At 65.4% G+C, this 230,686-nt stretch carries 188 protein-coding genes, 1 other RNA gene, 6 pseudogenes and 1 riboswitch (2 of these 196 cut by a window edge); of the genes and pseudogenes, 85 read left to right on the forward strand and 110 right to left on the reverse strand.

Annotation, left to right across the window (positions count from 1 at the left end):
- The 3 genes in view from ACCQ13_RS15340 to ACCQ13_RS15350 are tightly spaced (at most 41 nt apart) and all read right to left on the reverse strand, a layout consistent with a single transcriptional unit that may run on beyond the window.
- Window positions 1-517 carry the 5' portion of a flavin reductase family protein gene (locus tag ACCQ13_RS15340; RefSeq protein ID WP_159407502.1) on the reverse strand. It extends 401 nt beyond the left edge of the window, so 517 of the gene's 918 nt are visible here — the first part of the coding sequence; its start codon is at window positions 515-517; its stop codon lies beyond the left edge, outside the window.
- A 41-nt stretch (window positions 518-558) separates the two neighbouring features.
- Window positions 559-1,353 carry an alpha/beta fold hydrolase gene (locus ACCQ13_RS15345; protein WP_104603372.1) on the reverse strand — a complete coding sequence of 265 codons (795 nt, stop codon included), beginning with the start codon at window positions 1,351-1,353 and terminating at the stop codon, window positions 559-561.
- A complete protein-coding gene (locus tag ACCQ13_RS15350) occupies window positions 1,325-1,924 on the reverse strand; it encodes an amino acid synthesis family protein (RefSeq protein ID WP_104603371.1) in 600 nt (199 codons plus the stop codon). The genes ACCQ13_RS15345 and ACCQ13_RS15350 overlap by 29 nt, the downstream gene beginning before the upstream one ends.
- Window positions 1,925-2,183: 259 nt before the next feature.
- On the opposite strand from ACCQ13_RS15350, the gene ACCQ13_RS15355 reads away from it, so the two are divergent.
- Complete coding sequence (locus ACCQ13_RS15355) at window positions 2,184-2,855, forward strand: GntR family transcriptional regulator (protein WP_104603370.1); 672 nt, start codon at window positions 2,184-2,186, stop codon at window positions 2,853-2,855.
- Window positions 2,855-3,169: a DUF1330 domain-containing protein gene (locus tag ACCQ13_RS15360; protein WP_104603369.1), complete on the forward strand. Its 315-nt coding sequence runs from the start codon at window positions 2,855-2,857 to the stop codon at window positions 3,167-3,169. The genes ACCQ13_RS15355 and ACCQ13_RS15360 overlap by 1 nt, the downstream gene beginning before the upstream one ends.
- 101 nt (window positions 3,170-3,270) lie before the next feature.
- Here the strand turns inward: ACCQ13_RS15360 and ACCQ13_RS15365 are convergent, their stop codons facing one another.
- The 11 genes from ACCQ13_RS15365 to ACCQ13_RS15415 form a co-directional block, all read right to left on the reverse strand.
- Window positions 3,271-5,004, reverse strand: a complete 1,734-nt coding sequence (locus tag ACCQ13_RS15365) for a BatD family protein (protein WP_104603368.1) — start codon at window positions 5,002-5,004, stop codon at window positions 3,271-3,273.
- Window positions 5,001-6,821, reverse strand: coding sequence for a VWA domain-containing protein (locus ACCQ13_RS15370; RefSeq protein ID WP_104603367.1), 1,821 nt, complete (start codon window positions 6,819-6,821; stop codon window positions 5,001-5,003). Before ACCQ13_RS15370 ends, ACCQ13_RS15365 begins: the two co-directional genes overlap by 4 nt.
- A complete protein-coding gene (locus tag ACCQ13_RS15375) occupies window positions 6,812-7,819 on the reverse strand; it encodes a vWA domain-containing protein (RefSeq protein WP_104603366.1) in 1,008 nt (335 codons plus the stop codon). The genes ACCQ13_RS15370 and ACCQ13_RS15375 overlap by 10 nt, the downstream gene beginning before the upstream one ends.
- The gene (locus ACCQ13_RS15380; RefSeq protein WP_104603434.1) at window positions 7,816-8,277 is read right to left on the reverse strand and encodes a DUF4381 domain-containing protein; all 462 of its coding nucleotides are present in this window, start codon (window positions 8,275-8,277) and stop codon (window positions 7,816-7,818) included. The genes ACCQ13_RS15375 and ACCQ13_RS15380 overlap by 4 nt, the downstream gene beginning before the upstream one ends.
- Before the next feature lie 2 nt (window positions 8,278-8,279).
- Window positions 8,280-9,242 (reverse strand): DUF58 domain-containing protein, encoded by a 963-nt coding sequence (locus ACCQ13_RS15385; protein ID WP_104603365.1) that lies wholly within the window; start codon window positions 9,240-9,242, stop codon window positions 8,280-8,282.
- Window positions 9,243-9,264: 22 nt separating this feature from the next.
- Window positions 9,265-10,284 (reverse strand): AAA family ATPase, encoded by a 1,020-nt coding sequence (locus ACCQ13_RS15390; protein ID WP_104603364.1) that lies wholly within the window; start codon window positions 10,282-10,284, stop codon window positions 9,265-9,267.
- 279 nt (window positions 10,285-10,563) lie between these two features.
- The gene (locus ACCQ13_RS15395) at window positions 10,564-12,528 is read right to left on the reverse strand and encodes a type IV pilus secretin PilQ (protein WP_159407503.1); all 1,965 of its coding nucleotides are present in this window, start codon (window positions 12,526-12,528) and stop codon (window positions 10,564-10,566) included.
- A 19-nt stretch (window positions 12,529-12,547) separates the two neighbouring features.
- Window positions 12,548-13,081, reverse strand: coding sequence for a pilus assembly protein PilP (locus tag ACCQ13_RS15400; protein WP_159407504.1), 534 nt, complete (start codon window positions 13,079-13,081; stop codon window positions 12,548-12,550).
- Window positions 13,078-13,743 carry a type IV pilus inner membrane component PilO gene (locus tag ACCQ13_RS15405; RefSeq protein WP_104602513.1) on the reverse strand — a complete coding sequence of 222 codons (666 nt, stop codon included), beginning with the start codon at window positions 13,741-13,743 and terminating at the stop codon, window positions 13,078-13,080. Before ACCQ13_RS15405 ends, ACCQ13_RS15400 begins: the two co-directional genes overlap by 4 nt.
- Complete coding sequence (locus ACCQ13_RS15410) at window positions 13,740-14,477, reverse strand: PilN domain-containing protein (RefSeq protein ID WP_104602514.1); 738 nt, start codon at window positions 14,475-14,477, stop codon at window positions 13,740-13,742. Before ACCQ13_RS15410 ends, ACCQ13_RS15405 begins: the two co-directional genes overlap by 4 nt.
- Window positions 14,477-15,535, reverse strand: a complete 1,059-nt coding sequence (locus ACCQ13_RS15415; protein WP_104602515.1) for a pilus assembly protein PilM — start codon at window positions 15,533-15,535, stop codon at window positions 14,477-14,479. Before ACCQ13_RS15415 ends, ACCQ13_RS15410 begins: the two co-directional genes overlap by 1 nt.
- A gap of 214 nt (window positions 15,536-15,749) precedes the next feature.
- Here ACCQ13_RS15415 and ACCQ13_RS15420 point away from each other — a divergent pair, with 214 nt between their 5' ends.
- Both ACCQ13_RS15420 and ACCQ13_RS15425 read left to right on the forward strand, forming a co-directional pair.
- Window positions 15,750-18,176 (forward strand): penicillin-binding protein 1A, encoded by a 2,427-nt coding sequence (locus ACCQ13_RS15420; RefSeq protein WP_167526933.1) that lies wholly within the window; start codon window positions 15,750-15,752, stop codon window positions 18,174-18,176.
- 244 nt (window positions 18,177-18,420) lie between these two features.
- Window positions 18,421-19,067, forward strand: a pseudogene (locus tag ACCQ13_RS15425) (hypothetical protein).
- Window positions 19,068-19,240: 173 nt separating this feature from the next.
- Here ACCQ13_RS15425 and ACCQ13_RS15430 read toward each other — a convergent pair.
- The 11 genes from ACCQ13_RS15430 to kdgD all read right to left on the reverse strand — a co-directional run bounded on the left by ACCQ13_RS15430 (window position 19,241) and on the right by kdgD (window position 33,410).
- Entirely contained in the window at window positions 19,241-20,530 is a 1,290-nt protein-coding gene (locus ACCQ13_RS15430) for a citrate synthase (protein ID WP_104539991.1), read from the reverse strand.
- Between the two features lie 230 nt (window positions 20,531-20,760).
- Window positions 20,761-21,003 carry a type B 50S ribosomal protein L31 gene (locus tag ACCQ13_RS15435; protein WP_104602518.1) on the reverse strand — a complete coding sequence of 81 codons (243 nt, stop codon included), beginning with the start codon at window positions 21,001-21,003 and terminating at the stop codon, window positions 20,761-20,763.
- 72 nt (window positions 21,004-21,075) lie between these two features.
- The gene (locus ACCQ13_RS15440) at window positions 21,076-22,014 is read right to left on the reverse strand and encodes a nucleoside hydrolase (RefSeq protein WP_159407506.1); all 939 of its coding nucleotides are present in this window, start codon (window positions 22,012-22,014) and stop codon (window positions 21,076-21,078) included.
- A 140-nt stretch (window positions 22,015-22,154) separates the two neighbouring features.
- Entirely contained in the window at window positions 22,155-24,296 is a 2,142-nt protein-coding gene (recG, locus tag ACCQ13_RS15445; RefSeq protein WP_104602520.1) for an ATP-dependent DNA helicase RecG, read from the reverse strand.
- A 30-nt stretch (window positions 24,297-24,326) separates the two neighbouring features.
- Window positions 24,327-24,707, reverse strand: coding sequence for a RidA family protein (locus ACCQ13_RS15450; RefSeq protein WP_159407507.1), 381 nt, complete (start codon window positions 24,705-24,707; stop codon window positions 24,327-24,329).
- A gap of 394 nt (window positions 24,708-25,101) precedes the next feature.
- The gene (gene garD, locus ACCQ13_RS15455; protein WP_159407508.1) at window positions 25,102-26,643 is read right to left on the reverse strand and encodes a galactarate dehydratase; all 1,542 of its coding nucleotides are present in this window, start codon (window positions 26,641-26,643) and stop codon (window positions 25,102-25,104) included.
- A 36-nt stretch (window positions 26,644-26,679) separates the two neighbouring features.
- Entirely contained in the window at window positions 26,680-27,951 is a 1,272-nt protein-coding gene (locus tag ACCQ13_RS15460) for an OprD family porin (RefSeq protein ID WP_104602523.1), read from the reverse strand.
- Between the two features lie 76 nt (window positions 27,952-28,027).
- Window positions 28,028-29,383, reverse strand: coding sequence for a glucarate dehydratase (gene gudD, locus ACCQ13_RS15465; RefSeq protein ID WP_159407509.1), 1,356 nt, complete (start codon window positions 29,381-29,383; stop codon window positions 28,028-28,030).
- A gap of 19 nt (window positions 29,384-29,402) precedes the next feature.
- Complete coding sequence (locus ACCQ13_RS15470; protein WP_337999765.1) at window positions 29,403-30,797, reverse strand: MFS transporter; 1,395 nt, start codon at window positions 30,795-30,797, stop codon at window positions 29,403-29,405.
- A gap of 115 nt (window positions 30,798-30,912) precedes the next feature.
- Window positions 30,913-32,493, reverse strand: a complete 1,581-nt coding sequence (locus ACCQ13_RS15475; protein ID WP_159407511.1) for an aldehyde dehydrogenase (NADP(+)) — start codon at window positions 32,491-32,493, stop codon at window positions 30,913-30,915.
- On the reverse strand, window positions 32,493-33,410 hold the full coding sequence (kdgD, locus tag ACCQ13_RS15480; protein WP_104602526.1) for a 5-dehydro-4-deoxyglucarate dehydratase: 918 nt from the start codon (window positions 33,408-33,410) through the stop codon (window positions 32,493-32,495). The genes ACCQ13_RS15475 and kdgD overlap by 1 nt, the downstream gene beginning before the upstream one ends.
- A gap of 295 nt (window positions 33,411-33,705) precedes the next feature.
- On the opposite strand from kdgD, the gene ACCQ13_RS15485 reads away from it, so the two are divergent.
- Window positions 33,706-34,575: a LysR family transcriptional regulator gene (locus ACCQ13_RS15485; protein ID WP_104602527.1), complete on the forward strand. Its 870-nt coding sequence runs from the start codon at window positions 33,706-33,708 to the stop codon at window positions 34,573-34,575.
- A gap of 68 nt (window positions 34,576-34,643) precedes the next feature.
- Here ACCQ13_RS15485 and ACCQ13_RS15490 read toward each other — a convergent pair whose 3' ends face one another.
- On the reverse strand, window positions 34,644-36,815 hold the full coding sequence (locus ACCQ13_RS15490) for a RelA/SpoT family protein (RefSeq protein WP_159407512.1): 2,172 nt from the start codon (window positions 36,813-36,815) through the stop codon (window positions 34,644-34,646).
- Window positions 36,816-37,007: 192 nt separating this feature from the next.
- Here ACCQ13_RS15490 and ACCQ13_RS15495 point away from each other — a divergent pair, with 192 nt between their 5' ends.
- The 3 genes from ACCQ13_RS15495 (at window position 37,008) to ACCQ13_RS15505 (ending at window position 39,485) form a co-directional block, all read left to right on the forward strand.
- The gene (locus ACCQ13_RS15495; protein ID WP_159407513.1) at window positions 37,008-37,706 is read left to right on the forward strand and encodes an HAD family hydrolase; all 699 of its coding nucleotides are present in this window, start codon (window positions 37,008-37,010) and stop codon (window positions 37,704-37,706) included.
- A 26-nt stretch (window positions 37,707-37,732) separates the two neighbouring features.
- Window positions 37,733-38,686, forward strand: a complete 954-nt coding sequence (locus ACCQ13_RS15500; protein ID WP_159407514.1) for a sugar-binding transcriptional regulator — start codon at window positions 37,733-37,735, stop codon at window positions 38,684-38,686.
- 184 nt (window positions 38,687-38,870) lie between these two features.
- Window positions 38,871-39,485: an ABC transporter substrate-binding protein gene (locus tag ACCQ13_RS15505; RefSeq protein WP_223214352.1), complete on the forward strand. Its 615-nt coding sequence runs from the start codon at window positions 38,871-38,873 to the stop codon at window positions 39,483-39,485.
- Window positions 39,486-39,588: 103 nt separating this feature from the next.
- On the opposite strand, the gene ACCQ13_RS15510 is transcribed toward ACCQ13_RS15505, so the two are convergent.
- Complete coding sequence (locus ACCQ13_RS15510) at window positions 39,589-40,572, reverse strand: IS5 family transposase (RefSeq protein ID WP_159406463.1); 984 nt, start codon at window positions 40,570-40,572, stop codon at window positions 39,589-39,591.
- Window positions 40,573-40,621: 49 nt separating this feature from the next.
- Here ACCQ13_RS15510 and ACCQ13_RS15515 point away from each other — a divergent pair, with 49 nt between their 5' ends.
- The 7 genes from ACCQ13_RS15515 (at window position 40,622) to ACCQ13_RS15545 (ending at window position 48,129) form a co-directional block, all read left to right on the forward strand.
- Window positions 40,622-41,383 (forward strand): extracellular solute-binding protein, encoded by a 762-nt coding sequence (locus ACCQ13_RS15515; RefSeq protein ID WP_338000514.1) that lies wholly within the window; start codon window positions 40,622-40,624, stop codon window positions 41,381-41,383.
- Between the two features lie 91 nt (window positions 41,384-41,474).
- The gene (locus ACCQ13_RS15520) at window positions 41,475-42,773 is read left to right on the forward strand and encodes a carbohydrate porin (protein WP_159407515.1); all 1,299 of its coding nucleotides are present in this window, start codon (window positions 41,475-41,477) and stop codon (window positions 42,771-42,773) included.
- A 109-nt stretch (window positions 42,774-42,882) separates the two neighbouring features.
- On the forward strand, window positions 42,883-43,752 hold the full coding sequence (locus ACCQ13_RS15525; protein ID WP_159407516.1) for a carbohydrate ABC transporter permease: 870 nt from the start codon (window positions 42,883-42,885) through the stop codon (window positions 43,750-43,752).
- A 1-nt stretch (window position 43,753) separates the two neighbouring features.
- Entirely contained in the window at window positions 43,754-44,584 is an 831-nt protein-coding gene (locus ACCQ13_RS15530; protein WP_159407517.1) for a carbohydrate ABC transporter permease, read from the forward strand.
- 25 nt (window positions 44,585-44,609) lie between these two features.
- Entirely contained in the window at window positions 44,610-45,632 is a 1,023-nt protein-coding gene (locus tag ACCQ13_RS15535) for an ABC transporter ATP-binding protein (RefSeq protein WP_159407518.1), read from the forward strand.
- Window positions 45,633-45,690: 58 nt separating this feature from the next.
- Complete coding sequence (locus ACCQ13_RS15540; protein WP_064510494.1) at window positions 45,691-46,464, forward strand: SDR family NAD(P)-dependent oxidoreductase; 774 nt, start codon at window positions 45,691-45,693, stop codon at window positions 46,462-46,464.
- A gap of 3 nt (window positions 46,465-46,467) precedes the next feature.
- Window positions 46,468-48,129, forward strand: a complete 1,662-nt coding sequence (locus ACCQ13_RS15545) for an FGGY-family carbohydrate kinase (RefSeq protein ID WP_159407519.1) — start codon at window positions 46,468-46,470, stop codon at window positions 48,127-48,129.
- Between the two features lie 182 nt (window positions 48,130-48,311).
- Here the strand turns inward: ACCQ13_RS15545 and rpoZ are convergent, their stop codons facing one another.
- The 3 genes from rpoZ to ACCQ13_RS15560 form a co-directional block, all read right to left on the reverse strand.
- A complete protein-coding gene (rpoZ, locus tag ACCQ13_RS15550) occupies window positions 48,312-48,611 on the reverse strand; it encodes a DNA-directed RNA polymerase subunit omega (protein ID WP_002812428.1) in 300 nt (99 codons plus the stop codon).
- A gap of 288 nt (window positions 48,612-48,899) precedes the next feature.
- Complete coding sequence (gene gmk / locus ACCQ13_RS15555; protein ID WP_104602529.1) at window positions 48,900-49,511, reverse strand: guanylate kinase; 612 nt, start codon at window positions 49,509-49,511, stop codon at window positions 48,900-48,902.
- A gap of 119 nt (window positions 49,512-49,630) precedes the next feature.
- A complete protein-coding gene (locus ACCQ13_RS15560; RefSeq protein WP_159407520.1) occupies window positions 49,631-50,491 on the reverse strand; it encodes a YicC/YloC family endoribonuclease in 861 nt (286 codons plus the stop codon).
- A gap of 109 nt (window positions 50,492-50,600) precedes the next feature.
- Here ACCQ13_RS15560 and rph point away from each other — a divergent pair, with 109 nt between their 5' ends.
- The 7 genes from rph to ACCQ13_RS15595 all read left to right on the forward strand — a co-directional run bounded on the left by rph (window position 50,601) and on the right by ACCQ13_RS15595 (window position 57,931).
- On the forward strand, window positions 50,601-51,326 hold the full coding sequence (gene rph / locus ACCQ13_RS15565; RefSeq protein ID WP_104602531.1) for a ribonuclease PH: 726 nt from the start codon (window positions 50,601-50,603) through the stop codon (window positions 51,324-51,326).
- 61 nt (window positions 51,327-51,387) lie between these two features.
- Window positions 51,388-51,987, forward strand: coding sequence for an RdgB/HAM1 family non-canonical purine NTP pyrophosphatase (rdgB, locus tag ACCQ13_RS15570; protein ID WP_167526934.1), 600 nt, complete (start codon window positions 51,388-51,390; stop codon window positions 51,985-51,987).
- A gap of 15 nt (window positions 51,988-52,002) precedes the next feature.
- Window positions 52,003-53,160, forward strand: a complete 1,158-nt coding sequence (hemW, locus tag ACCQ13_RS15575) for a radical SAM family heme chaperone HemW (protein ID WP_104602533.1) — start codon at window positions 52,003-52,005, stop codon at window positions 53,158-53,160.
- A gap of 195 nt (window positions 53,161-53,355) precedes the next feature.
- Window positions 53,356-55,773, forward strand: coding sequence for a DUF1631 domain-containing protein (locus ACCQ13_RS15580; protein ID WP_104602534.1), 2,418 nt, complete (start codon window positions 53,356-53,358; stop codon window positions 55,771-55,773).
- A complete protein-coding gene (locus ACCQ13_RS15585; protein WP_104602535.1) occupies window positions 55,770-56,117 on the forward strand; it encodes a PilZ domain-containing protein in 348 nt (115 codons plus the stop codon). The genes ACCQ13_RS15580 and ACCQ13_RS15585 overlap by 4 nt, the downstream gene beginning before the upstream one ends.
- Before the next feature lie 61 nt (window positions 56,118-56,178).
- Window positions 56,179-57,504, forward strand: a complete 1,326-nt coding sequence (gene pepQ, locus ACCQ13_RS15590; RefSeq protein ID WP_104602536.1) for a Xaa-Pro dipeptidase — start codon at window positions 56,179-56,181, stop codon at window positions 57,502-57,504.
- A 28-nt stretch (window positions 57,505-57,532) separates the two neighbouring features.
- Entirely contained in the window at window positions 57,533-57,931 is a 399-nt protein-coding gene (locus ACCQ13_RS15595) for an XVIPCD domain-containing protein (protein WP_159407521.1), read from the forward strand.
- A 185-nt stretch (window positions 57,932-58,116) separates the two neighbouring features.
- Here ACCQ13_RS15595 and ACCQ13_RS15600 read toward each other — a convergent pair whose 3' ends face one another.
- Together ACCQ13_RS15600 and ACCQ13_RS15605 are read right to left on the reverse strand one after the other, a co-directional pair.
- Window positions 58,117-59,448 (reverse strand): aminopeptidase P N-terminal domain-containing protein, encoded by a 1,332-nt coding sequence (locus tag ACCQ13_RS15600; protein ID WP_104602538.1) that lies wholly within the window; start codon window positions 59,446-59,448, stop codon window positions 58,117-58,119.
- A 13-nt stretch (window positions 59,449-59,461) separates the two neighbouring features.
- The gene (locus ACCQ13_RS15605) at window positions 59,462-60,004 is read right to left on the reverse strand and encodes a YecA/YgfB family protein (RefSeq protein WP_104602539.1); all 543 of its coding nucleotides are present in this window, start codon (window positions 60,002-60,004) and stop codon (window positions 59,462-59,464) included.
- Window positions 60,005-60,241: 237 nt separating this feature from the next.
- On the opposite strand from ACCQ13_RS15605, the gene ACCQ13_RS15610 reads away from it, so the two are divergent.
- From ACCQ13_RS15610 to ACCQ13_RS15645, 8 genes are all read left to right on the forward strand, one after another.
- The gene (locus ACCQ13_RS15610; protein WP_104602606.1) at window positions 60,242-60,463 is read left to right on the forward strand and encodes a TIGR02449 family protein; all 222 of its coding nucleotides are present in this window, start codon (window positions 60,242-60,244) and stop codon (window positions 60,461-60,463) included.
- Window positions 60,460-60,759, forward strand: a complete 300-nt coding sequence (locus ACCQ13_RS15615; RefSeq protein WP_104602540.1) for a cell division protein ZapA — start codon at window positions 60,460-60,462, stop codon at window positions 60,757-60,759. The genes ACCQ13_RS15610 and ACCQ13_RS15615 overlap by 4 nt, the downstream gene beginning before the upstream one ends.
- A gap of 96 nt (window positions 60,760-60,855) precedes the next feature.
- Window positions 60,856-61,039, forward strand: a non-coding RNA gene (ssrS, locus tag ACCQ13_RS15620) — 6S RNA.
- A gap of 128 nt (window positions 61,040-61,167) precedes the next feature.
- Window positions 61,168-61,758: a 5-formyltetrahydrofolate cyclo-ligase gene (locus ACCQ13_RS15625; RefSeq protein WP_372372302.1), complete on the forward strand. Its 591-nt coding sequence runs from the start codon at window positions 61,168-61,170 to the stop codon at window positions 61,756-61,758.
- Window positions 61,755-62,225: an EVE domain-containing protein gene (locus tag ACCQ13_RS15630; protein ID WP_104602541.1), complete on the forward strand. Its 471-nt coding sequence runs from the start codon at window positions 61,755-61,757 to the stop codon at window positions 62,223-62,225. Before ACCQ13_RS15625 ends, ACCQ13_RS15630 begins: the two co-directional genes overlap by 4 nt.
- A gap of 53 nt (window positions 62,226-62,278) precedes the next feature.
- Window positions 62,279-62,926: a ribose-5-phosphate isomerase RpiA gene (gene rpiA, locus ACCQ13_RS15635; RefSeq protein WP_104602542.1), complete on the forward strand. Its 648-nt coding sequence runs from the start codon at window positions 62,279-62,281 to the stop codon at window positions 62,924-62,926.
- Between the two features lie 156 nt (window positions 62,927-63,082).
- Window positions 63,083-63,529, forward strand: coding sequence for a DUF192 domain-containing protein (locus ACCQ13_RS15640; protein ID WP_104602543.1), 447 nt, complete (start codon window positions 63,083-63,085; stop codon window positions 63,527-63,529).
- A gap of 40 nt (window positions 63,530-63,569) precedes the next feature.
- Window positions 63,570-64,451, forward strand: a complete 882-nt coding sequence (locus tag ACCQ13_RS15645; protein ID WP_104602544.1) for a SirB1 family protein — start codon at window positions 63,570-63,572, stop codon at window positions 64,449-64,451.
- Between the two features lie 88 nt (window positions 64,452-64,539).
- Here the strand turns inward: ACCQ13_RS15645 and ACCQ13_RS15650 are convergent, their stop codons facing one another.
- The gene (locus tag ACCQ13_RS15650) at window positions 64,540-64,779 is read right to left on the reverse strand and encodes a rubredoxin (protein WP_104602545.1); all 240 of its coding nucleotides are present in this window, start codon (window positions 64,777-64,779) and stop codon (window positions 64,540-64,542) included.
- Between the two features lie 23 nt (window positions 64,780-64,802).
- Here ACCQ13_RS15650 and thiE point away from each other — a divergent pair, with 23 nt between their 5' ends.
- Window positions 64,803-65,441, forward strand: a complete 639-nt coding sequence (gene thiE / locus ACCQ13_RS15655) for a thiamine phosphate synthase (protein ID WP_104602546.1) — start codon at window positions 64,803-64,805, stop codon at window positions 65,439-65,441.
- A 440-nt stretch (window positions 65,442-65,881) separates the two neighbouring features.
- Here the strand turns inward: thiE and ACCQ13_RS15660 are convergent, their stop codons facing one another.
- A complete protein-coding gene (locus ACCQ13_RS15660; protein WP_167526935.1) occupies window positions 65,882-69,049 on the reverse strand; it encodes an outer membrane beta-barrel protein in 3,168 nt (1,055 codons plus the stop codon).
- A 294-nt stretch (window positions 69,050-69,343) separates the two neighbouring features.
- Here ACCQ13_RS15660 and hemL point away from each other — a divergent pair, with 294 nt between their 5' ends.
- Both hemL and ACCQ13_RS15670 read left to right on the forward strand, forming a co-directional pair.
- On the forward strand, window positions 69,344-70,633 hold the full coding sequence (hemL, locus tag ACCQ13_RS15665; RefSeq protein WP_159407522.1) for a glutamate-1-semialdehyde 2,1-aminomutase: 1,290 nt from the start codon (window positions 69,344-69,346) through the stop codon (window positions 70,631-70,633).
- Window positions 70,634-70,655: 22 nt separating this feature from the next.
- Complete coding sequence (locus ACCQ13_RS15670; RefSeq protein WP_159407523.1) at window positions 70,656-71,258, forward strand: HAD-IA family hydrolase; 603 nt, start codon at window positions 70,656-70,658, stop codon at window positions 71,256-71,258.
- Window positions 71,259-71,378: 120 nt separating this feature from the next.
- Here ACCQ13_RS15670 and ACCQ13_RS15675 read toward each other — a convergent pair whose 3' ends face one another.
- The 7 genes from ACCQ13_RS15675 to ACCQ13_RS15705 all read right to left on the reverse strand — a co-directional run bounded on the left by ACCQ13_RS15675 (window position 71,379) and on the right by ACCQ13_RS15705 (window position 81,706).
- Complete coding sequence (locus tag ACCQ13_RS15675; protein WP_159407524.1) at window positions 71,379-72,605, reverse strand: acetylornithine transaminase; 1,227 nt, start codon at window positions 72,603-72,605, stop codon at window positions 71,379-71,381.
- Between the two features lie 258 nt (window positions 72,606-72,863).
- A complete protein-coding gene (locus ACCQ13_RS15680; RefSeq protein WP_159407525.1) occupies window positions 72,864-73,670 on the reverse strand; it encodes an SDR family oxidoreductase in 807 nt (268 codons plus the stop codon).
- Between the two features lie 251 nt (window positions 73,671-73,921).
- Window positions 73,922-75,661, reverse strand: coding sequence for a type IV secretory system conjugative DNA transfer family protein (locus ACCQ13_RS15685; RefSeq protein WP_159407526.1), 1,740 nt, complete (start codon window positions 75,659-75,661; stop codon window positions 73,922-73,924).
- A 72-nt stretch (window positions 75,662-75,733) separates the two neighbouring features.
- Window positions 75,734-79,510, reverse strand: a complete 3,777-nt coding sequence (locus tag ACCQ13_RS15690) for a phospholipase effector Tle1 domain-containing protein (protein ID WP_159407527.1) — start codon at window positions 79,508-79,510, stop codon at window positions 75,734-75,736.
- Between the two features lie 13 nt (window positions 79,511-79,523).
- Window positions 79,524-80,285 (reverse strand): hypothetical protein, encoded by a 762-nt coding sequence (locus ACCQ13_RS15695; RefSeq protein ID WP_223214355.1) that lies wholly within the window; start codon window positions 80,283-80,285, stop codon window positions 79,524-79,526.
- Between the two features lie 24 nt (window positions 80,286-80,309).
- Window positions 80,310-81,326 carry an IS30 family transposase gene (locus ACCQ13_RS15700; RefSeq protein WP_159406982.1) on the reverse strand — a complete coding sequence of 339 codons (1,017 nt, stop codon included), beginning with the start codon at window positions 81,324-81,326 and terminating at the stop codon, window positions 80,310-80,312.
- Between the two features lie 128 nt (window positions 81,327-81,454).
- Complete coding sequence (locus ACCQ13_RS15705; protein WP_146090299.1) at window positions 81,455-81,706, reverse strand: hypothetical protein; 252 nt, start codon at window positions 81,704-81,706, stop codon at window positions 81,455-81,457.
- Window positions 81,707-81,827: 121 nt separating this feature from the next.
- Here ACCQ13_RS15705 and ACCQ13_RS15710 point away from each other — a divergent pair.
- Window positions 81,828-82,052 (forward strand): annotated as a pseudogene (locus ACCQ13_RS15710) (hypothetical protein); the annotation flags it as partial.
- Window positions 82,053-82,148: 96 nt separating this feature from the next.
- Here ACCQ13_RS15710 and ACCQ13_RS15715 read toward each other — a convergent pair.
- Window positions 82,149-82,808 (reverse strand): serine/threonine-protein kinase, encoded by a 660-nt coding sequence (locus ACCQ13_RS15715; protein WP_104602553.1) that lies wholly within the window; start codon window positions 82,806-82,808, stop codon window positions 82,149-82,151.
- A gap of 162 nt (window positions 82,809-82,970) precedes the next feature.
- Between ACCQ13_RS15715 and ACCQ13_RS15720 the strand changes: the two genes are divergently transcribed.
- Window positions 82,971-85,043, forward strand: a complete 2,073-nt coding sequence (locus ACCQ13_RS15720) for a bifunctional DedA family/phosphatase PAP2 family protein (protein ID WP_223214356.1) — start codon at window positions 82,971-82,973, stop codon at window positions 85,041-85,043.
- 47 nt (window positions 85,044-85,090) lie between these two features.
- Here ACCQ13_RS15720 and ACCQ13_RS15725 read toward each other — a convergent pair whose 3' ends face one another.
- The 4 genes from ACCQ13_RS15725 to ACCQ13_RS15740 form a co-directional block, all read right to left on the reverse strand.
- Window positions 85,091-85,975, reverse strand: coding sequence for a bestrophin family protein (locus ACCQ13_RS15725; RefSeq protein WP_159407529.1), 885 nt, complete (start codon window positions 85,973-85,975; stop codon window positions 85,091-85,093).
- Window positions 85,976-86,123: 148 nt separating this feature from the next.
- The gene (locus tag ACCQ13_RS15730) at window positions 86,124-86,720 is read right to left on the reverse strand and encodes an LON peptidase substrate-binding domain-containing protein (RefSeq protein WP_104602555.1); all 597 of its coding nucleotides are present in this window, start codon (window positions 86,718-86,720) and stop codon (window positions 86,124-86,126) included.
- Window positions 86,720-88,078 (reverse strand): UDP-N-acetylmuramate:L-alanyl-gamma-D-glutamyl-meso-diaminopimelate ligase, encoded by a 1,359-nt coding sequence (gene mpl, locus ACCQ13_RS15735; protein WP_104602556.1) that lies wholly within the window; start codon window positions 88,076-88,078, stop codon window positions 86,720-86,722. The genes ACCQ13_RS15730 and mpl overlap by 1 nt, the downstream gene beginning before the upstream one ends.
- Window positions 88,079-88,418: 340 nt before the next feature.
- The gene (locus ACCQ13_RS15740; protein WP_104602557.1) at window positions 88,419-88,982 is read right to left on the reverse strand and encodes an adenylate kinase; all 564 of its coding nucleotides are present in this window, start codon (window positions 88,980-88,982) and stop codon (window positions 88,419-88,421) included.
- 157 nt (window positions 88,983-89,139) lie between these two features.
- Between ACCQ13_RS15740 and ACCQ13_RS15745 the strand changes: the two genes are divergently transcribed.
- Window positions 89,140-90,396, forward strand: a complete 1,257-nt coding sequence (locus ACCQ13_RS15745) for a 6-phosphofructokinase (protein WP_104602558.1) — start codon at window positions 89,140-89,142, stop codon at window positions 90,394-90,396.
- 442 nt (window positions 90,397-90,838) lie between these two features.
- Window positions 90,839-91,876, forward strand: a complete 1,038-nt coding sequence (locus ACCQ13_RS15750) for a hypothetical protein (RefSeq protein ID WP_274391969.1) — start codon at window positions 90,839-90,841, stop codon at window positions 91,874-91,876.
- Between the two features lie 136 nt (window positions 91,877-92,012).
- On the opposite strand, the gene ACCQ13_RS15755 is transcribed toward ACCQ13_RS15750, so the two are convergent.
- Complete coding sequence (locus tag ACCQ13_RS15755; protein WP_159408016.1) at window positions 92,013-92,492, reverse strand: hypothetical protein; 480 nt, start codon at window positions 92,490-92,492, stop codon at window positions 92,013-92,015.
- A 290-nt stretch (window positions 92,493-92,782) separates the two neighbouring features.
- Here ACCQ13_RS15755 and ACCQ13_RS15760 point away from each other — a divergent pair, with 290 nt between their 5' ends.
- Window positions 92,783-94,810 (forward strand): sodium-translocating pyrophosphatase, encoded by a 2,028-nt coding sequence (locus ACCQ13_RS15760; RefSeq protein WP_104602560.1) that lies wholly within the window; start codon window positions 92,783-92,785, stop codon window positions 94,808-94,810.
- On the opposite strand, the gene ACCQ13_RS15765 is transcribed toward ACCQ13_RS15760, so the two are convergent.
- A complete protein-coding gene (locus ACCQ13_RS15765) occupies window positions 94,807-94,935 on the reverse strand; it encodes a hypothetical protein (protein ID WP_267313091.1) in 129 nt (42 codons plus the stop codon). The two genes, ACCQ13_RS15760 and ACCQ13_RS15765, sit on opposite strands and share 4 nt — an antisense overlap.
- A gap of 76 nt (window positions 94,936-95,011) precedes the next feature.
- Between ACCQ13_RS15765 and ppa the strand changes: the two genes are divergently transcribed.
- Both ppa and ACCQ13_RS15775 read left to right on the forward strand, forming a co-directional pair.
- Window positions 95,012-95,548 carry an inorganic diphosphatase gene (gene ppa / locus ACCQ13_RS15770; RefSeq protein WP_104602561.1) on the forward strand — a complete coding sequence of 179 codons (537 nt, stop codon included), beginning with the start codon at window positions 95,012-95,014 and terminating at the stop codon, window positions 95,546-95,548.
- Window positions 95,549-95,662: 114 nt separating this feature from the next.
- Complete coding sequence (locus ACCQ13_RS15775; RefSeq protein ID WP_167526936.1) at window positions 95,663-96,811, forward strand: HDOD domain-containing protein; 1,149 nt, start codon at window positions 95,663-95,665, stop codon at window positions 96,809-96,811.
- 113 nt (window positions 96,812-96,924) lie between these two features.
- Here the strand turns inward: ACCQ13_RS15775 and ACCQ13_RS15780 are convergent, their stop codons facing one another.
- The 8 genes and pseudogenes from ACCQ13_RS15780 to ggt form a co-directional block, all read right to left on the reverse strand.
- Window positions 96,925-97,413: a DUF2442 domain-containing protein gene (locus ACCQ13_RS15780; RefSeq protein WP_104602562.1), complete on the reverse strand. Its 489-nt coding sequence runs from the start codon at window positions 97,411-97,413 to the stop codon at window positions 96,925-96,927.
- Window positions 97,410-97,601 carry a DUF4160 domain-containing protein gene (locus tag ACCQ13_RS15785; RefSeq protein WP_104602611.1) on the reverse strand — a complete coding sequence of 64 codons (192 nt, stop codon included), beginning with the start codon at window positions 97,599-97,601 and terminating at the stop codon, window positions 97,410-97,412. Before ACCQ13_RS15785 ends, ACCQ13_RS15780 begins: the two co-directional genes overlap by 4 nt.
- Window positions 97,602-97,856: 255 nt before the next feature.
- Window positions 97,857-100,742 (reverse strand): TonB-dependent receptor plug domain-containing protein, encoded by a 2,886-nt coding sequence (locus ACCQ13_RS15790; RefSeq protein WP_274391970.1) that lies wholly within the window; start codon window positions 100,740-100,742, stop codon window positions 97,857-97,859.
- A gap of 48 nt (window positions 100,743-100,790) precedes the next feature.
- Window positions 100,791-101,684 (reverse strand): helix-turn-helix transcriptional regulator, encoded by an 894-nt coding sequence (locus ACCQ13_RS15795; protein ID WP_104602564.1) that lies wholly within the window; start codon window positions 101,682-101,684, stop codon window positions 100,791-100,793.
- 110 nt (window positions 101,685-101,794) lie between these two features.
- Window positions 101,795-104,200 (reverse strand): annotated as a pseudogene (locus tag ACCQ13_RS15800) (winged helix-turn-helix transcriptional regulator); the annotation flags it as partial.
- A 404-nt stretch (window positions 104,201-104,604) separates the two neighbouring features.
- Window positions 104,605-106,482: a phosphomethylpyrimidine synthase ThiC gene (gene thiC / locus ACCQ13_RS15805; protein WP_274391971.1), complete on the reverse strand. Its 1,878-nt coding sequence runs from the start codon at window positions 106,480-106,482 to the stop codon at window positions 104,605-104,607.
- Window positions 106,483-106,595: 113 nt separating this feature from the next.
- Window positions 106,596-106,693: riboswitch (TPP riboswitch) on the reverse strand.
- A 54-nt stretch (window positions 106,694-106,747) separates the two neighbouring features.
- The gene (locus tag ACCQ13_RS15810) at window positions 106,748-108,586 is read right to left on the reverse strand and encodes a methyl-accepting chemotaxis protein (RefSeq protein ID WP_274391972.1); all 1,839 of its coding nucleotides are present in this window, start codon (window positions 108,584-108,586) and stop codon (window positions 106,748-106,750) included.
- Between the two features lie 76 nt (window positions 108,587-108,662).
- Window positions 108,663-110,372, reverse strand: coding sequence for a gamma-glutamyltransferase (gene ggt / locus ACCQ13_RS15815; RefSeq protein ID WP_274391973.1), 1,710 nt, complete (start codon window positions 110,370-110,372; stop codon window positions 108,663-108,665).
- Between the two features lie 641 nt (window positions 110,373-111,013).
- Between ggt and ilvC the strand changes: the two genes are divergently transcribed.
- The 5 genes from ilvC to ACCQ13_RS15840 all read left to right on the forward strand — a co-directional run bounded on the left by ilvC (window position 111,014) and on the right by ACCQ13_RS15840 (window position 116,776).
- Window positions 111,014-112,015, forward strand: coding sequence for a ketol-acid reductoisomerase (gene ilvC / locus ACCQ13_RS15820; RefSeq protein ID WP_104602568.1), 1,002 nt, complete (start codon window positions 111,014-111,016; stop codon window positions 112,013-112,015).
- Between the two features lie 45 nt (window positions 112,016-112,060).
- Complete coding sequence (gene ilvG, locus ACCQ13_RS15825) at window positions 112,061-113,782, forward strand: acetolactate synthase 2 catalytic subunit (protein WP_104602569.1); 1,722 nt, start codon at window positions 112,061-112,063, stop codon at window positions 113,780-113,782.
- Window positions 113,766-114,023: an ACT domain-containing protein gene (locus ACCQ13_RS15830; RefSeq protein ID WP_104602570.1), complete on the forward strand. Its 258-nt coding sequence runs from the start codon at window positions 113,766-113,768 to the stop codon at window positions 114,021-114,023. The genes ilvG and ACCQ13_RS15830 overlap by 17 nt, the downstream gene beginning before the upstream one ends.
- 123 nt (window positions 114,024-114,146) lie before the next feature.
- Window positions 114,147-115,217: a threonine dehydratase gene (locus ACCQ13_RS15835; protein WP_274392110.1), complete on the forward strand. Its 1,071-nt coding sequence runs from the start codon at window positions 114,147-114,149 to the stop codon at window positions 115,215-115,217.
- Window positions 115,214-116,776 (forward strand): 2-isopropylmalate synthase, encoded by a 1,563-nt coding sequence (locus tag ACCQ13_RS15840; RefSeq protein WP_159407532.1) that lies wholly within the window; start codon window positions 115,214-115,216, stop codon window positions 116,774-116,776. The genes ACCQ13_RS15835 and ACCQ13_RS15840 overlap by 4 nt, the downstream gene beginning before the upstream one ends.
- 543 nt (window positions 116,777-117,319) lie before the next feature.
- Here ACCQ13_RS15840 and leuB read toward each other — a convergent pair.
- The 3 genes from leuB to leuC all read right to left on the reverse strand — a co-directional run bounded on the left by leuB (window position 117,320) and on the right by leuC (window position 120,602).
- Entirely contained in the window at window positions 117,320-118,393 is a 1,074-nt protein-coding gene (gene leuB / locus ACCQ13_RS15845) for a 3-isopropylmalate dehydrogenase (protein ID WP_104602574.1), read from the reverse strand.
- Window positions 118,394-118,446: 53 nt separating this feature from the next.
- On the reverse strand, window positions 118,447-119,094 hold the full coding sequence (gene leuD / locus ACCQ13_RS15850; RefSeq protein WP_104602575.1) for a 3-isopropylmalate dehydratase small subunit: 648 nt from the start codon (window positions 119,092-119,094) through the stop codon (window positions 118,447-118,449).
- A 68-nt stretch (window positions 119,095-119,162) separates the two neighbouring features.
- On the reverse strand, window positions 119,163-120,602 hold the full coding sequence (gene leuC, locus ACCQ13_RS15855; protein WP_104602576.1) for a 3-isopropylmalate dehydratase large subunit: 1,440 nt from the start codon (window positions 120,600-120,602) through the stop codon (window positions 119,163-119,165).
- Between the two features lie 117 nt (window positions 120,603-120,719).
- Between leuC and ACCQ13_RS15860 the strand changes: the two genes are divergently transcribed.
- Complete coding sequence (locus ACCQ13_RS15860) at window positions 120,720-121,598, forward strand: LysR family transcriptional regulator (RefSeq protein ID WP_104602577.1); 879 nt, start codon at window positions 120,720-120,722, stop codon at window positions 121,596-121,598.
- 10 nt (window positions 121,599-121,608) lie between these two features.
- Here the strand turns inward: ACCQ13_RS15860 and ACCQ13_RS15865 are convergent, their stop codons facing one another.
- The gene (locus ACCQ13_RS15865; RefSeq protein WP_104602578.1) at window positions 121,609-124,554 is read right to left on the reverse strand and encodes a ligand-binding sensor domain-containing diguanylate cyclase; all 2,946 of its coding nucleotides are present in this window, start codon (window positions 124,552-124,554) and stop codon (window positions 121,609-121,611) included.
- Window positions 124,555-124,924: 370 nt separating this feature from the next.
- Between ACCQ13_RS15865 and ACCQ13_RS15870 the strand changes: the two genes are divergently transcribed.
- The 3 genes from ACCQ13_RS15870 (at window position 124,925) to ACCQ13_RS15880 (ending at window position 127,756) form a co-directional block, all read left to right on the forward strand.
- Window positions 124,925-125,578, forward strand: coding sequence for a TetR/AcrR family transcriptional regulator (locus tag ACCQ13_RS15870; protein WP_159407533.1), 654 nt, complete (start codon window positions 124,925-124,927; stop codon window positions 125,576-125,578).
- A gap of 128 nt (window positions 125,579-125,706) precedes the next feature.
- On the forward strand, window positions 125,707-126,363 hold the full coding sequence (locus ACCQ13_RS15875; RefSeq protein ID WP_104602613.1) for a protein-L-isoaspartate O-methyltransferase family protein: 657 nt from the start codon (window positions 125,707-125,709) through the stop codon (window positions 126,361-126,363).
- A gap of 19 nt (window positions 126,364-126,382) precedes the next feature.
- Entirely contained in the window at window positions 126,383-127,756 is a 1,374-nt protein-coding gene (locus ACCQ13_RS15880) for a TolC family outer membrane protein (protein ID WP_104602580.1), read from the forward strand.
- Between the two features lie 205 nt (window positions 127,757-127,961).
- Here ACCQ13_RS15880 and waaA read toward each other — a convergent pair whose 3' ends face one another.
- Window positions 127,962-129,275 (reverse strand): lipid IV(A) 3-deoxy-D-manno-octulosonic acid transferase, encoded by a 1,314-nt coding sequence (waaA, locus tag ACCQ13_RS15885; RefSeq protein WP_104602581.1) that lies wholly within the window; start codon window positions 129,273-129,275, stop codon window positions 127,962-127,964.
- 86 nt (window positions 129,276-129,361) lie between these two features.
- Here waaA and ACCQ13_RS15890 point away from each other — a divergent pair, with 86 nt between their 5' ends.
- A complete protein-coding gene (locus ACCQ13_RS15890; protein ID WP_104602582.1) occupies window positions 129,362-130,282 on the forward strand; it encodes an LpxL/LpxP family Kdo(2)-lipid IV(A) lauroyl/palmitoleoyl acyltransferase in 921 nt (306 codons plus the stop codon).
- Between the two features lie 36 nt (window positions 130,283-130,318).
- Here the strand turns inward: ACCQ13_RS15890 and ACCQ13_RS15895 are convergent, their stop codons facing one another.
- From ACCQ13_RS15895 to ACCQ13_RS15910, 4 genes are all read right to left on the reverse strand, one after another.
- Window positions 130,319-131,650 carry an O-antigen ligase family protein gene (locus ACCQ13_RS15895; protein ID WP_159407534.1) on the reverse strand — a complete coding sequence of 444 codons (1,332 nt, stop codon included), beginning with the start codon at window positions 131,648-131,650 and terminating at the stop codon, window positions 130,319-130,321.
- Window positions 131,631-132,743 (reverse strand): glycosyltransferase, encoded by a 1,113-nt coding sequence (locus ACCQ13_RS15900; protein ID WP_159407535.1) that lies wholly within the window; start codon window positions 132,741-132,743, stop codon window positions 131,631-131,633. The genes ACCQ13_RS15895 and ACCQ13_RS15900 overlap by 20 nt, the downstream gene beginning before the upstream one ends.
- A 10-nt stretch (window positions 132,744-132,753) precedes the next feature.
- Window positions 132,754-132,951 carry a zinc-finger domain-containing protein gene (locus ACCQ13_RS15905; RefSeq protein WP_104602585.1) on the reverse strand — a complete coding sequence of 66 codons (198 nt, stop codon included), beginning with the start codon at window positions 132,949-132,951 and terminating at the stop codon, window positions 132,754-132,756.
- A gap of 270 nt (window positions 132,952-133,221) precedes the next feature.
- Complete coding sequence (locus ACCQ13_RS15910) at window positions 133,222-133,797, reverse strand: nucleotidyl transferase AbiEii/AbiGii toxin family protein (RefSeq protein ID WP_159407536.1); 576 nt, start codon at window positions 133,795-133,797, stop codon at window positions 133,222-133,224.
- A gap of 269 nt (window positions 133,798-134,066) precedes the next feature.
- Between ACCQ13_RS15910 and ACCQ13_RS15915 the strand changes: the two genes are divergently transcribed.
- Window positions 134,067-135,185 carry an ISL3 family transposase gene (locus tag ACCQ13_RS15915; RefSeq protein WP_159406496.1) on the forward strand — a complete coding sequence of 373 codons (1,119 nt, stop codon included), beginning with the start codon at window positions 134,067-134,069 and terminating at the stop codon, window positions 135,183-135,185.
- Here the strand turns inward: ACCQ13_RS15915 and ACCQ13_RS15920 are convergent.
- The 4 genes from ACCQ13_RS15920 to ACCQ13_RS15935 form a co-directional block, all read right to left on the reverse strand.
- A complete protein-coding gene (locus tag ACCQ13_RS15920) occupies window positions 135,153-135,467 on the reverse strand; it encodes a nucleotidyl transferase AbiEii/AbiGii toxin family protein (RefSeq protein WP_159407538.1) in 315 nt (104 codons plus the stop codon). The two genes, ACCQ13_RS15915 and ACCQ13_RS15920, sit on opposite strands and share 33 nt — an antisense overlap.
- Window positions 135,464-136,390 carry a type IV toxin-antitoxin system AbiEi family antitoxin domain-containing protein gene (locus ACCQ13_RS15925; protein ID WP_104602587.1) on the reverse strand — a complete coding sequence of 309 codons (927 nt, stop codon included), beginning with the start codon at window positions 136,388-136,390 and terminating at the stop codon, window positions 135,464-135,466. Before ACCQ13_RS15925 ends, ACCQ13_RS15920 begins: the two co-directional genes overlap by 4 nt.
- A gap of 450 nt (window positions 136,391-136,840) precedes the next feature.
- The gene (locus ACCQ13_RS15930) at window positions 136,841-139,150 is read right to left on the reverse strand and encodes an NADP-dependent malic enzyme (protein WP_104602588.1); all 2,310 of its coding nucleotides are present in this window, start codon (window positions 139,148-139,150) and stop codon (window positions 136,841-136,843) included.
- Window positions 139,151-139,348: 198 nt separating this feature from the next.
- On the reverse strand, window positions 139,349-140,695 hold the full coding sequence (locus tag ACCQ13_RS15935; protein WP_104602589.1) for a dicarboxylate/amino acid:cation symporter: 1,347 nt from the start codon (window positions 140,693-140,695) through the stop codon (window positions 139,349-139,351).
- Between the two features lie 280 nt (window positions 140,696-140,975).
- On the opposite strand from ACCQ13_RS15935, the gene ACCQ13_RS15940 reads away from it, so the two are divergent.
- Both ACCQ13_RS15940 and ACCQ13_RS15945 read left to right on the forward strand, forming a co-directional pair.
- Window positions 140,976-142,148, forward strand: a complete 1,173-nt coding sequence (locus tag ACCQ13_RS15940) for an OprO/OprP family phosphate-selective porin (protein ID WP_104602590.1) — start codon at window positions 140,976-140,978, stop codon at window positions 142,146-142,148.
- Between the two features lie 157 nt (window positions 142,149-142,305).
- Window positions 142,306-144,951: a hybrid sensor histidine kinase/response regulator gene (locus ACCQ13_RS15945; protein ID WP_159407539.1), complete on the forward strand. Its 2,646-nt coding sequence runs from the start codon at window positions 142,306-142,308 to the stop codon at window positions 144,949-144,951.
- 111 nt (window positions 144,952-145,062) lie between these two features.
- Here ACCQ13_RS15945 and ACCQ13_RS15950 read toward each other — a convergent pair whose 3' ends face one another.
- The 4 genes from ACCQ13_RS15950 to ACCQ13_RS15965 all read right to left on the reverse strand — a co-directional run bounded on the left by ACCQ13_RS15950 (window position 145,063) and on the right by ACCQ13_RS15965 (window position 149,014).
- Window positions 145,063-145,701, reverse strand: coding sequence for a response regulator (locus ACCQ13_RS15950; RefSeq protein ID WP_104602614.1), 639 nt, complete (start codon window positions 145,699-145,701; stop codon window positions 145,063-145,065).
- A gap of 184 nt (window positions 145,702-145,885) precedes the next feature.
- A complete protein-coding gene (locus ACCQ13_RS15955; RefSeq protein WP_104602615.1) occupies window positions 145,886-146,935 on the reverse strand; it encodes an ABC transporter substrate-binding protein in 1,050 nt (349 codons plus the stop codon).
- On the reverse strand, window positions 146,935-148,320 hold the full coding sequence (locus ACCQ13_RS15960) for a sensor histidine kinase (RefSeq protein ID WP_104602592.1): 1,386 nt from the start codon (window positions 148,318-148,320) through the stop codon (window positions 146,935-146,937). Before ACCQ13_RS15960 ends, ACCQ13_RS15955 begins: the two co-directional genes overlap by 1 nt.
- Window positions 148,313-149,014, reverse strand: a complete 702-nt coding sequence (locus ACCQ13_RS15965) for a response regulator transcription factor (RefSeq protein ID WP_104602593.1) — start codon at window positions 149,012-149,014, stop codon at window positions 148,313-148,315. The genes ACCQ13_RS15960 and ACCQ13_RS15965 overlap by 8 nt, the downstream gene beginning before the upstream one ends.
- Before the next feature lie 258 nt (window positions 149,015-149,272).
- Here ACCQ13_RS15965 and ACCQ13_RS15970 point away from each other — a divergent pair, with 258 nt between their 5' ends.
- The 4 genes from ACCQ13_RS15970 to ACCQ13_RS15985 all read left to right on the forward strand — a co-directional run bounded on the left by ACCQ13_RS15970 (window position 149,273) and on the right by ACCQ13_RS15985 (window position 154,168).
- Window positions 149,273-150,466, forward strand: a complete 1,194-nt coding sequence (locus ACCQ13_RS15970; RefSeq protein ID WP_104602594.1) for an OprO/OprP family phosphate-selective porin — start codon at window positions 149,273-149,275, stop codon at window positions 150,464-150,466.
- Between the two features lie 216 nt (window positions 150,467-150,682).
- Window positions 150,683-152,011: a CitMHS family transporter gene (locus tag ACCQ13_RS15975; RefSeq protein WP_159407540.1), complete on the forward strand. Its 1,329-nt coding sequence runs from the start codon at window positions 150,683-150,685 to the stop codon at window positions 152,009-152,011.
- A gap of 170 nt (window positions 152,012-152,181) precedes the next feature.
- Window positions 152,182-152,922 (forward strand): acetoacetyl-CoA reductase, encoded by a 741-nt coding sequence (phbB, locus tag ACCQ13_RS15980; RefSeq protein WP_064510408.1) that lies wholly within the window; start codon window positions 152,182-152,184, stop codon window positions 152,920-152,922.
- Between the two features lie 214 nt (window positions 152,923-153,136).
- Complete coding sequence (locus tag ACCQ13_RS15985) at window positions 153,137-154,168, forward strand: LacI family DNA-binding transcriptional regulator (protein WP_104602596.1); 1,032 nt, start codon at window positions 153,137-153,139, stop codon at window positions 154,166-154,168.
- Window positions 154,169-154,487: 319 nt separating this feature from the next.
- On the opposite strand, the gene ACCQ13_RS15990 is transcribed toward ACCQ13_RS15985, so the two are convergent.
- Window positions 154,488-155,813 carry an MFS transporter gene (locus ACCQ13_RS15990; protein WP_104602597.1) on the reverse strand — a complete coding sequence of 442 codons (1,326 nt, stop codon included), beginning with the start codon at window positions 155,811-155,813 and terminating at the stop codon, window positions 154,488-154,490.
- Between the two features lie 265 nt (window positions 155,814-156,078).
- Between ACCQ13_RS15990 and ACCQ13_RS15995 the strand changes: the two genes are divergently transcribed.
- Entirely contained in the window at window positions 156,079-158,535 is a 2,457-nt protein-coding gene (locus ACCQ13_RS15995) for a TonB-dependent receptor (RefSeq protein WP_167526940.1), read from the forward strand.
- 34 nt (window positions 158,536-158,569) lie between these two features.
- Window positions 158,570-160,489 (forward strand): alpha-amylase family protein, encoded by a 1,920-nt coding sequence (locus ACCQ13_RS16000; protein ID WP_159407542.1) that lies wholly within the window; start codon window positions 158,570-158,572, stop codon window positions 160,487-160,489.
- A 220-nt stretch (window positions 160,490-160,709) separates the two neighbouring features.
- Here the strand turns inward: ACCQ13_RS16000 and ACCQ13_RS16005 are convergent, their stop codons facing one another.
- The 11 genes from ACCQ13_RS16005 to ACCQ13_RS16055 form a co-directional block, all read right to left on the reverse strand.
- On the reverse strand, window positions 160,710-161,390 hold the full coding sequence (locus tag ACCQ13_RS16005) for a type 1 glutamine amidotransferase domain-containing protein (protein ID WP_104602600.1): 681 nt from the start codon (window positions 161,388-161,390) through the stop codon (window positions 160,710-160,712).
- A 151-nt stretch (window positions 161,391-161,541) separates the two neighbouring features.
- Complete coding sequence (locus ACCQ13_RS16010; protein ID WP_159407543.1) at window positions 161,542-162,804, reverse strand: flavohemoglobin expression-modulating QEGLA motif protein; 1,263 nt, start codon at window positions 162,802-162,804, stop codon at window positions 161,542-161,544.
- A gap of 2 nt (window positions 162,805-162,806) precedes the next feature.
- Window positions 162,807-163,898: a ribosome small subunit-dependent GTPase A gene (gene rsgA, locus ACCQ13_RS16015; protein ID WP_274391974.1), complete on the reverse strand. Its 1,092-nt coding sequence runs from the start codon at window positions 163,896-163,898 to the stop codon at window positions 162,807-162,809.
- A 279-nt stretch (window positions 163,899-164,177) separates the two neighbouring features.
- On the reverse strand, window positions 164,178-169,310 hold the full coding sequence (locus ACCQ13_RS16020) for a calcium-binding protein (protein WP_274391975.1): 5,133 nt from the start codon (window positions 169,308-169,310) through the stop codon (window positions 164,178-164,180).
- A 30-nt stretch (window positions 169,311-169,340) separates the two neighbouring features.
- Entirely contained in the window at window positions 169,341-170,465 is a 1,125-nt protein-coding gene (locus ACCQ13_RS16025; protein ID WP_223214357.1) for a hypothetical protein, read from the reverse strand.
- A 54-nt stretch (window positions 170,466-170,519) separates the two neighbouring features.
- Window positions 170,520-170,951 (reverse strand): Tle-like phospholipase domain-containing protein, encoded by a 432-nt coding sequence (locus ACCQ13_RS16030; protein ID WP_159407545.1) that lies wholly within the window; start codon window positions 170,949-170,951, stop codon window positions 170,520-170,522.
- Between the two features lie 30 nt (window positions 170,952-170,981).
- Window positions 170,982-171,620, reverse strand: a complete 639-nt coding sequence (locus ACCQ13_RS16035) for a hypothetical protein (RefSeq protein WP_223214358.1) — start codon at window positions 171,618-171,620, stop codon at window positions 170,982-170,984.
- A 96-nt stretch (window positions 171,621-171,716) separates the two neighbouring features.
- The gene (locus tag ACCQ13_RS16040) at window positions 171,717-172,145 is read right to left on the reverse strand and encodes a Tle-like phospholipase domain-containing protein (RefSeq protein WP_274391976.1); all 429 of its coding nucleotides are present in this window, start codon (window positions 172,143-172,145) and stop codon (window positions 171,717-171,719) included.
- An 18-nt stretch (window positions 172,146-172,163) separates the two neighbouring features.
- A complete protein-coding gene (locus ACCQ13_RS16045) occupies window positions 172,164-172,739 on the reverse strand; it encodes a hypothetical protein (protein ID WP_223214359.1) in 576 nt (191 codons plus the stop codon).
- Between the two features lie 4 nt (window positions 172,740-172,743).
- A complete protein-coding gene (locus ACCQ13_RS16050; protein WP_159407547.1) occupies window positions 172,744-174,165 on the reverse strand; it encodes an HlyD family type I secretion periplasmic adaptor subunit in 1,422 nt (473 codons plus the stop codon).
- Window positions 174,162-176,327, reverse strand: coding sequence for a type I secretion system permease/ATPase (locus tag ACCQ13_RS16055; protein ID WP_159407548.1), 2,166 nt, complete (start codon window positions 176,325-176,327; stop codon window positions 174,162-174,164). Before ACCQ13_RS16055 ends, ACCQ13_RS16050 begins: the two co-directional genes overlap by 4 nt.
- A 289-nt stretch (window positions 176,328-176,616) precedes the next feature.
- Between ACCQ13_RS16055 and ACCQ13_RS16060 the strand changes: the two genes are divergently transcribed.
- From ACCQ13_RS16060 to ACCQ13_RS16075, 4 genes are all read left to right on the forward strand, one after another.
- Window positions 176,617-177,888: a pyridoxal phosphate-dependent aminotransferase gene (locus ACCQ13_RS16060; RefSeq protein ID WP_159407549.1), complete on the forward strand. Its 1,272-nt coding sequence runs from the start codon at window positions 176,617-176,619 to the stop codon at window positions 177,886-177,888.
- Complete coding sequence (locus tag ACCQ13_RS16065) at window positions 177,888-178,538, forward strand: SGNH/GDSL hydrolase family protein (protein ID WP_159407550.1); 651 nt, start codon at window positions 177,888-177,890, stop codon at window positions 178,536-178,538. The genes ACCQ13_RS16060 and ACCQ13_RS16065 overlap by 1 nt, the downstream gene beginning before the upstream one ends.
- Window positions 178,539-178,544: 6 nt before the next feature.
- Window positions 178,545-178,946, forward strand: coding sequence for a hypothetical protein (locus ACCQ13_RS16070; RefSeq protein WP_159407551.1), 402 nt, complete (start codon window positions 178,545-178,547; stop codon window positions 178,944-178,946).
- Window positions 178,947-179,086: 140 nt separating this feature from the next.
- On the forward strand, window positions 179,087-179,758 hold the full coding sequence (locus ACCQ13_RS16075; RefSeq protein WP_104602386.1) for a methyltransferase: 672 nt from the start codon (window positions 179,087-179,089) through the stop codon (window positions 179,756-179,758).
- A gap of 199 nt (window positions 179,759-179,957) precedes the next feature.
- Here the strand turns inward: ACCQ13_RS16075 and ACCQ13_RS16080 are convergent, their stop codons facing one another.
- A complete protein-coding gene (locus tag ACCQ13_RS16080) occupies window positions 179,958-180,749 on the reverse strand; it encodes a polysaccharide deacetylase family protein (protein ID WP_208800396.1) in 792 nt (263 codons plus the stop codon).
- A gap of 45 nt (window positions 180,750-180,794) precedes the next feature.
- Here ACCQ13_RS16080 and grxD point away from each other — a divergent pair, with 45 nt between their 5' ends.
- From grxD to darG, 3 genes are all read left to right on the forward strand, one after another.
- Window positions 180,795-181,721, forward strand: coding sequence for a Grx4 family monothiol glutaredoxin (gene grxD / locus ACCQ13_RS16085; RefSeq protein WP_104602388.1), 927 nt, complete (start codon window positions 180,795-180,797; stop codon window positions 181,719-181,721).
- A 249-nt stretch (window positions 181,722-181,970) separates the two neighbouring features.
- Window positions 181,971-182,621, forward strand: a complete 651-nt coding sequence (darT, locus tag ACCQ13_RS16090) for a type II toxin-antitoxin system toxin DNA ADP-ribosyl transferase DarT (protein ID WP_104602389.1) — start codon at window positions 181,971-181,973, stop codon at window positions 182,619-182,621.
- Window positions 182,621-183,691, forward strand: a complete 1,071-nt coding sequence (gene darG, locus ACCQ13_RS16095; RefSeq protein ID WP_159407552.1) for a type II toxin-antitoxin system antitoxin DNA ADP-ribosyl glycohydrolase DarG — start codon at window positions 182,621-182,623, stop codon at window positions 183,689-183,691. Before darT ends, darG begins: the two co-directional genes overlap by 1 nt.
- 101 nt (window positions 183,692-183,792) lie before the next feature.
- Here the strand turns inward: darG and ACCQ13_RS16100 are convergent, their stop codons facing one another.
- A complete protein-coding gene (locus ACCQ13_RS16100; RefSeq protein ID WP_104602391.1) occupies window positions 183,793-184,353 on the reverse strand; it encodes a DUF924 family protein in 561 nt (186 codons plus the stop codon).
- Window positions 184,354-184,492: 139 nt separating this feature from the next.
- On the opposite strand from ACCQ13_RS16100, the gene ACCQ13_RS16105 reads away from it, so the two are divergent.
- Entirely contained in the window at window positions 184,493-185,893 is a 1,401-nt protein-coding gene (locus ACCQ13_RS16105; RefSeq protein WP_159407553.1) for an amidohydrolase, read from the forward strand.
- On the forward strand, window positions 185,890-187,170 hold the full coding sequence (locus ACCQ13_RS16110) for an amidohydrolase family protein (RefSeq protein WP_159407554.1): 1,281 nt from the start codon (window positions 185,890-185,892) through the stop codon (window positions 187,168-187,170). The genes ACCQ13_RS16105 and ACCQ13_RS16110 overlap by 4 nt, the downstream gene beginning before the upstream one ends.
- Window positions 187,171-187,316: 146 nt before the next feature.
- On the opposite strand, the pseudogene ACCQ13_RS16115 reads toward ACCQ13_RS16110, so the two are convergent.
- Window positions 187,317-188,132 (reverse strand): annotated as a pseudogene (locus ACCQ13_RS16115) (GH12 family glycosyl hydrolase domain-containing protein).
- A gap of 273 nt (window positions 188,133-188,405) precedes the next feature.
- On the opposite strand from ACCQ13_RS16115, the pseudogene ACCQ13_RS16120 reads away from it, so the two are divergent.
- Together ACCQ13_RS16120 and ACCQ13_RS16125 are read left to right on the forward strand one after the other, a co-directional pair.
- Window positions 188,406-188,741 (forward strand): annotated as a pseudogene (locus ACCQ13_RS16120) (DegV family protein); the annotation flags it as partial.
- An 85-nt stretch (window positions 188,742-188,826) separates the two neighbouring features.
- Window positions 188,827-189,165 carry a hypothetical protein gene (locus tag ACCQ13_RS16125; RefSeq protein ID WP_167526941.1) on the forward strand — a complete coding sequence of 113 codons (339 nt, stop codon included), beginning with the start codon at window positions 188,827-188,829 and terminating at the stop codon, window positions 189,163-189,165.
- 50 nt (window positions 189,166-189,215) lie between these two features.
- Here the strand turns inward: ACCQ13_RS16125 and fghA are convergent, their stop codons facing one another.
- The 4 genes from fghA to ACCQ13_RS16145 all read right to left on the reverse strand — a co-directional run bounded on the left by fghA (window position 189,216) and on the right by ACCQ13_RS16145 (window position 192,774).
- On the reverse strand, window positions 189,216-190,046 hold the full coding sequence (fghA, locus tag ACCQ13_RS16130; protein WP_159407555.1) for an S-formylglutathione hydrolase: 831 nt from the start codon (window positions 190,044-190,046) through the stop codon (window positions 189,216-189,218).
- A 101-nt stretch (window positions 190,047-190,147) separates the two neighbouring features.
- A complete protein-coding gene (locus tag ACCQ13_RS16135) occupies window positions 190,148-191,257 on the reverse strand; it encodes an S-(hydroxymethyl)glutathione dehydrogenase/class III alcohol dehydrogenase (protein WP_159407556.1) in 1,110 nt (369 codons plus the stop codon).
- A gap of 62 nt (window positions 191,258-191,319) precedes the next feature.
- Window positions 191,320-191,595: a metal/formaldehyde-sensitive transcriptional repressor gene (locus tag ACCQ13_RS16140; protein WP_104602397.1), complete on the reverse strand. Its 276-nt coding sequence runs from the start codon at window positions 191,593-191,595 to the stop codon at window positions 191,320-191,322.
- An 87-nt stretch (window positions 191,596-191,682) separates the two neighbouring features.
- Window positions 191,683-192,774 (reverse strand): glycosyltransferase, encoded by a 1,092-nt coding sequence (locus tag ACCQ13_RS16145; protein ID WP_159407557.1) that lies wholly within the window; start codon window positions 192,772-192,774, stop codon window positions 191,683-191,685.
- Between the two features lie 137 nt (window positions 192,775-192,911).
- Between ACCQ13_RS16145 and ACCQ13_RS16150 the strand changes: the two genes are divergently transcribed.
- Both ACCQ13_RS16150 and ACCQ13_RS16155 read left to right on the forward strand, forming a co-directional pair.
- Window positions 192,912-193,625: a response regulator gene (locus tag ACCQ13_RS16150; protein ID WP_104602398.1), complete on the forward strand. Its 714-nt coding sequence runs from the start codon at window positions 192,912-192,914 to the stop codon at window positions 193,623-193,625.
- On the forward strand, window positions 193,622-195,013 hold the full coding sequence (locus tag ACCQ13_RS16155) for an ATP-binding protein (RefSeq protein WP_104602399.1): 1,392 nt from the start codon (window positions 193,622-193,624) through the stop codon (window positions 195,011-195,013). Before ACCQ13_RS16150 ends, ACCQ13_RS16155 begins: the two co-directional genes overlap by 4 nt.
- Window positions 195,014-195,058: 45 nt before the next feature.
- Here ACCQ13_RS16155 and ACCQ13_RS16160 read toward each other — a convergent pair whose 3' ends face one another.
- Window positions 195,059-196,423 (reverse strand): glutamate--cysteine ligase, encoded by a 1,365-nt coding sequence (locus ACCQ13_RS16160; protein ID WP_104602400.1) that lies wholly within the window; start codon window positions 196,421-196,423, stop codon window positions 195,059-195,061.
- Window positions 196,424-196,618: 195 nt separating this feature from the next.
- The gene (yihA, locus tag ACCQ13_RS16165; RefSeq protein WP_159407558.1) at window positions 196,619-197,242 is read right to left on the reverse strand and encodes a ribosome biogenesis GTP-binding protein YihA/YsxC; all 624 of its coding nucleotides are present in this window, start codon (window positions 197,240-197,242) and stop codon (window positions 196,619-196,621) included.
- Between the two features lie 143 nt (window positions 197,243-197,385).
- Between yihA and ACCQ13_RS16170 the strand changes: the two genes are divergently transcribed.
- The 11 genes and pseudogenes from ACCQ13_RS16170 to ACCQ13_RS16220 form a co-directional block, all read left to right on the forward strand.
- Window positions 197,386-198,183 (forward strand): c-type cytochrome, encoded by a 798-nt coding sequence (locus ACCQ13_RS16170; protein ID WP_167526942.1) that lies wholly within the window; start codon window positions 197,386-197,388, stop codon window positions 198,181-198,183.
- Window positions 198,184-198,286: 103 nt separating this feature from the next.
- On the forward strand, window positions 198,287-198,937 hold the full coding sequence (locus ACCQ13_RS16175) for a thiol:disulfide interchange protein DsbA/DsbL (RefSeq protein ID WP_104602402.1): 651 nt from the start codon (window positions 198,287-198,289) through the stop codon (window positions 198,935-198,937).
- Between the two features lie 91 nt (window positions 198,938-199,028).
- A complete protein-coding gene (locus ACCQ13_RS16180) occupies window positions 199,029-199,838 on the forward strand; it encodes a thiol:disulfide interchange protein DsbA/DsbL (RefSeq protein ID WP_104602403.1) in 810 nt (269 codons plus the stop codon).
- 49 nt (window positions 199,839-199,887) lie between these two features.
- Window positions 199,888-200,625, forward strand: coding sequence for an endonuclease/exonuclease/phosphatase family protein (locus tag ACCQ13_RS16185; RefSeq protein ID WP_104602493.1), 738 nt, complete (start codon window positions 199,888-199,890; stop codon window positions 200,623-200,625).
- A 134-nt stretch (window positions 200,626-200,759) separates the two neighbouring features.
- Complete coding sequence (gene betT, locus ACCQ13_RS16190; protein WP_104602404.1) at window positions 200,760-202,739, forward strand: choline BCCT transporter BetT; 1,980 nt, start codon at window positions 200,760-200,762, stop codon at window positions 202,737-202,739.
- A 40-nt stretch (window positions 202,740-202,779) separates the two neighbouring features.
- Window positions 202,780-204,252, forward strand: a complete 1,473-nt coding sequence (gene betB, locus ACCQ13_RS16195) for a betaine-aldehyde dehydrogenase (RefSeq protein ID WP_159407559.1) — start codon at window positions 202,780-202,782, stop codon at window positions 204,250-204,252.
- Between the two features lie 143 nt (window positions 204,253-204,395).
- Window positions 204,396-206,066, forward strand: coding sequence for a choline dehydrogenase (gene betA, locus ACCQ13_RS16200; protein ID WP_159408020.1), 1,671 nt, complete (start codon window positions 204,396-204,398; stop codon window positions 206,064-206,066).
- Window positions 206,067-206,258: 192 nt separating this feature from the next.
- The gene (locus ACCQ13_RS16205; protein ID WP_159408021.1) at window positions 206,259-206,711 is read left to right on the forward strand and encodes a MarR family winged helix-turn-helix transcriptional regulator; all 453 of its coding nucleotides are present in this window, start codon (window positions 206,259-206,261) and stop codon (window positions 206,709-206,711) included.
- 58 nt (window positions 206,712-206,769) lie between these two features.
- The gene (locus tag ACCQ13_RS16210) at window positions 206,770-207,624 is read left to right on the forward strand and encodes an FAD-dependent monooxygenase (protein WP_223214360.1); all 855 of its coding nucleotides are present in this window, start codon (window positions 206,770-206,772) and stop codon (window positions 207,622-207,624) included.
- 203 nt (window positions 207,625-207,827) lie between these two features.
- Window positions 207,828-208,946: an ISL3 family transposase gene (locus ACCQ13_RS16215; RefSeq protein WP_159406496.1), complete on the forward strand. Its 1,119-nt coding sequence runs from the start codon at window positions 207,828-207,830 to the stop codon at window positions 208,944-208,946.
- A 15-nt stretch (window positions 208,947-208,961) separates the two neighbouring features.
- Window positions 208,962-209,366, forward strand: a pseudogene (locus tag ACCQ13_RS16220) (FAD-dependent monooxygenase); the annotation flags it as partial.
- 177 nt (window positions 209,367-209,543) lie between these two features.
- Here ACCQ13_RS16220 and ACCQ13_RS16225 read toward each other — a convergent pair.
- A complete protein-coding gene (locus tag ACCQ13_RS16225) occupies window positions 209,544-212,423 on the reverse strand; it encodes a TonB-dependent receptor (RefSeq protein WP_159407560.1) in 2,880 nt (959 codons plus the stop codon).
- Window positions 212,424-212,696: 273 nt separating this feature from the next.
- Here ACCQ13_RS16225 and ACCQ13_RS16230 point away from each other — a divergent pair, with 273 nt between their 5' ends.
- Both ACCQ13_RS16230 and ACCQ13_RS16235 read left to right on the forward strand, forming a co-directional pair.
- The gene (locus tag ACCQ13_RS16230) at window positions 212,697-214,670 is read left to right on the forward strand and encodes a transglycosylase SLT domain-containing protein (protein ID WP_104602407.1); all 1,974 of its coding nucleotides are present in this window, start codon (window positions 212,697-212,699) and stop codon (window positions 214,668-214,670) included.
- Window positions 214,671-215,084: 414 nt separating this feature from the next.
- A complete protein-coding gene (locus tag ACCQ13_RS16235; RefSeq protein WP_159407561.1) occupies window positions 215,085-216,350 on the forward strand; it encodes a multifunctional CCA addition/repair protein in 1,266 nt (421 codons plus the stop codon).
- A gap of 44 nt (window positions 216,351-216,394) precedes the next feature.
- On the opposite strand, the gene ACCQ13_RS16240 is transcribed toward ACCQ13_RS16235, so the two are convergent.
- The 15 genes from ACCQ13_RS16240 to gspF form a co-directional block, all read right to left on the reverse strand.
- The gene (locus ACCQ13_RS16240; RefSeq protein WP_208800706.1) at window positions 216,395-219,076 is read right to left on the reverse strand and encodes a TonB-dependent receptor; all 2,682 of its coding nucleotides are present in this window, start codon (window positions 219,074-219,076) and stop codon (window positions 216,395-216,397) included.
- Window positions 219,077-219,669: 593 nt separating this feature from the next.
- Window positions 219,670-220,824, reverse strand: a complete 1,155-nt coding sequence (gene nagA, locus ACCQ13_RS16245; protein WP_104602409.1) for an N-acetylglucosamine-6-phosphate deacetylase — start codon at window positions 220,822-220,824, stop codon at window positions 219,670-219,672.
- 2 nt (window positions 220,825-220,826) lie between these two features.
- The gene (locus ACCQ13_RS16250) at window positions 220,827-221,855 is read right to left on the reverse strand and encodes an SIS domain-containing protein (RefSeq protein WP_104602410.1); all 1,029 of its coding nucleotides are present in this window, start codon (window positions 221,853-221,855) and stop codon (window positions 220,827-220,829) included.
- A gap of 6 nt (window positions 221,856-221,861) precedes the next feature.
- Window positions 221,862-222,929, reverse strand: a complete 1,068-nt coding sequence (locus ACCQ13_RS16255) for a LacI family DNA-binding transcriptional regulator (RefSeq protein ID WP_104602498.1) — start codon at window positions 222,927-222,929, stop codon at window positions 221,862-221,864.
- Window positions 222,930-222,969: 40 nt separating this feature from the next.
- On the reverse strand, window positions 222,970-224,247 hold the full coding sequence (locus ACCQ13_RS16260; RefSeq protein ID WP_104602411.1) for a sugar MFS transporter: 1,278 nt from the start codon (window positions 224,245-224,247) through the stop codon (window positions 222,970-222,972).
- Between the two features lie 44 nt (window positions 224,248-224,291).
- On the reverse strand, window positions 224,292-225,014 hold the full coding sequence (locus ACCQ13_RS16265) for a GntR family transcriptional regulator (RefSeq protein WP_208800708.1): 723 nt from the start codon (window positions 225,012-225,014) through the stop codon (window positions 224,292-224,294).
- A gap of 333 nt (window positions 225,015-225,347) precedes the next feature.
- Window positions 225,348-226,064, reverse strand: a complete 717-nt coding sequence (gene gspN / locus ACCQ13_RS16270) for a type II secretion system protein N (RefSeq protein ID WP_104602413.1) — start codon at window positions 226,062-226,064, stop codon at window positions 225,348-225,350.
- On the reverse strand, window positions 226,061-226,513 hold the full coding sequence (gene gspM / locus ACCQ13_RS16275; RefSeq protein WP_104602414.1) for a type II secretion system protein GspM: 453 nt from the start codon (window positions 226,511-226,513) through the stop codon (window positions 226,061-226,063). Before gspM ends, gspN begins: the two co-directional genes overlap by 4 nt.
- Window positions 226,510-227,604 (reverse strand): type II secretion system protein GspL, encoded by a 1,095-nt coding sequence (gene gspL / locus ACCQ13_RS16280; protein WP_104602415.1) that lies wholly within the window; start codon window positions 227,602-227,604, stop codon window positions 226,510-226,512. Before gspL ends, gspM begins: the two co-directional genes overlap by 4 nt.
- Window positions 227,601-228,593, reverse strand: coding sequence for a type II secretion system minor pseudopilin GspK (gene gspK / locus ACCQ13_RS16285; protein WP_104602416.1), 993 nt, complete (start codon window positions 228,591-228,593; stop codon window positions 227,601-227,603). Before gspK ends, gspL begins: the two co-directional genes overlap by 4 nt.
- Window positions 228,590-229,192, reverse strand: coding sequence for a type II secretion system minor pseudopilin GspJ (gene gspJ / locus ACCQ13_RS16290; protein ID WP_159407562.1), 603 nt, complete (start codon window positions 229,190-229,192; stop codon window positions 228,590-228,592). The genes gspK and gspJ overlap by 4 nt, the downstream gene beginning before the upstream one ends.
- On the reverse strand, window positions 229,189-229,566 hold the full coding sequence (gene gspI, locus ACCQ13_RS16295; protein ID WP_104602418.1) for a type II secretion system minor pseudopilin GspI: 378 nt from the start codon (window positions 229,564-229,566) through the stop codon (window positions 229,189-229,191). The genes gspJ and gspI overlap by 4 nt, the downstream gene beginning before the upstream one ends.
- The gene (locus ACCQ13_RS16300; protein WP_159407563.1) at window positions 229,550-229,993 is read right to left on the reverse strand and encodes a GspH/FimT family pseudopilin; all 444 of its coding nucleotides are present in this window, start codon (window positions 229,991-229,993) and stop codon (window positions 229,550-229,552) included. The genes gspI and ACCQ13_RS16300 overlap by 17 nt, the downstream gene beginning before the upstream one ends.
- Window positions 229,994-230,058: 65 nt before the next feature.
- Complete coding sequence (gene gspG, locus ACCQ13_RS16305; RefSeq protein WP_104602420.1) at window positions 230,059-230,523, reverse strand: type II secretion system major pseudopilin GspG; 465 nt, start codon at window positions 230,521-230,523, stop codon at window positions 230,059-230,061.
- A gap of 26 nt (window positions 230,524-230,549) precedes the next feature.
- Window positions 230,550-230,686, reverse strand: the 3' portion of a protein-coding gene (gene gspF / locus ACCQ13_RS16310) for a type II secretion system inner membrane protein GspF (protein WP_104602499.1). It continues 1,063 nt past the right edge of the window; the window shows 137 of its 1,200 coding nt (coding positions 1,064-1,200); the start codon falls outside the window, past its right edge; it ends in the stop codon at window positions 230,550-230,552.

Genomic DNA, 230,686 nt, shown 5'->3' on the forward strand with positions numbered 1-230,686 from the left:
CGCTGATGAGCATCTTGGCGTCGGCGATGACTTCGCTGGCGATCTTGGCCGGGGTGAAATAGCCGCCGCGGTAGTAACCTAGCCCTGGCCGGCCAGCGGCATGGAAATCTTCCACCAGTCCAATCAGGATGGCGTGGTCGCCAGCCTCCACCACCTTGTGCATGGTGCAATCGAACCAGGCGCTGACATCCTCGAGTACCGGGTTGCCGCGAGCGCTGCTGGACCAGGTAACCGAAGCGAAGCGGTCCGGGTGACGGCGCGCAAACGTGTTTGACGCCTCCGTCTGCGCCTCGGCCAGGATGTTCACCGCAAAGCGCTCCGCGCCGGTGAAGTTCTCGAAGTTGCCTGACGTGCAGGCGATGCTGACCAGCAACAGTGGCGGATCCAGCGAGACCGAACTGAACGAATTGGCGGTAAAGCCGATCGGCTCACCGTCGGCGGTCACTGTCGTCACGATGGTGACGACAGTCATGAACGAACCGAAGGCATCCCTCAGTTCTTTTGGATTGATGGCCATATGTTCCCTCCAACCGATGGCTCAAGTGGTGTATCCGGTGGTCAGCGCGTCGTGGTCTCCAGCCATTCGGCCATTGCCGCGTTGACTTTGGCCGGTGCGGTCAGATTGACCATGTGGCGTTCGTCGGGAATGACCACGGCCTTGGCATTGCGCGCCAGCCGGGCCATCGTTTCGGCCATGGCCGGTGTGGAATTGCCATCGTCGGCGCCGGTCAGCGCCAAGGCAGGGCAGGTCACTTCGTTCCAGCGACTTGCGTAGCTGGCATCGCCGCGCGCGAATGCCCGGTAAGCGGCGGCATACCCTTGCATGTCGACATTCTCCAGCCAGCTGCGAACATCCTCGACCAGCGAAGCGTCGGTAGATTCTTCGCAGAACCAGCGTTGCAACGGGGTGTCGACATCCAGGCGGCCACTGACAAGCTCGTTGGAGCGGGCGATCACCGCCGCACGGGCCGCCTCGGTCCGCAGATGGACACCGTTGATGACTGCCAGACGCTTGACCAGATCTGGTCGCTCGATCGCCACGCCTGCGGCGATCAACGCACCCATCGAATGTCCGGCCAGATTCACCGGGCCCAGATTCAGTGCGCTGATGAACGCCGACATCCAGGACACGTAATCGGTCAGCGCCGGTTCGCCCGGCAACAGGCTGCTTTGGCCGTGGCCGGGCATGTCCACCGCCACGACCCGGAACGTGCCGGCAAAGCGGTCGATCTGCGGCCCCCATGCGGCGGCCTGCATGCCCACGCCGTGGACCAGGACCAGGGGTTCCCCCCTTCCCTGCTCCAGATAGTGGACCTGACGGCCGTCAGACAGCGGCAGGATTCGAGACGTCATGGCCAAGCTCTTTGAGATCCTGATAACGGTCGCCGATGCGATGGTGCGGACGACCGGTGGTTGCTGCACCCAGCACGATCACCAGTTCGTCGGCAGCCGGTGCATCGGAAATCGCAAACTGCACCGTGAGGTAGTGCGAACGGCGACCTTCATCGTTCTTGTCCATCATCGGCAACACGATCGGGCTGTTGGCCGGGCCGCGCGTGTTGGTGAAGGCCAAGTAGGACTTTGCCTTGACCGCGTTGCGATAGATGTTGCCGAAATGCAGCGTGTGGATGAGCGCCGAGGCATGTTCCAGTTCGCCGCTCAAGCCGACCAACGCGCTCTTGCCGAAGGCCTCCACCGCATCGCCGGAGCCGAGCTCGCCCAGGATCAGGTTCGTGAGGTGCTGGCTCAGCTGCGGCCCCAGCGCCCTGATCTCCGGCGAGAGATCCTCCACATAGCCGCGACCGGCCCACGGATTCTGGATCACCGCTGCGGCGGCAATCAGCTTGAGCGGCTTGGCCGCCACGCGACCACCGTCGACATGGACGGTTTCAATATGGAGAACGGTTTTTCGTATCAGGCTCATAGAGAACTTCCTGGTGTGCGGAGCGGCGACATCTTTTGGAGTACCGTATGTTGGTATACTAGTGAAACGGACGGTAGCATGCCTAGAAAACGGCTTGCAAAACACCTATCCGTATTCATTTTCGATCTTCGGCGGACAGCATCGACGGAGTCTTCCGAGCCTGCTATTCATCATTCGTGTTTGAATAGCAAAGACGCTGGAACGCGACGAGATCGGCCCGACATGCGCGACGGCCAGCTGAGAGGAAGCACCAACCATCATGAATCTGAGAATCGACCACACCCCGGTGACACTTCGGGAGAAATGCCAGGAGAAATTGCGCAACGCGATCATCACAGGCTATTTCCCGTCGGGGGCACGGCTGGTGGAACGCACCTTGTGCGAACAGCTGGGTGTAAGCCGTTCGGTGGTGCGTGAGGTCATCCGCTACCTGCAGGCCGAAGGGCTGGTTGAGATACTTCCTCAAAAAGGCCCGATCGTTGCCGTGCTCAACTGGAATGTGGCCAACCAGGTCTACCGGATCCGCATGGTGATGGAGCAGGCGGCCGTCGCCGACTGCGTGCGAAACCTCACCGATGAATCGGCCAGTGACATCATGCAGGCGCTTGAACGGCTCCGGCTGTCGTACGATTCACCCGAAATCGCAAACGTACTTGAAGCATTGTCTGCCTTGTACGAGACCATCTTTCGAGTAGGCAACAACCCTATCGCGTGGGAAATTGTCCAGCGCCTCAATGGCCGTATCAGTCGCCTGCGTGCGATGACGATGACCCACACGGCACGAGAGAAAACCGGATTCGAACGAATTCGTGCGATCTGCGAGGCAATTTGTGTACAGCGCGATGACGCCGCTGCGCGCGATCGGGTGGCCGAACACATCAGGGAAGCCCAAGCCATCGCATACACCCTTCTTGAAGGAGAACCCCGCTGATGGCGGCTTACTGGATTGCCCACGTCACCGTTCTGGATCCGCACAACTACCAGAACTACATGAGTTTGGCACCGGCGGCCTTTGCCCAGTACGGAGCCAGATTCCTGGCGCGCGGCGGACCATCGGTCACGCTGGAGGGCCAGGAGTTACAGCGGCACGTCGTCATCGAATTCGAGGATTTCGCCACGGCGCAAGCGTGTTACCACTCCGAGGCGTATCAACAGGCAAAAGCGCAACGAGACGGATGTTGTAGTGCACACATCGTCATCGTCGACGGCATCGCGTCACTCGAAGCGCCTGTTCCCCGGCAATAACTGCCAGGATCGGCAACCCGTGATTGCGCGCGTCCCTCAAGACTTCGTGCCTGCGCAAGATCCAGAGAGCCGCGCGGCGATGGCAGTCGTCTAGCCGCCGATCAGGGCGCTGGCGGATACAACGGCGCCAACACGTCCGGCTCTGCCGCGCTGGCATTGCGCCAACGCGGCCCCTTGGCAAACGCCTCACGCAAGGCGGCGCGGGCAGCGGTCACATCACCATCGCCACCCCAACGGGCCCGCTGCATGCGGACCACGGCGGCACGCTGGGTGGGATCGTCCAACGCAGCCAGCACGCCATCCATCTCGGCAACACCGGCCATGCTACACAGTACAGTCGCGATATCGTCCATGCCGCCGGTATCCAGGGCGCGATGCAATTCAGCCACGCCACGCGCAGCGCGTCGACCCGAGGCCTGCGCTACTCCCCCTGCCGGGCGCGATGCCGTCCCTACACCGGATCGCCGCCGCAGCGCCCAGAGCAGGGTTGCGATCCAGAGCGCTGCAAACCCGGCGGCCAGACCGATCCAGCCCCAAGGTGGCGGCGCCGACTGCCATCGTTGCAGCGTCGCGTTGTCGGCGAGGGGGGCGGTGACGTTGGTCGGCTGGCTGGGTGCTGGCGCACTGGCGGGGACTGCAAAAGCGCCGCTACCGGGTGCCACCTTCAATATGATGTCCGGCAACGTCGTGGTGCGCGCTTCGGCGACGGTGACGTCCCACCACGCTAACTGCAGCCCCGGGATGACCAGTTGCCCGGCGCGATTGGGGACCACCGAATAACGACGCGTCACCCGCAACTGCGGCGAACCGTCCACAAACCGTTCGTCGTACTGCGGCGGTTCGGCAAACACCTGTGCATCCGGCACGCTCGGCGTGGGCAGGTCCGGGAACTGTGCCTGCGTGGCGCCACGTGCACTGGCCTCCACCACGAACTGCGCGGCCTCGCCGGCAGTGGCGCGCTGCGGGGTGGCTGTGTAGCGCAACTGCAGGCTGCGCAGCGGCAACCACGGTTGCGGCGCGTTGGCCGGCTGCGCCCGCACCTGCAGCGCAATGCTGGCACTGCGCGCGCTCAGCTCGCCGTTGCCACGGCCGAAGTAATCGTCGAAGAAACCGCCCACGGCACGGCCAGTGAAGCGCGCCGAGGGCAGCAGCAGACGCCCGCTGCGCTCGGGCACCAGCAGGTAGCGCCGCTCCACCACGTTGTATTGACGCCCGTTGACCAGCTTGACCGAACTGACGTCATCGCCAATGCGTTGCAGCGATGCGCCATCGGGCGCTTCCAGATCCAGCTCGCCGGAGGCCAGCTGGTTGGCGTAATACAGGCGCACCACCACGCCTACGCTTTGCTGCACGAAGGGCTGCGGGTCGTCCACCTGGGTCTGGACGAAGGCCTCTTCGTTGCCCTGCGCCGCACTTGGCCCGCTTGCGGCGCCAGCGCCACTGTCTGCGGCATCGCTCGCCGAGCCCACCACCTGCAACCGCAGCGGCTCGGTGCGCTCGCCGCCGACGCGAATCGCCGGCACGATCAACGCACCGCTCTTGCGCGGCGTCAGCACCACGCCAAACAACGCGCGGACCGTCACCCCACCGTTGGCCACCTGCATCTGCTGGTTGGCGCTCTTGGCGCCCAGTGCGAAGTCATTGCGCAATGGCGCGTAGTCCGGATCGACACCGCGCTGATCGGTTTCGATGTTCAACGTCACCGCATCACCGGCATTGACGCTGTCGCGGTCCAGCCAGGCGCGCGTCACCGCGCCCAGCGGTGCGCAGAACACCAGCGCGGCGCTGCTCAGCATGCCGATCGCCACACGGCGCAAATGGTATGTGCCGATCATCGTCCGTCCCGTTGCCTGCGTTCGTATTCCAGCCTGAATTTGGTCCGCAGCAGGCTGCCCGGATCGTCCGGTACCCGCCGCAACCATGCCTCCACCGCCTGGCGCTGTTCGCGTTGTTCCGGCGTTTCGTCCGCCACTGCCGCTTCCGCCCTGCCCTTGGCATCGGCGCCCTTGTCGCCGGCCTGCGCCATGGCCTGCTGCATCTTGCGGCGCTGCGCTTGGTCGGCCTGTTGTTGCGCCTTGGCGTCGGCCGACTGCGGTGCTGCGTCCTGCGTGTTCGGCTCGCCCTTGCCATCGCTGGACTGCGGGGCCTGCGTCTTTCCATCCTGCGACCCAGACGGGGCAGACGATGGATCCTTGCCCTCCTGATTGCCTTGCGCGTCCTGCGGCTGCTGTCCATTCTGGCCCGCGCCCCGAGTGTTCTGCGGGTTCTGGCCGGCCTTGTCCTGCCCCGATGGATTCTGATCCTTGGACTTGCCCTGCCCGTCCTTGTTGCCCTGCTGCTGCCGCTTGCGCGCTGCATCGACCGCAGCGCGATTGGCGATGGCATCGGCCTGGTTCGGATGGTGCTCGAGCGCGCGATCGTAGGCCGCAATCGCCTCGTCGTAGCGGCCTTGCCGTGCCAGTGCATTACCGAGGTTGTAGAGACCTTCGTCGGTCGGCACGCGTTCGAAGGCTTTTTGCGCGGCGGCGAAATCACCGCGCCGGTAGGCTTGCACGCCAACATCCAGGCGTTGCTGCTGTACCTGGTCGGCGCGTTGCCACAGCGTGCCATCGGCTGCCCGTGCAGGCTGGGCCAGCGGCAGGACACACACCAGCGCCAGCAGTGCCACCACCGCACGCCGACGGAATGCAAGCAATGCCAGCGCCATCACCGGCAGCACCAGCCAATAGCCTTCGTCCAGCCAGGTCTTGCCGCCGTTGGCGTCGGCGGTCTCTTCGGCCAACGACTGTTGCGCGGGATCGAGCACGCCCAGCGCCTGCAGATCCGCATCATCGGGCGTGATTCGCGCATAGCGCCCGCCGCCCTGACTGGCCAAATCGCGCAGAGCGGATTCGTCCAGGCGTGCCTGCGCGATCTCGCCACCTGCGGTGCGATAGGCAGCGCCGCGCGCACCGCCCACGCCCAGGGCCGACACGCGGAAGCCTCGCGCACGCGCAGTGCGCGCCGCACTTTCTGCCGAACCGTCCGCGCCATCGCTCAGCAGCAGGATCTCGCCCTGCTTGAAGCCGGCCTGTTGCAGCAGGCGAGTCGCCGCATCGATGGCGCGGTCGGCGCGTTTGCCATCCACCGGCATCACCGATGGCGAGAGCGCGTCCAGAAACAGGGCCACATTGCTGGCGTCTTCGGTCAACGGGGCGACGGTAAAGCTTTCGCCGGCATACACCAGCAGCGCGACATCGCCGCCGGCGCGCTTGCGCAGCAGCGTGGCCAGCTTCGCGCGCGCCTGCAGCAGCCGCGATGGCGGCAGATCGGTTGCATTGCTGCTGGAGGACAGATCCAGCACCATCACCAGGGGCATGCTCGAATGAAACACCGGGCGCTCGGTCTGCCGCCAGCTGGGCCCGCTCATCGCCACCACCGCAAGCGCGTAGGTCAAGGCGGCCAGCACGAAGCCCAGCCACCCGCGTCGGCCACCGGCGACCAGCAAGCCAGGCAATAGATGCGCATCCACGCTCTGCCGCCATGCGTTTGCGCTGCGGCGACGCAATTGCCACAGCACCGCCGCCGGCACGATCGCCATCAGCGCCCACAGCCAGTCCGGACGCAGGAGATGCAATGCGGCGAGTGGGCTGGTCAGCACCGTCATTGCCATCTCCGTGGCAACACGAACGCCAGCAACGCCACCATCAGGGCCGCACCCAGCGGCCAGTAGTAGCGCTCCACGCGTGGCTGCACCGACGGGCCCAGCGCCTTCACCGGCTCCAGGCGATCGAGCTCGGTGTAGATTCCGGCCAGCTCGGCGGTATCGCGGGCGCGGAAGAAGCGCCCGCCCGTCTGCTCGGCGATCTTGCGCAGCCCCTGCTCATCGATATCGTCATTGCCGCCGGCCGGAATCGGTACGCCGAACAAGGAATAGCCGCCACTGCCACCGAAGGCAATCGTGTGCACGCGCACCCCTTCGGCCTTGGCCAGTTCGGCCGCCTTCAAGGGATTCAAGACGCCGGCGGTGTTGACGCCGTCGGTAAGCAGCACCACCACGCGCTGGCCCTGTGGCTGCTCGCGCAGCCGCTTGACCGACAGCGCAATGGCATCGCCGATGGCGGTCTCGCGCCCGGCCAGCCCAACCACGCTGTCGGCCAGTTGGTCGCGCACGGACGTCAGGTCCGTGGTCAGCGGAGTCAGCGCATAGGCGCGCTGTCCGAACACCAACAGGCCGACGCGGTCGCCATCGCGCCGATCAAGAAAATCCGACAGCACCGCCTTGGCCGCAGTCAGGCGGTCCACCACGTTGCCGCCCAGCACCATGTCCGGCTCGCTCATGCTGCCGGACAGGTCCACCGCCAGCATCATCTGCCGCGCCTCACGCGGCGGCTGGATGACCTCTCCCAATTGCTGCGGGCGCGCCAACGCGGCGCACAGCAGGAACCAGCCCAGCCAGGCCAACCAGCGCGGCATGCGAAGCGCGGGCACACGCTGCGCCTGCGCGACCGCGCGTAGTTGATCGGCATACGGCACGCGCAATGCCGCCGCATCGGCGGCGCGGCGCGGCCAGAACCGCATCAGCAGCGGCAGCGGCATCAGCCACCACGCCCACGGCCAGGCGCACTGCGCCAGCGCGTCCTGCCATTGCGACCACTGCAGCCAGTTCATCGCCGCCCCCGCATCAGCGACAGGAAGCGTTGCCGCACCAGCGCCTGGACGGCCTCGATGTCGGCCACCGCCGGCGTGCGCTGGAAACCACCTTCCAGCAGCGCGCGGCCCGGCCCCTGCGAAAACGCCTGCGCCTTGCGCTTGCGGCCGTCCAGGAACTGCAGCCATGCCTCGCCCTGCAGGCGGTCGGCGTTTGCATCCACCGTGCGCGCGGCACGTCGCAGCAACGCCGACAGCGTTGCCAGGCGCTGCGCCGGCGTCGCCGCGCGGCGCAGCTCGGTATCGAACGCCGCCAACCAGCGGCGTTGCTGGCGGCGACGGCGCCACCACCAGAACCAAGCACCGGCCACCACCAGCGCGACAACCGCGATGACCAGCCACCAGCCCGGCGCCAGCGGCCACCAGCCCGGCGACGGCGGCAGGTGCACATCACGCAGTGGCAGCGATTGCGGTGCCATCGTCATGCGCCCCGCACGGGTGGGCCGCCACCCAGCCAGGCATCGCTGGCATCCTCGGTGGACAGGCGATGCAGGCGCACGCCGCGTGCTCGCAGCAGTGCGGCCAGATGTTCCACGGGCGCGACGAACTCGGCCTGCCAGCGCGCGCGCGCGGACTGGCTGGCCAGGTCCAGCGCAATGCGTTCGCCGCGCACATCGAAACTCAGCGCGCGCGCCGGTGGCGACAGCTCCAGCGGATCGACCAGCACGATCACCACCACCTCGTAATGCAGCGCCAGGCCGGACCACCGGGTCACGGAAATCGCGCTAGCACTGCGCGCATCGGCCAGTACGGTCAGCCGCGCACCGGGACGCAGCAGGCGCGCGGCATGGTCCAGCGCGACCTCCAGCCCGGCATCGCCGGACGGTGGCTGGGCGTACCAGCGCGCCAGGGCGTCCAGCACCGGCAACACGCCACGCTGCCCCGACCGCGGCGCAATCGGCGCTTCGCTGGAGGTACCGCGCAAGGCGGCGATGCGGTCGCCCTGTCGCTGTGCCAGCCACGCCGCCACTGCCCCGGCGCGCGCCGCCTGTACCGACTTGTAGCGCACCCGCGTACCGAAGAAGAGCGCCGGCGAGGTGTCGGCCACGATCAGGCTCAAGCGCTCGCGCTCGGCCTGGAACAACTTGGTATGCGCGCGCCCGGTACGCGCAGTGACGCGCCAGTCGATATGACGTGCATCATCGCCCGCCACGTACTCGCGCGACTCGGCGTATTCCATCCCGCGCCCACGCGTGGTCGCCGGCACCGGACCCACCAGGCCATGCCGGCCGCGTCCGGGTTGCCCGCGATGCAGCGCGGTGCCACGCAATGCGATCAGCTCCGCAAGACTCGGGCGCAGGCCGTCGCCGGCAACGGACGAGGCGGGATGTGCGGGGGGCGGAGACGGCATCGAAGACATCGGAGTGGGGCGGGAGGACGGCATACCTGGGCAACGCGCTACCCGATCAGGGCAGAGGGATCTTTTCCAGCAAGGCGGATACCAGACGCTCGCCATCCCAGCCTTCGGCAGTCGCCTCGTAGCTGGGCAACACGCGATGGCGTAGCACATCCGGAGCGATGGCGCGGATATCGTCCGGCGTCACGTAGTCGCGCCCGGCCAGCCATGCACGCGCACGCGCGCAGCGCTCCAGCGCGATCGAGCCACGCGGGCTGGCGCCCCAGGCGATGCGCCGCCCCAATGCAGGGTCGTAGCGCTGTGCATCGCGCGAGGCGAGCACGATCTCGATCAGATACCGTTCCAGTTGCGGCGCCAGGTGCACATCCAGCACCACTCGCCGGGCCGCGAACACATCTTCCAGCGGAATCTTGTCGGAGACGGTCTCGTGTTTTTCCAGCGTATCGCGCGCCGCCTCACGGGCCAGGCGCAGGATCTCCGCCTCGGCGTCGGCCTGCGGGTATCCGATGCGCACATGCATCAGGAAGCGGTCCAGTTGCGCTTCGGGTAGCGGAAAGGTGCCTTCCTGCTCGATCGGGTTCTGCGTTGCCATCACCAGGAATAGCTGCGGCAGCGCATAGGTGTGCCGGCCCACGGTCACCTGCCGTTCGCCCATCGCCTCGAGCAGGGCCGACTGCACCTTGGCCGGCGCGCGGTTGATCTCGTCGGCCAACAGGATGGGATGGAAGATCGGCCCCGGCATGAATTCGAACCGGCTGTCCTGCGGGCGCCAGATCTCGGTGCCGGTCAGATCGGCCGGCAGCAGATCCGGGGTGAACTGCACCCGCGCAAAATCCGCTTCCAGCCGCGAGGCCAGCGCACGGATCGCCGTGGTCTTGGCCAGCCCGGGCGCGCCCTCGACCAGCAGGTGGCCATCGGCCAGCAAGGCAATCAGCAGTCGCTCGACCAACGCCGACTGGCCGACGATACGCTGCGCCAGCGACTCGCGCAGGGAGGTGAATTGACGATGCAGCCGGTCCTCGGCGGGCGCGGCAGCGGCTTCTGGGGGGAGGAGCGGCGGTGCGTTCATAGGTCCAGTGTGACCGATCCGGGCGCGATTGGTTCACTTCCGACCTGGAAGATGTTCAGTGAGTGATCGGGGTCATGCTCGCTAAAACTGCGACCATTGGTATTGGCTGCTTCGCTGCATTTTCTGATCGCGCGCCGTGCTGGCGATTCAGTCGCAACGTAGAAACGGACGACGACCTGAAAAGGATGGGCGACGTTCACCGCCCAGTTCCGGCGTACAAAACCGCCGCCGCAAATGGAAAAGGCCGCTGACGCGGCCTTTTCCTCTCAACCGATACCCTCAGCGCGTAGCGCTTGCAACCCGCAGGACCTTGGGCGTCACGAACACCAGCAGCTCGGCTTTCTCCTTGCTGCGACCACGCTTCTTGAACAGATTCCCCAGAAAGGGAATGTCGCCCAGGAACGGCACCTTGGAAACGCTTTCGCGGTCGGTGAACTCGTAGACACCACCGATCACCACGGTCTCGCCATCACCGACCAGGACTGCCGTATTGACCTCACGGCGATTGATTTCCGGCACGGTGCCGTATTGCGGCAGATTGATGAAACGTGCCACCTCGTCCTTCTTGACGTTCATATTCAAGAAAACGCGATTATCGTTGGTGATCGTCGGAGTGACCTTCAGCTCGAGCAGGACTTCCTTGAACTGCACGTTGGCCTGCGATCCACCGCCCGCCACGCCCGCTCCACTGATGGTGACGTAACCGATCTCGCGGCCTTGCTTGATGACGCCCTCGCGTTGGTTGGCGGTCACGATGCGCGGGTTGGACACCACTTCGCCCCGGCCTTCTTCCTGCATCGCAGACAACTCGATATCCAGGTTGAAATTGGAGCCTAGCAGCGTGTACGCCAAACCAGCGGCCCGGTTATTGGTAAATCCGCTGGCTCCCAGATCGATGTTCAATCCCGAAGGGAACAGGAATGCAGGAATCGTGTTGCTGGTTCCCGGCGTCGTCGGGGTCGCCGTGTTGGCAAGCTCATTGGCACGCTGCGCCGAGGTGTTCTTGTAGTTCACCACGCTTTCAAGCGAGCCGCTCAAAATGCCGCGACCGGTGGCACCGGAAATGCCGAACCGCGCACCCAGGTCACGCGCGAACGTATCGGTCGCGATCACGATCCGGCTTTCGATCAACACCTGATCCACCGGACGGTCGATATGCGAGATCAGCTCGCGCATCTGCGCGACCTTCTTCGGGATATCGCTGATCATCAGGGTATTGGTGCGCTCGTCGGCCACCAGACGGCCACGCGGCGACAGGAAACCATTGTCCTGCTGGCCTGCCCCGCCCTGCCCACCTTGACCACCGCCACCACCGCCGCCGCCGATTCCCTTGGCCTCGGTCAGCGCTTTGAAGATCACCGCCGCGTTGTGGTAGTTGATCTGCACATAATCGGTAATCAGGTCCTCGCGATTCTCGATCGCGATGCGGGCGTCCTCCTTGTCCTGCTCGAACTTGGCCAGCTCCGGCTGCGGAGCGACCCACACCACGCCGCCGTCGCGACGCTTGTCCAGGCCCTTGGCACGCAGCACGATGTCCAGCGCCTGGTCCCACGGCACGTTCATCAGGCGCAGGGTCACGTTGCCCTGCACGGTGTCGGAGGCGACGATGTTGAGGTTGGATTCTTCGGCGATGAGCTGCAGCACGGTGCGCACCGGCACGTCCTGGAAGTTGAACGTCACCGGGCGGCCGCTGTAGCCGCGCGCCGCGATCTGCGCGGCCGCCTGGGTCACCGCCGCCGGGCTGACGCCGCCCATGGCCGGCTGGCCCTTGCGCGGGCTGATCTCGACCACGTATTCGTTACCGGTCTGGTAGGCCAGCGAATCGAATGCACCCTTGGTGGACAGCACCAGTTGCGAGCCGGAGCCGGACGGCTTGACCTCAACGCGCTGCACCGGAGTGGCGAAATCGGTGACATTGAGCGGCCGCTGCAGTTCGGCGGGCAGCTTGGCGTTGCTGATGTCCACCAGCACGGTGTCGCCCTGGGTCCGCAGGTCGGGGCTGGCGCCCTGGCCGTCGAACTGCAGGATCAGGCGGCCAGCACCGTCGTCACCGCGTTTGAAGTCGATTTTGGAGACGGCCAGGCTTGCCGGAGCGGTCCTGGCCGGTTCCTGTGCAGGCGAAGCCAGCGCGGTGGCCGCGAATGCGCTGCCACTGGCCAGCGCCAGCGCGAACCCCAGCGCGCAGGCCCGGAGCGTGGCGTGGCGCCGAACCGGACGCAGCCGCTGGGCATTGGAAAACGTCATCGTGCTATCCCCTATCACTTTATTGATCCTCCAGTGCGAGTGCGGCCGGCCGTTCAAGCCATCCACCCGCACCGTCCGGCACCAGTTCAATCAGCTCGATGCGGTCTTCGTAGACCCCGGTCACCCGGCCATCGCTCTGTCCCAGATACACACCCGGCCGCACCCGGTAGGTCACCTTGTCCGGCGCCATGACCAGCGCGATCAGACCCGACCCACCCCCGATGGTCCCCACCATGTCAAGGGCGTCGAGCGGAAAGGCTTCCAACGGCTCCTTGCGCCGGTTCGGGTCCGGTCGCGTCCCGTTGCCGCCTTCCGCACTGACCCAGGCATCGCTGAACGGGTCACGCATCGACTGCGCTGCGTATTCGAACGTCTCGAACTGCTGCATCACCGGCAGCGGCTCCAGCGGCGGCGCAGGACGCGCGCGCACCTCGGCCACCCAGGCTTCCAGATTGGGCGCATCACCGGGCGTGCTGGTGATGCTCCGGCTGCACGCCGGCAATACTGCAATTAGCGCCACGCAGGACAGGATCTTGAGCAATTTCATGTTCATTGGCCGCCCTTCTTCGCCGCGTCGGCCGTCGCCTTCTCCTGCTCGGCCATTTCCTCATCGTCCAGATAACGATAGGTCTTGACCGTGCCGGACAATTCCAGCGCGCCGCGCGCAGTGATGCCGGCCTTGGCATCCCTGGGCTTGAGGTTGATGTCGTGCATGGTCAGGATCACCACGCGCGGCAGCGAGGCCACACCGCTGACGAAGGCGCCGAACTGGTGATAGCTGCCCACCATGCGCAGGGCGATCGGCTTCTCGGCGTAGAACTCCTTCGGCGATTCCGGACCCGGCTGGAACAGCTCGTTGGACAGGCCGCTGGACAGCGCGGTCTGCGAGATGTCGATGATGAGGTCCGGCATTTCGGTCTTGCTGGGCAGCTGGCGCAGCATCTGCTGCAGCACCTGCTCCATCTGCGCGAGCTGCTGCTTGAGCGGCTCCAGGTTGACCGCACGGCCCTGCTGGGTCTCGAACTCGGTGCGCAGCTGGGATTCGGTGCCTTCCAGGCCTTCCAGCTCATCGCGCTTGCTGCTGATGAGCAGGAACCAGGCCAGCACCATGATGAACAGGCCCACGACCACGCAGAACACGATGCGCGCCTGCTGCGGCCAGCCGCCGATGTTGTTGAAATCCAGATCGCTGAGCTTGAATGATTTCTTACTCATGACGCCGCCCCCTCCTGCGGCCGGGTGGCTTGCGCCGGTGCAGGCGCTGCGGGTGTCGGCGCCGGTGTGGCGGCAGGTGCCGGTGCAGCGCCCGCTGGCGTTGCACCGGGTGCCTGCCCGTCGACCGGCGCCGTCCCGTTCTTGTCGGCCTCGTTCGGATTGGCCAGCTTGACCTTCAGCGTGAACACATACGGCAGCGCCTTGGTCTCCACCGACGCGGCGGCGGGCTGGCCGGCGGCCTTGTCCTGGCTCTTGGCCTCGATGATCGACAGGTCCGGGCTGGTCATCCAGCCCGAGCCCTCCAGGTTGCGCATGTAGGTACTGACGCGCGCATTGGATTGCGAGCGGCCTTCCAGGGTCAGGATGTCGCCATCCTGCTTGACGTTGGTGAGCGCCACGCCATCGGGAATGGTGCGCACCAGCGAATCGAACAGGTGCACCATCTGCGAGCGGTTGGCCTGCAGCTCCTCGATGACCTTCTTGCGGGCCAGCAGGCGGTCTTTCTTCTTGTCGAGTTCCTTGATCTCTTCGTTCTGCGCCTTGACCTTCTCGATCTCGGCGGTCAGGAACGCATTGCGCTCGGTCTGGCCGCTGATCTGCGCGTCGTAGTAGAACCAGATCAACGCCGACAACAGCACCCCGCCCAGCGCGGCGAAGCCCAGCATCGAATAGAACTCGCGCTCGCGCGCCTTCCTGCGCTCAGCGCGCCAGGGCAACAGGTTGATTCTTGCCATCAGTCGAAGCTCCTCAGGGCCAGGCCGGTGGCGATCATCAGGGCGGGCGCATCCAGCGCCAGCGCATGGGCCTGAACCTTGGGACCCAGCGTCATCTGTGCGAGCGGGTTGGCCACCACGGTGGTCACCCCCAGCTGTTCTTCGACCATCTCCGGCAGGCGCGACAGCGCAGCGCAGCCGCCGGCCAGCACGATGCAGTCCACGCGATTGAATTCGCTGCCGGCGTAGAAGAACTGCAGCAGGCGGCTGATCTGCTGCACAGTCGCCTCCTTGAACGGCTCAAGCACCTCGACCTCGTAGCTTTCCGGCAAGCCACCCTGGCGCTTGGCCAGGCCGGCCTCTTCGTAGGTCAGGCCATAGCGGCGCATCACTTCGTCGGTCAGCTGCTTGCCGCCGAACACCTGCTCGCGGCTGTACAGGCTACGGCCGGAGCGCAGCACGCTCAGCGTGGTCATGGTGGCGCCGATATCCACCAGCGCCACCACCGCATCGGCGGCCACCGGCAGTTCGCTGGAAACCAGGGCGAAGGCGTTTTCGACCGCGAAGGCCTCCACGTCCATCACCTTGGCGACCAGGCCGCCCAGTTCCAGCGCCGACTGGCGCAGCTCCACGTTCTCCGAGCGCGAAGCGGCCAGCAGCACCTGGACCATGTCCGGGCTGTTGGGCATCGGGCCGAGCACCTCGAAATCGAGATTCACTTCCTCGATCGGGTACGGGATGTAGTTGGTGGCCTCCAGCTCGACCTGCGCTTCCAGATCGCTGTCGTCCAGGTCGGCGGGCATCGGGATCAGCTTGGTGATGACCGCCGAGCCGGCCACGGCCGCCGCCGCGTTCCTGGCCTTGCTGCCGGAACGGTTGATGGCGCGGCGAATGGCTTCGCCCACCGCTTCCACTTCGACGATGTTCTTTTCTACCACCGCATTCGGCGGCAATGGTTCCACCGCGTAGTGTTCCACGCGGAAACGGTTCCCGCTGCGCGACAGCTGCAACAGCTTGACCGCAGTGGAACTGATATCGACACCGATCAGTGGCGACTGACTCTTGGGTAGAAGCCCCACGGTAACTCCCCTGCCGATGGGCACTTGGACGCACGCTGCGTCCTCGCATTAATAATCAAATTTTAACAGTTGACAAGCCCCTCACGCGCAAGGCAATGACCCCGCGAGCGTGACCCCAGTGCCGTCTTCTGCGATCCCCAGAGTTCGGCCCCAGCCAAACTCGGCGTCATCTATACTCTGTGGCCAAGAAATCTGCAATCGGAATCTCTCGTACATGCCCCGTATTCGCCGTTGGCTGGGCTGGATCCTGGCCGCGCTCGTCGTGCTCGCCCTGCTTGGCGCCATTGCCGCTGGCGGCCTGTACTACGCCATTTCATCGAAGTTGCCCGACGTACAGTCCCTCAAGCAGGTTGAACTGCAGGAGCCGATGTACGTCTACGCCAGCGACGGCCGCCTGATGGCCGTCTATGGCGAAACCCGGCGCTACCCGGTCCAGATCAAGGAGGTTCCGCTGCGCCTGAAGCAGGCCTTCCTGGCAACCGAGGACGCGCGCTTCTACGAGCATGGGGGCGTGGACTACAAGGGCATTGGCCGCGCGATCTGGCTGCTGGCCACCACCGACGCCAAGCGCGTACCCGGCGGCTCGACCATCACCCAGCAGGTGGCGCGGCAGTTCTTCCTCAACTCCGAATACAGCTATACCCGCAAGCTGGCCGAGATCCTGCTGGCGCGCAAGATCGAAAGCGAGCTGAGCAAGGACGAGATCTTCGAGCTGTACCTCAACAAGAGCTTCTTCGGCAATCGCGCCTACGGCGTGGGAGCTGCGGCCGAGTATTACTACGGCAAGAAGATGGACGCGTTGAGCCTGGACGAGATGGCCTCGCTGGCCGGCATCCCCAAGTTCCCCTCCAGCGGCAATCCGATCAGCAACCCGGAGCGCGCGCGAGAACGGCGCGACTATTACGTGCTGCAGCGCATGGCCGAGCTGGGCTTCGTCAGCCAGGCCGAAGCCGACGCCGCCAAGGCCGTGCCGATGCACGCCAAGCCGCACGAGCCGCCGGTGCAGGTGTACGCACCCTACGTGACCGAACTGGTGCGCCAGGAGATGATCGCCAAGTACGGTGGCGACGTGCTCAACAAGGGCTACCACGTCACCACCACCATCGATGCCACCCTGCAGACCGGTGCCGACGCGGCGATCAGCGAAGGTCTGCGCCTGTACGACCACCGGCATGGCTGGCACGGGGTGGAGCAGCACTTCGAGGTGGCCGCCGATGCCGATGCCGCCGCGTTGGCCAAGCATCTGTCCGGCGTCTTCATCCAGGGCGGGCTGCGCCCGGTGATCGTGGCGCGCACCAACCCCGATGGCGGCGTCACCGTCGTGCAGCACGACAAGACCGAACTCACCCTGCCTGCCTCGGCCAGCCGCTGGACCAGCAAGACCCCGGCCAAGCTGCTGACCCGCGGCGACCTGACCCGCATCCGCGCCGACGAAAAAGACGGCGAGTGGATCATCGACCAGCTACCGCGCGGCCAGGCGGCCCTGGTGTCGCTGGACGCCAACAGCGGCGCACTGCGCGCGTTGGTCGGCGGTTTCAGCTTCGCCGGCAACAAGTTCAACCGCGCCACCCAGGCGCGCCGCCAGCCGGGCTCCAGCTTTAAGCCGTTCGTGTACGCGGCCGCCTTCGAGAAGGGCTTCAACCCAGCCTCGATCGTACTGGATGCGCCGGTGGTGTTCCGCGACCGCCGCGGCAAGACCTGGTCGCCGCAGAACGACGGCGGCGGCTTCCGTGGCCCGATGCGCCTGCGCGAAGCGCTGGTGCAGTCGCGCAATCTGGTCTCGGTGCGCCTGCTGGACGCCATCGGTGTCGATTTCGCCCGCAAGTACATCAGCCAGTTCGGCTTCCAGGAGGCCGAGCTGCCGCCCAACCTGTCGATGTCGCTGGGCACCGCGTCGCTGACGCCGCTGTCGGTGGCGCGTGGCTACGCGGCGTTCGCCAATGGCGGCTCGCGCGTGGACACCTGGATCGTGGATGAGGTCAGGGACCGCGACGGCAACCTCATCTTCAAGGAAGTGCCGGCGGTGGCATGCCGCACCTGCGCTCTGCAAGGCGGCAACGTCGCACCGGTGAGCCAGGTGGTGGACGGCTTCAACTTCGGCGCGCAGGCAGCGGCTACGCCGCCCGCCCCGGCCGCCAATGCCGCACCGGCACCGGCGCAGGCCACCCCCGCGGCGACGGCGGAGACCAAGATTGCCCCCCGCGCCATCGACGAGCGCACCGCCTACCAATTGGTGTCGATGATGCGCGACGTGGTCCAGCGCGGCACCGGCACCGCCGCCAAGGTGTTGGGCCGTGAGGACGTGGGCGGCAAGACCGGCTCGACCAATGACCACCGCGACGCCTGGTTCTCCGGCTTCGGCGGTCCGTATGCCACCACCGTGTGGGTCGGCCGCGACGACTTCCGCTCGCTGGGCTACCGCGAGTACGGCGGCAAGGCGGCCTTGCCGATCTGGATCGACTACATGCGCGTGGCGTTGAAGGACAAGCCGATCGCCGCCAACGATCCGCCCGATGGCATGACCCAGGCCACCATCAACGGCGCAGTCGAGTGGGTGAAGAACGAGGACCTGGATCGCCTGCAGGATTACGACTACGGCTTGCAGGAACAGCAGGACGAGAAGGCGTTCGATATTTTTTAAGGGCTGGGATTCGGGATTCGGGAATGGGGAATCGGAACAGCGTGGCTGCTCCGGCTCCCCTTTTTCTTGGGCGGGTGAGGCAGGTGCAATGACGCGAACAGGCAGCTGCCGTTTGTGGCTGATTGCCTGATGGAGCGAGATCGGCAGTACGACGCGGTTCGTGCTCAACATGGCGCAACGCATTCGCCATGTCTTCATGTGGCTGTTGTAGAGTCGAGCCCAGGTTCATCAGGGGAGCCGGGTCATGCATCACGCACGCCAGCACGCCGATACGCGCACCCGGGAACGCCGCCATCGGCTCGCCCATGAGGCCGCCAGATTGATGGCCGAAGGCGGCATCCGCGATTTCCACCAGGCCAAGCTCAAGGCCGCCAGCCGGCTCGGCATCCATGACGACGCTTCGCTGCCGCGCAATCGCGAGATCGAAGATGCCTTGCGCGAGTACCAGCGCCTGTTCGCCGGCCCAGACCACACCTGCGGCTACGCCAGCGCCGCGAGGCGGCGTTGCGGGCGCTGGATTTCCTCAGCCGGTTCCAGCCGCGGCTGACCGGCCCGGTGCTAGAGGGCACTGCCGATGCGAATGCGCCCGTGCAGTTGCAGCTGCACAGCGACGATGCCGACGCAGTGCAACGCTTTCTGGAAGAACACCGCATTCCTGCCGAAGCGCGTACCCGCCGCCTGCGGCTGGACCGCGAGCGCAACGGCGAGTTTCCGGTGTGGCTGTTCAGTGCCGAAGACCTGAGCTTCGACCTGACTGTGCTGCCCTACGACGCCCTGCGCCAGGCACCGCTCTCGCAACTGGACGAAAAGCCGATGCCGCGCGCCTCGGCGGCGCAACTGCGGCAGCTGCTCGCCGAACAGGAGAGCGCCGCGTACCAGCAACGGGATTGAGCCCGCGCAAGCGCTCCCATTGCTGGGCGGGCCGTCGGCATTTATCCGGCGACTGCTCGCCAGGCTTTGCCAGCCGCGCTTGGCAAGCGCCCCGGTTTCAGTGACGGCAGCAGCCAAAAACGAAAACGCCCCGCAGTGCGGGGCGCTGGTTTACGCAGCGAAACGTGAGTCGATCAGCGCTTGGCGCTGTCGGTGTAGTCGCGCTTGTCGTAGCCGGTGTAGATCTGGCGGGGACGGCCGATCTTCATTTCCGGGTCCACCTGCTGTTCCAGCCAATGCGACACCCAGCCGGCGGTGCGGGCGATGGCGAACATCACAGTGAACATTTCCACCGGGATATTGAGCGCCTTGTAGATGATGCCCGAGTAGAAGTCGACGTTCGGGTACAGCTTGCGCTGCACGAAGTAGTCGTCCTTCAGCGCGGCCTCTTCCAGCTTCAGCGCCACTTCCAGCAGCGGGTCGTTGACACCCAGCTCGCCCAGCACCTTGTGGGTCATCTCGCGGATGATCTTGGCGCGCGGATCGAAGTTCTTGTAGACGCGGTGACCGAATCCCATCAGGCGGAACGAGGAGTTCTTGTCCTTGGCCTTGGCCACGGCCGACTCGACGTTATCGGCGGTGCCGATTTCTTCGAGCATCTTCAGCACCGCTTCGTTGGCGCCGCCGTGCGCCGGGCCCCACAGCGCGGTGATGCCCGCTGCGACCGATGCGTACGGGTTGGCGCCAGTCGAACCGACCAGACGCACGGTCGAGGTCGAGGCGTTCTGCTCGTGATCGGCGTGCAGGATGAACAGCAGATCCAGCGCCTTGGCCACGACCGGGTTGATCTCCAGCGGCTCGCTCGGCACTTCGAACATCATGTGCAGGAAGCGGTCGACGTAGTTCAGGTTGTTGCGCGGGTAGCGGATCGGCCAGCCGATCGAATAGCGGTACGCAGCAGCAGCCAGGGTCGGCACCTTGGCGATCAGACGGATGGCGGCCTGGCGGCGCTGTTCCGGATCGTTGAGGTCCAGGGTGTCGTGGTAGAACGCCGACAGCGAGGCGACCGAGCCGGCCAGCATGGCCATCGGGTGGGCGTCGTGGCGGAAACCGCCGAGGAAGTTCTTCAGCGACTCGTGCATCATCGTGTGATGCGTCACTTCGTGGTCGAACTTCTTGAATTCGTCCGCCGTCGGCAGTTCGCCGTTCATCAGCAGGTACGACACTTCCAGGAAGCTGGACTTCTCGGCCAGCTGCTCGATCGGGTAGCCGCGGTACAACAACACGCCATTGTCGCCATCGATGTAGGTGATGGCCGACTTGCAGCTGGCGGTGGCGGTGAAGCCCGAGTCGTAGGTGAACAGACCGGTTTCTTTGGTCAGCTTGGAAATATCGACGCAGTCATTGCCCAGCGTGGGCTTGAGAACCGGCAGAACGACCGACGTGTCGCCGGCGTTGAGCGTGACCTGATCAAGATCGGACACTGTGTACGCTCCTTCAGTGGAAGGCGCCTGATCCCACATGGGCAGGCACGTGATGGAAGTCCAAGGCATCGCCTCGGATCACGTCATTATCGCACAGCAGCATTTTGGTCGTCGCTTGGACTGAAGTCGTAGACGCGCGTCGCAGGGGCGACGCAAACGAAGCGGCGGCAGGCCCAAAACAAACGGCCGCGCAGTGCGCGGCCGTTGCTGGTACAGCCCGTCTTGCAGGCTTAGCGCCCGTAGCGCCTCTGGAACTTGTCGATCCGGCCGCCGGTGTCGATCACATTGTGCTTGCCGGTGTAGAACGGGTGCGACGCGGAGGAGATTTCCACCTTGATGAGCGGATATTCCTCGCCGTCCTCCCACATCACGGTATCCTTGGAGCTCATGGTGGATCGGGTCAGGATCTTGAAATCAGAGGTCACGTCGTGAAAGACGACCTCTTCGTAGTCGGGATGCACGTTATTTTTCATGGGCTTGGCGCTCGGGCTGCCTGGATAAGCCGAGCATTATAGCGACCTGCAGGCACCCTGCGCAAGGTGCCCCTAGCTCGCCGCCAGTGCCGCGCCGACCAGCCCGTGGAACCGTTGGCGGTCGTATTGCAGCAACAGGTTGGCATTGTCGGGCGCGCGGCCCTGCCGGTTCCAGTCCACCAGGGTCATCCCGCGGGTGTGGGTGCCGGACAGTTCGATCTGCACCGGGCGCCGCTCCAGGCGCTGGGCGCCGTCCGGGTGCAGCGCAAACGCCATCGCCAGCGCATCGGCCGCATACCAGTACTCGCCGCGGCTGTCTTCGGACCACAGGCGGGTCTTGCGCGAGATCTCCTCGTAGAAGCGGGCGCGGGCCGAATCGGCGGCCAGCCACTGCTCCACGTCCCGGTGCAGCAGGCCGTGCGCGATGGTGGCCTCCCAGTCGGCCACGTCGAAGTGCGGGAAACCGCGGAACACGATGTGCGCCGCCTCCGGGTCGAAACCGATGTTGAATTCAGCTGCCGGGGTGATGTTGCCGTGCCCGGTCAGCGCCCCGCCCATCACCACCAGCCGCGCCACGCGCTGCGGCAGGGTCGGGTCCAGGGTCAACGCCAGGGCAAGATTGGTCAGCGGGCCCAGTGCCACCAGCAACAGCTCGCCGGCGTATGCATGCGACAAGCGCAGGATCGCGAGCGCGGCATGTTCCGCTTCGACGCAACGCTTGGCCGCCGGCAGACCAACGTCGCCAAAGCCATCGATGCCATGCACATGTGCCGCATCCACGGAGGAATGCAGCAGCGGCTGCGGGCAGCCGGCATATACCGGCACATCGTCGCGACCGGCGATCTCGCACACCTTCAAGGCGTTGCGCACGGTGTGCTCCAGGCCCACGTTGCCGGCGGCGATGGTCAGCCCGACCACCGCATGGCGGCTGTCGTTGAAGGCCATCAGCAACGCCAGCGCATCATCCACGCCCGGGTCGGTATCGATCAGCAGCGGTATCTTTTTTGTCATGGGATTCGGGAGTGGGCATTCGGGATTCGTTGCCCCATCTTCGCAAGGATCAGCCGATCAAGCGAACGCCTTCGGATGAAAAGGAAGCAGCAGCCTTTGCTTTTACGATTCCCGAATCCCGATTCCCGATTCCCAGCCGCTCAAGCGGCCGCATACCGCACCGCGCTCCCGATCCAGCGCGCCACCACCCGATCAGCGATCTCCGGCGCCTCGGCCAGCAGGCGGTCGGCCAGCACCTGCACGCGCGGCAGCAGGCCGGCGTCGCGGGCCAGGTCGGCGATGCGGAAACTGGCCAGGCCGGTCTGGCGCGTACCCAGCAGTTCGCCAGGACCGCGCAGCTCCAGGTCCCTTTCGGCGATCACGAAGCCATCGTTGGTCTGGCGCATGGTTTCCAGGCGCTGACGGGCCATCAGCGACAATGGCGCCTGATAAAGCAGCACACAGCTGGAGGCGGCCGCGCCGCGCCCGACTCGCCCGCGCAACTGGTGCAACTGGGCCAGGCCCAGACGCTCGGCGTTTTCGATAATCATCAACGACGCATTGGGCACGTCTACGCCGACTTCGATCACGGTGGTGGCCACCAGCAGATCGCTGCGGCCCTGCTTGAAATCGAGCATGGCCCGCTGTTTCTCGGCCGGTTTCATGCGCCCGTGCACCAGCGCCACGCGCACGCCGGGCAGTTGCGCCGACAACGCCTCGTAGGTGACCTGCGCGGCCTGCGCTTCGATGCGCGGCGGCCCGCCCGGCGCGCCCTTCTCCGGCTCTTCGCTTTCTTCGATCAGGGTGCACACCCAGTACGCCTGGCGGCCTTCGGCACAGGCGGCGCGGATGCGCTCGACCAGCTCCGGACGCCGCTCGGCACTCAGGACAATCGTCTGCACCGGGGTGCGTCCGGGCGGTAGTTCGTCGATGGCCGAGACGTCCAGATCCGCATACGCGGACATCGCCAGCGTGCGCGGGATCGGGGTGGCGGTCATCACCAACTGGTGCGGCACGCTGCCGGCGGCCGCACCCTTGTCGCGCAGCGCCAGGCGTTGGTGCACGCCGAAACGGTGCTGCTCGTCGATGATGACCAGGGCCAGGTCATGGAAGACCACCGCCTCCTGCATCAGGGCATGCGTGCCCACCACCAGCTGCGCCTGGCCGGAGGCCACCTCGGCCATGGCCGCAGCGCGCGCCTTGCCGGTGACCTTGCCGGCCAGCCAGACGATGCGCACGCCCAACGGCTCCAGCCAGCCGCGCAGGTTGGTGAGGTGCTGCTCGGCCAGCAGTTCGGTGGGCGCGGCCAGGGCCGCCTGCTTGCCCTGCTCCACCGCCAGCATCGCCGCCAGCGCCGCGACCACGGTCTTGCCGCTGCCGACATCGCCCTGCACCAGCCGCAGCATCGGCGAGGGCTGCGCAAGGTCGTGCGCAATCTGTTCGAACACCCGCTGCTGCGCGCCGGTGAGCTGGAACGGCAGGGCATTGCGCAGTTGCTGCACCAGCCGGCCGCCGCGCAACTGCGGGGCACGCAAGCGCTGCAGCGCGATGCGCTGACGGCGCAGGCTGAGTTGATGGGCCAGCAGTTCTTCCAGCGCCAGGCGCCGCTGGGCCGGATGCCCGCCAGCGAGCAGCTGCTGCGGATCGGTGCCGACCGGCGGGCGATGCATGGTCAGCAAGGCCGTGCGCAGCGAGGGCAGCTGGTCGTCCTGCAGCCACTGCGATGGCAGCAATTCCAGCGCGGCCTCCGGCGGCAGCCGCTCCAACGCCTGGCCGATGAGCTTGCGCAGCGTGGCCGGGCCGACCCCTTCGAGCACCGGGTAGACCGGGTCCAGGCTGTCGCCCAAGCCGGCATCCTCGCCCGGCGCAAGCACCCGATAGCTGGGATGGACGATCTCCCAGCCGTGCTGGCCGGGCTTGGGCGTGCCGAACACCCGCACGCGCGTCCCCACGGCAAACTGCGCCACCTGGGCAGCGCGGAAATGGAAGAAGCGCAGCACCACGCTGCCGTGCGAGTCATCGGAGACCGCCACGCGCAACACCGGGCGGAAGCGAAAGCCGCGTTCCACCGCCTCCACCCGCCCTTCGATCTGCGCGGGCACGCCGCTTTGCAGCTGCGCGATGGTGGTCAGGCGGGTGCGGTCTTCGTAACGCAGCGGCAGGTGCAGCCACAGGTCCTGCAGGCTCACGATGCCGCGCGCGGCAAATTTCTCGGCCACCCTCGGGCCGACACCAGGCAGGCTGGACAACGCAGCCTGGCCGGCGACGGCCAGGCTTGGCGCTGCGGTGGGTGCGCGCGGCACGACGGATCGGCGCCGATCAGCCGGACGGAATCAGTCGAGCACCATCACCGCATCGACTTCGAAGCCGGCGCCCTTGGGCAGGCCGGAGACCTCGATGGTGGAGCGGGCCGGGAACGGGGCCTGGAAATAGTCCTGCATCACCGCGTTGACGGCGGCGAACTGGCCCAGGTCGGTCAGGTACAGGCCCAGCCGCACGATCTTGTCGAGCGAGCCGCCGGCTGCTTCGGCCACCGCCTTGAGGTTGTCGAAGGCGCGGCGTGCCTGCGCGCCGATATCGCCGGGCACGATCTCGCCGGTGGCCGGGTCCAGCGGAATCTGGCCGGAGAAATACACGGTGTTGCCGGCGCGCACGGCCTGGGAATACGGACCGATGGCGGCAGGCGCCTGATCGGTATGGATGATCTGGGACATGGGAACTCCGTCAACACTGAAAACGAGCGCGCATTGTATCGGCGCATGCCGTTGACGGGCGAATGGGTGAGCAATAGGCGCTGACGGCGCGCGGGCGTTGGCCGGTGGTGTGGCGGCGCGTTGATCGGTGGGGTGGGTGTCTTACGAGGGTGTTGATGGCGGCTTGATTTCGCCTGCACGCACGATGGTTTTCATGAGACTGCGCGGGTGTGCTATCGGGCGCTGTGCGACATAGCGCATGAGGCTGCGCACCTGCCCTCATCCGCCCCTTCGGGGCACCTTCTCCCATCGGGAGAAGGGAACGGCAAGCCCCGCTCCCTGCGGAAGAGAGATGGGGGTGAGTGCCCCGGCGTCGCCACGCCAGGCGACCTGCGCCATCGTGCAGCAAGCGTTGCTAAGTAATCGGCGCCGGGTTGAACAAGGCCAGATCGTTGTGCAGGCGATGCCGCTCGGTCCAGGTGCGTTGGCCGCTGGCCACGTCCAGATAGCGCTGGAACAACTCCCAGCCCAATTGCTCCAGCGTCTTGGCGCCGGTCGCCACGCCGCCGGCATCGATGTCCATCAGGTCGGACCAGCGCTGTGCCAGCTCGCTGCGGGTGGCCACCTTGATGACCGGCACCATGCCCAGGCCGTAGGGGGTGCCGCGGCCGGTGGTGAACACATGCAGGTTCATGCCGGCGGCGACCTGCAGCGTGCCGCAGACGAAGTCGCTGGCCGGGGTAGCGCAGTACTGCAATCCGCGCCCCTTGACCCGCTCGCCGGGTGGCACCACGCCATTGATCGCCGAAGAGCCGGATTTGGCGATCGAGCCCATCGCCTTTTCCACGATGTTGGCCAGCCCGCCCTTCTTGTTGCCGGGGGTGGTGTTGGCACTGCGATCGGCCTGCCCACGCGCCAGATAGGCGTCGTACCAGGCCATCTCGCGTACCAGCGCCTTCGCCACGTCTGCATTGGCGGCGCGTGGCACCAGCAGATGGATGCCGTCGCGCACTTCGGTGTTTTCCGAGAACATCACCGTGGCGCCGGCACGCACCAGCAGGTCGGCGGCCACGCCCAGGCCCGGGTTGGCGGTGACGCCGGAAAACGCGTCGCTACCGCCGCATTGCATGCCTACCACCAATTCGCTGGCCGGCACGGTTTCGCGGCGGCGCCGATCCAGATGGCGCAGGCGTTCTTCGGCCATGGCCATGATCGCGCCCACCATGTCGGCAAAACCCAGGCTGGCTTCCTGCAGGCGATACACGCCGCTGTCGTCGTCGCTGGCGTCGTCGGGCAACAGACGCTCCGGCGCGAGCTTTTCGCAACCCAGTCCCACGATCAGCGCCTGCCCGCCGAAGTTGGGGCTGCGCGCGATGTTGCGCAGCGTGCGGATGGGAATGATGGCCTCCGGCGCAGTGATCGCCACGCCGCAGCCGTAGACGTGATTGACCGCCACCACATCGTCGACATGCGGATACCTGGGCAGCAACTCGGCGCGGATGCGGTCCACCGCGTGCCCGAGCACGCCGACCACGCACTGCACGCTGGTCATGATGCCCAGGATATTGCGTGTCCCCACGCTGCCATCGCGATTGCGGTAGCCCTGGAAGGTGTAACCCTCCAGCGGCTCGGGCGCTGGCGCCGGATGCAGCCCCAGATCCAGCGTGGCCAGTTCGGGGGCCTCGGGCATCGCCAGCAGCTGCTCGCTGACCCAGGCGCCGCGTGCAATCGCGGCATTGGCGGTGCCGATCACCGCGCCCAGGCGGATCACCGGCGCGCCCGCCGGCAGGTCCACCAGCGCCATCTTGTGGCCCTGCGGAATGTGTTCGATGGCGCTCACCCCATCCGGAAAACCGGCGCCGGCGGGCGCACCGCCATCGTTGACGACAATGGCGACGTTGTCGCGCGCATGGGCGCGGATGCTGAGCCAGGGCATGGCGTGCTGGGTTGCGGACATCAGGGGCTACCTTGCAGAACATGGGGGTGGAATGCGTTAACGATCGGGGCTGTCGAACTGGCGCCGATACTGCAGGATCAACCGGTTTTCATCGACGTTGCGCTGGTAGTTGGAGCGAAAGGTGCCGTTGAACCAGATCAGGCTCAGATGCTTGAAGCGCTCGCTCTGGAACTGATAGGTAGTGAGCACATCGCGCGCCCATTCGCGGCCTTCGCCGGCATAGGTGGCCGGGCGTGCATTGTCGCCGCTGATGTAGCGCACCATGACGCTGAGGCCGGGAATGCCGATGCTGTCGCCATCGATGCTGTAACGCAGTTGCCAGCTGCGCTCGCCGCGCTCGAGGAAGTCGTTGATGAAGGTCCAGTTGAAGACATTGCCATCGGTGCCGCCCGGCCAGGGCATGGCGCTGGGGCCGGACAGCTTCTGATAGCCGACACCGAATTCATGGCCGCCGGTGCGCCAGGACACCATGCTGCTGACCATGCGGTTGTCGATCAAGCCGGCGCGCGACTGACCAGTATCGTCGGTGCGGAAGTAGCGCAGATCCACGCGCAGGCGGTCCTTGCCGAACATCTGGGTCTGGATCAGGTTGTAGAGCTGCTGGCGGTAGATGTCTTCCATCACCGCGCCCTGATAACGCAGCTGGGTGCCCGGGGCCAGCGTATAAGTCGCCGACACCAGATCGAGCGCGTCCGAATCAGGGGTCCCGAGAAAGCGACGGTTCTTGTTGGCCAGGGTGATCGGCACGCGCGAATCGCCGTCGCGATACCAGGCGCTGGTGAAACGCGCCAGCAGCAGATCGAGCTTGGGCACATCCTTGGACTCCAGGGTCACGCCCTGAAAGGTCTCCGGCATGATGCGGGTGATGCTGGCGCGCACCAGCGGCTCGTTGGGAATGAAACTGCCCCATTTCAATTCGGTCTGCGAGGCGCGTAGCTTGAGCGTGGGCGCCACGCGCACCAGCGCGTGCTGCGCAGTGCCATCGTCGTTGCTGGGCAGCAGGCCGGTGCCGCCTTCGGCACGCACGCCATCGAGCTTGAAGTCGCCGATGCCCAGCAGGTCCAACCCTGCGCCGACCGGGCCGCGGGTGTAGCCGCTCCTGGCATCGACCACGAAGCCTTGCGCCCATTCGGCCCGCTTGCCCTGCCCGTCGCCACTGCGGAAGTCGCGGTTGTAATAGAAATTGAGCGCGGTGACCTCGGCCGTGGCGCCATTCCAGAATCCCTCATCGGGCTGTTGCGCACGCGCACGCCCGGCCGCGCCGACCGCCAGCAGCGCAGCGCCGCTGATTGCCATCATGCTTTTCATTGCTCGATTCTCCAGCTGCGGTGAACGCGCGGTCAGGTGCTGCGGCCGGTGCTCCGGCCGCAAGCATCTAGACGCCTCAGCGCACCAGGCAGGGACGCTTGTTGTCGAAAGTCCAGTTGGGGATCAGCGCCTGCATGGCGACGGCATCGTCGCGCGCGCCCAGGCTCAACCCCTGGTAGGTGCGATGCGCCGCTTCCAGCGCGTCCATGTCCAGCTCCACGCCCAGGCCGGGCTTGGCCGGCACCTGGATCTGGCCACCTTCGATCTGTAGCGGATCACGGGTCAGGCGTTGGCCGTCCTGCCAGATCCAGTGCGTGTCGATGGCGGTGACACGCCCCGGCGCGGCGGCGGCCACATGGGTGAACATCGCCAGCGAAATATCGAAGTGGTTGTTGGAATGCGAGCCCCAGGTCAGGCCCCAGTCGCGGCACAGTTGCGCCACACGCACCGAGCCTTGCAGCGTCCAGAAATGCGGGTCGGCCAGCGGAATATCCACCGACTGCAGCTGGATGGCGTGACCCATCTGGCGCCAGTCGGTGGCGATCATGTTGGTGGCCGTCGGCAGGCCGGTGGCGCGACGGAATTCAGCCATGACCTCGCGACCGGAATAGCCCTGCTCGGCTCCGCACGGGTCCTCGGCATAGGCCATCACGCCATGCATGTCGCGACACAGCGCGATGGCCTGTGCCAACGACCACGCCCCGTTGGGGTCCAGGGTGATGCGCGCCTGCGGAAAGCGCGTATGCAGCGCATGGATCGCCTCGATCTCCTCCTCGCCACGCAACACGCCGCCCTTGAGCTTGAAATCGCGGAAGCCGTATTTGGCGTAGGCCGCTTCGGCCAGCCGCACCACCGCGGACGGCGTCAGTGCCTCCTGGTCGCGCACGGCCTCCCAGGCATCGGTGGCAGCGCTACCGTCGCGGTATTCCAGGCCGGTCTTGCGACGATCGCCGATAAAGAACAGGTAGCCCAACACGTCGACCGCATCGCGCTGCTGGCCTTCGCCGAGCAGCGCGGCCACCGGTTGATCCAGAAACTGCCCGAGCAAGTCCAGCAATGCCGCTTCGATGGCGGTCACCGCATGGATGGTAATGCGCAGATCGAAGGTCTGCAGGCCGCGTCCGGCGCTGTCGCGGTCGGCGAAGGCGGTGCGCACCTGATTGAGGATGCGCTGGTAGTCGGCGATGGAACGGTCGCGAATCAGCGCGGCCGCCTCGTTCAACAGGCCGGCGATGGCATCACCACCCGGCACCTCGCCCACGCCGGTGCGCCCGGACGAATCGCGCAGCACCAACACATTGCGAGTGAAGTACGGCGCATGCGCGCCACTGAGGTTGAGCAGCATGCTGTCCTGGCCGGCCACCGGCACCACGCGGATGTCGGTAATGCGCGGCGTGGCGCCGATGCCTGCAGCAGAAGTATGGATGTTCATCAGGACTCTCCGAAGACGGTCAACGCGATACAGGCATGGGCGCGGCCGGGCCACCCGGAGGGGCCTTCAGTTCCACGCGCTTGATTTGCCCGACCACGAACAGATAGGACACCACCGCCAGCAGCGCATTGAGCCCGACAAAGACCAGCGCCCACTCGAAGCTGCCGGTGGTGGAGACGATGTAGCCAATGACAATTGGCGTGGTGATGCCGGCGATGTTGCCGAAGGTGTTGAACAGGCCACCGGACAGGCCGGCGATTTCCTTGGGCGAGGTATCGGCCACCACCGCCCAGCCGAGCGCACCGATGCCCTTGCCGAAGAAGGCCAGCGCCATCAGCCCCACCACCATCCATTCGGCCTGCACGTAGTTGCAGCCAATCATCGTCACCGACATCAGCATGCCCACCACGATCGGCGTCTTGCGCGAGACGGTGAGCGAGTACCCGCGCCGCACCATGCGGTCGGACACATAGCCGCCCAACACACCGCCGACAAAGCCGCACACCGCCGGCAACGAGGCCACAAAGCCCGCCTCCAGGATCGACATGCCGCGCTCCTTGACCAGGTACACCGGGAACCAGGTCAGGAAGAAATAGGTCAGCGTGGTGATGCAGTACTGGCCGATATACACGCCCAACAGCATGCGGTTGCACAGCAACTGCTTGGCGTAATGCCACTGCGTCCCCTTGGGCTGACTACCGGGCTTGCTGCCCTGTTCCATGTCCACCAGTGCGCCATTGCGCTGGATGTAGTCCAGCTCCTGCGCAGACAGACGCGGATGCTCGCGCGGCGCATAGATCGTCTTGCGCCACAGCAGCGCCAGCAGCACGCCCACGCCGCCCATCACCAGGAACACATGCTCCCAGCCCCAGGCATGCACCAACCAGCCCATCAGCGGCGCAAACGCCACCGTGGCGAAGTACTGCGCGGAATTGAAGATGGAGGCGGCCAGGCCGCGCTCGGCGGTGGGAAACCAGGCTGCCACGATGCGGCTATTGCCGGGGAACGACGGCGCTTCGGCAATGCCCACCAGAAAGCGCAACACAAACAGGGTGGTCACCGCCCAGGCCACCGGCACCCAGCCGATGAAGCCCTGCAAGGCGGTGAACAACGACCAGATCAGCAGCGACAGCCCATACACACGGCGCGAGCCGAAGCGGTCGAGCAACCATCCACCGGGAATCTGCCCGGCCACATAGGCCCAACCGAACGCGGAAAAGATGAAGCCCATCTGCAGCGCGTCGATGCCCAGCGCATCCTGGACCGCGGAACCGGCGATGGACAAGGTGGCGCGATCGGCATAGTTGATCGTGGTCACCACGAACAACATCAACAGAATCAGATAGCGCCTGCGCGGAACCGTCGGTGCGCCGACTGTCGTTGAACCGACCGTTTTTGAATCGATAGCCATCATCGTTCCTCACCTATGACGATGGAAGCGCACTGCGCTTCGGGATTCCAAGTGGGCCTGCGGTTGGCATGCCGGACCCTCCTCCGGCACGCCTCAGGCAACGTTGCGAACGGGTCGGTCAGTCGTGGCCCAACGCGCCATCCACGCGACGCCACACGCCCATCGGGTTGCCGTGCGCCACAGCCGCCGGCAGCAGCGCCGCCGGCAGGTCCTGGTAGCAGACCGGGCGCAGGAAGCGATCGATCGCCAGCGTGCCCACCGAGGTGCTGCGGCTGTCGGAGGTGGCCGGGAACGGACCGCCATGCACCATGGCGTGGCAGACCTCCACACCGGTGGGCCAATCGTTGACCAGGATGCGGCCGGCCTTGCGCTCGAGCACCGGCAGCAATGCCCCCGCCAATTCGGTATCGCCGTCGTCCATGTGCAAGGTGGCGGTGAGCTGGCCTTCCAGCTGTTCGCTCAATGCACGCAACTGGGCGATGTCCTTGCAACGCACCAGCAGCGAGGAGGCGCCGAATACCTCGGCCTGCAGCGCTTCATCAGCCAGGAAGGCATCGGCATCGGTGCCGAACAACGCCGCCGGGCAACGCCCCGTGTCTACAGCCGCGCCACGTGCCAGGGTGACGACCTGCGGATGCGCATCCAGGCGCTGCACGCCTTGCGCATACGCATGGCCGATGCCGGTTGTAAGCATCGCCGCCGGCGATACCTCCTGCAGCGCTTGCGTTGCCAAGACAATGAAGCCATCCAGTGCCGGCGAATCGATCGCCAGCAGCAGGCCGGGGTTGGTGCAGAACTGCCCCGCGCCCAGGGTGAGCGAGCCGACGAACGCCTTGCCCAGTGCCGACGCGCGCGCTTCAAGCGCATGCGGCAACAGATAGACCGGGTTGATGGCGCTCATTTCCGCATACACCGGAATCGGCTCGCGGCGTGCGGAAGCAATCTTGACCAACGCCATGCCGCCGCCACGCGAGCCGGTGAAGCCCACGGCCTTGATGCGTGCATCGGCCACCAGCTGCGCGCCGATCTCGATGCCGGCATCGAACAGCAGCGAGAACACGCCTTCGGGTAGACCGCACTGCGCCACTGCGGCCTGGATCGCGCGGCCCACCAGTTCGGACGTGCCCGGATGGGCGCCATGCGCTTTCACCACGACCGGGCAGCCGGCCGCCAGGGCGGAGGCGGTGTCGCCGCCGGCCACCGAAAACGCCAGCGGGAAGTTGCTGGCACCAAACACCGCCACCGGCCCCAATGCGATATGCCGCTGGCGCAGATCCGCACGCGGCAGTGGCGTGCGCTGCGGCATGGCGGGGTCGATGCGCGCCTGCAGCCAGCTGCCTTCGCGCACCACGTTGGCGAACAGCCGCAGCTGGCCCACGGTGCGTCCGCGCTCGCCTTCCAGCCGTGCACGCGGCAGCGCGCTTTCGCGCATGGCGCGTTCGATCAGCGCATCGCCCAGTGCCAGGATCTGCTCGGCGATGGTCTCCAGAAAGCCGGCGCGCACTTCCAGCGAGGTGTCGCGATAGGCATCGAACGCCGCGTGCGCCAGCGCGCAGGCCTGTTCCAGATCCTGTGCGCTGGCCGAGGCGAACACCGGCTGCAGCGCTTCGCCGCTGGCCGCATCCAGCCCCTGAAACACCGCGCCGGCGCCGGGCACGCTGCGTTGGCCGATCAACGATTCACCCTGGATGGCATGCATCAGCGGCGTCCTCCGATCAATTGCTTGAGCTGGGCGAATTCGTCCTCGTTGAGGTCGGCCAACGGCGTGCGCACCGGACCGGCCGGGCGGCCCACCGCGCGCATGCCGGCCTTGACGATGGACACCGCATAGCCGGCGCGGCGATTGCGCAGCACCGTATACGGCAGCACGAAATCGTTGAGCTCGCGGTAGATGGTGGCGTGGTCGCGCGCGCGCACCGCCGCATAGAACGCCAGCGCCCACTCGGGCAGGAAATTGAAGATGGCCGACGAATAGGTGGTAACGCCCATTTCCAGATACGGCAGCGCGAAGGTTTCGGCCGTAGGCAGCCCGCCCACGTACAGCAGCCGGTCGCCCAGCCGCGCATAGATGCGGGTCATGCGATCCACGTCGCCGATGCCGTCCTTGTAGCCCACCAGGTTGGGGCAGCGTTCGGCCACGCGCGCCAGGGTCACATCGTCGAGCTTGGCATTGGCGCGGCCGTAGACGATCACGCCGAGCTTGGTTGCCTTGCAGACGCGTTCGACATGGTCTGCCACGCCCTCGGCATCGCACTCGGTCAGGTACGGCGGAAACAGCAGGAGGCCGTCGGCGTCGTTGCGTTCGGCGGCCTGTGCCATCTCGATGGCGATCGCGGTGCCGTAGCCGGCCGGCGCAATTACCGGCATGCGCCCGGCGGTCTGGGTCACCGCGGCACGTACGGCGCGGTTGACCTCGTCCAGGCTCAGCGAAAACAGCTCGCCGGTGCCGCCGGCGGCAAACAGCCCGGCTGCCGGATGCGAGGACAGCCAGTCCAGGTTGGTGCGATAGGCCGGTTCGTCGAACGCCCGCTCGGCATCGAAATGGGTCACCGGAAACGACAGCAACCCGGCGCCAAGCGCCTGGGCCATTTCGGACGGGGTGTATCTGCTGCTCATCGGACAAACGCTCCTAGGCGGGGGTGGGCTGATCCTAGGAACGCAGATCGTTGCTGGTCCAAACCAAATTACGTATTGTTTGATACATGATTCGAATCAATCGCGTCATGGATGACGCGAAACCGGTGCAAATGGCTGCTTTGCAACGGTTTTCTGCGGCCTACGTAATTATGGATGCTCGTGCTCGTTGTCGGTGCCGTGCCGGCGTGCCGCGTATTCATCCGCGCACCGTGCGCAAAGATGTTGCACGTGCAGCATCGAATTCATCCAAATCGCCCAGCGAGGGGCTGCTTTCATGTTCGATCTGCCCCAGCTGCGCTGCTTCGTCGCGGTTGCCGACGAGCTGCACTTTCGTCGCGCAGCCGAGCGGCTGAACATGACCCAGCCACCGCTGAGCCGGCAGATTCAGCTGCTGGAGCACAGCGTCGGCACCGCGTTGCTGGAGCGCAACAGCCGGCATGTGCGGCTGACCCAGGCCGGGCGCAGCCTGCTGGCCGAAGCGCGCGCGATCCTGCGCATGGCCGAGAACGCCGGCCTGCGTGCGCGCCGGATCGGCACCGGCGATGCGGGCAGCGTGTCGGTGGGCTTCACTGCCGGGGCCAGCTATCGCTTCCTGCCCGAGGCCATCGCGCGCTGGCGCAGGCAGGCGCCGGATGTGGACCTGCAACTCAAGGAAATGGTCAGCCTGGCGCAGCTGGATGCGCTGGACGCGGGGCGGCTGGATATCGGCCTGCTGCGCCCGCCGATCCAGCGTCCCAGCCTGCACAGCCGGTGCGTGGCGCGTGAGCCACTGATCGCCGCGCTTCCCGAAGACGCGCCGCTGGCACGCCGCGACAGCCTGCGCCTGCAGGATTTCGACGACCAGCCGCTGGTCAACTACGCACCCGATGAGGCGCGCTACTTCTACGATCTGCTAGCGCAGCTGTTCGGCAGCCGCGGCATCGCGCCGCGCTCGGTGCAATACGTCAGCCAGATCCACTCGGTGCTGGCACTGGTGCGCGGCGGCATGGGCATGGCACTGGTGCCCGAAGGCGCGAGCGGCCTGCGCTATGCCGGCATCGTGTACCTGCCGCTGCGCGATGAGGCGCCGGCCACGCCGGTGGAATTGCATCTGGTGTGGAAGCAGGACAACGACAATCCGGCGCTGCGCCGATTGATTGCCTGAGCCCCCCCCCCGCTGCAGGCGCCACCAGCCCCATCCTGCGCGGCGACTGCCCGACCCGGCGATGCGGGTTACTGCCGCCCTACGCTTTGCACCACATGCAGGCGACGCAGCCGGCGCATCACTTCGGCCAGATGGCGGCGGTCGCGCACCTGGATATTGAAGCGCAGCACCGCGGCATTGAAATCGCGGTCCAGATAATCCACGCGTTCGATATTGGACTGGCTCTGCGCAATGGCCGCGGCCAGCTGCGCGAGCACGCCGGTGCGGTTTTCCACCTCGACGATCAGCGCGGTGTCGTAATCGCCACTGACGCTGGAATCCCAATCGATCGGCACCCAGCGCTCGGGCGACTTGCGCAGCTCCGCCAGGTTCGGGCAATCCAGCCGGTGCACCACGATGCCCTTGCCGGCGGTGTGGTAGCCCATGATTTCGTCGCCGGGAATCGGTTGGCAGCAATTGGCGAAGCTGATGACGCCGCGCTCGCTGCCATCGATGAGGATCTTTTCGTGCGAGTGCCTGGAATGCCCGCCACCGCGCAGTTCGGCATAGGCCATCAGCGCCTGCGCGGCCTGGGTGGGCATCCAGTTGCCCAGCGCCACATCGGCCAGCAGCGCTTCCAGGCGCGGGTAACGGTGTTCGTTGAGAAACGCATCCAGCCGGCCCTTGGGCAGGCGCTCCAGCGAGGAGTCCATCGCTTCCAGCGCGCGGTCGAGCATGCGGTGGCCCAGCTGTACCGCATCTTCGTGTTCGAGCTGCTTGAGCTGGTGGCGGATCGCGGTGCGCGCCTTGCTGCTGACCACAAATTCCAGCCACTGCGGCTTGGGCGTGGCCGAGCGCGCGGTGATGATCTCCACCGCCTGCCCGCTGACCAGCTTGGTCCGCAGCGGCACCAGCTTCTTGTCCACGCGCGAGGCCACCGCGCGGTTGCCCACGTCGGTATGCACCGCATAGGCAAAATCCAGCGCGGTGGAATTGCGCGGTAGCGCCAGGATCTTGCCCTTGGGCGTGAACAGGTAGACCTCGTCCGGGAACAGATCCACCTTGACGTTGTCCAGGAACTCAAGCGACGAACCGGCCGCGCGTTGCGAGTCGATCAGCTCCACGATCCAGTCGTGCGCACGGCTCTGCGCGCTGTTGGGCGCGGCCGAACCCACCTTGTAGGTCCAGTGCGCGGCCACGCCGCGCTCGGCGATCAGGTCCATCTCTTCGGTACGGATCTGCACCTCGATCGGCGAGCCGTACGGCCCGAACAACACCGTGTGCAGCGACTGGTAGCCATTGGCCTTGGGGATCGCGATGAAATCGCGGAAGCGCCCGTCCAGCGGCTTGAAACTGGCATGCACCGCGCCCAGTGCGTGGTAGCAATCGGCCACCGTACGCACCACCAGGCGGAAGCCGAACACGTCCATCACCTGGTCGAAGGACTTGTTCTCCTCGTGCATCTTCGAATAGATGCTCCACGGCGTCTTGATACGGCTGACCAGGCGGTGTTCCAGCCCTTCCCTGGCCAGCCGCTGCGACAGCTGCACTTCCACCTGTGCCATCGATTCGCGCCGCACCACCGGCTGGCTGCGGATGTGTTTTTCGATGATGGCGTGGCGCCACGGATACAGCGCGCGGAAGCCCAGGTTCTGCAGCTCGGACTTGATGAGGCTCATGCCCAGGCGCTGGGCGATGGGCGCGTAGATCTCCAGCGTTTCGCGTGCGATGCGCCCGCGTGCCTCGGTGCTTTGCGCGCCCAGCGTGCGCATGTTGTGCAGGCGGTCGGCCAGCTTGATCATGATGACGCGCAAATCGCGCGACATCGCCAGCAGCATCTTGCGGAAGCTTTCGGCCGCCGCTTCCTGGCGGTCGCGGAACTTGAGCTTGTCCAGCTTGGTGACGCCATCCACCAGCTCGGCCACCGCTTCGCCGAATTCGGAGGCCAGCTCTTCGCGCGTCAGCGGGGTGTCTTCAATGGTGTCGTGCAGGATCGCGGCGATCAGCGATTCCATGTCCAGGCCCAGCTCGGCCAGCACCCTGGCCACGGCCACCGGGTGGGTGATATAGGGCTCGCCGGACTTGCGGGTCTGGCCGGCATGCGCGGTGGCGCCCACTTCCCAGGCACGGCGCAGGATCGGCAGCTGCTCCTTGGGCAGGTAGCTGGCAGCGCGCTCGAAGTGCAGAACGTAATCTGGAATCGCCGGGTCGGAGGGCGGGGATTTCGCCATGCTCGCCTGGGCAGTGGGGCCTGGGTTCATGGCGGAAGACTATGCCAGTGGCCGGTTTGCGGCAATGCGGCAGGTGAACGCGCAAGCACGCCATGGGCAGCGGCACAGGCGGCCCATGCCCGGCACAGCGGCGCAACGCCGCCCTGCGCCATTGCCCGCTTCAAGCCACATTTGCCCGGGCGCTATACTCCAGGCCCATTGACCGTTGCGAGACGCTGATCTATGCATGCTCCACCGGGCCTTGTCATCTTCGACTGCGACGGCGTGCTGGTCGACAGCGAGCCACTCGCCTGCGCCGTGCTGTCGCAGACCCTGCAACGGCACGGCGTGGACATGGACGCTGCGGCAGTCAAGCAGCGCTTTCTCGGGCGCAGCCTGGCCAGTGTGCGTGCGCATGCCCAGACGCTGGCAATCGCCTTGCCCGACACCTTCGAGCCCGATCTCAATACCGAACTGCTGGCGCGCCTGCGCAGCGAACTGCAGCCGGTGCCCGGCGTGGCCGCGCTGCTGGAAGCGCTGGACCGGCCGCTGTGCGTGGCCTCGTCCAGTCATCTGGAACGGGTCCGGCTGTGCCTGCAGGTCACCGGCCTTGCGCGCTACTTCGGCCCGCATCTGTACACCGCCGAGCGCGTGGCGCACGGCAAGCCGGCGCCGGACCTGTTCCTGTTCGCCGCCGACGGCATGCAGGTTGCACCCCGCAGTTGCCTGGTGATCGAAGACAGCTCCAGCGGTCTGCAGGCGGCCCGCGCGGCCGGCATGCAAGGCTGGGGATTCACCGGTGGCAGCCATCACGGCGCCACGGCCGACGCCGCAGCATCGCTGGCCATGGCCGGTGCGGTGCGCGTGTTCGACAGCATGGCGGCCGTGTCCGCTGCGTTGGATGCCGCCGGCTGCGTACGCCCGGGCACTGCGTTAGGCTGAGACGTCCACGCGTCCACATGTGAAAGATGGCCAACTCCGACAGCGACACCACGCGACTCGACGCCGCTGCCCGTGCCGGCTGGCTGTACTACATCGCAGGCAACACCCAGGACGAAATCGCCCGCAAGCTCAAGGTCTCGCGTGCCACTGCGCAACGGCTGGTGTCGTTGTGCCTGAGCCAGCGCCTGATTACCTTTCGCCTGGAACACCCGATCGCCGCCTGCATGGATCTGGCCGCGCAGTTGCAGGATCGCTTCGGCATCGACTATTGCGAAGTGGCGCCTACCGATCCGGCCGACCCGGGCCTGGTCACCGGCGTGGCCGAACGTGCCGCAGCGCTGCTGGAATCCACACTGCGCAGCGACACCCCGAGCATCATCGGCATCGGCACCGGCCGTTCGATGCGTGCGGCGGTGGAGCGGATTCCGGCGATGCAGACGCGCAATCATCAGCTGGTGTCGCTGGTCGGCAATATCTCCCCGGACGGCTCGGCGAGCCCGTTCGATGCGGTGGCGCGGCTGGCCGACCTGACCGGCGCCCAGCACTATCCGATGCCGCTGCCGGTGTTCCTGTCCTCGCAGACCGAGCGCAAGAGCCTGCTGGGTATCGAGGTGGTGCGCAGGGTGCGTGCCATCGCCGACAAGGCCGATCTGCGCCTGGTCGGTGTCGGGCAACTGGACCAGACCGCCCCGCTGCATGTGGACGGCTTCATCAGCCGGACCGAGCTGCTGGAACTGATCCGCCTGGGCGCCGTGGGCGAGATCATCGGCTGGGCCATCAATGCCGACGGCGAGATCATCGACGGCGGCAGCAACCTGCGCCTGACCAGCATGCCGCACAGCGTGCCGTCGCGCAGCCTGACCATCGGCGTGGCCGCAGGCACGGTCAAGGTAGGGCCGATCAAGGCCGCCTTGAAGGGCCGCATCCTCAATGGCCTGATCACCGACGAGCACACCGCCAAGGCCTTGCTCGCGGGCTGAGTCACGCCCGCGCGCAGCAACGCAAGACGGTTCATTCGTGGGGTTTTCATCCAGCTGCGGGCGCCCCCGGCGTGCGCGGCGATGCTGCGTTGCACGATCGAAAGTGCTTTACAGCGCGCTGGCAGCGTGGGCATATGCACATCACACGGGCATTTGCTCAACCAACCTCGACCGAGGCATCGGTATGAACACTTCGATCAATCTGCTGATCTGCGTGGGACTGGGCGCCGCACTTGCCGGCTGCGGCGGTGGCGGACAGCCGGACGGCACTGCGGCGGCCAGGCAGGACACGCTGGTGATCGCCACCGTCAACAACGGCGACATGATCCGCATGCAGAAGCTCACCGCCGACTTCACCGCCAAGCATCCGGACATCAAGCTGGAGTGGGTGACGCTGGAGGAAAACGTGCTGCGCCAGCGCGTGACCACCGACATCGCCACCAAGGGCGGGCAATTCGATGTCCTGACCATCGGCACCTACGAGGTGCCGATCTGGGCCGAGCGCGGTTGGCTCAAGCCACTGACCTTCGACGCCGGCTACGACGTGGACGACCTGATGCCGCAGATCCGCGATGCGGTCAGCGACAAGGGCAAGCTGTACGCAGCGCCGTTCTACGCCGAAGGCTCGATGCTGATGTATCGCACCGACCTGCTGCAGAAGGCCGGCCTGCAGATGCCGGCGCAGCCGTCATGGAGTTTCGTGGCCGATGCCGCGCGCAAGCTCACTGACAAGCAGAACGGCGTATACGGCATCTGCCTGCGCGGCAAGGCCGGCTGGGGCGAGAACAGGATTGTCTGATCAACGCAGCCAGGAGACGGAAAAAGCCGTCCTGGGTCGCGTAAAACTCGTTCAAACCTTCGATTTTCGCCGTTTTCAGCGCATTTCCGAGGGTTTCCCCGGATTACAGACGCAACTCGGCCATCGCAGGCAATAAGTGCTTTCGCTTCTGCCACAGGTTCGACAGCGCAAACAGCGTCAACACCTGCGCGGTGTTCTTCGCCAAACCGCGATAGCGCACCTTGACGTAGCCGAACTGGCGTTTTATCACGCGGAACGGATGCTCCACCTTCGCCCGCAAGCTGGCCTTGGTGTGCTCCCAACGCTTTGCCCGCTTCAACGCGCGTTTGTTCTTGATCTGCTTCAACTTCGAGCGCTTTTCTGCGATCAGGTAGCGCAGCTTGCCCTTGCCTGCCATTTCCTCGCGCTTGTCCAGTCCGGTGTAGCCGCTGTCCCCGCTCACCGTGTCTTCCTTGCCGTGCAGCAGTTTGTGCGCCTGCGTGACGTCCGCCGCGTTGGCCGCCGTGCATTCCACGTGGTGCACCAACCCGGACTCATCATCCACGCCAATGTGCGCTTTCATCCCGAAGTAGTACTGGTTGCCCTTCTTGGTCTGGTGCATTTCCGGATCGCGTTCGCCCTGCTTGTTCTTGGTCGAACTGGGCGCAGCAATGATCGTGGCATCCACGATCGTGCCACCACGCAAGCTCTGGCCCTTGCGTGACAGATGCGCGTTCACTCGATCAAACAGCTTGCGTGCCAAGTCGTGCTGTTCCAGCAGATGCCGAAAGTTGAGAATCGTGGTCTCATCGGGCACCCCATCCAGGCCGCCGATCTTCGCAAAACGCCGCATCGACAACGTGTCGTACAACGCCTCTTCTGCCCCAGGGTCGCTCAGCGCATACCACTGCTGCAGAAAGTGAATCCGCAGCATCGTTTCCAGTCGATACGGCTGTCGACCAGGCTGGCCCGACTTGGGATAGTGCGGTTCGATCAGCGCCAGCAAGGCCTTCCAAGGCACCACCTGATCCATCTCGGCCAGGAACACCTCCCGCCGTGTTCGCTTGCGCTTGCCGTTGTACTCCGCGTCGCCAAAGCTCAGTTGCATCGAAATCGTCCGCTTGGGTCGTCGGTTAATTGTCGCAGATCAGGCTGCTTTGTTCAGAGCGTCCAACATGGCCTTGATCAGCGCAATGGGCAACGCCTTCGGTGCGCGCTGGTTCGATGAGCAGTGGAAGCCGCAGTTCGACCAGCCGGAATGGAAAGCCGCACTTCAGACCTACGTGGATGTCATGAAGCAGGCCGGCCCGCCCGGCGCGGCCTCCAACGGCTTCAACGAGAATCTGGCGCTGTTCAACGCCGGCAAGTGCGCCATGTGGGTGGATGCCACGGTGGCGGCATCGTTCATCAGCAACCCGAGCGAATCCAAGGTGGCCGACAAGGTCGGCTTCGCGCCTGCGCCGGATGCCGGCAAGGGCAAGACCACCGGTTGGCTATGGGCCTGGAATCTGGCGATCCCGGCCAGTTCCAAGAAGACGGACAAGGCGCAGACCTTCATCGCCTGGGCCACCGGCAAGCACTACATCGACCTGGTCGCCGACAAGGACGGTTGGGTCAATGTACCGCCGGGCACGCGTCAATCGCTGTATGCCAACCCCGAGTATCTGAAGGCCGCGCCGTTCGCCAAGCCGACCCTGGCCGCCATCCAGGGCGCCGATACCCATCACCCCGCCGTCAAGCCGGTGCCCTATGTCGGTGTGCAGTACGTGGCCATCCCGGAATTCCAGTCGATCGGCACCACGGTCGGCCAGCAGTTCTCTGCGGCGCTCACCGGCTCGGTCAGCGTGGACGACGCGCTGAAAAACGCCCAGGCCAGCACCGAGCGCGAAATGCTGCGCGCCGGCTACCCGAAGAAGTAACGCCTACCTTTCCGTGCGGCACCGCCGCACGGCCTGGAGACCGCTGCACGCTCGGCGCAGGCGCGCCGGGCCTCATCACGCGAGGCAATCGATGAAGATCAGGCACACCCTTGCTGCGCTGCCGACCCTGGCCGCCAGCCTGCTCTGCGCCCCCGCGCAGGCCGCCGATGCATTCGACCCGGGCAAGCATATCGGCGGCGACTGGGGCGGGGCGCGCAGCGCACTCGCCGAACAGGGCGTGGAATTCAAGCTGGCCCATTTCAGCCAGACCGCGCATAACCTCTCCGGCGGGGAACGCGAGACCACCGCCTACGCCGATCAGTTCTTTCTTGGCGGCTACTTCGACCTGGACAGGCTCTGGGGCTGGACCGGCGCCGACTTCAAGCTGGAGATCACCAACCGCAACGGCGACCTGATCAACACCAAGGCCGGCATTCCCACCCTGTTGCAGGCACAGCAGATCTTCGGCCGCGGCCCGGTCACGCGCCTGACCCAGTTCTCGCTGACCCAGCGCCTGCTCGACGACCGCCTGTCGCTGAAGGCCGGCCGCATCTACCCCAGCGCGGACTTCTTTGCGTTGAACTGCAACTTCCAGCACCTGAGTTTCTGCAGCGGCGGCTCGTCCAACACCATCAGCAACAACTGGTATGGCGATCCGCTCAGTGCCTGGGGCGGCGTGGTCACCTTCAGCCCGGACAAGCGCTGGTTCTTCCGCGTCGGCGGCTACGATGCCAACCCGCAGAACCGCTCCACCGACCAGGGCCTGAAACTGCGCACCTCCGGCGACGACCACGGCACGCTGATGGTGGCCGAAGTGGAATTCAAACCCGACTACGGCAATGGCCTGGATGGCGACTACCGCATCGGTGCAGTGCGCAACAGCAACGATCAACCGCGGGTCTACAACCAGATCGGCCTACCCACCAGCCTGAGCGCGAGCCCGGCCACGTTGCAGGACACCGATCGCGCGTTCTACGCCAACGTCGAGCAGCAACTCACCAGCAATGGGGAAGGCGGCGGCCTGCGCATGTTCGCCAGCATCATCGATGCCGACGACGAGGTCAGCACGGTGGGCCAGGTCGTTGCACTCGGCGCGTTCTGGAAGGGCGTGTTTCCCGCGCGGCCGAACGACCGCATCGGCCTGGCATTCGGCCGCAATGCACTCAGCGACCGGTTGCGCAGCGCCCAGCGTGCCTACAACCAGCGCCTGCCGAGCGGCGCGGGCGCGATCGACGTGCAGCGTTACGAATACCCGATCGAGCTCAATTACAACATTCCGCTCAGCCGCGGCATCGAGATCATGCCCAGCGTCCAATACATCCGGCATCCGGGCGGGCGCGATGTCGATCACGCCACCCTGCTCGGCCTGCAGGTCAGCCTGAACTTCTAGTCGCGCAGCGCCTGGCCGCCGCCTGCATACGCGCGGCGGGCCAGATCGCTCCAACGTCGGTCGCGCACCGTCATGCGCGAGCCTCGCCGCCCCTGCAATGGACCTTCCGATGGCCACGCAGCAAACCCAACGCCTCGCCCGCTTCCTGATCGCGCCGTCGATCCTGCTCTTGCTGGCGTGGATGATCGTGCCGCTGGCGATGACAGTATGGTTCTCCACACTGCATTACGACCTGCTCAACCCGGACAAGACCTTCGTCGGGCTGGGCAACTTCCGCTACTTCCTGAGCAACCCTGCCTTCCTATCCTCGCTCGGCAACACCTTGCTGCTGGTCGGCTCGGTGCTGGCGATCACTGCCGGATGCGGCGTGCCGATCGCCTTGCTGCTCGACCAGGCGTTCGTGGGCCGGCGCGTCGTGCGCCTGTTGCTGATCGCCCCGTTCTTCGTGATGCCCACGGTCAGCGCGCTGATCTGGAAGAACCTGCTGATGCACCCGGTTTCCGGCTTGCTGGCCTGGCTCTGGCAGTCGCTGGGGCTGACGCCGATCGACTGGTTCACCCAATACCCGATGCTGTCGATCATCCTGATCGTGGCCTGGCAGTGGCTGCCGTTCTCGGTGCTGATCCTGTTGACCGCGCTGCAATCGCTGGACGAAGAACAGCAGGAAGCGGCATTGATGGATGGTGCCGGTGTGTTCGACCGCTTCTTTCATCTCACGTTGCCGCATCTTGCGCGCCCGCTGACCATCGTGGTGCTGATCGAAACGATCTTCCTGCTGACGGTATTCGTGGAGATCTACGTCACCACCGGCGGTGGCCCGGGCATGCAGACCACCAACCTGGCCTACCTGATCTATTCGCAGGCGCTACTGCAGTACGACGTCGGCGCTGCATCCGCTGGCGGCCTGATCGCGGTGGTGCTGGCCAACCTGGCGGCGATCTTCCTGGTCCGCATCGTCGGCAAGAACCTGGAGACCTGAGATGGCCCGTCGCGCGCCCGCCATGCAAGTGCTTGCCACCACCATCACCGCCTGGGTGGTGGGTGGGGTGATGTTCTTCCCGATCCTGTGGATGTTGCTGACCAGCTTCAAGAGCGAGATCGATGCATTTTCCACTCCGCCCAGTTTCCTGTTCTTCCACTGGACGCTGGAAAACTACGCCGCCGTACAGGCCCGCAGCGATTACCTCGGGCATGCGTGGAATTCGGTGGTGGTGGCGCTAGGCTCCACGTTGATCGCGCTGGCGATTGCCATCCCCGCGGCCTGGTCGATGGCATTCGCACCGACCCGGCACACCCGCAGCATCCTGCTGTGGATGCTGTCGACCAAGATGCTGCCGCCGGTGGGCGTGCTGGTACCGATCTACCTGCTGTACCGCGACTGGGGCCTGCTGGACACCCAGCTCGGCCTGGTGATCGTGCTGTGCTTGGGCAACCTGCCGATCATGGTGTGGATGCTGTTCAACTACTTCAAGGACATCCCCAAGGACATCCTGGAAGCGGCGCGCATGGACGGCGCCACCATCGGCAAGGAGATCCTCTACATCCTGGCACCGATGGCGGTACCCGGCATCGCCTCCTCGCTGCTGCTCAACGTGATCCTGGCCTGGAACGAGGCGTTCTGGTCGCTGAATCTGTCCTCGTCCAAGGCCGCGCCGTTGACCGCCTTCATCGCGTCCTATTCGAGCCCGGAAGGCCTGTTCTGGGCCAAGTTGTCGGCTGCCTCGACCATGGCGATCGCACCGATCCTGGTGCTGGGCTGGTTCTGCCAGAAGCAACTGGTGCGCGGGCTGACCTTCGGCGCCGTGAAATAACTCACTACAACGCAACAGGTAGTTCATGGGACGCATCACGCTGCAAGCTGTCAGCAAATCCTTCGGCGACACGCAGGTCATCCACGGTGCCGACCTGGAGATCGACGACGGCAAGTTCGTGGTCTTCGTCGGCCCGTCCGGCTGCGGCAAGACCACCTTGTTGCGGCTGATCGCCGGGCTGGAAGACGTCAGCAGCGGGCGCATCCTGATCGATGGCGAAGATGTCACCAGGCTGCCGCCGGCCCGGCGCGGGCTGTCGATGGTGTTCCAGTCGTATGCGCTGTATCCGCATATGAGCGTGCGCAAGAACATCGCCTTCGGGCTGAAGATGGCGCGCGTACCCAAGGCCGAGATCGAGCGGCGAGTGGCGCAGGCCGCCACCGTGCTCAACCTCACCGACTATCTGGACCGCAGGCCAGGCCAGTTGTCTGGCGGCCAGCGCCAGCGCGTGGCGATCGGCCGCGCCATCGTGCGCGAACCCAAGGGCTTCCTGTTCGACGAGCCGCTGTCCAACCTGGATGCCGCCTTGCGCGTGCAGATGCGCCTGGAAGTCACCCGCCTGCAGAAACAACTCAGGACCACCGCGGTCTACGTCACCCACGATCAGGTCGAGGCGATGACCATGGCCGACGAGATCGTGGTGCTGCAGGCCGGGCGCATCGAGCAGATCGGCACGCCGCTGGAACTCTACGAGCGCCCGGCCAATGTGTTCGTGGCCGGCTTCATCGGCTCCCCGCGCATGAACCTGCTGCAGGGCGAGGTGGCCGCGCGCCATGGCGCGGTCACGCTCGGCGTGCGTCCGGAACATATCGCCGTGCATCGCGGCAGTGCCCCGGCCACTGCCGGCGGCGAAGCCTGGCAGGGCAGCGTACTCCAGGCCGAACACCTGGGCAGCGACACCTTCGTCTACGTGGAGATCCCCGGCGTGGGCACCGTGGATGCGCGCTGCACCGGCGACCTGCGCGTTGCCGTGGGCGACACCGTCACCTTGCTACCCGACCCGCAGCACCTGCATCGCTTCGACGCCGGCCAGCAGGCCATGCGCTGAGCGCTGCAGCGTTCACCCCTTCCCTCCCCCACATTCAAGACCCAGCAGGAGACAGGCGATGTATCTGGACAAGTTCAAACTCGATGGCCGCGTGGCGGTCGTCACCGGCGGCGGCCGCGCGATCGGCCTGGCCATCTGCGATGCACTGGCCGAAGCAGGCGCCAAGGTGGTGATTGCCGACCACGACATCGCCGTGGCCGAGCAAGGTCTGGCCACCCTGCGCAGCAAGGGCCTGGATGCGGAGATCGTGCAGATGGACGTCACCGATTCGGCGCGCGTGACCCAGGTGGCCGACGAGCTGCACGCCAGGTTCGGCAAGGTCGACATCCTGGTCAACAACGCCGGCATCGCGCGCAGCCAGACCCCGGCCGAAACCGTCACCGACGAGCACTGGCTCAATGTCATCGACGTCAACCTCAACGGCACCTTCTGGTGCTGCCGCGCCTTCGGCAAGCACATGCTGGACGGCGGCGATGGCGCCATCGTCAATGTCGGTTCGATGTCCGGCTTCATCGTCAACAAGCCGCAGGCGCAGGCGTACTACAACGCCTCCAAGGCGGCGGTGCACCACCTGACCAAATCGCTGGCCGCCGAATGGGGCAGCCGCGGCGTGCGCGTCAACGCGGTGGCGCCGACCTATATCGCCACGCCCTTGAACGCCTTCGTCAAGGAAGACCCGGCGATGTACGCCGCCTGGATCGGCGGTACGCCGATGGGGCGACTGGGCGAAGTGGAAGAAATTGCCTCGGTCGCACTGTTCCTGGCGTCCCCCGCCGCCAGCCTGATGACCGGCAGTATCGTGCTGGCCGACGGCGGCTATACCTGCTGGTAGGCCATGTCTTCGACCAACAATGCCGTGTTCATCGCCGTGGACGTGGGCACCGGCAGCGCGCGCGCCGGGCTGTTCGACGCGCGCGGCGATCTGCTCGGCAGCGCGCGCCATCCCATCCAGACCTGGTATTTGCCCGGGGATATGGTCGAGCAATCGTCCACGGATATCTGGCAGGCCTGCGTGCAGGCGATCCGCGCGGCGGTGGCGCACGCCGGCGTGGAGGCCGCGCAGGTGGCCGGGATTGGCTTCGACGCCACCTGTTCGTTGGTGGCGGTGGCTGCCGACGGCGGGCCGGTGTGCATCAGCCCCGACGGCCAGGCCGATCGCGACGTGATCGTGTGGATGGACCACCGCGCCGTCACCCAGGCCGACCACATCAACGCCACCGGCGACCCGGTACTGCGTTATGTCGGCGGGCAGATCTCGCCGGAAATGCAGATCCCCAAGCTGCTCTGGCTCAAGCAGCATCTGCCCGACAGCTATGCGCGCGCCGCGCATCTGTTCGACCTGGCCGACTGGCTGAGCTGGCGTGCCACCGGCAGCACCGAACGCTCGCTGTGCACGGTCACCTGCAAATGGACCTATGTGCAGCATGCCGGCGGCTGGAGCCCGGCCTTCTTCGAACGCATCGGCATGGCCGAGTTGCTCGACCAGGACGCCGCGCGGATCGGCAGCCGGATCGTCGCGCCGGGCACCGCGCTGGGCCAGGGGCTGACACGCACGGCGGCCGACGAACTGGGTCTGCAGGCCGGGATCGCGGTGGGCGCGGCCTTGATCGATGCGCATGCCGGCGCCGTCGGCACCCTCGCCAGCCCCGCCGCGGACGGCCAGCCGGTGCCACTCACCGCGCGCGCAGCCTACATCCTGGGCACCTCGGCCTGCGTGCTGGTGAGCACGCAGGCCGCGTGCTTCACGCCCGGCGTCTGGGGGCCATATGACGCGGCCCTGGTACCGGGGCTGTGGCTCAACGAAGGCGGGCAGTCTGCGGCCGGCGTGGCGATCAACACGCTGGTGCGCTCGCATCCGGGCTATGCCGACGCCAGCGCGCAGGCCACGGCGGCCGGGCTGGATGTCCTGCAGTGGCTGGAGCAACGCATCCTGGCGCAGGCGCGAACGCCCTCGCACGCCGCCTTGCGCGCGCACGGGCTGCACGTGCTGCCGGACTACCTGGGCAACCGCTCGCCCGCCGCCGACCCCACTGCCCGGGCAGTGATCGTCGGGCTCGGCATCGACCACGATCTCGATGGCCTGGAGGCGCTGTATATCGCGGGCATCTGCGGACTGGGCTACGGGCTGGCCGACATCCTCGACGCACTGCGCGCGCAAGGCGTGTGCATCGACAGCGTCATCATGAGCGGTGGGGCAAGCCATAGCCGGCTGGTACGCCAACTTATGGCCGACGCCTGCGGCATCCGGATGGAAGTGGCCGCCACGGCCGAGCCGGTGCTGCTGGGCAGCGCGATGCTGGCAGCGGTGGCCAGCGGTGCGTATACCGACCTGCCAGCGGCAATGGCGGCAATGAGCGCACTGGGCGCCGGCACCACACCAACGCCGGCAGGCATCGCACGTTTCCACGCGGCAAAACGCCGCGGCTACAGCGCCATGCAGGCGCTGGAACGCGCGCTACGCAGCGAGATGGCGCAGCTGCCGACGACCGCTGCCTGAGAACAGGCCTCCGCTCGTCCAACCGCGCCGGGCTGCGGCGGGGTCCGCGTAGCGAGCACCAGGCGTACGCAACAACATCCGGCACGCACGCCGCCGCCCCGATACGCAACCGGCCCGCACAGGGCGGGCCGGTTGCAGATCGCTTGCCAACCACGCGCTGCGCGGCGGCCATGCAGCGACGATCAGTCGTCGTTCTTGGACATGTCTTCGTCGGCGACCACTTCGGCGGCGGCCCATTCCAGCGCTTCGCGCTCGGCACGCTCGCGTTCGGCCTTCTCGACTTCATCGATCAGCGCATTGTCGATCCGGCGCGCGGCGATTTCGCGCAGTGCCATCACGGTGGGCTTGTCGCTGGCGTCGGCGTTCTCGATCAGCGGCTGCACGCCGTTGGCGAGCTGACGGGCGCGCTTGGAGGCCATCATGACCAGCTCGAAACGGTTGTTCACGACTTCCAGGCAATCTTCTACGGTAATGCGGGCCATGCGGGCTCCCGGCGACCAGCACTGGCCGCGCATCGAATGAGGGAAAGGGGGCGGAGTGTACGCCTGCGCCGCAGCCCGGGCAACCGGCCGCCGCTCGGTTACCTTTGAAATCAGCAACTTGGGCCAGCGCCACCGCCCCATTTCAGCGCCTTGATGCGCAGAACGACACCCCGGCTCCAGCGCGTGCGCCGCTTGGATGCCGCCGCGTGCCGATCGCCACCCTGCCCACTGCGGCCCGGCACGCCGGCCACGCGACGACCCGATCACCGCGCCACGTGCCCTTGGTCGTTACTCCAGCAGCGCCTGGATCAGCCCCGCATGCCGCTGCTGCTGCGCCTGCCGACGCAAGCGGCTGGCGGTGAAGATGGCGCACATCTCCGCCACGGCGGTATCGAAGGTTTCGTTGATGATGACGTAGTCGAATTCTTCGAAATGCAGCATCTCTTCGCGCGCGGCCGCCAGGCGCTGCGCCATCACGTCCTCGCTGTCCTGGCCGCGCTTGCGCATGCGCTCGTCCAGCGCCTGCCGCGACGGCGGCAGGATGAACACGCTCACCGCATCGGGCACCTTCTGCCGCACCTGGCGCGCGCCCTGCCAGTCGATCTCCAGCAGCACGTCATGGCCGGCGGCCAGCTGCGGCTCCACCGACTGCCGTGCGGTGCCCTTCCAGTCGCCGTGCACCAGCGCGTACTCGAAAAAATCACCCGCTTCGATCATGCCCTGGAACTCGTCGGCGGACACGAAATGGTAGTGCTCGGCATGCCGTTCGCCCGGCCGCGGCGCGCGCGAGGTGAACGAGATCGACAAGGCGATCTTCGGGTCGCGTGCCAGGGTGGCGTTGACGATGCTGCTCTTGCCGGCGCCCGAGGGGGCCGCAACGATATAGAGAGTGCCGCGCATTTTAGGGAATAGGGAGTCGAGAATAGGGAATGGGGCACCGCGCCAAGCAAGCAGGCCAGGGGTGAATCGTACCTGCTTTGACGATTCCCCATTCCCCATTCCCGATTGCCTATTCCCGGCTATTCGATGTTCTGCACCTGCTCGCGGATCTGGTCGATCAACACCTTCAGCTCCACTGCGGCGTTGGAGGTGCGGCTGTCCACCGACTTGGAGCCGAGCGTATTGGCCTCGCGGTTGAACTCCTGCAGCAGGAAATCCAGGCGGCGGCCGACCGGTTCGCGTTGCGTGAGCACGCGGCGGATCTCTCCGATGTGGCTGGACAGCCGGTCCAGCTCCTCGTCCACATCGAGTTTCTGCAGCCACAGCACCAGTTCCTGCTCGGCACGGCCCGGGTCTACCGGATGCGGCAGGTCGGCCAGGCGTGCGGCCAGCTTGGCGCGCTGGCCTTCGCGGATCACCGGGATCAGGCTGCGCACCTCGGCGGCGATGCGCTCGATCGCATCCACCCGCTCACTGATCGCCTCGGCCAGCTTGGCGCCCTCACGCTCGCGTGCACTGACGAAGCCGTCCACCACCTCGTCCAGCAGCGCCAGCGCCTGCGCCTGCAGGGCCGGCGCATCGACATCCTGCACCTGCAGCACGCCGGGCAGCTGCAGCAGCTCGGTGAAGCCCACCTGCAGCCTTGGGAAGCTCGCGTCCAGGCGCGTGGCCAGCGCCCCCAGTTCCTGCAGCAGCGCCTCGTTCACCGCCAGGGTCTGCGCGTTGTCCGGCGCGCGCAGGCGCAGCGTCAGGTCCAGCTTGCCGCGGCTGTTCCTGGCCGCCACGCGCTCGCGCAGCAACGGCTCCAGCGCACGCAATTCCTCCGGCAGGCGCGTGCCCACTTCCAGAAAGCGGTGGTTGACCGAGCGCAGCTCGCAGCCGAGCGTGCCCCAGGGCGTGATGCGTTCGCCGCCGGCAAACGCGGTCATGCTTCGGATCATCGTCAATCCCGTTCCATCAAAGCGCGAATGGTACCCTAGCCGCCCTTGCCAGCTGCCTGCACGCTGCGCAGTGGCGACCTGACAACCTCCCGACTTCCGGACTCATCGCATGACCTTTTCCCGTCCCAGCGGCCGCACGGCCGATCAGCTGCGCCCGGTGCGCATCGAACGCTCCTTCACCCGCCACGCCGAAGGCTCGGTGCTGGTGAGCTTCGGCGACACCCGCGTGCTGTGCACCGCCAGCGTGGAAAACCGCGTGCCGGGGTTCCTGCGCGGCAAGGGCGAAGGCTGGGTCACCGCCGAATACGGCATGCTGCCGCGCTCCACCCACACCCGTTCCGACCGCGAAGCCGCACGCGGCAAGCAAGGCGGCCGCACGCTGGAAATCCAACGCCTGATCGGCCGCGCATTGCGCGCCTGCGTGGAACGCAATGCGCTGGGCGAGCGCACCATCACCCTGGACTGCGACGTGTTGCAGGCCGATGGCGGCACCCGCACCGCAGCCATCACCGGTGCCTATGTGGCACTAGCCGATGCGGTGAACCTGCTGCTCAAGCGTGGCGACATCAAGAAGCACCCGCTGATCGGCGCGGTGGCGGCAGTGTCGGTGGGCATCTACCGCGGCGAGCCGGTGCTGGACCTGGATTACCCGGAAGACAGCGACTGCGACACCGACATGAACGTGGTGATGAACGACGGCGGTGGATTCATCGAGCTGCAGGGCACCGCCGAAGGCCACGCCTTCCGTCGCGAAGAACTCGATGCGCTGCTGTCGCTGGCCGAAAAAGGCATGGGCGAGCTGTTTGCGCTGCAACGCGCCGCGCTGGCCGGATGAAGTGGCGTATCGCCCTGACCACGCTGTACGACACGGCGTGGGATCTGCTGGAGGCCAGGCAATGAAACAACTGGTATTGGCCAGCGGCAACGCCGGCAAGCTGGAAGAACTGCGCGCCATGCTGGCCGGCCTGCCGCTGCAGATCGTGGCGCAGGGCGCGCTGGGCGTGGAGGATGTGCCGGAAACCGGCCTGACCTTCGTCGAGAACGCCTTGATCAAGGCGCGCCACGCCAGTGCGGTGACCGGCCTGCCGGCACTGGCCGACGACTCGGGCCTGATCGTGGATGCATTGGGCGGCGCGCCCGGCCTCTACAGCGCGCGCTATGCCGGCAGCCCCACCAACGCACACGCCAACAACGCCAAGTTGCTCGAGGCGATGCGCGAGCTGCCGGCCGAGCGCCGCAGCGCGCGTTTCTATGCGGTGATCGTGCTGCTGCGCCACCCGGAAGATCCGCAACCGCTGATCGCCGAAGGCAGCTGGGAAGGCGTCATCACCACCGCGCCGCGCGGCGATGGTGGCTTTGGCTACAACCCGGTGTTCCTGGACCCGGTGCATGGCCTGACCGCCGCAGAAATGGACAGCGACCTGAAGAACCGCCTGAGCCATCGCGCAGTGGCGCTGGCCACGCTGCAGCACAAGCTGCATGCACTGGCGCTGTGACCGACACATGGTGTCATGCCTGACCTGATCCCGCCCCCGCTCTCGCTCTATGTGCACCTGCCCTGGTGCGTGCGCAAATGTCCGTATTGCGATTTCAATTCGCATGCGGCCAAGGGCGCGTTGCCGTTCGACGATTATGTCGATGCACTGATCCGCGATCTGGATGCGGATCTGCCGCTGGTCTGGGGCCGGGTGGTACATTCGGTGTTCTTCGGCGGCGGCACGCCCAGCCTGTTTCCACCCGCAGCGATCGACCGTTTCCTGCAGGCGGCCGCGGCGCGGCTGCGGTTTGCGCCGCGTCTGGAAATCACCCTGGAAACCAACCCGGGCACCGCCGAACATGGCCGTTTCGAGCACTACCGCGCAGCGGGCGTGAACCGGCTGAGCTTCGGCGTGCAGAGCTTCGACGATGTGGCGCTGCAACGGCTGGGGCGCATCCACGACAGCGGCGAGGCCGAGCGTGCGATCAAGCTGGCGCAGGATGCCGGCTACGACAATGTCAACATCGACCTGATGTACGCCCTGCCAGAGCAGACGCTGGCCCAGGCCGAGCACGATCTGGAGCGCGCCTTCGCGCTGCAGCCCACGCATCTGTCGCATTACCAGCTCACGCTGGAACCGAACACGGTGTTCTTCGCGCGGCCGCCCAAGGGTATTCCCGACGACGATGCGGCCTGGGATATCCAGGAACATTGCCAACGCCTGCTGGCCGACGCCGGCTATGCGCAGTACGAAGTCAGCGCGTATGCCAAGCCTGGGCGGCAGTGCGCGCACAACCTCAACTACTGGCGCTTTGGCGACTACCTGGGCATCGGCGCCGGTGCGCACGGCAAGATCAGCTCGGGCGCGCAGCAGCAGGTGTTGCGCCGCTGGAAACACAAGCATCCGCAAAGCTATCTGGCCAGCGCCGGCACTGAGGCGTCGATCGGCGGCGACGACAGCGTGCCACGCGAACGATTGCCGTTCGAGTACATGCTCAACCTGCTGCGGCTGCATGAAGGCTTCCGGCTGGGCGACTTCGAAGCCTGTACCGGGCTGCCGGCAGCGGCCATCGCCGCACCACTGGCGCAGGCGGTGGCACAAGGTTGGCTGGTCGAGCACGACGGGCGCGTGCTGCCTACCGAACTGGGCCGCCGTTTCACCAACGACGTGGTGGAGCTGTTCCTGGACTGAGCGCGGCCTACCGATACCTACCACCGACCGCACCTGTCCGGCAAACGGCCAGCCGCCGCTGCACGCGGGCACCGGTTCGCGCTCTGCAATCGCCACTGTCTTCGCTCCCGCATGCAGCCAAGGCACAGCTGTTCGCTGAGCAAGCGGAAAACATGCTACATAGCTCACGCTTCGAACCGCGCCTGCCTCCCCCGAATGCCCATGCCCGCCTTTTCCCAGCCACCCACGCTCCTTGGCCCGATTGCCGATGCGCCCGTCTCCGCGCGCGGCCGACGTCTGCTCGGCATGCTGCAGGCGCACTGCGTGCAGGCGCTGGGCGGGCCGCTGCGGCTGACCATCGTCGAGCTGGAACGCGAGCTGCTGCACCAGGCCGAGCATGCGCGCAGCAGTCAGCTGCAGGCCGATGCCTATGCGCAGACGCGTGGGTTGCGCGAGCATCTGGACCAGTTCCCGCAGCGCTTCCTGCACGCATTGGCGCAGGATCTGGCCAACTTGCAGGAGCGTCCGGCACTGTTGCCGCCACCGGACGCAGCGGCGTTCCCACCCATGCTCAGCCTGGTGGAAGAGAGCGACATCGACCGCGACATCGTGCTCGGCGAGATCGCCCGGCGCGAAACCTCGCGACGCGCCGACGCGCTGCAATTGCTGTCGCAGCGGCTGGCCGTGATCGGCGCGGTGCCGGAGTTCGAACTGGAAGCCGTGCCGCTGGGTCCATATGCGCTATGCCGGATCGTGCGCGACTGTGGCCTGGCCCTGGGGCTTAACCAGGATGGGCAGATCACCCTGTACAAGGTCTTCGTGCGCCAACTGATGGAGCGGCTGGGCGATCTGCTCGAACGCGCCAATGCCACGCTCGAACACGAGGGCATTCTGCCGGGGCTGATCTACCATCCCTACCTGGTCAAACCGACCCAGGTCCGGACCCGGCGCACAGCGCCGTCGGCTACAGATGCTCCCGCGCACAGCGGCGTGGGCAGCGCCGCACGTACAGCGCATCCGGCCACGGCCCGGAATGCAGCGTCCACCCCGCCGACCGCCTGGCAAAGCGCACTGCTCGACCCGCCTGACGGCACGGCCCTCGCGCCTGCCACGGCCGGGGCTGCTGTCGCTGCTGCCGACGTGCAGCCCGGCGCGCCCGTGCTCAGCGGTGCCGTGCATGCACTCGGCGGCCTGCTGTCGTCGGCTCGCCACGCGCAGGCATCGCGCCACGCGGCCCACGCCGGCGCGCCGGGCAGCCTGGTGCAGGCCGCCGCTGCGCACCCGGTCGCATCGGCCACCGAGGCCGAAGCGCTCGCCGTGCCCGCCGCCGCGCTTGGCGAAGCACTGGCCAGCCTGCAACAGGCGCTGCACGCTCCTGCGGCGGCGGCTGTGCCGGCAACCGGCATCGACACGCTGCAGCGCCAGGTCATCGACCTGTTGCGCGCCCAGCATGGCCCGGATGCGGCGCTCTCTTCGCAAGACAACGACACCTTCGATCTGCTGGGCTTGCTCTATGCGCAGATGCAGCGCGAAGTGCACGAGCGCGCGCCGGCGCGGGCCCTGCTAGCCAAATTGCAGGTGCCCGCGCTGCGCGCTGCGCTGGCCGACGCGCATTTCTTCGTCCGCGACCAGCACCCGATGCGCGAGTTGCTCAACAGCGTTGCCGAGTCCGGCGCCGCGTGGCTGAGCGAAGACGAGACCGACCCGCAGTTGCTGCACAAGCTGGGCAGCGTGGTCGACAGCGTGGTCGTCAATTACCAGGGCGACGAGGCGGTGTTTGCCGCGGCCAACGACGACATCCAGGCGCATCTACGCGCACACGGCCGCAAGGCCGAGGTCGCCGAGCGCCGGCATGTGGATGCCGCACGCGGCAAGGAACGCCTGGAATTGGCCAAGCAACAGGCCCAGGCACGCATCGAGGAACTGTGCGAACGCAGCGCACCGCCGCGCTTCGTGCAGTCGTTGCTGCGCCAGGCATGGTCCGACGTGCTCACGCTCACCCTGCTGCGCCAGGGCGGGCCGTCGCCCGAATGGGACGAACGCCAGGCCTTGACCGCGCGCATTGCCGAGGTCACCTGCCGCAGCAAGGGTGAGCCCATCGACACCGCGCTCGCCACTGATGTGGAAACCGCGCTGCTGCAGGTCGGCTATCACCACGATGAAGCGGCCGCGATCGCGCGGCGCCTGGCCACGCCCGGTGGCGAAGACGACCTCACCTCGCGCACCGAACTGGCCGCCAGACTCAAGGCGCGTGCGCGGCTGGGCGACCAGGGCGACGATGCGCAACGCAAACCGGCAGCCGCCCCGCGCACGGCGGCCGAAGAGGACTGCTACGCCCGGCTGCGCAGCCTGCCGTTCGGCACCTGGTTCGAATTCACCCTCAATCAGCAAGGCGACCTGCGACGGCAGCGCTTGTCCTGGTACAGCCCGATGACCGACCACGCGCTGTTCGTCAATCAACGCGGACAGAAACTGGGCGACTACTCGCTCGACGCCCTGGCACGGCTGATGGCCAGCGGCCAGGCACGGCTGCTGGTGGAAGACAAATCGCGGCTGATCGACCGCGCCTGGCATGCCACCGTGCGCACCCTGCGCAGCCTGGCCGGCCACTCCTCCGCAGAGGCGTCCCCATGATGCAGGACACCCGCCGCGCCCCCCGTCGCCAGCCCAGCGACCTGGTGCCGGTCATCGACATGCTCAGCGAGGCGCAGATCGGCCGCGTCGGCAACGTCTCCGAAACCGGCATGCTGCTGTTGGCCTCGGCTCCGCTGCGCGACGATGCGCTGTACCAGCTGCGTTTCAGCCTGCCCGAGCGCAGTGGCCGCAGCACCGAGATCGATGTCGGCGTGCATCTGCTGTGGACCGACGCGGCGCACGCGCCGGGGCAGGCCTGGGCCGGCTTCCGCTTCCTGAGCCTGTCCGAACCGCACCGCCTGCGCCTGCGCGCCTGGATTGCCGAAGAACACCTGGTCGGCTGACCCCTTCACCGGGTTTGCGGCAAAATCGCGCCCTGCCTTTGCATTGCCGATCGAGTCCCGCATGCCCCAGCCTTCCCTCAGCCACCTGTATTCCGACCACCTGCGCACGCTCAGCACGCGCGCCGACCAGGCGCTGCAGCGCGGCGGCTTCGATCACCTGGTGGTGCCCAGCGGCAACCTGCACTACCAGGTGTTCGACGACCGCGACTACCCGTACGCGGTGAACCCGCAATTCAAGGCCTGGGTGCCGCTGACGCGGGTGCCCAACAGCTGGCTGGTCTATACCCCGGGCCAGCGCCCGACGGTAATCTTCCATCAACCCTTCGACTACTGGCACGTGGTGCCCGATGCGCCGAACGGTTGGTGGGTGGAGTACTGCGACATCCACATCATCCGCACGCCCGAGGAGGCCCTGAAACTGCTGCCCGCGCGCAGCGAACGCTGCGCCATCCTGGGCGAGGCAAACAGCGCGCTCGGTGCCTACGTGCCGAACAACCCGCCGCCGGTGCTGGATGACCTGGAGTACCAGCGCGCCTTCAAGACGCCCTACGAACTGGCGCTGATGCGTATCGCCCAGCAACTGGCGGTGCGCGGCCATCGCGCCGCCGAAGCGGCGTTCCGCGCCGGCCAGAGCGAATTCGGCATCCATATGGCGTACTGCGCCGCAGTAGGCCAGGACGCCAACGAGCTGCCGTACGGCAACATCATCGCGCTCAACGAACATGCCGCGGTGCTGCACTACACCGAGCTGGGCCAGCAGCCGCCGCAACCGCTGCGCAGCTTCCTGATCGATGCCGGCGCCTCGGCCTACGGCTATGCCAGCGACATCACCCGCACCTACGCCGCCGACACCGGCAGCGAGTTCCAGGCGCTGATCGAGGCGGTGGACGCCGCGCAGGTGCGCATGGGCCAGAGCGTGCGTGCCGGCGTGGACTACAAACAGCTGCATGTGGACGCGCACCTGGCGCTGATGGGCATCCTCAAGGAGTTCGGCATCCTCACCGTCTCGCCCGAGGCGGCACTGGCCACCGGCGTCAGCGCCGCGTTCTTCCCGCATGGCCTGGGCCACCTGATCGGCCTGCAGGTGCACGATGTGGCCGGCTTTGCCGCCAGCGACCGCGGCGGCCGCATCGAGAGGCCGGCAGGGCATCCGTATCTGCGCCTGACCCGCGTGCTGGAACCGGGCATGGTGGTGACCATCGAGCCGGGCGTGTACTTCATCGACATGCTGCTGGAGGAGGTCAAGCGCAACGGCCACGCCGCCAGCATCGACTGGCAGCGCGTGGAGCACTTCAAGCCCTATGGCGGCATCCGCATCGAAGACGAAGTCGTCTGCACCGACGAGGCGCCGGAAAACCTGACGCGCCCGGTATTCGACGTACCATGACCCGTCCTGTCCCGCACGGAGCATTCCCATGAACGACCCCCGTCAGGCCTCGCATCCCGACCACGCGATGTACCAGCAGATCGAACGCGGCGTGCATGCCATCGACTCCGCGCACGGCCGCACACCCGACCAGGCCAGCGCGCGGCTCACTGCCGCGCTGTTGCCGCTGGCCAAGGAAAACGGCCTGTCGCGCGTGGACCACGTCCTGATGAGCCAGGCCTATGGCAACGGCGTGCACAACGGCGAGAACGTGTTCGTGGTGGAGGGCGACCCCACCCATCACGCCCACCTGCGCGCGCGCATGAACACCGAGCAGGCACTGAACACACCGGAAGAGCAGTCGTTCGAACGTGCGCGCCAGCTCGCCGGCCCCGCCGAGCAGGTGCCGCAGCCCGAGCGCACGCAGACGCCCCAGCTCGATCAGTAGATCGCGTCGGCGGCACTGGCTGGTGACGCAGGCTGGCGCACGCTGTGGCCTTGCCGATAACGCTTCATCGTGCGCCAGCGCGCTCCTACGCGTGAATGTGGTGCGCGGCGCGGGCATGGCAGGCGTGGGCACGCACGGTACGATCACCCGCTGGTCGGTGCCCGTACAGCGCGTAGGCGGCGGCCTCAGGCCTGCGCGCCTGCCATGTCTGCCTCGATCTCCTCGGCGCTGCGTGCCAGTGCATCGGTCAACACGCGATGCCCATCGGCAGTCACCAGCACATTGTCTTCGGTGCGGATGCCGATCCCGCGCCACTTGGCCTCCACCGAGGTGTCGTCAGCGGACACATAGAGCCCCGGCTCGATGGTGAATACCATGCCGGGCTCGAGCAGGCGCGACTCGCCGGCCAGCTTGTAGTCGCCAACATCGTGCACGTCCAGGCCCAGCCAGTGACCGGTCTTATGCCGATAAAAACGCTTGTAATGGCCTTCGGCGATGTTGCGCTCCAGCTTGCCCTTGAGCAGGCCCAGGCGCAGCAGGCCTTCGGTCAGGGTCTCCACTGCCGTCAGATGCCCGGCTTCGTAGGCCACACCGGGGCGCGCCTGGGCCAGCGCAGCGGCCTGCGCGGCACCGACCAGATCGTGCAGTGCACGCTGGGCCGGGGTGAAGCGGCCATTGATCGGAAAGGTGCGGGTGATGTCGGCGGCGTAGCCGCGGTACTCGGCGCCGGCGTCGATCAGCACCAGCTCGCCGGCGCGGCAGCGCGCCGCATTGGCGCGGTAATGCAGCACGCAGGCATTGCTGCCGGTGCCGACGATGCTGCCGTACGCCGGCCACGCATCGGCGGCGCGGAATTCGCGCTCCACCTCGGCCTGCAACGCGTATTCGTGCACGCCCGGGCGTGCCAGCCGCATCGCCGCACGATGCGCACGCACGCTGATGTCGGCCGCCTGCTGCATCAACGCAATCTCGTCGCGCGACTTGAACAGGCGCTGCTCGTGCAGCAGATGGCCCAGCTCCAGGAACTCGTGCGGCGGCTGCGCGCCGTGGCGTACCTGCTCGCGCACGCGCTTGAGCCAGCCGATCAGCTTGAGGTCGAAATCGACGTCGCGCCCGAAGTGGTAGTACACCCGGCTGCGGCCTTCCAGCAGGCCCGGCAGGATCTCGTCCACATCGTCGATGGGATAGGCATCGTCCATGCCATAGTGCTCCACCGCGCCTTCCTGGCCTTCGCGCGGGCCGTCCCAGGCTTCGCGCTCGGCATCGCGCTCGCGGCAGAACAGGATCGCCTCGCCATGTTTGCGGCCAGGCACCAGCACCAACACTGCTTCGGGTTCGGGAAACCCGCTCAGATACCAGAAGTCCGAATCCTGCCGGTACGGGTAATGCGTGTCATGGCTGCGCACACGCTCGGGCGCGGCCGGCAGGATCAGGATGGCGTGCTCGCCGGCCATCTGCATCAGTTGCTTGCGCCGGCGCGCGTATTCGGCCGCGCCGATCCCGGTGAGCTTTTTCATGTCGGTGCGACGATCAGTTCAGACGTTGGCGGAAACGCGGCCCCATCACGCAGTCGCCATGCAGCAACAGCACCGCCACGCGCACGAATTCCTCGATCTCGGCCAGCGCGGCATCGTCTTCCTCGCCGGCATCGAAATCCTCGCTGGAGGCCTGCGCCAACCGCGCCAGATCCTGCAACGCTTCCTCGCCTTCCTCGGTCAGCGCCGGGTGCTGCTGCGCGGCCAGCCCGAACCCACCCAGAAATGCACGGCACCAGTCGAACAAGGCATCCGTGCGCGCCGACAGCGGGGCGCCGTCCTCCACCAGCAGCAGCTCGAACGCAAAGTCGCGGTCTTCCAGCTGCATGACCGTGGCCTGGCGCAGCTGATCCAGCGCGCCGCCCTGTTTGGGCGCCATCTGGGAGGGTTCGGCCAGGATGCGCGCCAGCCAGTCGGCGCCATCGGCGCCGCCACCGGACAGCCACCCGCACAGCCCGCCATGCAATTCCGCCGCAGACGACGCCAGCGCAAGCTGGCGGCTTTCGGTTTGCACAGCGGTCACGTCAGGCAGATCCATCGAGTCATCCAGGCTAAGAGCAGAAAGGTGCCCGCACGCTGGCGGGCAAGCTGACGTTCCAGTGTACCAAGGCGGCCTCCGCTCGACCTCTTGCTTGAGGTTCCATGCAGCGTTCCACGCATGTCGTGCGTGTCGCTGCCGCTGGCTGCAGGCCTTGGCAGGCTTGACCTTGCGCGGCGCAACCGCCCGTCCAGCGAGCGCTTGACCGCTGCGCGCACGCCCCCCTATCGTGGGCACATGGACAATGCCGCTGCCCTCGCCCAGATCCGCGCACTTGCCGCCCGCGTGGAGGCGCTGGTCGAGCGTGCTCAACGGCTGAGCGACGAAAACCGCAGCCTGCGCCACCAGCAGGAACAACTGATCGGCGAACGCGCGCAATTGCTGACCAAGAACGAGCAGGCACGCTCGCGCGTGGAAGCGATGATCGCGCGCCTGAAGTCACTGGAGCAGCACACGTGAGCAACAACGAACCGGTCAGCGTGCGTATTCTGGATCGTGAATACACGGTGGGCGTGACGGCGGAAGAGCGCGAGAGCCTCACCGCAGCGGCACGCCTGCTGGATCTGCGCATGCGTGAGATCCGCGGCAGCAATCGCATGGCTGCCGTCGATCGCGTCGCCGTGCTGGCTGCACTGAATCTGGCGCACGAATTGCAACAGGTGCGAGAGCAGCAGACACGCTACGAGCGTGAACTGGCCACCACGCTGGACACCTTGAATCGCCGGTTGGACAGCGTCGCCGACACGCCGCGTTGAGGCGTACGTCGCACTGCCGTCGCAAAGATGAACTTTTGAACGCGCGCGCCGACGAATGGGCTAGCCATCGCGCCGCAGAGGTCTATACTTCACCTGCGTTCTCTGCTGTAAACGACAGCGTGCAAAACATTCGCCTTGTCCCTTAATGACGACCATGGGGGCGCGACGAAGCCGGGTGTGCAAGTCCGCCTTGTAGCGGGAAGCCCGATGGCCTCACAACGTTCCCACTTGAACCCCGGGTTCAAGGTCGTTTCGCCCGCATCGTCACGGCGGAGAATGCAAATCTGAAACGACGCCTCCGGGCGTCGTTTCTTTTTGCGTCTCTGTCGCCAAACCCACGACAATCGCCCCGTGTCGCTGCAACCGCGCAGCAACCACATTGCTCCCTCCCTTCGTCACGAGCGTCCGATGACCGACGACAGAAACGCATTGCGTCAACGGCTGCGCGCCCAGCGCCGTGCGCTGCCGGCAGCGCAGCGGCTGGCGGCGGCCGATACCTTGTGCGAACGTCTGCTGGCGCTGCCATTCGCACCGCAGACCGGTGCGGTGGCCGGGTACTGGGCAATGGATGGCGAAATCGCGCTGCACCGCTGGCAACTCGGTTTGCCGGCCGGCGTGCGCTACTGCCTGCCCTTGCTGGACGGGCGGGTGCTGCGCTTTGCGCCGTGGCGCCCCGGCCAGGGGCTGACCAGTAATCGCTACGGCATTCCGGAACCGGACGTAGACCGCGCCGACACCCTGGCACCGGAGGACATGGCCCTGGTGATCGCCCCGCTGACCGGCTTCGATGCGGCGTGCCGGCGGCTGGGCATGGGAGGCGGCTGGTATGATCGCAGCTTCGCGTTCCGGCATCGCCAGGCGCCGCCGCCGTGGCTGGTCGGTGTCGGCTTCGCCGCACAACAGGTGCCTGCCCTGCCGACCGAACCCTGGGACGTGGCGGTGGACGCCATCTGCACCGAACACGCCACCTTCCTGAAAGACGACGCCGTTTCCGTATGACTGCCCGCACGCGCTACTGGTTGATGAAGTCCGAGCCGGACACCTTTTCCATCGATGATCTGGAGCGCGTCGGCACCGAGCCGTGGAACGGCGTGCGCAATTACCAGGCGCGCAATTTCATGCGCGACGGCATGCGGGCGGGCGATGGCGTGCTGTTCTACCACTCCAACTGCAAGGTGCCTGGCATCGTCGGCATCGCCAAGGTGGCCAGCGCGGCGTACCCGGACGACACCCAATTCGACCCGAAATCCGACTACCACGACCCCAAGTCCAGCCGCGAAGATCCGCGCTGGATGCTGGTGGACGTGGCATTCGAGCGCAAACTCCAGCGCACCATCGCGCTGGACGAGATCAAGCAGCACGCCGACGCGCTGGGCGAAGGCTTTGCGTTGATTGCGCGCGGCAACCGCCTGTCGATCCTGCCGGTGACTGCCGCGCAATGGAAGCTGTTGCTGGCGATGGAATAGCCGCGACCAGCCGCCTTTGCGATTCCCGATTCCCCAATCCCGAGCTCTTACCCATGTCCGAAGCAAAACGCCTGGCCGCCGAGAAAGCGATCGATTACGTGGAAGACGGCATGATCGTCGGTGTGGGTACCGGCTCGACGGTGGCCTATTTCATCGATGCACTGGGCCGCATCGGCCAGCGCATCAAGGGCGCGGTGTCCAGCTCCGAACAAAGCACCGCACGGCTGCGCCAGCATGGCATCGAGTTGCTGGACCTCAACCACACCGGCAACCTGTCGCTGTATGTGGATGGCGCCGATGAGTGCGATCCGAACCGTTGCCTCATCAAGGGCGGCGGCGCCGCGTTGACGCGCGAGAAGATCATTGCCGAGGCCAGCGAGCGCTTCATCTGCATCATCGATCCGAGCAAGCAGGTGCCGGTGCTGGGCCGCTTCCCGCTGCCGGTGGAGGTGATCCCGATGGCGCGCAGCCTGGTGGCCCGCCAGATCCTGGCGTTGACCGGCGGCCAGCCGGTGTGGCGCGACGGCGTGGTCACCGACAACGGCAACGTGGTGCTGGACGTGCACAACCTGCAGATCACCGATCCGGTGGCACTGGAGCGCAGCTTGAACCAGATCCCCGGCGTGGTCTGCGTCGGCCTGTTTGCGCGCCGCCCGGCCGATGTGGTGATCGTCGGAGGCGAACCGCCGCGCGTGCTCTGACGCACGACGACTGCAACGCGCGTTCTCAAGCTCCCCGCAAGCGCGCCGACTCCCCCCCGTCACCGAGCCTGCCTTGTGCCGGATGCGCGCCAGCGGCTTGACGCGCATCGACGCATGGCAGATGGTGCGCCATTGCTCGCCTCGTCGGTCTGCCCCATGCACCTTGTCCGCTTCCTCGCCCTTGCCTGCCTGATCCTGCTCGGTGGCTGCGCCAGCCGCGGCCCATGGGTGGAGCTGGCCGGCACGCGCTACCGGGTGGAAGTGGCGCAGAACGACGCCGACCGCACCCAGGGCCTGATGTTCCGCGATGCCATGGACGAGGACCGCGGCATGCTGTTCATCCACGACCGCCAGGAACCGCTGGCGTACTGGATGAAGAACACCAAGATCGCGCTGGACATCCTGTATTTCGACAACCAGCGCCGCCTGGTGTCGCAGCAGCGCGACGTGCCGCCCTGCTCTGGCGGCGATGCCTGCCCGCCCTACCCCAGCAAGGGGCCGGCGCGCTACGTGCTGGAACTCAATGCCGGCCAGGCCGCCCGGCTCAACCTCCAGGACGGCAGCGAGCTTGTTTTCAGCCCGGACATTCCCAAGCTGAAGTGATTCACAGCGATGCGGTGTCGCCTGTCAGGAAGTACCGGACTTGAACCCCATGCCGCTTGCCGACACTCTTGGCAGCATGGTCGACATGCTCCCACTTCCCCACTGGACCGCGCTCGCCAGCCTGGATGACGAGGCGGTGCCGCTGATGTCCACCGCGCTGCTGATCGCGCGCGACGAGTATCCGCAGCTGGACGCCGGGTTGTACGACACGCTGGTGCAGAGCCATGTCGAACACCTACGCCGCGAAGTGGACGCGATCGACCTGTGGCCATTGAAGATGGCGGCGATCAACCGCTACCTGTTCGATGAATTGGGGTATTCGGGCAATCACGACGAGTACTACGACCCGCGCAACAGCTATCTCAACCAGGTGTTCGAGCGCCGCCTGGGCAACCCCATCTCGCTGGCGATGGTGCAGATCGAAGTGGCGCGGCGCCTGGGGATCCCGCTGGCAGGTGTGTCGTTTCCCGGACATTTCCTGGTGCGCCTGCCGGTGGACGACGGCGTGCTGGTCATGGACCCGTTCAACGGCGGTCGCCCGCTGGGCGTGGACGAGCTACGCGAGCGCGCCCGCCCGCACCTGGGCGGCGAGATCCCCGACGACCGTGCGCTGGCGCAGATCCTCGACCCGGCACCGCACCGCACGATCCTGATCCGCATCCTGCGCAACCTGCACGGCGTCTACGCCGACGCCGAGCACTGGGACCGGGCCGCGCGCAGCGCCGACCGCATCCTGAAGCTGGTTCCGGACCAACCCGAGGCACTACGTGACCGCGGCATGGCCTACCTGCACCTGGGCCATCGCTCCGGTGCACGCCACGATCTGTCCCGTTACGTGCTGCTCAATCCGAGCGCACAGGATGCAGGCAATCTGCACGAGCACCTGGTCGAGTTGAACAGCCAGCGCACGCACGCGCACTGACCCCCTGTACGCGTCACGCGATCCGCTTGGCCACCGCAGTATGGCCCTGCTACCCGTGATCGATACCCCATCCGGGCAGACAAGCGCTTTAATCGATCTCCACCATCTCGAAATCGTCCTTGGTGACGCCGCAGTCCGGGCAGGTCCAGGTGTCGGGCACGTCCTGCCAGCGGGTGCCTGGCGCGATGCCTTCTTCGGGAATGCCGTCGGCCTCGTGGTAGAGAAATCCGCAGACGACGCACATCCAGGTGCGGTAGATGGTGGTGGATGCGTCACTCATTGGATAATCGCGGTCACGTAACGGTGGGGCTGCATTGTCCCACTCCACTCACCGCTTTCGGAAGCGCTGCCATGCCCAACCGCCTTGACGCCCGCGGCGTGTACCTGATTACCCCCGATGAGCCCAACACCCACCGTTTGCTCCTGCGCACCGCACCTTTGTTGTCATCCATCACCTGGCTGCAATACCGCAACAAGCAGGCTGATGCGGCCTTGCGGCTGCGCCAGGCCGGCGCCCTGCGCGAGGCCTGCGCGGCACATGGCGTGCCCTTGATCGTCAACGACGATGCACAGCTGGCTGCGCAGATCGGCGCGCAAGGCGTGCACCTGGGCGAGGACGATGGCGACGTGGCGGCCGCGCGCGCCTTGTTGGGCGAGCAGGCGATCATCGGGGTGTCGTGCTACGACGAGATCGCGCGCGCGCGCGCCGCCGCAACTGCCGGCGCCAGCTACGTGGCGTTCGGCGCGTTCTTCCCCACCCCCACCAAGCAGACCACGCGGCGCGCCACGCCTGCGCTGTTGCAGCAGGCGGCCGAGCTAGGGCTGCCGCGGGTGGCGATCGGCGGTATCGCCGCTACACAGGTGCCCGAACTCGTCACCGCAGGCGCCGATCTGGTGGCCGTGGTCAGTGGCGTGTACGCGGCGCCGGATCCGGTCGCTGCAGTGCAGGCGTATCGGGCAGGGTTTGCGGGGGCGCGCGACAAACCCTGAAGCGCTGCAGGTTATTTATTCCAGCTCGACGCTCTGCTTCACGACAGCAAGATTTCACTCGCGGCATCGCTTGATTTCAAAAGCTGGTTGGTCGGGTGCGCGGTGCCCTCGCCGCACCAGACAGTAGGCCGGCGGTCTATTGAAGAGCGAGGCACTGTTTCGCCAGCTTGCTGATTGCTTGTTGAAAGCCTTGCACACCGACCATCTCGACTGGTCCTTGCCCGCCTACCGTCGCGGGACCTTACGCGGCATGGATGCCGCGTAAGAGCCTACAGGGACGTACTTGCGGCGTGTCCTGCGATGGTGGGCGGGCAAGGGCCCTGCAACCAAGTGGCAGACCTGCAGCGTTGCAGCGCCGATGTAACCATCACCTCCCAGAAAAAAAGCAGCGCCGCGCGCCACCACGCGTCGCTGCCGGGACCGACTTATCGGCTACGCGGTCAGAAGTCGTAGCTCAACGTCACCCGGCCAGAGCGCGGCGCCTGATAGGCCACGACCTGGTTCCACAACGGATTGGTGGTGTTGTCGGGCAGCTGCGAGAACGGGTAGATATTGGTCGCGGTCTGCTCGTTGGTGATGTTGAACACGTCCAGGCGCAGCGCCAGCTTGCCGTCGGCGAAGGCTGGCTTGTAGGTCACGCCCAGGTCGAGCTGGGCGATCCAGCCCAGCCGCCCCTGCGAGCCCGGAGGCGATGTCACGCCGGTGCCGGTTTCCGGGTTGTAGCAGTAGTGATACGGGCCACCGGTGATCGCACTGCCACCATAGCCGGCCGGATCGCGGCCGCTGTACTCGGTGCCGTAGTAATTGCCCAGGCAGTTACGCGGCGCACCGGAGATCAGGCTGTAGTTGGCCGACGCACCCCATTGCGGGTTGAACTGGTAGAAGCCGAACAACTTGAGCTGATGACGGTGATCGTTGGATTGATCGCCGTTGAAATGTTCCATCAACGCCGGGTGGTCCCAGCTCTGCGTGGTCGACACCGAGGCCTGGCCCTGGTAGCTGCCCAGCGCGCCGCCGGTGCGCCACAGGTCCGAACGCACCTGGCCTTCGGTCGTACCGTAGCTGTGCGACCACACGTAGTTGACCTTGGCATACCACTGGCCGTCAAACGGGCGCTCCAGATTGAATTCCACGGCCGAGTAATTGCGCTTGAGCTTCGGAAAGCCCGACGCCTCGCGGGTCACCGATACCTCGTGGAACTGGCCATCGGTGCCAATCACGCCCCAGGTGTTGGTCTGGCCGGGATTGATCAACGCAGCGCCCGCCACCTTCGAGAAATCGATGGTCACGCCTTGCGCCGCCGCCGCGTCGATCAACGCGGTATTGGAGACATCGTAGTTCTGGTCGTCGATGCCGGCATTGAGACGACGGTGCGTGCCACGCACGCCCAGCACCCAGCCGCTGTCGAGTTGCTTGGTAACGCCGAGGATGAGTTCGTCCTGGTTCTCGCCTTCGATGTCCTTGGCCACTGCCGTGCGCACGTCGGCAATGCGGCCGAAGCGCGAATTGGCAGAGACCGCCGAGCCCAGTTGCTGCGCCAGGATCGGCGTGCCGTCGGCATTGATGCCGCTATAGGTGGAGTAGGTGTCGGTGGTGGTGGCCGGGGTGAACAGGCTCACCGCCGACAGCGGCAGGCCGAGGTAGTAACGGCCGAGGTTACCGAATACCTTCAGGCTGGAATCGCCGTTGACGTCCCAACTGAAGCCCAGCCGCGGTGCCCAGGCGTTGTCCACCTCGATGTAGGGGTCGCCTAATGGGGTGTAGTTGGTGAATTCGTCCTTGCGCAGGCCCAGGCTGAGTAGCAGGTTGTCGGTGACCTGCCACTTGTCTTCGATGTAATAGGCGCGCTGTTTTGCCTCGTACGAATACAGGCTGGTGTTGATGTTGCGCACCACGTAGTAGCCGCTGGAGCCGTTGACCGGATCCACCAACCCCGGGCTGGGCGCGCCGATGCCGCCGGCCTCGTTGGCCGACTGGCTGACCAGCCCGCCGGTGGCCAGGCCGTTGGGGTCGTTGGTCTGTCCATAGGTCCATGCAAAGCCGGGGCCAGACAGCACCGAGCCCACGTCGATGCCTTCGGACTTCTGGTTGTCGATACCAAAGTTGAGCGTGTGATGGCCGAGGCGCCATTCCAGATTCAGGCGCTGATTGTCTTTCTTGTATTCGCGGTCGGGCGAACTGACCGAGGTCACCAGCTGGTTGCCGATGCGCGGCGTGCCGCCGGTGTAGGCCGGATTCTGCAACGCGGCGCTATTGATGACGGGCCCGCCAGCCGCATTGTAGTTGACGTCGGGCGTGGTCATCTTGCCGTACAGCGCAGTCACGGTGAGGGTGTCGCCGATGTAGCCGGTGTACTTGCCGGTGAACAGGGTCGGGCCGGTTTTCCAGCTGGATTCGTCGGTGAAATAACTGCCACGCTGGCGGTTGACATAGTCGTAGCGGTAGATCGATCCGTTGGTCTCGGCCTCGTCGCTGGCACCAGTCACCTCGATCAGGTGATTGTCGGTGATGTTCCAGTCCACCTTGGCGTACCAGCGCTTCTGGGTGTAGTCGTAGTCGGTGAGGCCGCCGGTGCGGCCGTTGTCGGTGTCGCGATTGGTGCCCACGCGCACGCCATCCGAATCCACCTGCTCGGCGGCCAGGAAGAAGAACAGCTTGTCCTGGATGATCGGCCCGCCGACATAGGCGCTATAGGTGGTCTGGTTGGCTTCGGCTTCGCTGGCCGGCTGGTACAGGCCGCCTGCCGCACGCGCGTAGCGGTAGGCGGCATTGTTGACAGTGCTGGCCTGGCTATCCGGGCGCCAATAGAGATCGCGCTGGTTGGCACGCAGGCCATTGGGTTCCCAGATGACGGCGGCGCCGAACTTCCATGCGTTGGTGCCGCGCTTGCCGATCTGGTTGATGACGCCGCCATTGGAACGGCCGAACTGCGCGCCGTAGCCGCCCGTGAAGATTTCCTGCTGGTCGATGGCGCCGTACGGCAGGGTCAGGCCGCCCAGATTATTGCTGATGGTGGTGGTGTTGAAGCCGTTGAGGTAGTACGCGTTTTCGCTGGCGGCCGAGCCACCGAAGCTGGGCAGCGAGCCGCCGAGCGGTCCGTTGTCGAAGCCGCCGCTGTTGACCACCACGCCCGGCGCCAACAGTGCGATCGCTTCGGCGGTGCGGCCCAAGGGCAGCTGCGCCAGCTGCTCGGCGGTGACCACGGTGCGGGTATCCACGCTGCTGACGTCGATGGTGGCCAGGCTGGCGGCATTGACGGTGACGCTGTCCAGGGTCTGCACGCCGCTCCCCGCGGCACTGGCGGCGAACGAGACGTCGGTATTGGCGCCAACGGTAATGGCGACGTTTTCGCGGGTTTCCACCACTGCGCCGTCGCGCTTGACCGTCACCTTGTACGTACCCAGCGGCAGGTTGCCGGCGGTGTAGCGGCCGCGCGTATCCACCGGCACTTCGCGACTGAGGCCACTGTTGTTTTCCACCACCACGCTGATGCCGCTGCCCTGCCCCACGCTGCCGACGATGCTGCCGGTGGTCGACTGCGCGTGTGCACTGCCGATCGCTACCACCAGGGCCAACGCCAGGGCACGCTTCTGGATCCTACGATTCATGCTTTTTCCTCAAGTCTGGAACTGTCGCAAGGCGACCACTGAACGGGGCCAACGGCCACCGGAATCACACTTTCTGAACATCTGCAGCGGGGCGCCAATGACCGCAGGCCATCAGCTCATGCTCAATCGTCGTGTTCGATCGCAGGCCGCCGGGGTGTGCTGCCCGCCGGCTCCGACAGGCAGACGGGCTTCTGCCGGGTAGGCGTGCGAGGCTGCAGGCCTGACAATGGCGCACGCGATGCCCACGACCGGGCATCGCTGCCCCCCATCGGTCTTCCTCAAGGATCTGCGCGCATGAACCACACCCGCTCCCACGCCCTGTTCGCCCAGGCGCAGACCCTGCTGCCCGGTGGCGTCAATTCCCCGGTGCGGGCGTTCAAGTCGGTGGGCGGCGAGCCGTTCTTCGTGGCGCGTGCCGACGGCGCGTATCTGTACGACGTGGACGACAACCGCTATATCGACTACGTGGGTTCGTGGGGCCCGATGATCGCCGGCCACAATCACCCGGCGGTACGCGAGGCGGTGGAACGCGCCATCCGCGATGGGCTGTCGTTCGGCGCGCCGTGCGCGGCCGAGGTGACCATGGCCGACACCATCACCCGGCTGGTGCCTTCCTGCGAAATGGTGCGCATGGTCAACTCCGGCACCGAGGCCACGCTGTCGGCAGTGCGCCTGGCGCGCGGCGCCACCGGGCGTAACCGCATCATCAAGTTCGAAGGCTGCTATCACGGCCACGGCGACTCGTTCCTGGTCAAGGCCGGCAGCGGCATGCTGACCCTGGGCGTGCCCACCTCGCCGGGCGTGCCGGCCGGCCTGAGCGAGCTGACCGCCACGCTCAGCTTCAACGACTTCGAAGGCGCTACCGCGTTGTTCGACGAGATCGGCGCCGAGGTGGCTGCGGTCATCATCGAACCGGTGGTGGGCAACGCCAACTGCATCCCGCCGCTGGCCGGCTACCTGCAGCATCTGCGCACGCTGTGCACGCGCCACGGTGCGCTGTTGATCTTCGACGAGGTGATGACCGGTTTCCGCGTCGCATTGGGTGGGGCGCAGGCGCTGTACGGGGTGACGCCGGACCTGACCACCTTTGGCAAGATCATCGGCGGCGGCATGCCGGTGGGCGCCTACGGCGGCCGTCGCGAGCTGATGGAACAGATCGCCCCGGCCGGGCCGATCTACCAGGCAGGCACCTTGTCAGGCAATCCGGTGGCCATGGCCGCAGGCCTGGCGATGCTGGAACTGGTGCAGGCACCGGGCTTCCACGACCGCTTGAGCGAGGCCACCCGTGCGCTGTGCGAAGGCCTGGAAGATGCCGCACATGCGGCCGGCATTGCCGTCACCACCAACCAGGTGGGTGGCATGTTCGGGCTGTTCTTCACCGACGAGATCGTGGAAAGCTATGCCCAGGCCACAGCCTGCGACAGCACCCGCTTCAACCGCTTTTTCCACGCAATGCTGCAGCGGGGCGTGTACCTGGCGCCGTCGGCGTACGAAGCCGGCTTCATGTCCAGCGCACACGACCAGGCAGTGATCGAGGCCACGCTTGCCGCCGCACGCGAGGCCTTTGCGGAGGTGGCGCGCTGAGAGCGGCCAAGAGGACGTGGCGATGTCCTTGCTCCTGCTCGATTTCGATGGCGTGCTGGCCAGCTATTCGCGCCCACGCCGTGTGGCAGCACTCGCCAGTGCAGCCGGCTGTGCCCAGCAACGCGTGCAGCAGGTGCTGTTCGAACAGGGGCTGGAGCGCGCCTACGATGCTGGCACGCTCGACACGCCGACCTACCTGAGCCAACTCGGCGACGGCCTGGGGCATCGGATCGATCGGGCCACCTGGATCGATGCGCGCGTGGCCGCCTGCCGCGTAGACGCCGCAGTCGTGGCGCAGGTACTGTCGGTCTCGGCGACAACGCCCGTGGCAGTGCTGACCAACAACGGCCCGTTGATGGCTGACGCGATCGCGAAGATCGTGCCATCGCTGTTTCCGCTGCTGCAGGGACGCGTGCTGTGCAGCGGCGCACTGGGCGGGCGCAAACCGGATGTCCAGGTGTACCACCGCGCGCTTGCCGCCCTCGATGCGACCGCAGCAGACACCTTGTTTCTCGACGATCTGTTCGTCAACGTGCGCGGCGCGCGCGCCGCCGGCCTACATGCCGACACGGTGCGCGATGCGCGGGCAGTGCGGCGGGTATTGAAGCGCTATGGGTTGGGATGAGGCAGTGGTGCATCAGACGTGCTGGCCCCGCTGCCATCGGGAGAGGGGTTGCGGGTGAGGGTACGCGGTTGCAACGCAAGCAACCGCAACCACGGCAATCCTCCCCGCCATGGCAACCGCTCACCGCTGCGCGGCGTACTCGGCAATGGCCAGGCGCAGGCGCTGCAGCCCATCGGCCAGCTCGGCGTCGGTGAGGTTGAGCGCCGGCACGAAACGCAGCACATCCGGCCCGGCCTGCAGCAGCAATAATCCATGCCCGGCGGCCAGGTCCAGGATCGCACCGGCCTGGCCGGCATGCGCCGCCGCCAGCACCGCGCCCAGCATCAGGCCGCGCCCGCGGATCTGCGCGAACACACCGAACTCGGCATTCAAGGCCTCCAACCCCGCGCGCAACGCGGCCGATTGACGCTCCACATTGGCCGCGATTTCCGGCGAGGCCAGCTTGCGCAAGGCCACCCGCGCCACCGCAGCGGCCAGCGGATTGCCGCCGAAGGTGGTGCCGTGCGCACCGAACTGCATGGTCTGCGCCACCTTCGGGCCAGCCAGCATCGCACCGATCGGGAAACCGCCGCCCAGCGCCTTGGCCAGGGTCACGATGTCCGGCGTTACCGGCTCCTGCCAATGCGCGAACAGACTGCCGGTGCGGCCCATGCCGCACTGGATCTCGTCCAGTACCAGCAAGGCATCATGCTGGTCGCACAGCGCGCGTGCGCGGGCCAGGAAGCCTGGCGCTGCCGGCATCACCCCGCCCTCGCCCTGGATCGGCTCCACCATCACTGCCGCCACATCGCCTGCCGCCATTGCCGCTTCCAGCGCCGGCACATCGTTGAAATCCACATAGCGAAATCCGCCCGGCAGCGGCTCGTAGCCTTCCTGGTACTTCGGCTGCGCGGTGGCGGTGACCGAGGCCAGCGTGCGGCCGTGGAAACTGCCGCGAAAGGTCACGATCACGCGCCGCTCCGGCGGGCGACCCTGGTCGCTGGCCCACTTGCGCACCAGCTTGATCGCCGCCTCGTTGGCCTCGGTACCCGAGTTGCACAGGAACACCTTGTCGGCAAAGCGCGAGGCCTGGACCAGTTCTTCGGCCAGCCGCAGCGGTGGCGCGCTGTAGAAGATATTGCTGGTGTGCCACAGCTTGCCGGCTTGTTCGGTGAGCGCGGCTACCAGGTCCGGATCGTTGTGGCCCAGCCCGCTGACCGCGATACCCGAGGACAGATCCAGATACTCGCGCCCGGCCTCGTCCCACACCCGGCTGCCCTGGCCGCGCTCCAGCACCACCTGGCGCGGGCGATACACCGGCAGGTAGTAGTGCGCCAGTGACAGGGGCGAATCGGCAGCGGTGTGCATGGGGATCGGTCGCGGAAGCGGAAGGGGAACCTGCATTCTCGCGCATTCGCACGCCTGCGGCACACTGCGCACATGCGCCCTCTTTCCGATCCCCAGCTCACGCCCGCTGGCGGCGCTCGACAGCGGCTGAGGCAAACCCACGCAGGTCGCACGCAGCCGGCAGCTCCAACTGCGGCGATACCCATCACACACGCCACCAGCGGTGCGCTCTACCGCGCCACGGCGATCGAGCCGCACATTCACAAGCAGGCGCCGCACTCAGTCCAGAAACAGATCCGGCAGCAGATCATGCGCCGGATCCACCGCATACCCGCGCAGATCGGTGATGCCGGCCTGCGCCAGCACCTGTTCGTCGATCAGGAACTGCCCGTGGAAGCCGGCCGCCTCGCGCGTGAGCGCCGCATCGGCCACGATCTCCGGCCGGCGGCAGGCAGCCGCCTCCACGCCGGGCAGCATGTTGATCGCATCGGTGGCGATCACCGTGCGCGGCCATAGCGCATTGACCGCCACGCCTTGCGGGCCGAATTCGGCGGCCAGCCCCAGCGTCACCAGGCTCATGCCCATCTTGGCCAGCGTGTAGCCGGTATGCGCGCCCCACCACGCCGGATTCAACGAGGGCGGCGGGGCCAGGCTGAGGATGTGCGGATTGGGCGCCTGCAACAGGTGTGGCAGGCACGCTTGCGCGCACACAAAACTGCCGCGCGCATTGACCTGCTGCATCAGGTCGAAGCGCTTCATCGGCGTGTCCAGCGTGCCGCGTAGCCAGATCGCGCTGGCGTTGTTGACCAGGATATCGATCCCGCCAAACGCTCCCACGGTGGCGGCCACAGCGGCATGTACCTGCGCTTCGTCGCGGATGTCGCATTTGAGCGCCAGCGCCTGCCCACCCGCCGCACGCACCGCATCGGCGGCGCTATGGATGGTACCAGGCAGTTTTGGATTGGCCACCGCCGACTTGGCCGCGATCGCCACATTGGCCCCATCGCGCGCCGCCCGCAGCGCGATTGCCAATCCGATCCCGCGCGAGGCACCGGTGATGAAGAGGGTTTTGCCATTTAGCGTCATGGGATTGGGGAGTCGGGATTGGGGAGTCGGGATTGGGGATTGGGGATTGGGGATTGGGGAGTCGGGATTGGGGATTGGGGATTGGGGATTGGGGATTCGTAAGAGCTTATTCCTTCGTTCCTTACACCGACCAGCCCACCGCTCAAGCCATCTACTGTGACCAATCCCTAATCCCGAATGACCAATCCCGGTCATTCATCGCCAACCCCATCCCGCGCGAGGCTCCGGTGATGAAGAACGGGTGGATTCACTCACGACGTGCAGGGTACCTGCTCCGGCCCAGGCGCAGGCACTGCCACCGGGTCCATGATGCGACTTTTCAATACGCTGTCCTTGAAGAACCAGTTCTTTTCGCAGCGGATCGGCTTGCTGCCTTCAAAGAACAGCAACTCATCATCACCAGGCAGCTCCTTGATTTCCTGCGGCAGCATCAGTGCACGGCGTTCTTCGGTATAGCTGTAGGACACGTTGCTTGCGCCACCGCCGCTGCTGGTCGAGCGGTGCTGCCTGCGGATGGTTGCATAGCCCAGCATGTCGCTGTAGGCATTGGCATCTTCCTGCTCGCGCGGGGTGAAGACGATGCTGGCGGCATGGTTGGTGATGAAGTTTTGTGCGTCGTCGGCGCCATAGGTGGCACGCAACTGCGATTGACTCTGGATGATGCACAAATCGCGCACGCCGTAGCTAGCCGAGATCGAGATGCGCTTGGCCCAGACATCGACCCGACCCATGGCGGTGAATTCATCCATGAGCATCAGCATCTGATACTTGAGGGCAGGATCTTCGTTGAGCTGCTTATCGAGATTATTTCCGATGACGGAGCTGAAGAAGATATTCAACAGCTTGCTGCTTTCATCCAGTTTCTGGGTGGGGATGATGACGTAGACGGTGGTGAGCCGTTTGCGGATCGCAGTGACGTCGATGTCGGTGGCATTGGTGGCGGCCGCCAGGATCGGGCTCAAGAACTGCTGCAACGGGGCCTGCATGGTGGCCATGACCGAGAAGAAGGTCTGTTCGGCCAACCCTGCGAGCGCGCTGAAGGTGGAGCGGGTCTGCGGGCTGAGGTAACTCACCTGCGTATCTGCAAGCAGGCCTTTCAACAGGTCTGCGGTGCTCTGGCCAGCGTCGCCGCCTGCAGACAAGCGCAGCAACCGCTCCAGGCTAGGAGACAGCAGGCTTTGATTGCGATCGTCCACGCCCGCAAAGCCCTGGCTGCGCAAGTGATCGCGTTTTTCGAACATGAAACAGGCGAACGCCACAAACGCGGCGCGCGACTGCGTGATCCAGAAGCTGTCCTTGCCAGGTTCATCCGGATACAGAATTGCCGCCATGGTCTGTATGGACGCGATGCGCTCACGCGGATCGTCCGGCACCAAGGTGAGTGGATTGAAGCGATGGGTCTTTCCATCGATTGCATACGGCGCCCAGACATAGATCTGTTGACCTTGCGATGCCCTGTATCCACTGGTGGCCTTGAATAATTCGCCCTTCAAATCGAGGACCACCATCGACTGTTGGTAGGTCAGCAGGACAGGGATCGCAATCGAGGTGGTCTTGCCCGAACGTGTGGGCGCCACCACGATGACATGCAGTGCGCCGTTGATGTAGATGTAGCGACCGTTGAGCTTGCCCACCAGGATGCTTTCCGGCTTGTTCTCGAGCATGCCAGCTTTCTTCAAGTCGGCGACACTGGCAAAACTCGCCTCTCCGTGCAGGGATTGTTTCCTGGTCCTGAGCATCGGGATCAGCAGCAGCCCCCAGCCCAACAGCGGCAACCCGAAGCCAAGAGCGCCGCTTGCCTTGACGCGCAGAACGTAGGGCTTGACTTGCGGTAGATCGAGCGCTTTCCAGTACTCCAGGTAGGTGGTCGCCTTCAATGGCACCTGCACGTTCAACAGCAGCAGGGTGATGAAACCCGACAGGTATACCCCGGCGACCAGTGCAAGGATCAACACGACCACGACTACGGCTACCTTCGCCTTGCTACTCATGCATCCATCTCCGGGGTTCATTGCATTCAGCAAGTACACAGCGCCATGCAGGGCGGGCGTCGCCTGATCGCCTTACATGCCCATGCCCATGCCGGGCTGCGACTGCGCTTGCGCCTGCATGCGGCTCTGGGCGATGTACTCGCTGATCTGCGCGTGTTTCAGATCGCCGGCCTGTGCCACTTCCATCGAAGCCTGGATCGACGGTGCCGCCTCATGCATCTGCACGCGCGCGATGCCAAGCGGGTGATCGTAATTGAGCGCAAACACGGTGTCGCGCGCTACATAGAACTGCCCCTTCCAACCTGGCTTGAAGTAGGACTCGTTCAGCGCTGCGGTGATCTGGGTCAGGCGTTCCTCCGAAAACTGATGGCCTTGCGCCTGCATCCGCTCTTGCACGTCCGCATACAGGGCATGCTTGGGATGCGCGGGATTGCTGTAGGGGCGTAGACCTGGCGGCGGTGTGTGCGCGTCGTCTTGGACGGCGGTGGCCGACAGCTCCTTGTCGCGCTGTGCCTTGCGGCTGTTCTCGTCTTCGTCGCGCTGTGCCTGGTCTTGCTGATGCTGCCGGGCCTGCAACTGTAGCTGTTGATCCTGCTGCAGTTGCAGCTGGCGTTGCTGCTCCAGCGCTTGTTGCTGCTGTTGCGCATGCAGATCGGGTTGGCTGCGTTCGGGCGCGACGGCCGGCGATGGTGTGGAGGGCATGACCATCGCGCGATGGGGCGCATCCTGCAGCGCGACGCCGGGCTGTTGCGGCACCATATCGCGCTGGGCAATGGCAATGCCGGCCTGTTGTTGCAACGCGGCCAATGTGCTGCGGTCGGCAATGCCGCTGACCTCCTCCATGCCGTGCATCAGCTGGAAGGCCTGCACGCCACGTTCGGTAGGTTGATCGTAGACGCCATTGATTTCCACCGGGATCTTGATCCGTTCGTTGATGCCCAGCTGGATCAAACTGGCCTGCAGCGCCTGCACTTCGGCGCCACGGTCGCCGGGTTGCAGGTGTCCCTGATCGCTGGGCGCCAAACTGGCAGCTACTCCTGCGGTGATGGGCAAACCGTTGTCAGTGCCTAGCGCTGGCGGTGCAACCGAAGGTCCGACAGCCGGGATGGCTGGCACAGGCACGTTGTCGATTTCGGGTGCACGCACGTTGACGGTGGCGAGCGTGGCGATCTCGGGCGCTGCGTGCGGCGCTACCTGCTGGGCGTTAGGCTGCAAGGGCTGCGCGGCCACCTGCGGCAGCGCGCGTTCAGCGTCAGTCGCCAGGCCCTGCCCGCGCATTTGTACCTCGCGCAACGCCTGGCGAATGTCCTCACTGCTGGTCACTGCGGCAACACGCTCCACCCCATCGGTATCGCGTTGCAGATGCGCAATCGGACTATCGGCGCCAAACGTGCCGGCCGGGCCACGTTGGAGTTTCATGGCGCCATCGCCGGTGAGGCCATGCGCTGCGCGCGTGCGCTGGGTCGCCAATTCGATGGCTTGCCGCCAATCCGGTTTGAGCTCGGTGCCCGTGATGCGATAGCGGTACAGCGTTTCCTCGCGCTGTTGATCCTGCGGCGAGGGCGGCGACTGCGCGATGGCCGCAACGACCTGTGCATGCTCGGCCAGGGCCGGCTGTAGCAGGCGGCGCGTGGTCTCCAGTTCCAGCGCCACATTGCCGGCGGCAATGCCGCCCTCACCAGACCAGTGGCCCTGCGCATCGCGGCGATAGGCGTGGCCATCCGACGCGGTCAACGCATCTGGATTCGGCAGGGCCTGGCGGAGTGTGTCCGACAATGGCAAACCGGCGGGGGCCCAGCCGCTGCGCTGATAAGCCAGTTCATAACGCGCCGCAATCGCACCGGGGCTGTTGGCGATGTTGCCGGCGATCACCTGCTGCGCTTGTGCGTCCAGTTCCGCTGCACGCGCTGGCGCGGCGATATCGGTACGGTACACGGCGCTATCGGCGTCTGCGACCACACCGCTTTGCAGCGTGCGCCGCCATTGTCCGTCGGTGGGATCGCGCGCCCAGTCGGCCGTGCTCAGGCTGGGCGGATCGGTGGCGTTGGCCGGCAACCGGTACGGATCCTGCGGTGCTGGCGCATCTTTCAGCGCCAGCACCGCAGCGGCGTTGGTGGCCTGATAATTGAGTTCGCGGGCTTTGGCGTAACTGGCCACGATCTGCGTGGACGTGGGATTGTCCACGCCATCATCGGTGGTATCGGCCTTGCCCTCGCGCGCCCACGCGGTGCCATTGAACGACCACTGCGTCCCCTGGCGATCGGTCTGGGTGTAGATGGCGCGGTTGTCGAGCAAATCAGCGACCTTCTCCCCCGCCTTGCTCATGAAATACGCATCGGCGGCGATCAAGGCCATCGGCCCGGCGCCGGATGCGCCCAGCGCGTAGGCTGCCGCAGCGCCACCGGCCCAGCCACCGACGTTGCGGCCGGTGAAATGCGCCAACTCCGACTGCGCAGCCAGCGGGTTGCTTTGCGACAGCAGCGCGGCGATCTTCTCGCCGGATTGTTGCGCCTCGTAGAGCGTGGCGGCAACACCCAGCGCGCCAGCAGCCCGCACGCCAGGATGGTCGAACATGGCCGGCGAGTAGGATCGGGTTTCCAGCGTTGCGGCATCCACAGACTGCGATAGCCGAGCGATAAAGGTATCGCCCTCGGTAGAGATCGCCGTGTTGATTAGCGTGGTCCGCTGAAACGGCCCTGCGCTCTGGAGCATGTGCGCCAACTCGCCACGTAGCGCTTCTGGCGCTTGCACGGGGATGTTGGCCAGCTCGCCTGGCGGCACGTAATACCCGTAATCGGCGGTAAGCTGGCGCAGCTGGCCATCGGGCGTGGCGCGGTCCGCCTTCGGGGCAAGACGAAACAGGGCGTTGCCCTCTTCGGAGCGGTGAAGCACATTCAGTCGCGGATCGGTCGGCTCCGGCAGGCGATAAAACAGCGGCTCGCTGACCAAGCCATTGTGATAGTCGGTCATCAGGTTGAGCGTACGGATACTCAGCCCATCGCGCAGGTAGCTGCCGCCGATATCGGAATGCGCGGCGGCAAACACGACATGCCCGAAACGGCCATCGGCCGAGACGCCAAGCGGGATGCTGTGGTCGGCCTTGAACAAGCCACGCCGCTCTTCGCTGGCACTGAACTGCACACCGCCCACCACCGAGGGCGGCAAGCGCCGGTCGAACAACTCCATGTAGCCAGTGGCGACCGGGTCGTACAGGCCCACCGTCATCGGCGTCAGACCGGGGGGCTGGTGGTAGCGGCTGTAGGTCTCCACCAGATTGCCGCTGGCATCTGGAGCCAGAGTCAAACTCTTCTCGTCGGGAATACCGCCTGCATCAACCATTCGGGCAAGTAGTGGCACTTGACTGGCTCCACGACTGAAACCCTCAAGATGAAAAGCGATTTTTGCTTCGGGATCCGCCTGGAAAATTTTCTGTGATTGTGTCTTCAACCGCTCATACATTTCCTCTGCACGGAACAGGCTGGTGCGCCCAGTAGCGCCATCGAGCGCTTTCGCGAGCGGATTCTCCTGGGTGCCGGCGCCTTCGATGTATTCGACGTATAGTCGTTTCTCACCCGCCTTTTCCATATCCTCAAGCTGTTGACGGAACTTAGCAACATTGGTGGCATGCAGCGGGTCCTTGTAGACATCATTGCCGGTGCCATCCATCAGGCCAACGATCAGATACGAATGCGGGTCGGCGCGATCCAATAGCTTCGGCACCTTGAGCCGAGAGAGGTCTTCAGCTGCTTGTTCGTAGGTACGCAGCTGTTCCGGCGTTGCTGCGTAGTGCGACACGTCATCGAGCGGTAGGCCATCTTCGCCCAGCTGCAGAACGATCTTTTTGTTCATGGCGAGCGCTCCCTCAGTAGGTCTTGGTCCAGGCCAGGATCAGGTCATCTCGGCTCACTTTTATATTTGGGTCATCTGGCGATTCCAGACAGTTGGTGAGCACCCACGACTTCATATACACATTGATCGTGCGATCATTCACCTCTAAAAGAATTACTGCAATCTTCCTTTTGTGTGCCGCCCAATACTCAAAGATATCTTCTTTCGGAACGTTGTGCAGGATCAGATGCCCGGGGAAAATCTTTTCGAAATCGACTTCGACATAGCGCTCTACGCCATCCATCGCCGTCCAGCGGATATCCACAGTCGAAGGAAACCCGCGTGTCTCGAACTCTTCGGTACTGCCGAATCCACCTGTCCAGTGATCTTTCCAATCGGGGGCGTATGGCTCACCTGAAGGCTTATTCAAGTCGCTGACCGAATGCTGCTGTCGAGCAAAGGTAATGCTGCAGCGCAACGTGTGATAACAGCGCGCCCCGAACGAATAGCTATCAAACCGTAGCGGCCACGGTTCGCGCTGTTTTTTCTTGAACGGATTACGGAACTTGAACATATCGGAATCGCCAGGATCGGGGAGAGAAGCATGCGGGGCCACTGACACACCCTCATCCAGTGCTGACGCCTGTTGCACCGGCTGCGCCCACGGCGCTGGCTTGGGCTTGCGCTTGACCTGCACCGGCAGTCCGCCACGCGGCAATGGACCAAGCTCACGCAGCGTGCGTTCGTTGATGCGTTGCACATCGTGCAGCAGTTGCGCTGCATGCGCCTCCACCACACGGCGCGCCAGGGCGGGGCGGTCTCAAGATTCAAGTGCAACACGTGATTTGAAGATTGCCAGTTCTTCTTCCATGGCCTCGCTGGGCGTTTTCCAGCCAAGCGTTTTTCGTGGGCGGGTGTTCATCAGCAAGGCGATGTGATTGAGATACTCCTGACTGACGCTGGACAAATCCACACCCTTGGGTAGGAACTGGCGTAGTAGACCGTTGGTGTTTTCGTTGCTTCCGCGCTGCCATGGCGCATGCGGGTCTGCAAACCATACGTCCATGTTCAGCCCCTCCATCAGTTCGGCATAACACGTCATCTCGGTGCCGCGATCGTAGGTCAAGCTCGTCCGCATCGCGGCGGGAAGCTTCTTCAGCTGGCGGGTAAATCCTGCCAGGGCATCTGCGGCCGTGCAGCCGTCCATGCGGCACAGCACGACAAAGCGTGTCTTGCGCTCCACCAGGGTGCCCACGCAGGAACGGTTGAACGCACCCTTGATCAAATCACCTTCCCAATGGCCTGGAACCAGGCGCTGTTGCACTTCTTCGGGTCGGTGCACGATCCGCAGTTCCTCCGGCACCCAGGTGCGTTTGGCGGCACTCGTCCGTCGCAATCCACGAGAAGGCTTGTGCTGGCGCAGCGCCTCGACCAGCTCTTTCTTCAGGCCCCCGCGCGGATGCGCGTAGATCGTTGCGTAGATGGTCTCGTGGCTGACGCGCTGAGCAGGATCGTGTGGATGCATGGCCAGCAGCTTGGCAGCAATTTGCTGGGGCGACCACCGCCATAGCACCAGATGATCGCGCACGAGCTGGAACAGCTCCGTTCCAGGGATCAGTCGATGTTGCCGAACGCTAAGCCGGCGACGCGCTGTGTAACGCCTGCCTGCATCTGATGCACAGTAGAGCGCGCTGTCTTGCCTGGATAGCTCCCGGCTCAACGTCGACGGGCTTCTGCCTAGCAGCCTGGAGATCGAGCGTAAGCTTTGGCCGCGTCGGGTTTCGATTTGCAGCATCGCGCGCTCTTCTGAACTCAGGTGAAAATAACGTTTTGACATGTGCATACCCTACTTGCTATTGGGGTGTTGCACTTGGAAGTTGAGTCTAAGCGGCGTAACGGGATTCTTTGGCATCGCTCATATGCGTTTCCTTGCAGATGTTGCGTTGGTCGCGGCTAACGGGGATGTTATCGCATTGATGCACCGGCGCGCTGCGTCGATTTTGTCGGTAAATGCCGCTGCTTTCTATCAGATCGCCAGCGTTTCTCGGCAGGTATGCATCGGCGCTGATTCACGGCCCAGCCGCTGCGCTGATAAGCCAGTTCATAACGCGCCGCAATCGCGCCGGGGCTGTTGGCGATGTTGCCGGCGATCACTTGCTGCGCTTGTGCATCCAGCTCCGCTGCGCGCGCTGGCGCGGCGATATCGGTGCGATACACAGCGCTATCGGCGTCTGCGACCACACCGCTTTGCAGCGTGCGCCGCCATTGCCCATCGGTGGGATAGCGCGCCCAGTCGGCCGTGCTCAGGCTGGGCGGATCGGTGGTGTTGGGTGCGGTGATGGCCCATCTAGCGCTGGATCAAGCCTTGCCGGCCAGTTGGATGGACGAGGTGTTCCAGGCGCATCGGCAACGGCAATATCCACGCGAGCGGCTGTTTTCCAGTGTGGTGAAGCTGATGCTGTTGGTCACGCTGGGACTGCGTCCCTCGCTGCATGCGGCAGCACGCAAGCTGTCCCAGCGTCTACCGGTGTCGCTGGCAGCACTGTATGCGAAGGTGCGGCGCCAAGCGCTTATTCCTACATTGCTCTGACCGACCAACCCACCGCTCAAGCCATCCGCTTTAACGAATCCCCAATCCCGAACAACCAATCCCAGCCACTCAGGGCTTCGGCCCCTGCCCCTCGTTGTCTTCCCAGTGCAGCACGCGGCGGGTCACGAAACGGTAGACCGGCTTGCCGGTGGCGAACCACAGCTCGCGCACCCAGGAGCGGCGCTTGAGCACGCGGCGTTCCACCGGGGTGATGGCGGCCGGGCAATACATGCGCTTGTGCTTGAGCAGGTGGCGCAGGTCCTCACGTGCAAGCAGACGCATCCAGCGCGCGCGTGGGTGGCCACGCACCGCCAGCTGGAAATCGATCACCGCCGGGCTGCCATCGTCCTGCACCAGCCAATTGGCTTCCTTGGCCAGATCGTTGTGCGCCACGCCACGCCGATGCAGCTGCTGCAGCAGCCTGCGCGCACTCCGAAAGTAGACCAAATCGCCGCGCGGCGGGCGCTGGTACATCGCCTCGCCGGCCAGGTAGCTGCGGTCCAGATGACGCCCGTTCCACTGCAGCAGGCGCGGCGTGTGCGGCAGGCCATCGAGCTGGCGCAGCGCCAGCGCTTCGCGCCGCGCCAGCCACCACGCCACCCCGCGCAGCAGCCACGGCGCCACGCTCAGGTCGCGCCGCACGAACACGCGGCCGGCATCGCGGACCAGCAGGATGCGTCCGAAGGTGTCGGACTTCAGCGGCAGGTTGCCGGCGGGATCGTCGCTCATCGCCCATTGTAGACGGGCGGTGCGCATCGCCACATCGTCAATGCGGGCGCCGCTGTGCCAAAGGCATGCAACGCCGGGGCGGTTGCAACCTGAGGTGAAGCAAACCGCCAGATGTGAGCAGGGCGCAAGTCAGTCGTCGCCATGCCCACCTATAATTCGGGAATGAACTCATGGATCGACGCCACGCTGGAGTGGATCGGACACCACCCCACCTTGGCTGGCGTGGTGATCTTTGCCATCGCATTCTGTGATGCGGTGATCGTGCTGGGGGCCATCGTGCCCGCGCTGCCGCTGCTGTTCGCCATCGGCGTGCTGATCGGGCTCGGCCAGATCAACGGGCCATACGCGGTGGCCTGCGCCACGCTGGGCGCCTTCGTCGGCGATGCACTGAGCTTCTGGGTGGGCCACCGCTGGGGCCACCAGCTGCACACCTATTGGCCGTTCCGGCGTTATCCGCAATTGCTGGAACGCGGCGAGCTGCTGTTCCGGCGCAATGCCTTCAAGAGCATCCTGATCGCCCGCTATGTGGGTGCGGTGCGGCCGTTCGTACCGGCCATCGCCGGCATGTCGCACATGCCGTTCAAGCGCTACCTGATCGCCAGCGGGCTGGCCTGCATTTCCTGGGCACTGCTGTTCCTGGTGCCGGGCTGGGTGCTGGGCACCGCCTACGACGCGGTGGCCGCCGTGGCCGGGCGCCTGTTCGTGGTGGTGGCCTTGTTGGCGGCGGTGATCGGGCTGGCCTGGGCAATGGTGCTGTACTCGTATCGCTGGTCCGCCGGGCACCTGGATGCGCTGCTGGCGCGGTTGCTGGAGTGGTCGCATCGGCATCCGGTGCTGGGCAACTGGTCGGTCAGCGTGTTCGACCCGCGCCGCCGTGAATCGGTGCCGCTGGCGATGATGGCCTTGATGCTGTTGCTGCTCGGCTGGGGCTGGTTCGTGCTGCTGATGGTGGTGCTGGCGCACGGCGAGCCGCTGCGCGTGGACTTGGCCGTGCACGACCTGATGCTGGCGCTGCGCAACCCGCTGGCCGATTACCCGATGGTGGCGCTGGCCTCGCTGGGCGACTGGCAGGTGCTGCTGCCAGCGATTGCCGCGGCGATGGGCTACCTGGCATGGCGCCGGCGCTGGATGGCGGTCACGCACTGGGTGATCGCGCTGGCGTTCGGCCTAGCCCTGACCCAGTTGCTGGGGGCCACCGTGCAGGTGGTGCGCCCGCCTGCGGCCAGTAGCGGTTTCGGGTTTCCGTCGGTGGCGGTCACCATGGCAACGATTGGCTTCGGCTTCTTTGCGCTGTTGATCGCGCGCGAACTGCCGGGCCGCCGCCGGGTGTGGCCGTACTTGGTCAGCGGTGCGCTGGTGTCGTTGATCGGTTTTGCACGGCTGTATCTGGGTGCGCACTGGCTCAGCGACGTGGTCGGCGGGATGCTGTTCGGCGTGTTCTGGCTGCTGGTGCTGGGCATTGCCTATCGCCGTCGCGCCACGCGCGCGTTCTGGGTCAAGCCGGTGGCGTGGATCTTCTACGGCGCCTTCCTGAGCTGCGCGATCTTCTTCGCCCCGCGCAACCTGGAGGCCAAGCTGGCCAAGTTCGAACCGCCACCGCCGCTGCTGATGGACCTGCCCGCCAGCGACTGGTGGGACAGCCAGTGGCGGTTGCTGCCGGCGCGCCGCAACGAATTCGACGATAACCAGCGATGGCCGCTGGATGTGCAGCTGGCCGGCCCGCTGGCGCCGTTGCAGCGGCAACTTGAATTGCGCGGCTGGCGGGCGCAACCGCAGGCCGGCTGGGAACAGGCGCTGCATCTGCTCGATGTCGGCGGCCGCCCGGACGAGGTGCCGATCCTGCCCGCCACCCTGGACACGCGGGTCGAGGCGCTGCTGATGGTGCGTCATGCGGCACCCGGGCATGTGCATGTGCTGCGGCTGTGGCCGGCGGCAGCGCGCCTGCAGCCCGGCGCCGAACCCTTATGGGTAGGCAGTACGCAGACCCTGCGTTACAGCCGCCACTTCAGCCTGATCGGATTGTGGTATCCGCTGCGCGGCGTGGACCCGGCGCTGAACGCGCTGCGCGATGCGCTCGGCGCGCTGCCGCATCGGGTGGCGCAACGTGGACGCTCGCAGGTGCCGGTGATCCTGATCGACAGTACCCCCGGTGCCGTGATGCATGGCGATGCGGCAGCGCCGATCCAGCCGCAGCGCGATGCCGCAGGTTCGGCGTCGCTACCGACGCGCCGATGACCTGAGCGCGTGTCGCCACCGTGGGCGGCCGCCAGGCGCGGTGCATCTCACCACAGCACGCCGTCCACCGGCTGGACCGGCCCGGGCGTGGTTTCACCAATGGCCTGCAGGGCATCGATCTCCACCGTGCGGCACATGCTGTCCAACGGCAGGTCATGGATGGTATTGGCGAACGGGTCAACCAATTCGTCGCCGATCTTGAGAACCGCCAGGAACATCAACCCGGCCAACGTCGATCCCACCGGCGTGGCGTATTGCAGGGTTTCCACCAACCCGATCGGTAACGCCGCGCAGAACAGCCGGGTGAACAGCGTGGGATAGAAGCGGTACTGGTACGGCAGCGGTGTGTTCTTCAGCCGCTCCATGCCGCCTTGCGCATTGGCGATGTCCACCAGGATGCGTTCGACGCTGGCTTGCTGGATGCTGTCGATCCAGCCGGCGCGCCGTGCCTGTTCCACGTCGCGGCCGGTGCTGTCGAGCAGCCCGTTGGCCACGTTGGTGCGCGTCATCGCTGCCGCCGCTTCGTCGGCCTCCAGGTGCGATTCCAGCGCCATCGCCACCGGCAGCCGACGCAACTGGCAGCGCAAGGCATTGACGTAGGCCACCTGCCGCCGCGCGATCGTGCGGCCCAGCGCGGCGGCCTCCGGTGCCGACAGGATGCTCACGCTCAGGCGCACCAGATTGCGCGAGGCATTAATCATCTGGCCCCACAACACCCTCCCCTCCCACCAGCGCTGATAGGTGGAATTGGCGCGAAATCCGAGAAACAACGCCAACGCCGAACCGAAAATGGTCAGTGGCAATGCCGGCGCGCGGAATGGCAGCACGTAGTAGATGATGGTGATCAACACATCCCAGACGAACAACACCGCCAGGGTCTGCCAGACCTGGCTGATGACATCGGCCACGCGCGGCTTGACGTCGATAATCAAAAGCACACTCCATCGGGAAGGATTCGGTGTCGCCGTGACGCGCATCCCCTGCACGGATGCCGTTGCGCAGCGCACTCATGCGCGCGCAGTCTGCCGCTGTCATGGTGCAAGCGTGGTGATGGTGCACCCGCAAGGCGGGATTGCCGGGTCAGGTCATCCATTCCAGCACATTGTCCAGCCGTTGGTGCGGATCGCCCACCTGCAACAGCGACAGGCGCTGTTGTTCGGTCAGCGGCAGCAGTTCGGCCAGCCGCCATCCCACCCATGCCGCCTGATCCAGCAGCCCCGGACCGACCGATGCGAACTCGCCGCCGGCCTGTTCCAGCATGCGCTCCAACACCGTGGACAGCAGCGCGTGTTCGGGCCGCAACTCGTCGTCCGGATCGGGATCGCACCAGGCGACGTCACCCACCACAAGGCCGTTGTCGCGAATACGCGAGCGCTGCACATGGAAGCGGCGCATGCCGCGCAGGCGCAACACCAGCACCCCGTCGGCGCCCACATCGAAATCCTCGATGCGCACTTCGGTACCGAACGCGGCCGGCGTGGCCGGGACGCCGACTTCGTTGCCCTCCAGGATCAGGCACACGCCGAAACGGGTGCCGTTGCGGCCGCAGTCGCGCACCAGATCCAGATAGCGGCGTTCGAACACGCGCAAGCCCATCGCCGCACCCGGCAACAGCACGCTGTGCAAGGGGAACAGCGGCAGTGCGCTGGTGTCGGCAGTGGAGGGAAGCGGCGCCATCAGGACAGCTGCGCCAGGAAGCGACGCGGCGCGCCGTCGAAGCCGCCGTTGGACATGAACACCACATGGTCGCCCGGCTGCGCCAGCTCGCCCAAGGTGTGCAGCAATGCATCGACATCATGTGCCACGCGCGCATCGCCACGTATCTGCGCGATGATCGGCGCCGCATCCCAGGGCAGTTCCGGCCGATGCAGGAACACCACCGCATCGGCATCGTGCAGCGACGGCGCCAGCGCCTGCGCATGCGCGCCCAGGCGCATCGAGTTGCTACGCGGCTCCATCGCCACCACCACGCGCGCCGCCCCCACCTTGGCGCGCAGCCCCTGCAGCGTGGTTGCAATGGCGGTGGGGTGATGCGCGAAGTCGTCGTAGACGGTGATGGCGCGCGCCTGGCCCAGCACTTCCAGCCGCCGTTTGACGCTTTGGAAGCGTGCCAGCGCCGGCATCACCGTCGCCGGCTCCACGCCCACCGCATGCACTGCGGCCAATGCCGCCAGCCCGTTGAGCACGTTGTGCCGGCCCACCAGCGGCCACTGCACCTGGCCGATCTCCACACCGCGATGGGCCACGGCAAATACGCTGCCGTCGGCGGCGATCAGGCGCGCGCTCCATTCCAGCCGCGCATCGAAGCCGAACCGCTCCACCGGTGTCCAGCAGCCCATCGCCAGCACCTCGGCCAGCCGCGCGTCTTCGCCATTGACGATCAATCGCCCACGCGCCGGCACCGTGCGCACCAGATGATGGAACTGGCGCTGGATGGCGGCCACGTCGGGAAAGATATCGGCGTGGTCGTATTCGAGATTGTTGAGGATCGCCACCAGCGGCCGGTAGTGCACGAACTTGCTGCGCTTGTCGAAGAACGCGGTGTCGTACTCGTCGGCCTCCACCACGAATTCGCGGCCCTGGCCCAGCCGTGCGGAAACGCCGAAGTCCTCGGCCACCCCGCCGATCAAAAAGCCGGGCGCCCGGCCAGCCGCCTCGAGCAGATAGCTCAGGATGGTGGTGGTGGTGGTCTTGCCGTGCGTGCCGGCCACCGCCAGCGTGTCGCGGCCCGGCAACACCTGCTCGGCCAGCCACTGGGCGCCGGAGGTGTAGCGTCGGCCGGCATCGAGCACCGCTTCCACGGCCGGATTGCCACGCGACAAGGCGTTGCCGATGACCACGTCACTGGCGTCAGGCGAAATGTTGGACGGCACGTAGCCTTGCGCCAGCGCGATGCCGAGCGTTTCCAGCTGGGTGGACATCGGTGGGTAGATGGCCTGGTCGCTGCCTTCCACCTGCCAGCCCAGTTCACGCGCCAGGGCGGCCACACCGCCCATGAAAGTCCCGGCAATGCCGAGGATGTGGAGTTTGCTCATGCGGCACATTGTCGCCGATCACCGCAGCGGCGTGACCTTCCGGTCATTCGCCGGGGCCACTGTCAGAAAAACCCTACCGTACTGTCAGGAATTTCCCGATATGCGAACTGCGTCACATCCATCACTCTGCTGAACGCCAGTCGCAGCACCCTTTGGTCCACTCCCCAAGCGGCCAAATCCCCAGGGAGCTCATGCTGTCGAGGCTCTGAGCAAGCCTATTACTGGCGTTATTTAGACCCCGGTCGTCTTGTACGACCGGGGTTTTTCTTTGCCGCTGCGCCGCCACGCCCGTACACCGCAGCGGGCGTCCGGGCCGGCGCTCGATCCGGCCCGGATGGGATCAACGCTTGAGTGCGGTGCCGATCCGCTCCAGCACCTCGTCCAGCGCCCCCACTCCGTCCACGCGCGCCAGCTTGCCGCGCTGCGCGTAGAAGCCGATCACCGGTGCGGTGGAATCGGTGTAGACCTGCAGACGCTTGCGGACCGAATCCGGATTGTCGTCCTCGCGGCCTTCGGCCTTGGCGCGCCCGGCGATGCGTTCGACCAGCAGTTCGCTGGCCACGTCCAGCTGCACCACCGCATCCAGCGGCTGACCGATCTTGCCCAGCAACTCCTCCAACGCGTCGGCCTGCGCCACGTTGCGCGGGTAGCCGTCCAGGATGAAGCCCTTGGCGACATCGGCCTGGCCAAGGCGGGCTTCCAGCATACCCAACAGGATGTCGTCGGACACCAGGTCGCCGCGTGCCATGACTTCCTTGGCCTTCAGACCCAGCGGCGAGCCGGCGGCCACTTCGGCGCGCAACAGGTCGCCGGTGGAAATGTGCGGGATCTCAAAGCTGTCTTTGAGCCGTGCAGCCTGGGTGCCCTTGCCCGAACCGGGCGGTCCCAACAGAACCAATCGCATCAGTGGACTCCACTTTCGAAGAAAAACGCGTTGCGGTTGGCGGCGTTAGACTCAGGTCTTCGCCAGCGCTGACCGTATGGTCGTGCAGCTTACCGCATCCCGGGAATGTCCCGGCACTGTCCCTTGCGCCATCGCCCCTGTGAGGAGCCTGTCCCCTATGACCACCGGCAATCTGTTGTATGCCCAGTCCGGCGGCGTCACCGCCGTCATCAATGCCACTGCCGCCGGCGTGATCGGCGAAGCGCGCGCGCGCAAGATCAAGGTGCTGGCCGCGCGCAATGGCATCCTGGGTGCATTACGCGAGGAGTTGATCGACACCTCCAAAGAATCAGCTGCCGCGATCGCCGCACTGGCGCAGACGCCCGGCGGTGCATTCGGCTCGTGCCGCTACAAGCTCAAGTCGCTGGAAGACGACCGCGCCAAGTACGACCGCCTGCTGGAGGTGCTGCGCGCGCACGACGTGCGCTGGTTCCTCTACAACGGCGGCAACGATTCGGCCGATACCGCCTGGAAGGTCTCGCAGCTGGCCAAAGCCTATGGCTACCCGCTGCAGTGCATCGGCGTGCCCAAGACCATCGACAACGACCTGGCAGTGACCGATACCTGCCCCGGCTTCGGTTCGGCCGCCAAGTACACCGCCGTGTCGGTGCGTGAGGCCGCGCTGGACGTCGCCGCCATGGCCGACACCTCCACCAAGGTCTTCATCTACGAGGCGATGGGCCGCCACGCCGGCTGGCTGGCCGCCGCCGCGGGCCTGGCCGGCCAGGGACCGGACGACGCACCGCAGATCATCCTGCTGCCCGAGCGCGCCTTTGACCAGGCAGTGTTCCTGGCCAAGGTGAAACAAATTGTGGAGAAGGTCGGCTGGTGCGTGGTGGTGGCCAGCGAAGGCATCCAGGACGCACACGGCCGCTTCGTCGCCGATGCCGGCGGCGCGGCCGATTCGTTCGGTCATGCGCAACTCGGCGGCGTCGCCGCGCTCCTCGCCGCACAGGTCAAACAGGAGCTGGGCTACAAGGTCCACTGGACGCTGCCCGATTACCTGCAGCGCTCCGCGCGTCACCTGGCGTCCAAGACCGACTGGGAACAGGCCCAGGCCGTGGGCAAGGCGGCCGTGCAGTACGCCCTCAAGGGCATGAACGCGGTGATCCCGGTGATCGAACGCGTCAGCGATACGCCATATCGCTGGAAGATCGTACCGGCTCCGCTGCACAAGGTGGCCAACCACGAAAAGAAGATGCCGCCCAGCTTCCTGCGCAAGGACGGCTTCGGCATCACCGAGCGCGCCCGTCGTTACTTCGCACCGCTGATCAAGGGCGAAGCACCGCTGGCTTACGGCAGCGATGGCCTACCGAAATACGTCAGCCTGAAGAACGTGGCGGTGGCGAAGAAACTGCCGGCCTGGGAAGGCTGAGCCCAGCCAGGCCGCCGCGCTCCAGGTGTTGACGCATCCGCACCTGGACAGGCAGACGATGGCGTGCCGCCGCATCGAAGCAGCAGCTTGATGCCAACGCGGCATCGCCGTGAATGTGGCGACAGATGGCTGCCAGATCGATGCGCCACGGGAGTGGCAGCCGGTTCAATTGGGCTACCTGCAACTTGGCGCTACGGCTCGCGCCAGGATGAAACGCACGAAAATGGCAGACGATATGCATCAAATGCCGAAACCCTGGCGGCACAGCTCACTCCTTGAGTTCCCACCATCTTGGTGGCGAGCTTAGTGACGGCACTCACCGTATGCGATCAGCATGAAGTTATTACTTCGCTACCGAAGCTGCGCCTTCTGCTCCTAGCCCTGTGACTTTTGACGCTCCAAGGATGCTCGTTAACTCGATCTTCATGGGGAATAAAACGTTATGAAATCCAAATCGAAGCATGTGTTTAGGGCATGCATCATTGGGAGCATTACCAGCGTAGGGGTTGTGGATGCTGTCTCCGCAATGAGTGAGGCGGGCCGTGTTGAAGCCATGTCGGGGTGGGAGTCAACGCTTAGGCAGGAGGCACCCAACATGGAGGGCTGCTTCCGCTCTACGTTCCCGGACAAAGGTTGGCAGGCGGTGCGTTGCGGTCCACCGCCGAAGGCGATCGTAGGACGAAAGCGCACTGCAAATGGCAGCGGTCGAACCACTGCCACCGCCGATCAGGCGCTCGTCGTCGGTAACGGGAACGATTATGCCGCGCTCTCAAGCAGGCCGACCCGCTCGGTGGTCGGTTCGTTTCCAAGCGTCAGTGGCGTCACAACCGGCGTTGTCCAGTACTCGCTGCAGATCAACACCGACAACGACAGTAATCCAGCCGCTTGCGCGCAATTCGGCTTTTCCTCGTGCAAGACCTGGCAGCAGTACGTGTACTCCAGCGATTTTGATGGGGACTCCAGCAATGGCTTCCAGCCGGTCGTCTTCATCGAAAGCTGGGTCTATGCAACGAGTTCTGCGGAGTATAAGGCCGTCGGTTGCCCATCTGGCTGGGATGCCTACGATGGCAACGCATGCGTCCATAACAGCGATTCGGTGAGCGCACCGCTGGTGCCGGTGTCGGGCATCGGCAGTGTCAAACTCACCGGATCAGCGACCTCAGGAGGTGTTGACACCGCAACGTTCTCGATCAACGGGCGTGCCTACAGCGTGAGCCAGGCCGCTTCCACGGTGCATATCAACAAGATCTGGCGCAAGTCCGAATTCAATGTGTTCGGAAATGGCGCACGCACGCAGACTGTATCTTTCAACCGGGGCTCACGCGTGACGGTGAATGTTGCCGTAAACGACGGCACGGCAAATGCGCCGGCCTGCATAGGCGATTCCGGCGAGACGTTTGAGCAGAACAACCTGACACTCGGTAGCTGCACTTCCTTCGGTGGCGCATCGCCCGGGATTAGCTTTCCTCAAAGCAACTGACCTTTGCGCGTCCGGGAGGATCGCGTTCCTCCCGGCGCTCTTCGCATGATGCCGACGGTCATCTATCCAGCAGGACTGGTGGCCTAGCCTTGCGCGCGCAGGCGTCGCTCCACCACGCCTGCGGTCTTCACACTCCTCACTGGCAGGCCTTGCCTTCCATGACCTGCTGCGCAGCGAACATCGGCACCTGCGGGATTCTTCCCGCAGCCGCCTGCTGCTTGGCGTCTTCCAGATAGATGCGCGACTGGCCTTGCCCATCCAGCTGCGGCTTGGCGTCCACCGGTTTGCGCCAGATGCGCACCACTGCCTGCTGGCTGGGGCAGGCCGCGCTGGGGACGCGGATCACGTCGTTGAAGATCCAGCCCGACGCAACGCTGGGAGCGGCCTTGGCGTAGTCAACCAGGCGTGCGCGCGGCTGGCAGGTGGGGCTGCTGCGCACCACCGAGAACGTATACGGCTGCGCGGCATTTCCGGTGAACACTCCTTCGAGCCGTGCACAGGCCTCCGGGATCTGTCGCAAGGTGTGAACGGCGCCGATCGCCTGCGCGGTACCGGGCGCACGCGGCTTCAGTTCCGGGGTGGGGTCTGCAGCCAATGCGCTGCCAGCGAAAAGCATGGCGAGCAGCACAGTGGCGGAACTGGACGCGGTGTAGTTGGACATGGTCACTTCCTAGGATCGGCTGGATCGTGGTGGCCGCAGGCTGTCACGCAGCAACTGAACGACACGCCAAAGCCGTTGTGGTGGCACCCCTGCAAACAGCGGCGCATACTCGGCCGCGATCCGGCCATTGAACATCGCGACGCGCATTGTGGCCCTTGCGGCCGTCGAGTCCGTAATCGCCTCCACTCGTCGTGCATCGCCCTTGGTTCGTCCGACCGGATGACATCCATTCTTTGGGAGGGGTCATGCTGGAACATTACGGGTTGGTACTTGCGCTGGGTTGTGCGGTGGTGGCAATCGTCTACGGGATGATCCTGGCGCGCTGGGTGGTCGCGCAGCCGAGCGGCAATGCCCGCATGCAGGAAATTGCCGCCGCGATCCAGGAGGGCGCGCGCGCCTATCTCAACCGGCAATACCTCTCCATTGCGATCGTTGGCGGCGTGCTGTTCGTGCTGGTCGGGCTGTTCCTCAGCTGGTACACCGCGATTGGTTTTGCGCTCGGCGCCGTGCTGTCCGGGCTGGCCGGGTATATCGGCATGAACGTGTCGGTGCGGGCCAACGTGCGGACCGCCGAAGCCGCGCGCCAGGGCATCGGCAAGGCGATGGACGTGGCGTTCCGCGGTGGCGCGATCACCGGCATGCTGGTGGTGGGCCTGGGGCTGCTCGGCGTGGCCGGATACTACGCCGTGCTGCAGGCCATGGGGCTGGCGCTGGAGCAGAACCTGCATGCCCTGGTGGGGCTGGCGTTCGGGTCGTCGCTGATCTCGATCTTCGCGCGCCTGGGCGGCGGCATCTTCACCAAGGGCGCGGATGTGGGCGCGGACCTGGTGGGCAAGGTGGAAGCGGGCATTCCCGAAGACGACCCTCGCAATCCGGCGGTGATTGCCGACAACGTGGGCGACAACGTGGGCGATTGCGCCGGCATGGCGGCCGACCTGTTCGAAACCTACGCGGTGACCGTGATCGCCACGATGCTGCTCGGCAGCCTGACCCTGGCCGAGACGGGGCCGCATGCGGTGCTGTATCCGCTGGTGCTGGGCGGGGTTTCGATCATCGCCTCGATCGTGGGCGCGGTCTTCGTCAAGGTCAAGACCGGCGGCTCGATCATGGGCGCCCTCTACAAGGGGGTGATCGTCTCGGGCATCCTGGCGGCGCTGGCGTACTGGCCGATTACCCAGGTGTTGATGCGCGACAACAGCCATGGCGCCACCGCGCTGTATCTGTGCGCAGTGATCGGCCTGGTGCTGACCGGCCTGATCGTCTGGATCACCGAGTACTACACCGGCACCCAATACGCGCCGGTGCAACAGGTTGCCTCTGCCAGTACCACCGGCCATGGCACCAACATCATCGCCGGGCTGGGAATTTCGATGAAATCCACCGCGCTGCCGGTGATTGCGGTGTGTGCCGCGATCTGGAGCGCGTTCCACTTCGGTGGCCTGTACGGCATCGCCATTGCCGCCACCGCCATGTTGTCCATGGCCGGCATGATCGTGGCGCTGGACGCCTACGGCCCCATCACCGACAACGCCGGCGGCATCGCCGAGATGGCCGAGCTGCCACCGGAAGTGCGCAGCATCACCGACCCGCTGGATGCGGTGGGCAACACCACCAAGGCGGTGACCAAGGGCTATGCGATCGGATCGGCGGCGCTGGCCGCGCTGGTGCTGTTCGCCGACTACACCCACAACCTGCAGGCCGCCCATCCCGGCCAGGTGTTTGCCTTCGACCTGTCCGACCACACGGTCATCATCGGCCTGTTGATCGGCGGCCTGATTCCGTATCTGTTCGGGGCGATGGCGATGGAAGCGGTGGGCCGTGCGGCAGGCGCGGTGGTGGAAGAAGTGCGCCGCCAGTTCCGCGAGATCCCCGGCATCATGGCCGGCACCGCCAAGCCGCAGTACGACCGGGCGGTGGACATGCTGACCCGCTCGGCGATCCGCGAAATGATCGTGCCCTCGCTGCTGCCGGTGGTGGTCCCGATCGTGGTGGGCGTGTTGCTGGGGCCGCGCGCACTGGGCGGCCTGCTGATCGGCACCATCGTCACCGGGCTGTTCCTGGCCATTTCCATGACCACCGGCGGTGGTGCCTGGGACAACGCCAAGAAATACATCGAAGACGGCCACTTCGGCGGCAAGGGCAGCGAGGCGCACAAGGCGGCGATCACCGGCGATACCGTCGGCGACCCGTACAAGGACACCGCAGGCCCGGCGATCAACCCGCTAATCAAGATCATCAACATCGTGGCGCTGTTGCTGGTGCCCTTGCTCTAGCGCGGCTGACCGGCCAGCCGCGCCTGCGGCGCTTCCGGGTTGGCGCGGCGGCGCGGGCGGCGCAATCGGGCGGGTCCGGCCAGCCGCACCGTCAGGCCGTGGCCGGCCATCGGATCTGCGCCCATTCAGGGTCGCTGCAGCGCAACAGCCGAACGCGTAGAATCGCGCTCCACACACTGCTGACGCCTCGGAGCTACGCGCATGGGTCTTGAACTGGTCACCTCTGGCAAGAATCTGCCGGAAGAAATCAACGTCGTCATCGAAATCCCCAAGGATTCCGAGCCAGTCAAGTACGAAGTGGACAAGGCCAGCGGGGCGATCTTCGTCGATCGCATCCTGTCCACCCCGATGCGCTACCCCTGCAACTACGGCTATGTGCCCAACACCTTGTGCGGCGACGGCGATCCGGCCGACGTGCTGGTGGTGCTGCCGCTGCCGCTGGTGCCGGGCTCGGTGGTGCGTTGCCGCCCGGTGGGCGTGCTGCGCATGAGCGACGAAGCCGGCAGCGATGAAAAGATCCTGGCGGTGCCGATCGAGAAGATCTTCTCCGGCTACGCGCACATCGAGGACATCAACCAGGTGTCCAGCCACTGGATGGAGCGTATCGGCCACTTCTTCGAACATTACAAGGATCTGGAGAAGGGCAAGTGGGTCAAGCTAGACGGCTGGGGCGGTGCAGCCGAGGCCAAGCGCATCCTGGTCGAATCGGTGGAACGCTTCAATTCCGACGTGGCCTGAGCGGTTCGGCATGCAATGGCCCCGCGCAGTGCGGGGCGCTCGGGATCACGCTTCCGGCGTGATCCCGATGACCGCCGGCGGCAGATTAGGTACATTGCCAATTGCGTATGACCGGTGTCCGTCACCGGTGACATCTGGGGAAATGTCTTGCGTATTCTGTTTGTGGGGGACGAAGCCAGCCTTCCGTCCGACCTGATCGACTATGTTGCCGAGCTCGGCGAGCAGTGGCAGGCGCAGCGGGTCGCCGATGGAAATTCGGCGATCGCCGCGGCCGCGCTGTCGCCCTTCGATGCGGTGATCGTGGCGCCGGTGCTGCCGGACCTGACGGCCGCCACCTTGCTGGGGCAGATCCGCACCCTGCGGCCGGACACGATCCGGATCGCGCTGATCGATGCCCAGGACGGCCAGCGGACGCCGCCCGCCCGCATCATCGGCGTGGCACACCGCTTCCTGCCGATGCCGCTGGCACCGGAGGTGCTGCTCGAAGCGGTCACCAGCCTGGAAGAATTGCGCGATCTGCTAGGCAACCCACGCCTGCGCGCGGCCATTGGCCGGATCGAGAAACTGCCTTCGCCACCGCATCTATACCTGAGCCTGATGCATGCGCTGGAAGAACAGGATGGCGCCGATGCGGCCGATATCGCCAAGCTGATCGCGGGCGACCCGGCCATCGCCGCCAAGGTGTTGCAGCTGTGCAACTCGGCGTTCTTCTCCGGCGGGCGCAGCATCACCGACCTGCGCACGGCGGTCACCCGCCTGGGCGTGGCGACGCTGCGCGACCTAGTGCTGGTCAGCGAGGTCTTCTCGATACAGACGCTGACACCGGCCGAGCGCAGCGTGATGCAGCGCCGCTCCCTGCTCTCCTCGCGGCTGGCAGCCAAGGTGTTGCCGCCAACCAGCGCGGAACTGGGTTCCACCGCTGCACTGCTGGCCGATATCGGCCTGCTGCTGCCGGGTGTGCGCGACGAGCGCGAGCCACTGCCGGAAGGCGGCGACGAGCGCCTGGGTCATACCGAAGCCGGCGCCTACCTGCTTGGCCTGTGGGGCCTGCCGATGCCGATCATCGAAGCGGTCGCCTTCCATCGCCACCCGCAGCGCTCCAGCGTGCGCAGCTTCTGGGTCACCGGCGCGGTGCATGTGGCCACGGCACTGGCCAGCGGCGAGATGGTGGACGAAGAGTATCTGTCAAAGGTTGGCGTGATCGCCCGCCTGCCCACCTGGCGCGAACAGGCCGATACCCTGCTGGGTCTTACCGAAGCGTGATCGGCTGACCGCGTTCTGCCACTGAAACGACACAAGGCGCGAGAAGCCGTTGCGATCTACAAGAACGTCTTTGCACGGATTCGCAACAGCGCAGGAACGTCTGGGCTGGTCTGCTAGGCAACCTGAGCGTAAGCCAGCGCCTCGTTGGCCCTGCCAGAGCCGGTCCTGTCGATCAGCTCCCACCCGATCATGGCAAGGCCGACCGTCTTGGGGATCAGCTTCTCGCCGCTCCTGTAGTAAGCCAGCATCCGCCGACTGAGACCCAGCGCATCGGCGGCCTGGTCCAGTGTCAGGTGGTGGGATTCCATCCAGGCGATGACCTGCGAGTGGGAAAAATGGCCGGCTTGCTCGATCGCCATTGCGCGCAGGTTGTCGCTCGCCAGGGTCAAGGCATCGTTACCGGCGAAGGTGACGCCCCGGCTCCATTCGTCCAGGCCGACCTGTGCGAAAACGTCAGGATCGGCCAGAAGGGCAAGGGTGGGGTGAGCGTCGATCACATTGGAGAGATCCACCTCGGCGGCGAACCCATCCGCAAAAGAAAGGGCGAGGCGGGCACGACCCGCCAGCGTGGCACGGGTCATAAAAAACTGCGGCTGGTTCACGGATTCAACTCCTGCCAGTTGGCATTGAGGAGAGGGACGTTGCCGGCAGCCCATTCCAGGGCCTCGGCCAGTTCACGCGCCTTGAGGCTGCTGGTCAGGGTCTTGAGGGTGGCGATCATGACAAGCGCCTCGCGGCCATCACGCATGCGCACATGGAAATGTGGCGGCTGGTGGTCAGCGGCGTACATGGTGATGGTGCAGTTCTGTAGGCGGATGATCGTCGGGACGATCGTACTTTAGTGCAACCATTGCACTATTGCAATCGTTGCATTCCCTCGTGTTCAAGTCGTCTTGCGTTGTTGCGTTGTTGCGCTGCAGCCACGTCGTGCCCGACGCAGCGTGTTCGAGAACCACGTTGGTGAATACACAAAAAAAATGCCAGTCAGCGTTAACTGACTGGCATCAGGCATTCAGCCCGCGTCTGTGTCACGACGCTTCGATCATCAGAAGCGCTGGTTGTACTGCACGAACAGGAAGCGGTCGTAGTCCAGCATCGGATCGATCGCCGCAGTGCTGCTGTTGGTGATCGAGTAGGTCACCGGCGGCTGCTTGTTCCAGATGTTGCGGGCGCCGACGGTCACGCTGCCGTCCCACGGAGCCTGCCAGGTAACCGACACGTCCTGGTAGGAGATCGAGCCCTTCTTGTTGGCGCCGGTACCGCCGCCCCAGCCCGGATTGGCGGTCTGGTAGGTCGGATCGTTGCACTCGATGCCAGCCGCTGCATCCCAGCAGTAGTCACGGAAGCCGCCGTAGTAGCGCAGGTTCCAGTTGGCCGACAGCGAACCCAGCGACCAGTCCACACCCAGGGTGGCGCGCACACGCGGGAAGTTCCAGTAACCGGCCGAATTGGCCCAGTCTGCACCAGACTCGGCCTGCGACTTGTAGGTCGCCAGGTAGTTGGTGTCCAGGTTGAAGGCGAACTTGCCGTAGGCGGTTTCCGGCATGCGGTAGCGCACGCCGAAGTTGTAGCCTTCGGTTTCCAGGCGACCCAGGTTGACGTTGCCGCGGCTCAGCGTGGTGACCTGGCCGGTGACCGCATCGCGCGCAAAGTCGGCGCAATAGTTTTCCAGATTATTGAGGTAACAATTGTTCAACACATCATTGGCGGTCAGCGCGGTGATGATGTTGGAGATCGAAATGCGGTACCAGTCCAGCGACAGGTCCAGGCCCTGCAGCCACTGCGGGCTGTACACCATGCCCACGGTACGGGTGATGCTGTTTTCCGGCTGCAACTCCGCATTGCCCACGCCGGAATTGAACGGCGCGTTGCCCTGCACGTCGCGACGCGTCACCGGGTTACCGGCCGTGTCGGTCTGGCGGAAGCCAGCCGGCACTTGACCCGCGCAACGTGCTGCCACGCCCGCATTGCCCAGCGAACCGAAGGTGGCATCGCACGGGTCGGTGAAGGTGTCGAAGGTCTGCGAGCCGCCGCCGAAGGTGTCCGACAGCGTCGGCGCACGGAAGCCGGTGCCGTAGGTACCGCGCACCAGCAGGTCGTCGATCGGCTTCCAGGTGAAGCTGAACTTGCTGTTGGTGGTGTCGCCGAAGCGGCTGTAGTTGCTGTAGCGCGCGGCCACGTCGAACGACAGTTCCTTGGCGCCCGGCAGATCCTTCAGCACCGGGATCAGCAGTTCCAGATAGGCTTCGTTGGTCTGGTAACGACCTTCGGTGGCCTGCGCAGCGAGGTCGGTGGTGTAACCGGCGCTGGACAGCTGGTCCGGGAAGTCATAGCCGCTGATCTGGCGGTGTTCGAAGCCTGCGGCGACGCCCAGCTCGCCGGCCGGCAGATCCACCAGGCCGCCGGTGATGTTGGCGGTCCACTGCTTGCTCAGGCTTTGCTGCGTGGACTGGCCCAGCGCATTGATGTACTGCAGCGCGTTCGGCGTGGAGGCCGACGGGCCACCCAGGATGTTGAACGGGGTGCACTGGCCCAGCGCATTGCTGGTGCCCAGCGCGATCGGAGCCGCTGCGGTACCGCACTGCACCTGACCCTGTGCATTGAGGAACGACGGGCCCAGCGCCTTCTGCAACGCCAGCAGGTTGATGTTGCCGCGCGACACCTGCGTTACATCGTACTTGTTGTAGTTGAAGCCCACGTCCCAGTTCCAGCCATGGCTGCCAACGTCGAACACGCCTTCCAGCGCTGCATCGAAGTGCAGGCTCTTGACGTTGCTTTCGGTGGTGCGCGGCAGTTCGGTCGTACGACGGAACCAGCTGGTGATGTCCTGGCCAATCGGGTTGTAGTAGCTGGCGCCACTGATCGCCACCGGGAACTGCGGCTGCGAAGCGGCCTGCAGCGGGTAACCGGCAATCTGGCGGTTCGAGTCGCGCTCGGAGTACATCGCCGTCGACTTGAAGGTGAGGCTGTCGGTGAGGTTGTAGCTGCCGGTGGTGAAGATCGACTTGTTGCGGCTGGACTGCTGCAACATCATCTGGTCGACGGAGTTGAAGTAATCGTCGGTGGTGATGTCGTTGTGGTAGTTGGCGATATTGCGCGAATCGGCACCCACGCCACGGCCGTCGAACGAACCGGTGTGGTTGAGGATGAAGGTTTCGCCGCCGGAGGTGAAACGACCCCACGGGCCAGTCGCGCTCAGGCCGTCTTCGATATGGTTCGGGCCGGCCGAATAGCGGGTCAGCGCGCGATCCTTGGCCCACACCGGGTCTTCGTTGGTGTAGTTGGCGCCGAACACCAGCGAGGAACGATCGGTGGTGGTGCCGGCGGTGAAGGAGTACTGCTCCTTGGAACCGTCGCCACGGCCGTTCTGGCCGAAGTACGCCGAGGCTTCGGCACCGTCGTAGTTCTGGCGCAGGATGATGTTGACCACACCGGCCACGGCATCGGAGCCATAGATCGCCGAGGCGCCGTCCTTCAGGACTTCGATGCGCTCGATCAGCGAGCTGGGGATGGTGGACATGTCGGTCAGGCCGTTCAGGCTACTGGTCCAACGCTTGCCATTCACCAGCACCAGGGTGCGGTTTTCACTCAGGTTGTACAGGTTGACGTACTGGCCGCCCTGCTCCGCGTTGGAGGTCAGCACCGCCGCCTTGCTGTAGGTCTGCGTGCCGGCGATCGACAGGTTCTGGAGGATGTCGCCAACGCTCACCAGACCGGACTTCTGGATGTCCTGCTGGGACACGGTGAACACCGGCTGGGCGGTTTCCACGTCGACCGAGCGGATGCGCGAGCCGGTGATCTCGATGCGGTCCAGCGTCGTGGTCGACGGGGCGGACTGCTCTTGTGCATTGGCGGCAAACGCCGGCGTCAACGCGATCGCAATACCGGCGGGCAACAGGCCCAGCCGCACTGCGGAAGTGCGAAGGTTCATCAATCTCTCCAGGGTTCGTTAGTGGCGCGTTAAGCGCCCCTGTGCAAATTACGGTTGCGTGAACGCCGTCGCTTTGCGGGTCACGTTCCGTGGCTTTGCCGACTCTGGCGGAATGCTTGCCTGGTCGCGGTAATGGGAGGCAGAGACGCCGAAGCGTGCGCGGAACGCGCGGGCGAAACTGCAACAGTTATCGAAGCCGCTGGCGGCCGCGACCTCGCCGATCATCATCGAGGTGTCACGCAGCAAATCCGAGGCGCGCTCCAGGCGCAAGCGGGCCGACAAGGCCTGCGGGCTTTCCTCGTACAGGCTCTGGAAGGTCTTGGAGACGTACCAACTGGAGAAGTTGGTCAGTTGCGCCAGTTCACTGATGCGGACCACCCGATCGCTGTTGCCCTCCAGGTACAGCCGGGCGCGCTGCATGCGGCCGAAGACCTGGCGACGGCGGCTGCGCGAACGCCCCGGGCAGCGCTGTTCCTGTGCAATGAAACCGCGCTGCATGGCGGCCAGATGCAACAGCAGCGGCCGTGCCGAGGCAGTGTCGCTACGCGTGGCCGCGTTGCGCCACAGCCGCAGTGCAATGCGCAGATCGCTGCGCGTCAACTGGCTGCGTCCGGGATAAAGGGTGGCATCGGTCAGTTCGGCCAGCGCTTGCAGGCTATCGCTATCCAGGCCGACACCAACGCATAGCGCACCACGATCGGCCTGCACGGTGGGTTGGGAGTCCTTGTCGAAGGCGATCCAGTCGCCAGCACGCAGCCGGAAGCGTCCCTCCCTGGACTCCACCCAGGCGCGTCCACGCAGCTGCACCCACAAGGTGAAGGTGGCCGAGACGGTGCGGATGCTGCCCAGCCGCGACACCGCCAGACACGTCGTCGGGGTCGCGTCGCTGGCAGCGTCCAGCAGCACGGCCAGACCGCGGTCGGCGAGGATGACTTGTTGCATGTTGGCGGCCCCCTGTACAAAAGAGCGCCCAGTGTTTTGCCGAATCCGGCGCCAGTCAGGACGTTCCGACGAAGCTGTGCCGAAATCGCCACGAAGCCTTTCCGAAGAACTTACGAGGCCATTTTCCTGAGCATCATCAAGAGGTTGGAAATGAAGCCCAGCGTGGCACCAGGGCGCTCCGGCAGCGGCATGTGGGCGATCGCACTGCCGTCTTCCTCGGCCAGGGCCACATACAACGCACCACTGCGCTGGTCCACGCTGAAGCCATTGATGGTGGCGAACTTGGTCGCGTCCAGGCACCGGCCATGGCCCACGCGCAGCGCCGCGTCGTAGGTGGCGCAGGTGTCGGTGGACAACAAGTAATGCACCTGCCCGGCAACGCCCGGCGCCCAGGCCCGGTAACGCCAGCGCGAGGGTTGCTGCGGGTCGACGGCCTGCAAGGTGTCGGCCGCCAACGAGGGTGCGATCTGCCACAGACCGCCGCCGCTCAGCCGCGTCAACAGCAGTTGTCCGCTGACGCGGTCCAGACGCACTTGTGACACATCCGGCAGCGACGCCAGGGCGCGCCACGGCTGGCTACGCCTGTCGTACACGGTGGCGAAGGTGTGCCCATCCTCGCCCGCCGCAACCACCAGCAAACGGTCGGGATCGGGCAGATGGATCGCCTGCAGCAGCCGTGCCTGCGGCACCGGCAGGCGCACCACCTTGCCTGTTCCCGGCGTCACCTCGAACAAGGCCGCGTGCCCTTGCGTATCGCTGCCGCTGACCAGCACCTTGCGCGCATCGGCCGACCAGTCGGCGGCCTGGCGCGCATCCGGCCGCACGCCTTCGATCAGGCGCACCGAGCCGGGCCGCGTGACATCGCCCCACCACAGCCCATAGGCGCCGGAGCGATTGGACGCAAACACCAGCTGGCGGCCATCGGGCGCGATCACCGGGTGGTCATCGCGCCCGCTGGAGGCAAATAACCGACGTCGGATGTAGCCCCCGTTCATGGGGTCGTGGATGACCTGGTAGAGGCGGAACTGCGGCCTGCGTTGCACGAACACCAGATGGCCGCCCGCCACGTCAGGCGCCTGCGCATCGTCCACACCCAGGTCGTGCAGGCGGTGATCGTGCAGATCCAGCCGATACAACCGCGCCTCGCTGTCCACGCGGCGCCCGAAGACCACTGCACTGCCGTCCGGCACCCAGCTCCAGCCGCGGATATCCGCATTGTCGTGGGTCAAGCGTTCGGCGGTGCCACCTTGCGCGGGAATCCGCCACAGGTCGCCCAGCTGCGGATTGCGCAGGAACACGATCCAGCGCCCGTCGGGCGAGTAGCGCGGCGCGTAGTCGAAATCGCTCGCGCTGGAACTGTAGTTCAAGGGCTGCCACTGACCACCATCCAGGTCCAGGCGGCGGATACGCGGCCAACCCCGTGCCCCGGTCATGCTGCCGAACAGCAGCGCGCGCCCATCCGGCGACCAGGTGAAACTGAGCATGTCCGCACCGTCGCAGCGCGCCACTTCGCGCGCCGCTGCGGTACCGGCCGCGGCAGCGATCATGATCCGGCAGGTGCCGTCGGGCGACTGCCGCGAGAAGGCGATGTCCCGCCCGTCCGGCGACCACGCCGGCAGCCGATCGGAAACACCCGCCGCAGGTGTTTGCAGCACGCGCGGGTAGGCGCTATCGGTGCGCTTAATCAGGATCGAGGTGCTCAGGCGGCCTTCGGTCAACGAGGCATAGGCCACCATCGAGCCATCCGGCGACAAGCTGGGGGTGAGGTCAAAACCGCCACCGGCGGTAATGACCTGGTAGGGCCGCTTGGGACTGCCCGGCACGGTGGCCGATGCGGGGCCGGTCTCGGCCAACGGCGCACGCGGCCACAGCGTCTGCACCGCCAGACCCAGCACCAGCAGCAGCGCCAGGCTCGCCACCCCCAGGGCCATCCAGCGCCGCCGCACGACGACCGATGCATCCGGAGCAGGCGCGCTCGGTAACGGCACGGAACCGTCATGTGCCGAGGCGGCAGTGCCTGTCGTCGTCGGCGCCTCAGCAGGCGAGGTGTGCACGAGAAGCGGCGCGGGCTGTGGTCCAGCCGCCGGCGGCGATGGCAGCGCCGGCGTGTGCGTCTCCCACGCCACTGCTGCGATCAGGCGGTAGCCGGTCTTGGCGATGGTCTCGATATGCTGCGAACGCTCGCTGCCCTGGCTGGCAAACGCCTTGCGCAGCTGCGTCACCGCCTGGGTCACCACGTCGTTGGTGGGCAAGGTGTCCGGCCACCCCTAGGGAGGCACCATGATTAATCAGACGGACATTCACCACGTCGTTGGTGGGCAAGGTGTCCGGCCACCCTTCGGCCAACAGCTGTTCGCGGCTGACCACCTGCCCCGGCTGACGCGCCAGCGTCAGCAGCACCGCCAGCGACTTCGGTGCCAGGCGTAGTGCGCGCCGGGCGCCGGGCACATGCACTTCGCGCGAGGCGACGTCGACCACGCACTGGCCGACACGCAACCGGCCAGCGGGCATTGCATTAGCGGGAGGGACACTCATCGGCAAAGAAACGCATCGCACGCAAAAGACGGCAAAGAACGCACCGCGCCGGGACGCGAAACGCCAAATTCAGCAAAGGACCACGACCGACTGCGTCATGCATCCATTTGTTGCAAATTTTACCCTATGCCTCGTTGCCAGCCATGACCGGCGGCGACGTCAGGCTCTCTCTCTCTCGCCGACGCATTCAAATAACCATGCTGTTCTCTTCGCGCCTTCTGGCGCGATTTTTTTATCTGCGATTCAGCTCTGCAGCCCGAGAGCCTTATCGGCCGTAGCTGCCTGCCGGCGGATTGCCGCGCGGCAGGTGCGCAGCACCCGGCGACTTGCGCCGGAGCTAACTGAACTCTTCCTGTCAGGCTACCCGCTCCGTGGTCTTGGCAGCCTACGAGGCGCGGTAGACCTGCGCCCCCTGCTCCAGGAACTGCACCGCCTTTTCTTCCATGCCGGCCACCAGTGCCCGCTCCTCACCCATCCCATGCTCGGCCGCGTAATCGCGCACGTCCTGGGTGATCTTCATCGAACAGAAATGCGGGCCGCACATCGAACAGAAATGCGCGAGCTTGTGTGCGTCCTTCGGCAAGGTTTCGTCATGGAACTCCTTGGCCTTTTCCGGATCCAGGCCGAGATGGAACTGGTCTTCCCAGCGGAACTCGAAGCGCGCCTTGCTCAGTGCGTTGTCGCGCACCTGCGCACCTGGATGGCCCTTGGCAAGATCGGCGGCATGCGCGGCGATCTTGTAGGCCATGATGCCGTCGCGCACATCCTGCCGGTTGGGCAGGCCCAGGTGCTCCTTGGGCGTGACGTAGCACAGCATCGCGGTGCCGTACCAGCCGATCATGGCCGCGCCGATCGCGCTGGTGATGTGGTCGTAGCCGGGCGCGATATCGGTGGTCAGCGGCCCCAGCGTATAGAACGGTGCCTCCCCGCATTCGCGCAGCTGCTTGTCCATGTTTTCCTTGATGAGCTGCATCGGCACATGCCCCGGACCCTCGATCATGGTTTGCACATCGTGCTTCCAGGCAAGCCGGGTCAGCTCGCCCAGCGTCTCCAGTTCGCCGAACTGCGCCGCATCGTTGGCATCGGCGATGCAGCCAGGACGCAAGCCATCGCCGAGCGAGAACGCCACGTCATAGGCCTTCATGATCTCGCAGATGTCTTCGAAGTGGGTGTAGAGGAAATTTTCCTTGTGATGGGCCAGGCACCATTTGGCCAGGATGGAACCGCCGCGCGACACGATACCGGTGAGACGCTTGGCGGTCAGCGGCACATAGCGCAGCAACACGCCGGCATGGATGGTGAAATAGTCCACGCCTTGTTCGGCCTGTTCGATCAAGGTGTCGCGGAAGATCTCCCAGGTGAGTTCTTCGGCGCGTCCGTCGACCTTTTCCAATGCCTGGTAGATCGGTACCGTGCCGATCGGCACCGGCGAATTGCGGATGATCCATTCGCGGGTCTCGTGGATATGCTTGCCGGTGGACAGATCCATCACCGTGTCGCCGCCCCAGCGGATCGCCCACACCAGTTTTTCCACCTCTTCGGCAATGCCGGAAGACACCGCGCTGCTGCCGATGTTGGCGTTGATCTTGGTCAGGAAATTGCGGCCGATAATCATCGGCTCGCTCTCGGGGTGGTTGATGTTGTTGGGCAGGATCGCGCGACCGCGGGCGATCTCCTCGCGCACGAAATCCGGCGTGATGCGCTGCTGGATCGCGGCGCCGAACTGCTCGCCTGGATGCTGCTGACGCAGCACCGCATCGGCGACCGCCTCCAACCGCTGGTTTTCGCGGATGGCCACGAACTCCATCTCCGGGGTGACGATGCCGCGGCGCGCGTAATGCATCTGGGTGACGTTGGCCCCAGCGCGCGCAACCTGCGGCAGGCGCCGCGCGGCAAAGCGCACTGCGTCCAGCCGCGCGTCCTGCTCGCGACCGCGTCCGAAGCTGGAACTGAGCTGCTCCAGTGCAACGGTATCGCCGCGTTCGGCGATCCAGTCCGCGCGCAACGGCGCCAGGCCGGCGGCCAGATCGATCGTCGCCTGCGGGTCGGTATAGGGGCCGGAAGTGTCGTAGACGCTGAGCGGCGGGTTGTCTTCGCCACCGAACAGGGTCGGAGTGCGGGTCAATGCGATCTCGCGCATCGGCACCCGCAGGTCCGGGCGCGAGCCCTGCACGAAGCTCTTGCGGGAGCCGGGAATCGGCTGGGTCACGGCCTCGGACAGGGATTGGGCGTGCTGCTGCAAAACGGTGGGCGCGGCGTTCATGACATCGTCCTGTGTGCTGGAAGACCAGCACCGGTAGCGCTGGCCCTGCGACGGAGTCGCAGTGCGGACGAAGCGGCGGCGCTCAATGCGCAAGACCCATGCAGGCACGGACCATCGCATCTCACGAAGCTTCCCTACGCCGGTATGAGCCGGATCAGGTTCGAAGGGACTATCTCAACCGCGCAATGACGCGGTACCCCCACTTCGACGCGGATTAGAACACGAAACGCGCCGCCTCCCAATGCCGGCCCGCCCGCATGCGAGGTCATTCCAGCGTATACCCCACCCGCAGACCGCCCCAGTGCTTGCGCGCCACGAAGATCGGCGCGGACAGGTCGAACATGATCTGCCCGGTGTCGCGGCGATAGACCTGCAGGCGGTACGGGTCGGTGTGTGCGCCGACGCTGCGGCCAACACGGTCGGTGAACTTGCGCTTGGTGCGGTTGCCCACCAGATCGCGCTTGGGGTCGCCGGTCAGCGGCTGGGTGAAGCGCAGGTTATGGGTGGGCACATAGCCGTCGGGATTGGCGCTGATCGCGAAGACGATCCATGGGTGTGCCTCCAGCAAGGGTTCCTGCAGAGCCGGCAGCAGTTGGTCGCACAACGCGTCGAAGTCGGTACTGAACTTGGGCGGCTCCACTCCGGGAATCGGCAGGTAGGTGCGCGCAAACAGCGCGGCCTCGTCGATCTGCCCGCGCGCGATGGCCTGCGCCAACGCCGTACCGATCTTGCCTGCGGCGGCAACCGCCAGCTCCTTGACGCGGGCATGCCGCGGCACCTGCAGCGGGTCGGCCGGCAACCGGAACAGGCCCACGCAATCGCGCAGGGTTTCCGTGCCGCGCTCCAGCGCTTCGCTGCGTTCGGCCACATGCGCGGCGTGCTGCAGATTGCTGCGGCCCAGCGCGACCACGCCATCCACCGCCTGCTCGATACCGCGAATTTCGCCATCCTGCGCCTGGATGCGCCCGGCCACCGTGGTCATCGCGGTACTGGCCTGGCCAAGCACGCGGGTGATGCCATCGAGCACCGCTTCGGTGCCGCGTGCGGAAGCCGCGCCCTCGCCTACTGCAGCGCTGGTTTCGGCCAGGATCGCGCGCACATCGCGTGCCGCCGCACCGGCACGTTCGGCCAAGCGGCGGATCTCGGTGGCAACCACGGCAAAACCGCGCCCGGCTTCGCCGGCATGCGCCGCCTCGATGCTGGCGTTGATCGAGAGAATATTGGTCTGGAACGCCACCGAGTCGATCACCTCGATGACCTCGCCGGCGCGTGCCGCCCGGCGCTCCACCTCGTGCATGGCCTGCCCCAGCGCGTGCGCGGCGGCCACACCCTGGCGCGCGCTGTCGTCGGCGCTGGCGGCCAGCGCAATCACCTGCGCCAGTTCCGCATTGATGTCCTGCAGGCTGGCCGACAGCCGCCCCACCGCGTCCCGCGCCCCATCCAGTGCGTCGGTCTGCGCCTGCGACTGGCGCACCATCTCATCGTTCTCGGCCACCAGCGGCGGCACTTCGGCGGCAATCTGCACCGACAGCGCCACTGCCTGGCGAATCGCTTCGGCCAGATTGCCGAAGCCGGCCTGCAGCCGGCGGCCCATCTCGGTCTCTCCCAGGCCGGAGGGCAGCAGTAGTTCCAGTTCGCAGCCAGCCAATGCCTGCGCAGTGCGCTCCAGCACCGTGCGGTCTTCGTGCTCGGCCTGCAGGCGCGCCACCAGCGGCTGCAACAGCGGCGAAATCGGCACCGGCCGGCTGTCTTCGGCCAGGCGGGTGGCCTCGCGCAGCAGCACGGCGGTTTCCACATGCGGCAGCGACAGCATCCAGCCGCCATGCGCGTGGTCGCGCAGATAGCGCACGCGCCGGGCCGGGTCGTCGCCCGCAGCGGCCCACACGCCTTCGTCGCCAACCAGGTTGGCGGCATCCAGTCCCCACAGCACGCTGGCCGGCGCACCGATCAGATCCCCGGCGGTCTGGCCCAGCACATCCAGGCCGGCGCGATTGCAGGCCACCACGCAGGCATCGGCCGACAGGCGCAGCAAGGCCACCGGGGCATCGGGCAGCAGGGCTGCGTGCATTTGCGAGGGCAAATCGGGCTGTTGCATCGAACTCATGGCAATGTCCTGTCCATCACTGTCGTTGGCCGCGCGCCGTGATTGCGGTCAAACGGCGCACCCATCTGCGGCCCGCTCAGTAGCCGGCCGCCTGGCCATCCTTGCGGCTTTCCGAAGCACCGTAATACACCCCGCTGGCCGCATCACGCGCAATCGCCTGATAGCCGCCGTAGGGGCCATCGGCGAAGATCACTCGGTGACCCTTGCGCATCAGCGCACGAATGGTGTCGTAGGAGTAGCCGGTTTCCAGATTGACCTCGCCACCATCGCGCATCGCAGTGGCCTGGCCGGTCGGTTCAGTGGACCCCTCGTGCTGGATGCGGGGCGCATCGCCCGCTTCCTGCAGGTTCATGTGGAAGTCCACTAGGTTCATCACGATCTGCACATGGCCCTGCGGCTGCATCGCCCCGCCCATCACGCCGAAGCTCAGCCACGGTTTGCCGTCCTTGGTGACGAAGGCCGGGATGATGGTCTGGAACGGCCGCTTGCCCGGCGCATAGCCGTTGGGATGGTCCTTATTCAGCACGAACATCTCGCCACGGTCCTGCAGGATGAAGCCCAACCCCGGCGGGGCCATGCCGCTGCCCATGCCGCGGTAGTTGGACTGGATCAACGACACCATCATGCCGTCGGCATCGGCCACCGTCATGTAGATGGTGTCGCCCTCCTCCAATTGCTTGGGCGTGCCAGGCTGCACTTCCTTCAGCGCGGTCTCCATCGAGATCAGCGCGCGCCGCTGGGCGGCATAGTCCTTGGAAAGCAAGCGGGTCAACGGCGCCGGCTGGAACGCCGGGTCGGCATAGAAACGCGCGCGATCGGCGAAGGCCAGCTTCTTGGCTTCGGTGAACAGGTGCACATGTTCGGCCGAACCGAACGGAATCTTGGAGAAATCATAGCCCTCCAGGATGTTGAGCATCTGCAGCGCGGCGATGCCCTGGCTGTTGGGCGGCAATTCCCACACGTCATAGCCGCGATAGTTGGTGCTGACCGGCTCCACCCATTCGCCCTGGTGGCTGGCCATGTCCTCGTAGCTCAGATACCCGCCGTTGGCCTTGAAGTAGGCGCCGATGGTGCGCGCGATCGCGCCCTTGTAGAACGCATCGCGGCCGCCGTCGGCGATCTGCTGCAGCGTATTGGCCAGGTTCGGGTTCTTCCACAGCTCGCCCTTGCGCGGGGCGCGCCCGTCGATGGTGAACTGCTCCTTGAACCCGGGATATTGCAGCAACCGCGGCACCGAGCGGTCCCAGTAATAGGCAATGGTTTCGGCCACCGGATGCCCTTCGCGGGCATAACGGATCGCCGGTGCCAGGTTCTGCGCCATGGGCTTGCGGCCGAAGCGCTCGTGCAGCGCGAACCAGCCATCCACCGCGCCCGGCACCGACACCGGCAACGGGCCGGTCGGCGGAATGTCCTTCAGCCCACGGCGCTGCAGCTCGGCCAGGGTCAGCGACTTGGGCGAACGGCCCGAGCCGTTGTAGCCGTAGAGCTTGCTGGTCTTGGGGTCCCACACGATCGCGAACAGATCCCCGCCCACCCCGTTGCCGATGGGCTCCATCAGGCCCAGCGCCGCATTGGCGGCGATCGCCGCATCCACCGCCGAGCCGCCGTTCTTCATCACCTCCAGCGCGACCTGGGTGGCCAACGGCTGCGAGGTGGCCGCCATGGCATGCGGCGCGATGACTTCCGAACGGGTGGCGAAGGGCTGCCCGGTGATCCGGTCAGCGGCGCCAAGCGGCAGCGCCACCAGCGCCAGGGCAGACAGCAACAGAACAGGTACCCGACGCATGACAGCACTTCCCCATGGCATGACAGATGAGGTGCCAACCATACCAGCGGCCTGCGCCGTCGCGGTCGCTCGACCTCGTGTGCCGGCAGCCGCCCGCGCAACAGCGGGCCCGGGCCGGGACCCCGCCGCCTGGGTTGCGCCAGTTTCAGGGGAAACCATGCTGCTGCCACGCGGGTTTGCGCGCGCCATGCACGGCCTTCGCCCCAGTTTCAATCGCAAGGGTTGACACCTCGCTACCGGCAATGGTTATCTCAGGGCCATGTCGCACCGCCACGCCAGCTCCAACGCTTTGATGTCCGCGCCCTTCGGCGCGTCGGCAGCCGCGCTCCTCGTGCTCGTACTTATTACCTCGCCAACCGGTGCGGGACGGGGCTTCGTGTAGGCAGCAGACACACAAGGCTTCGATCAGACCCCGCACCGGCAACGGCGCGGGGTTTCGCGTTTCAGGGACCGCCAAAAGTTTCGAATGACATGAACGATTTCGCTGCAATCACGACAACAGGTCATACCGGCGCATCCGGGCGTACCGGTGCCGATGGCTGTCCGCGCAATCCCGGCGCGCCTTCCCCCGTTGCTCAGCCGTCCAGTGCACGCACTGCCGGCTGATACGTTTTTCCACTGCCAACCCCCAAGGATTTTTCATGAGCAAGCACACCCAACCGAAAATCGCGATCATCGGCTACGGCAGCCAGGGCCGCGCACATGCGCTGAACCTGCGCGATTCCGGCTTCGAGGTCACCGTTGGCCTGCGTCCGGGCGGCCCCACCGAGGCCAAGGCCCAGGCCGATGGCTTCACCGTGGTGGCACCGGCCGACGCGGTCAAAACCGCCGACCTGGTCGCGGTGCTGACCCCGGACATGGTGCAGAAGAAGCTCTATGAAGAGGTCATCGCGCCGAACATGCAGCAGGGCGCCTGCCTGCTGTTCGCGCATGGCCTGAACGTGCACTTCGACATGATTACCCCACGCGCCGATCTGGACGTGGTGCTGGTGGCGCCCAAGGGTCCGGGCGCACTGGTGCGTCGCGAGTACGAAATCGGCCGCGGCGTGCCGTGCATCTACGCCGTGTACCAGGACACCAGCGGCAAGGCCGAGCAGTTCGCGCTGACCTATGCCGGCGGCCTGGGCGGCGCGCGTGCCAACATCATCAAGACCACCTTCAAGGAAGAAACCGAGACCGATCTGTTCGGCGAGCAGGCGGTGCTGTGCGGCGGTGCGTCCTCGCTGGTGCAGGCCGGCTTTGAAGTACTGGTGGAAGCCGGTTACCAGCCGGAAATCGCGTACTACGAAGTCCTTCACGAATTGAAGTTGATCGTGGACCTGTTCTACGAAGGCGGCATCACCCGCATGCTGGAATTCGTCTCCGAAACTGCACAATACGGCGACTATGTCAGCGGCCCGCGCGTGATCGACGCCAGCACCAAGGCACGCATGAAGGATGTGCTGACCGACATCCAGAACGGCACCTTCACCAAGAACTGGGTGGCCGAATACGAAGCCGGGTTGCCGAACTACAGCAAGTTCAAACAAGCCGATCTGGAACATCCGATCGAAGAAGTGGGCAAGAAGCTGCGCGCCAAGATGGTATGGCTCAACGGTGAGCAGCAGGCCGCTGCCGCACCAGCGAACCAACAAGCGGCGTAACTGCCGCCGCATCCCCCACCGCTTAACACCGAAGGTCCGCAACGCATGAACACCTCCGCACACAGCACGCCCCGCAATGGCGCGCGCTGGCTGACGCAGGCCCTGGAAGCCGAGGGCGTGGAAACGCTGTTCGGCTATCCGGGCGGCACCATCATGCCGTTCTACGACGCCCTGGTGGATTCCAGGCTCAAGCACATCCTGGTGCGCCACGAACAGGGCGCTGCCCTGGCCGCCAACGGCTACGCCCGTGCCAGCGGCCGGGTCGGCGTGTGCGTGGCCACCTCCGGCCCGGGCGCCTCCAACCTGGTCACCGGTATCGCCGATGCGATGCTCGACTCGGTGCCGATGATCTGCCTGACCGGCCAGGTATCGACGCCGCTGCTGGGCACCGACGCGTTCCAGGAACTGGACGTGTTCGGCATGACCATGCCGATCGTCAAGCACAGCTTCCTGGTACGCAGCGTGGACCAGTTGCCGGAGATGGTGCGCGAGGCGTTCCGGATTGCACGCGAAGGACGTCCCGGGCCGGTGTTGATCGACCTGCCCAAGGACGTGCAGCTCGCCGATGCGGCGCATCTGCCAGAGCATGTGCCAGCGGCGGTGCTGCCGCCACCGGCACCGGCGGACGCGAATTTGGCCGAGGCACTGGCAGCCATTGCCAGCGCCGAACGCCCGGTGGTGTACGGCGGTGGCGGGATCGCGCTGGCCGGTGCAGTGGAAGCGTTCCGGCGCTTCGTCGAGGTCACCGGCATCCCGACCGCGCTGACCTTGCGCGGGCTGGGTGCGCTGCCGCACGGGCATGCCGATTACCTGGGTATGCTGGGCATGCACGGCACGCGCGCAGCCAATATGGCCATCCAGGAGTGCGACCTGCTGGTGGTGGTGGGTGCACGCTTCGACGACCGTGCCACCGGCAAGCTGAGCGAGTTTGCCCCGTTCGCGCGCGTCATCCATCTGGATGCCGACGCCTACGAAATTTCCAAGTTGCGCACCGCCGATGTTGCGGTGCCCGGCGATGTTGGCGTCAGCCTGAAGGCGCTGAGCGCCGCGCGGGCCAACTGCCAGGCATGGCGGACGCGCTGTTTTGCCAACCGCGAAAAATTCGGTACGCGCTACGATGCGCCCGGGACCGATATCTACGCGCCAGCCTTGTTGAAGCGGCTGAGCGAAGTGGCCCCGGCCGACACCATCATCGCCTGCGATGTGGGCCAGCATCAGATGTGGGTGGCCCAGCACTGCCGCTTCAACGATCCACGTAACCACCTCACCAGCGGCGCACTCGGCACCATGGGCTTCGGCCTGCCGGCGGCGATGGGCGCGCAGTTCGCCTGCCCTGATCGCACCGTGGTACTGGTCTCCGGCGACGGCAGTTTCATGATGAACGTGCAGGAGCTGGTCACCATCGCGCGCTGCAAGCTGCCGGTGAAGATCGTGCTGCTGGACAACAGCTCGCTGGGCATGGTGCGGCAGTGGCAGGAGCTGTTCTTTGCCGAGCGCTACAGCGAGATCGACCTGTCCGACAACCCGGATTTTGCGGCGCTGGCGCAGGTGTTCGGCATCCCGGCCAGGCGCATCATCGCGCGTGGCGAGGTGGACGCCGCACTGGCCGACCTACTGGCCCAGCCTGGTCCCGGGCTGCTGCATGTCGCCATCGATGCACGCGCCAACGTTTGGCCGCTGGTGCCGCCCAACAACGCCAACAGCACCATGCTGGACAGCAATCCCGCACATGCGGCTAAGGAGACGACACATGCGTTACCGGCTTGATCTGGTGCTGAAGCCGGCCGAGGGCGCCTTGGTGCGCGTGATCGGCATGACCGAGCGACGCGGCTTCCGTCTCTGTGCCATCCAGGGCGCCGCACAACCGGATGGGTCCGGCCGCTGGCACCTGCAACTGGATGTGGACAGCAGCCGTCCGCCGGAAACGCTGCGCCTGCAGTTGCAGAAGGTGTACGACTGCGAATCCGTTGCGATTACCGCGCTGGAATCGGTGGAGGCCGCCGCATGAACGCACACACCTCGCGCGATCACCATCACGCCGTCCGGAGGTCGCTTCTTCCGGATCGCTCAGGCGTGTGCCGCAATGCCTGATTCGGGCCGCCCCTCGCTGCAGGAGCCGGACGTTACCGACGTGGCGGTCAGCGTGGCCGACGTGCTGGCCGCGCAGGCACGCCTGCGCAAATATCTGTCGCCCACGCCGCTGCATTACGCCGAGCGCTTCGGTGTGTGGTTGAAACTGGAAAACCTGCAACGCACCGGTTCCTACAAGGTGCGTGGTGCGTTGAACGCACTGCTGGCCGGCCTGGAACGCGGCGACGAACGCCCGGTGATCTGCGCCTCGGCCGGCAATCATGCGCAAGGCGTGGCGTGGTCGGCGTACCGGCTCGGCGTGCAGGCCATCACGGTAATGCCGCACGGCGCACCGCAGACCAAGATCGCCGGCGTGGCGCACTGGGGCGCCACCGTGCGCCAGCATGGCAACAGCTACGACGAAGCGTTCGCCTTCGCTCGCGAGCTCGCCGACCAGAACGGCTACCGCTTCCTGTCCGCCTTCGACGACCCGGATGTGATTGCAGGGCAAGGCACCGTGGGCATCGAGTTGGCGGCGCATGCACCGGACGTGGTGATCGTGCCGATCGGTGGCGGTGGCCTGGCCTCCGGCGTGGCGCTGGCATTGAAGTCGCAGGGCGTGCGCGTGGTCGGTGCGCAGGTGGAAGGTGTGGACTCCATGGCCCGCGCTGTACGCGGCGATGTGCGCGAGATCGCTCCGGTGGCTACGCTGGCCGATGGCGTCAAGGTCAAGATTCCCGGTTTTCTCACCCGCCGCCTGTGCGCAAGCCTGCTCGACGATGTGGTCATCGTGCGCGAGGCCGAATTGCGCGAAACCCTGGTGCGCCTGGCACTGGAAGAGCACGTCATCGCCGAGGGCGCCGGCGCCCTCGCCCTGGCCGCTGGTCGCCGCGTTGCGGGCAAACGCAAATGTGCGGTGGTCTCTGGCGGTAATATCGACGCCACCGTTCTGGCCACGCTGTTGTCCGAAGTGCGGCCGCGTCCGCCACGCAAACCGCGCCGTCGCAATACCGAGCGGCTGCGCAACGAACGCAGCGTCAAACCACCACCCCACGCCGCCGCTGTTTCCCATCCATCCGCAGTCGCTACAACGCCTGTCACCGCCATCGCCGTAGAGGAGTCTTCCTGGTGAACACGACCGTATCCAACCAGACCCCGCGTATCCGAATTTTCGACACCACCCTGCGCGACGGCGAGCAATCCCCCGGCTGCAGCATGACGCCCCAGCAAAAGCTGGTGCTGGCGCGCGCGCTGGATGAGCTCGGCGTGGACATCATCGAGACCGGCTTCCCGGCAAGCTCGCACTCCGACCGCGAGGCGATGGCGATGATGGGACGCGAGCTGCGCCGCCCCACGCTGGCAGTGCTGTCGCGCTGCCTGCAGGCAGATATCGAAACCTCGGCCAAGGCGCTGGAATCAGCGGCCAATCCGCGCCTGCACGTGTTCCTGTCCACCAGCCCGCTGCATCGCGAGCACAAGCTGCGCATGAGCCGCGAGCAGGTGCTGGAGTCGGTGCACACGCATGTAAGCCTGGCACGCGGCTATATCGACGACATCGAATTCTCCGCCGAAGATGCGACCCGCACCGAGGAAGATTTTCTGGCCGAGGTCACGCGCGTGGCAATCGCCGCCGGTGCCACCACGATCAATCTGCCCGACACGGTAGGCTTCACCACGCCGGAAGAAATCCGCGGCATGTTCTCGCGCTTGATCGCCAGCGTGGAAGGCGCCGACAAGGTGATCTTCAGCGCGCATTGCCACAACGATCTGGGCCTGGCGGTCGCCAATTCGCTGGCCGCCATCGAAGGCGGTGCGCGCCAGGTGGAATGCACCATCAACGGCATCGGCGAGCGCGCTGGCAATTGCGCGCTGGAAGAAATCACCATGGCACTCAAGGTGCGCGGTGCGTTCTACAACCTCGATTCGGCGATCAACACGCCCCGCATCGTCTCCACCTCGCAGTTGTTGCAGCGCCTGGTCGGCATGCCGGTGCAGCGCAACAAGGCCGTGGTGGGCGGCAATGCATTCGCGCACGAATCGGGCATCCATCAGCACGGCATGCTGCGCCATCGCGGCACCTACGAAATCATGCGCCCGGAAGACGTGGGCTGGGAATCCTCGCAGATGGTGCTGGGCCGCCACAGCGGCCGCGCCGCGGTCGAGCAGCGCCTGCGCGCACTGGGGTATCTGCTGGAAGAAGAAGAGGTCAAGCTGGTCTTCGAACAATTCAAGGCCCTGTGCGAAAAGCAACGCGTGGTCACCGATGCCGACCTGCAGACCCTGATGCAGGATGCCACCGTGCAGGAAGGCTACCGCCTGGCGTCGATGACCATCAGCGACGTCGGCAGCCGTGCCAATGCGCTGGTGGAGCTGTCCGATCCGGAAGGAAACCGCGTGGCCGAAACCGCGCAGGGCAACGGTCCGGTGGATGCCTTGTTTGGCGCGCTGGCCTCAGCCACCGGCGTGCGGCTGGAACTGGACAGCTACCAGGTGCACAGCGTGGGCATCGGTGCGGACGCGCGCGGCGAAGCCAGCCTGAGCGTGCGCCATGACGGCGTGGAATACGAAGGCACCGGCACCAGCAAGGACATCATCGAAGCCAGCGCGTTGGCGTGGCTGGACGTGGCCAATCGTCTGTTGCGTCAGCGCGAGCGTGGCGTGGTCGCCGGCAAGACAGCGGCAGTGGCGTAACGCGGCGCGAGGCGCGCGGCGTGAACGTTGCAACTTGGACGGCCAATGGAGCGATCCGCTGGCCGTTCTGGTTTCCGGGTCCCGAGGGCGCTTGCGCGCGTGCCGGCGCGGGACACGCCGCAAGTACGTCCATGTAGGCTCTTATGCGGCATCCATGCCGCATAAGGTCCCGCGCCGGCACGCACGCAAGCACCTCCGACTGCACCGATGCGCGGAGAGAAGAGCAACACCTGGATGCTGCGCGCCACGCAGAACGGACAGTACCGCTGGTCGATACGTGGATAGAGCATCGGAAGCAGCAATCGTCGTCATTCAGCAACGTAACGCTTTTCGATCGGCAGCGGCACAAGCGGGGAGCGCGCTGTCGTGCCCGGCGGCGGGACCGTGTGGCGGCATGGATGCCGCCACCGAGCCTCCATAGATGGGATTTACGGCGTGTCCCGCCGTCGGGCGCGACAGCGCGCATCGATAGCAACGCAGACGCGAAAGCGGCCATCGCCCGGGGAACGATGGCGGCCGCCAACTCGACAAAACGATAAATCCTTACAGCGCAGCCACCACCGCATCGCCCATCGCCACCGTACCCACCTGATTGGTGCCTTCCGACCAGATATCGGCCGTGCGCAGGCCCTGGTCGAGCACCTTGCCGACTGCGTGCTCGATCGCATCGGCGGCGGCGGCCTGGGCGAAGGTGTAGCGCAGCATCATTGCCACCGACAGGATGGTGGCCAGCGGATTGGCGATGCCCTTGCCGGCGATATCCGGCGCCGAGCCATGGCACGGCTCGTACATGCCCTTGCTATTGGCATCCAGCGAGGCCGAAGGCAGCATGCCGATGGAGCCGGTGAGCATCGAGGCCTGGTCGGACAGGATGTCGCCGAACATGTTGTCGGTCACGATCACGTCGAACTGCTTGGGCGCGCGCACCAGCTGCATCGCGGCGTTGTCGACGTACATGTGCGATAGCGCGATGTCCGGATAGTCGCGGGCCACCTCTTCCACCACCGCGCGCCACAGCTGGCTCGACGCCAGCACGTTGGCCTTGTCGACCGAGCACAGCTTCTTGCCGCGCAGGCGCGCCATCTCGAAACCGGCCTTGACGATACGGCGAATCTCGCTTTCGCTGTATGGCAAGGTGTCGTAGGCCTGGCGCTCGCCGTTGTCCAGGGTGCGATTGCCGCGCGGCTGGCCGAAGTAGATGCCGCCGGTCAGCTCGCGCAGGATCAGCAGATCCAGACCCGAAACCACCTCCGGCTTGAGCGTGGATGCCTCGGCCAGTTGCGGATACAGCAAGGCCGGGCGCAGGTTGGCGAACAGGCCCAGCTGCGAGCGAATCTTGAGCAGGCCACGCTCCGGGCGCAGTGCCGGGTCGATGGTGTCCCACTGCGGGCCACCTACCGCGCCCAGCAGCACTGCATCGGCGGCGCGCGCGCGCTCCAGCGTTTCATCGGCCAACGGGCTGCCATATTTGTCGTAGGCGGCGCCGCCGAGTTCGTCGTACACCAGGCTGTAGCCAAGACCGTGCTGGGCGTCGATCCGCGTCAGCACCTTGACTGCTTCGGCCATGATTTCCGGGCCGATGCCATCACCGGGAAGAATCAGAATCTGCTTGCTCATGCAATCCTCGGGGGGCGGCGCCGCAGCGCCAGGGTGTCGATGGGCTGTGCTGGTCAGCGTAGCGCGGTGAACAGCCAGGGCTGCCGCACGCGATGGGCCTGCTCGAACCGGCCGATCGCGTCGGCGTCCTGCAAGGTCAGGCCGATGTCGTCCAGGCCGTTGAGCAGGCAGTGCTTGCGGAATGCATCGACCTCGAAGGCATACTCCACACCATCGGGCCGGCGCACGCGCTGCGCATCCAGGTCCACGGTGAGTTGGTAGCCTTCGGTGGCCAGGCACTGCTCGAACAGGGCATTCACCTCCGCCTCGGCCAGCACAATTGGCAGCAACCCGTTCTTGAAGCTGTTGTTGTAGAAGATGTCGGCAAAACTGGGCGCGATCACCGCGCGAAAGCCGTATTCGTCCAGTGCCCAAGGCGCATGTTCGCGCGAGGAACCGCAGCCGAAATTCTCGCGTGCCAGCAGCACGCTGGCGCCCTGGTAACGCGGGAAATTGAGTACGAACTCAGGATTGAGCGGACGCGTGCTGTTGTCGCGCCCCGGCTCGCCGATATCCAGGTAGCGCCATTCGTCGAACAGGTTCGGCCCGAAGCCGGTGCGCTTGATCGACTTCAGAAACTGCTTGGGAATGATCTGGTCGGTGTCGACGTTGGCGCGATCCAGCGGCGCCACCAGTCCGGTGTGTTGAGTGAAAGGAGTCATTGAGAGGCCGGGAATAGGGAATAGGGAATAGGGAATGGGCAGAGCGGGAAGCGGGACGTGGCGATTCCCTATTCCCGATTCTCGATTCCCTGCAGTTCACGCACATCGACAAAATGCCCGCTGACCGCTGCTGCTGCCGCCATCGCCGGGCTGACCAGGTGGGTGCGGCCACCGGCGCCCTGACGGCCTTCGAAATTGCGGTTGGAGGTGGACGCGCAATGTTCGCCGCTGCCCAGCTTGTCCGGGTTCATGGCCAGGCACATCGAGCAGCCCGGCTCGCGCCATTCGAAGCCGGCGTCCAGAAACACCTTGTCCAGGCCTTCGGCTTCGGCCTGCGCCTTGACCAGTCCCGAGCCGGGGACGACCAGAGCCTGCTTGATGGTGGCCGCCACCTTGCGACCCTTGGCCACCGCGGCGGCCGCGCGCAGGTCTTCGATGCGCGAGTTGGTGCACGAGCCGATGAACACGCGATCCAGGCGGATCTCGGTGATCGGCTGGTTGGCCCGCAAGCCCATGTACTTGAGCGCGCGTTCAATTGAATCGCGCTTGGTCGGGTCCTGCTCGGCCGCCGGGTCCGGCACGCGCTGGTCCACCGCCAGCACCATCTCCGGCGACGTCCCCCAGCTGACCTGCGGCTTGATGTCTTCTGCACGCAGTTCCACCACCGTATCGAAGCGTGCGTCGGGATCGGAGACCAGGGTGCGCCACAAGGCCACCGCCGCCTCCCAGTCGGCGCCCTTGGGCGCGAACGGGCGCCCCTTGACGTAGGCAATGGTCTTTTCGTCCACCGCCACCATGCCCACGCGCGCGCCGGCCTCGATGGACATGTTGCAGATGGTCATGCGGCCTTCCATCGACAGGTCGGCGATGGCGCTGCCGGCAAATTCCAGCGCGTGGCCATTGCCGCCGGCGGTGCCGATCCTGCCGATCACCGCCAGCACGATGTCCTTGGCAGTCACGCCCAACGGCAACGTGCCTTCGACACGCACCTGCAGGTTCTTCATCTTCTTGGCGATCAGGCACTGCGTGGCCAGCACATGCTCCACTTCGGAGGTACCGATGCCGTGCGCCAACGCGCCGAATGCGCCATGCGTGGAGGTGTGCGAATCACCACAGACCACCGTCATGCCCGGCAGCGTGGCGCCCTGCTCGGGGCCCACCACATGCACGATGCCCTGGCGGGTGTCGTTCATCTTGAACTCAAGGATGCCGAAATCGTCGCAGTTCTCATCCAGTGTCTGCACCTGCAGCCGCGAGACTTCGTCGGAGATCGACTCCAGCCCGCCCTGGCGCTCGGCACGGGTGGTGGGCACGTTGTGGTCGGGGGTCGCGATGTTGGCGTCGATGCGCCACGGCTTGCGTCCGGCCAGCCGCAAGCCCTCGAAGGCCTGCGGCGAGGTCACTTCATGCAGGATGTGGCGGTCGATGTAGATCAGCGACGAGCCGTCGTCGCGGCGGGCGACCTCGTGCATGTCCCACAACTTGTCATACAGCGTCTTGGCGGTCATCGCGGGGTTCCGGTTGGCGGGGGCGGCGGCCCATCTGGCTGGTTTCGATGCTAGGAGCTTGCCTTGGATAACGCAAATTCATATTGTTTATTCAAGGAATGAATTTTAGGAATGCCAATGGATCTTGCCAGCCTCGCTGCCTTCGTGGCGATCGCCGACAGCGGCAGCTTTTCGGCCGCCGCCGAGTCGCTGCACCTGACCCAACCGGCGGTCAGCAAGCGCATCGCACTGCTGGAAGCGCAGTTGTCGGCACGGCTGTTCGATCGCCTGGGCCGCCAGGTGGTACTGACCGAAGCCGGACAGGCGCTATTGCCGCGCGCCCAGCGCGTCCTTGCCGAACTGGAAGACGCCCGCCGCGTGCTGGAACACCTGGGCGCGGCAGTTGGTGGACGGCTCAGCCTAGCCACCAGCCACCACGTCGGCCTGCATCGGCTTCCTGCAGTGCTACGCAACTTCGCCGCACAGCAGCCGCAGGCGGCGCTGGACATCCGCTTCCTGGATTCGGAGTTGGCTTACGCAGCGGTGCTGCGCGGGGAAGTGGAACTGGCAGTGACCACCCTGGCGCCGGACACCCGCGCCCCGCTGCGTGCGCAGCGGATCTGGCACGACCGCCTGCAGGTGGTGGTGGCCCCCGACCACCCGCTGGCCGCGATGCGCGCGGTGGCGCTGGAGGACGTGGTGGCGCATCCGGCGGTACTGCCGGATGCGGGCACCTTCACCCATCGCATCGTTGCCGACTTGCTCGCCGCACACGGGCTTGCGCCGCGCCTGCGCATGACCACCAACTATCTGGAAACGATCAAGATGCTGGTGTCGGTGGGGCTGGCCTGGAGCGTGCTGCCCGAGCGCATGATCGACCATCAGGTCGTGGCCTTGCCGGTGGCCGATGTGGTGCTGTCGCGCGAACTGGGCTGCGTGACCCATGGTGGGCGCACCTTGTCGCGTGCCGCGCAGGCCTTCGTTGCCCTGCTGAGCGCGCAGGCCGAGCGTCCATGAGCTGGCCTTACTATCCCACCAACCGGTCGCGCCCCAACCGTTTGGCCTGATACAGACGGCGATCGGCCAGGGCGAGCAGTTCGCGCCGGGTCGGCGCCTCCTCACTCATCGCCATGCCAATGCTGGCCGTGCAGTGCACGCTGCCGCCGTCCACATCGATCGCGATTGTCGCCAAGCGTTGCCGCATGCCTTCGAACAGCGTGTGCGCCTGTGCCGCATCGCGCCCGGTCGCCGCCAGCAGGAACTCCTCGCCGCCATGGCGCGCGGCAAAGCAACGTCCCTGCGCATGTTCACTCAGGACCTCGGCTACCGCGCACAACACTGCATCACCCACCTCATGACCATACGTGTCGTTGATGCGCTTGAAGTGATCGATATCCATCAACGCCAGCGCCAATGGCGCACCACCGGCGCGTGCCTCGTCGAACCATTGCTGCACTACGCGCTCGGCTTCGCGACGGTTCGGCAATGCGGTCAACACATCGTGGCTGGCGCGGTATTCCAGTTGACGCACCAGCGTTTCGCGCTCCTGGCTGGCTTGTTGCAAGGCCAGGTTCTTGTCGCGCAACTCGCGCGTGCGCCGGTCGATGACGGTATTGAGCTGGCGTTGGCGACGGCGGTAACTGGCCGTGCGCCATAAATAGAATGCGTAGACCAGGCCAGCCAGCAGCAACAGGCCCAGCGCGATCACTTCGCCACGGCGCCACCATGGCGGGGCCAGTGCCAGCGCCAGGCTGGATTCACCAAGCAAGGCGGTCTGCCGCCAATCCACCGGCAACGACATCGCCTGCACGCGGAAACGGAACCGCCCCGGCGGCAGGTTGGTGTACACCGCCTCGGTGGCGCCATCGGCATCCACCCACTCCGGATCGAATCCCTCCAACCGGTAGCGGTAGCGCACCTTGTCCGGCCTACGGAAATTCAACCCGGCATAGCCGATCGCGATGCGCCGGGTGTCCGCGCCGAACCGGTGCGGCCCGCTCAGCGGCTGCACCATGCCGTCGACCAGCAGGCGCTCGAACACGATCGGCACGCGATGGCCTTGCAAGGTGCCGACCCGCGCCGGATCGATCACCCCCAGGCCGGCAGCGGTGGGGAACAACAGCTGCCCGGCGTGCGTCAACCAGCCGGCCGGCGCACTGCTGCCGTTGCCCTGGTTGCCGGGCATGCCATCGCTGCGATCCACCACTTCCACGCTCAGTTGGTCGCGGGTGCCGGCATCGATCTGGTCGAAGTCGCTGCGTGCAATGCGGAACACACCATGATTGCTGGACAGCCATAGATAGCCACGGCCATCGTCGATCACCCGGAACACCTTGTCGCGAGGCAGTCCGACGCGATGGTCGTACACGCGGAAGCGCCCAGCGCGCAGACGCAGCAGGCCGCGGTCGCTGGCGATCCACAGGTCGCCGTTGGCATCGCGCAGGAAATCGAAGGCGTTCTGTCCCGGGAAATCCTGCTCGCCCAGCCACGCACGGGTGCTGCCATCGGGCGACAGGGCGGTCATGCCGCGATCGGTACCGCTCCACACCACCCCTTGCGCATCGCGGTACAGCGCCTGCACCGAGCCGTCGGGCACGCCGTCGGCGGCGGTGTACCGGCGCAGCGTGCCCTGCCGCCAGCGCAACAGGCCGCCGGTGGTGCCGATCCACAGATCCTCGCCATCGGGCAGCACCACGCGCACCGACGACGACGGCAGGCCGTCGGCCATGCCGATGCGCAACCGCACCAGGCCTTGCGCATCCAGGCGTACCACGCCCTGGCTGTAGGTGCCGGCCCAGACGCCGCCATCGCCCGCATCGGCCAGCGACAGCACCGACTGCTCCGGCACGCGCCCATCGACACCGGGCTGCAGCGCGACCCGGCTGATGCGGCCGTCGCGCCAGCGATCCAGTCCCACTGCGCTGCCCACCCACACGGTGCCGTCCGCCGTCTGCAGGACCGAGCGCACATAGTCCGACGCCAGCCCATCGGCCTGGGTGACGCCATACGCGGCACCCTCGGCAATCCGGAACAGCCCATGGGTGCTGCCAACCCAGATCAGGCCTTCGGCATCTTCCAGCAACGCCGGGCTGGCCACACCGGAGACGGCGATCTGTTCATCGCGCGCATCCGCTGGGTTGTGCACCACCAGCGTGCCGGTCGGCATGCTCATCCACAGCTGTCCGCGCCGGTCCAGCAACAGGGCGTCCACACGCTGCCCCTGGCGGAAGCGCTGCAGGCCACCGCCACGCCCCCACCACCACACGCCGTCGTCGCCGGCAACCAGCAAGCCGCCGTCGCGGTCGCTGGCCAGACGTCGTACCGACGCCGCCTGCATGCCGTGCGCCCTGCCCCAGGCAGCCGCTGCCCCGCCTGCTGCCGGCAGGCGGTACAACCCCACATCGGTGCCGATCCATAGATCGCCCCCAGCGTCGGCCTGCAAGGCGGTGATCCGCGCGCGTGGCAGGCCCGCCTGACGGCCAATGTCCAGCAGCCGCCCGTCCGGCTCGATGCGGTACAGCGTCTGCGGCGTGCCAACCCACAACGCGCCGTCGGCGCCGCGCAACAACGCACTGACGGCCAGGTGGCGGGCCGGGGCACCGCCCAGCTGTTGCCAGTTGCCGTCCTGATAGCGGTACACCCCATCGAAAGCCGTGCCGAACAGCATGGCGGCGCCGTCGCGCACCACCACGAACACGCCACCCAACTCCACCCCCGGCGTGTTCTGGCGATCGTAGACGGTGAAGTCGCGGCCGTTGAAGCGCGCCACGCCTTCCCAGGTGCCGACCCAGATCAGCCCGTCCGCGCCCTGGGCCACAGCATGCACCAGGTTGTGCGGCAACCCATCCTCCATGGTCCAGCGCGTGACGGTGTGGTAGGGGGTGTGCCGGGGTGGCTGCGCGATGGCCGGCAGCCACCCGGGCAGCAGGCAGCACAACAAGGCCCAGACCCACGCACGCGCCGCACGCGGCATGCCTCTGCCGCGAACGTAAGCTGCCTGCGTATACGCCCGGTCCCTGTCCACCTGTCCCCTCTTCCGTCCATGCCCGATGGCGTTGCTCTCCAGCGAGCGCCAGCAGGCGGTCTGCCACGCTAGCACCGGGACCTTTGCACCGCCCTAGGTAAATTCCCCACAGCTGCCAGGCGAACCATGACACCGGGAGCATTCGAATGAAACCATGATAGGTCATCACGATCTCGGCATTGGCGGCAGCGATCGACACCCCGATTCCCGCAGCCCGGGTCAACGCACGTTCCAGCCGCACGACACCGCCCGCATGCGGCACTGATGCGTTCAGCCGGCCGAGTATAAATATAGAACCCGATGGTCTAGTATTGAGCGCATGCCCAGCCCGCCCCCCCTCAAGCCAAAGGCCCGCAACACCGGCCCGGGGCGTCCCAAAGATCTTGGCAAGCGCGCTGCCATTCTCGCTGCCGCCCGTGCGCTGTTCATGGACCAAGGCTACGCCGGCGTCAGCATGGATGGGATCGCCGCCCTGGCGGGGGTCTCCAAACTGACCGTCTACAGCCACTTCGGCGACAAGGAAAGCCTGTTCTCCGAGGCGATCCGCGCGCAGTGCCAGCAGATGATGCCTGACGACCTGTTCAATCAGGCGCCAACGGGTGCGTTGCGCGATCAGCTGGTTGAGATCGCACATGCGTTCTTTGCCATGGTCAGCACCGAGTCGGCCATTTCCACCCACCGCATGATGATGGCGCCGGGCACCGGCGATGCGCATGTGCGCGAGATGTTCTGGAATGCCGGCCCCAAGCGAACCCAACAGGCGCTGGCCGAGTTCCTGGCCGCGCGGGTGGCCGACGGGCAATTGGAGATTCCCGATCTGCCGCGCGCGGCCTCGCAGTTCTTCAGCCTGCTCAAGGGCGAGCTGTACGCCTTGATGATGTGCGGCCTGCATGGCCAGCCCAGCCGTGCACAGGTGGATGAGCACATCGCCTCCAGCGTGGATTTCTTCCTGAAGGCCTATGCGCCGCGTTGATCGACGATGCCCTTTGGTCGCGATGACTTCCGGCACTGCGCCGGCCTTCGATGCGCGGCGATGCTAGATGCGCCAGCTGCCCCGTGCACCGGTAAAATGTCTGCCCCGCCGCGTTGGATAACCGCACCATGACGATCGATTTCACCCAGGCCCGCGAAAAGATGGTCGAACAGCAGATCCGGCCGTGGGACGTGCTGGATCTGCGCGTGCTCGACGTGCTGGCGCGCCTGCCGCGCGAAGCCTTCGTACCGGAGGCCTACAAGACCCTGGCTTATGTCGATGTGGAAATTCCGCTGTCGGCCGGCCACAAGATGATGAAGCCGGTGGTCGAAGGCCGCATGCTGCAAGCCTTGGACCTGCAGCCGGGCGAAGACCTGCTGGAAATCGGCACCGGCAGCGGCTTTTCAACCGCCTGCCTGGCCGCGTTGACCCGCGAAGTGCTCAGCCTGGAGATCGATCCGGCGCTGGCCATGGCGGCACGCGCCAATCTCGATCACGCCGGCCTCGGCAGCAATGTGCGCATCGAGACCGCTGACGTGTTCGGCTGGCAGAGCGAGCGCCGCTTCGATGCCATCTGCGTCACCGGCGCGGTCGATACGCTGCCCGTCCAGTGGCTGCAATGGCTGCGCCCGAATGGCCGGCTGTTCGTGGTGCGCGGTCACGCTCCGGTGATGGAAGCGGTCCTGGTCCGTGGCGAGGTCAACGCCCCGCGTATCGAATCGTTGTTCGAAACCGACCTCGCCTATCTCCAGGGCGCCGCACCGACGCCCCGATTCCACTTCTGATTCCCAAGGACGCTTCCCGATGATCCGCCGATCCCTCGCCCTGGCCCTGGCCGCCGCCCTGTCACCGATGGCTGCACACGCCACCGATCTGCTGCAGGTCTACGAAATGGCCCGCAACGGCGACCCGCAACTGGCTGCGGCCGAGTCGACCCGGCTGATCAATCGGGAGGGGCAGGTGCAGGCGCGCGCGGCGTTGTTGCCGCAGCTCAACGGGCAGGCCGATTACAACAAGGCGCATCGCGAGATCGAGCGCGTGGATGGCCGCATCACCACCTCTTCGCGCTCGCAGCAGATCCAGGCCAGCCAGACCATCTTCAACTGGTCGCAGTTCGCCACCTTGCGTGCGCAGCGCGAGATTGCCAAGGCAGCGGATTTCACCCTGGCATCGGCCAACAACGACCTGATTACCCGCACGTCGGCAGCGTATTTCCAGGTCCTGGTGGGCATCGAATCGCTGGCCGCCGCAGAGACCAACGAAGCGGCTGCCAAGAAGCAGTTCGACTTTGCCGACAAGCGCCTGGAGGTTGGCCTGGCGCCGATCACCGACGTGCATGAAGCCCGTGCCCAGTACGATCAGGCGCGCGCGGACACCATCAACGCGCGCAACCTGTTGAAGGACTACTACCAGGCACTGACCGAACTCACCGGCCAGCCGGTGCAGGCCTTGCGTGCGCTGCCGGAAGACTTCCGGCCCGAAGTGCCGGCCGCCTACGGCAATGTCGATCAACTGGTCTCCGCCGCCGTCGCCGACAACCCGGAGCTGAAGGCACAGCAGCTGCAGGTGAGCGCCGCCGAGGCGCAGGTCAACGCCGCGCGGGCGGGCCACCTGCCGACCATCAGCCTGAACGGTAACGTGGGGCGTAGCAACAGCTGGGGCACTGGCGCCGCCGAAAGCGGCGTATTCACCACGCAGGGCCGCGACATCGACACCGATTCCATCGGTTTCACTGTCTCCGTCCCGATTTTCGCCGGCGGCGCCACGCAATCGGCCGTACGTCAGGCGCTGGCGCGCCGCGATGTGCAACAGGACACCTACGAGCAGCAGAAGCGCGCGCTGGACCGCAACACCCGCAATGCCTACCAGAACGTGGTCGCCGGCATCAGCGAGGTGGAAGCACGCCGCCTGGCCGTGGTCTCGGCGCAGGCCGCCTACGACGCGTCGCAAGTCGGCCTGGAAGTGGGCACCCGCACCGTGCTGGATCTGGTGCAGAACCAGCGCACGCTGTTCCAGGCGCAGGTGAACTACGCACAGGCACGCTACAACTTCCTGCAGAGCCGCCTGCTGCTGGGCCAGGCCATCGGCAAGCTGGACATCTCCGACCTGCAGGACGTCAATCGTCTGCTGTCGAAGGATGCCGAAGCCGGGCTGCGCAGTAGCGGTTCGCTGCAGTAAGGCCGCACGCAGGAGATTGTATAGGCGGGCGCAAGCCCGCCTTTTTCGTGCGTGGGCACCACAGCGCGAAGCACAGGCAGCGTGCCATGGCCCGGCACGCCGACGCGCGGAGCGGCCTGCCTTCAGCCCTGCCTCCCTGGTGACGGGCGGTGCATCCCATGGCAGGCGCGTGGACGCGAACGACCGCTCCAGGCCGCGCTACTCATCAGAGCGCGACGTTGCCGGCGACCGGCGGCAGATCCGGCGCAATCTGCACCAGCGTTCGCGCCACCGCCCCCTTGCCGTTGGCGACCAGTGCCAACCCCGCCGCCGCCATCGCTGCGCGTTGCGCAGGGTCGCCAAGCAACCGCGCCAGATCGCGATACACGCCATCGGCATCCTCGCAGATGGCCACCGCGTCGGCCTCGCGCATGCGGCGCGAGATTTCCGAGAAGTTATGCAGATGCGGGCCGGTCACCGCCGGCGTGCCCACCGCTGCAGGTTCCAGCAGATTGTGCCCGCCGACCGGCTGCAGGCTGCCGCCGACGAAGGCCACCTGCGCGCAGGCATAGAAACTCATCAACTCACCCAGAGTATCGATGACGAACACCGCATCGCGCGCCTGTGGCCATTGCTGCGCCTTGCGCGTACTCACGCGCCAGCCGCGTTCGCGCGCCAGCGCCTCCACCTTGGCAAAGCGCTCCGGATGACGCGGCGCCCACAACAGCAACAGATCGGGAAACTGGGCCAGCAACCGCGCATGGATATCCAGCACCGCCGCTTCCTCGCCTTCGTGCGTGCTGGCAGCGATCCACACCGGGCGCGTGGCTGGCACCTGCGCGCGGAACTGCGCCACCAGCGCCTGCAACTGGGATGGCGCGGCGATATCGAACTTCAGGTTACCCAGCGCCACCACCTGCTCCGGCCGCGCGCCCAGGGTGAGGAAACGTTCCGCATCGTCCTGCGATTGCGCCGCCACGCAGGTCACCGTGCGCAACGCGCGGGCGATCAACGGGGCCAGCACGCGGTAACCACGCAGCGAGCGCGCCGACAGCCGCGCATTGAGGATGTACAACGGGATCGCGCGATCGCGGCAACCGAACAACATGTTCGGCCACAACTCGGTTTCCAGGATCAGCGCAAGGCGCGGACGGAAATGCTCCAGGAACCGGCCCACGCTGCCGGGCACGTCGTACGGCAGATACACATGATCCACCGCATCGCCCCACACCGCGCGCACGCGCTCGGAGCCAGTGGGCGTGATGGTGGTGATGACCCAGCGGATATCCGGCCGCTGCGCACGCAAGGCATTGACCAATGGCGCGGCCGCATTGACCTCCCCCACCGACACCGCATGCAGCCACACGCGCGGGCGACCACGCGCGTGCGTGTAGGACGCGTAGCGCTCGTTCCAGCGATTGAAGTATTCGCGCACGCGGAACCCGCGCCACACCAGGTGGTACACCGTGATCGGCAGCAACAGGTACAACAGCGCCGAGTACAGCCCACGCAACAGCCATTCGATCGGGTCTTTCCGCATGCATGCAGGATACGGGAGCGCTGCAGCCTGCGCATGTGCGCGCAACCGCGCGCGATCGGCCGGGCACGATCCCTTAGAATCGACGCATGTCCGAATCCACCCATCTCGCCGCCCGCCCCTCCCTGCGCAATCCCAGGCACTGGCCCATGTACCTCGGCCTGACGGTGATGGTGCTGGCCGGGCGGCTGCCCTGGACGCTGCAGCGTCCGCTGGGCCGCGGCGTGGGCTGGATCGCGATGCGCCTGGCCGGCACGCGCCGGCGTGCGGCCGAGGTCAACCTCAAGCTGTGCTTTCCCGAGCAGGACGATGCCTGGCGGGCACGACTGTTGCGCGACAGCTTCGATGCGCTGGGCGTGGGCCTGTTCGAATTTGCGCGCGCCTGGTGGGGCAGCATCGACGCCATTCGCCCGGGTGTGCAGATCGAAGGCCTGGAGCATCTGCAGCGGCTACAGGAACAAAAGCGCGGCGTGCTGCTGGTATCCGGCCACTTCATGACGCTGGAGATTTGCGGGCGCCTGTTGTGCGACCATGTCCCGCTGGCCGGCATGTACCGCAAGCACCGCAACCCGGTGTTCGAATGGGCGGTCAAGCGTGGCCGCCTGCGCTATGCCACGCACATGTTTGCCAACGAAGACCTGCGCGCCACCATCAAGCATCTCAAGCGCGGCGGTTTGCTGTGGTACGCACCGGACCAGGACATGCGCGGCAAGGACACCGTGTTCGTGCCGTTCTTCGGCCATCCGGCGTCCACCATCACCGCCACCCATCAGCTGGCGCGGCTGACCGGCTGCGCGGTGGTGCCGTACTTCCATCGCCGCGAAGGCGGCCGCTACATCCTCAAGATCGCGCCGCCGCTGGTGGGCATTCCCTCGGAGGATGTCATCGCCGACACCACCGAGGTCAACGCCGCGATCGAGGACATGGTGCGCGAAGCACCGGATCAATACCTGTGGATCCATCGCCGCTTCAAGCGCCAACCGGGCGGGCGTAGCGCGTTCTATCAATGACGCCGCTGCACGGGCCGGCGCTGATAGCGCCGTTACTCAGCGCGGCGACGGTTCGCCATCGTCATTGAGCAACGCGCCGGCATACAACCCGGCCAGCATCAGGAACAGCCCGCCCCAGAAGCTGGAATAGAACGCCAGGTGCGTGTTGAACGGGAACACCGTGGCCACCAGCGCGATCATCGCCGGGCGCGCCTGCTCGCGCGCAGCAGCGTTCGAATAACGCCACGCGCGCCACGCCTGCGCGGCACCGGCCAGCCACAGCAGCAGCCCGATCAGCCCGGTTTCGGCCAGGATTTCCAGCACGATCTGATGCGCATGCAGGGCCGGCCCCTCGCCCCATGCCGGCGCTTGGGCAGGGGCCGGGTTGCAGGCCGGATAGGCCTGGCGGAAACCGCGCGCGCCGACGCCGTTGACTGGATGTTCGAGAATCATGCACAGCGCCGCGCCCCAGATCTGGCCGCGCCCGGACAAGGCCTGATCCACACCCTGACCGCCATTGCCAAACGCCAGGGCGGTGCGCTGGATGCGCTCGCGCGCCTGCGGCGCCACCACCACCACTGCGCCGGCCAACAGCACGCCCGCCACGGCCACCGCCAACAACCGGCGGCAGCCCAGCAATTGCCAGCCGGACAGCAGCACGATCACCCCGTAGGTGATCCACGAGGCACGCGAACCGGCCAGCACCAGCACCACGCCCACCGCGGCTGCCGCACCCGCCCAGGCCCAGACGTGGCGTCGTCCCAGCGCCAGCAGCAAGAACGGCGACAGGCTGGCCAGGGTCTGCCCGAACTTGAGGTTGCACGGCCCCAGCACGCCACTGAGACGGTCCACCAACGCCAGCTCCCGCGCCGTGCACAGCTCGTGGCCGCTGATGAGCTGCTTGAGCTGGTCCAACCCGAAGAACAGCGGGCTGCTGCCGGACACCGCCTGTAATAAGCCATCGAATGTCCACACCGCACCGATCACCGCCAGGCCGGTAAAGGTGCGGCGGCGGCGCTGTGGATTGGCCACCGCGATCGCGCACAACCACATGAAAGGCAGATAACGCAGATCGGTGGCCGACTTGCGCAGCGCACGGCCGGCATCCAGCGCATCGAAGGCCGACACCAGCTGCGGTAGCCAATAGGCGAAGAACAGGACGCTGGTCAGCGCCCAGGCCGCGCCACTGAGCAATCCGGTGCCACCCCGAAAGCGCGCGTGCAACAAGCGATAGGCCGCCAACAGTGCGCCCAGCGACAGCACGGTTTCGGCCAGACCCGGCGTAGGCCACAGCGCAACGAACAGGATCACCCACACGGGTGCCCAGCGGCCGGCATCGGGAGTCAGGCTGGGCGGGGGCGCCAGGGCGTCAGCGGCGGAGTTCGTCATAGACCTTCAAGGTGGCCGATTGCATGGCCTGCAACGTATAGGGGATCACCGCCGGTGGTACGGGCGCGCATTGCAACAAGACCAGCGCCTGTGCCCGCAGCGCCTGCCTATCGAAGGGCGTGACCGCGCCGCCGGGCTGCAGCTCGGCCAGCAGTTCACCCACCCCGCCATGAGACCAGCCCAGCACCGGCCGCCCCACCGACAGCGCTTCGACCACGGTGCGACCGAAGGCTTCCGGCTTGCGCGAGAGCTGCAGCACCAGATCGCTGGCGGCGTAGGCGTCGGCGATGCGCGCCGTCGGCTCGGTGAACGCGACCGCCTCGGCCACCCCCAACCGGGCCGCCTCGGCCTCCAGTTCGCGCAGATACGCCTCGCGTCCGGGCTCGCGCGCCCCGGGCAGCCATAGCCAGGCCGGCACGCCGGCAGCGCGGACATCGGCCAGCAGCTGCAGGCCGTCGGCATGCCCTTTCAGGCGGGTACCGCGGCCAGGCAGCAACAGCAGGGGCGCCTCGGCCGGCAGGCCGGGCAGGAATGTCTGCACCCAGGCGCGCGCATCCCGGTCCGGGCGCGAACGGAGCGGGAACTGCGCCACATCCACGCCGCGCGCAATCGTGCGCAGACGGCCAGGGTCGGTCTGCGGATAATGCGTGCATACGTAATCGCGCACCGTGCGCGACACGCAGATGACCCGCTCGCCATAGGTCATCACCGCGCTGTAGCGGCTGGGCGAATTGAGCCCGTGCACGGTGGTGACCAGGCGCGGACGCGTCGCCGCAGGCATCCCACGCAGCGCGTACCAGCCCAGCCAGGCCGGCAGCCGCGAGCGTGCGTGCACGATATCGGCACCCAATTCGGCAAACAGCCGGCGCAGGCCAACCACATGCCGCAGCGTCAGCAACGACTTGCGGCCGATCTCCAGGGTGAGGTGCTCGCCACCGGCGTCCAGCAACGGCTGCACCAGCCGGCCGCCGGCCGACACCACCACGGCGCGATGGCCGGCACGCACCAGTGCCGCGGCGACTTCCAGCGTGGAGCGCTCCACGCCACCGGATTGCAGCGCCGGCAGCAATTGCACCACGGTCAGGCGGTGCATCCGGCCAGGATCAGTCGGCCAGCACGAACAGCGAACCGCAGTACGGGCACTTGGCTTCGCCGTTGGGCGCATCCTCGATCGGCAGGTACACCCGCGGATGCGAGTTCCACAGCGCCATCTGCGGCGTCGGGCAGCACAGCGGCAGATCGCTGCGGTGCACGGTGTAACGCTTCTCGGCATTGGCGGGCGCGGTGGCGGTCTGGCTCATGGCGGTGCGGGTCGGAAAAAAACGGATGCCCGTATTCTAGCAGCGGCCATCGCTTGGCTGCTGCCCGCGCCGCTGACCCCCTCGTCTCCATGCGCTGACATGTGCCAAGACGCCCGCCTTGTCAGCCTGCGCGTCGCACAGCGGCACTGCGACTGCCGACAGCAACTGCCAACGAACTGTCGTGCCCGGCGGCACCCGCACCCCAGTGCGCCGGCCTTTTGCCAGTCACGCAATCCCCGCGTGCACATTCTTCCTTTCGTTCATCCCGGCTCACCACGGCAAGCTGCGATACAGCGTCACCACCCGACCCATCGCATCGTCGAATGGTGGAAGGTCACCTGTAACGTCGGAGGCCAGGTCCCGGTAGCCGATGCGGGCCATGGAGACCACCGCATCAGCTTGCATGGAGTCGATACTCGGGACGATATCTTTCGAGCGACACGATGCCATCAGGATTTCATGAATCCTGGCACGCGCTTCAGCGACGAGCACAGGACCCGACTCCAGCAACAACCAGATGTCGTAGACATCCTGTCGACGGTTTCGTTTTCGAAGGGGTTGCTGAAGCAGAGCGCGCAACTTCTCGGCCAGCACATTGTTCAGCGTATAGGAATGAATGGTCGCTCCCCCATCCAGTTCCAGCACTTCCACATCGAAGACCGCCTCATTGAAGCTGTAGTCGATTTCCACCACCTGTGGCGATGCCCCCGCCTTCAAGCGGGCCATGGCCGCCGCATTGCCTCGATCGGCAAAACCGATTTTCAGGGCCAGATTCTGATGCGACTTGCATTCGCCCTTTGGCTGAATCTTGTGGGACTGAAGACGACATGCCGTTGCATACGGCAAACGGTCTTCTGCGGAGGCTCATCGCGGATTCGTGTGGGTGCCTTGAGGCCCCTGAATCTGCGTTGAGCCTTGGAAACAGGCCCTTTCCACCGTCCCAGAAGGTGGTACATCCTGTGCTGACTTCTTGACGCGGTGTTCTGCATGAAAACGGGCCGTCGGCTGAGTGAGTTGTTTTCCTTCCCTGGCTTCGCGGCGGAGTCCACGCTCAAGGGCGTGTTCGGCGCCCCGAAGGCGCGGATCGTGACCTTGCGGCGCCGAAAAAAACGGCCGTGTGTTCCAACTGTGGCCATCGGTGTCGCAGCCGCTACGACAAGCGCCTGTGCCGCGCCCGCGACTTGCGGGCGGCCGGCTGGATGCTGTTCGTGGAGTTTGAGCGCTGGCGGGTCGATTGCCCGGGGTGCGGCGGCGTGCACGTAGAGCGGCTGGACTGGCTGGCCAAGAATCCGCGCTACACCGAGCGATTCGCCCTGCATGTGGGCAATCTGTGCCGGAGCATGACGCACAAGGCCGTGGCTGAGCTGGAGCGCCTGCACGACAGCACGGTCAAGGAGCTGTCCAAGCTGTACATGGCCGAGCAGGTGCGCCGGGCGGGGACGCCGGCGCCGCGCGCCATCGGCATCGACGAGATCGCGATCCACAAGGGCCATGACTACCGCGTTGTGGTCAGCGATCTGGAGCGCGGCCGACCGATCTGGTTCGGCGGCAGTGGGCGCACCGAGGCGGACATCGACCAGTTCTTCGCCGAATTGGGCCCAAAACGTAGCGCCGGCATCGACGTGGCGGTGATGGACATGTGGCGGCCGTTTCGCAACTCGGTGGGCAAGAACGCGCCCAACGCCAGCATCGTGTTCGACAAATTCCACATCATGCGCCACCTGTCCGACGCGCTCGATCAGGTGCGGCGCGACGAGTACAAGCGCCTTCAAGGCCAGGATCGCAGTTACATCAAGGGCCAGCGTTACACCCTGCTGAGCAATCGCGAAAACCTTACCCTGGACGGTCGAAAGGCGCTCGCCAAGTTGCTGGCGGCCAACAAACGTCTGAACACGGCGTACCTGCTGAAAGAGTCCTTCGGGCAGCTGTGGAGCTACCGCACCGAGCGAGGTGCACGGGAGTTCTTCGAGCGCTGGAAGCAGAGTCTGCGCTGGCAGCGGCTTGTGCCCTACCAGACGTTCGTGGGGATGATCGAGCGGCACTGGGACGGCATCGCGGCGTACTGCAGGCCGGAGAACAAGGTCAGCCTCGGCCTGGTGGAAGGGCTCAACAACAAGATCCGGGTCATCCAGCGCAGCGCCTACGGCTATCGCGACGAGGAGTTCCTGAGGCTCAAGATCATCGCCAGCTTCCTGCCCGCGCTACCCGAAAATGCTCGATTGCACCCACAGTGATCCGCGAAGACCCTCTGCGGAAACCAGGCACTCCGCCAACTCTTCCAGAATCGCGTGAGCGCTTTCCGCCGTGTAGCTGTCCCTGGTGGAAAAGTCCAGGTCGCGGGTATAGCGGGAGCTGTCGTACCGGATGGCCAGCAGCAACCCTCCCTTCATCACCATCCTGGCACTCAAATTCTGGGAATGACCGATGCTGTCCAGAACCGTGTGCACTGCCTCCCTGAAGCCTTGCTGCCCCTGCGGCGCCTGCGCAACCCACGCATCGATTTCCACTTCATTCATAGCGTATCCGATCCCAGCGACGCCGCTTCCAGCGCAGGAACATTGACTGACAGCGCCCAACGCTCCGAAAAGAAAGGGGCGTATTCTGCTTGTGGGTCCAGCTTCCGGGAGCCACCCCGCTGAACCCGGGAAGCCCAGGCATCAATCACGGGGTCGGACCTATGGCATAGCGTTTCCAGCAAGTAGCCGGCCCGCGCTTTCTCAATCAGTGTTCCGTGCTTGCTCACTTCATCAAGAATGAGCCTGAAATACCTGCCAGCGTACTCACGATAGGTATCAACGACATGCAACATGCCTCCGCACGAATCCGGCTCGCGCAGCATGTCCAAGAACGTTCGCCCTATCATTGCCACGCGGATGGACGGAGACTTGATGGTCTTGAAGGCTCCGCGATGCGAGCGCCGCATCAACTCAACCCGTACTCCATCGATACGCTCGAATTTCTGAAATCTCAATGCGGGCAGCCTGGAAGCAAGGTAGCCATCCTTGAGTTGTTTCAGGCCTTTCTCCATGCGCACGTCCGCTTGCTCTTTCCATTCCTGGGCAGGGGGTGTGGACAGGTATAGCACCTTGGCAAACCGGTCTGTGATGCCGTGATACTCCATGGCACTGAGATGACTCACGTACGCAAACGGGTCCACCGAGCAAGCGACCTCCATGGGCGCCGGCTTGTTTCGACCAAAAAGATGAAAAACCGTACCCGACTTGAACCCCTTCGCCGGTGCAATCAACCCGAAGGACGTCAGCAAATGAACCAATTCCATGTACAAAGACAACGGAATGGGATGGGTTGCAGCATGAGTCGCGGCCAAAACACCCAGTTCGTATCCTGTCACGACAGGCCGCTCCCAAGTCGCCAGCCGTTGCTGGATCGCCCTGGCGAGGGAACTCAGGGCTTCGCGAGATGTTGAGCTTTGTTTCACGGAGTACCATCCACGTCCTAAGGACGTGGATGGTACTCCGTGATTGCAGTTTCGTAAATGGCCACCGTTGACACCTTCCAGCAGTCTCCATTAGAATCCGTCCTGAGGACGGATTCTAATGGAGACTACATAGTCCTGAGGACCGTCACCAACGCGCCTCATCCAAAACCGGGGCTGACCGTAGCATTCGATGCACAAGCCAGCCCCACCACGGCAGCCACCGAGCTGACCGCCATGATTGGGCGGCAATCGAGCACTTTTGCCGAGTCCACCATTGCGGCGACCTTGGCAGGGAAACTTCGCCCCTGCCAAGGCCATCGCCAAAATCACACACTGCGCCGTCGGCTTCACGACATCCGCCGGCTGCACTCCGCGATCAGCAGCCGATCATGAGAAAGCCATCTGCAAAAAACTTATGGCGTGCCCGCGAAAATTTGACCGAGACCTGGCTCAGGCGCCACTCCTGTCGGCAGCCGCTTTTTCCGCGTCGCGCTGCCTGCGGATCTGCGCATCCACCGCGGCGATCGCGGTCATGTTCATCACCCGGCGCGAGGTGGCGCTGGTGGTGAGGATGTGCACCGGCTTGGAGATCCCCATCAGGATCGGGCCGATCGCCACGCCGTCGGTGAACACGCGCACCAGGTTGTAGGCGATGTTGGCCGCTTCCAGGTTCGGCAACACGAACAGGTTCGCGCGCCCTTTGAGTGTGCTGTTGGGCATGATCTGCTTGCGCAACGCCTCGTCCCAGGCGGTGTCGCCCTGCATCTCGCCGTCGATGTTGAGCTCAGGCTTGCGCTTGAGCAGCGCTTCGCGCACCTGGCGCATCTTCAGCGCGTCACGCGAGTCGTGGCTGCCGAAGTTGGAGTGCGACAGCAACGCGATGTTGGGTTCGATGCCGAACAGCTTGAGACGGTACGCCGCCTGCAACGTGGCCTCCACCACCTGCTCCACGGTGGGGTCTTCCTGGACATGCGTGTCCAGGAAGAAGAACACGCCCAGTTGATTGATGACGCCGGTCATCGCCGAGGTGGAGCTGACGCGCGGCTCCAGCGGGATCACGCTGCGCGCGTAACCCAGCTTCTTGTGGAAGCGGCCGACCACGCCCGACAGCATCGCATCGGCTTCGCCACGCGCCACCATCACGGCGGCGATCAGGGTCGGACGCGAGCGCATCAGCTCCTTGGCCGCGGTGACGGTCACGCCACGGCGCTCGGTGAGCGCGTGGTAGTACTGCCAGTAATCGTTGAAGCGGGGGTCGTCGAGGATGTTGGTGATCTCGAAGTCCACGCCAGCGGTCAGGCGCAGGCCCATCCGTTCGATACGTGCCTCGATGACGTCCGGGCGGCCGATCAGGATCGGGAAGGCCAGGCCTTCATCGACCACGTTCTGCACCGCGCGCAGCACCACTTCTTCCTCGCCCTCGGCATACACCACGCGCTGCTTGTCGGCACGCGCACGGTCGTACACCGGCTTCATCATCAGGCTGGTGCGGTAGACGAACTGGCTCAACTGGTCGCGGTAGGCCTCCATGTCGGTGATCGGGCGGGTGGCCACGCCCGAATCCATTGCTGCCTGCGCCACCGCCGAGGACAGCTCGACCAGCAGGCGCGGATCCAGTGGACGCGGAATCAGGTACTCCGGGCCGAAGCTCGGGGTCTCGCCACCGTAGGCGGCGCCCAGGTCGGAGGCTTCGCGTCGCGCCATCGCGGCGATCGCCTTGACGCAGGCGATCTTCATCTCCTCGTTGATGCCAGTGGCACCGGCGTCCAGCGCGCCACGGAACAGGTACGGGAAGCACAGCACGTTGTTGATCTGGTTCGGGTAGTCCGACCGGCCGGTGCCGATGATGCAATCCGGGCGTACCGCCTTGGCCGCTTCCGGGGTGATTTCCGGGTTGGGATTGGCCAACGCGAAGATCACCGGCTGGCGCGCCATGCTGGCGACCATTTCCGGCTTGAGGATGCCCGCAGCCGACAGGCCCAGGAAGATGTCGGCGCCTTCGACGATCTCGTCCAGGGTGCGCTTGTCGGTATCGCGCGCGTAACGCTGCTTGTCCGGGTCCAGATCGGTGCGGCCGGTGTGGATCACCCCGTCGCGGTCCAGCGCCAGGATGTTCTCCGGCTTCAGGCCCAGCGAGACCAGCATGTTGACGCAGGAGATGCCCGCCGCGCCCATGCCGGTGGTGGCCAGCTTGACCTCTTCGATCTTCTTGCCGGTGACCACCAGCGCATTGAGCACGGCGGCACCGACGATGATCGCGGTGCCGTGCTGGTCGTCATGGAACACCGGGATGTTCATGCGCTCGCGCAGCTTGCGCTCGACGATGAAGCATTCCGGCGCCTTGATGTCTTCCAGGTTGATGCCGCCAAAGGTCGGCTCCAGGCTGGCGATGATGTCCACCAGCTTGTCCGGGTCGCTTTCGTTGATTTCGATATCGAACACGTCGATGCCGGCGAACTTTTGGAACAGCACGCCCTTGCCTTCCATCACCGGCTTGGAGGCCAGCGGGCCGATGTTGCCCAGGCCCAGCACGGCGGTGCCGTTGGTGATGACCGCCACCAGGTTGCCGCGGGCGGTGAGCTCGCTGGCCTGGGTGGCGTCCTCGACGATGGCCTCGCAGGCAAACGCCACGCCGGGCGAATACGCCAGCGACAGGTCGCGCTGGGTCAGCATCGGCTTGGTCGCGGTGACTTTGATCTTGCCGGCCGGCTGCTGGCGGTGATAGTCGAGGGCGGCCTGTTTGAAGTCGTCGGTGGACATCGGCTGTGTGGGTCTCGAGGGCGCAGGAGGACTGGATTCTACCCTCCTGCCTGAACAAGGGCCTGTCGCGCAGCTGTCAGCACGGCAGGGAGATCGAATGCTGCAACGCAGCGCACGGGGCGATCCGCTAGCGGGTCAACGCGAAACGGCCCTGCACCCCGCCGGCAACGCCGACGGAGAACAGGGCCGTAGGAAACCTCAGCGTGCGCTGGCCGGGGCGACCACGTCGGTCGCCGCTGGTGGTGCCTGCAGCGGCGGCGAGCCGCCATCCAGCACCTGCTTGAGCTGGTCGCGGTCCAGCGCATTTTCCCAGCGCGACACCACCACCGTGGCCACCGCGTTGCCGATGAAGTTGGTCAGCGAGCGGCATTCGCTCATGAAACGGTCCACGCCCAGGATCAGCGCCATGCCCGCCACCGGTACGTCCGGCACCACCGACAGCGTGGCGGCCAGGGTGATGAAACCGGCACCGGTCACGCCGGCGGCACCTTTGGAGCTGAGCATCGCCACCGCCAGCAGGGTGATCTGCTGGCCCAGGGTCAGGTCCACGTTGGTGGCCTGGGCGATGAATAGCGCCGCCAGGGTCATGTAGATGTTGGTGCCATCCAGGTTGAACGAGTAGCCGGTCGGCACCACCAGGCCCACCACCGACTTTTCGCAGCCGGCCTTTTCCATCTTTTCCATCAGCGAGGGCAGTGCCGATTCCGACGACGAAGTGCCCAGTACCAGCAACAGTTCGGCCTTGAGGTAACGAATCAACTTGAGCACCGAAAACCCGCAAAACCGGCACACCAGACCCAGGATCACCAGCACGAAGAACAGCGAGGTCAGGTAAAACGAACCCACCAGCCAGGCCAGGTTGACCAGCGATTCCACCCCATACTTGCCGATTGTGAAGGCAATCGCACCGAACGCACCGATCGGCGCGGCCTTCATCAGGATGTGCACCAGGCGGAACACCGGCGCGGTCAGCGCCTCCAGGAAGCTCAGCACCGGGCGGCCCCGCTCGCCCACCAGGGCCAGCGCAATGCCGAACAACACCGCCACGAACAGCACCTGCAGGATGTTGCCATCGACGAACGCGCTGATCAGCGTGGCCGGAATGATGTCCATCAGGAAGCCGACCAGGCTCAACTCGTGCGACTTCTGCACGTAGGTGTTGACCGCGCTTTGATCCAGCTCGGCCGGATTGATGTTCATGCCGGCGCCCGGCTGCACCACATGCGCCACCACCATGCCCACCACCAGTGCCAGCGTGGAAAAGAACAGGAAATAGATCATCGCCTTGGCGAAGACCCGGCCGACCGTCTTGAGATGGGTCATACCGGCGATGCCGGTGACGATGGTCAGGAAGATTACCGGGGCGATAATCATCTTCACCAGCTTGATGAAGGCATCGCCCAATGGCTTGAGGCTTTCGGCGAAGGCCGGTTCGAAATGCCCCAACAAGGCGCCAAGGACGATCGCCACCACCACCTGGAAGTACAGCTGGCGGTAGAACGGCACGGACGCCGGCAACGGGCCGGCAGGCTTGCTGATGTGCATGACACCACTCCGGGAGAACGGGAAGGTGCCTGGCAGGCACCCGATGCGGGCATTCTGGCCGCACGCTGTGGGCGTAACCGATAACCCATTGGTACTACGCAGCGCCCGCCCGCCGACTGCTACGGCACTTCAGCCTGGCGGCAGTAGGCCGTTAATTGCATTTAACGCAGACACCGATTCCGCGTGGTTACCCATCGGCCCTGCGCGTTTGCTGAAATCATTCACCGCGCCGGCCATGGCAGGACGCCCCGGCCCCATTCCATTGCCGAAGATCATTCCTATGCGCCTCAATCCGCTCGTTCTGGCCGTGGCGTTCGCCATCGCCCCTGCCGCTGCCAATGCGGCCACTTCCATCGACAACTGGCCGACCCAGTACGCCTTCGGTGATGGCACCGAACTCTCAGTGTCCGGCAACTACCAGTATGACGACAACAACTTCTCCGGCGACGACCGCCTGGAAGACCGCACCGATTTCCGCCGCAAGGAATTCGGTGCCAGCGTGAGGAAGAAGGGCATCTACGATGCCTCGGTGAATTTCGATTTCGAAGCCAAGTTATGGCTGGACGTGTTCTTCCGCTTCGAGACCAAGGCGCTGCTGGGCCAGGATTATGGCCGCGTGCGTCTGGGCTACATGAAGGTACCGGTGGGCCTGGAAGCGGTGCAGAGTTCGCGGGCGGGCAGCTTCATGGAACTGGGCCTGCCGGTGCAGGCCGTGTTCCAGGGCCGCCGGACCGGCGTGGAATGGACGCTGGAACGCCCGCAGTACCTGTTGCAGGCCGGCGCCTACGGCGGCCAGGACCTGCAAGGCGATAACCCTGGCACCACCCAGGCCGTGCATGCGGTCTGGACCCCGCGCAAGGCCGATGGTGACGTGCTGCACCTGGGCATCGCCGGTTCGACGGAGAACCCGCGCGGCTTCACCGATGGCCGTGGTGTCGCATTCGGCCCCAGCGTGCGCTTGCGTGCCCGCCCGGAAGCCGGCCTGACCGACGTCCGGCTGATCGACACCGGCACCATCCTGGACGTGGACCATGTGATCCGCACCGGCCTGGAAGCGGTCTGGATCCATGGCCCGTTCTCGCTGCAGAGCGAGGCCTTGCGTGCCGAAGTGGCGCGTAATCGGGGCCTGCCGCATTTCATCGCGCAGGGCCAGTACGTCTACGGCACCTGGTCGCTCACCGGCGAATCGCGCAGCTATGCCGGCGGCGTGCCGGGCAACCTCAAGCCGACGCATCGCTATGGTGCGGTGGAACTCACCGCCCGTTACAGCCGCCTGAACCTGGAAGACAACAACGTCCATGGCGGGCGTCAGCACGACACCACCATCGGCGCCAACTGGTACCTCACCAGCCATTTCAAGTTCCAGGCCAACTACAGCTGGGTGGATGCCTCGCGCAACGGCGTGCATGTGACTCCGAAGGTGATGGAGCTGCGGGCACAGGTGAATTTCTAGCAAGCACCGAGGCGTCCGCCGCAGACCGCCTGGTTGCTGGTGGCGCCTATCCGATCGCCGGCGCGGTCTCGCCGCGCTGAAGATGTTTCCGACACGGCCGCCCCTGCCCAGGTGCGGCCGTCGTCGTTTGCAGCCTGCCTCGGCCATACTTGCCGCCATGTACGCCTCGCAACGCCGCCGTCTGCTGCTCACACTGGTCATCGTGCTGGGGGGCATGGTCGTGGCCATGCTCGCGGCCGGGCACTTCGTGCAGCAGAGCGCGCTGCGCGAGGAAAGCACTGCGGTGCGCCGCCAGCTGGGCCTGTATGCGCAGGCACTGCAGCAACGGGTGGATCGCTACCGCACCCTGCCGCAGATCCTGGCGCTGGATGCACAGCTGCGCGCGGCGGTGTCGGGACCGTTATCGCCCGCGCAGGTGGAGCAGCTCAATCGCAAGCTCGAACGCGCCAACAATGTCACCCAGTCGTCCACGCTGACCTTGATCGACCGCAACGGCATCGCGCTGGCGGCAAGCAACTGGCGCGCGGCGCGCAGCAACGTGGGGGTGGACTACGCATTCCGGCCTTATTACCAGCAGGCGCTGGCCAATGGCAGCGGCAACTTCTACGGCATCGGCATGACCACCAGCGAGCCGGGCTATTTCCTGTCGCAGGCCATCGTCGACAACGCCGGCCAGGTGCAGGGCGTGGTGGTCATCAAGATTGCGCTGGCCGCGCTGGAGCGCGAGTGGCTGCAGACGCCGGACATCGTGCTGGCCTCCGATACGCATGACGTGGTGTTCCTGGCCAGTCGCCCCCACTGGCGCTACCGCATGCTGGCACCACTGAGCCCGCGTGACCGCAGCGAACTGCGCAGCACGCGCCAGTACGCCAACCAGGGCCTGCTGCCGCTGCGCAGGCGCTTGATCGAGCAGACCGGCGATGGCGGCATGCTGGTGGATGTGCGCGACCCGCTGCTGGAAGCACCCGTGCTGTGGCAGACCCTGGAAGTGCCGGAGAGCGGCTGGAACCTGCATCTGCTGCATGACACCCGCACCAGCGGTGCGGCCGGTCGCGCTGCCGCGATCGCCGCCGCCGGGGCCTGGCTGGCGTTGGCGTTGCTGTGGCTGTTCGTGCAACAGCGGCGGCGGCTCTCGGCGCTGCGCCAGCGCAGCCGGCATGAGCTGGAAGCGATTCTGCAACAGCATGCCGAAGAATTGCGCACCGCCCAGGACGGCGTGGTCACTGCCGCGCAGCAGGCCAATGCCGGCCTGAGCCGCAGCCTGGAACACCTGCCGCAGGGCGTGGTGGTGATCGACGCTGCGCTCACCCTGGTCGCCTGGAATTCGCGCTATGTGGAACTGTTCCGTTTCCCGTCGGAACTGCTCCAGATCGGCCGCCCGATCGAGGACCTGTTCCGCTACAACGCCCGCCGTGGACTGCTCGGACCGGGGCCGATCGAAGCGGCCATCGAGCGACGCCTCAATCACCTGCGCAGCGGCAGGCCGCATATGCGCGAGAGCGAGAAAGAAGACGGCACGGTGCTGGAAATCCGCGGCAATCCGCTGCCCGACGGCGGGTTTGTCACCAGCTACGCCGACATCACCAGCTACAAGAACGCCGCACGCGAACTGCGCTCGCTGGCCGATGCGCTGGAGCACCGCGTGGCCGAGCGCACCCGTGACCTGGCTGCGGCCAAGCGCGAAGCCGAAAGCGCCAATCGCTACAAGACGCGCTTCGTTGCCTCGGCGGTGCACGATCTGCTGCAACCGCTCAACGCCGCGCGCATGTTCGTCTCGGTGCTGCGTGGGCAGCTGCGCGAGGCCGGCAGCGTGCGCGTGGTCGACAACATCGATGGCGCGCTGGCCGCACAGGATGCCATCCTCAACAGCCTGCTCGACATCTCGCGCCTGGAAGCCGGCAGCCTGAAGACGCAGGTGCACCACTTCGCACTCGCCCCGCTGCTGGAAACCCTGGCGCGCGAATTCGGCATTCTGGCCGGAGACCGCGGCCTGACCCTGGAATGGGTAGCGACCTCGGCAGTGGTGTTGAGCGATGAAACCCTGTTGCGCCGCATCCTGCAGAATTTCCTGTCCAACGCGATCCGCTACACCCCGCGCGGACGTGTGCTGATCGGATGCCGCAGGCACGGCAACGGCGTGCGTATCGAAGTCCACGACCAGGGGCCAGGCATCCCGGAGGCCTTGCAGCACGAAATTTTCGAGGAGTTCCGCCGCCTGGACGATGGCGTGGCCAACGATCGCGGCGCCGGCCTGGGCCTGGCGATCGTCGAACGCATCGGCCGGCTGCTGGGGCACCGCATCGGCCTGCGCTCCACGCTCGGTCGCGGCAGCGTGTTTTCGGTCACCCTGCCGTTGGGCGAACGCGCCGCCATCGCCCAGCAGCTGCCGCCAGCCAGCGTGCTTGCCGAGCCCGGCAACGACCCCATCCTGCACGGCTGCCGGGTGTGGTGCGTAGATGACGACCCGCGCGTGTGCGAGGCCACGCGCGCGTTGCTGGAGCGCTGGGAATGCCGGGTGGATTTCGTGGGCGGCCCGGACGATGCGCTGGCCACCGCCACCGCCGGCGAGGCCCCTGAACTGCTGCTACTGGACGTGCGCATGGGCGCCCACTACGGCCCGATGCTGCTGCCCCAACTGGTCGGGCACTGGCAACGCGAGCCGCGCGTGATCCTGGTCACCGCCGAACCCAGCTCCGCATTGCGCGACCATGCGCGCGAAGCCGGCTGGGGCTTTTTGTCCAAGCCGGTGCGACCGCCGGCGCTGCGCGCACTGGTCACTCAGATGCTGTTGCGGCGGGGCTGACCGCAGCTCCCACGGGGCAGTGGTGGTGGCATTGCGCCAGCCTGCGTGTGTGCCAGGTGCGGCCAAACAGCGTACCGGAGGCACCCGGCGCCGGCCGCCCGGCAAGCTGCCTCAGCCCTCGCCTTCCGGCTCCAAGGCCTTGACCAGCACGGCAGCCTGGGTGCGGCTGTAGCAGTCGAGCTTCTTCAAGATGGCGGTCACGTGCACCTTCACGGTGTTTTCGGCCAGCCCCAGCTCGTGCGCGATCTGCTTGTTGAGCAAGCCGTCGGCCAGGCTCAGCAGCACGCGGAACTGTTGCGGAGTCAATTGCGCCAGCTTGGAGGCCAGTTGCGCATCGGCCTCCGAGCGTTCGGCGGTCATCGGTGGAAACCAGGTGCATCCGTCGAGCACGCTGGCGACCGCCGTGCCGATGGTTTCGGCCGGAGTGGATTTGGGAATGAAGCCGGCCGCGCCGAATTGCTGCGCCCGCCGGATCACCCGCGGGTGATCGTTGGAGGAGATCACCACCACCGGAATGTCCGGGTGTTCGCCGCGCACGTGCAGCAGCGCCGAAAACCCGCGCGCACCCGGCATGGCCAAGTCCAGCAGCACCAGCTCGGCGTGCGGATGCGCACACAGCATCGCACTCAGCGTGGCGGCACTGGAGGCCTCCACCACCTCGGCCTGCGGGAGGGTCTGCCGCAGCACATGGATCACGGCGGCACGAAACAACGGGTGGTCGTCGGCGACGAGAATGGTGGGATCGGCCATGCGCCAAGTCTGGCACAGCGACGCCTCACTGTGCCGCACCGACGCTTGCCCCTGCATGCACGCAGGCGACGGGAGCGCGCGCGGACACCGCCAGAACACACCCGCATGCAGCGCCGGACATCGCGCGGCGGCGCACATTGCCGCTCGCCTCGATCACCATTGCAGCACGAGGTTGCCGCCTGCGCTAGCGCGGTGGCGCCGTACTGGCCAGCCAGGCTTCCAGGAACTGACGGCGCTTGAGCTTATCCAGATACACCAGCAGGCCAGGGCCAAGCGGAATCGGCCGGAACGGCGGTTGCGCCGAACCACCACGACCGCCGGCGGCGGGCAGGATCGGCATCAGCCGCGCTTCGCGCGACAGCACCTGCTGGCCGCGCGGCGACAGCAGATAATCGAGGAACCTGCGCGCCTCCGGCGCGTGCGGTGCGGTCCTGGGAATCACCGCGGTGCGCAGCGCCACCAGCGTGTAGTCCTGCGGCTGCACGATCCCCAGCGGCGCGCCGGCATCGATGCGCGCCTGTGCGTAAGACCCGAGCACGTTGTAGGCCAGCAACAACTCGCCGCGGCTGACGAGATCAAGCAAGGTGCCGGTGCGCTCTTCCAGCCTGACCTGGTTCGCCCCCAGCGCGGCCAGCAGCGCGCCGGCAATGCTGCCCACCTGGCCGTCCTGGGTGGCGAACAAATAGCCCACGCCACTGCGCCCCACATCGTAGGTACCCACCTTGCCGCGCAATGGCGCGTCGGCTGCGCGCAGCAATGCCAGCAACTGCCGCCGTGTGCGCGGCACCCGCGCGGGATCGAGCTTGCGCGTATTGTAAACGATGGCGACCGGCTCGTAGCTGATGCCAAACACTTCGTGCCGCCATTGCGCCCAGGCCGGCAATGCCTCGGTCTGCGCAGAACGGTGCGCCAATGCGTGGCCATCGTTCACCAGCTTGGTCTGCAGATCCATGCTGGCACTGATCAGCATGTCCGCCTGGATCGCGTTTCCGCCCGGGTGCAGGTAGTGATCGTAGATGTCCCAGGCAATCACGTCCTCGTACACCACTTCGGTGGTGGGATGCAGGCGCTGGTAGTCCTGGATCACCGCCGCAAACACCTCCAGGTCGGTGGAGCCCTGCACGCGCAGCTGCGCCTGTGCGGCACCGCGTGCCGGAAACCGCCGCACTTCGCCCGGCGCCGCAGCGGCAACACCTTGCAGCAGCAATAACACCAGTAGCCATGCCGCACGCATCATGCGGTTCCTCCAGGGAAATGCAGCGAGGCGATCAGGCCGCCGCCGATCCGGTTGGCCAGATCGATGCGTCCGCCATGCGCCTGCACCACGCGCTTGACGATGGCCAGTCCCAGCCCGGCGCCGCCGGCAGGTGCATCCGGACCGCGCACGAACCGCTCGAACACACGCTCGGCTTCGGCGGCCGGGATGCCGGGGCCATGGTCGGCGATGGTGAGCACGTGCTGATATCCGTCGCTGGTCAGTGCCACCTGCAGCGGTGCGCCAGCGCCGTACTTGCAGGCGTTGTCGATCAGGTTCTTGAGCGCTTCGCGTAGCAGCAGCGCATCGCCGCGCAACAGCGCCGGTTGCGGGTCGATGGCCAGTTGCACGCGCGGTGCGCCCTCGCTGCGCGGCAAGGCCTCGTGCAGCGCCTGGTGCAGTACTTCGGCCAGATCCACGGTGGCGAAGCGCTGCAGGTTGGCGCGATGGATCACGCTGGCATCGCTGAGCAACTGGTTGAGCAAGCGGCTCATGTGGCTGGCATTGCGCTCGATCGCGGCCAGGCTGCGCTGCATCTCGCGCGGGTCGTCGTCGTCCATGGCCAGCTGCGCCTGCGCACGCAAGGCGGCCAGCGGCGTGCGCATCTGGTGCGCGGCTTCGGCCATGAACGCACGCAAGGTCTCGTTGCTGGACGACAGCCGTGCCATGAAGCGATTGAGCGCGGTCACCATCAGCTGCATTTCCTGCGGTGCCGGCACGCTCAGGGGCTTGAGGTCGGACGGCTCGCGCCGCGACAGATCGCGCTCGATCCGCTGCAACGGCCGCAACGCGCGGTACACGCCCAACCACACCAGGCCCAGCGCCAGCAGTGACAACACCCCGATCGCGATCAAGGCATTGAGCACCACATCGCGCGCCACCGCATCGCGCGCACGCCGGGTCTGGCCGACCTGCACGCGCACCTCGCCCTGCTCGGAAGCCGAAGCCACCCGATTCATCACCACCGCAAAGCGCACCGGCTCGCCGCTGTACTGCGCATCGAACAACACCGGCCGCTTATCGCTGGGTACCTGCGCCGGCATCGGCAAGCTGTCCTCGCCGGTGATGGTGCGGCCCTGCGCGTCGAAGACGCGATAGAACACGCGATCTTCCGGCGCCATGCCGAGCAGGTCCAACGAGGCATACGGCAGATCCACCTGCCAGTGGCCGCCGACCAATGCCACGCTGTCGACGATGGACAGTGCCGAGGACACCAGCAGGTGGTCATAGGAACGATTGGCCGCGCGCTCGCCGTAGTCGCGCGCGGCAAAGAACAGCACCACCGCGCCCAGCAGCGACAGGCTGCCCAGGTACAGCAGCAAGGTGCGCCGGATCGACGGCGCCACCATCAGCGGCTCAGCCATCGCTACCCGGCTCCACCGGTGCATGCGGGTCGGCTGCTTCCAGCTTGTAGCCGGCGCCACGCACGGTGACGATGCGCAGCGGCGCGCTTGCCAGCTTGCGCCGCAGGCGGCCGACATACAGCTCGATCGCGTTCGGCCCGGCATCGTCGTCGAAACCGAACAGGCCGTTGCCGATCTCGTCCTTGCCCACTACCTGGCCCAAGCGCCCGATCAGGATTTCCAGCAAGCGGTATTCGCGGTTGGGCAATTCGATCGGCGTGCCGTCGAGCATCAACGTGTGTGCGGCGTTATCGAACACGAATCCGCCGATCTGCACCACCTCGCTGGCTTGGCCGCGATTACGCCGTAGCAGCACGCGGCAGCGCGCTTCGAACTCGCGGAAATCGAACGGCTTGCCCAGGTAATCATCAGCGCCGACATCCAGCGCCTGCACACGGTCTTCGATGCCATCGCGCGCGGTCAGCATCAGCACCGGCGTGGAGTCGCCACGCTCGCGCATCCCGGCCAGCACGCGCAATCCGTCGAGTTTTGGCAGGCCGATATCCAGCACCACCAGATCGAAGCTCTGATACCGCAACACGCTCGCCGCGGCCAACCCATCCGCCTGCCAATCCACCGCATGCCCGCTACGACGCATCCGCCGCACGATGGCATCGGCGAGGTCGGCATTGTCTTCGACTAGCAGCAGGCGCATGAATGGGGAATCGGGAATGGGGAATCGGAACGGCGATGGGTCGCGGCCGGAAGGTAACAGGCCCGGCGAATAAAAGCTTCTACGCCCCGACAATTCCGCTGCCCCAATCCCGCTCTTGCGATTCCCCATTCCCGATTCCCCATTCCCCCCCAACGACAGGTCCATGACAGCTTCCCGGGACTAGGCTGCTGCCAACGCGCCGCGGCGGTCTGTGCGGTAAATCGCTGAACGTGATCCACACATGTCCCTGGAGAGTCTGTGAGCAACGACACCTTGCGCCTGCGTGCCTTCACTGTCTGTGCTGCACTCTGCCTGGCACCGGCGGCACATGCGGCCGATGACGAAGGGCCGGTCACTGCCGAACTGGGTGGGCGTCTCCATTGGGATTTCACCGTATTCGATAACGACGAACGCGGTGCACCCGAGCGCAACGACACCCAGGTCCGCCGTGCCTGGCTGGATGTGGCCGGCAAGTTCTACGGCTTCAACTACAAGGCCGAAGCAGAATTCGCCGGCCTGCAGTACGAACCCGGAAGCCGCGGCATCCTGGCGCGCGATGTCTATCTCGCCAAGAAGTTCGCGGCCGGCACGCTGACCGTGGGGCAGTTCAAGCAGTACTTCTCGCTGGACGACCGCACCGGCTCCAACTACGGTCCGTTCCTGGAACGCGGCTATGCGGCCACCACGCTGGCGCCGATCTACCGCAAGGCGATCTCCTGGCAGGCCAATCGCCCGGATGCCACCTGGTCCACGGCGCTCTACAGCCTGGAAAGCATCGACAACTCGGCCACCAAGGGTGGCGCACTGGGCACGCGCCTGACCTTCGCACCGGAAATGGGCCAGGCGCGCCTGCGCCATCTGGGTGTCTCCCTGGCGCACGAGCGCTACGCGCGTCCCGGCAGCGCCGGCACCGCACCGCTGCTGATCCGCCCGCGGCCGGAAAACGATCTGGCCAACAACAGCCGCATCACCCTGGCGCGGTTTGCCGATGGCCGCGATACCGATTTCGACAAGTGGTCGCTGGAATATGCCGAAGTGCTCGGCCCATGGTCGTGGCAGAGCGAATTCAGCGGCGGCCTGCTCGACGATGGCAGCCAGCATGCCAAGGTGCTGGCCAGCTATGGCCTGGTCAGCTGGTTCGTCACCGGCGAATCGCGCGGCTACGACCGCAAGACCGGCCGCTTCAGCCGCATCGCCACGCCCAATCATCGCCGTGGCGCGTTCGAACTGGCCTTGCGTTACGACTACATGCGCGGCGACCAGCACATGGATGGCCAGCCCAACTTCATCGATGCCAGCACGCAATCGTGGACGCTGGGCGGCAACTGGTATTTCAAGCCGAACCTGCGCGTGATGCTCAACGTCATCGACAGCCGCAACCGCGATCGCACCATGGATGCGGTGGTGGACCACACGCTGGCGGTGACCGGCCGCTTCCAGTACGACTTCTGATGCACCGCACTGTCGCGCCAACGGTCAACGTAACAGCTGCATGGCGCATGTTCATGCGGCCACGACGCCGCTCCTGCGGCGAGGCGATGCGTCTTCAACACGCAGACGCACGCGTACTGCCCTGCGCACCTATCCATCCGTCTCGCCATCGCCGCGCGCCCCGCGCTTCGATGGGTTTCATCCTCCCCTGTTGCACGCCCCAAAGGATTCGCCCGCATGCTGACCGCGCTCGGTTTCGGAATGGTGATGACCTTCATGTACCTCATCATGAGCAAGCGGCTGTCACCCCTGGTGGCCCTGATTACGGTGCCGATCGTGTTCGCATTGCTGGGCGGCTTCGGTACCGGCATCAACGAGATGATGCTCGACGGCATCAAGAAGATCGCGCCCACCGGCGTGATGCTGATGTTCGCCATCCTCTACTTCGGAGTGATGATCGATGCCGGCCTGTTCGACCCGCTGGTCGGGCGCATCCTGCGCCTGGTCAAGGGCGACCCGTTGAAGATCGTGATGGGCACGGCGATCCTGGCGATGCTGATTTCGCTGGACGGTGACGGCTCCACCACCTACATGATTACCGTCTCGGCGATGCTGCCGCTGTACCAGCGCCTGGGCATGAACGCGCTCAACATGACCTGCGTGACCATCCTCGCTGGTGGCGTGATGAACCTGACCCCATGGGGTGGCCCCACCGCGCGCGCCGCCACCGCCCTGCACGTGGATCCGGCCGATGTGTTCGTGCCGCTGGTGCCGGCCATGCTGTTGGCCATTGCCGGCATCCTTGTGCTGGCGTGGTGGCTGGGCATGCGCGAGCGCCGACGCCTGGGCGTGGTGCGCCTACCGGCCGATGGCAATTGGCTGGAGACCAGCCTGCCCGATGACAACGACGCATTGCCGCGCGTGGAAGACACCGACGACATCAAGCGCCCCAAGCTGCTGTGGGTGAACCTGGTGCTGACCCTGGCGTTGATGGCCGCACTGGTGGTGGGCGTGCTGCCGATGCCGGTGTTGTTCATGATCGGCTTTGCGCTGGCGCTGATGATTAACTATCCCAATCTGGCCGAACAACGTCGTCGCTTGGTCAACCATGCCGGCAACGTGCTGTCGGTGGTGTCGCTGATTTTTGCCGCCGGCATCTTCACCGGCATCCTGTCCAACACCGGCATGGTGGAGGCCATGTCGCGCAGCTTCCTGGCGGTGATTCCCGATAGCTGGGGGCCGTACCTGGCAGTCATCACCGCCATCGTCAGCATGCCGTTCACGTTCTTCATGTCCAACGACGCGTTCTATTTCGGCGTGCTGCCCATCCTGTCCGAAGCTGCCGGCCATTACGGCATCACCCCAGTGGAAATGGCGCGCGCCTCGCTGGCCGGCCAGCCGGTGCATCTGCTCAGCCCCCTGGTGCCATCGACCTACTTGCTGGTAGGCTTGGCCAAGGTGGATTTCGCCGACCACCAACGCTTCACGCTGAAGTGGGCGGTGCTGATTTCGATGTTGATGCTTGGCGGCGGGTTGGTGTTTGGTCTCTTCCCGTTGGCGCGCTGACCGCTGCCGGGAATGGCGAGTCGGGAATCGGGAATCGTAAGAGCGGCGCCGTGCGGCCGTTTCGATTCTTGACTTCCACGTAGAAGAAAAGAAACCGCAAAAGCGGCTCTTGCTCTACCGATTCCCCACTCCCGATTCCCCATTCCCAAACTCCGAAGGAGTTAAAACCAATGACTCTCCGCATCGCATACGTCACCAGCGGCATGGGCAGTGTCGGTACCGCGATCTGCCAGAAGCTGGCGCGCAGCGGGCATACCGTGGTGGCCGGTTGCGGCCCCAATTCGCCGCGCAAATCAGCCTGGCTGCGCGAGCAGCGCGAGCAGGGCTTTGATTTCGTGGCGTCCGAGGGCAATGCCGCCGATTGGGATTCCACCGTCGCCGCATTCGCCAAGGTCAAGGCCGAAGTGGGCGAGATCGATGTGCTGGTCAATAACGCCGGCGGTAGCCGCGACACCTTGTTCCGTCAGATGAGCCGCGACGACTGGAATGCGGTGATCGCCAGCAACCTGCATTCGCTGTTCAACATCACCAAGCAGGTGGTCGACGGCATGACCTCGCGCGGGTGGGGGCGCATCGTCAACATCGGTTCGGTCAGCGCGCACAAGGGCCAGATCGGGCAGATCAATTTTGCCACCGCCAAGGCGGCCATGCATGGCTTCAGCCGCGCACTGGCGCAGGAAGTCGCCTCGCGCGGGGTCACCGTCAACACCATTTCGCCCGGCTATATCGCCAGCGCCTCGATCAGCAGCTTTCCACCGGATGTGCTCGACCGCCTGGCCACCTCGGTGCCGGTGCGCCGCCTGGGCAAGCCCTCGGAAGTGGCCGGCCTGTGCGCCTGGCTGGCGTCTGACGATGCGGCCTATGTCACCGGTGCCGACTACGCGGTCAACGGCGGCCTCTACATGGGGTGAGCGGGCGCGCGACCCACGGCCGTTGCGCTGCACGCACAGCACGCTCTCGCCGCGCACGGCTGCAGGTTCCGCTGCCCGCCTTCCCTGTACGTCCGGGGCTAGGAGATCCGTGCGCATGTGCGCCCTGCCCGCGCGCACAAGCGGCCGCCACTGCGCGAACGACCCGCCTGCAATGCGAACTGATTACACTCTGGCTTTTCCGCAGTGCGCTGCCATGGCCAAACCTTCAGAACGCACCCCGCCCAATGCACGCCCGCAGATGGCCGACATCGCGCGCATGGCGGGTGTGTCCGAGTCCACCGTGTCGCGTGCCTTGGCCGGCAGCCCGGTGGTGGCCGAGCGGACCCGCGCCTACATCAAGCAGATCGCCGCCGATGCCGGCTACCAGGTCGACCCGGTCGCGCGCAGCCTGCGCGCCAAGCGCTCCAACACGGTAAGCGTGGCGGTGCCGCTGATGCATGCGCTGGATCAACCGCTGTCCGATCCGTTCCTGATGACCATGCTGGCGCTGCTGGCCGAAGAACTCACCGGCCGCGGCTACAGCATGCTGCTATCCAAGCTGGACCGGCACCAGGATGGCTGGGTGGAACAGCTCGCACGCGGCAACCGCTCCGATGGGGTGATCGTGCTGGGGCAAAGTTCCGAACACACCGCGCTGGACCAGGCCGCACGCGACGGCCTGCCGATGGCGGTGTGGGGCAGCCGCATCGATGGGCAGTCGTACATCAGCGTAGGCAGCGACAACTTCCAGGGCGGCGCCCTTGCCACCGAACACCTGATCGCCAGCGGCCGCCAGCGCATCGCCTTCCTTGGCGATGACCAGCTGCCCGAGGTGGCGCCGCGCTTTGCCGGCTACCGTCATGCGCTGGAACAGCATGGGCTGGAGTTCGACACCCGGCTGCATGCGCGCAGCCATTTCGTCAGCGAAGATGCCTACCGCCTCACCCGCGCCATGCTCAAGAAGACCGACCCGCCGGATGGCCTGTTCGCCGCTTCCGACGTGATTGCCGTGGGCGCCATCCGCGCCCTGGTCGAGGCCGGCCACCGCGTGCCGCAGGACATCTCGCTGGTGGGCTTCGACGACATCCCGCTGGCCGCCTACAGCCAGCCGCCGCTGACCACGGTGCGGCAGGATCTGAGCCTGGCCGCGCGCCTGCTGGTAGACCGACTGTTGGCGCTGATCGCAGGCGAAGCAGTGGAATCGGTTGAAATGCCGGTGAAGCTGGTGGTGCGCGAGTCGGCGTGAGGCTGGAATCGGGAATCGGGAATCGGGAATCGGGAATTGGAAATCGGATTGCTGATTGCTGATTGCTGATTGCTGATTGCTGATTGCTGATTGCTGATTGCTGATTGCTGATTGGGATTGCGGATTGCGGATTGCGGATCGCGGCTTCGGAGATACCAGCCGGCAGCCCGCTTCCTTCTCCCGCCTGCGGGAGAAGGTGCCCGAAGGGCGGATGAGGGGGACGGGCGTCCAGTCGGTCCACCGTATTCGCCAACCCAGGCAACCCGGCAGGCATGCACGTCTCGCATCTTCGGCAGCCGGCGATGTCAGCCAGGTATTCCTACGAGTCTGCCAAGATCACTTTCGACTTGCGGATGCGCACGCACAGCATCGCCACCGCCGCGGCCAGCATCAGCGCCCCAGCCAGGCGGATCACATTACGTGGGTCGCCGTGCAATAACCGGTCGTAATACAGCGGCAGGGTGACGATCTGGATCAGCATCGGCAGCACGATGAACAGATTGAACAGACCCATGTACACGCCGGTGCGCTCGGGTGGAAGGCTGTCGGCCAGCATCAGGTAGGGGTTGCCCATCATGCTGGCCCAGGCAAGGCCAATGCCGATCATCGGCAGCAGCAGGAGCCAGCGGTTTTCGATGCCCGGCAGCATCCACATGCCGATGCCTGCCGCCAGCAGGCACGCGGCATGCGTGACCTTGGGACCGAAACGGCGGACCACTGGCACCATCGCAAAGGCCGCCAGGAACGCGACGAAATTGTAGAAACCACCGATCTGCCCGTTGACCAGGCCCGCCTCACGGAAACCGTGCGAGCTGGCGTCGGTGGTACCGAACAAGGTGGTCGACAGCGACAGCACGATGTATTGCCAGTAGCAGAAGATCGCATACCACTGGAACAGCATCACCGGCGCCAGCTGGCGCATGGTCGGCGGCATGTCGCGCAACGCACCGCCGATCTCGCGCACCACCGCACCCAGGCCGGCACCGCGCTCGCGCATGCGCGCAATCTCGGCCGGCGGGATGACCGGCTCGCGCACGCTGCGCGCGGTGAGCAGGATGGAGGCGGCTGAGAACCCCGCGCCGATCACGAACGCGGCGATGGTGACGTACGGAATATGGTGCGCATTGGCGGCGTCCTGGTTCATGCCCATCCACACCAGCACGGGCGGAGTGAGATACGCCAGCGTCTGCGCCAGCCCGGTGAACGCACTCTGGGTGAGATAGCCCAACGGCCGCTGCGGCGGCGCCAGCACGTCGCTGACCAACGCACGGTAAGGCTCCATCGCCACGTTGTTGGCCGCATCCAGCACCCAGAGCAGGCATACCGCCATCCACAGCGCGGTACTGAACGGCATCGCCAGCAGGCACAGGCTGCACACCAACGCGCCCAGCACCATGTACGGCATGCGCCGGCCCCAGCGGGTCACCGAGCGGTCGCTCCAGGCGCCCACGAACGGCTGCAACACCAGCCCGGTGATCGGCCCGGCCAGCCACAGGTAGGGCAGGCTGGCGTGGTCGGCGCCCAGGTAGTTGTAGATCGGGCTCATGTTGCTCTGCTGCAGCCCGAAGCTGTACTGCACGCCGAAGAAGCCGGCATTGAGTGCCAGGATGCGCGCGAAGGAGAACGGAGACGCGGTCGACGACATGTAGAACCCTGGGCATCGGTGCGGCACCCGATGGCCACAGCGTACTGTACCTTGCGGCTTATACAATCGATTGTAACGCTGCACTGCAACAGATCTTACGGATTTAATAGACGCTGTAAAAATGCCTTTCAATGCTGCATTGCAGGATTGCAATCGATTGTAGTGCGGCGTATTACTGTGCTCGCACTGCAGGCCACACGACCAGTCCCTGGGAGGGGACGCTGCAGGCGTCGGCAGACCACCACTTGTGAGAGAGAGAATCGCGATGTCCACCTTGCATACCCTGCGCCTGCATGCCCTGGCCTGCGCGGTCGCCTCCTGCCTGTGCGCGCCCGCCGCGCTGGCACAGAACACGCCCGCCGCCCCGCCCGCCACACCGCCAGCTGCCGACAGTGCTGCGGTCAATCTGGACGCGGTGTTCGTCACCGGCACCTCAACAGCCACCACCAAGTTGAAATCCAGCGTCTCGGTCAGCACCGTCGGCGCCGAGGCCATCGAACAGTCGGCGCCGCGCAGCACCGCCGAAATCTTCCGCAACATCCCAGGCATCCGCTCCGAGTCCAGCGGCGGCGAAGGCAATGCCAACATCGCCGTGCGCGGCCTCCCCGTCGCATCCGGCGGTGCCAAGTTCCTGCAATTGCAGGAAGACGGCCTGCCGGTGATGGAGTTCGGCGACATCGCCTTCGGCAACGCCGACATCTTCCTGCGCTCGGATTTCACCCTGGACCGCATCGAGGCGATTCGTGGCGGCTCGGCCTCGACGTTCACCAGCAATGCGCCCGGCGGCATCATCAACTTCATCAGCAAGACCGGCGACACCGAAGGCGGCAGCGTCGGCATCAGTCGCGGCCTGGACTACGACAACACCCGCATCGACTTCAATTACGGCGCGCCGTTTGCCGAGCAGTGGCAGTTCAACATCGGCGGCTTCTTCCGCCAGGGCGATGGCGTGCGCGATGCCGGCTACACCACCGACAAGGGTGGCCAGCTCAAGGCCAACCTCACCCGCCTGTTCGACAACGGCTACGTACGCCTGTACGGCAAATACCTCAACGACCGCGCCGCCGGCTACCTGCCGGTGCCCACCTCCGTGCGCGGCCGCGATGGCGCGCCGGACCTGGGTGGTTTCCCCGGCTTCGATCCCGGCAACGACACCCTGTACAGCCGCAATTTCCGCACTGATGTGGGGCTGGACGGCAACAACCGGGCACGCCGCACCGACCTGGGCGATGGCATGCATCCGATCTCGCGCACCATCGGTGCCGAAGCCTGGTTCGACCTGGGCAACGGCTGGAACCTGAGCGAGAAATTCCGCGTCGCCGACAATAGCGGCCGCTTCGTCAGCCCGTTCCCGGCCGAAGTCACCGATGCCGCATCGCTGGCATCGTCCATCGGCGGCGCCGGCGCGCAGCTGGTGGAAGCTGGTGGCCCCAATGCCGGCCAGGCCTACACCGGCAACGCCATCCGCACCCATCTGTTCAATGTCGCCATCAACGACCTGGGTAACGTCACCAACGACCTCAGTGTCTCGCGCGAGTTCGGTGGCGACGGCCGCACCCTCAACCTGCGCGCCGGCTACTACAGCTCGCGCCAGACCATCGATATGGACTGGACCTGGAACTCCTACGTGCAGAGCCTGGGCCGCGATTCGCGCCTGCTCGACGTGGTCGACGCCGGCGGCGTGTCGCGCTCGCAGAACGGCCTGTACGCCTATGGCACACCGTTCTGGGGCGACTGCTGCATCACCCGCAGCTACGACGTGCGCTACGACGTCAATGCACCATATGTGGCACTGACCTTCGACAGCGGCAAGTTCAGCATCGACGGCAGCCTGCGTTACGACATGGGCGATGCGCGCGGCAGCTACAACGGCACCGCCATTGCACAAAACCTGGACGTCAACGGCGATGGCGTCATCCAGCCGGTGGAACAACGCGTGGCCACCGTGGACACCGTCAACGCACGGCCGGTGGACTACGACTGGAACTACCTGTCGTATTCGCTGGGCACCAATTACCTGATCAACGACGACCTGGGCGCATTTGCACGCATCAGCCGCGGCGCACGCGCCAACGCAGACCGGTTGTTGTTCGGCGTGGTGCGCGACGACGGCTCGGTATCGTCCGATGAAGGCGTCAACGTGGTACGCCAGGCCGAAGCCGGCCTGAAGTGGCGCCGCGATGGATTGAGCCTGTTCGCCACCGCGTTCTCCGCACGTACCCAGGAGCAAAACTTCGAAGTCACCAGCCAGCGCTTCTTCAACCGGAGCTACCAAGCACACGGCGTGGAGCTGGAAGCCAGCTACCGCTACGAAGGCTTCACCGTCAACGGCGGCCTGACCTGGACCGATGCAGAAATCTCCCGCGACCAGATCACCCCGGAAAACACCGGCAATGTGCCGCGTCGCCAAGCCGATGTGGTGTGGCAGCTCACGCCCAGCTACCGCGGCGACGGCTACCAGTTCGGCGTGAACCTGATCGGTACCACCGACGCCTACACCCAGGATTCCAACCAGTTGAAGATGCCGGGCTATACGCAGGTGAACCTGTTCGGCGACTACCGCGTGACCGACGCGCTCACCGTGGCGCTCAATGTCAACAACCTGTTCAACACCTTTGGCCTGACCGAAGCCGAAGAGGCCAGCATTCCGGCCAACGGCATCATCCGCGCGCGCTCGATCGCCGGCCGTACCACCAGCATCAGCCTGCGTTACGACTTCTAAGGACCCCGTGCCGGGCGCTGCCCGGCCGCTGCCAATGAGCACCTCCCCCAACGATCTCACCTCATGGCGCGCGGCATTTGCCGCGTCGCTGGATGCAGCGCAGGCAGGCGCGCTGCTGGCGCGCTTCGATCGCCACGCAACGCGCCTGCTGGCGGCGCTGCACACGCTGTATGGCGAGCGCAGCGACTACGCGCAATGGCTCACACACTGGCTGGCTGCGCTTGGCCGCAGTGCGCAGCAGCGTCCGCAGGCGCTGCAACAGCTGGACGCAACGCGCAAACCGGGCTGGTTCGGCGAGCAGCACATGCTGGGCTACAGCGCCTACGTGGACCGTTTTGCCGGCACGCTGCAGGGCGTGGCCGAACGCGTGCCTTACCTGCAGGAGCTAGGCGTGCGCTACCTGCACCTGCTACCGTTTCTGCGCGCACGCGCCGGCGACAACGATGGCGGCTTTGCCGTCAGCGACTACGGCCAGGTCGACCCCAGCCTCGGCAGCAACGACGATCTGGTCGCGCTCACCACACGGCTGCGCGAGGCCGGCATCAGCCTGTGTGCGGACTTCGTCCTCAACCATACTGCCGACGACCATGCCTGGGCCCGCGCCGCACGGGCCGGCGACACGCGTTACCTCGACTACTACCACCACTTTGCCGACCGCCAGCTTCCCGACCAGTACGACTGCACGCTGGTGCAGGTCTTTCCGCAGACCGCACCGGGCAACTTCACCTGGATGGAGGCCACCGGGCAGTGGATGTGGACCACGTTCTATCCCTATCAGTGGGATCTGAATTGGAGCAACCCGGCGGTGTTCGGCGAGATGGCGCTGGCACTGCTGCAGCTGGCCAACCTGGGCGTGGAAGCCTTCCGCCTGGATTCCACCGCCTACCTGTGGAAGCGCCCCGGCACCAATTGCATGAACCAGCCCGAGGCCCACACCCTCCTGGTCGCGCTGCGTGCGGTGGCCGATATCGTGGCGCCGGCGGTGGCGATGAAGGCCGAAGCCATCGTGCCGATGGCCGAACTGCCACCGTACTTCGGCAGCGGCGCCGACCAGGGCCATGAATGTCACCTGGCCTACCACAGCACGCTGATGGCGGCTGGCTGGTCGGCATTGGCACTGCAACGCGGTGATCTCCTGCATCACGTCATCAGCACCAGCCCACCGCTGCCGGCCAACTGCGCGTGGCTGAGCTATGTGCGTTGTCACGACGACATCGGTTGGAACGTGTTGCAGCACGAAGCAGCAGGCAATGCCGCACAGCCGCCCTTCGCACTACGCGATGTCGCGCGCTTCTATGCCAACGAGGTGCCTGGCAGCTACGCGCGCGGCGAACCCTTCCAGAGCAGCGGCGACGGCGTGCATGGCACCAACGGCATGGCCGCGGCGCTGACCGGCATCCAGGCGGCCATTGAAAGCGCAGATGCGACAGCGCTGGCGCTGGCAGTGGACCGGCTGGTGCTGCTCTACGCGCTCGCCCTGGCGATGCCCGGTATCCCGCTGATCTACATGGGCGACGAACTCGGCTTGCCCAACGACACCCGTTACCGCCGCGATGCCGAACGCCGGCACGAGGGCCGCTGGCTGCATCGGCCGGTCATGGACTGGCAACGCGCGGCGCAACGGCATGATCGTGACAGTGTGAGTGGACAGATCTATCAGCGGCTGCACGCGTTGATTCGGCAACGTGCAGCGCTACTAGTGCTTGCTGCAGATCAATCACTGGGCAGCATCCGGTTGGCTGATGCGCAGTTGTTTGCACTGACGCGTGGCGAGAGCTTTCTCGCCCTCCACAACTTCAGTGATCGACCGCTGCACGCGGAGCTTGCGGGCAAGGTCAACGGCCGTTGGCGAGTGTTGGGAGATCGAAGCGAATCGGCTGCAGCACCACTGGGCGATGACATGCGCCTTGTACTGCCGGGGTATGCCGTGCGCTGGTTGGAACGTATTGATTGATCGATGTGGGTGCGGCGGCTTGGCTGGTGCATCGGCCGTACCCTCACCCCAACCCCTCTCCCGATGGGAGAGGGGCTTCGCACGCATTTCCACTCGAGCGGCATACCCCAACGCAGGCGGCATACCGAAGACTGCGCTGTCCCAAGACTGCGCTGTGCACGTGGCAGCAGCGATGCATCTTTCGCCACCGCTGCTGCAAAACCGCACGTCGGCCGGCGACTCAGCGCTTCAGCAGTTCCAGCAGGGTCTGCGCGGTCTTCTCCGACGACGCCGGATTCTGCCCGGTCACCAGCGTGCCATCGGCGACCACATGTTCACCCCAATCGGCACCTTTCTCGTAGCGCCCGCCGAGTTCGGTCAGCACGTCTTCCACCAGGAACGGCACGATCTTGGTCAGGCCCACGCCCTCTTCCTCACCATTGGTGAAACCGGTGACGCGGCGGCCATTGACCAGCGGCTTGCCGTCGCTGCCCTTGACCCGACGCAGTGCGCCCGGCGCATGGCAGACCAAACCATGCGGCTTGTCCGCCTTGGCAAAGGCTTCGATCAGCGCGATCGAGTGCGCGTCTTCGGCCAGATCCCACAACGGACCGTGGCCACCCGGGTAGAACACCGCATCGAAGTCGTCGGCCTTTACGTCGGCAAGACGATGCGTGCTAGCCAGGGCCTGTTGCGCGGCACTGTCCTGCTTGAAGCGCTTGGTCGCCTCGGTTTGCGCATCGGGTTCGTCGCTCTTCGGGTCCAGCGGCGGCTGGCCGCCTTTGGGCGAGACCAGGGTGATGTCGGCACCAGCGTCCTTGAACACGTAATACGGCGCGGCAAACTCTTCCAGCCAGAAGCCGGTCTTCTTACCGGTGTCGCCCAGCGTATCGTGGGACGTGAGCACCATCAGGATCTTCATCGCATTGCCTCGCGTTGTTGCCCATCTCGGGCGAGGCAGCCAGTGTGCAGTTCTGCCCGTTGCAGCATCGTGTAGAGCGCGTGGTGAGCATCGAATGTGTTCATGGATGTAGTCGCTCCATCATTGCGAAGAGGCCACTGCGTCGCACAGTTCACACATTGATCGCTGGCGGCTGCAGTTGGTCCATGCGGATGCGATTGGCGAACAACGAAAACGCCAGCATGCCGGCCAGCCCGCTGACCCGGCTCACCCACGGCGGCAGCCAGCGTGGCGCCACCAGCACACCGCTGTCGAACAGTGGCGCAAACCGCGCCACATCGCCCAAGGCCATCTTGCCAGCGAACAGATAGCGGCACAGCTGCAACTGGTCGCGCTGCAGGGCATGCCGGAAGAAGGTGTGCACCGCGACCAAACCGCGCAGGTACACCGTGTCCTTGGTGAACGCACCACCGCCATGGGTGGGTACCCCGCGAAACACCCGCTGCGCCGAGGAAAAACTCTCCGCCGCGTTCTGCCCGCCATTGGTGAAGTAGCGAAACACCTCTATGAAATTCGCGCCTGCCCGCGCCATCGCAATCGCCTCAATGCGCATACTGATGCGCTTCATGCGTTCGATATCGATGCTGCCGGTGATCTGCTCGGCAAATGTCGCCAAGCCTTCCTGTGTCGCGGTGGTGCGCGGCGAGGAAATCCCCAGGCTGGGCAGATGCAGCTGCGCGCGACCGTTGAGCGCGGTGAGCGAATGCACCAGCGCCTCATGATGGAACAGCTGCGCGCGGTCGTAATCGCTGAAGGTCGCGCCGCTGCGCAGGCGGATACGGTGTGCGCCGGCCGCCGCCTTGGCCAGCAGATCCGGGTCCAGCGTCACGGTGATGACGCGCCCTTCGAAGAAGCCGTCCAGGTCGTTCTGCAACTGCATGCGCAAGGCGGTAGCCGACACCGGCACCTGCTCTTCCGGCGCCAGCAATTCGCGGTCCAGCTCCTGCGCGATCTGGATGAAATGCCGCGCCGCCTCGCGCGTGCTCGGGCCGTTGCCCGGCATCGGGTCGTCGGGCACGCCGAACAACTGCGCCGAATAATCGCTGACCGCCGCGGTCCCCAGCGACTCCAGCAGGCCGGCGGCCAGATCCCAGCTATGGGTCGAATCGATCAGGTAGGCGCCAATCGGATGGTGCGGATCGGCCGCTTTCGCAATTGCGGCCAGCTCGCGCCGGGTATCGGTAAAATCCAGTACCGGGTACTCCACCTGCGGCAGTTCCGGCTGCCCGCGCGCCACGCTTTGCAGGAACGGCTCCTGCAGCGAGCGCGGCCAGCTCGCCAGGGCGAGCAGGCGCACACCGCGCACGGCCTTGACCAGGCGCGCATCCAGCGCCGCGTGGTGGACGATCTCCGGCGGACCCTTGCGCAATGGCATGCTCAGCGTCGCCCGGAACGATCGACGCTGGCCGGGCGCTTGCCCGACCCCTTGCCACGGGTGTTCTGCGCCACGCGGATGGCGAGTTTTTCCGCCGCGCTGGCCACTTCCACGCGCAGCTTCATGTAGTTGGCCACTCGCTCCGGATCCAGTTCGCCAGCTGCGATCGCCGCCTGCACCGCACAGCCCGGCTCGGCCAGATGCGCGCAATCGCTGAAGCGGCACTGCGCCGCCAGCGCTTCTACATCCGAAAAGCCACCCTCGGCCAGATCTTCCTCGCCGGTGGGCTTGAGTTCGCGCATGCCGGGTGTATCGATCAGGCAGGCACCGGTGGGCAACGGAATCAACGCACGATGCGTGGTGGTATGCCGGCCACGCGAATCGTTCTCGCGCACCGCGTTGGTCTTCATCTTCTCGGTGCCCAGCAAGGTGTTGGTCAAGGTGGACTTGCCCACACCGGACGAGCCCACCAGCACCGCGGTGCGCCCATCGCCCAGCCACGGCCGCAGGACCGCCACGCTGGCCGGATCTCGCGCATTGACCGCACGCAACGGAATGTTCTGTGCTTCCAGCTCCTCCAGCACCGCCAACGCATCCTCGGCGTACTCGGTCTGGTCGGCCTTGGTCAGCACCACCACCGGCTGCGCACCGCCGCCGCCCACCAGCAACAGGTAGCGCTCGATGCGGCGCGGATTGAAGTCTGCATCCAGCCCGCACACGATGAACACCGTATCGATATTGGCCGCGATCACCTGCTGGTGGTAATGCTCACCGGCCGCCCCGCGCTTGATCGAGGTGCGCCGCGGCAGCAGCGCCACGATGCGCTTGCCCTCCATCAGCACCCAATCGCCCACCGCCGCCCGCTCATGGCTGGGAAAGCGCGGACGCTGCCACTCCGGCAACGACTCGGCCTTCAGGCTTGCCTCCGGCGTATCGGCCACCACATAGCCGGTGCGATGCTGCTCCACCACCCGCGCCGGCAATGCCTGCGGATGCGCAGCGAAGATCGCCTGCCAGGCGGCCTCCTCGGGAGGACCAGGCCAGGGCCAGCCGATGGATTGGAGGGTGGGGTAGTTGGGGGAAGGCGTACTCATGGGGCGATTCTACGCCCACTGCTATTTGCAAGGCCCGCGTGCCATCCACGGATTCCGCACCGAGTGTCATCGATGCAGTCCCCGCCCAGTCAACCGGCACGATCCGCCGCCCCGCATCCAAGGCGGCAGCGGGGGCCGGCTGGTGCAACCGCAATGACTCGAACGACTGGCCGCAGAGTGAAGGAATCTTGGGACGACGAAGATCACCCCGCAGATCGATTTCCCCTCCCGCAAATATATAAAACTATTTGCGGGAGGGGTGCATCCACCCAGGGGAAATTAAAGTGCAGCGATCAATACATGCGGCTGATTTTCACGTTCGTTCCAAGACTGCGCAAAGACCTCCTGGCCTGCTTCGGCCTGGGACATTGCACCGACCAACTGACTCAGTTCCGCCCCACCAACCAAACTGTCTACCTGGTCTGCGGTAAGCTCCATCCAGTTCTGGTCGTACAGACGGTCGACACGATTGGCCGCTTCCGTATACCAGCCCTTGAACATCAAGCTTCCAGATTGGTCATTCAACGTTATGACCATGTCGTCGCCGCTTCGTGCAAAGCTGAATTGATCGAACCCGGCGCCGTTGACGCGCAACATATCTTCGCCATAGGCATCGACATTCACGATGGTGTCATCGCCTTGGCCAGCGGTGTAGACATAGAGGTCATCGCCATCGCCGCCAACCAGAGTGTCGTTTCCATCGTTGCCATCCAGCTCATCCCCACCATCCCCGCCGTACAAGAGATCACGCCCGCCCCCTCCATAGAGGGTGTCGTACTCACCCAATCCGCTTAGCACGTTGTCTTGCGCATTGCCGGTTAACTCATTGCGGAATTCATTCCCGGTGCCACTGACGGCGGTACCGATCAGAATCAGCGACTCCAGGCTACCTACCAACGTAAAATCGATACTGGCGGCTACCGTATCGCCGTTGCGATAAGGATGTTCGCCCATCGCGGGAATACCGGACCCTCCTGAGTCCGTCACAGATGATGTCACCGCATTGTTGGACGACTGCATCGCCATTGCCATGGGAAATGAGGGGGCATGCCCCTCGGTTTCTACAATTACATCACCGACACTGTCAACATAATAAAGATCGTCGCCACCACCACCCTCCATGCGATCATCACCCGCACCACCGATAAGCGTGTCGTCGCCCCATGCACCGATCAATGTGTCATTCCCTGCCCCACCGTCCATCCAGTCGGCCTCATAGGAATAATCCTCTGCAGCCGCCCCAGTCAGGACGTTGGCCCCGGCATTTCCCTTCAAACTATTCGAATTCCTGTTACCCGTCCCGTTGAGATCGGAAACTCCGTCGAGAATCAACTGCTGCACGTTCATTCCAAGTGCGTAATCAATACTACTACGTACGGTGTTGATACTCTTGATTCTAGAATCGTCTGAATATCCATCATCATAAATCGAGTCGCCGCTATCGTCCACCACGTAAGTGTCGCTGCCTGCACCACCGCGCATCACATCTGCGCCCGTGCCGCCGTCGAGCAAATCGTCACCGCTATTTCCTTGCAGCTGGTCGTTGCCCGCCATTCCGAATAACTGATCATTCCCGATACCTCCGCTCAGTACATCGTTGTCTTCTGTCCCAGTCAAGTTCATATCCGGATTGATAGCAGTGGCGTGCAGCGTTGCTGAATCCCAGATGGTTCCATCCGCGAACACCATCGATTCGATCATTCCCTTTTCATCTATAGCAAAAAATCCGTCGATGGTGAGCATCGCTTGACCATCGACTTGTACTTCCATGTTCTCGCCCAGCTTGTAGAGCGTAATGTCGCCTTGGGAAATGTCAGCATTGAACAGGATCCTGTCCATTCCACCACCATCACGGATGAACAGGCTTCCGTAACCCTTCCCAAACACGTAGGTGTCCCCGGCCAAGCCGCCAAGTAGGCGCGCCCCTCCTGGCCCGATGTCAAACCACGTGGCTCCTGCAGTTTCCCGATTGACCTCGCCCATCCCATTCTGGATACCGATGACGTAGCCGCCGGCGTCCGGGATCTCTGGATAGGACGAATCCACGGAGACCTCGATGGGGTCGAGCGGTGCGGTTAGTTGCGCCAGGATATCCTCTTGGTTCCAAATGGTTCCGTCGGCGAAATGCAGCGCATCAATCGGACCACCACTACCCCATTCTTCACCAGCGCGAAAGTGACCCAGCACGATTAGCCGGTCGGTGTAGCCTTCGATGTCGATCACCAGCGCATTAGCGGAACGCGCAAGACGAATATTGTCGACAGTAATTCCTTCCCCCAGCTCGATCAGATCATGCCCAGGCTCCTCGGTTGGGAAATTATCTACAAAATCCAACTCAGAACCCAGGCCGAAACGGTAAATATCGTCTCCACTACCACCGATGAGAATGTCCGAACCACGTCCACCGACCAGGATGTCATTACCCCCACCTCCCTCCAGGCTGTCGTTTCCAGACCCGCCCAGAATTGTGTCGTCATTCTCTCGCGCGGACACCATGTCGTTACCCGCACCGGCATCGATGAAATCATTCCTTGCATAGAATCCAACCAGATTGTCATTCCGATACGAACCTTGCATGGACTGGTATAAAATCTCCTGCAAATCCCAGGTGGTGCCGTCGGAAAAAACTACCTGCTCAATCGAGTCCAGCACCCTGAAATCTGGATACTGGTAATCGTAGAATTCCCGCACAGAGATCGAATCGTCAGTCCCATCTATGATGAACGTCAAATCGCCTCCAAGGCTATCGCCTCGATACACGACAACATCTTTCTCCAACACACTGGCATCGAATCTGAGCGTATCGATATCTCCAAACCTGGGCCTACTATCGTCCCGCCAGTAGTATTCCAAGATGCCATCGCGACCTCCACCGCGGCCGAACTCATAGATGTCTGAATCCGCATTTCCACGAAGTGAATCGTTACCGGCGCCTCCATTCAGAATGTCAGCGCCATCCTGACCGACGAGTTCGTCGTTGCCCGCTCCACCCAACAGGGTGTCATTGCCAGCATTGCCATAAATATCGTCGTCACCGTCGCCACCATCCAGATAATCGTCTTGGCCGGCCTTAATCCACCAATACCGATAGTCGCCCTGCAGCATATCGTTGCCACTACCACCGTAGATCGTATCCTTCCCCCAGTCACCAAAAATATCATCGTCGCCGTCGTACCCATAAAGCGTGTCGTCTGCCGAACTCCCTTCAATCTCGTCGTCGCCGCGCCACAGCAACTCGGGCAAAAGCTCGGTACCGTCGGCAAGAAAGACCCGTGCCGTCGGCCCATCGACACCGACATACCCCTCTATGGTGAGATTCTGACCAGTCTCCGTAACGGTCACTATCAATGCACCACTCTTGAGCGCGTAGTGCAGATTGGAGGAATGACTGATATCAACCAGCTGTACGCGCCGGATGGCAGCAGTGGGATCAAAGGCAATACTGTCATTGCCGTAACCATTTCCATAGCGAAACACGTCGGAACCCGATCCGCCAGACAAGCGATCGTCGCCAGCCCCGCCATCGAGAAGATCGTCGCCATCACCACCTGCCAGCAAATCGTTACCACCCCCACCAAAGACGAGGTCGTTGCCGACGCCACCGTCAAGGGAATCATCGCCCTCCAGTCCCTGCAACTTGTCGTTACCGGCCTCGCCGTACAGCTCATCGTCCCCACTGCTCCCTTGGAGATCGTCATTACCTGCAGTGCCGCCACCCAGCAGGCTCAGGGCTTCGGCCTTGCCTAGAACAGTACCGTCGCCAAAGACGATCCGGTGCCCGCCACTCTCGGGCGTCAGGAAGCCATCAAGGCGAATCGTTTGGTCCGCGCCGAACGCCATCACCAACGCGCCCCCGCTGCGTCGGAACGTGGCCTGATCTCTCAGCAAGCCACTCAGCATGACGGTGTCGCTTCCAGACGATGCATTGCCCAACTCACTCACCACATCATGCCCATCTCCGGCCTTGATGACGTAGGTATCGTTTCCTTCTGCGCCAATCAGGATGTCGTTTCCGATACCACCATTAAGTTGATCGTCTCCCCTCCCGCCATCGAGAACGTCGTCACCTGCATTGCCGGAGAGCTTGTCATTACCGGTGAAATTTCCAGCCTGATCGTCACCATGCAGACTGTCATTGCCTTCGCCGCCGGCGATCTGGTCGTTGCCGCCCATGCCGAGAATCGTGTCATCTCCCAGGCCGCCTTCGATCGTATCGTTGCCTTGCTCGCTTTCCGGCGCGTCGACGTCGTCGCCGACAATCACGTCATACCCTGCGCCACCACTGATGGTGTCCGATCCCGCGCCACCCAGCAGGGTGTCTGCGTCCTCGCCGCCGTCGATGACATCATCGCCCCCCTGCCCATTGATCCAGTCCATGCCTGTCCCGCCGGTGATGCGGTCTGCGCCATGGAGTTCCAGACCCAGCTGGCCGACCACGAAGTCACCGAAGATGGTGTCGTTGCCCGCATCGCCGGAAATGGTGTCGTTGCCGCCGCCTCCCCAGATCTGATCCTGACCCTCGCCGCCATACAAACTGTCGTTACCCTGGCGCGACGCGTCCATGCCCACGGTATCGCCAAGAATGACATCGTCGTCCTGGCCGCCCCAGATCTGATCGCTACCCCCGTCGCCCCGCAATTCGTCGTTGCCAGCACCGCCGTCGATGATGTCGTTGCCGTCCACCCGTGCTGCAGACGACAGATTGGCAAGCTCTTCACCCGCAAGCACGCCGTTGATCTGGTCGCCGAAGATCAGGTCGTCACCGTCGTTGCCCAACAGGATGTCGTTGTCATGGCCGCCAGAGATCACGTCGTTGCCGATGCCGCCGTCGACAACATCGTTGCCCTCACCGCTCATGATAAGATCCGAGCCGCCGCCGCCATCGATGACGTCGCCGCCGTCGGCAAACAGTTCCGGATCTGGATAGAACGACGGCCCACCATTCCGGATGGTGCCGACCAACCCCAGGAAGACGTCTTCGTAATAGGTCCGCGCATCTTCCGCATCGCCGCTGCGCAGACCCACCATGAAACCCACGCCACTGGCCAACATCCTGTCGGTGGGCGGGGCACCGACCCAGCGGTCCAGATTACGCGCCGTTCTGGCGACCTCGACGATGAAGTCGTTGCCATCGCCGCCATGGATGATGTCGCTGCCAGACCCACCGTTGATGACATCGACACCGCCACTAGCGTCGATGGTGTCGGTGCCGAAGCCCGTATAGAACGCCTCGGCCGCTTCAGTTCCCTGGAAGACGCCGTTGATGTTTTCGACTTCCGGTGTCAGATCGCCGTCCCACTTGCTACCCGACGGCGGCAGCACACCAATCTCTCCGCCTAGCGATATGCCCAAATGGCCGTTCTGCCAGCGCTCGACATGGATTGTGTCGCCGCTTGAGGCATTAGTGATCATCAGGGTATTGACCGGAGTCCCAATCAAGGTCTATCGCAGCTTGCCGGTAGCATCGGCCCAGGTGGTCTCGGTCAGACGTTCACCCGCCGTCACCAACATGTTGTCAACGTAAAGAACCCCATCTCCACCGCTGTCATAGATACGATCTACGCTGGCGAGCAGCGATTCATTGGTACGAAAACGATAGGTATCAAATCCTGCGCCGCCGTACATGTAGTCGTCGCCCGAACCGCCACTGATGTCGTCATCCCCGTCGCCACCCAGGACCAGATCATCGCCGCCGCCGACAGCGATAGTGTTGTTGCCGTGCAGGGCCACCACCACGTCCGAGCGCACGTCGAAATCAGAACCGACATAGTGCATGGCAGCACCATCCTGGACACCCCAGCGTGCGCGCTCCAGAAGATTCGTATCGAGGGCAACATTTTGTGTTCTTGCAGAGACATATTGGCTAAGTGATTCGATGCCGACCTTCTGCTGATCACCGAGTGCTTCCGCATCGAAACTGATGTAGCCGTCACTACGGGTCAGAACTTCGGTGAGCCGACCAACGAACGCCTTCTTTGGTGATCTACCATCCGCTTGCTGATAAAGCCCGGCTAGCAAGACGTCTACCAACGCACCGGCCAGATTCAACTCTTTCCTATCTCCATTTTCATGAATGACGAACGAATTATCGGCTCCTCGCAGTTCCGCAGCAGCGATTTTCGCCAAGTCAGCTGCAATTACATCGAGAGAGCCTTCTCCCGCCAGTTGCCGCTGCACCAGCAATTCAAGCAAGGTGCTGGAGGTGATACTGGTTGGAAGCAGGTTCTTGTATGCACCCTCAAAGATTCTTGGAAGCAGCTCCTTATAATTCCTCGACGCCTGAAGAAAATCCTTAGAATTCATGAACCCTGCAAGCAATGTCATCGAATGCAGATTGACGGCTCTCGAGAAATCAGTGCCAACGCTGCCACCCCATCCAAAAAGATCTTCTGCCTGGGGGTCTAGCACGAGCGGATTGCCGTCATTTATCTTGAACGCATTGTCTGTCGCATAGCTAAGCACCTCCCCAGCTACTACGATCTGCTGCACATTGGCTTTCCGCGCCTTGTATTCAAGTTGATTGTAATCTTTGAACGCCTGTGGAATTGTATATTCAGCAAGCTCCAATATCGCTTCGTATGCATCGTAAGTAAATGAGGCCGCCGACAACTCGAACAGCGCCTAGTCGAAGACAATTGCCTTCTTATCGAAATAGACCGCCATCAATGACGCAAGGCCACCACCGAGGGAATGCCCGGTAAAACTGGTCTTGCCAGGGTCCACGTCTTGCAGCTTAAGGACATCCAGATAGAAAACGACCGCCTCCAATGACTGAGAGATTGTCCCCAAGCCTGCCGGAAGATTGCCCGACAGCCAGTCGTTCAACGTGGCGCCTTCTTCATTTGTCGTCCCAGCATACGAAACGACCACCTCGCCTGTAGCAGCGTTTTGGTAGGCTCTAGCCATGAACCCTGTCACCGATACGGATTCGGCTATCTGGATCCATCCATTTGGGGGCCCGAGCGTATTCAACTCCGTTCTAACACCAGATTTCGCTCCATATACATTAGCCGCAAGTAAAGCATAATCAAGCTGCACTTTATTGAAATCCATGGCAATCCATCCTTCTTATACAATTAAATATTAGTCACAAATCGCGTAGTCGCGTTTCTTGTAGAACTCAGAGATTAATTTTGGAGGGCCAGAACTTGGCTGCCTCGTTACATAAGCAATATCGTCCCAAGACAGGTAGGTCACGGGCCTATCCGCATGGCGAAACCCCCAATTCCCGGTTCCAGACAAATTAACTCCCATCTGCGCGATAGGCGCCTGCTGCTGATCGACCCTGTGCATCACGCCTTTGCGCCATCGATAGACCTCAATTAAATAGGTTCCCGAAGACTTGTCCACGCAGAACTTTTCTTTCTTATCAGTGATAGCGACCACTAGATAGGCGTCATTGTTAACTACATCAAAAGAAAGCATTTCCGGGACCACGTCCGCGGTCTTAGCAGACCAGTGCACCCCCAACGGCGAGTAATTAATTTCCTGATAGATAGGAGGACCATCGTTCGTATTGGGGAAACCACTTTTTAACGCCACTGAATAACGATCCACATCAATACGCCGCCCATCGCTAAGCCACACCTGCTCCTTCCAGCGCATGGTGTCCTTGTTGCTGCAACCAATCAACACGGCAGCCATCACCAGCCCCCCAACTATTACCCATCCGTGCATCGTCATCGCATCGCCCTCGTGAAATATTTCTGGTGAAAAACTCATGCACTACATCTAATTCAACCAAATACACTTGCGAAATACTTACCGCATTTCGCAAGTGCACTTCATGATTGCGACAGATCCTGGATATCAATACTGTCAAAAGAAACTGCCATCAGCGACGCAAGCCCCCCCCCAACCAAGCGAGTGACACATGAAAGTTACAGACGTGTCGGCAACACCCGGAATCCTAAGCACTTCCAGGTAAAAAGCCATGGCCTGCTCCACCTGGGTAGAATAAACACCAGCACCCGCAGGAATATTTCCGAAAATCCAATCCATTAAATTTTCTTGCGTGGTTCCTGCATAACTAACTACCACTTCACCAGTTTCAGAATTACGAAAGGCTTTCCCCATAAAGCCGGAGCCAGTTACTCGCTCTGAAATTTTTGTCCATTCCGGCCCCGGGAGTGGCAATGCATTGAGCTCTGATCTAATCAGTGGATTTCCATTCACGTCATTATTAGAAGCAGCATAGACATTTGCTGCAAGCTGCGCATACGCCTTTTCAGAGTCACTGAATTCCATTAACTTTAACTCCCTTAGTTATTTACAAGATAGATTTGGTGTTCGAGTATAAAAATCTAAGACTAAACTTGGCGGTTGCTCTTCCCATTGCCTCGTAAGGTCTGCAACTTCTTTCCATGATAAGTATTGCCCCCCCCGACCATCGTTATGAAGGATCCAGTGCGCATCCCCGGAAAGGTTCATCCGCATTTTTTCAAGTGGAGCTTCGCTCTGATCGATTTCCTGCATTTTTCCATTACGCCAGCGCAAGACATTCAGTAGAAAATCGCCTTTACGTCGCCACATGCAGAATTTAGCGCGGCCTTCCCATGCCGTTGTAACAAGATAAGCATCGTTGCCATCGATATAAAAAGATTTAACTTGTACCGCGCCCTCTCTTTCCCACAGTACCTGCAAGGGCTCATATCTGAATTCTTGATGCAGCGTGACGATTGACGACGAATTGGGAAAATCCAGTCTCCCTACCGCCTGACGCTTCACCTCCACAAATCGCCCCTCACCCAGCCAGACCTGCTCCTTCCATTTCATCTTTTGCTTGCAGCCAGACATACACGTCATGACCACGACCAAACCGATGAGCATCAGCAGTTTCATAATTTCATCTCTCTCTCAAGGATTCCGAGCCATGCATTCGCAAAGGACTCAACAAATAATCAATCACCCGCCGCTTCCCCGTTTTCACTTCCGCATTCAAACTCATCCCGGCACTCATCCGCACCTTGACGCCATCGATCTCTAACGTGCTGCCATTCAATTTGATGCGCGCAGGGAATACCAAGCCGAGCTTTTCGTCCTGCGCGGCATCATGCGAGACGCTGGCGACCGTCCCGGTCAGATAGCCGTAGCGGGTGTAAGGGAAACTGTCGACCTTGACCGTAACCGGCTGGCCGGGTCGCAAGAAGCCGATGTCCTTGTTCAAGACGGTGACTTCAACCTCCAGCGCTTCTTCGGCCGGTACTACGACCAGTAACGGCTGTGCGGGCGTCACCACACCACCTATTGTATGAACGGCCAGTTGCTGGATGGTGCCGTCGACGGGCGCGTGCAGGGCCATCAGCTTGTCGCGTCGTCCTGTCTTGGCGACGTCCTGGGTCAGTTGGCCGGCCTGCTCGCTGGCTTGGCGCAGGGCATCCAGTGCCTGCTGGCGTGTGTCGGTAACCAGCACGCGCAACTCTTCCTGTGCCGCGCTGATCGCCGAGCGGATTTCCTGTAGGCGATTGCGCTGGGTGGCGAGCTGGCTTTCTGCGGCGATGCGTTCCTGTTCGCGCAGCAGATAGTCGTGGCGGCCGACGTACTTGCCTTCGACCAGGCGGCCGTAGTCCTCTGCGCGCACTTTGGAGATGCGTGCGGATTCGGCCAGCGGTTGGATCGCGTCCTGGGTAGTCTGCAACTCGGCCTGGCGTTGGGCGATGCTGGCTTGCAGGTTATGCCGGCGCGCCTGGAATGCGTCGAACTGGCTGCTGACCAATTGCTGCTCGTTGGCTACGCGCTCGGCGGGTAGATCCGGTGCCGCGCCCAGCTGCGGTGGCTGCCCGGTGGCGATGGCCGTTGCCAGGGCGGCCTGACGTAGCGCGGCGAGCCGTGCGTTGACCAGGGCGTCGCCGGCCTGGGCGAATTCGGCGCCGGTGGCGGTGGCATCGAGTTCGACCAGCAACTGACCTTTCTTCACCGCCTGGCCATCGCGTACCAGGATCCTGCGTACCACCGCGGTTTCTGCGGTCTGCACCACCTTGGTCCGCGAATCGACCACGGTCTTGCCGGGCGCCACGGCGACGATTTCGAGCTTGCCCAGGCAGGCCCACAGCAGCGCCACGCAGAAGAACCCGATGATGATGCGCATCGTCCAGCGCGCGGTGGGCGAGACCGGAGTTTCGGTCAGCTCAAGATGGGCGGGCAGGAACGCGCGCTCATCGGCGCTGCGCGCGGGCGGGTCGAGCTGGCGGCGCACCGCCCAGACCGATTTGAAGATCTTGAAATAGCGGAGAAAGAAATCACGCCATCCCTGGAACAGGTGCTTCACGGTGTCCCCTGTTGCAGTCTGTACAGATGTGCGTACTGGCCTTCCGGGCGGTCGACCAATTCAGCGTGCGAGCCGCTCTCGACGATGCGTCCCTTCTCCACCACCACGATGCGATTGGCCTGCCGCACGGTGGACAGGCGATGGGCAATAATCAGCACGGTGCGGCCCTTGCAGATCGCACGCATGTTCTGCATCACCGCATGCTCCGATTCGTAGTCCAGCGCACTGGTCGCTTCGTCCAAGATCAGAATGCGCGGGTCGCCAATCAATGCGCGTGCGATCGCAATGCGCTGCCGCTGCCCGCCGGACAAACCGGTACCATGCTCGCCCACCTTGGTGTCGTAGCCCTCTGGCAATTCCAGAATGAAGTCGTGGGCGCCGGCCAGCTTTGCGGCATGGATCACCCGCTCCAGCGGCATGCCGGGATCGGTCAACGCGATGTTCTCGCGCACGCTGCGGTTGAACAGGAAGTTCTCCTGCAACACCACGCCCAGTTGCCGGCGCAGCCAGGCCGGATCGGCCAGCGCCAGATCCTGGCCATCGATCAGGACACGCCCGCGCTCGGGCGTGTAGAGCCGCTGCACCAGCTTGGTCAGCGTGCTCTTGCCGGAGCCGGAACGGCCGACGATGCCGATGATTTCGCCAGGGCGGATATCCAGCTCGATCCCGTTGAGCACCTCGGGCGCATCCGGCCGGTAGCGGAAGGTGACCCGCTCGAACGTCACCTGCCCGCGAATCGGCGGCAAGGCCAGCCGGCTACCCGGCACCTCGGTACGGGTATTGAGGATGTCGCCCAGCCGCTCGACCGAAATGCCCACCTGCTGGAAATCCTGCCACAGCTGGGCCAGCCGGATGATCGGCGCGGTAACTTGGCCGGACAACATGTTGAAGGCGATCAACTGGCCAATCGACAGCTTGCCCTCCATCACCAGCTTGGCGCCCCAGAATAGCACCGCCACGGCGGTGAGCTTCTGCACCAGTTGCACGCCTTGCTGGCCCAGCGTGGCGATGCGGGTGACGTTGAACCCGGCGCTGACATAGCCGGCCAGCTGGTTGTCCCAGGTGCGTGTCACGCGCGGATCCACCGCCATCGCCTTGACAGTGCCGATGCCGCTGACCGTCTCCACCAGGAACGATTGGTTGTCGGCGCCGCGCGCAAACTTGTCGTTCAAACGCTGGCGCAGCACCGGGGTGATCAAACCCGAGATCGTGGCGTACAGCGGCAACGACAGCACCACGATCAAGGTCAGCCAGCCGCTGTACCAGAACATCACCGACAGAAAGACCACCGTAAAGAACAAGTCCAGCACCGACGTCAGCGCCTGTCCGGTCAGGAAGTTGCGGATATTCTCCAGCTCGCGAACACGCGCGATGGTGTCGCCGACACGCCGCGATTCAAAATACGCCAATGGCAGCGACAGCACATGCCGGAACAGCCGCGCACCCAGCTCCACGTCGATCTTGCTGGTGGTGTGGGCGAACACATAGGTGCGCAATCCGGAGAGCAGCACGTCGAACACCGCCATCGAGACCAGTCCGATCGCGATCACGTCCAGCGTGGTCAGGCCGTTGTGCACCAGCACCTTGTCCATCACCACTTGATAGAACAGCGGCGTAATCAGCGCGAATAGCTGGATGAAGAACGAGACGACAAAGACCTCAATCATCAACTTGCGATACTTGACCACGGCCGGGATGAACCAGCTGAAGTCGAACTTGGCCAGGTCGCCCAGCACCGAAGCCCGCGAGGCCACCTGCAACAACCTCCCCTGGTAACGCGCTTCGAACTCCGCAGGCGAGATGGAGCGCGGCCGCTTCTCGACCAGATCATGGATCAGGATCTGATCCGCACCGACCTTGGCCACGATGAACGCGTCACCGCCCGGCACCAGTGCCAGAGCAGGCAGTGCGGCCATGCCGATCCGCGCAGCCGGCTGGGCAACGACCTTGGCTTTCAGCCCAAGCTGCTTGGCCGCCAGTAGCAAGGTCGTCTCGTCGAACGGCTCGCCGCCACGGCCAAAGCCATGCGCCAATTGCGTCGCATCGGCAGCAACACCATGGAATTGGGCGAGCAGGACCAGCCCCTGCAAGCCCAGATCCGGTCGTTCATGCACCGACGAGCCGCCCTCGAGCAACGAGAGCGACGCACTTCCCCCTGACATAACGCGATCCTTGCTGAGAGCCGGCAGGCTCAAGTGATCGAGTAGGCTCTTTGAATGTTAAGTAACTGTCAATCAGCGAACATCCTGTTGGCGATCAATTTTCTCAATCGAGCGGCGGCCAACTGTGATATGCAGCCATTGGCGACGCCTGCGTCATTCACTCTTGGTAATACGTCCTAATACCTTAGCGGCTTAACTGACCCCCTTGACATCGTTACCGATGCAAGCATGTCCGCCTGACACATTTCCGTTACCATGCCAAGCCTCACGCCTACAACCGGCCCGCCGTATGTCCACTGCCCCGCAAACGCCGCTCGCCATCCGCGAGCGTCTGTCCGAAGTCCGCTACGAAATCCGGGGCGAACTGGCGCGGCGAGCGCGGGAGCTGGAGGCGCAGGGCCGCAAACTCATCAAGCTCAATATCGGTAATCCGGGAGCGTTCGGGTTCCGCGCGCCGGAGCATCTGCAGCGCGCGATCGCCGACGACATGGGCCGCACCGATCCCTACACCCATCAGCAGGGCCTGCCGGAAGCGCGCGAAGCCATCGCCACCGCGTACTCGCGCCGCCAGCACCCGGATGCGCACCCGGACCGGATCTTCCTGGGCAACGGCGTCAGCGAGCTGATCGACCTGTCGCTACGCGCCCTGCTCAACCCTGGCGACGAAGTGCTGGTGCCCTCGCCCGACTACCCGCTGTGGTCGGCGGCCACCATCCTCAACGACGGCCGCCCGGTGTACTACCGCTGCGCGCCGGAGAACGGCTTCCAGCCGGACCCGGTGGAGATCGAAACGCTGGTGTCCTCGCGTACCCGCGCCATCGTGCTGATCAACCCGAACAACCCCAGCGGTGCCAGTTACTCGCGGGAATTGCTCGAACGCATCGTGACGATTGCCGTCAAGCACAACTTGCTGCTGATGGTCGATGAGATCTACGACCAGGTGCTGTACGACGGCGCGGAATTCGTGCCGGTGGCGCCGCTGGCCGGCGCGCATCCGTGCATCACCTTCAGCGGCCTGAGCAAGGTGCACCGCGCCTGCGGCTGGCGCGTCGGCTGGGCGCTGCTGTCCGGCGAACAAACACGCATCAACGATCTGCGCAACGCGCTGGACCTGCTCGGCGCCTTGCGCCTGTGCGCCAACGTGCCCGGCCAGTACGCCATCGATGCGGCGGTCAACGGGCCGGACACCATTTCCGCGTTGTGCGCGCCGGGCGGCCGCCTGTACGAGACCCGCCGCGCGGTGATCGAGGCCTGCGCGGCCAGCGCGCATCTGCAACTGGTGGCACCGGCCGGTGCGCTGTACGCGTTCCCGGCGGTGGTGGGCGCGGCGGCACGCAACTTCGATGACCACGCATTCGCGTTGGACTTGATGAACGAGGAAGGCGTGCTGGTGGTGCCCGGCTCCAGCTTCAACGTGCCGTATCGCCACCACTTCCGCGTGACCCTGATGCCCGAAGCCAGCGTGATGCGCGATGTGTTCGCACGTATCGACCGCGCCCTGGCACGCCGCGCCGAGGCGGTGACCAAGGTGGTGCCGCTGAAACCTCGCAGCGTGGCCTGATGGCCGCGCTGGGCGTGCCGCAGCGCTATCTGGCGCTGGGCGATTCGTACACGATTGGCGAAGGCGTCGCCGCTGCGCAGGGGTGGCCGGCGCAGCTGGCCGATGGCTTGCGTGCGCAGGGGTGGGCGGTGCAAGCACCACAGATCATCGCCACCACCGGCTGGACCACCGATCAATTGCAGGCCGGGATCGACGCGGCCGCGCCGCAGGGTCCGTTCGATCTGGTAAGCCTGCTGATCGGTGTCAACAACCAGTACCGCGAGCGCTCGCTGGAAGAGTACCGCAGCCAGTTCGATGCGCTGTTACAGCGCGCGATCGCGCTTGCCGGCGGCCATGCCAAACGCGTGCTGGTGCTGTCCATTCCCGACTGGGGTATGACGCCGTTCGCACGCGCACAAGGCCGCGATGCGGGCCTGATTGCGGCGCAGATCGACGCGTTCAACGACGTGGCGGCAGCGCGCTGTACCGAGCGCGCAGTCCGCTTCATCGATATCACACCTACCAGCCGCGACGGCAGCGATGCGGTGGAGATGCTGGTCGAAGATGGCCTGCATCCTTCCGGCGCGATGTATGCGCGCTGGGCCGCCGTGGCCTTGCCTGCGGCGCGCGATGCGTTGGGCGCGGCCGGCTTGGTGCGCAGCATGGAATAGATCGTAATGAAAATCGGGATTTCCGAAGCTTTTCGCAGATACGGGGCAGTACTCAAGAACGTCAACTGGTCCGTCAGCTCCTGGGCCGCAGAAAACATATTGGTGGTAAGCCTTTGGGATCACCACGCCACCCGTCCTGGCTCGGGAGTTCTAGCATTCGAGGATCGATTCGATCGTTGGTCCGGGCCAGGCAACCGTGAATTCCGCGCTAACGTGACGCGAGCGTACGATACGGATGCGGCGGTGCATCTTATTCTCGCTAGAGCCCTGCAGCCAGAGCGCATCCAGCATGGCGAGGATGGCAGCAAGGTTCCCAAGACATTCGCTGTACGAGATGATTTGATCGGGCGGGTAGCCAACATCGATGGCGAAAACTACGTCATCGAGTTCCGGCAAGTGATTGCCTGACACAAGGCTCATGCAAATAGCTCACGGTGCAGATTGCCGAGGGCGGACCACAGTGGCGCTTACGCGCCTGATTCATAAGCTACCCGCGCAACACGCCTGATTGCCAAGGAACGACATTGCACAGCCCCGCTACCCAACCGATGAGCCGCGCACAGGCGCTGGCGATTGCACGTGCCTTCCTGCCCCGGCATCCGCTGGGCAACCGCTACGATTACTACTACACCCAGGCCAAGCTGCGCACCGACCCACTGTATCCGGGCGTGCTGGCGCAGCTGCGCAGCACTACCGCGCCGGTGCTGGACCTGGGCTGCGGGCTGGGCCTGCTGGCCCATGCCCTGCGCGCCGATGGCCAAGCGCTGGCGTACTACGGCGTGGATGTGGACGCCTCCAAGATTCGCCGCGCGCAACACATCGCACAGCGTTCGGCGCTGGGCAACACCCGTTTCGAAGTGGTCGACCTGAGCCTGGCATGGCCGCAGCACCAGGGCAGCGTGACCATCCTGGATGTGCTGCAGTATCTGCAGTCGGACATGCAGGCCGGCCTGCTGCGCAGCGTGGCGCAGATGCTGACCCCAGGCGCCAAGCTGGTGATCCGCAGTGCGCTGGGCGACGACAGCCGGCGCGGCCGCACCAGCCGGGTCACCGACGTGCTGGCGCACCTGAGCGGCTGGATGCAACGCATGCCGCGCAGTTATCCCACCCGCGACAGCCTGCAGGCCCAGCTGGATGCTGCAGGCCTGCGCGCCACGTTTGCGCCGCTGTACGGCAATACGCCGTTCAACAACTGGCTGATCGTGGCCGAACCGCGCTGAGCGTTCGTATCGCCGAAGGCGCCATCGGAAGGCGCCGGCGATCGTCCGGGCGTCCAGGTCGGTCGTGGCGCCCCCACGCGAACACAGACGGCGTGCATGCCTGCATGCGATGCCGATAGCTTGTACACGTCGCGCGCCGCGGCGGCCGCCACGCTATATCGCATTGCGGGCACCCACCGCGGACGTGTTGCCGTGTGGCTCAATCCGGACGCCGCCCTGCAAGCCCACGCGCCTGCATCGCTTGCAGCACGCCGCGCAGGATGGTGGGATTGTGGCCGTGCGCAGCGCCTTCGTGCAGCAAGACGATGGCACCCGGATGCAGGTCGCGCACGATGCGCGCCACGGTGGCCTCCGGCTCGCAGCGCACGCCATCAAACCCACGCGCACTCCAGGCCACCCGGGTCAGCCCATGCGCACGCAACGGCGAGGCGACGAAGGGGTTGGTCATGCCGACCACCGAGCGGTACAGCCGCGGCGCCTGCCCGGTGATGGCCGCCAGGGTGCGCTGCGCCAGGCCGATCTCCTGGGCCATGCGGCGCGGGCCCAAGGCCCAGAACCAGGCCTGCGGATGGGTCTGGCTGTGATTGCCGATGCCATGCCCGCGCCGCACCATCTCGCAGACCAGCTCTGGCCGCTGCGCGGCGCGGGCGCCGACCACGAAAAACGTGGCCTTGGCATCATAGGCATCCAGCAACGCAAGGATGGCCGGCGTGTCGTCGGACGGGCCATCGTCGATGGTCAGCCACACCTGCGGCGCGTGGCCGGGCAGCTGCGCCAGCACCGGCGCGTACAGCCGCGCACGCGGCAGGAATACCGGCACCACGAACAGCGCATGCGACAGCAGCAGCGCAGGCAGCCCCCAGGTCCAGCCCAAGTGCCACCACAGCAGCGCCACCGCCACCTGCGAGCAGGCGAACAGGCCAACCCAGCGGTACGGCCGCGAGGGGGTGCGATACAGCGTTTCCGGCGTGGTCATGCCGCATGATGCCATGCGGCGTAGAATGGGCGGCCTCCACGACCCGACCGAAGCGCTGCCATGTCCCTCGATCCCGCCCTGCGTTCCCGTATCGATACGCTGCTGCAATCCAGCCGCGTGGTGCTCTTCATGAAAGGCCAGCCCGGCATGCCGCAGTGTGGTTTTTCGGCCAAGGCGGTCGGCGTGCTGGACGGGCTGGGCATCGACTATGCCCACGTCAACGTGCTGGCCGACCAGGACATCCGCGAAGGCATCAAGGCCTATGGCGATTGGCCGACCATTCCGCAACTGTACGTGGACGGCGAGCTGGTCGGCGGCAGCGACATCATCGTGCAGATGGCCGACAGCGGCGAGCTGAGCAGCCTGCTCGGCCTGCAGGCGCCGGACCGCAGCCCGCCCAAGATCACCATCACCCCGGCGGCGGTGGACATGCTCAAGGGTGCGCTGGCCGATGCGCCGGATGCGTCGCTGACGCTGGCCATCGACGCCAACTTCCAGCCCAATTTCCAGCTGGCGCCGACCAACCCGAACGCCATCGCGGCCGAATCCAATGGCCTGCGCGTGCAGTTCGACCTGGCCAGCGCGCGCCGCGCCGATGGCATCACCATCGACTGGGTCGACGACATCCGCGGTCGCGGCTTGGCCATCGACAACCCGAATGCGCCCAAGCCGGTGCAGGAGCTGTCGGTGCGCGATGCCGACGACCGCCTCAAGGCCGGCAGCCTGACCCTGGTAGACGTGCGCCCGGCCGACGAACGCGCACTGGCCACGGTGGCCGCGCCGTTCCGTACCCTGGATGCGCACGAGCGCGCAGCCATCGAGCAACTGCCCAAGGACACCCCACTGGCGTTTCTGTGCCACCGTGGTGGCCGCAGCCTGCAGGCGGCCGAGCATTTCCGCGGCCTGGGCTTTACCAACGTCTACAACGTCACCGGCGGTATCGACGCGTGGTCGGACGCCGTGGACAACGGCGTGGCGAAATACTGAGCACACACGAGCCGCAGCCGTGCAGCCATCACCACACATTGGAACGGGCGCTCCAGTAAGCGTCCGTTTCTCGTTGCAAGCCAGCTCCGGCCGAGTACCCGGCAAAATTGTGCCCACTTAGAGACGCCGGTCACCTGGCACGTCAAGCCCGACCGGCAAGTTCCATCGCATCCGGAAAATTCCGTCTGTCGTCTGTACACACTGGCTTTTGCTTCAGCCACTCTAGGCCATAGGGATCAGGACTGACCGATGTCTAGGCGCTACCTCAACCTCAATCCAGACAAAGCCCTGATCTGGCGCATCGTCCACCGCGATAATCTGCCTTGGATTCTGGACAACGGCCTGCATTGCGGTAACGGCAGCGCGCGTAGTCCGGGCTGGGTAAGCATCGGCAATCCTGAATTGATCGACAAGCGCGCCTGTCATCCTGTGCCGCTTACACCCGGCGGCTTCCTGAACGATTACGTGCCCTTCTACTTCACTCCATTTTCGCCAATGCTTCGCAACATCCAGACCGGCTGGGGAGGCATCCAACAACGCGCTAACGATGAAATTGTGATCCTTGTGTCCAGCTTGCATCATGTCAAGGCACGTGGGTGGCCCTTCCTGTTCACCGATAGTCATGCCTACTATCAGTTGACAACGTTCCATTCCGATTTGACCAATCTGGACACGATCGACTGGTCGCTGATCCAGGCGCGCGATTTTCGCCGCGATCAGGAGGATCCGGCCAAGTTCGAACGATATCAGGCCGAAGCGCTGGTCCACCGACACCTGCCCGTCGACGGCTTGCTCGGCATCGTGTGTTATACGGACGACATGAAGCGTTCCATCGAACGTCAGCTTGAAGCCCGAAACCTTGCACTTTCCGTGCATGCCCGCACCGAGTGGTACTTCTGATGATTACGTTTACGCAAGGCAATCTACTGCAGGCGCGCGTCGAGGCGTTGGTCAACACTGTCAACACCGTTGGAGTGATGGGTAAGGGCATCGCGCTGATGTTCAAGGAGCGCTTCAACGAAAACTTCCTCCGATATGCAGCAGCCTGCAAGGCAAAAGAAGTGCAGATCGGCAAGATGTTCGTCACTGCGACCAGCGAACTGGACGGACCACGCTGGATTATCAATTTCCCGACCAAACAGCACTGGCGTGGCGATTCACGAATCGAATGGATTACCGACGGGTTGCAGGATCTGCGCCTGTTCCTGATCGAAAACAAGGTCGAGTCGATTGCCATCCCGCCGCTGGGCGCCGGCAATGGAGGCTTGGACTGGGCCGACGTGCGCCCACTGATCGAAGAGGCGCTTGCCGGGCTAGATACCAATATTCTCGTATTCGAACCCACTCCAAGATATCAAAATGTCGCAAAGCGTTCCGGCGTGGAGAAGCTGACTCCAGCGCGCGCATTGATTGCCGAACTGGTACGTCGCTACTTGGTGCTAGGCGTGGAATGCAGCCTGTTGGAGATCCAGAAGCTTGCCTGGTTCCTTGAACGCAATATCGAGCGCGCCGGCTTGCCTACGTTGGATTTGCGCTTTGCGCCACACCGGTACGGGCCATATACCGATCGTCTGCGCCACCTGCTGGATGGGCTGGACGGCAGTTATCTTCACTGTGACAAGCGAATCGGAGACGCAGACCCCCTGGATGTCATCTGGTTCGATGATTCTCGCAAAAGCTTTGTGCAGAGCTATCTCAAGAGCGAAGCCAAGCAGTATGCCCCTGCACTGGAAGCCACTGCAGCCTTGATCGATGGCTTTGAATCTCCTTTTGGCATGGAGTTGCTGGCAACCATTGACTGGTTGGTCGTACGGGAGGGCATCTCTGCGCAAGTGGCAGATATCCGCGAGGGGATTCGCCACTGGCCGGGCGGCCCAGATGCAGCCGCGCGCAAAGACAGATTGTTCAACGACCGCGCCTTGGGCATCGCCCTGGAACGACTCACATCACATGCGGCTGCAGCGAGCTGATCGCCGTTCCCGCGTTGTGTTGGCGTGTCCTTCTAATGGCACTTCCTGTGCATTGGTACCCGCTTTACCGGACCCTCAACCAGGGTAGTTGAGGCCATCACTCAACCGGCAAACCCACCCTCATCCAGGAATTGTTGTTCCTCGGCCGTGGTGGGGCGCCCCAGCACCGCATTGCGATGCGGAAAGCGGCCGAAGCGTTGGATGATCTGCTGGTGCTCCAGTGCCCAGCCGGTGGCCTGTGCATCGTCCAAGGCGGTCATCAGCTGCACCGCACGCGCCTGCTCCTGCAGATCCTCGGCATGCTCGAACGGCAGGTAGAAAAACAGTCGCAATGGCGCCGATACCTGCTGATCGAATCTGCGGGCCAGGGCGTGCTTGGCGCAGTGCAATGCCAGGCCGTCGGTGGCATAGGCATGCGCGCTGCCGCGAAAGGCATTGCGCGGAAACTGGTCGAGCAGGATCAGCAGCGCCAGCGCATCTTCGGCACGCTCCATCCAGTGCGCGTACTCGCCGCGTGCGGCGGCAAAGTGTTGCTCACTGAAGTGCTGGCGGAAATTTGCGTCGAATGCGTCGTTATGGGTGAACCAGCGGGCCGAGCCGGCCAGCTCCCAGAACGCCAGCACCACATCGGCCTGCTTGTTGCGCTCTGACTTGGCGACCATCGACGTTTCCCTTGGTGAAGATGGCCCAGCATGCACCGACGCAGGTGATGGAGCCGCCACGGTGTAGCGCCAGCACTTGGCAATCCGGTCGCAGGCGGCTAGGTTTGCGGCCTACGCTTTCGTGTCACCGGGGAAATCCATGCGTTCCATCCTGTTCGCCGCCCTTGGCGCGGCGTTGTTGTGCGGGCCTGCGTCGGCGGCATCGCGTTTCGTGCAAGACCCCTACCCCAGTACCTACCACGCGCTGGCGTCCGGTCCGGTGCTGATCCAGCACGCCACGGTCCTGACCGGCACCGGCGAGCGGCTGGACGATGCCGACGTGCTGCTGCGCGACGGTAAGGTGGCTGCGGTAGGCCGCGCACTCCAGGCACCTGTCGATGCCCGTCGCATCGACGGCACCGGCAAATGGGTCACCCCCGGTATCATCGACGTGCACTCGCATCTGGGCGTGTATCCCAGCCCCGGCGTCAGCGCGCACAGCGATGGCAACGAGATGACCGCGCCCGTCACCCCCAACGTCTGGGCCGAACATTCGATCTGGCCGCAGGACCCGGGCTTCGGCACGGCGCTGGCTGGCGGCATCACCTCGCTGCAGATCCTGCCCGGCTCGGCCAACCTGATCGGCGGGCGCGGCGTCACGCTGAAGAACGTGGCCTCCACCACTTACCAGGGCATGAAATTCCCGGGCGCGCCATGGGGCCTGAAGATGGCCTGCGGCGAGAATCCCAAGCGCGTTTATGGCGAGAAGGGCGGCCCCGGCACCCGCATGGGCAATGTGGCCGGCTACCGCGCCGCCTTCATCGATGCGGCCGACTACCTGCAGAAGAACGCACCGAAGAAGAACAGCGAAAAGAAGCGCCACTGGTGGAGCCGCGGCGGCGACAACGACAGCAGCGGCGATGCCGGCGGCAAGCGCGACCTCAAGCTCGACACGCTGGCTGGCGCCATCAATGGCGATATCCGCGTGCACATCCACTGCTACCGCGCCGACGAAATGGCCACCATGCTGGACCTGTCCAAGGAATTCGGCTTCCACATCGCCGCCTTCCATCACGGCGTGGAGGCCTACAAACTGGCCGACCGGCTGGCGCAGGAAAACGTCTGCGGCGCGCTGTGGGCCGACTGGTGGGGCTTCAAGATGGAAGCCTTCGACGGCATCCAGGAAAACATCGCCATGGTCGACCGCCCGGCCAACAGCTGCGCCATCGTGCATTCGGATTCGGAAGAAGGCATCCAGCGGTTGAACCAGGAGGCCGCCAAGGTGATTGCCAACGCGCGCCGCAGCGGCATGGAGATTGCGCCCGAACGCGCCATCCGCTGGCTCACCAGCAACGCGGCCAAGGCACTGGGCATCGAGCAGCAGACCGGCGCATTGGAGCCGGGCAAGATGGGCGATGTGGTGGTGTGGAACGGCAACCCCTTCAGCTCCTACGCGCTGGCCGAACAGGTGTACATCGACGGTGCGCAGGTCTACGACCGCCACAACCGCGCATTGCAGCCGGTCTCGGACTTCATGCTCGGCCAGGAGGTGGCACGATGAGCCGCACACGCATAGATCGCCCGCGTTTGCGCGCACTGTCAGCCCTGCTGCTCGCGGCGCTGGCCTTGCCCGCCGCCGCCCAGCAGGTGCTGATCCGCGGTGCCACCGTGCACACCGCCACCGCACAGGGCACGCTGCAAAACACCGACGTGCTGGTGCAGGGTGGCGTGATCCGCGCCATCGGCAGCAACCTGGCGGCGCCGGCCGATGGCCGCGTGATCGACGCCAGGGGCCGGCCGCTGACCCCGGCGCTGTTCGGCGGCATCACCGAGATCGGCATCGAAGAAGTCTCCGGCGAAGACAGCACCGTGGACAGCGGCGTCAAGCTGGCCGATCAACCGATGCGCCCGGAATTCGACGTCACCCTGGCCTACAACCCGGACTCGGTGCTGGTGCCGGTGGCGCGCGTGGAAGGTATCGGATTCACGGCCCTGGGGGCGACCACCAGTGGCGCCTTCATCGCCGGCCAGGGTGGCATCGTGCGGCTGGATGGCAGCCCGGATCCGGTCGGCCCGCATGCCTTGTTCCTCCGGCTTGGTGCGGCAGCCTCCGACCTGACTGGCAGCTCGCGTGCCGCGCAGTGGATGCTGCTCGATCAACTGGTGGCCGAAGCGCGCGGCCGCGTGCCGGCCGATTCGCCGCATGCCTTGCTGACCCCGATGGGCCGCAGCGTGCTGGCCAAGTATCTGGCCGGGCAAGGCCGCATCGTGGTGCAGGTGGAACGGGCCGCCGACATCCGCCAGTTGTTGCGCTGGGCGCAGCGCGAGAAGGTACGCATCGCCATCGCCGGGGGCGCCGAAGCCTGGAAGCTGGCGCCGCAACTGGCCCAGGCCAAGGTGCCGGTGCTGGTCAATGCCCTGGCGGACCTGCCATCGACCTTCGACCAGGTCGGTGCCACGCTGGAAAACGCCGCGCGGCTGCGCGCCGCCGGCGTGGAGGTGAGCTTCAGCCAGAGCGGCGATGCCTCGCACAACGCACGCAAGCTGCGCCAGCTGGCCGGCAATGCCGTGGCCAACGGCCTGCCGTGGGAATCCGGCCTGGCCGGGCTGACCCGCGTGCCGGCGGAGATCTTCGGCGTGGCCGATCGCATCGGCAGTATTGCGGTGGGCAAGCAGGCCGACCTGGTGTTGTGGGAAGGCGACCCGCTGGACGTTGCGCAATACGCCGAGCAAGTGTGGCTGGGCGGGCGCGAGATGCCGATGCGCTCACGCCAGACCGAGCTGCGCGACCGTTACCTGCAACCAGCCGGGGCGCTGCCGCGTGCCTACCTGAAGTGACGCGCCTGCCGTGACTCGACGGCATGCGCGGCACGCCGTACATGCCGATCCGCGACGCCACCCAAGCCACGCAGGCGGGATAGTCCCCGGCAACCACCGGGGACCATCGGACGACCGCTGCGGCCGGTCGCCTCGCCTACTAGGGCCTACTTCGCGTCCATCGTGGCGCTGACCTTGGCCCAGCCGTTGCCGCGCACCACTTCAAAACCCGCTTCAGCCGCATGCAGGTACATGCTGTTGCTGTAACGACCATCCTTGGCACGATTGTTCTGCAGCCAGGTCAGGAATGGCTTGGCATCGATGTTGAGGCTGCCGCTGGTCTTGAGCGTGGGCTGGCCGGCGGTGCCGGTCGGGATGAAGGTGTAGACGTAATAGCCCGCGCCGGAGTTGAAGCCTTCCCACAGGTCGAAGGTGCGACCACCGGCGGTGATGACCTTGGTGGCGGTCACCGTGCCGATCGGCCAGGAGTTGTGCTCGCCCCAGATCATCACTTCCAGCTGCGGGTTGCCCTTGGCGGTATCCCAGCGGAAGAAGATGTCGTAGGCGAAATCGCCCGCCAGATTGCTGCCGCCGGCGCTGTAGTTGAACTTGAACGGCAACGCGCTGATCGAGGAAATCTGCTTGGGAAACAGCGTGTCGCTGGTCGGATTCCAGTCGTAGTGCCAGCCACGCACGATCGCCGGGTAGCCGTAGAGGTTGTAGTCGGCGAAGTTGAAGGTGATGGTCAGCTCGGGCGTGCTGCCGGTGCCGAAGGTGCCCTAGATGATGTTGTTGGGATCGTTGAAGTTGTTGACCCACGCATAGTGGTTGCCAAAGATCTTGTACGGCCCGGCCAGTGCCGCCGGTGCCAGGGCCACCAGACCGATGACCAATGCCGCCTTCCACCAACGCCGGGCGCGCGGCCGCGTGGCCGGTGCCTCGACGCCATGGAAATCAGGAAGGCTGCTTGCGATGTCGTGCATGTCGATTCTCCGTGATATTCGACGCGCCGGCATCGCTGCGATGCCGACGTCCCAACCCTGCGGCGGGCGCGTCGGACCCTAGCAGCGGCACCGCCGCAGGAGCTATAGCGATTCCGGCAGGCGTCACCCGCCAAGCACCATAGCGGGCGCTACCTTCCACTCGGCGCGTGCGCCGATGCGCAGTTCGTGCCCGCTGCGCTCCCTTGCCATTGCGCGCAATGGCAGTTACCAGCCCGCCGAAGCACTGCAATGGTGCGTAGCCGCATGCGCTGCAGTGCACTGGACATCAAGCCGGTGCTGCGCGCCTACCGCGGCAGTACCGCACCGGTCGCCAAGCGGAAAGGCTTCGAACCATCGGCCGAGAAGCTGTTCGGCTTTACCGTGCGCAAGATCCGCGAGGGGTTGATGACACCCACCGTATGCGTGGGCTATGGCGGCGAGCTGGCCGAGCTGCGCCGCCTGCCCGGCTATGCCGCGCTGCAGGCGGCCTGCCAGTCGCATGATGTGGAGCTGCTGGAGAGCGTGATGAGCCTGACCGGCATGGTCAATGTCGGCAAGGGCGCGTTGGCAGTGGGATTCGCTGCCGCGCCGCACGGGTTTGCGGCCTGAGGCCACGCGCGGCGGCGTACCGCTCTCGACGGTGTGCTCACCCGGCCTTGGTTAGGGTGCCGCCGTCATTCCATGGAACCTGCGCATGCCTGTCAGCTATTCAATCAGCCTGCCCGACCCCAAGCTCGCCCGTGGCAGCGCGCCGTCGGTGAGCTTCGATGCCCACGGTGCGCAAGCGTTCGCCGAACAGTTGCAGGCGGCGCTGCGCGACCCGGCGTGGTTCGATCGCTGGCGTCAGCTGCAGGCCGACCCGGACGCGGTGGACCCCGCGCTAGGCGTCACCGACCCAGCCGCCAGCGTCACTGGCGAACAGCGCGATCTGCGCATCGAGCTGGTGGCCACCACCAGCATTCCGGGCGATCTGTTCAAGCTGCGCATGCAGGCCCTGGCCGGTCACCACTGGGAAATGCGCGACGTACGTTGAGGGCCCGGCGTCGCGATCCGCACTGCGGCGCCCACGGCGCCGCGACACGCTCAACCACGCAGCGCTGCGGCATGGTGGGCGATGTGCTCGCCGATGAAGCTGGCGATGAAGTAATAGCTGTGGTCATACCCCGGCTGCAGACGCACGGTGACCGGATAACCCGCCGCCCTGGCGGCCGCTTCGAACAGCCCGGTCTTGAGCTGGCTGTCGAAAAACTCGTCGGCCTCGCCCTGGTCGATCAACAGTGGCAGGTGTTCCGATGCCTGCGCGATGAGCGCAGTCGCGTCATGCGCCGTCCATGCAGCACGGTCCTGGCCCAGGTACTGCCCGAACGCCTTCTCGCCCCACGGCACCTGGCTCGGCGCCACGATCGGCGAAAACGCCGACACGCTGCGATAACGCCCTGGATTTTTCAGCGCGATGGTGAGCGCGCCATGCCCCCCCATCGAGTGACCACTGATCGCGCGTGCAGCGGTAGTGGCGAAGTGCGCCTCGATCACGCCCGGTAATTCGTTCACCACATAGTCGTACATGCGGTAGTGCGCGGCCCACGGCTGCTGCGTGGCATCGACGTAGAATCCGGCGCCCTTGCCGATGTCGTAGCCCTCGGCGTCGGCAACGTGGTCGCCGCGCGGGCTGGTGTCCGGCGCCACCAGGATCAGGCCATGCTCGGCGGCGTAGCGCTGCGCGCCGGCCTTGCTGATGAAGTTCTGCTCGGTGCAGGTCAATCCGCTCAGCCAGTACAGCACCGGCAGCGGGCCATCGGCGGCCTGCGGCGGCAGGTACACACCCACCTGCATGCTGCAGCCCAGGCTCTGCGACTGATGCCGGTACACGTCTTGCCAGCCGCCGAAACAGGCGCGGTGTTCGCTACGTTCCATGAAGAGTCCTTACGATGGGGAAACCCCGCAACCGGAATGCCGGCCGCAGGGTGGTACGGGCATTGCCGCAGGCACCCGCCGCGCGCACGCTGCGCGCGCGATCAGAAATGGATCACGGTGCGGATCGACTTGCCTTCATGCATCAGGTCGAAGGCATGGTTGATCTCGTCCAGCGGCAGGGTGTGGGTAATGAACGGGTCCAGGTCGATCTCGCCGCGCATCGACTGCTCCACCATGCCCGGCAACTGCGTGCGGCCCTTGACGCCACCGAAGGCGCTGCCGCGCCACACCCGCCCGGTCACCAACTGGAACGGGCGGGTGCTGATCTCCTGGCCCGCGCCGGCCACGCCGATGACCACGCTCTCACCCCACCCTTTGTGGCAACACTCCAGCGCCGAACGCATCACGTTGACGTTGCCGATGCACTCGAAACTGAAATCCACGCCGCCATCGGTCAGCGCGACGATGACGTCCTGGATCGGCTTGTCGTAGTCCTTGGGATTGATGCAGTCGGTGGCACCCATGCTGCGCGCCAGCTCGAACTTGCCAGGGTTGGTGTCGATGGCCAGGATGCGCCCGGCCTTGGCCTGCACCGCGCCCTGGATCACCGCCAGCCCAATGCCGCCCAGGCCGAACACCGCCACGCTGTCGCCCGGCTTGACCTTGGCGGTGTTGTGCACCGCACCGATGCCGGTGGTGACGCCGCAACCGAGCAGGCACACTTTTTCCAGCGGCGCCTCCGGGTTGACCACCGCCAGCGAGATCTCCGGCACCACGGTGTATTCGCTGAAGGTGCTGCAGCCCATGTAGTGGTAGATCGGCTCGCCGTTATAGGAAAAGCGCGTGGTGCCGTCCGGCATCAGGCCCTTGCCCTGGGTGGCGCGCACCGCCTGGCACAGGTTGGTCTTGCCGGACAGGCAGAACTTGCACTGGCGGCATTCGGCGGTGTACAGCGGGATGACGTGGTCGCCGACCTTGACGCTGGTGACACCTTCGCCCACCTGCTCGACAATGCCGCCGCCTTCGTGGCCGAGCACGGCCGGGAAGATGCCTTCCGGGTCGTCACCGGACAACGTGAAGGCATCGGTATGGCACACGCCGGTATGGGTGATGCGGACCAGTACTTCGCCGGCCTGCGGCGGCGCGACGTCGATTTCGACGATTTCCAGCGGCTTGCCGGGACCGAATGCAACTGCTGCACGGGATTTCATTGCGATAACTCCTGAGATGGATGATCGGGGACGGGCACGGCATGCGCCGGCCGGTCGGGAATTCATTTGAGATACGAGCGGACCAGGCCCAGCAGCTCCTGCACGCGCTCGGCACGTTGCGCATCGGACGCGGCGGCATGCCCGAAATCTTCACGGATATGCGCTTCCAGCACCTGCGACATCAGCCCATTGACCGCCCCGCGGATCGCGGCGATCTGCTGCAGCACCGGGGCGCAGTCCGCGCCCGACTGCAGCGCGCGCTCGAGCGCATCGCACTGCCCGCGCAAGCGCCGTACCCGCGCCAGCGCGCGGTTCTTTTCCAGCGGCGAATGCGGCATGCAGCCCCCACGTAGAATACTGGGGGGTAGTATACCCGCATGCATCTTCGGCTGCAGACGCCGCTGCAAGGCGCTGCCGTGAGACGGTCAGCGCTCGACGATCATCGGTGCTGCGCCAACCGCCGCTCCTGCCACGCACTCGGGCTGCGAGGCCAGCACCGCCGCGCGAAACCTGGCGGCGAACGCGCCATCGTTGGCCTGGTAGAACGCGCGGGCGTTGGCCGACAGGTGATCGAGCGTTGTCTGCGGCATGGCCAGCGCAGTTTCCACCGCATGCGTGATGCCGGCCCTGTCGACGTAGTAGTACGACGCCAAGCGCCGCTGACGCACCTCGGCCACCGGAATCAGCACACCGTGGTCGGGCCGCACCAGCTCGTTCATCGGCTCGCCGTCGGTGGCCAGGGTGATCGCCCCGACACTCAGCGCTTCCATCAGGTAATGCCCGAAGCCCTCGGCCTCGGAGGGGCAGATGTGGAACAGATGCGCATTCTGCAGCCGGCGCAATTCGGCATCGTCCAGGTAGCAGACCCGGTGATGGATATTGGGCGCGACCACCGGCTTGCCGGCGGTGCGCGGATTTTGCACCACCGTCAGCAGCGGCCACTGCGGGTGCTGCTTCCAGGTGTCGAGCAAGACCCGGGTGCCCTTGGCGGTGCTGCGCCCGGCCAGATGGAAGAACGCGCGCTGGCGCGGCACCTGCGGATCGTAGCGGTCTGGACTGGTGAAGCCGATATGCCGCGTGACGCAGCCAAGGCCCTGAAAGATCCGCTCGGCATGACGGGTCTTGCACAGCACCGCATCGAATTTCGGCAACGACGGCAGCCACTTGGGCAGCAACCACTCCGGATTGGGGACCAGCAGATTGACCTGGCCCAGCGGCAGGCAACGCGCATAGACCCGCTCGGAAAAGATCTGCACCGGCACCCGCCCGAACACCATGCGGCCCGCCCACAGACGCGCCTCGCGCGCGGTATCGTGCAGCCGCTGGCTGGTGAAGCCCACTTCCTGCACCGGCACGCCGCCCGCGCGCAGCGCCTGCGCCATCAACACCATGTCGCGGGTCAGGCCCACGCCATTGTCGCGACTGATGACCCGCATCATCGGAAACGCCGCCACCGGCGCGTACTGGCCGGTGAGGTAGCCCGCTGACGCGGGCACGCTGTCACTTCGTTGTGTCATGCTGCATCACACATGTGTCATAGGTTGACAAATTCAGCCATTATCATGTTGGTCTTGAGCCTGCGGCAGCAACCACCATGCATCCGGCACCCCTCACTTCTTGCGGGATTCCCGCCCCCCCGGCAACGATCACGCCCATGCACCACCCCCGCCTTCTTGTCGTCGACGACGACCCGGATCTACGTAAACTGATCGGCGAATTCCTCAGCGCCCATGGCTACCAGGTGGAAATGGCCGAGAGCGTTGCGCAGATGCGCCAGAGCATGGCCCTGCACCGCCCGGACCTCATCGTACTCGACGTGATGTTGCCCGGAGAAGATGGCCTGAGCGCGGCACGCGCGCTGACCAGCCAGCGCGGTGCCCCGGCGGTCATCATGCTCAGCGCGCTGGGTAACGATACCGACCGCATCATCGGCCTGGAAGTGGGTGCCGACGACTACCTCGCCAAGCCCTGCAATCCGCGGGAATTGCTGGCCCGCGTGCGCGCCCTGCTGCGGCGCAGCCAGGCCAGCCACGAGCAGGCCGACCAGCGTGGCAACGTCTACGAGTTCGCCGGCTGGCGGCTGGACGTGGTACGGCGTGACCTGCGCGACCCCACCGGCATCTTCATCAATCTGTCAGATGGTGAATTCGCGCTGCTGCGCACCTTCGTCGAACACCCGCAGCGGGTGCTCAGCCGCGACCAGCTGCTGGACTACGCACGCGGCCGCGACACCGACGTCTACGACCGCGCCATCGACAGCCAGATCAGCCGCCTGCGCCGCAAGATCAACGAGCGCGTGCATACCGAGCTGATCCGCACCGTGCGCAACGAAGGCTACATGCTGCTGCCGAGCGTCTCGCGCCTGTGAGCCACTCGCCACGTCGCGGGCTGTCGATCTTTGCCCGGACGTTTGTATTGCTGGCGGTCGCCCTGCTGACCGCCCAGGGCGTCGGCATTGCGCTGTTGGTCCTGCGCACGCCCGTGTACGAACCCCCGGTGCATCCACCGGAAGTGGTGGCACTGCTGTCCACGCGCATGCCTGCGGGCACGCGCTCGCTCACGGTCACCGACCACACGCAGGCACCGTCGCCACCGGTCGGCCAGGTCCGCGACCGCGTTGCGGAAATGCTGCTGGCGCACTGGCTGGGCGTGGACCGGCAGCGCATGCGCTTCTACCGCAGCGCCGACGCGCGCGGCGACGCCGGCAGCCTCCCGGCCAGTGCCGATGCGGCGCGCAGTGCAGTATCGGAGGGCAGCAGCGGCCTGCCGGCCGACTGGGAAAACGAACGCCTGACCCCCGCGGTCCCGTTGCTGGATGGCTTCACCGCAGCCCTGCAGCAGCCCGATGGCCGCTGGCGCACCGTGCAATCGCCGCCCCGCCGACTGTCGGCCGAGTTCAAGACCCATGTGGTGCTGCTGTTCCTGGCCGGATTGCTGGTCAATGTGCCGCTGGCGTGGTGGTTTTCGCGCGCGCTGTCGGCACCGATCCAGCGCTTCGCCGAAGCGGCCGACCGCCTGGGCCGCAATCCCGAGGCCCCCGCACTGCAACGCAGCGGTCCGCCGGAAATCGTGCGCGCGGCCGACTCGTTCAATGCCATGCAGGCGCGCCTGAACCGGCTCATCAACGAACGTACCCATATGGTTGCGGCGATCGCCCACGACCTGCGCACGCCGCTGGCACGGCTGTCCTTTCGCCTGGACGACCTGCAACCGCCGCTGCGCGAGAAAGCGCTGGCCGATCTGGAAGAGATGAAGGCGATGATCTCCGCCGCGCTGGATTTCATCCAGAACGACCGCCACCGCGGCGCGCGCGCGCCACTGGATCTGCGCTTGCTGGTGGAAAGCGTGGTCGACAATGCCACCGATATCGGCGCCGATGCCGCCTTGCTGCCCGGCCCGGCGATCACCCTGGAAGGCGACCCGCTGGCGCTGCGGCGCGCGGTGATGAACCTGCTGGAGAACGCGTTGAAATATGGCCAACGCCCACGCCTGCACTTGCAGCGCGATGGCGAGGACGGCGTGCTGTGGATCGACGACGACGGCCCCGGCATCGATCCCATGCAACGCGAACAGCTGCTGCTGCCGTTCGTGCGTGGCGAATCCTCGCGCAACCGTGGCACCGGCGGCATCGGCCTGGGGCTGTCGGTGGCGCACAGCATCGTGCTGGCCCACGGCGGCGACCTGCGTCTGGACAACCGTGCCGAAGGCGGATTACGGGTGACGGTGCGACTGCCGTGCATGCCGGAGCGGCGCTGACCACGCTGGCAACGCCCGCGTACCAGATGCCGCCCGCCCGATGGCTCAGTACGCGAACTCGCGGAACACGCGATCGATATCGCCCTTCCATGCGCCGTGATACAGCGCCAGCTTGCGCTCGGCGGCGGTGACGCCGCTATCGGCGATCTCGGCGATCACGTCGAGAAAACCGGTTTCGTCCTGGCCGTCGCGATTGAGCTGCGCGCGGCGGCGCAGCCCTTCGCGCGCGATGTTCACCGCCTCCACGGCCAGGTCGCGCAACGTGCCATTGCGGAACGGCAGGCCCAGCGCATGCCTGGGCACGCCGTCGCGCAGTGCGTGGCGCTCGGCGGGACTGAAATTCTTGACCAGGTCCCAGGCCGCGTCCAGCGCCGTGTCGTCGTAGAGCAGGCCCACCCAGAACGCCGATAGCGCACACAGGCGATCCCACGGACCGGCGTCGGCGCCGCGCATTTCCAGATACTTCTTCAGGCGCACTTCCGGGAATGCGGTGGTCATGTGGTCGGACCAGTCGCGCAGCGTCGGCAACGCGCCCGGCAGCGCCGGCAGCCTGCCTTGCATGAAATCGCGGAAGCTCTGCCCGCTGGCATCGTGATAGACGCCATCGCGGTAGGAAAAATACATCGGCACATCGAGCAGGTAGTCGACGTAACGCTCGTAGCTGAAGCCGTCTTCGAACACGAAATCCAGCATGCCGGTGCGGTCGGCGTCGGTATCGGTCCAGATATGCGAGCGGTAGCTCAGGTAGCCGTTGGGCTTGCCCTCGGTGAACGGCGAATCGGCGAACAAGGCAGTGGCGATCGGCTGCAGCGCCAGCGAGACGCGGAACTTCTTCACCATGTCCGCTTCGGTGGCGTAATCCAGATTGACCTGCACCGTGCAGGTGCGCGTCATCATGTCCAGGCCGAGCGAACCGACCTTGGGCATGTAGCGCTTCATGATCTGGTAGCGGCCCTTGGGCATCCACGGCATCTGGTCGCGGCGCCACTTGGGCTGGAAACCCATGCCCAGGAACCCCAGCTGCAACTCGCCGGCCACCTGAGCCACTTCGTCCAGGTGGGTGCCGGTTTCCACACAGGTGTGGTGCAGGGTCTCCACCGCCGCGCCAGAGAGTTCCAGCTGGCCGGCCGGCTCCAGCGTCACCGAGGCGCCGTCGCGCAACAGCGCGATGGTGCGGCCGTTTTCCTGCACCGGTTCCCAGCCGAAGCGGGTCAGCCCGGTGAGCAAGGCCTCGATGCCACGCGCGCCATCGAAGGCGGGCGCACGCAGATCGTCCAGCTGGAAACCGAACTTTTCATGCTCGGTGCCGATGCGCCAGTGCGTGCGGGGCTTCTCGCCGGAGGCCAGCACCTGGACCAGTTCCGCGCGTTCGGTGATCGGCGTTTCGGCAACGTGGCTGGGACTCGACAAAGGCGGGCTCGCAAACGTGAGGGGGTGGGACGATGTGGGGCTACTCCCCATCCACCGCAAGGCCCGCACTATACCCGCAGGGCATTGAAGAATTGCCGCCACCGGCCGGGTCTGAGATTTCCATCCATGCGCATGGCGCGCACTGGCCGGCGCTGGCGCGGCATTGCGCACAGCGGCGGTTGCGTCCGCCAGGCATCACTGCCCGGCAGGCGCTTCCACATCCAGTCCCAGCCAGCCGCCCACGATGCCGCGCAATTCGTCCACGCCCTGGCGCGATTCGCCCGAATAGGTCTGCACGGTCACGCTGTCGCCGAAGCGCGAGGTCACTTCCTTCTTGACCTTTTGCAGGGTCTGCATCTGCTGGCCACGGCCGAGCTTGTCGGCCTTGGTCAGCAAGCCGTGGGCGGGCAGGCCGCGTTCGGCCGCGTAGCCCAGCATCTGCAGGTCGTAGTCCTTGAGCGGGTGGCGGATGTCCATGACCACCACCAACCCGCGCAAGGCCTCGCGCGTGCGGAAATAGCGGTCGATGAAGGCCTGCCAGTGCGCCTGCAGGTCCTGCGGCACCTTGGCGTAACCGTAGCCTGGCAGGTCCACCAGATAGCGCTCGGGCTGGATCTGGAAAAACACCAATTGCTGGGTGCGGCCGGGCGTCTTGGACACGCGCGCAAGCGCGTTCTGCCGGGTCAGCGCATTGAGCGCGCTGGATTTTCCGGCGTTGGAGCGGCCGGCGAAGGCCACCTCGAAGCCACCATCGTCGGGCAATTGCCGGGCGGTGTGGGCGGACAGGTGGTAGCGGGCTTGTTCGATAAGGAGCGACATCCCGCTAGGATCGCACGTTCGGGCCTGACGGTTTTGCTGCACTGTTCGTTGACCCTGGCACGAAGGCATGTCGATAATCCGGGCACGCCTGCCACAGCCAGCACCCAACGCGCGCGGGCCGGGTCCATACGGAGCTTCAGCTGATGCGCCATGCTCGTGTGTTAGTCCTCGCCGCACTCGCCGTGCCGGTCATTGCGGCCGTGGCGTTTGCGCAGTCGGCGGTCACGCCGATCCCCGATCCGCCGCCGGTGCGCGTTGCGCCGCTGGAGGTGGACCTGGCCAAAACCACCTGGGGCGATGCCAAGGCCGGCCAGACCAAGGCCGCGGCCTGTACCGCCTGCCACGGCCCGGACGGCAATCCCGCCCTGGCCATGTACCCGCGCATCGCCGGCCAGACCGAGCGCTACGTGGCACACCAGGTGGCGCTGATCGCCAGCGGCGAGCGCAACAGTGGGATGTCGGCGGTGATGGTGCCCTTCGTCAAGGACCTCACCGCGCAGGACATGCGCGACCTGGGCGCCTACTTCGCCACCCAGAAGTCTGCCGCCGGGGTCGCCGACGATGCGGTGATTGCCGAGGGGCCGTACCAGGGAATGAAGTTCTACGAAGTTGGCGAGAAGCTCTACCGCAGCGGCGATGTCGCACGCGGCGTGCCGGCCTGCATGGCCTGTCATGGCCCATCCGGCGGCGGCAACCCGGGCCCCGCCTACCCACGCCTGGGCGGCCAGCATGCCGACTACGTGGCACGGCGCCTGAAGGACTACCAGGCCGGCACCACCCAGGAGCGCAATCCAGCGCTGTTCCATATCATGGCGCAGGTGGCCAAGCCGCTGACCGAGCAGGAGATCCAGGCGCTGTCCAGCTACCTGCAAGGCCTGCACGATCGCGCCGACGACGCGGCCGCCGCTCAAGTGGCCAACGCCCCCCCGGCACGCTCGTGAGCTGAGTCGCCCCACCACCCCACCACCCCACCGCGTCACGACGCCGGTCCCGCGACCGGCGTCGTCGTTTCCCGCCCTCTCGCGCATCCCCCACGGAGCCTGCATGAAGCTGTTTTCCCGTCTGTCCCTGCTGCTATTGATCCTGGTGCCGCTGGCGGCCTGTGCCGCCGACAAGAAGGCTGTGCCGGTCGAAGGCGAGGATTACACCCTGATCGACGGCGGCCAGCCGTACGCGCCGCTGGCTGGCAAGGTCGAAGTGGTGGAAGTGTTCGGCTATACCTGCCCGCACTGCGCGCACTTCGAACCGACGCTGGAAGCCTGGGCAGCCAAGCAGCCTTCCTACGTGCGCTTCACCCCGGTGCCGGCGGCGTTTGGTGGCTTCTGGGATACCTTCGCGCGCGCCTACTTCACCGCCGACATCCTGGGCGTGGCCAAGCGTAGCCATCGCGCCATGTTCGATGCCATCCACGAAAAGCAGAGCGTGCCGACCCAGAACGTCGCCCCGGACGAACTGGCCGTGTTCTATGCCGACTACGGCGTGCCGCAGCAGCGCTTCGTGGACACCTTCAAGAGCGCAGCGGTGGACGCCAGGCTCAAGGCCGCGCGCGAGTTCGCGCAGCGTAGCAAGCTGCCCGGCACGCCGGCCCTCATCGTCAACGGACGTTACCTGATCGGTGCACGCGATTACCCGCAGATGCTGAAGATTGCCGACTATCTGATCGCCCGAGAACACGCCGGGCCGGCCAAGCGCTGAACCACCTAACCGTGACCAACGCCCACCCGTGGCATCATGCGCCCCGCGGCCACCCGGCCCTTTCCTCGCCCCACGCTGGAGATCCAATCCGATGAAGATCCGCTTCGCCCTGACGCTGATGGCGCTGCTCCCGATCCTGGTCGCCTGCAAGGCCCAGGACGGCTCCTCCGACACCGCGCCGGCCACCACCACCACCGCGCCTGCTGCCGCGCCGGCCGCCACCACGCCAGTGGCCGACCCGGCGGCCCCGCCGGCTGTCGGCGAAAGCGCCACCACCCCGCCGCCAGCCGCACCCAGCGCCGCCCCGCGCGCGCCCAACGGCCCGGAGCCGGTCGCCGGCACCGACTATGTGGACATCCAGGGTGGCCAGCCGTACCAGCAGGCGGCGGGCAAGATCGAAGTGGCCGAGATCTTCGGCTACGTCTGCCCGGCCTGCAACGCGTTCCAGCCACTGATCGGGCCGTGGAAGGCCGGCCTGCCGTCGGACGTGCAGTTCGTCTACGTGCCGGCGCTGTTCGGCGGCCCCTGGGACGACTATGCCCGCGCGTTCTATGCCGCCGAGACCATGGGCGTGCAGGAAAAGACCCACGAGGCGCTGTATAAGGCCATCCATGTCGACCAGACCCTCAAGGGCGAGCGCGGCAGGGATTCGGTGCAGGACATCGCCGCGTTCTACGCCAAGTACGGCGTGGACCAGAAGACCTTCATCGACACCATGGGCAGCTTCGGCGTCTCGGCCAAGACCAACCGCGCCAAGCAGTTCGCCACCCGCAGCACCATCACCGGCACGCCGTCGCTGGTTGTCAACGGCAAGTATCTGGTCAAGGGCAAGAGCTTCCCGGACATGCTGCGCATCGCCGACCACCTGATCGCGCGCGAGCGCGCTACGTTGGCCAAGTGAGCCGAGCGTTCGCCGCGTCGTGAACGCTCCGGATTCGCGCACCCTGCGGGTGCTGACCGCCAATATCCAGGCCGGCTCCAGCACCCGCCGCTACAGCGACTACGTGACCCGCAGCTGGTCGCACGCCTTGCCGCTGGGCAGCAAGCGCACCAGCCTGGACAGCATCGCCAAGCTGGCGGGCGAGCGCGACATCGTCGGCTTGCAGGAAGCCGATCCGGGCAGCCTGCGCTCGGGCTTCACCAACCAGACCCATTACCTGGCAGAGCGCGCCGGCTTCCACTATTGGAGCCATCAGCCCAACCGCCGCATGGGCGGGGTGGCCTCCAGCGCGAACGGCCTGCTGAGCAAGCTGGAACCGCTGGACGTGCAGGACCATGCCCTGCCCGGCCGCATCGGCGGGCGCGGCATCCTGCTGGCCAAGTTCGGAAAGGGCCGCGATGGCCTGGCCGTGGCGGTGGCACACCTGTCGCTGGGCGCCAATTCGCGCATGGCGCAGCTGGCCTTCATCGCCGAACTGTTGTCCGAGCATCCCAACGTGATGTTGATGGGCGACTTCAACTGCGTGGCCGACCGGCCGGAAATGCAGGCCCTGTACCGCCACACCCGCTTGCAGCCACCGGGCTGCGTGGTGCACACCTTTCCCAGCTGGCGGCCGGATCGCGCCATCGACCACATCCTGGTCAGCGACAGCCTGGTGATCGAACATACCGAAGCCATCCCCGCCGCCTTTTCCGATCACCTGGCGGTCGGCATGGATGTGCGCGTTCCGCTGCAGCTGTTGCGCTAGCGCACGCAAATTGCCGACCCCATCGCATCGGCGAACTCGACCGATGACACCCCCTCGACACCGCCTGTGCGATAACGCAGGCGGTTTTTTGTTGGGAGCACATCCCGTGACACGCAGCGTATGAGTGCGTCGGCATGAGTGCAGTTGAACCGACGCGGTTGCCAGTGCGCACGCTGCGGCCGGTGTTCCTGCTGGCGGCAACGGTGGTCTGCACCTTCGCGTTGCTGGTGGCGTTGTTCCCGCTCGAAGCCGGCAGTGTGCTGCTGCATGCGCAGACCTGGGCCTCGCGCAACGTGGGCTGGTACTACCTGCTGGCGATGACGCTGTACCTGGTCTTCGTGCTCGGCACTGCCCTGTCCAGCTACGGCAACATCAAGCTGGGCGCCGATCACGACGAACCGGAATTCAGCTACCTCTCCTGGGCTGGCATGCTGTTCGCCGCCGGCATCAGCATCACGCTGTTCTTCTTCTGCGTCTCCGAACCGCTGACCCATTACCTGCAACCACCGCAGGGCGGCACCGGCAATGGCGAGGCGTCCGCGCGCCAGGCGATGCAACTGTTGTTCCTGCATTGGGGGCTGCATGGCTGGGGCGTATTTGCGCTGGCGGCGATGGCGCTGGCGTACTTCGCGTTCCGGCATAACCTGCCGCTGGCCCTGCGCTCAGCGCTGTATCCGTTGATCGGCAAGCGCATCAACGGCCCCATTGGCTACACCGTGGATGCGCTGGGCATCGTGGCGACCGTGTTCGGCCTGGGCGCGGACATGGGCTTTGGCGTGCTGCACCTCAACGCCGGGCTGAGCAGCTTGATCGAGATCCCGCATGCACACTGGGTGCAGGTGGCCTTGATCGTGGCGATGATGGGCGCGGCGATCGTGGTGGCGGTCTCGGGCGTTGAAAAAGGCGTGCGCTGGATGTCGGACATCAACATGCTGCTGGCGATCGCGCTGCTGTTGTTCATGCTGTTCGCCGGCCCCACCCAGTACCTGCTCAACGCCCTGATGCAGAACCTGGGCGACTATCTGGGTAGCGTGGTCGGCAAGAGCTTCGATGTCTACGCCTACGGCGGACGCGCCGATTGGCTCGGCAACTGGACAGTGTTCTATTGGGCCTGGTGGATCGGCTGGGCACCGTTCGTGGGCCTGTTCATCGCACGTATCTCACGCGGGCGCACCATCCGCGAATTCGTGCTGGGCGTGCTGCTGATCCCGCTGGGCTTCACCTTGGCGTGGCTGTCGATCTTCGGCAACAGCGCATTGGACCAGCTGCTGCATCATGGCCAGGCGGCCTGGGCGCAGCAGGCCATCGACGCACCACAGACGGTGCTGTATTCGCTGCTGCAGAGCTACCCGTGGAGCCGCGCCGTCATCACCGTGACGGTGGCGATCAGCTTCGTGTTTTTCGTCACCTCTGCCGACTCCGGCACGGTAGTGCTGTCCACGTTGTCGTCGCATGGCGGTGAACCGCACGACGACGGCCCGCGCTGGCTGCGCGTGTTCTGGGGCGTGCTCACCGCCGTGGTCACCGCCGGCCTGCTGCTGGCCGGCAGCATGGACGCACTCAAGTCGGCGGTGGTGCTGGCCTCGTTGCCGTTTTCTGCAGTGCTGCTGCTGATGGCCTGGGGATTGTCGCGCGCGCTCGGTGAAGAATCGCAGCGCAAGCGCGCCCAGCTGCATAGTCCCAGCCCGTTGATCGGGCAATCGCGTCATCACGGCGGCTGGCGGCAGCGGCTGGGCCAGGCGATGCACTTCCCGGCGCGCGATGAGGTCTATCGCTTCATGCACGACCAGGTGCGCCCGGCCATCGATGCGGTGACCGCCCAGCTGCAGGAAGAAGGCTGGAAGGTCAGCAGCCGGCTGGACGATGGCGACATGGAAATCAGTGTCGATCACGGCGAGCAGCAAGGCTTCCGCTACCAAGTGGTGATGCGCGGCTATCTCACCCCGTCCTTCGCCGCGCAGCGCTTCCGCAATCAGCGCTACTACCGCGCCGAGGTGTATCTGTACGAAGGCAGCCAGGACTACGACCTGGTTGGCTACAGCCGCGAACAGATCATCAACGACATCATCGATCAATACGAGCGTCACCTGCAGTTCCTGCACCTCACGCGCTGAAGGTGCATGGCTGCAGCGTGCGTCCCACAGGAGGTTTGTCATGCCACGTTTTCCCGACCAGCTGCTCTACATCGGCGGCCGCTACGTTCCCGCCCGCGGCGGCCATACCTTCGAGGTAGTCAATCCGGCGACCGGCGAGGTACTGGCCAACGTGCACAATGCTGGTGCCGAGGATCTGGATGCGGCGGTCGACAGCGCCAAGGCGGGCCAGCGGCAATGGGCCGCACTGACCACGGTGGAACGCTCGCGCATCCTGCTGCGTGCAGTGGCGCTATTGCGCGAACGCAACGATGCCCTGGCCGAACTGGAAACGCTCAACACCGGCAAGCCACTGAGCGAAACCCGCAGCGTGGACGTGGTGACCGGCGCCGATGTGCTGGAGTACTACGCCGGCGTCGCGCAGGCATTGCAGGGCGTGCAGGTGCCACTGCGCGAAGGCAGCTTCTTCTATACCCGGCATGAGCCGCTGGGCGTGGTCGGTGCGATCGGCGCGTGGAACTACCCGATCCAGATTGCGTTGTGGAAGGCGGCGCCGGCACTGGCTGCCGGCAATGCGATGATCTTCAAGCCCAGCGAGGTGACGCCGCTCACCGCGCTCAAACTGGCCGAACTGTTCACCGAAGCCGGCCTGCCCGATGGCGTGTTCAACGTACTGCCCGGCGACGGCGCCAGCGTGGGCACCGCGCTCACCGAACATCCGCAGATCGAGAAGATCAGCTTTACCGGCGGCACCGCCACCGGGCGCAAGGTGATGGCCAGTGCGTCCAGCTCGTCGCTGAAGGACGTCACCATGGAACTGGGCGGCAAGTCACCGTTGATCGTCTGCGCCGATGCGGATCTGGACCTGGCTGCCGACATCGCGATGATGGCCAACTTCTACAGCTCCGGGCAGGTGTGCACCAACGGTACCCGCGTCTTCGTGCCGCGCGCGCTGCGCAGCGCATTCGAGGCGCGCCTGTTGGCGCGCGTGCAGCGCATCCATATCGGCGACCCGCTCGATGCGCGCACCACCTTCGGCCCATTGGTCAGCGCCGCGCACATGCGGCGTGTGCTGGACTACATCGAACAGGGCAAGGCCGAAGGGGCACGCCTGCTCTGCGGTGGGCAGCGGCTACGCGACGGCGCACTGGCACAGGGCTATTACGTGGCGCCGACCATCTTCAGCGATTGCACGGATGCGATGGTCATCGTGCGCGAGGAGATCTTCGGGCCGGTGTTGAGCCTGCTCACCTACGACGACGAAGATGAAGCGGTGACGCGTGCCAATGCCACCACCTATGGCCTGGCAGCTGGCGTGGTCACGCCGGATCTGGCGCGTGCGCACCGGCTGATCCATCGCCTGGAAGCGGGTATCTGCTGGATCAACACCTGGGGCGAATCGCCCGCGCAAATGCCGGTGGGCGGCTACAAGCAATCGGGCGTCGGCCGCGAAAACGGCCTGGCCACCTTGCAGGCATACACGCGCACCAAATCGGTCCAGGTCGAACTGGAACGCTACGCATCGGTGTTTTGATCGCGGCTGACCCGTGTTGCAGTCGTTTCTCGACTGCCTCACGCAGACCACACGCAGCGCGTGGCCACGCCGTGTCCACGTCCATCCCGACACTGCGCCGCGCCCTGGCCGCCGCTGCACTGCACACGCATCAGGAGATCACCATGCAACGCGAATACGACTACATCATCATCGGCGCCGGATCGGCCGGCAACGTGCTGGCGGCACGCTTGACCGAAGATCCGGGTGTCACCGTGCTGCTGCTCGAGGCGGGTGGACCGGACTACCGGCTGGATTTCCGGACCCAGATGCCAGCCGCGCTGGCGTTCCCGCTGCAGGGCCGCCGCTATAACTGGGCCTATGAAACCGAGCCGGAACCGCATATGGATCACCGCCGGATGGAGTGTGGGCGTGGCAAGGGCCTGGGCGGTTCGTCGCTCATCAACGGCATGTGCTACATCCGCGGCAACGCGCTGGATTTCGATCACTGGGCCAAACGGCCGGGCCTGGAGGACTGGAGCTACCGCGATGTCCTGCCCTATTTCCGCAAGGCCGAGACGCGCGACATCGGTGCCAACGACTATCACGGCGGCGACGGCCCGGTGAGCGTGGCCACGCCGCACAACGACAACAACGTGCTGTTCCATGCCATGGTCGAGGCAGGCGTACAGGCGGGCTACCCGCGCACCGACGATCTCAATGGCTACCAGCAGGAAGGCTTCGGGCCGATGGACCGCACGGTGACACCGCGCGGGCGACGCGCCAGCACTGCGCGCGGTTACCTGGACATCGCCCGCCCGCGCGATGGCCTGCACATCGTCACCCATGCCACCACCGACCGCATCCTGTTTGCCGGCAAGCGGGCGATTGGCGTGCATTATCTGGTGGGCAACAACAGCCAGGGGATCGATGCGCATGCGCGCCGCGAAGTGCTGGTGTGTGCGGGTGCCATCGCCTCGCCGCAGCTGTTGCAGCGCTCCGGTGTGGGCGCGCCGGAGTTGCTGCGCGCATTGGATGTGCAACTGGTGCACGACTTGCCCGGCGTTGGCCAGAACCTGCAGGATCACCTGGAGGTGTATATCCAGTACGCCTGTACCAAGCCGGTGTCGCTGTATCCGGCACTGCAATGGTGGAACCAGCCGGCGATCGGCGCGCAGTGGCTGTTCGCCGGCACCGGCACCGGCGCCAGCAACCAGTTCGAAGCCGGTGGTTTCATCCGCACGCGCGATGAGTTCGACTGGCCCAACATCCAGTACCACTTCCTGCCGGTGGCGATCAACTACAACGGCAGCAACGCGGTGAAGGAGCACGGCTTCCAGGCGCACGTCGGCTCGATGCGTACGCCCAGCCGCGGGCGCGTGCATGCCAAATCACGCGACCCGCACCAGCATCCATCCATCCTGTTCAACTACCAATCCACCGATCAGGACTGGCAGGAATTTCGCGATGCCATCCGCATCACGCGCGAGATCATTGCCCAGCCCGCGCTCGATGCATATCGCGGCCGCGAGATCAGTCCCAGCGCCGATTGCAAGACCGACGCCGAGCTGGACGCATTCGTGCGGTCGCGTGCAGAAACCGCGTATCACCCATCGTGCTCGTGTGCGATGGGCACCGACGACATGGCCGTGGTGGATGGACAAGGCCGCGTGCATGGCATGGAAGGCTTGCGTGTCATCGACGCCTCGATCATGCCGCGCATCATCACCGGCAACCTCAACGCCACCACCATCATGATCGCCGAGAAGATCGCCGACCGCATGCGCGGGCGTACGCCCTTGCCGCGTAGCACGGCTGATTACCACATCGCCGGCGATGCACCGGTGCGCCGATGACGATCGGCCACGCGTAAGGGCCGCGGATGCGCAACGCACCAAGGTGTCGCGCATCACGCCGCAGCCCATCAAAGGCGCTGCGCCAACGTTGCAAGATGCGCGTTGCCAGTGCGTGCCAACTCCGGTGTTGTGCCGCACGATGGCGCCAGTGGCGCGGCGCCACATCCCACACGCGTGGGCTATGCTGCGCGCATGAACTCGGACATCCACCCGGAAGCCGCCATCGCGCCCGGCTATCTGGCAAACCACGCCGCGCGCGTCTTCAACCGCAGTGTCGACGCACGGCTGCGAGAACATGGGCTGACACTTGCGCTGATCGGGCCGTTGCTGTTGCTGTCGTGGAAAGGCCCCATGCTGCAGCGGGACCTGGTGCGCGACTCCGCCGTGAAGCAGCCTGCAATGGCCGCACTGCTGGACAAGCTCGAAGCGATGGGCCTGATTGCGCGCCAGGCGATGTCCAGCGATAAACGTGCCGCCACGGTTCGGCTGACCGATGCAGGCAAAGAGGCTGCCGCCACCGGGCGCACCGCGCTGCTTCACTTCAATGCCGTTGGCGTCTCGGGATTTTCCAGCGAAGAAGCCGGGCTGCTGACCGTGTTGCTTGGCCGCCTGATCGCCAACCTGGAATCCGCCGCAGGGCAATAGGATCACGCATGATATTTATGTATCATGCGTGATGTATATTCACTGCAGGAGCGGCATCATGTCCCGTCGGATTCTCATCAGCGGCGCCAGCGTCGCCGGGACCACTGCGGCCTGGTGGCTTGACGCCCACGGGGTGGAGGTCGAGGTGGTCGAACGCGCGCCGGAATTTCGCGATGGCGGCCAGAACGTCGACGTCCGCGGCAATGCCCGCGAGGTGCTGCGCCGCATGGGCCTGGAAGCGCGTGCATTCGAACGCAGCACCAAGGAGCTCGGTACCGATTGGGTCAGCGAAGACAATCGGGTCATTGCGCGCTTCAAGGCCGCCGAATCCGAGACCGACAGCGGGCCCACTGCCGACCTGGAAATCCGTCGTGGCGACCTTGCGCGCATCCTGTACGACGCCACCCGCGCGCGCGTGCCCTATCGTTTCGGCGACAGCATTTGCGACATCGCCCAGGACCCGGACGGCGTCGACATCACCTTCCACAGCGGCCGCTGCGCACGCTACGACGCTGTCGTGGTTGCCGAAGGCGTGGGTGCGCACACGCGTGAGCTGGTGTTTCCCGGCGCGAACGTGCCGTACTGGATGGACATGACCATCGCGTATTTCAGCATCCCCCGACGCGCGCACGACAGTGCCTATGCCAGGCAATACAACACGGTGGGCGGGCGCGGCGCGACGTTGAAACCCGCGCTGGACGGCAAGCTGGGCGCCTATCTGGGCCTGCAGAAGCGGCCCGAAGGCGAGAACACATGGAGCCTGGAGCGGCAACGGCGCTATATGCAAGCGCAATTTGCCAACGATGGATGGGAATTCCCACGCATCCTCGACGCGATGAAGGATGTCGACGATTTTTACTTCGGCTCATCGCGGATTCGTGTGGGTGCCTTGAGGCCCCTGAATCTGCGTTGAGCCTTGGAAACAGGCCCTTTCCACCGTCCCAGAAGGTGGTACATCCTGTGCTGACTTCTTGACGCGGTGTTCTGCATGAAAACGGGCCGTCGGCTGAGTGAGTTGTTTTCCTTCCCTGGCTTCGCGGCGGAGTCCACGCTCAAGGGCGTGTTCGGCGCCCCGAAGGCGCGGATCGTGACCTTGCGGCGCCGAAAAAAACGGCCGTGTGTTCCAACTGTGGCCATCGGTGTCGCAGCCGCTACGACAAGCGCCTGTGCCGCGCCCGCGACTTGCGGGCGGCCGGCTGGATGCTGTTCGTGGAGTTTGAGCGCTGGCGGGTCGATTGCCCGGGGTGCGGCGGCGTGCACGTAGAGCGGCTGGACTGGCTGGCCAAGAATCCGCGCTACACCGAGCGATTCGCCCTGCATGTGGGCAATCTGTGCCGGAGCATGACGCACAAGGCCGTGGCTGAGCTGGAGCGCCTGCACGACAGCACGGTCAAGGAGCTGTCCAAGCTGTACATGGCCGAGCAGGTGCGCCGGGCGGGGACGCCGGCGCCGCGCGCCATCGGCATCGACGAGATCGCGATCCACAAGGGCCATGACTACCGCGTTGTGGTCAGCGATCTGGAGCGCGGCCGACCGATCTGGTTCGGCGGCAGTGGGCGCACCGAGGCGGACATCGACCAGTTCTTCGCCGAATTGGGCCCAAAACGTAGCGCCGGCATCGACGTGGCGGTGATGGACATGTGGCGGCCGTTTCGCAACTCGGTGGGCAAGAACGCGCCCAACGCCAGCATCGTGTTCGACAAATTCCACATCATGCGCCACCTGTCCGACGCGCTCGATCAGGTGCGGCGCGACGAGTACAAGCGCCTTCAAGGCCAGGATCGCAGTTACATCAAGGGCCAGCGTTACACCCTGCTGAGCAATCGCGAAAACCTTACCCTGGACGGTCGAAAGGCGCTCGCCAAGTTGCTGGCGGCCAACAAACGTCTGAACACGGCGTACCTGCTGAAAGAGTCCTTCGGGCAGCTGTGGAGCTACCGCACCGAGCGAGGTGCACGGGAGTTCTTCGAGCGCTGGAAGCAGAGTCTGCGCTGGCAGCGGCTTGTGCCCTACCAGACGTTCGTGGGGATGATCGAGCGGCACTGGGACGGCATCGCGGCGTACTGCAGGCCGGAGAACAAGGTCAGCCTCGGCCTGGTGGAAGGGCTCAACAACAAGATCCGGGTCATCCAGCGCAGCGCCTACGGCTATCGCGACGAGGAGTTCCTGAGGCTCAAGATCATCGCCAGCTTCCTGCCCGCGCTACCCGAAAATGCTCGATTGCACCCACAGTGATCCGCGAAGACCCTTTACTTCGAGGTGCTGCGGCAGGTCCGCATGCCGCGATGGTCGGCAGGCCGGGTGGTGTTGACCGGCGACGCCGCGTGGTGCCCCACATCGCTGTCGGGTATCGGCACGACGCTGGCGATGGTCGGCAGCTATGTACTGGCAGGCGAACTTGCACAGGCCAGCACACCGACGCAAGCGTTTGCGCACTACGAACGGATCATGCGCCCGTTCGTCAAAGAGGGGCAGAACGTTCCCAAGATCGTCCCTCGCCTGCTCTGGCCGCATACCACGATCGGGCTGGCGCTGTTGCGCAGTGCGATGCGCCTGGCAGGTACACCGTTTGTCCGACGCCTCATCAACAACCGTTTTGCGCGCGATTCCAACAGCATCGCCTTGCCGGACTATCGGCCGGGAGAGCTGCGCTGAAACCGTCGTCGTCACCGGCTCGCGTGCAGGCACCGCGCCGGTGATGCGCAGGCAACCGGCACCTGCGCATTGCCCGTCATGACCAGGTGCAATGCGACCAAAACACCTCCAGCGCGCCGCGGTTACCCAATCAGCCTGCGTGGTTCTCACTGAAGAACCACGCAGCGTCTAGCCGCCCTAGAACTTCAGGTCCGCCCGCACATACCAGAAGCGTCCACCCGGAATGTCGTAGGTGGAGGCGTCATAGCCATTGAGTGAACACGACAGGCAGATCGGCGGGTCCTTGTCGAACACGTTGTTCAAGCCGGCGGTGAGTTGCAGGCCCTTGAGCCAATCGACGCGATAGCCCACCTGTGCGTCGTGATACGTGATCGCATCCAGTTGGTTGGTGCCTTCGGTCGGGTTGCCACAGACCGCAAATTCGACCGCATCGCCGCACTGCTCGGTGAGTTTGGAGATGTGGCGCGCCGTCCACGAGGCCGTCCAGTTGCCCAGCGACCAGTCCAGCACCGCATTGCTGGTCCACTCGGGGATGGCGCTGTCGACCACCTCGATGCCCGGCCCTTGCGGTTGCCGCTGCCCGGCCGCGCCCAGCGCCTCGTAACGGCCCACGAAGGTGTTCTGCCACGACAGCTTGAAGCGGCCGAGCGCACTTTCCGGCAGCGTCCAGAACAGGTCCACGTCCCACCCGTCGGTCTTGATCGAGCCCAGGTTGGTCAGGCGGTTGTTGAAGGCATTGATGCCGCCGGTGGAGGCGCGCCCGATGCCATTGCAGTACAACGCATCCAATGTATCCACGCACAGATCCAGCTGCGTCTGCGCATTGATCGCCTGGATCGCGCCATCCACATGGTGGCGATAGAAGGTCACTTCCATGTCGAGCCGATCCGACCAGCTGGCATTGCTGGCAAAGCCCGGGCTGAAGACCATGCCGGCACTGAAGCTGCGCGAACGCTCCGGGTCCAGTTGCTCGTTGCCACCGGTGGTGACGGAGATCTGCTGGTTCGCCTGCTGGTAGCCGCCCGGTACGCCCAGTGCGGCGCAATTGGCGGCACTGCCGCGCGGCGCGGTACCACCCAGGCCGATCGAGCAGGGATCGGACAATTGCAGGTCGGCGCGCGCGGCCGAACCGAACAGCTCGCCGATGGTCGGTGCGCGGAAGCCCTCGGCATAGCTGGTGCGTAACACCAGTTCGTCGGTCACCTGCCAACGCAGGCCGTATTTGGGCGTGAACTCGCCGCCGAAGGTGGAGTAATCCGAATAGCGGCCAGCGATATTCAGATCGAGTTTGTCGCCCAGCGAGGAGTTGGCGAAGATCGGGATATTGAGTTCGAGATAGGCCTCGTTGACGTCATAGCTGCCGGCGGTCGGCAACGACGGGACGCCGTTGTAGCGGCCGGCCACGGTGAGCGGATCGGGCTGATACGAGCCTTCATACTTGCGATATTCATAGCCGGTGGCGAACGACACCGCGCCACCAGGCAGTTGGAACAGCTCGCTGCTGAGGTTGGCGGTGAACAGGCTCAACTCGTTCTGGCTGCGGTCGCGCACCACCGGCTGGATCCAGCGCAGCATGTCCGGAGTGATGCTGCCCGCGCCGCTGAAGATATCCAGCGGCACGCAACCGGCCACCGCCGCGCAGGCGGCCGGGTCGCCCAGCGCCAGATTGATATTGAACAGGTTGTAGCTGCCATAGTTGGTCTGTTCGGCCTTGTTCTTGCTGTACATGCCGTTGACGTCCCAATACCAGGTCCGCGCATCGCCTTCGAACATGCCCACCAGCCCGGTACCGACATACTGCGTATCCACTTGCTGCTCGTACCGGCGCGGCCCACCTTCCACCGGGCGCCGGCCGATCTGGATCAGGTTGGTGGCCGAGTCCAGGTCGAAGCCGAATGGATTGAACGGGTTACGCCCCGAAATCACGATAGTGTCGGCCAGCGGATTGCCGGTGCCGGCATCCGGGCCGAGGAAGATCGGCTCCGGCGCGGCCTGGTTGGTCGATTCGCGCCGGTTGCCCAAGGCCTTGACGTACCACTGCACGTCGTCGCTGACGTCATACCGGAATTGTGCGAACACGCCCTTGCGCTCGGACGGGGTGAGCAGCAGATTCTGTTCGGCAAAGTTGTAGCGGTCTGCGGTACCAAAGCAGTGGTAATCGTCGCTGCGCGTGCAGCCGGCGCTGCCATCGTAACGCGGCGTGCCCACGCCCGCGTTCGGGGTGAGATTCTGGCGTGCGCCGGTATTGGGGTCGAAAAACTGGAAGCGTCCATCCGGGGTGGCCGAGCTACCGAAGGTCAGCCCGGTGCCGGGAATCGGGAAGCGCGACTGCGCGCGATCGCGGGCGTAGATCGGCTCCTGTTTCACGTAGCTGGCGCCCAGGAACAGGCTGAAATTCTCGCCACTGGTGCCCCAGGCCAGATCCATGCCCTGGTTGGTGCCGTCGCCCTTGCCGTACTGGCCGTAGTTCAGCGTGACCTGCGCGCCGTCGAATTTGCGCCGGGTGATGATATTGACCACACCGGCAATCGCATCGGACCCGTACAACGACGAGGCGCCGTCTTCGAGCACCTCGATGCGTTCGACGATGGCCAGTGGAATGGTGTTGAGGTCGGTCGAGGAACCCACGCCAGAGGCGGAGGATTCATTGACCCAGCGGATGCCATCGACCAGCACCAGCACCCGCTTGGCGCCGAGATGGCGCAGATCCACCTGCGCCGAGCCCGCGCCCACGCCGCTACCGTCGGGCGGGAAGCCGAAGTTGCCGGACGAGTTGAACTTGGCGTTGAGTGCAGAACCGGAGGCGGTGAGTTCCTGCAGCACCTCGCCGATCGAGGTGAGGCCGGTACGTTCGATGTCGGCGCGATTGAGCGTCTGGATCGGCACCTGGCCTTGCAGCTCTGCAGTCTTGATGCGGGTACCGGTGACCTGCACGCTGTCGAGCGTGCGCGTGGCGGGAGCGGCGTCGGGCTGTTGCGCCCAGGCGAGTGTGGGAATCAGGCACAACGAAAACTGCACGGCCAGGCATGACCGTGATGGACGGATCAGACGCTTCATCCTTTCTCTCTCCAGAAGGATTCTTCAAAGTGCCCGCACGCCCCCGTGCCCTGCGGTCCGTCCCGAGTTTTAAACGAAAGCTTAACGCGCTGCAATCTGGCAGTGCAGCACTGCGATCGGCGTCGCACTGAGGGCTCCCGCCTGGCAACGCCTGAGGCGCGCGCATCACCGGTTGGCCACCGCGCGGGCGTTGCGCATCGTTGCAACACGCCCGCGCCATGGCGCAGCGCATGTTCACCCAAGCGCTCAGCCCTGCTTCGGTATCATCACGCGATGACTTCTTTCCCGCGTTTCGCCACTCTCCTCGCTGGCCTGCTGTGGCTTGGCAGCACTGCGCTGCACGCGCAAAGCCTCGATCCACAGTTGACTGCCATGCGCGATGCGATCGCCGCTGCCGAGCGCGGCCAGTCCGACCCCGCCCAGCTCACCGCGTTGAGCCGCCATCCGCTATACGGCTGGCTGGAATTGGCCACGCTCAAGCGCAGTATCGACACGGTGTCCAACGCGCAGGCGCAAGGATTTCTGCAGCGCTATGCCGGCCAGGCGGTGGCCGAAAGCTTCCGTAGCAGCTGGCTGCCGGCAGTGGCGCGTCGGCAGGACTGGACTACCCTGCTGGCCAATTGGAAGCCCACCGAGAACCTTGGCCTGCGGTGCGCGCAGCTCAGCGCACGCCAGGCCACCGGCAAGCTGGATGCGCAGTGGAGCCGCGATGCACTCGCGCTGTGGCGCAACGGCAAGGCACTGCCTGATGCGTGCGACCCAGTGGTTGCCACACTGGAAGCGCGCGGCGATCTGACACCAGCACTGCGCTGGGAACGGGTGGAAGCGGCCGCCGATGCGCAGCTGCCTGCGGTGATGCGTGCTGCGGCGCGCGGCTTGCCGGCGGCTGATCTGGCACTGGCAACCGATTACGCGGCCTTTCTCGACAAGGTCCACCCGCGTGCACTGGATTGGCCCAAGACCGAGCGCAGCCGCCGCATTGCGGCCGATGGCCTGGCCAAGCTCGCCAAGAGCGACCCGGATGCGGCCGAACAACAGCTGCCGCAACTGGCCAGCGCACTCGGCTTCAACGATACGCAGCGTGGACAGGTGCTATACCAGATCGCGCTATGGACGGTGGCCTCGTACCTGCCGGATTCGGCACGCCGGCTCGACGCAGTGCCCGACGCCGACTACGACGAACGCCTGCACGAATGGCGCGCGCGCGAAGCGATGGCGCGCGGCGATTGGCCGGCGGCGCTGGCGGCAATCCGCAAGATGCCGGCAAGCCAACGGGCCGATTCGCGCTGGCAGTATTTCGAAGCGCGCCTGGCCGAAAAGACCGGCTCGGCAGAAGCCGCGCAAGCGCTGTATCGCGCCGCCGCACAATCGCCCACCTTCCACGGTTTTCTGGCTGCCGACCGCCTGCAACAGCCCTACCGCATCTGCCCGTGGGAACCCAAGGACAGTCCACAGGCCAAGGCGGCGGTAGCGCGCGACCCGGCATTGGGCCGCGCGATTGCCCTGTTCCAGATCGATCGCCCCGGCTGGGCGGTGGCCGAATGGAACGATGCCGCCAGCCGCTTCGACGATACCCAGCGCCGGCTTGCCGTGGAGGTCGCCAGTGACAATGGCTGGTTCGACCGCGCGGTGTTTGCGCTCGGCAAGCAGCCGGACGAACAGCGCCTGTATACGCTGCGCTTTCCGCTGCACCACGACGACAGCATTCGCCGTGAGGCCGCCAAGAATGCGATCGACCCGGCCTGGGTGGCTGCGGAGATCCGCGCCGAAAGCATCTTCAACCCACGCGCGCGTTCGCCGGCCAATGCCATGGGCCTGATGCAGGTATTGCCCGGCACCGGCGCGGCCGTGGCCAAGGGCATCGCCCTGCCCGGCTATGCGGGTGCCACCAGCCTGTACGAGCCGGACACCAACATCGCCATCGGCACGGCCTACCTGCGTCAGTTGCTCAACACCTATGGGCTGCCCTATCTCACCATCGCCGCCTACAACGCCGGCCCTGGCCCGACCGGCCGCTGGCAATCGCAGCGGCCGAACTTCGAGCCGGATTTCTGGATCGAAACCATCAGCTACAAGGAAACCCGCGACTATGTCGCGCGTGTGCTGGCCTTCAGCGTGATCTACGACTGGCGGCTCAATGGCGACGTGCTGCCGCTAAGCGACCGGCTGATGGGCAAGCTGGTGGACAAGCGCAACCGTCCGGTGTGCGCGCCAGGCCAGGCTGCCAACAACGCTGCGCAGGACTGAGCCTCGGTCAGACGCAACGAGCATGGCCGCCTGATACACCGGTCGTGCTTGTGCGCTTGCGCGATGCCTCTGTGATACGCGTCTGTCGGTACTCTGAAAGGCTTGGAACGTTGAAGCCAGGAGCCAGGCGTGTTGCGTCGCTTCGTCCAGTCAAACGCTTGGGCATCGAGGGCGCGGTGCCCTCACCGCTTGCGGGACACGCCGTGAATCCGTCCCTGGAGGCTCCGTGGCGGCATCCATGCCGCCAAGGGTCCCGCAACCGGCGAGGACACCGCACCGGACTGTTGGTCGGTGGTCGTGTGAAACGCGGCGGGTGGTGCACACACAGCGGCTGCTGGCGCGTTGGGCCGGCACATTCGCCAACAAGCGCGTGTGGCGTCTCGCCTGGCGCACCGCATCGGGCATCATGTGTCCATGAAGATCTATCTGGTGGGCGGCGCTGTCCGCGATTCCCTGCTCGGCCAGCCGGCCGGCGACCGCGATTGGGTGGTGGTCGGTGCCGATCAGGCGCAGATGCAGGCCCAGGGATTCAAGCCGGTTGGCAAGGATTTCCCGGTCTTCCTGCACCCACGCAGCGGCGAGGAGTACGCGCTGGCACGCACCGAGCGCAAATCGGGCCGGGGCTATCGCGGCTTCGTGGTGGATGCCGACCCGTCGGTGACGCTGGAAGAAGATCTGCTGCGGCGTGACTTCACCATCAATGCGATTGCCCGCGACGACGACAGTGGCGAACTGGTAGACCCGTATGGCGGTGCGCGCGATCTGCAGGCGCGCGTGCTGCGGCACGTTGGCCCGGCCTTCGTCGAAGACCCCGTGCGCGTGCTACGTGCGGCGCGTTTCATGGCGCGATTGGCGCCGTTGGGGTTCACGCTCGCACCGGAAACGGCAACGCTGATGCGCCAGATGGCGGCCAGCGGCGAGCTGGACAGCCTGGTGCCCGAACGCGTCTGGCAGGAGCTGCGCCGTGCGCTGGGCTGTGCCCGGCCATCGGCCTTCTTGCGCACCCTGCACGACACCGATGCGCTGCGCAGCATCCTGCCCGAAATCGATGCGCTGTACGGCGTACCGCAACGCGCCGATTTTCATCCGGAAGTGGACACCGGCATCCACCAGGAAATGGTCAGCGACATGGCCGCGCGGCTGGCGCCGGGTGATGCGCTGATCGGCTTTGCCGCGCTCACCCATGATCTGGGCAAGGCGTTGACGCCACCGGAGCAATGGCCCCGCCACCTGATGCATGAACAGCGCGGCGTGGCGCCGCTGCAGGCGCTGTGCGAACGGCTCAAGATTCCGCAGGACTATCGCCAGTTGGCCGTCACCGCCTGTCGCGAACATCTCAACGTGCATCGCCTGCCCGAACTGCGCAACAGCACCGTGCACGCGCTGCTGGTGCGTTGCGACGGCTTCCGTCGGCCGGAGCGCATCGCGCAGCTGGCGCTGGTGTGCGAAGCCGACAAACGTGGGCGGCTGGGCAGCGCAGAAGCCGCGTACCCGCAAGGCGAACAGCTCAAGCGCCTGCACGCCGCTGCGCTGGCCATCCATGCACGCGACCTGGCCGCCGAAGGTCTGCAAGGCCCGCAGATCGGCGAGGCCTTGGCGAAAGCCCGCATTGCCGCGATTGCGGCCGTGCGTGCTGGCGACGATCCAGGCACTCACGAGGGCACTACGCAACGGGCTTGAGCAGTCCGCCGTAGCGGCTGCATCACGCAGCCGCTCACTCGCAGTTATAGCTTGAAATTCAGGCTCAGCATGAACGACCGGCCATTCTTGTAGAGGTAGTACGGCTGGTTCTTGTTGCCGATGTAGCTGAAGTAGGTTTCGTCCAGCAGGTTGGTGGCTTCCAGCGCCACGCGCAGCCGCTCGGTGGCCTGGTAGCCGAACGAGGCATCGACCTGGGTGAAGGCATCGGTCATCTGCTGGCCGTTGAGCCGGCCGATCTGGGTGAAGTATTCCGAACGCCAGCCCAGGTTCACCCGCGCACTCCACTTGCCCTGCTCGTAGTACGGGCTGATGTTGTAGGCGTTGCGCGAGTTGTACGGCAGGCTGTAGTCGCCGTCGGTATTGGCGTCGGAATAGGTGTAGTTGGCCACCACACCGAAGCCATTCCCGAAATTGTGCTGCAGGTTGAGCGCCACCCCCTGCACCTTGGCATCGCCGGCATTGGTGGGGACCGAGGTCTGGTAGGTGCTCGACCCACCCGTGGCGTTGTTGAAGAACACCCGGTCCTGCACGGTGGTGAGGATGTAGTTGGAGATATCGCGCGAGAAGAACTCGGCGCTGAGCAGGCTGCTGTCGTCGAAGTACCATTCCAGCGACGCACCCAGGTTGGTGGACTCGTACGGGCGCAGGCCGGGGTTGCCGGTGGAGGCGGTCAAGGTGGTGTCGTCGGTAGCCACATACGGGGTCATGTTGGTATAGCGCGGCCGTGCGATGACCTTGGAGGCGGCGAAACGCAGCATCAGATCGTCGCGCAGGTCGTAGGCGATGTTGAAGGCCGGCAGCCATTTGCCGTAGCTGCTGAGAAAGTTGACCGGCGTGTAGCTGCCGCCTGGCGCATAGCTGAAGCCATCGGTGGAATCGCGGGTGTGCACATAGCGCACGCCGATGTTGCCGCGATAGCGCTCGCCGGAGAAGTTGCCCTGCAGGAACCAGGCGCGGTTCTGCTCCTCGATGCTGTAGTTGCCTGCATAGCTGATCGGCAGCCCGGCATCGCCTTCCAGGCCACCGATGTAGCGGCTGATCGCACCGCGCCCGATGGTGGACCAGCGCTGCATGTCGGCGCTGGTGGACAGGCCGTCCAGGTAGCCGGATGGCGTGGTACCTGGCGAAAAATCCACCAGCGTGCTGCCATCGTTCGGCGCCCAGGTGCGGCTGTAGGACGACTGCCCGGTGGCATGATTGGTCAGCTTGATGCCGGTGAGCAGTTGCGTGAACGGGCCCCACTCCACGGCATGGTCGAAATCCAGCTGCAGGTAACGCTCCTTGTCGTACTGCGGGCTATGGCTGGCCGAGGCATTGTTGAGCTGCATCGCCGCGGCGTTGGTAGGCTCGGTGGTGTAGTCCATCGCAGTGCGGCGCCCGTCGATGGTGTAGCTGTAGCCGGCCAGGTTGCGGAACTGGATGCCGTAGATACGCTCGGCGCCGCCCTGCGAGCTGGTGTAGCCGACCTGGCTGGAAGCGTTCCAGCCGTCGCCATGCCAGTCGGCGCGCAGGTGGATGCTGCCGGTGCTGACATCGCTGTTGCGCAGGTAGCCATCCAGGAACGTGGTGGACTGATCACCGAAGGTACCGGAGGTGGCCACGCCGTTTTCGAAACCCAGCGCCTGTGCATCGCCGGGGTTGGATCCCCAGTAGCCGTAGCGGCTTTGGTTGTAGTTGTCGAAATTCTCGGTGACGTACAGACCGGTCAGGTTGAGTTCGAAGTCGGCATCGGGCTTCCACTGCAGCGCAGCGCTGATGCCATCGCGTTTGCGCGTCTGCTGGAACAGCGCGGTGTTGATCGAGGTGGGAAACACACCGGTGTTGTTGCCGACCACCGCAGGCGGAAACGCGGCGCCGGCGACATCGTCGTAACCGAAGATCTCCACGCCTTCGCGGCGCAGCACGCGCTGGGACCGCATCACCGAGGTCAACACGCCGAAGGTCTCGTCCTGGTTCTTCCAGCTGTAGAGTGCGGAGGCGTTCGGCTTGCCCTCCTCGGAGCGATCGTTGTAACCGTAGCTCACGGTACCAGTGAGCGTGTTGCGATCGAGTTCCAGTGGCTTGCGCGTGTGCACGATCACGGTACCGCCGATGGAGCCTTCGTCGATGCGCGCCTCGGGGGTCTTGTAGACCTCCATCAGACCGACCACTTCCGGTGCCAGCGTGCTGTAGTTGAACGAACGGCTATCCGGGTCGTTGGGATCGCCGCCCCAGCTGGTGGAGGCAATGGTCTGGCCGTTGAGCAGCACGCGATTGAGTGCCGGGTCGGTCCCGAGGATGCTGACTTTCTCGCCTTCGCCAAATTGGCGATCCACGGTAATGCCGGACAGCCGCGACAAGGATTCGGCCACGTTGGTGTCGGGAAACTTGCCGATATCCTCGGCGCTGATCGCATCCACGATCGCATCGGCATTGCGCTTGACGTTGAGCGCCTTGCCCAGGCTGGCCTGGTAGCCCACCACCTTGATCTCGTCCAGCGTGGCGACCGAAGGATTGGCTGGCGGCTGTTGTTGTGCAGCGGCCGGTGCAGGCGGTGCTGGTGCGGGCGCTGGTGCCGACTGCTGCTGCGCAGACGCGGGAAGCACCAACGCGCCGCTCATCGCGGTGCCACCGATCAGCAGGGCGCGGACCGCCGCGCCCAGTGGCGTGCGTTGCGGCGGTTGCCTGCGCACACCCGTGTGCGATGGCGCGCCAACCCCCTGCATCGAGCCGGCGATCGCAGCGATTGGCTGCGCAACAGTCATGCGGATTGCATCGACAGATAACGAAAACAGGCGGGGAAACAGCATTGCATTGACCTCGTGGCGAGTACGTCAGGCCGCAACCGATGGGCTGCACTGGAGCGCGGCGCGCGTGGTGCTGCAATCCGTCCCCTGCGCCGGATTGCGAGCGGTGACCCGCACGCACGTTCTGCGCGCAGATCGAGCTGCCAGACCGACGCATGGTCGGCTGGCAATGATGTGATCGACAGGAACAAGCTCCTGTTCGCTGACAACGTTATCAGCGAAGGTGCCTTCCGCCAGTGGCACTGTCAACCAATGGTCATCAACTGCCTGGTTTTATGCGGGATAGGGTACGGTTGCTGTCGATAATGGGATGACAACGTGATCCGTGTCGCATTCGCAGCGGCCACGCATGCAGACCATTGCGCCACGCCGCGTGACGCGAGCAGGCTGCGCAGCGAAATGTTGCACTGCGCGGCGTAGAGTCAGCAGGGTGTGAGATGCCTGCGCGAGTCCGCCGCTCGCCTTCGCCGATTCGCCGCGCCCGCCGGCGATGCCGGCGGACTGTCTCGCTCTCACTCGCGCTGGCCGGCGACCCAGGTGTTCAACACCTGCACATCGGCATCCACCAGCACCAGGTCGGCCTGGTAGCCGGGTGCGATGCGGCCCAGGCGTTCGCCCAGGCCGATGCATTGCGCCGGATACGTGGACGCCATGCGTGCGGCTTCAGCCAGGTCCACGCCCAGCCAGCGCACGCTGTTGCGCACGGCGGTAGCCATGTCCAGCGCCGAGCCAGCAAGAGCGCCGTCGGCATTGCGCACCACGCCATCCACGGCAGTGATGGTTTCGCCGTACAGATCGAAGCTGGCACTCTCGCTGCCCACCATCGGCATGGCGTCGGTCACCAGCAGCAACTTGCCGCGCGGCTTGGCCGCCAACGCCACACGCAGGCTGGCCGGATGCACGTGCACGCCATCGACGATAACGCCGCACCACACGTCGGGATCTTCCAGGGCGGCGCCCACGGCATTGGGCTCGCGCCCGGCCAGTTGCGACATCGCGTTATAGACATGGGTGAAACCCCGCACGCCGGCAGCAATGCCGTCGCGCGCCTGCTCGTAGGTTGCAGCCGTATGCCCGGCAAATACGATCGCACCGCCGGCCACGAAGGCGCGAATGTCGTCCAGCGGCACGCGCTCCGGCGCCAGCGTAATCAGGGTCACGCCGTTATCCAGCGAGGTATCCACCGCAATTTCATGCGCGTCCGGCACGCGGAACTTGCGCGCGTCGTGCGTGCCCTTGCGTGCAGGGCTGAGATAAGGGCCTTCCAGATGGATGCCGAGTACGCCCGGCACACCGTGCGCGATGGCAGCGCGGGTGGCCTCGATCGCTTCGGCCATCACCTGCGCGGTGTCGCTGATGAGCGTCGGCAGCAGGCCGGTGGTACCGAAGCGGCGGTGGGCCGCGGCAATGGTGGCCAGCGCCTGCGGATCGCGGGCGTTGTTGAACAACACCCCGCCGCCGCCGTTGACCTGGATGTCGATGAAGCCCGGCAGCAAGGTGGCGCCGCCCAGGTCCACGCGCGCGTGCGCCTGCGCCACGCGTGCATCGTCGGCTGGCACGACTGCCTCAATCTGCGCACCGTCCAGCAGCACGGCCAGGCCGTCCTGCAAGCCGTCATCGGTCAACACGCGCGCATTGCACAGCGCTTGAATCGGGGAAGCATCCATGTTCAAACGGTTTCCGTGACCTTGTTCAAATGCGGCGGCAGATCGGGGTTATGGCCGCGCTGCAGTGCCAATGCGTTGATCGCGCGATAGAAGCTCTGCACGGTGAGCAGCGGTGCGCAGGCCGGGTGCGCGGCATCGGCCAGCGGCAGGTCGCCATCGGGCGCGGCTAGCCATACCTGGGCGCCGCGGGCGCGGAATTCTTCTGCCAGTGCGCGTGTACCTGCGCCGGTTTCATCGGGCTGGGCGAACACCAGCACCGGGAAGCCGGGGCCAACCAACGCCATCGGGCCGTGCTTGACCTCGGCCGAGCTGTACGCCTCGGCGTGCAGGCCGCAGGTTTCCTTGAATTTTAGCGCCGCCTCCTGCGCCGCGCCCAAGCCCAGGCCGCGGCCGAGCACGAACAGGTTGTGCGCGGGAGTCAAACCGGTGGTCAGTGCCGACCAATCCGCCTGCCAGGCGCTACGCAGTTGTTGCGGCAACGCATCCACAGCGGCGAGCAGTGCGGGATCGTTCTTCCATACGGCACCCAGGTGCAGCACCGCCGCGAGCGAGGCGAGGTAGCTCTTGGTGGCCGCCACGCTCTTTTCCGGGCCGGCGCCGAGCGGAATCACCACCTCGGCCAGTTGCGCCAACGGCGAATCCTCCACGTTGACCAGCGCCACCACGCGCGCACCGGCGGCCTTTGCGGCCTCGGCATTGCGCAACAGGTCCGGGCTCTTGCCCGATTGCGAGATCACGATGTACAGCGCGCCACGCAGTTGCAGCGGCGCCACATACACCGAGCCCACCGACGGCGATGCAGAGGCAGTGACGATGCCCAGCTGCGTTTCGAACAGGTACTTGGCATATGTTGCCGCGTGATCGGAACTGCCGCGTGCGCAGGTCACCACGAACGGCGGCGGGTTCTCGCGCAGCGACTGCGCCAGCGCGGCAATGGTGCCGGCGTTGCGCACGAACTGTGCGGCCACCACGTCGGCGGTCTGCGCCGCCTCGCGGAACATCAGGGTCTCGGTTTCTGGGGGGAGGCTCATCTGGACTCAGGCGGATTCGGGAGGAAGGGACTTGCTGGCCGGCGTCTGCGCCGGTGCGGTGGAACCGCGCACCACCAGTTGCGGCACGAAGCCGCGGTTCTGCAGTTGCGCGGGCTGGTCGTCGTAGGCATCGCTGCGCAGCTGGCTGATGAGCAGGCGTGCGGCATGCCGCGCGATGTCGTCGGTAGCCTGCTTGGCGGTGGTCAGCGTCGGCCACGACTGCCGCGAGAACGGGCTGTCTTCGAAGCCGGCGATCGACAACTGGTACGGCACGTTCATGCCGGTGGACTTGGCCGCGGCCAGCACGCCGGCAGCGATTTCATCATTGCTGCCGAAGATGGCGGTGGGCGGTTCGCGCAGCGACAGCAGCCGGCGCGCACCACGGAACCCATCGTCGAACGTGTAGTCACCGGGAATCACCAGATGCTTGTCCAGCGGGATGCCATAGTCCTTCAACGCAGCCTCGTAGCCGGCATAGCGCTCGCCGCTGGAACGATGCTGCGGCCCGCCCCAGAGAAAACCGATGCGCTGATGACCGAGCTGGATCAGGTGCTCGGTGATCTCATAGGCCGCATCGCGGTCGTCGATATACACGCAGTGACCATCGCCCGGGTCGTCGGTGGCCGCGATGATGCGCACGCTCTTGATGCCGCGTGCAGCCAGGCCGGCCAGCAGTTCGGGGCGCTCGGACATCGGCGCGGTCAGCACCACGCCGGCCAGGCGCGAACGCTGCACCCATTCGGCCAGTTCCTCGGCCAGCAGCGGCGAGGTGGAATCGCAGGGATGGATCTGCAGGCCGAAGCCGGTCTCACGGCAGGCGGCAAGCACGCCGTTCTGGATGCCGATGATGTGGTACGGGTTGGGGTTGTCGTAGACCAGACCGATCACGAACGGCGTGCCGCTGCGCAGGTTGCGCGCGGACGGGTCGGGCTCGTAGTCCAGATCGGCGATGGCGCGCAATACGCGCGCGCGCGTGGCCTGCATCACCGAAGGCTCGTTGTTGATGACGCGCGACACTGTCTTCAGCGAGACCTTGGCGCGCTCGGCGACGTCTTTGATGGTGGGCCTGCGCATGGATGTACCTTGGTCGTCGGAACGCATCATGCCGCTTCGCTCACTTGGCCTGGGCCGGCAGGCCCACACGGTGACCGCGCAGCGAATAGAACAGGATGTACAGATAGCACGGCACCATCAGCGCAGCGAACACGACCTGGAAGTCGTAATGCTGTTTGAGGATGGCGAACAGCTGCGGAATGATCGCGCCGCCGGCAATGCCCATGACCAGCAACGCCGAGCCGATTTCGGTGAAGCGGCCGAGCCCGCGAATGGCCAACGGAAAGATCGCCGGCCACATCATCGCGTTGGCGAACCCGAGCGCGGCAACGAAGCCCACCGACACGTAGCCATGGGTCAACAACGCACCCAGCGAGAACAGCACGCCCAGTACCGCCGACACGCTCAGGTAGCGCGCCTGCGAAATGACGTTGGGGATCAGCACCAGCCCGGCGATATAGCCCAGCAGCATCGCGCCCAGGGTGTAGGAGGTGAACAGCTTGGTGCTGTCCAGCGGCAGGTTGAACCCATGGCCATAGGTGCCGATGGCATCGCCGGCCATCACCTCCACGCCCACGTAGACGAACAGGCACAGCACGCCCAGCCACAGGTGTGGAAACTGGAAGATGCTGTGCTTCTGCCTGCCGGTCTTGGCGCCGGGCGTGGCGTTGGCCTCGGCAGCCCGGAGTTCGGGCAGCGGCGAGAACAGCACGCCGGTGGACAACAGCAGCAGCACGCCGGACATCACCAGGTAAGGCGCATGGATCTTGGCGGCGAATGCAGTGAGCAAGGTTTCCTTGGTCGCGGCATCGGCGCTGGCCACCTGCGCAGACAGATCGCCGATACCGTGCAGCACCAGCGTACCGATCAGGATCGGGGCCAGGATGCCGGCGATCTTGTTGCAGATACCCATCAGCGCGATGCGCCGCGCCGCGCTTTCGATCGGCCCGAGGATGCTGATGTAGGGGTTGATCGCGGTCTGCAGCAACGCCAGCCCGCTACCGATCACGAACAAGCCGCCCAGCGCGCCCGGATACCAGCGCTGGGTGGCGAACTGGCCGAAGCCCGCCGCGCCCACCGCCATCACCACCAGGCTCAGCGCCAGGCCCTTCTTCATGCCGGTGCGCTTGAGAATCCACGACGACGGCAACGCCAGGAAGAAGTACGACAGGTAGAACACCATCAGCACCAGGAAGGCGTTGACCTCGTTGAGATCGAACGCCAGCCGCACGAAGGTAATCAGCGGCCCGTTGATCCAGGTGAAAAAGCCGATGATGAAGAACAGCGCGCCGACGATGGCGATCGAGACAACGGGGTTTGCGGGCCTGGCAGTAGTCATGGATCGGCTGGCTCTGGAAGTGTCGTGCAGGAATGCCGTCGGCGTCAGCGGCGCAGTTCGGCGACGAAGTCGTAGAAGTCGTTATGGCAATACGTGTCGGTCAATTCGATCGCGCTACCGTCGCGGGCGTAGCCCACGCGTACCACGTGCAGGATTGCCTCGCCGGTTTTCATGCGCAGATGTTCGGCCAGCCGCGCCGGCAGGTTGATCGCGCGGAAGTACTGCAGTGCGCGCACCACCGGGGTGCCTTGCGCATCCAGATAGCTATAGAGCGAATCGCCTATCTGTTGCGGGTCGGCGACGATGCGCTGCGGCAGCACCGCATGTTCGTAGGCCATCACGCGGTCGTCGGCGCTGCGCAGGCGCGTCAGGGAGGCCACCGACGCATCCGGCGACAGGCTCAGCCGCAGGATCTCTTCGCCATGCGCCGGACGCAGGCGCCGCTCCAGCCAACGCGTGCCCGGCTCGTAGCCCTTGATGCGCAGCGTCTCGCTGAAACTGGTGAGGCCGCTGAGCTGGTGCTGGATCTGGGTGGTGACGAAGGTACCGGCGCCCTGCCGGCGCGAGACCAGACCTTGTTCGACCAGCACGTCCACCGCCTGGCGCAGGGTCACCCGCGAGATCTGCAGGCGCTCGCACAGCTGGCGCTCGGCCGGCAGCGCTTCGCCGGCCTTCCACTGGCCGCCACGGATGGCATCGGTGAGCTTGCCGGCCAACTGCAGGTACAACGGGGTTGGCGCCGACGCGTCCAGGTGCAGCTCGTCCAGTCGCTTGTCGGCGTCCGCCCTGGCCTTGGCCATCGTTGTTCCCGCCCGCCTAAATTCGATAGGTCCAATATAGTACCAATCGGCGGCAGCGCACCAGCCCCGGCGCGCACGGGACTGACAAAGCGCCGATTCGGCAGAGAGTTTACTCTCCGGCTGGCCGGCGCACTGGTATGGAATCCCGGGACAGCCACGCATTGGTCTGCCTGATGCCACGGCGGCAAGGCCTGGCAAGACGCCCTGACAGGACAGCGGCAATGGCGTGCCGAACTGGGATTCAGACCCATTGCAGTGCAGTGCAGGCAGCAGAGTGACCGATCAACCCTGCCGGCAGATCTACAGCTGCCCTTCGTCGCGCCGTACCAGCCAGCGCTCCGGCGTCTGCGTGAAGCCGAGCAGCTGCAGGCCCAGCTGCAGGGCGGTATCGGAGCCTGGCGCGACCTGGGTGCGCCACTGCCAGCGGCCGTCGCGTTGCAGGCGTAGTTCAGCATTCAACTGCACGCCATCCGGCAGGCCGCCATCGGGGGTGAGTGCCAGCATCACTGCATCGTCCACGCAACGCGGGCTGCCGCGCAGGCGCAGCGGCAGCAATCCGGCGGCCTCGCCGCCCTCGCTGGGAATGATCTGCATGGCGACATCGCCGCCGGCCTGGATGCAGCGGGTGGTATCGAAAACCGCGCGGACATCGCGCAGATCGATCGACAGATCCATCAAGGTCACCCCGCCAGGCTTGCGTAGCAACAACCGGCCATTGGCCTGCTCCACGCCCTGCCGTGCGCCCTGCAGGGCAACCGCTTGCACGGTGGCCGAGCGCAGCTGCACCTGGCGTTGCCCACGCAGCAACGGCACCACATGCAGGCGCACGCCGACATCGCCCAGCAGCAGGCTGTTCCAATGGACCTCGCGCAGGGTGCCGTTCCAGATCGAGCCCTGCGCTTCCAGCGCGGAGAACGGCAGGCGCTGCGCCGGCAACAGCAGGCGCAGCGGCAAGGTGGCGATCACGCCCGTGGCCAGCAGCAGCATGCCCAGCAGCGCCCAGCGCAATGCCCTCATGGCGTAATGCCCTGCAAGATGATGTGCGCTTGCAGCTGGTCGTCGCGGCGGGTGATGTCGAGTTGCGCCGGTGCCAGATGGTCGCGCTGGCGCAACTGTTCCAGCCAGGCAAACAGGCTGGCACTGCTCACGCGATCGATCTGCAGGTCCAGCGTCCCGGTGGGGCCGACGCGGTGATGGGTGATGGCGATAGTGGCCTCGCGGGCGCTGCGCAAAATGCGCTCAAGGGGGACTGCCGTCACTGTAGCGGCGCGTTGTGAAGCGCGCGCAGCGAGCAGCGTTTCGGCAGCATGGTCATAGCGGGATTGAGCACTGTCCTTCCAGTGCCGCAGTGGTAGCAACAGCGCGTACCACCCCACGAAGGCGGCCACGGCCAGCAGCATGATCGCCAGCATGCCGCGCTCACGCGGCGCACGCGCCTGCCACCAGGTCTGCAAGCGGTGTTTCATCGTGGCGGCTCCAGTTGCAAGGTGGTGCTTGAGCGCGCATCCCGAGGTCCACTTGGCGATGGTTGTAGCTGCCAGCTTGCAGCATGCAAGTGGGTGGTGACAGTCTGCAGCTGCGCCGCATCGGCATGCAGCAGGGTGATGCGTATCGCGCCGGTGTGCTGATACGCCAGTGCATCCAGCTCTACGCCCGGCGCCGACTCCACTGCGGAAAAAACAGTGGCCAGGCGTGAGGCGAATGCCTCCGGCGTTGCTGCGCTGGCCTGCGCTGCGGCCGCATCGGATGGCCGCTGGGTGTCGCTACTGCCAAGCAGCGCGACGGTGCGCCGCTGCAGCAGCTGCGCACCGATTTCGTAGCGCAAGGTCTGCGCAAGCAACAGCAGCAGCGGCGACAGCACCACCAGCGCAACCAGAAGCGGCAGCGTGGGCATGCGCCTGACAGCGCGCTGGCGGGCGACCACCGCAAAGCCTTGCTGGCGCAGATCGATCGGCGCGGTGGCGGCATGTCGGGCGAACTGCGCGATGGTCTGCTGCAGATCCGGATCCGGCGGCAGTACTGGCGCGGCGGCAAGCCAGGCAATCAGCACCTGCGCAAGCGGCGGCTCCAGGCTGCAAGCCAGGCGCGGTGCGCGCAACAGCCAGCGCCCGTCCCATTGCAGCAGCACCGGCGGCTGCTCGGCGGCCGGCACGGGCAGCAGCAGGCAGTCCGGCACCACCGCATCGGGAACGATCCCCACGCCTGCAGCGCGTTCCAGCCAATGCTGCATCACCGCCGCATCCACCGCTGCGACCAGGCGCATGCCATCGGCGTCCGGTTGGGAGGCAATCGCCACATGCAGGGTCTGCGCGTCCACTGCCAGGTGTTCGGCCAATTGCAGGCGTGCGGCGGCCACCGATTGCGCCATGCTGTGCCCGGGCAAGGCCATCCAGCGCAGCTGCACATCGGCGCCGGGCACCACCAGCACGCTGCGTCCGTCCGGCGCAGGCCGTACGCTGCACTCGCCTTGCCAGACCACCTGCCCGTGCGCATCCACATGCACGGCGGTTGGCAGCGTTGCGGCCTCGGCCGGCAGCAGAACCAGCGTGGTCATCATGCGTCCGGGCTCCATTGCCGTGCCACCAGCCGCACGCGGCCGGCCGGGTCTTGCTGCAACAAGGCTTCCAGCATGACCTGCGCACCGGCATGCTCGACCTCGCTGAAGAGAGAAAAATACGTGGTGCGCAACTGCACCTGCTGCAGCACTGCATTCGACGGGGCAACCTGCAGCAGGGCCGGCGTGTTGAAGAACACCGCTGGATCGCGCCATCCGCCGGCCGGGCGCGCGGCGATCACCCGGCGTGCGGCGGGCAGCTCCAGCCGGCCCTCGGTCAGCGCCACCAGTACCGGCGCATCCTGCAGGCGCAGCGTGTTGATGTTGACCGGCGACAGCCGCCCTTCCGGCAGCGCGCACAGATACGGCTGCAGCAGCGCGATGCGCTCGGGGGTGTAGCCGGCGATGGCGCGCAGCTCGCTGACACCGGCCAGCAGGGTCGCTCCGGTCCGCAGCGGCACGGCCGATTGCAGATACTGATCGTCTTCCGCGCCCTGTGCGCCGGGTTGGCCGTCGCTGTCGATCCAGTCCACCAGCGCATCGGTCAGCGCCTGCGCCTGTGGCGGCGCGATGCCCAGCGCCTCCAGCAGTGCCTGGTACTGGCGCGCACCGTCGTCGCTACGCTGCCATTGCTCGGGCGCGCCGGCGACCACGCTATTGAGGTTGAAACAGCTGCCACGGTCGCGCAGCCGAACGCTCACCATGCCATCGTCCAGCGGGAAGCTGACCGGCTGGTCGTTCCAGCCGCCCTCCAGCGTGGTGCGCAGCGGGTCGCGCCTGGCCAGCGCCTGCAGGCGTTGTCGTGCAACCGTCTCGCTGCCCAGCGCATACCACTGCGCCTGCGTCATCGCCTCGCCATTGCCACTACGACGCAGGCCAAAGCGCAGATCGTCCAGCACGGCCACCATCAGCAGCGTCATCACCGCCACCAGCAACAACACCGTCAACAGCGCGACGCCGCGTTGCCGCGCAGGTGCATGCAACGCGCTCATGCGCGGCCCTCCGGCAGCAGGAACACCTGGCGCACGCGTCCCCACTGCTCCAGGTCTAGCTCCAGCGAGATCGCGTCCGGCAGCGCTTCCAGTCCGCCGCTCCAGCCATCGCTCCATTGCGCACGGTAATGAAACGCCACCACCACCGATCGCACGCCGCGCAACAGCACCTGCGGCGTTGCGGCCGCTGCACCATCCAGTGCCGGGCGCGCACTGCGCTCCAGGCGCCCTTCGACCACGCGATACTCCACGTACTGCAGCGACGCACGCGGCGTTTGATCCGGATTGCTCCAGCCGCGCCGCACGAAGCCGAACAACGGCCCCCGGATTCCCGGTGCACTGGCGATGAAGGCCGTGCGCGCGGCGCTGCCATCGCCATTGCGCGTGCGCCGCACCGCCGCCTGTTGCAGATCGCTGCGCAGCAGGCCATGGGCCAGCTGGACATCGCGCACCTGCTGCAAGCGTTGGCGGACCGCATCGCGTTGCTCGATGCTCTGGCGCATCACCACCACCGCCGCAGCTGCCACCAGCGCAAACACCGCCAGCGCCACCAGCAGTTCGATCAAGGTGAAGCCGGCCACGCGACGTGGACCGCTCATTGCACGCTCCGCAACGCGCTCAGGCTGGCAATTTCCTGCGTCTGGCCTGCGGCACGCACCTGTACCTCGATACGCACCATGCCGGCGCCGGCCGGCATGGCCTGGCGCTGCCAATCCCAGCTGCGGCCACCCAGCAGTTCCTGCCCGCGCGCAGGCGCCAGCGCAGCGGCGGTGGGCGCAAGCATCGCCTCGATCGCCTGGTTTTCTGCCACCAAGGCCGCCAGTGCGCGTTCTTCCAGCACCACCGCCGTGCGCGTGCTTTCGCCGGAAAGATTCAATAGCCCGACCACCGCCATGCCGAAGATGGCCAGTGCGACCATCAATTCCAGCAGCGAAAAGCCGGACGCGGCCTGGCGATTACCGATGCGGCGCATCGACCCGTACCCCGCCGGCGGCGTCCACCAGCACCTGGAGCTGTTGCTGCCCGTCGGCCAGGGCGATGCGTTGCGGCGTGGCCGCCCCGGTGGGGTCGAAGCGCACGCTCAGCTGCGTGGCACCGGCGGGAAGCTCGGCCTGCACACCGGCTGGCCAGCGCGTGGCAGCGAACGGTTTTTCGTCGAGCGCTACCCACTGCTGCCGCGCCTGACGACGGAAGGTATAGCCGCCGGTATCGACGATCACCTCGACCATGCGCAGGCTCAGGATGGCCTCGTCGCGCGCGTTGACCAGTGCGCTGGCCAGCGCATCGGCCTGGTCGTGCAGATCGCGCCGGGTGTCGGGCAGTGTCATCACCACCAGCGTGCTGGCCAGCGCGGTGATGACCAGCACGGCCAACACTTCCAGCAAGGTGAAACCATGCATGCCCGCACGCGCGTGGCGCGATGCACAGCCTTGCAGGCGGAGGTGTGCGGTGAGCATGCCTTGGCTCAGCGCCAGTTGCCGATGTCGGCGTTGTCGGCATCGCCGCCTTCGGCGCCGTCGGCACCGAAGGAATAGACGTCGAAGCCACCGTTACGGCCCGGACGGCGATACTGATACGCATGCCCCCATGGGTCTTCCGGCAAACGACGGATATAGCCGCCTTGCCGGTAGCGCTCCGGCCGGGCCAGGCCGCTCGGCGCGGCGAGCAAGGCCTGCAGGCCCTGTTCGGTGGTGGGATAGCTGAGGTTGTCCAGGCGATAGGTTTCCAGCGCCTGTTCGAGCACCGCGACATCGGCGCGCGCCTTTTCGACCATGGCACGGTCCTGGCTGGGCATCACGTTGATCATCACCACGGTGGCGAGCAGGCCGATGATGACGATGACCACCATCAACTCGACCAGGGTGAAGCCGCGCGCGCGGCCACGCAGCGGGCGCGCGCCGGCAGATGCAAGAGACTGGATGGGTTGCATGTGAATCTCCGAAAGGACGGCGGCGCTCAACCAAGCGCCAGGGTGTTGAATTGCAGGATCGGCAACAGGATCGACAGCACGATCACCGCCACCACGCCGCCGAGCAGCACGATAATGGCCGGCTCCAGCAGGCTCATTGCCGCGGTAGTGAAGGATTCGAACT

Source organism: Xanthomonas sp. NCPPB 1638 (assembly GCF_041475635.2).
GTDB lineage: Bacteria > Pseudomonadota > Gammaproteobacteria > Xanthomonadales > Xanthomonadaceae > Xanthomonas > Xanthomonas cucurbitae.

Excerpts from the sequence above, each read along its gene's own strand:
- ACCQ13_RS15345 (WP_104603372.1), bottom strand. The coding sequence starts at position 1,353 with ATGACGTCTCGAATCCTGCCGCTGTCTGACGGCCGTCAGGTCCACTAT.
- ACCQ13_RS15350 (WP_104603371.1), bottom strand. The coding sequence starts at position 1,924 with ATGAGCCTGATACGAAAAACCGTTCTCCATATTGAAACCGTCCATGTC.
- ACCQ13_RS15355 (WP_104603370.1), top strand. The coding sequence starts at position 2,184 with ATGAATCTGAGAATCGACCACACCCCGGTGACACTTCGGGAGAAATGC.
- ACCQ13_RS15360 (WP_104603369.1), top strand. The coding sequence starts at position 2,855 with ATGGCGGCTTACTGGATTGCCCACGTCACCGTTCTGGATCCGCACAAC.
- ACCQ13_RS15365 (WP_104603368.1), bottom strand. The coding sequence starts at position 5,004 with ATGATCGGCACATACCATTTGCGCCGTGTGGCGATCGGCATGCTGAGC.
- ACCQ13_RS15370 (WP_104603367.1), bottom strand. The coding sequence starts at position 6,821 with ATGGCAATGACGGTGCTGACCAGCCCACTCGCCGCATTGCATCTCCTG.
- ACCQ13_RS15375 (WP_104603366.1), bottom strand. The coding sequence starts at position 7,819 with ATGAACTGGCTGCAGTGGTCGCAATGGCAGGACGCGCTGGCGCAGTGC.
- ACCQ13_RS15380 (WP_104603434.1), bottom strand. The coding sequence starts at position 8,277 with ATGGCACCGCAATCGCTGCCACTGCGTGATGTGCACCTGCCGCCGTCG.
- ACCQ13_RS15385 (WP_104603365.1), bottom strand. The coding sequence starts at position 9,242 with ATGCCGTCCTCCCGCCCCACTCCGATGTCTTCGATGCCGTCTCCGCCC.
- ACCQ13_RS15390 (WP_104603364.1), bottom strand. The coding sequence starts at position 10,284 with ATGAACGCACCGCCGCTCCTCCCCCCAGAAGCCGCTGCCGCGCCCGCC.
- ACCQ13_RS15395 (WP_159407503.1), bottom strand. The coding sequence starts at position 12,528 with ATGACGTTTTCCAATGCCCAGCGGCTGCGTCCGGTTCGGCGCCACGCC.
- ACCQ13_RS15400 (WP_159407504.1), bottom strand. The coding sequence starts at position 13,081 with ATGAACATGAAATTGCTCAAGATCCTGTCCTGCGTGGCGCTAATTGCA.
- ACCQ13_RS15405 (WP_104602513.1), bottom strand. The coding sequence starts at position 13,743 with ATGAGTAAGAAATCATTCAAGCTCAGCGATCTGGATTTCAACAACATC.
- ACCQ13_RS15410 (WP_104602514.1), bottom strand. The coding sequence starts at position 14,477 with ATGGCAAGAATCAACCTGTTGCCCTGGCGCGCTGAGCGCAGGAAGGCG.
- ACCQ13_RS15420 (WP_167526933.1), top strand. The coding sequence starts at position 15,750 with ATGCCCCGTATTCGCCGTTGGCTGGGCTGGATCCTGGCCGCGCTCGTC.
- ACCQ13_RS15435 (WP_104602518.1), bottom strand. The coding sequence starts at position 21,003 with ATGAAAAATAACGTGCATCCCGACTACGAAGAGGTCGTCTTTCACGAC.
- ACCQ13_RS15440 (WP_159407506.1), bottom strand. The coding sequence starts at position 22,014 with ATGACAAAAAAGATACCGCTGCTGATCGATACCGACCCGGGCGTGGAT.
- ACCQ13_RS15450 (WP_159407507.1), bottom strand. The coding sequence starts at position 24,707 with ATGTCCCAGATCATCCATACCGATCAGGCGCCTGCCGCCATCGGTCCG.
- garD (WP_159407508.1), bottom strand. The coding sequence starts at position 26,643 with ATGTCCGCAACCCAGCACGCCATGCCCTGGCTCAGCATCCGCGCCCAT.
- ACCQ13_RS15460 (WP_104602523.1), bottom strand. The coding sequence starts at position 27,951 with ATGAAAAGCATGATGGCAATCAGCGGCGCTGCGCTGCTGGCGGTCGGC.
- gudD (WP_159407509.1), bottom strand. The coding sequence starts at position 29,383 with ATGAACATCCATACTTCTGCTGCAGGCATCGGCGCCACGCCGCGCATT.
- ACCQ13_RS15470 (WP_337999765.1), bottom strand. The coding sequence starts at position 30,797 with ATGATGGCTATCGATTCAAAAACGGTCGGTTCAACGACAGTCGGCGCA.
- ACCQ13_RS15475 (WP_159407511.1), bottom strand. The coding sequence starts at position 32,493 with ATGCATGCCATCCAGGGTGAATCGTTGATCGGCCAACGCAGCGTGCCC.
- kdgD (WP_104602526.1), bottom strand. The coding sequence starts at position 33,410 with ATGAGCAGCAGATACACCCCGTCCGAAATGGCCCAGGCGCTTGGCGCC.
- ACCQ13_RS15485 (WP_104602527.1), top strand. The coding sequence starts at position 33,706 with ATGTTCGATCTGCCCCAGCTGCGCTGCTTCGTCGCGGTTGCCGACGAG.
- ACCQ13_RS15490 (WP_159407512.1), bottom strand. The coding sequence starts at position 36,815 with ATGAACCCAGGCCCCACTGCCCAGGCGAGCATGGCGAAATCCCCGCCC.
- ACCQ13_RS15495 (WP_159407513.1), top strand. The coding sequence starts at position 37,008 with ATGCATGCTCCACCGGGCCTTGTCATCTTCGACTGCGACGGCGTGCTG.
- ACCQ13_RS15500 (WP_159407514.1), top strand. The coding sequence starts at position 37,733 with ATGGCCAACTCCGACAGCGACACCACGCGACTCGACGCCGCTGCCCGT.
- ACCQ13_RS15505 (WP_223214352.1), top strand. The coding sequence starts at position 38,871 with ATGAACACTTCGATCAATCTGCTGATCTGCGTGGGACTGGGCGCCGCA.
- ACCQ13_RS15510 (WP_159406463.1), bottom strand. The coding sequence starts at position 40,572 with ATGCAACTGAGCTTTGGCGACGCGGAGTACAACGGCAAGCGCAAGCGA.
- ACCQ13_RS15520 (WP_159407515.1), top strand. The coding sequence starts at position 41,475 with ATGAAGATCAGGCACACCCTTGCTGCGCTGCCGACCCTGGCCGCCAGC.
- ACCQ13_RS15525 (WP_159407516.1), top strand. The coding sequence starts at position 42,883 with ATGGCCACGCAGCAAACCCAACGCCTCGCCCGCTTCCTGATCGCGCCG.
- ACCQ13_RS15530 (WP_159407517.1), top strand. The coding sequence starts at position 43,754 with ATGGCCCGTCGCGCGCCCGCCATGCAAGTGCTTGCCACCACCATCACC.
- ACCQ13_RS15535 (WP_159407518.1), top strand. The coding sequence starts at position 44,610 with ATGGGACGCATCACGCTGCAAGCTGTCAGCAAATCCTTCGGCGACACG.
- ACCQ13_RS15540 (WP_064510494.1), top strand. The coding sequence starts at position 45,691 with ATGTATCTGGACAAGTTCAAACTCGATGGCCGCGTGGCGGTCGTCACC.
- ACCQ13_RS15545 (WP_159407519.1), top strand. The coding sequence starts at position 46,468 with ATGTCTTCGACCAACAATGCCGTGTTCATCGCCGTGGACGTGGGCACC.
- rpoZ (WP_002812428.1), bottom strand. The coding sequence starts at position 48,611 with ATGGCCCGCATTACCGTAGAAGATTGCCTGGAAGTCGTGAACAACCGT.
- gmk (WP_104602529.1), bottom strand. The coding sequence starts at position 49,511 with ATGCGCGGCACTCTCTATATCGTTGCGGCCCCCTCGGGCGCCGGCAAG.
- ACCQ13_RS15560 (WP_159407520.1), bottom strand. The coding sequence starts at position 50,491 with ATGATCCGAAGCATGACCGCGTTTGCCGGCGGCGAACGCATCACGCCC.
- rph (WP_104602531.1), top strand. The coding sequence starts at position 50,601 with ATGACCTTTTCCCGTCCCAGCGGCCGCACGGCCGATCAGCTGCGCCCG.
- rdgB (WP_167526934.1), top strand. The coding sequence starts at position 51,388 with ATGAAACAACTGGTATTGGCCAGCGGCAACGCCGGCAAGCTGGAAGAA.
- hemW (WP_104602533.1), top strand. The coding sequence starts at position 52,003 with ATGCCTGACCTGATCCCGCCCCCGCTCTCGCTCTATGTGCACCTGCCC.
- ACCQ13_RS15580 (WP_104602534.1), top strand. The coding sequence starts at position 53,356 with ATGCCCATGCCCGCCTTTTCCCAGCCACCCACGCTCCTTGGCCCGATT.
- ACCQ13_RS15585 (WP_104602535.1), top strand. The coding sequence starts at position 55,770 with ATGATGCAGGACACCCGCCGCGCCCCCCGTCGCCAGCCCAGCGACCTG.
- pepQ (WP_104602536.1), top strand. The coding sequence starts at position 56,179 with ATGCCCCAGCCTTCCCTCAGCCACCTGTATTCCGACCACCTGCGCACG.
- ACCQ13_RS15595 (WP_159407521.1), top strand. The coding sequence starts at position 57,533 with ATGAACGACCCCCGTCAGGCCTCGCATCCCGACCACGCGATGTACCAG.
- ACCQ13_RS15600 (WP_104602538.1), bottom strand. The coding sequence starts at position 59,448 with ATGAAAAAGCTCACCGGGATCGGCGCGGCCGAATACGCGCGCCGGCGC.
- ACCQ13_RS15605 (WP_104602539.1), bottom strand. The coding sequence starts at position 60,004 with ATGGATCTGCCTGACGTGACCGCTGTGCAAACCGAAAGCCGCCAGCTT.
- ACCQ13_RS15610 (WP_104602606.1), top strand. The coding sequence starts at position 60,242 with ATGGACAATGCCGCTGCCCTCGCCCAGATCCGCGCACTTGCCGCCCGC.
- ACCQ13_RS15625 (WP_372372302.1), top strand. The coding sequence starts at position 61,168 with ATGACCGACGACAGAAACGCATTGCGTCAACGGCTGCGCGCCCAGCGC.
- ACCQ13_RS15630 (WP_104602541.1), top strand. The coding sequence starts at position 61,755 with ATGACTGCCCGCACGCGCTACTGGTTGATGAAGTCCGAGCCGGACACC.
- rpiA (WP_104602542.1), top strand. The coding sequence starts at position 62,279 with ATGTCCGAAGCAAAACGCCTGGCCGCCGAGAAAGCGATCGATTACGTG.
- ACCQ13_RS15640 (WP_104602543.1), top strand. The coding sequence starts at position 63,083 with ATGCACCTTGTCCGCTTCCTCGCCCTTGCCTGCCTGATCCTGCTCGGT.
- thiE (WP_104602546.1), top strand. The coding sequence starts at position 64,803 with ATGCCCAACCGCCTTGACGCCCGCGGCGTGTACCTGATTACCCCCGAT.
- ACCQ13_RS15660 (WP_167526935.1), bottom strand. The coding sequence starts at position 69,049 with ATGAATCGTAGGATCCAGAAGCGTGCCCTGGCGTTGGCCCTGGTGGTA.
- hemL (WP_159407522.1), top strand. The coding sequence starts at position 69,344 with ATGAACCACACCCGCTCCCACGCCCTGTTCGCCCAGGCGCAGACCCTG.
- ACCQ13_RS15670 (WP_159407523.1), top strand. The coding sequence starts at position 70,656 with ATGTCCTTGCTCCTGCTCGATTTCGATGGCGTGCTGGCCAGCTATTCG.
- ACCQ13_RS15675 (WP_159407524.1), bottom strand. The coding sequence starts at position 72,605 with ATGCACACCGCTGCCGATTCGCCCCTGTCACTGGCGCACTACTACCTG.
- ACCQ13_RS15680 (WP_159407525.1), bottom strand. The coding sequence starts at position 73,670 with ATGACGCTAAATGGCAAAACCCTCTTCATCACCGGTGCCTCGCGCGGG.
- ACCQ13_RS15685 (WP_159407526.1), bottom strand. The coding sequence starts at position 75,661 with ATGAGTAGCAAGGCGAAGGTAGCCGTAGTCGTGGTCGTGTTGATCCTT.
- ACCQ13_RS15690 (WP_159407527.1), bottom strand. The coding sequence starts at position 79,510 with ATGAACAAAAAGATCGTTCTGCAGCTGGGCGAAGATGGCCTACCGCTC.
- ACCQ13_RS15700 (WP_159406982.1), bottom strand. The coding sequence starts at position 81,326 with ATGTCAAAACGTTATTTTCACCTGAGTTCAGAAGAGCGCGCGATGCTG.
- ACCQ13_RS15715 (WP_104602553.1), bottom strand. The coding sequence starts at position 82,808 with ATGAGCGACGATCCCGCCGGCAACCTGCCGCTGAAGTCCGACACCTTC.
- ACCQ13_RS15720 (WP_223214356.1), top strand. The coding sequence starts at position 82,971 with ATGAACTCATGGATCGACGCCACGCTGGAGTGGATCGGACACCACCCC.
- ACCQ13_RS15730 (WP_104602555.1), bottom strand. The coding sequence starts at position 86,720 with ATGGCGCCGCTTCCCTCCACTGCCGACACCAGCGCACTGCCGCTGTTC.
- mpl (WP_104602556.1), bottom strand. The coding sequence starts at position 88,078 with ATGAGCAAACTCCACATCCTCGGCATTGCCGGGACTTTCATGGGCGGT.
- ACCQ13_RS15740 (WP_104602557.1), bottom strand. The coding sequence starts at position 88,982 with ATGCGATTGGTTCTGTTGGGACCGCCCGGTTCGGGCAAGGGCACCCAG.
- ACCQ13_RS15745 (WP_104602558.1), top strand. The coding sequence starts at position 89,140 with ATGACCACCGGCAATCTGTTGTATGCCCAGTCCGGCGGCGTCACCGCC.
- ACCQ13_RS15750 (WP_274391969.1), top strand. The coding sequence starts at position 90,839 with ATGAAATCCAAATCGAAGCATGTGTTTAGGGCATGCATCATTGGGAGC.
- ACCQ13_RS15755 (WP_159408016.1), bottom strand. The coding sequence starts at position 92,492 with ATGCTTTTCGCTGGCAGCGCATTGGCTGCAGACCCCACCCCGGAACTG.
- ACCQ13_RS15760 (WP_104602560.1), top strand. The coding sequence starts at position 92,783 with ATGCTGGAACATTACGGGTTGGTACTTGCGCTGGGTTGTGCGGTGGTG.
- ACCQ13_RS15765 (WP_267313091.1), bottom strand. The coding sequence starts at position 94,935 with ATGGGCGCAGATCCGATGGCCGGCCACGGCCTGACGGTGCGGCTGGCC.
- ppa (WP_104602561.1), top strand. The coding sequence starts at position 95,012 with ATGGGTCTTGAACTGGTCACCTCTGGCAAGAATCTGCCGGAAGAAATC.
- ACCQ13_RS15785 (WP_104602611.1), bottom strand. The coding sequence starts at position 97,601 with ATGTACGCCGCTGACCACCAGCCGCCACATTTCCATGTGCGCATGCGT.
- ACCQ13_RS15790 (WP_274391970.1), bottom strand. The coding sequence starts at position 100,742 with ATGAACCTTCGCACTTCCGCAGTGCGGCTGGGCCTGTTGCCCGCCGGT.
- ACCQ13_RS15795 (WP_104602564.1), bottom strand. The coding sequence starts at position 101,684 with ATGCAACAAGTCATCCTCGCCGACCGCGGTCTGGCCGTGCTGCTGGAC.
- thiC (WP_274391971.1), bottom strand. The coding sequence starts at position 106,482 with ATGAACGCCGCGCCCACCGTTTTGCAGCAGCACGCCCAATCCCTGTCC.
- ACCQ13_RS15810 (WP_274391972.1), bottom strand. The coding sequence starts at position 108,586 with ATGAGTTCGATGCAACAGCCCGATTTGCCCTCGCAAATGCACGCAGCC.
- ggt (WP_274391973.1), bottom strand. The coding sequence starts at position 110,372 with ATGCGTCGGGTACCTGTTCTGTTGCTGTCTGCCCTGGCGCTGGTGGCG.
- ilvC (WP_104602568.1), top strand. The coding sequence starts at position 111,014 with ATGAGCAAGCACACCCAACCGAAAATCGCGATCATCGGCTACGGCAGC.
- ilvG (WP_104602569.1), top strand. The coding sequence starts at position 112,061 with ATGAACACCTCCGCACACAGCACGCCCCGCAATGGCGCGCGCTGGCTG.
- ACCQ13_RS15830 (WP_104602570.1), top strand. The coding sequence starts at position 113,766 with ATGCGTTACCGGCTTGATCTGGTGCTGAAGCCGGCCGAGGGCGCCTTG.
- leuB (WP_104602574.1), bottom strand. The coding sequence starts at position 118,393 with ATGAGCAAGCAGATTCTGATTCTTCCCGGTGATGGCATCGGCCCGGAA.
- leuD (WP_104602575.1), bottom strand. The coding sequence starts at position 119,094 with ATGACTCCTTTCACTCAACACACCGGACTGGTGGCGCCGCTGGATCGC.
- leuC (WP_104602576.1), bottom strand. The coding sequence starts at position 120,602 with ATGACCGCCAAGACGCTGTATGACAAGTTGTGGGACATGCACGAGGTC.
- ACCQ13_RS15860 (WP_104602577.1), top strand. The coding sequence starts at position 120,720 with ATGGATCTTGCCAGCCTCGCTGCCTTCGTGGCGATCGCCGACAGCGGC.
- ACCQ13_RS15865 (WP_104602578.1), bottom strand. The coding sequence starts at position 124,554 with ATGCCGCGTGCGGCGCGTGCGTGGGTCTGGGCCTTGTTGTGCTGCCTG.
- ACCQ13_RS15870 (WP_159407533.1), top strand. The coding sequence starts at position 124,925 with ATGCCCAGCCCGCCCCCCCTCAAGCCAAAGGCCCGCAACACCGGCCCG.
- ACCQ13_RS15875 (WP_104602613.1), top strand. The coding sequence starts at position 125,707 with ATGACGATCGATTTCACCCAGGCCCGCGAAAAGATGGTCGAACAGCAG.
- ACCQ13_RS15880 (WP_104602580.1), top strand. The coding sequence starts at position 126,383 with ATGATCCGCCGATCCCTCGCCCTGGCCCTGGCCGCCGCCCTGTCACCG.
- waaA (WP_104602581.1), bottom strand. The coding sequence starts at position 129,275 with ATGCGGAAAGACCCGATCGAATGGCTGTTGCGTGGGCTGTACTCGGCG.
- ACCQ13_RS15890 (WP_104602582.1), top strand. The coding sequence starts at position 129,362 with ATGTCCGAATCCACCCATCTCGCCGCCCGCCCCTCCCTGCGCAATCCC.
- ACCQ13_RS15895 (WP_159407534.1), bottom strand. The coding sequence starts at position 131,650 with ATGACGAACTCCGCCGCTGACGCCCTGGCGCCCCCGCCCAGCCTGACT.
- ACCQ13_RS15900 (WP_159407535.1), bottom strand. The coding sequence starts at position 132,743 with ATGCACCGCCTGACCGTGGTGCAATTGCTGCCGGCGCTGCAATCCGGT.
- ACCQ13_RS15905 (WP_104602585.1), bottom strand. The coding sequence starts at position 132,951 with ATGAGCCAGACCGCCACCGCGCCCGCCAATGCCGAGAAGCGTTACACC.
- ACCQ13_RS15920 (WP_159407538.1), bottom strand. The coding sequence starts at position 135,467 with ATGAATGAAGTGGAAATCGATGCGTGGGTTGCGCAGGCGCCGCAGGGG.
- ACCQ13_RS15930 (WP_104602588.1), bottom strand. The coding sequence starts at position 139,150 with ATGTCCACCGACGACTTCAAACAGGCCGCCCTCGACTATCACCGCCAG.
- ACCQ13_RS15935 (WP_104602589.1), bottom strand. The coding sequence starts at position 140,695 with ATGCACATCAGCAAGCCTGCCGGCCCGTTGCCGGCGTCCGTGCCGTTC.
- ACCQ13_RS15940 (WP_104602590.1), top strand. The coding sequence starts at position 140,976 with ATGCGCCTCAATCCGCTCGTTCTGGCCGTGGCGTTCGCCATCGCCCCT.
- ACCQ13_RS15945 (WP_159407539.1), top strand. The coding sequence starts at position 142,306 with ATGTACGCCTCGCAACGCCGCCGTCTGCTGCTCACACTGGTCATCGTG.
- ACCQ13_RS15950 (WP_104602614.1), bottom strand. The coding sequence starts at position 145,701 with ATGGCCGATCCCACCATTCTCGTCGCCGACGACCACCCGTTGTTTCGT.
- ACCQ13_RS15955 (WP_104602615.1), bottom strand. The coding sequence starts at position 146,935 with ATGCGTGCGGCATGGCTACTGGTGTTATTGCTGCTGCAAGGTGTTGCC.
- ACCQ13_RS15960 (WP_104602592.1), bottom strand. The coding sequence starts at position 148,320 with ATGGCTGAGCCGCTGATGGTGGCGCCGTCGATCCGGCGCACCTTGCTG.
- ACCQ13_RS15965 (WP_104602593.1), bottom strand. The coding sequence starts at position 149,014 with ATGCGCCTGCTGCTAGTCGAAGACAATGCCGACCTCGCCGATGCCATC.
- ACCQ13_RS15975 (WP_159407540.1), top strand. The coding sequence starts at position 150,683 with ATGCTGACCGCGCTCGGTTTCGGAATGGTGATGACCTTCATGTACCTC.
- phbB (WP_064510408.1), top strand. The coding sequence starts at position 152,182 with ATGACTCTCCGCATCGCATACGTCACCAGCGGCATGGGCAGTGTCGGT.
- ACCQ13_RS15985 (WP_104602596.1), top strand. The coding sequence starts at position 153,137 with ATGGCCAAACCTTCAGAACGCACCCCGCCCAATGCACGCCCGCAGATG.
- ACCQ13_RS15990 (WP_104602597.1), bottom strand. The coding sequence starts at position 155,813 with ATGTCGTCGACCGCGTCTCCGTTCTCCTTCGCGCGCATCCTGGCACTC.
- ACCQ13_RS15995 (WP_167526940.1), top strand. The coding sequence starts at position 156,079 with ATGTCCACCTTGCATACCCTGCGCCTGCATGCCCTGGCCTGCGCGGTC.
- ACCQ13_RS16000 (WP_159407542.1), top strand. The coding sequence starts at position 158,570 with ATGAGCACCTCCCCCAACGATCTCACCTCATGGCGCGCGGCATTTGCC.
- ACCQ13_RS16005 (WP_104602600.1), bottom strand. The coding sequence starts at position 161,390 with ATGAAGATCCTGATGGTGCTCACGTCCCACGATACGCTGGGCGACACC.
- ACCQ13_RS16010 (WP_159407543.1), bottom strand. The coding sequence starts at position 162,804 with ATGCCATTGCGCAAGGGTCCGCCGGAGATCGTCCACCACGCGGCGCTG.
- rsgA (WP_274391974.1), bottom strand. The coding sequence starts at position 163,898 with ATGAGTACGCCTTCCCCCAACTACCCCACCCTCCAATCCATCGGCTGG.
- ACCQ13_RS16020 (WP_274391975.1), bottom strand. The coding sequence starts at position 169,310 with ATGATCACTAATGCCTCAAGCGGCGACACAATCCATGTCGAGCGCTGG.
- ACCQ13_RS16030 (WP_159407545.1), bottom strand. The coding sequence starts at position 170,951 with ATGGATTTCAATAAAGTGCAGCTTGATTATGCTTTACTTGCGGCTAAT.
- ACCQ13_RS16035 (WP_223214358.1), bottom strand. The coding sequence starts at position 171,620 with ATGAGTTTTTCACCAGAAATATTTCACGAGGGCGATGCGATGACGATG.
- ACCQ13_RS16040 (WP_274391976.1), bottom strand. The coding sequence starts at position 172,145 with ATGGAATTCAGTGACTCTGAAAAGGCGTATGCGCAGCTTGCAGCAAAT.
- ACCQ13_RS16045 (WP_223214359.1), bottom strand. The coding sequence starts at position 172,739 with ATGAAACTGCTGATGCTCATCGGTTTGGTCGTGGTCATGACGTGTATG.
- ACCQ13_RS16055 (WP_159407548.1), bottom strand. The coding sequence starts at position 176,327 with ATGTCAGGGGGAAGTGCGTCGCTCTCGTTGCTCGAGGGCGGCTCGTCG.
- ACCQ13_RS16060 (WP_159407549.1), top strand. The coding sequence starts at position 176,617 with ATGTCCACTGCCCCGCAAACGCCGCTCGCCATCCGCGAGCGTCTGTCC.
- ACCQ13_RS16065 (WP_159407550.1), top strand. The coding sequence starts at position 177,888 with ATGGCCGCGCTGGGCGTGCCGCAGCGCTATCTGGCGCTGGGCGATTCG.
- ACCQ13_RS16070 (WP_159407551.1), top strand. The coding sequence starts at position 178,545 with ATGAAAATCGGGATTTCCGAAGCTTTTCGCAGATACGGGGCAGTACTC.
- ACCQ13_RS16075 (WP_104602386.1), top strand. The coding sequence starts at position 179,087 with ATGAGCCGCGCACAGGCGCTGGCGATTGCACGTGCCTTCCTGCCCCGG.
- ACCQ13_RS16080 (WP_208800396.1), bottom strand. The coding sequence starts at position 180,749 with ATGGCATCATGCGGCATGACCACGCCGGAAACGCTGTATCGCACCCCC.
- grxD (WP_104602388.1), top strand. The coding sequence starts at position 180,795 with ATGTCCCTCGATCCCGCCCTGCGTTCCCGTATCGATACGCTGCTGCAA.
- darT (WP_104602389.1), top strand. The coding sequence starts at position 181,971 with ATGTCTAGGCGCTACCTCAACCTCAATCCAGACAAAGCCCTGATCTGG.
- darG (WP_159407552.1), top strand. The coding sequence starts at position 182,621 with ATGATTACGTTTACGCAAGGCAATCTACTGCAGGCGCGCGTCGAGGCG.
- ACCQ13_RS16100 (WP_104602391.1), bottom strand. The coding sequence starts at position 184,353 with ATGGTCGCCAAGTCAGAGCGCAACAAGCAGGCCGATGTGGTGCTGGCG.
- ACCQ13_RS16105 (WP_159407553.1), top strand. The coding sequence starts at position 184,493 with ATGCGTTCCATCCTGTTCGCCGCCCTTGGCGCGGCGTTGTTGTGCGGG.
- ACCQ13_RS16110 (WP_159407554.1), top strand. The coding sequence starts at position 185,890 with ATGAGCCGCACACGCATAGATCGCCCGCGTTTGCGCGCACTGTCAGCC.
- ACCQ13_RS16125 (WP_167526941.1), top strand. The coding sequence starts at position 188,827 with ATGCCTGTCAGCTATTCAATCAGCCTGCCCGACCCCAAGCTCGCCCGT.
- fghA (WP_159407555.1), bottom strand. The coding sequence starts at position 190,046 with ATGGAACGTAGCGAACACCGCGCCTGTTTCGGCGGCTGGCAAGACGTG.
- ACCQ13_RS16135 (WP_159407556.1), bottom strand. The coding sequence starts at position 191,257 with ATGAAATCCCGTGCAGCAGTTGCATTCGGTCCCGGCAAGCCGCTGGAA.
- ACCQ13_RS16140 (WP_104602397.1), bottom strand. The coding sequence starts at position 191,595 with ATGCCGCATTCGCCGCTGGAAAAGAACCGCGCGCTGGCGCGGGTACGG.
- ACCQ13_RS16145 (WP_159407557.1), bottom strand. The coding sequence starts at position 192,774 with ATGACACAACGAAGTGACAGCGTGCCCGCGTCAGCGGGCTACCTCACC.
- ACCQ13_RS16150 (WP_104602398.1), top strand. The coding sequence starts at position 192,912 with ATGCACCACCCCCGCCTTCTTGTCGTCGACGACGACCCGGATCTACGT.
- yihA (WP_159407558.1), bottom strand. The coding sequence starts at position 197,242 with ATGTCGCTCCTTATCGAACAAGCCCGCTACCACCTGTCCGCCCACACC.
- ACCQ13_RS16170 (WP_167526942.1), top strand. The coding sequence starts at position 197,386 with ATGCGCCATGCTCGTGTGTTAGTCCTCGCCGCACTCGCCGTGCCGGTC.
- ACCQ13_RS16175 (WP_104602402.1), top strand. The coding sequence starts at position 198,287 with ATGAAGCTGTTTTCCCGTCTGTCCCTGCTGCTATTGATCCTGGTGCCG.
- ACCQ13_RS16180 (WP_104602403.1), top strand. The coding sequence starts at position 199,029 with ATGAAGATCCGCTTCGCCCTGACGCTGATGGCGCTGCTCCCGATCCTG.
- betT (WP_104602404.1), top strand. The coding sequence starts at position 200,760 with ATGAGTGCAGTTGAACCGACGCGGTTGCCAGTGCGCACGCTGCGGCCG.
- betB (WP_159407559.1), top strand. The coding sequence starts at position 202,780 with ATGCCACGTTTTCCCGACCAGCTGCTCTACATCGGCGGCCGCTACGTT.
- betA (WP_159408020.1), top strand. The coding sequence starts at position 204,396 with ATGCAACGCGAATACGACTACATCATCATCGGCGCCGGATCGGCCGGC.
- ACCQ13_RS16205 (WP_159408021.1), top strand. The coding sequence starts at position 206,259 with ATGAACTCGGACATCCACCCGGAAGCCGCCATCGCGCCCGGCTATCTG.
- ACCQ13_RS16210 (WP_223214360.1), top strand. The coding sequence starts at position 206,770 with ATGTCCCGTCGGATTCTCATCAGCGGCGCCAGCGTCGCCGGGACCACT.
- ACCQ13_RS16225 (WP_159407560.1), bottom strand. The coding sequence starts at position 212,423 with ATGAAGCGTCTGATCCGTCCATCACGGTCATGCCTGGCCGTGCAGTTT.
- ACCQ13_RS16230 (WP_104602407.1), top strand. The coding sequence starts at position 212,697 with ATGACTTCTTTCCCGCGTTTCGCCACTCTCCTCGCTGGCCTGCTGTGG.
- ACCQ13_RS16235 (WP_159407561.1), top strand. The coding sequence starts at position 215,085 with ATGAAGATCTATCTGGTGGGCGGCGCTGTCCGCGATTCCCTGCTCGGC.
- ACCQ13_RS16240 (WP_208800706.1), bottom strand. The coding sequence starts at position 219,076 with ATGCAGGGGGTTGGCGCGCCATCGCACACGGGTGTGCGCAGGCAACCG.
- nagA (WP_104602409.1), bottom strand. The coding sequence starts at position 220,824 with ATGGATGCTTCCCCGATTCAAGCGCTGTGCAATGCGCGCGTGTTGACC.
- ACCQ13_RS16250 (WP_104602410.1), bottom strand. The coding sequence starts at position 221,855 with ATGAGCCTCCCCCCAGAAACCGAGACCCTGATGTTCCGCGAGGCGGCG.
- ACCQ13_RS16255 (WP_104602498.1), bottom strand. The coding sequence starts at position 222,929 with ATGCGCAGGCCCACCATCAAAGACGTCGCCGAGCGCGCCAAGGTCTCG.
- ACCQ13_RS16260 (WP_104602411.1), bottom strand. The coding sequence starts at position 224,247 with ATGACTACTGCCAGGCCCGCAAACCCCGTTGTCTCGATCGCCATCGTC.
- gspN (WP_104602413.1), bottom strand. The coding sequence starts at position 226,064 with ATGAGGGCATTGCGCTGGGCGCTGCTGGGCATGCTGCTGCTGGCCACG.
- gspM (WP_104602414.1), bottom strand. The coding sequence starts at position 226,513 with ATGAAACACCGCTTGCAGACCTGGTGGCAGGCGCGTGCGCCGCGTGAG.
- gspL (WP_104602415.1), bottom strand. The coding sequence starts at position 227,604 with ATGATGACCACGCTGGTTCTGCTGCCGGCCGAGGCCGCAACGCTGCCA.
- gspK (WP_104602416.1), bottom strand. The coding sequence starts at position 228,593 with ATGAGCGCGTTGCATGCACCTGCGCGGCAACGCGGCGTCGCGCTGTTG.
- gspJ (WP_159407562.1), bottom strand. The coding sequence starts at position 229,192 with ATGAGCGGTCCACGTCGCGTGGCCGGCTTCACCTTGATCGAACTGCTG.
- gspI (WP_104602418.1), bottom strand. The coding sequence starts at position 229,566 with ATGCGCCGCATCGGTAATCGCCAGGCCGCGTCCGGCTTTTCGCTGCTG.
- ACCQ13_RS16300 (WP_159407563.1), bottom strand. The coding sequence starts at position 229,993 with ATGCATGGTTTCACCTTGCTGGAAGTGTTGGCCGTGCTGGTCATCACC.
- gspG (WP_104602420.1), bottom strand. The coding sequence starts at position 230,523 with ATGCAACCCATCCAGTCTCTTGCATCTGCCGGCGCGCGCCCGCTGCGT.